At 68.5% G+C, this 223,979-nt stretch carries 215 protein-coding genes, 1 tRNA gene, 2 other RNA genes, 16 pseudogenes and 1 riboswitch (2 of these 235 running past the window's edge); of the genes and pseudogenes, 103 read left to right on the top strand and 131 right to left on the bottom strand.

All coding sequences use genetic code 11. The features are described 5' to 3' along the window. The 5 genes from FGL25_RS03855 to FGL25_RS03840 all read left to right on the top strand — a co-directional run. On the top strand, positions 1-435 hold the 3' portion of the coding sequence (locus tag FGL25_RS03855) for a TldD/PmbA family protein (protein ID WP_138141004.1). It extends 912 nt beyond the left edge of the window; 435 of the gene's 1,347 nt are visible here — the last part of the coding sequence; the start codon falls outside the window, past its left edge; the stop codon is at positions 433-435. Continuing rightward, on the top strand, positions 432-1,226 hold the full coding sequence (locus tag FGL25_RS03850; protein WP_138141003.1) for a 3'(2'),5'-bisphosphate nucleotidase CysQ: 795 nt from the start codon (positions 432-434) through the stop codon (positions 1,224-1,226). The genes FGL25_RS03855 and FGL25_RS03850 overlap by 4 nt, the downstream gene beginning before the upstream one ends. Before the next feature lie 13 nt (positions 1,227-1,239). After that, on the top strand, positions 1,240-1,491 hold the full coding sequence (locus FGL25_RS03845) for a DUF4170 domain-containing protein (RefSeq protein ID WP_003165766.1): 252 nt from the start codon (positions 1,240-1,242) through the stop codon (positions 1,489-1,491). A 97-nt stretch (positions 1,492-1,588) separates the two neighbouring features. Beyond that, a complete protein-coding gene (locus FGL25_RS16780) occupies positions 1,589-1,750 on the top strand; it encodes a hypothetical protein (RefSeq protein WP_003165767.1) in 162 nt (53 codons plus the stop codon). Continuing rightward, positions 1,747-1,938 (top strand): hypothetical protein, encoded by a 192-nt coding sequence (locus FGL25_RS03840; protein ID WP_003165768.1) that lies wholly within the window; start codon positions 1,747-1,749, stop codon positions 1,936-1,938. The genes FGL25_RS16780 and FGL25_RS03840 overlap by 4 nt, the downstream gene beginning before the upstream one ends. A 3-nt stretch (positions 1,939-1,941) precedes the next feature. On the opposite strand, the gene FGL25_RS03835 is transcribed toward FGL25_RS03840, so the two are convergent. Then, positions 1,942-2,607, bottom strand: a complete 666-nt coding sequence (locus FGL25_RS03835) for a fused DSP-PTPase phosphatase/NAD kinase-like protein (protein ID WP_088410103.1) — start codon at positions 2,605-2,607, stop codon at positions 1,942-1,944. 103 nt (positions 2,608-2,710) lie between these two features. Between FGL25_RS03835 and FGL25_RS03830 the strand changes: the two genes are divergently transcribed. The 8 genes from FGL25_RS03830 to FGL25_RS03795 all read left to right on the top strand — a co-directional run bounded on the left by FGL25_RS03830 (position 2,711) and on the right by FGL25_RS03795 (position 10,869). Continuing rightward, a complete protein-coding gene (locus FGL25_RS03830) occupies positions 2,711-4,558 on the top strand; it encodes an ABC transporter ATP-binding protein (RefSeq protein WP_138141002.1) in 1,848 nt (615 codons plus the stop codon). 21 nt (positions 4,559-4,579) lie between these two features. Further along, complete coding sequence (locus tag FGL25_RS03825) at positions 4,580-5,266, top strand: lysophospholipid acyltransferase family protein (protein ID WP_138141001.1); 687 nt, start codon at positions 4,580-4,582, stop codon at positions 5,264-5,266. Between the two features lie 2 nt (positions 5,267-5,268). Beyond that, complete coding sequence (locus FGL25_RS03820; RefSeq protein ID WP_138141000.1) at positions 5,269-6,570, top strand: 3-deoxy-D-manno-octulosonic acid transferase; 1,302 nt, start codon at positions 5,269-5,271, stop codon at positions 6,568-6,570. Then, positions 6,567-7,571, top strand: a complete 1,005-nt coding sequence (gene lpxK, locus FGL25_RS03815; protein WP_138140999.1) for a tetraacyldisaccharide 4'-kinase — start codon at positions 6,567-6,569, stop codon at positions 7,569-7,571. The genes FGL25_RS03820 and lpxK overlap by 4 nt, the downstream gene beginning before the upstream one ends. A gap of 340 nt (positions 7,572-7,911) precedes the next feature. Then, positions 7,912-9,213, top strand: a complete 1,302-nt coding sequence (gene purB, locus FGL25_RS03810) for an adenylosuccinate lyase (RefSeq protein ID WP_138140998.1) — start codon at positions 7,912-7,914, stop codon at positions 9,211-9,213. Position 9,214: 1 nt separating this feature from the next. Then, positions 9,215-9,613 carry a hypothetical protein gene (locus FGL25_RS03805; protein ID WP_138140997.1) on the top strand — a complete coding sequence of 133 codons (399 nt, stop codon included), beginning with the start codon at positions 9,215-9,217 and terminating at the stop codon, positions 9,611-9,613. Further along, on the top strand, positions 9,610-10,116 hold the full coding sequence (locus FGL25_RS03800) for a DNA-deoxyinosine glycosylase (RefSeq protein ID WP_138140996.1): 507 nt from the start codon (positions 9,610-9,612) through the stop codon (positions 10,114-10,116). Before FGL25_RS03805 ends, FGL25_RS03800 begins: the two co-directional genes overlap by 4 nt. A gap of 132 nt (positions 10,117-10,248) precedes the next feature. Then, positions 10,249-10,869: a fasciclin domain-containing protein gene (locus FGL25_RS03795; protein ID WP_088410111.1), complete on the top strand. Its 621-nt coding sequence runs from the start codon at positions 10,249-10,251 to the stop codon at positions 10,867-10,869. 150 nt (positions 10,870-11,019) lie between these two features. Here FGL25_RS03795 and FGL25_RS03790 read toward each other — a convergent pair whose 3' ends face one another. Then, on the bottom strand, positions 11,020-11,343 hold the full coding sequence (locus FGL25_RS03790) for a DUF1476 domain-containing protein (RefSeq protein ID WP_003165778.1): 324 nt from the start codon (positions 11,341-11,343) through the stop codon (positions 11,020-11,022). A 260-nt stretch (positions 11,344-11,603) separates the two neighbouring features. Here FGL25_RS03790 and purC point away from each other — a divergent pair, with 260 nt between their 5' ends. Then, positions 11,604-12,362, top strand: a complete 759-nt coding sequence (gene purC, locus FGL25_RS03785; protein WP_138140995.1) for a phosphoribosylaminoimidazolesuccinocarboxamide synthase — start codon at positions 11,604-11,606, stop codon at positions 12,360-12,362. Then, on the top strand, positions 12,362-12,601 hold the full coding sequence (gene purS / locus FGL25_RS03780) for a phosphoribosylformylglycinamidine synthase subunit PurS (RefSeq protein WP_046653243.1): 240 nt from the start codon (positions 12,362-12,364) through the stop codon (positions 12,599-12,601). Before purC ends, purS begins: the two co-directional genes overlap by 1 nt. Positions 12,602-12,665: 64 nt before the next feature. On the opposite strand, the gene FGL25_RS03775 is transcribed toward purS, so the two are convergent. Beyond that, complete coding sequence (locus FGL25_RS03775) at positions 12,666-13,835, bottom strand: SAM-dependent methyltransferase (RefSeq protein ID WP_138140994.1); 1,170 nt, start codon at positions 13,833-13,835, stop codon at positions 12,666-12,668. A 124-nt stretch (positions 13,836-13,959) separates the two neighbouring features. On the opposite strand from FGL25_RS03775, the pseudogene FGL25_RS03770 reads away from it, so the two are divergent. The 4 genes and pseudogenes from FGL25_RS03770 to purQ all read left to right on the top strand — a co-directional run bounded on the left by FGL25_RS03770 (position 13,960) and on the right by purQ (position 16,488). Further along, positions 13,960-14,441, top strand: a pseudogene (locus FGL25_RS03770) (YbhB/YbcL family Raf kinase inhibitor-like protein). A gap of 258 nt (positions 14,442-14,699) precedes the next feature. Continuing rightward, complete coding sequence (locus tag FGL25_RS17250) at positions 14,700-15,077, top strand: MFS transporter (RefSeq protein ID WP_252970007.1); 378 nt, start codon at positions 14,700-14,702, stop codon at positions 15,075-15,077. Then, positions 15,064-15,792 carry an MFS transporter gene (locus FGL25_RS17245; RefSeq protein WP_252970006.1) on the top strand — a complete coding sequence of 243 codons (729 nt, stop codon included), beginning with the start codon at positions 15,064-15,066 and terminating at the stop codon, positions 15,790-15,792. Before FGL25_RS17250 ends, FGL25_RS17245 begins: the two co-directional genes overlap by 14 nt. 33 nt (positions 15,793-15,825) lie before the next feature. Next, positions 15,826-16,488, top strand: a complete 663-nt coding sequence (gene purQ, locus FGL25_RS03760; RefSeq protein ID WP_138140993.1) for a phosphoribosylformylglycinamidine synthase subunit PurQ — start codon at positions 15,826-15,828, stop codon at positions 16,486-16,488. Here the strand turns inward: purQ and FGL25_RS03755 are convergent. Beyond that, positions 16,485-17,579 (bottom strand): aspartyl/asparaginyl beta-hydroxylase domain-containing protein, encoded by a 1,095-nt coding sequence (locus tag FGL25_RS03755; RefSeq protein WP_138140992.1) that lies wholly within the window; start codon positions 17,577-17,579, stop codon positions 16,485-16,487. The two genes, purQ and FGL25_RS03755, sit on opposite strands and share 4 nt — an antisense overlap. 39 nt (positions 17,580-17,618) lie before the next feature. After that, on the bottom strand, positions 17,619-17,873 hold the full coding sequence (locus FGL25_RS03750) for a hypothetical protein (protein ID WP_232464043.1): 255 nt from the start codon (positions 17,871-17,873) through the stop codon (positions 17,619-17,621). A 121-nt stretch (positions 17,874-17,994) separates the two neighbouring features. Here FGL25_RS03750 and FGL25_RS03745 point away from each other — a divergent pair, with 121 nt between their 5' ends. The 4 genes and pseudogenes from FGL25_RS03745 to FGL25_RS03730 all read left to right on the top strand — a co-directional run bounded on the left by FGL25_RS03745 (position 17,995) and on the right by FGL25_RS03730 (position 22,566). Continuing rightward, the gene (locus FGL25_RS03745; protein ID WP_138140991.1) at positions 17,995-18,789 is read left to right on the top strand and encodes a hypothetical protein; all 795 of its coding nucleotides are present in this window, start codon (positions 17,995-17,997) and stop codon (positions 18,787-18,789) included. Positions 18,790-18,830: 41 nt separating this feature from the next. Further along, positions 18,831-21,040, top strand: a pseudogene (gene purL / locus FGL25_RS03740) (phosphoribosylformylglycinamidine synthase subunit PurL). Next, positions 21,040-21,408, top strand: coding sequence for an indole-3-glycerol-phosphate synthase (locus tag FGL25_RS03735; RefSeq protein ID WP_138140990.1), 369 nt, complete (start codon positions 21,040-21,042; stop codon positions 21,406-21,408). Before purL ends, FGL25_RS03735 begins: the two are co-directional and overlap by 1 nt. Before the next feature lie 141 nt (positions 21,409-21,549). Then, complete coding sequence (locus FGL25_RS03730; RefSeq protein WP_138140989.1) at positions 21,550-22,566, top strand: glycosyltransferase family 4 protein; 1,017 nt, start codon at positions 21,550-21,552, stop codon at positions 22,564-22,566. A 53-nt stretch (positions 22,567-22,619) separates the two neighbouring features. On the opposite strand, the gene FGL25_RS03725 is transcribed toward FGL25_RS03730, so the two are convergent. The 6 genes from FGL25_RS03725 to FGL25_RS03700 form a co-directional block, all read right to left on the bottom strand. Beyond that, the gene (locus FGL25_RS03725; protein WP_040345911.1) at positions 22,620-23,441 is read right to left on the bottom strand and encodes a TIGR00282 family metallophosphoesterase; all 822 of its coding nucleotides are present in this window, start codon (positions 23,439-23,441) and stop codon (positions 22,620-22,622) included. Continuing rightward, the gene (locus FGL25_RS03720) at positions 23,438-23,983 is read right to left on the bottom strand and encodes a 5-formyltetrahydrofolate cyclo-ligase (protein WP_138140988.1); all 546 of its coding nucleotides are present in this window, start codon (positions 23,981-23,983) and stop codon (positions 23,438-23,440) included. Before FGL25_RS03720 ends, FGL25_RS03725 begins: the two co-directional genes overlap by 4 nt. 274 nt (positions 23,984-24,257) lie before the next feature. Continuing rightward, a non-coding RNA gene (gene ssrS, locus FGL25_RS03715) (6S RNA) lies at positions 24,258-24,418 on the bottom strand. Positions 24,419-24,607: 189 nt separating this feature from the next. Further along, positions 24,608-25,297 carry a DUF4336 domain-containing protein gene (locus tag FGL25_RS03710; RefSeq protein ID WP_046653228.1) on the bottom strand — a complete coding sequence of 230 codons (690 nt, stop codon included), beginning with the start codon at positions 25,295-25,297 and terminating at the stop codon, positions 24,608-24,610. A gap of 35 nt (positions 25,298-25,332) precedes the next feature. Continuing rightward, positions 25,333-25,674: a cell division protein ZapA gene (locus FGL25_RS03705; protein ID WP_003165793.1), complete on the bottom strand. Its 342-nt coding sequence runs from the start codon at positions 25,672-25,674 to the stop codon at positions 25,333-25,335. Continuing rightward, positions 25,674-25,964 (bottom strand): hypothetical protein, encoded by a 291-nt coding sequence (locus FGL25_RS03700; RefSeq protein WP_003165794.1) that lies wholly within the window; start codon positions 25,962-25,964, stop codon positions 25,674-25,676. Before FGL25_RS03700 ends, FGL25_RS03705 begins: the two co-directional genes overlap by 1 nt. Positions 25,965-26,108: 144 nt before the next feature. Here FGL25_RS03700 and tkt point away from each other — a divergent pair, with 144 nt between their 5' ends. The 7 genes from tkt (at position 26,109) to FGL25_RS03665 (ending at position 35,051) form a co-directional block, all read left to right on the top strand. Then, positions 26,109-28,058 carry a transketolase gene (gene tkt, locus FGL25_RS03695; protein ID WP_252970242.1) on the top strand — a complete coding sequence of 650 codons (1,950 nt, stop codon included), beginning with the start codon at positions 26,109-26,111 and terminating at the stop codon, positions 28,056-28,058. A 5-nt stretch (positions 28,059-28,063) separates the two neighbouring features. After that, positions 28,064-28,915, top strand: coding sequence for an alpha/beta hydrolase (locus tag FGL25_RS03690; RefSeq protein ID WP_003165796.1), 852 nt, complete (start codon positions 28,064-28,066; stop codon positions 28,913-28,915). Positions 28,916-28,938: 23 nt separating this feature from the next. After that, complete coding sequence (purT, locus tag FGL25_RS03685; protein ID WP_128720534.1) at positions 28,939-30,132, top strand: formate-dependent phosphoribosylglycinamide formyltransferase; 1,194 nt, start codon at positions 28,939-28,941, stop codon at positions 30,130-30,132. A gap of 125 nt (positions 30,133-30,257) precedes the next feature. Further along, on the top strand, positions 30,258-32,345 hold the full coding sequence (locus tag FGL25_RS03680) for a carbon starvation CstA family protein (RefSeq protein WP_138140986.1): 2,088 nt from the start codon (positions 30,258-30,260) through the stop codon (positions 32,343-32,345). Next, positions 32,338-32,592 carry a YbdD/YjiX family protein gene (locus tag FGL25_RS03675; protein WP_138140985.1) on the top strand — a complete coding sequence of 85 codons (255 nt, stop codon included), beginning with the start codon at positions 32,338-32,340 and terminating at the stop codon, positions 32,590-32,592. Before FGL25_RS03680 ends, FGL25_RS03675 begins: the two co-directional genes overlap by 8 nt. 141 nt (positions 32,593-32,733) lie before the next feature. Then, positions 32,734-33,741, top strand: coding sequence for a type I glyceraldehyde-3-phosphate dehydrogenase (gene gap / locus FGL25_RS03670; protein ID WP_088410127.1), 1,008 nt, complete (start codon positions 32,734-32,736; stop codon positions 33,739-33,741). 113 nt (positions 33,742-33,854) lie between these two features. Continuing rightward, positions 33,855-35,051, top strand: a complete 1,197-nt coding sequence (locus tag FGL25_RS03665; protein ID WP_138140984.1) for a phosphoglycerate kinase — start codon at positions 33,855-33,857, stop codon at positions 35,049-35,051. A 51-nt stretch (positions 35,052-35,102) separates the two neighbouring features. On the opposite strand, the gene FGL25_RS03660 is transcribed toward FGL25_RS03665, so the two are convergent. Beyond that, positions 35,103-35,504: a hypothetical protein gene (locus FGL25_RS03660; protein ID WP_046653215.1), complete on the bottom strand. Its 402-nt coding sequence runs from the start codon at positions 35,502-35,504 to the stop codon at positions 35,103-35,105. Positions 35,505-35,660: 156 nt separating this feature from the next. Between FGL25_RS03660 and fba the strand changes: the two genes are divergently transcribed. Next, a complete protein-coding gene (fba, locus tag FGL25_RS03655; RefSeq protein ID WP_003165803.1) occupies positions 35,661-36,725 on the top strand; it encodes a class II fructose-bisphosphate aldolase in 1,065 nt (354 codons plus the stop codon). A 67-nt stretch (positions 36,726-36,792) separates the two neighbouring features. Here the strand turns inward: fba and FGL25_RS03650 are convergent, their stop codons facing one another. Beyond that, positions 36,793-37,431 carry a DUF2799 domain-containing protein gene (locus FGL25_RS03650; RefSeq protein WP_197733798.1) on the bottom strand — a complete coding sequence of 213 codons (639 nt, stop codon included), beginning with the start codon at positions 37,429-37,431 and terminating at the stop codon, positions 36,793-36,795. A 76-nt stretch (positions 37,432-37,507) separates the two neighbouring features. On the opposite strand from FGL25_RS03650, the gene FGL25_RS03645 reads away from it, so the two are divergent. Continuing rightward, a complete protein-coding gene (locus FGL25_RS03645; RefSeq protein ID WP_128720770.1) occupies positions 37,508-38,533 on the top strand; it encodes an RluA family pseudouridine synthase in 1,026 nt (341 codons plus the stop codon). A 229-nt stretch (positions 38,534-38,762) separates the two neighbouring features. Continuing rightward, positions 38,763-39,647, top strand: coding sequence for an RNA polymerase sigma factor RpoH (gene rpoH / locus FGL25_RS03640; protein WP_138140982.1), 885 nt, complete (start codon positions 38,763-38,765; stop codon positions 39,645-39,647). Between the two features lie 16 nt (positions 39,648-39,663). Here the strand turns inward: rpoH and FGL25_RS03635 are convergent, their stop codons facing one another. The 8 genes from FGL25_RS03635 to FGL25_RS03600 form a co-directional block, all read right to left on the bottom strand. Beyond that, positions 39,664-40,470: a response regulator gene (locus tag FGL25_RS03635; RefSeq protein ID WP_003165808.1), complete on the bottom strand. Its 807-nt coding sequence runs from the start codon at positions 40,468-40,470 to the stop codon at positions 39,664-39,666. A gap of 77 nt (positions 40,471-40,547) precedes the next feature. Beyond that, positions 40,548-41,843 (bottom strand): adenylosuccinate synthase, encoded by a 1,296-nt coding sequence (locus FGL25_RS03630; protein WP_138140981.1) that lies wholly within the window; start codon positions 41,841-41,843, stop codon positions 40,548-40,550. Positions 41,844-41,937: 94 nt separating this feature from the next. Next, positions 41,938-43,098, bottom strand: coding sequence for a phosphoserine transaminase (locus FGL25_RS03625; protein WP_138140980.1), 1,161 nt, complete (start codon positions 43,096-43,098; stop codon positions 41,938-41,940). A gap of 53 nt (positions 43,099-43,151) precedes the next feature. Continuing rightward, the gene (locus tag FGL25_RS03620; protein WP_128115974.1) at positions 43,152-44,087 is read right to left on the bottom strand and encodes a DnaJ C-terminal domain-containing protein; all 936 of its coding nucleotides are present in this window, start codon (positions 44,085-44,087) and stop codon (positions 43,152-43,154) included. An 80-nt stretch (positions 44,088-44,167) separates the two neighbouring features. After that, a complete protein-coding gene (locus FGL25_RS03615) occupies positions 44,168-47,872 on the bottom strand; it encodes a baseplate multidomain protein megatron (RefSeq protein WP_138140979.1) in 3,705 nt (1,234 codons plus the stop codon). Positions 47,873-47,884: 12 nt separating this feature from the next. After that, a complete protein-coding gene (locus FGL25_RS03610) occupies positions 47,885-48,334 on the bottom strand; it encodes an NlpC/P60 family protein (protein WP_138140978.1) in 450 nt (149 codons plus the stop codon). Beyond that, the gene (locus FGL25_RS03605; RefSeq protein WP_138140977.1) at positions 48,331-48,984 is read right to left on the bottom strand and encodes a baseplate hub domain-containing protein; all 654 of its coding nucleotides are present in this window, start codon (positions 48,982-48,984) and stop codon (positions 48,331-48,333) included. Before FGL25_RS03605 ends, FGL25_RS03610 begins: the two co-directional genes overlap by 4 nt. A gap of 3 nt (positions 48,985-48,987) precedes the next feature. Then, on the bottom strand, positions 48,988-49,599 hold the full coding sequence (locus FGL25_RS03600; protein ID WP_138140976.1) for a DUF2460 domain-containing protein: 612 nt from the start codon (positions 49,597-49,599) through the stop codon (positions 48,988-48,990). 164 nt (positions 49,600-49,763) lie between these two features. Between FGL25_RS03600 and FGL25_RS03595 the strand changes: the two genes are divergently transcribed. Continuing rightward, positions 49,764-50,465 carry a DUF805 domain-containing protein gene (locus FGL25_RS03595; protein WP_046653408.1) on the top strand — a complete coding sequence of 234 codons (702 nt, stop codon included), beginning with the start codon at positions 49,764-49,766 and terminating at the stop codon, positions 50,463-50,465. A gap of 88 nt (positions 50,466-50,553) precedes the next feature. Here FGL25_RS03595 and FGL25_RS03590 read toward each other — a convergent pair whose 3' ends face one another. From FGL25_RS03590 to FGL25_RS03555, 8 genes are all read right to left on the bottom strand, one after another. Continuing rightward, positions 50,554-51,081 (bottom strand): phage tail tape measure protein, encoded by a 528-nt coding sequence (locus tag FGL25_RS03590; RefSeq protein WP_138140975.1) that lies wholly within the window; start codon positions 51,079-51,081, stop codon positions 50,554-50,556. Then, positions 51,074-51,259 (bottom strand): phage tail assembly chaperone, encoded by a 186-nt coding sequence (locus tag FGL25_RS03585; protein ID WP_138140974.1) that lies wholly within the window; start codon positions 51,257-51,259, stop codon positions 51,074-51,076. Before FGL25_RS03585 ends, FGL25_RS03590 begins: the two co-directional genes overlap by 8 nt. Next, the gene (locus FGL25_RS03580) at positions 51,259-51,549 is read right to left on the bottom strand and encodes a GTA-gp10 family protein (RefSeq protein WP_138140973.1); all 291 of its coding nucleotides are present in this window, start codon (positions 51,547-51,549) and stop codon (positions 51,259-51,261) included. The genes FGL25_RS03585 and FGL25_RS03580 overlap by 1 nt, the downstream gene beginning before the upstream one ends. After that, positions 51,549-51,959, bottom strand: coding sequence for a phage major tail protein, TP901-1 family (locus FGL25_RS03575; RefSeq protein ID WP_138140972.1), 411 nt, complete (start codon positions 51,957-51,959; stop codon positions 51,549-51,551). The genes FGL25_RS03580 and FGL25_RS03575 overlap by 1 nt, the downstream gene beginning before the upstream one ends. Before the next feature lies 1 nt (position 51,960). After that, positions 51,961-52,368 carry a DUF3168 domain-containing protein gene (locus tag FGL25_RS03570; protein ID WP_138140971.1) on the bottom strand — a complete coding sequence of 136 codons (408 nt, stop codon included), beginning with the start codon at positions 52,366-52,368 and terminating at the stop codon, positions 51,961-51,963. Next, a complete protein-coding gene (locus FGL25_RS17780; RefSeq protein ID WP_290125512.1) occupies positions 52,365-52,712 on the bottom strand; it encodes a phage head completion protein in 348 nt (115 codons plus the stop codon). Before FGL25_RS17780 ends, FGL25_RS03570 begins: the two co-directional genes overlap by 4 nt. Continuing rightward, complete coding sequence (locus FGL25_RS03560; protein WP_138140970.1) at positions 52,679-52,945, bottom strand: head-tail connector protein; 267 nt, start codon at positions 52,943-52,945, stop codon at positions 52,679-52,681. The genes FGL25_RS17780 and FGL25_RS03560 overlap by 34 nt, the downstream gene beginning before the upstream one ends. Before the next feature lie 133 nt (positions 52,946-53,078). Beyond that, a complete protein-coding gene (locus FGL25_RS03555; protein ID WP_138140969.1) occupies positions 53,079-54,305 on the bottom strand; it encodes a phage major capsid protein in 1,227 nt (408 codons plus the stop codon). Between the two features lie 127 nt (positions 54,306-54,432). On the opposite strand from FGL25_RS03555, the gene FGL25_RS03550 reads away from it, so the two are divergent. Both FGL25_RS03550 and FGL25_RS03545 read left to right on the top strand, forming a co-directional pair. Continuing rightward, a complete protein-coding gene (locus FGL25_RS03550; RefSeq protein WP_138140968.1) occupies positions 54,433-54,864 on the top strand; it encodes a hypothetical protein in 432 nt (143 codons plus the stop codon). A 3-nt stretch (positions 54,865-54,867) separates the two neighbouring features. Beyond that, a complete protein-coding gene (locus FGL25_RS03545; RefSeq protein WP_138140967.1) occupies positions 54,868-55,398 on the top strand; it encodes a shikimate kinase in 531 nt (176 codons plus the stop codon). Positions 55,399-55,403: 5 nt separating this feature from the next. Here the strand turns inward: FGL25_RS03545 and FGL25_RS16775 are convergent, their stop codons facing one another. From FGL25_RS16775 to FGL25_RS03500, 11 genes and pseudogenes are all read right to left on the bottom strand, one after another. After that, complete coding sequence (locus FGL25_RS16775) at positions 55,404-55,550, bottom strand: hypothetical protein (RefSeq protein ID WP_003165818.1); 147 nt, start codon at positions 55,548-55,550, stop codon at positions 55,404-55,406. A 52-nt stretch (positions 55,551-55,602) separates the two neighbouring features. Further along, positions 55,603-56,007: pseudogene (locus FGL25_RS03540) on the bottom strand (HK97 family phage prohead protease); the annotation flags it as partial. 146 nt (positions 56,008-56,153) lie between these two features. Then, the gene (locus tag FGL25_RS03535) at positions 56,154-56,369 is read right to left on the bottom strand and encodes a hypothetical protein (protein ID WP_138140966.1); all 216 of its coding nucleotides are present in this window, start codon (positions 56,367-56,369) and stop codon (positions 56,154-56,156) included. A gap of 8 nt (positions 56,370-56,377) precedes the next feature. After that, a pseudogene (locus FGL25_RS03530) lies at positions 56,378-57,557 on the bottom strand (phage portal protein). Between the two features lie 160 nt (positions 57,558-57,717). Next, the gene (locus FGL25_RS03525; RefSeq protein WP_252970004.1) at positions 57,718-58,962 is read right to left on the bottom strand and encodes a DNA-packaging protein; all 1,245 of its coding nucleotides are present in this window, start codon (positions 58,960-58,962) and stop codon (positions 57,718-57,720) included. Next, entirely contained in the window at positions 58,862-59,317 is a 456-nt protein-coding gene (locus FGL25_RS03520) for a hypothetical protein (protein WP_138140965.1), read from the bottom strand. The genes FGL25_RS03525 and FGL25_RS03520 overlap by 101 nt, the downstream gene beginning before the upstream one ends. 121 nt (positions 59,318-59,438) lie before the next feature. Continuing rightward, positions 59,439-61,850, bottom strand: a complete 2,412-nt coding sequence (locus tag FGL25_RS03515; protein ID WP_138140964.1) for a PAS domain-containing protein — start codon at positions 61,848-61,850, stop codon at positions 59,439-59,441. 30 nt (positions 61,851-61,880) lie between these two features. Then, on the bottom strand, positions 61,881-62,360 hold the full coding sequence (locus FGL25_RS03510; RefSeq protein ID WP_046653184.1) for a YcgN family cysteine cluster protein: 480 nt from the start codon (positions 62,358-62,360) through the stop codon (positions 61,881-61,883). A 40-nt stretch (positions 62,361-62,400) separates the two neighbouring features. Then, a pseudogene (locus FGL25_RS03505) lies at positions 62,401-62,741 on the bottom strand (DMT family transporter). Continuing rightward, positions 62,738-62,851, bottom strand: coding sequence for a hypothetical protein (locus FGL25_RS17235; protein WP_252970003.1), 114 nt, complete (start codon positions 62,849-62,851; stop codon positions 62,738-62,740). The pseudogene FGL25_RS03505 and the gene FGL25_RS17235 overlap by 4 nt, the downstream one beginning before the upstream one ends. Further along, positions 62,826-63,329 (bottom strand): TetR/AcrR family transcriptional regulator, encoded by a 504-nt coding sequence (locus FGL25_RS03500; RefSeq protein ID WP_252970002.1) that lies wholly within the window; start codon positions 63,327-63,329, stop codon positions 62,826-62,828. The genes FGL25_RS17235 and FGL25_RS03500 overlap by 26 nt, the downstream gene beginning before the upstream one ends. A gap of 99 nt (positions 63,330-63,428) precedes the next feature. Here FGL25_RS03500 and FGL25_RS03495 point away from each other — a divergent pair. The 5 genes and pseudogenes from FGL25_RS03495 to FGL25_RS03475 all read left to right on the top strand — a co-directional run bounded on the left by FGL25_RS03495 (position 63,429) and on the right by FGL25_RS03475 (position 71,289). Then, positions 63,429-65,253: pseudogene (locus FGL25_RS03495) on the top strand (ABC-F family ATP-binding cassette domain-containing protein). 737 nt (positions 65,254-65,990) lie between these two features. After that, positions 65,991-66,989 (top strand): S10 family peptidase, encoded by a 999-nt coding sequence (locus tag FGL25_RS17230; RefSeq protein ID WP_252970001.1) that lies wholly within the window; start codon positions 65,991-65,993, stop codon positions 66,987-66,989. 670 nt (positions 66,990-67,659) lie between these two features. Continuing rightward, positions 67,660-68,703 carry an ABC transporter substrate-binding protein gene (locus tag FGL25_RS03485; protein WP_252970000.1) on the top strand — a complete coding sequence of 348 codons (1,044 nt, stop codon included), beginning with the start codon at positions 67,660-67,662 and terminating at the stop codon, positions 68,701-68,703. Positions 68,704-68,767: 64 nt separating this feature from the next. Then, positions 68,768-70,162 (top strand): hypothetical protein, encoded by a 1,395-nt coding sequence (locus FGL25_RS03480; protein ID WP_138140963.1) that lies wholly within the window; start codon positions 68,768-68,770, stop codon positions 70,160-70,162. Continuing rightward, a complete protein-coding gene (locus FGL25_RS03475; RefSeq protein ID WP_138140962.1) occupies positions 70,159-71,289 on the top strand; it encodes a DUF2336 domain-containing protein in 1,131 nt (376 codons plus the stop codon). The genes FGL25_RS03480 and FGL25_RS03475 overlap by 4 nt, the downstream gene beginning before the upstream one ends. 1 nt (position 71,290) lies before the next feature. On the opposite strand, the gene FGL25_RS03470 is transcribed toward FGL25_RS03475, so the two are convergent. From FGL25_RS03470 to FGL25_RS03395, 16 genes are all read right to left on the bottom strand, one after another. Further along, entirely contained in the window at positions 71,291-72,421 is a 1,131-nt protein-coding gene (locus FGL25_RS03470; protein ID WP_138140961.1) for a mechanosensitive ion channel family protein, read from the bottom strand. Positions 72,422-72,678: 257 nt separating this feature from the next. Beyond that, positions 72,679-73,764 (bottom strand): undecaprenyldiphospho-muramoylpentapeptide beta-N-acetylglucosaminyltransferase, encoded by a 1,086-nt coding sequence (murG, locus tag FGL25_RS03465; protein WP_138140960.1) that lies wholly within the window; start codon positions 73,762-73,764, stop codon positions 72,679-72,681. A gap of 13 nt (positions 73,765-73,777) precedes the next feature. After that, complete coding sequence (gene ftsW / locus FGL25_RS03460; RefSeq protein WP_046653161.1) at positions 73,778-74,959, bottom strand: putative lipid II flippase FtsW; 1,182 nt, start codon at positions 74,957-74,959, stop codon at positions 73,778-73,780. Beyond that, complete coding sequence (gene murD, locus FGL25_RS03455) at positions 74,956-76,476, bottom strand: UDP-N-acetylmuramoyl-L-alanine--D-glutamate ligase (protein ID WP_138140959.1); 1,521 nt, start codon at positions 76,474-76,476, stop codon at positions 74,956-74,958. The genes ftsW and murD overlap by 4 nt, the downstream gene beginning before the upstream one ends. Before the next feature lie 4 nt (positions 76,477-76,480). Further along, a complete protein-coding gene (gene mraY, locus FGL25_RS03450; protein WP_003165834.1) occupies positions 76,481-77,590 on the bottom strand; it encodes a phospho-N-acetylmuramoyl-pentapeptide-transferase in 1,110 nt (369 codons plus the stop codon). Continuing rightward, positions 77,590-79,029: a UDP-N-acetylmuramoyl-tripeptide--D-alanyl-D-alanine ligase gene (locus FGL25_RS03445; RefSeq protein ID WP_138140958.1), complete on the bottom strand. Its 1,440-nt coding sequence runs from the start codon at positions 79,027-79,029 to the stop codon at positions 77,590-77,592. The genes mraY and FGL25_RS03445 overlap by 1 nt, the downstream gene beginning before the upstream one ends. Next, entirely contained in the window at positions 79,022-80,479 is a 1,458-nt protein-coding gene (locus FGL25_RS03440) for a UDP-N-acetylmuramoyl-L-alanyl-D-glutamate--2,6-diaminopimelate ligase (RefSeq protein ID WP_138140957.1), read from the bottom strand. Before FGL25_RS03440 ends, FGL25_RS03445 begins: the two co-directional genes overlap by 8 nt. Then, positions 80,476-82,254, bottom strand: coding sequence for a peptidoglycan D,D-transpeptidase FtsI family protein (locus FGL25_RS03435; RefSeq protein ID WP_003165839.1), 1,779 nt, complete (start codon positions 82,252-82,254; stop codon positions 80,476-80,478). The genes FGL25_RS03440 and FGL25_RS03435 overlap by 4 nt, the downstream gene beginning before the upstream one ends. After that, positions 82,251-82,649, bottom strand: a complete 399-nt coding sequence (ftsL, locus tag FGL25_RS03430; protein WP_003165840.1) for a cell division protein FtsL — start codon at positions 82,647-82,649, stop codon at positions 82,251-82,253. Before ftsL ends, FGL25_RS03435 begins: the two co-directional genes overlap by 4 nt. Continuing rightward, a complete protein-coding gene (gene rsmH / locus FGL25_RS03425) occupies positions 82,646-83,608 on the bottom strand; it encodes a 16S rRNA (cytosine(1402)-N(4))-methyltransferase RsmH (RefSeq protein ID WP_138140956.1) in 963 nt (320 codons plus the stop codon). Before rsmH ends, ftsL begins: the two co-directional genes overlap by 4 nt. Next, a complete protein-coding gene (locus tag FGL25_RS03420) occupies positions 83,605-84,081 on the bottom strand; it encodes a division/cell wall cluster transcriptional repressor MraZ (RefSeq protein ID WP_046653154.1) in 477 nt (158 codons plus the stop codon). The genes rsmH and FGL25_RS03420 overlap by 4 nt, the downstream gene beginning before the upstream one ends. A gap of 333 nt (positions 84,082-84,414) precedes the next feature. After that, positions 84,415-84,793, bottom strand: an RNA gene (gene rnpB / locus FGL25_RS03415) — RNase P RNA component class A. 79 nt (positions 84,794-84,872) lie between these two features. Further along, the gene (locus FGL25_RS03410; protein WP_003165841.1) at positions 84,873-85,634 is read right to left on the bottom strand and encodes an N-acetylmuramoyl-L-alanine amidase; all 762 of its coding nucleotides are present in this window, start codon (positions 85,632-85,634) and stop codon (positions 84,873-84,875) included. Between the two features lie 10 nt (positions 85,635-85,644). Further along, a complete protein-coding gene (locus FGL25_RS03405) occupies positions 85,645-85,968 on the bottom strand; it encodes a hypothetical protein (RefSeq protein WP_040345987.1) in 324 nt (107 codons plus the stop codon). Between the two features lie 121 nt (positions 85,969-86,089). Further along, a complete protein-coding gene (gene sppA, locus FGL25_RS03400; protein ID WP_138140955.1) occupies positions 86,090-87,889 on the bottom strand; it encodes a signal peptide peptidase SppA in 1,800 nt (599 codons plus the stop codon). A gap of 151 nt (positions 87,890-88,040) precedes the next feature. Then, the gene (locus FGL25_RS03395; protein ID WP_040345993.1) at positions 88,041-88,799 is read right to left on the bottom strand and encodes an SIMPL domain-containing protein; all 759 of its coding nucleotides are present in this window, start codon (positions 88,797-88,799) and stop codon (positions 88,041-88,043) included. A gap of 189 nt (positions 88,800-88,988) precedes the next feature. On the opposite strand from FGL25_RS03395, the gene FGL25_RS03390 reads away from it, so the two are divergent. The 9 genes and pseudogenes from FGL25_RS03390 (at position 88,989) to FGL25_RS03350 (ending at position 96,721) form a co-directional block, all read left to right on the top strand. Beyond that, positions 88,989-89,064: transfer RNA gene (locus tag FGL25_RS03390), tRNA-Ile, on the top strand. A 36-nt stretch (positions 89,065-89,100) separates the two neighbouring features. Next, positions 89,101-89,856 (top strand): hypothetical protein, encoded by a 756-nt coding sequence (locus tag FGL25_RS03385; RefSeq protein ID WP_138140954.1) that lies wholly within the window; start codon positions 89,101-89,103, stop codon positions 89,854-89,856. A gap of 20 nt (positions 89,857-89,876) precedes the next feature. After that, positions 89,877-90,371 carry a GAF domain-containing protein gene (locus FGL25_RS03380; protein ID WP_138140953.1) on the top strand — a complete coding sequence of 165 codons (495 nt, stop codon included), beginning with the start codon at positions 89,877-89,879 and terminating at the stop codon, positions 90,369-90,371. Next, positions 90,368-91,264: an ROK family protein gene (locus FGL25_RS03375; RefSeq protein WP_167493375.1), complete on the top strand. Its 897-nt coding sequence runs from the start codon at positions 90,368-90,370 to the stop codon at positions 91,262-91,264. Before FGL25_RS03380 ends, FGL25_RS03375 begins: the two co-directional genes overlap by 4 nt. Positions 91,265-91,327: 63 nt before the next feature. After that, positions 91,328-92,005, top strand: a complete 678-nt coding sequence (locus FGL25_RS03370; RefSeq protein ID WP_138140951.1) for an SDR family NAD(P)-dependent oxidoreductase — start codon at positions 91,328-91,330, stop codon at positions 92,003-92,005. Next, complete coding sequence (locus FGL25_RS03365) at positions 92,005-92,823, top strand: HpcH/HpaI aldolase/citrate lyase family protein (protein WP_138140950.1); 819 nt, start codon at positions 92,005-92,007, stop codon at positions 92,821-92,823. The genes FGL25_RS03370 and FGL25_RS03365 overlap by 1 nt, the downstream gene beginning before the upstream one ends. A gap of 172 nt (positions 92,824-92,995) precedes the next feature. Continuing rightward, complete coding sequence (locus FGL25_RS03360) at positions 92,996-95,059, top strand: capsular polysaccharide biosynthesis protein (RefSeq protein WP_252969999.1); 2,064 nt, start codon at positions 92,996-92,998, stop codon at positions 95,057-95,059. Between the two features lie 150 nt (positions 95,060-95,209). Continuing rightward, a pseudogene (locus FGL25_RS03355) lies at positions 95,210-96,356 on the top strand (beta-ketoacyl-ACP synthase III). 98 nt (positions 96,357-96,454) lie between these two features. Beyond that, complete coding sequence (locus FGL25_RS03350) at positions 96,455-96,721, top strand: hypothetical protein (RefSeq protein WP_003165854.1); 267 nt, start codon at positions 96,455-96,457, stop codon at positions 96,719-96,721. Positions 96,722-96,796: 75 nt separating this feature from the next. Here FGL25_RS03350 and FGL25_RS03345 read toward each other — a convergent pair whose 3' ends face one another. The 4 genes from FGL25_RS03345 to ctrA all read right to left on the bottom strand — a co-directional run bounded on the left by FGL25_RS03345 (position 96,797) and on the right by ctrA (position 101,913). Then, entirely contained in the window at positions 96,797-97,324 is a 528-nt protein-coding gene (locus tag FGL25_RS03345) for a porin family protein (RefSeq protein ID WP_138140949.1), read from the bottom strand. 211 nt (positions 97,325-97,535) lie between these two features. Further along, the gene (locus FGL25_RS03340) at positions 97,536-98,069 is read right to left on the bottom strand and encodes a porin family protein (protein ID WP_003165856.1); all 534 of its coding nucleotides are present in this window, start codon (positions 98,067-98,069) and stop codon (positions 97,536-97,538) included. Between the two features lie 219 nt (positions 98,070-98,288). Continuing rightward, positions 98,289-100,976 carry a pyruvate, phosphate dikinase gene (ppdK, locus tag FGL25_RS03335; protein WP_138140948.1) on the bottom strand — a complete coding sequence of 896 codons (2,688 nt, stop codon included), beginning with the start codon at positions 100,974-100,976 and terminating at the stop codon, positions 98,289-98,291. A 235-nt stretch (positions 100,977-101,211) separates the two neighbouring features. After that, a complete protein-coding gene (gene ctrA / locus FGL25_RS03330) occupies positions 101,212-101,913 on the bottom strand; it encodes a response regulator transcription factor CtrA (protein ID WP_003165857.1) in 702 nt (233 codons plus the stop codon). Between the two features lie 373 nt (positions 101,914-102,286). Between ctrA and FGL25_RS03325 the strand changes: the two genes are divergently transcribed. From FGL25_RS03325 to FGL25_RS03310, 4 genes are all read left to right on the top strand, one after another. Beyond that, the gene (locus tag FGL25_RS03325) at positions 102,287-102,658 is read left to right on the top strand and encodes a chromosomal replication initiator protein DnaA (RefSeq protein WP_046653138.1); all 372 of its coding nucleotides are present in this window, start codon (positions 102,287-102,289) and stop codon (positions 102,656-102,658) included. Next, complete coding sequence (locus FGL25_RS03320) at positions 102,655-103,371, top strand: DUF6456 domain-containing protein (RefSeq protein WP_046653136.1); 717 nt, start codon at positions 102,655-102,657, stop codon at positions 103,369-103,371. Before FGL25_RS03325 ends, FGL25_RS03320 begins: the two co-directional genes overlap by 4 nt. A 113-nt stretch (positions 103,372-103,484) precedes the next feature. Then, positions 103,485-104,276 carry a hypothetical protein gene (locus FGL25_RS03315; protein ID WP_138140947.1) on the top strand — a complete coding sequence of 264 codons (792 nt, stop codon included), beginning with the start codon at positions 103,485-103,487 and terminating at the stop codon, positions 104,274-104,276. Between the two features lie 40 nt (positions 104,277-104,316). Continuing rightward, positions 104,317-105,375: a linear amide C-N hydrolase gene (locus tag FGL25_RS03310; RefSeq protein WP_252969998.1), complete on the top strand. Its 1,059-nt coding sequence runs from the start codon at positions 104,317-104,319 to the stop codon at positions 105,373-105,375. A gap of 22 nt (positions 105,376-105,397) precedes the next feature. Here the strand turns inward: FGL25_RS03310 and FGL25_RS03305 are convergent, their stop codons facing one another. After that, complete coding sequence (locus FGL25_RS03305) at positions 105,398-105,691, bottom strand: hypothetical protein (RefSeq protein ID WP_138140946.1); 294 nt, start codon at positions 105,689-105,691, stop codon at positions 105,398-105,400. A gap of 72 nt (positions 105,692-105,763) precedes the next feature. Continuing rightward, positions 105,764-106,201, bottom strand: a complete 438-nt coding sequence (locus FGL25_RS03300) for a SufE family protein (protein ID WP_138142359.1) — start codon at positions 106,199-106,201, stop codon at positions 105,764-105,766. Positions 106,202-106,347: 146 nt separating this feature from the next. Here FGL25_RS03300 and FGL25_RS03295 point away from each other — a divergent pair, with 146 nt between their 5' ends. Beyond that, positions 106,348-107,985 carry a sensor histidine kinase gene (locus FGL25_RS03295; protein ID WP_197733797.1) on the top strand — a complete coding sequence of 546 codons (1,638 nt, stop codon included), beginning with the start codon at positions 106,348-106,350 and terminating at the stop codon, positions 107,983-107,985. Positions 107,986-107,988: 3 nt separating this feature from the next. Here the strand turns inward: FGL25_RS03295 and FGL25_RS03290 are convergent, their stop codons facing one another. Beyond that, positions 107,989-108,612 (bottom strand): LysE family translocator, encoded by a 624-nt coding sequence (locus FGL25_RS03290; RefSeq protein WP_138140944.1) that lies wholly within the window; start codon positions 108,610-108,612, stop codon positions 107,989-107,991. Positions 108,613-108,716: 104 nt separating this feature from the next. Between FGL25_RS03290 and FGL25_RS03285 the strand changes: the two genes are divergently transcribed. After that, complete coding sequence (locus FGL25_RS03285) at positions 108,717-109,157, top strand: DUF6389 family protein (RefSeq protein ID WP_138140943.1); 441 nt, start codon at positions 108,717-108,719, stop codon at positions 109,155-109,157. Here the strand turns inward: FGL25_RS03285 and FGL25_RS03280 are convergent. Then, positions 109,154-109,879, bottom strand: coding sequence for a hypothetical protein (locus FGL25_RS03280; protein WP_252969997.1), 726 nt, complete (start codon positions 109,877-109,879; stop codon positions 109,154-109,156). The two genes, FGL25_RS03285 and FGL25_RS03280, sit on opposite strands and share 4 nt — an antisense overlap. Positions 109,880-110,083: 204 nt before the next feature. On the opposite strand from FGL25_RS03280, the gene FGL25_RS03275 reads away from it, so the two are divergent. From FGL25_RS03275 to FGL25_RS03265, 3 genes are all read left to right on the top strand, one after another. Continuing rightward, on the top strand, positions 110,084-110,413 hold the full coding sequence (locus tag FGL25_RS03275; protein ID WP_138140942.1) for a DUF1491 family protein: 330 nt from the start codon (positions 110,084-110,086) through the stop codon (positions 110,411-110,413). A gap of 210 nt (positions 110,414-110,623) precedes the next feature. Then, positions 110,624-111,004, top strand: coding sequence for a hypothetical protein (locus tag FGL25_RS03270; protein WP_088410184.1), 381 nt, complete (start codon positions 110,624-110,626; stop codon positions 111,002-111,004). Between the two features lie 57 nt (positions 111,005-111,061). Beyond that, positions 111,062-112,609 (top strand): hypothetical protein, encoded by a 1,548-nt coding sequence (locus FGL25_RS03265; RefSeq protein WP_138140941.1) that lies wholly within the window; start codon positions 111,062-111,064, stop codon positions 112,607-112,609. Positions 112,610-112,623: 14 nt separating this feature from the next. Here the strand turns inward: FGL25_RS03265 and FGL25_RS16770 are convergent, their stop codons facing one another. After that, the gene (locus FGL25_RS16770) at positions 112,624-112,764 is read right to left on the bottom strand and encodes a hypothetical protein (protein ID WP_003165874.1); all 141 of its coding nucleotides are present in this window, start codon (positions 112,762-112,764) and stop codon (positions 112,624-112,626) included. Between the two features lie 158 nt (positions 112,765-112,922). Between FGL25_RS16770 and FGL25_RS03260 the strand changes: the two genes are divergently transcribed. Further along, positions 112,923-114,563 carry a peptide chain release factor 3 gene (locus FGL25_RS03260; protein WP_138140940.1) on the top strand — a complete coding sequence of 547 codons (1,641 nt, stop codon included), beginning with the start codon at positions 112,923-112,925 and terminating at the stop codon, positions 114,561-114,563. 3 nt (positions 114,564-114,566) lie between these two features. On the opposite strand, the gene FGL25_RS03255 is transcribed toward FGL25_RS03260, so the two are convergent. Both FGL25_RS03255 and yczE read right to left on the bottom strand, forming a co-directional pair. Further along, positions 114,567-115,331 carry an SDR family oxidoreductase gene (locus FGL25_RS03255; protein WP_138140939.1) on the bottom strand — a complete coding sequence of 255 codons (765 nt, stop codon included), beginning with the start codon at positions 115,329-115,331 and terminating at the stop codon, positions 114,567-114,569. 77 nt (positions 115,332-115,408) lie between these two features. Then, complete coding sequence (yczE, locus tag FGL25_RS03250) at positions 115,409-116,011, bottom strand: membrane protein YczE (RefSeq protein ID WP_223850967.1); 603 nt, start codon at positions 116,009-116,011, stop codon at positions 115,409-115,411. 221 nt (positions 116,012-116,232) lie between these two features. On the opposite strand from yczE, the gene FGL25_RS03245 reads away from it, so the two are divergent. The 4 genes from FGL25_RS03245 to FGL25_RS03230 all read left to right on the top strand — a co-directional run bounded on the left by FGL25_RS03245 (position 116,233) and on the right by FGL25_RS03230 (position 118,838). Then, positions 116,233-116,595 (top strand): hypothetical protein, encoded by a 363-nt coding sequence (locus FGL25_RS03245; protein WP_088410190.1) that lies wholly within the window; start codon positions 116,233-116,235, stop codon positions 116,593-116,595. 128 nt (positions 116,596-116,723) lie between these two features. After that, complete coding sequence (locus FGL25_RS03240; protein WP_138140938.1) at positions 116,724-117,971, top strand: hypothetical protein; 1,248 nt, start codon at positions 116,724-116,726, stop codon at positions 117,969-117,971. 85 nt (positions 117,972-118,056) lie between these two features. After that, positions 118,057-118,407 carry a Grx4 family monothiol glutaredoxin gene (gene grxD, locus FGL25_RS03235; RefSeq protein ID WP_003165880.1) on the top strand — a complete coding sequence of 117 codons (351 nt, stop codon included), beginning with the start codon at positions 118,057-118,059 and terminating at the stop codon, positions 118,405-118,407. Positions 118,408-118,412: 5 nt separating this feature from the next. Next, positions 118,413-118,838: an acyl-CoA thioesterase gene (locus tag FGL25_RS03230; protein ID WP_138140937.1), complete on the top strand. Its 426-nt coding sequence runs from the start codon at positions 118,413-118,415 to the stop codon at positions 118,836-118,838. A 154-nt stretch (positions 118,839-118,992) separates the two neighbouring features. Here the strand turns inward: FGL25_RS03230 and glyS are convergent, their stop codons facing one another. Then, positions 118,993-121,053, bottom strand: coding sequence for a glycine--tRNA ligase subunit beta (gene glyS / locus FGL25_RS03225; RefSeq protein WP_138140936.1), 2,061 nt, complete (start codon positions 121,051-121,053; stop codon positions 118,993-118,995). Further along, positions 121,053-121,952, bottom strand: coding sequence for a glycine--tRNA ligase subunit alpha (locus tag FGL25_RS03220; protein WP_003165881.1), 900 nt, complete (start codon positions 121,950-121,952; stop codon positions 121,053-121,055). Before FGL25_RS03220 ends, glyS begins: the two co-directional genes overlap by 1 nt. Positions 121,953-122,063: 111 nt before the next feature. Here FGL25_RS03220 and FGL25_RS03215 point away from each other — a divergent pair, with 111 nt between their 5' ends. Continuing rightward, on the top strand, positions 122,064-122,810 hold the full coding sequence (locus FGL25_RS03215; RefSeq protein WP_138140935.1) for a polysaccharide deacetylase family protein: 747 nt from the start codon (positions 122,064-122,066) through the stop codon (positions 122,808-122,810). Between the two features lie 100 nt (positions 122,811-122,910). On the opposite strand, the gene FGL25_RS03210 is transcribed toward FGL25_RS03215, so the two are convergent. From FGL25_RS03210 to FGL25_RS03190, 5 genes are all read right to left on the bottom strand, one after another. After that, a complete protein-coding gene (locus FGL25_RS03210) occupies positions 122,911-126,108 on the bottom strand; it encodes an autotransporter domain-containing protein (protein ID WP_138140934.1) in 3,198 nt (1,065 codons plus the stop codon). A gap of 425 nt (positions 126,109-126,533) precedes the next feature. Further along, positions 126,534-127,433, bottom strand: a complete 900-nt coding sequence (locus FGL25_RS03205; protein WP_138140933.1) for a hypothetical protein — start codon at positions 127,431-127,433, stop codon at positions 126,534-126,536. A gap of 35 nt (positions 127,434-127,468) precedes the next feature. Continuing rightward, positions 127,469-128,368, bottom strand: a complete 900-nt coding sequence (locus FGL25_RS03200) for a 4-(cytidine 5'-diphospho)-2-C-methyl-D-erythritol kinase (RefSeq protein WP_138140932.1) — start codon at positions 128,366-128,368, stop codon at positions 127,469-127,471. 7 nt (positions 128,369-128,375) lie between these two features. Further along, the gene (locus FGL25_RS03195; RefSeq protein ID WP_138140931.1) at positions 128,376-130,253 is read right to left on the bottom strand and encodes a tetratricopeptide repeat protein; all 1,878 of its coding nucleotides are present in this window, start codon (positions 130,251-130,253) and stop codon (positions 128,376-128,378) included. A 101-nt stretch (positions 130,254-130,354) separates the two neighbouring features. Next, entirely contained in the window at positions 130,355-132,010 is a 1,656-nt protein-coding gene (locus FGL25_RS03190; RefSeq protein ID WP_252970241.1) for an electron transfer flavoprotein-ubiquinone oxidoreductase, read from the bottom strand. A gap of 191 nt (positions 132,011-132,201) precedes the next feature. On the opposite strand from FGL25_RS03190, the gene FGL25_RS03185 reads away from it, so the two are divergent. Both FGL25_RS03185 and FGL25_RS03180 read left to right on the top strand, forming a co-directional pair. After that, complete coding sequence (locus tag FGL25_RS03185; RefSeq protein WP_138140929.1) at positions 132,202-133,011, top strand: uracil-DNA glycosylase; 810 nt, start codon at positions 132,202-132,204, stop codon at positions 133,009-133,011. Between the two features lie 95 nt (positions 133,012-133,106). After that, complete coding sequence (locus tag FGL25_RS03180; protein WP_138140928.1) at positions 133,107-134,822, top strand: lytic transglycosylase domain-containing protein; 1,716 nt, start codon at positions 133,107-133,109, stop codon at positions 134,820-134,822. A 196-nt stretch (positions 134,823-135,018) separates the two neighbouring features. On the opposite strand, the gene FGL25_RS03175 is transcribed toward FGL25_RS03180, so the two are convergent. The 6 genes and pseudogenes from FGL25_RS03175 to FGL25_RS17890 all read right to left on the bottom strand — a co-directional run. Further along, positions 135,019-135,675, bottom strand: coding sequence for a glutathione S-transferase (locus FGL25_RS03175; protein WP_138140927.1), 657 nt, complete (start codon positions 135,673-135,675; stop codon positions 135,019-135,021). 27 nt (positions 135,676-135,702) lie between these two features. After that, positions 135,703-136,023, bottom strand: coding sequence for a DMT family transporter (locus FGL25_RS03170; RefSeq protein WP_138140926.1), 321 nt, complete (start codon positions 136,021-136,023; stop codon positions 135,703-135,705). A 219-nt stretch (positions 136,024-136,242) separates the two neighbouring features. Continuing rightward, the gene (locus tag FGL25_RS03165; RefSeq protein WP_252970240.1) at positions 136,243-138,585 is read right to left on the bottom strand and encodes a TonB-dependent receptor; all 2,343 of its coding nucleotides are present in this window, start codon (positions 138,583-138,585) and stop codon (positions 136,243-136,245) included. 165 nt (positions 138,586-138,750) lie between these two features. Then, a complete protein-coding gene (locus FGL25_RS03160) occupies positions 138,751-138,975 on the bottom strand; it encodes a hypothetical protein (protein ID WP_223850897.1) in 225 nt (74 codons plus the stop codon). A 46-nt stretch (positions 138,976-139,021) separates the two neighbouring features. Then, a complete protein-coding gene (locus FGL25_RS03155; protein ID WP_046652069.1) occupies positions 139,022-139,498 on the bottom strand; it encodes a hypothetical protein in 477 nt (158 codons plus the stop codon). A 387-nt stretch (positions 139,499-139,885) separates the two neighbouring features. Next, positions 139,886-140,062: pseudogene (locus tag FGL25_RS17890) on the bottom strand (response regulator transcription factor); the annotation flags it as partial. Between the two features lie 178 nt (positions 140,063-140,240). On the opposite strand from FGL25_RS17890, the gene FGL25_RS03145 reads away from it, so the two are divergent. Beyond that, positions 140,241-141,032 carry a prepilin peptidase gene (locus FGL25_RS03145; protein ID WP_167493280.1) on the top strand — a complete coding sequence of 264 codons (792 nt, stop codon included), beginning with the start codon at positions 140,241-140,243 and terminating at the stop codon, positions 141,030-141,032. Here the strand turns inward: FGL25_RS03145 and FGL25_RS03140 are convergent. Next, complete coding sequence (locus FGL25_RS03140) at positions 141,029-141,886, bottom strand: hypothetical protein (RefSeq protein ID WP_252970272.1); 858 nt, start codon at positions 141,884-141,886, stop codon at positions 141,029-141,031. The two genes, FGL25_RS03145 and FGL25_RS03140, sit on opposite strands and share 4 nt — an antisense overlap. A gap of 319 nt (positions 141,887-142,205) precedes the next feature. On the opposite strand from FGL25_RS03140, the gene FGL25_RS03135 reads away from it, so the two are divergent. Beyond that, positions 142,206-142,766 carry an OmpA family protein gene (locus FGL25_RS03135; protein ID WP_081461950.1) on the top strand — a complete coding sequence of 187 codons (561 nt, stop codon included), beginning with the start codon at positions 142,206-142,208 and terminating at the stop codon, positions 142,764-142,766. Positions 142,767-142,868: 102 nt separating this feature from the next. Here the strand turns inward: FGL25_RS03135 and FGL25_RS03130 are convergent, their stop codons facing one another. The 16 genes and pseudogenes from FGL25_RS03130 to FGL25_RS03055 all read right to left on the bottom strand — a co-directional run bounded on the left by FGL25_RS03130 (position 142,869) and on the right by FGL25_RS03055 (position 157,783). Next, positions 142,869-143,354, bottom strand: coding sequence for a DUF411 domain-containing protein (locus FGL25_RS03130; RefSeq protein WP_138140923.1), 486 nt, complete (start codon positions 143,352-143,354; stop codon positions 142,869-142,871). 2 nt (positions 143,355-143,356) lie between these two features. Next, positions 143,357-143,554, bottom strand: coding sequence for a heavy-metal-associated domain-containing protein (locus FGL25_RS03125; RefSeq protein WP_138140922.1), 198 nt, complete (start codon positions 143,552-143,554; stop codon positions 143,357-143,359). A gap of 60 nt (positions 143,555-143,614) precedes the next feature. Then, on the bottom strand, positions 143,615-144,034 hold the full coding sequence (cueR, locus tag FGL25_RS03120; RefSeq protein WP_138140921.1) for a Cu(I)-responsive transcriptional regulator: 420 nt from the start codon (positions 144,032-144,034) through the stop codon (positions 143,615-143,617). Continuing rightward, positions 144,034-146,529: a heavy metal translocating P-type ATPase gene (locus tag FGL25_RS03115; protein ID WP_138140920.1), complete on the bottom strand. Its 2,496-nt coding sequence runs from the start codon at positions 146,527-146,529 to the stop codon at positions 144,034-144,036. Before FGL25_RS03115 ends, cueR begins: the two co-directional genes overlap by 1 nt. A 73-nt stretch (positions 146,530-146,602) precedes the next feature. Then, a complete protein-coding gene (locus FGL25_RS03110) occupies positions 146,603-146,980 on the bottom strand; it encodes a DUF1636 domain-containing protein (protein WP_138140919.1) in 378 nt (125 codons plus the stop codon). Further along, positions 146,980-147,597 (bottom strand): cob(I)yrinic acid a,c-diamide adenosyltransferase, encoded by a 618-nt coding sequence (gene cobO, locus FGL25_RS03105; protein WP_138140918.1) that lies wholly within the window; start codon positions 147,595-147,597, stop codon positions 146,980-146,982. The genes FGL25_RS03110 and cobO overlap by 1 nt, the downstream gene beginning before the upstream one ends. Next, complete coding sequence (locus FGL25_RS03100) at positions 147,594-148,112, bottom strand: tyrosine phosphatase family protein (RefSeq protein ID WP_138140917.1); 519 nt, start codon at positions 148,110-148,112, stop codon at positions 147,594-147,596. Before FGL25_RS03100 ends, cobO begins: the two co-directional genes overlap by 4 nt. Beyond that, the gene (gene cobS, locus FGL25_RS03095) at positions 148,109-148,876 is read right to left on the bottom strand and encodes an adenosylcobinamide-GDP ribazoletransferase (RefSeq protein WP_252970239.1); all 768 of its coding nucleotides are present in this window, start codon (positions 148,874-148,876) and stop codon (positions 148,109-148,111) included. The genes FGL25_RS03100 and cobS overlap by 4 nt, the downstream gene beginning before the upstream one ends. Continuing rightward, positions 148,873-149,583, bottom strand: a complete 711-nt coding sequence (locus FGL25_RS03090) for a nicotinate-nucleotide--dimethylbenzimidazole phosphoribosyltransferase (RefSeq protein WP_252970238.1) — start codon at positions 149,581-149,583, stop codon at positions 148,873-148,875. The genes cobS and FGL25_RS03090 overlap by 4 nt, the downstream gene beginning before the upstream one ends. Positions 149,584-149,629: 46 nt before the next feature. Then, positions 149,630-149,917 (bottom strand): annotated as a pseudogene (locus tag FGL25_RS17225) (nicotinate-nucleotide--dimethylbenzimidazole phosphoribosyltransferase); the annotation flags it as partial. Continuing rightward, positions 149,914-151,386: a cobyric acid synthase gene (locus tag FGL25_RS03085; protein ID WP_138140916.1), complete on the bottom strand. Its 1,473-nt coding sequence runs from the start codon at positions 151,384-151,386 to the stop codon at positions 149,914-149,916. The pseudogene FGL25_RS17225 and the gene FGL25_RS03085, both read right to left, overlap by 4 nt. Further along, positions 151,374-152,321: an adenosylcobinamide-phosphate synthase CbiB gene (gene cbiB / locus FGL25_RS03080; RefSeq protein ID WP_252969996.1), complete on the bottom strand. Its 948-nt coding sequence runs from the start codon at positions 152,319-152,321 to the stop codon at positions 151,374-151,376. The genes FGL25_RS03085 and cbiB overlap by 13 nt, the downstream gene beginning before the upstream one ends. After that, positions 152,311-153,087: an ABC transporter ATP-binding protein gene (locus tag FGL25_RS03075; protein ID WP_138140915.1), complete on the bottom strand. Its 777-nt coding sequence runs from the start codon at positions 153,085-153,087 to the stop codon at positions 152,311-152,313. The genes cbiB and FGL25_RS03075 overlap by 11 nt, the downstream gene beginning before the upstream one ends. Continuing rightward, positions 153,084-154,874 (bottom strand): iron chelate uptake ABC transporter family permease subunit, encoded by a 1,791-nt coding sequence (locus tag FGL25_RS17220; protein WP_252969995.1) that lies wholly within the window; start codon positions 154,872-154,874, stop codon positions 153,084-153,086. Before FGL25_RS17220 ends, FGL25_RS03075 begins: the two co-directional genes overlap by 4 nt. Before the next feature lie 37 nt (positions 154,875-154,911). Then, positions 154,912-155,922, bottom strand: coding sequence for a threonine-phosphate decarboxylase CobD (gene cobD, locus FGL25_RS03060; protein ID WP_138140914.1), 1,011 nt, complete (start codon positions 155,920-155,922; stop codon positions 154,912-154,914). A gap of 4 nt (positions 155,923-155,926) precedes the next feature. Beyond that, a complete protein-coding gene (locus tag FGL25_RS03055; RefSeq protein WP_252969994.1) occupies positions 155,927-157,783 on the bottom strand; it encodes a TonB-dependent receptor plug domain-containing protein in 1,857 nt (618 codons plus the stop codon). Positions 157,784-158,016: 233 nt separating this feature from the next. Further along, a riboswitch (cobalamin riboswitch) is annotated at positions 158,017-158,225 on the bottom strand. 39 nt (positions 158,226-158,264) lie between these two features. Here FGL25_RS03055 and cobU point away from each other — a divergent pair. The 7 genes from cobU to FGL25_RS17885 all read left to right on the top strand — a co-directional run bounded on the left by cobU (position 158,265) and on the right by FGL25_RS17885 (position 166,110). After that, complete coding sequence (gene cobU / locus FGL25_RS03050; protein WP_138140913.1) at positions 158,265-158,786, top strand: bifunctional adenosylcobinamide kinase/adenosylcobinamide-phosphate guanylyltransferase; 522 nt, start codon at positions 158,265-158,267, stop codon at positions 158,784-158,786. Between the two features lie 277 nt (positions 158,787-159,063). Continuing rightward, entirely contained in the window at positions 159,064-159,690 is a 627-nt protein-coding gene (locus tag FGL25_RS03045; RefSeq protein ID WP_252969993.1) for an RNA polymerase sigma factor, read from the top strand. After that, a complete protein-coding gene (locus tag FGL25_RS03040; protein ID WP_138140912.1) occupies positions 159,687-160,652 on the top strand; it encodes a FecR family protein in 966 nt (321 codons plus the stop codon). The genes FGL25_RS03045 and FGL25_RS03040 overlap by 4 nt, the downstream gene beginning before the upstream one ends. Before the next feature lie 368 nt (positions 160,653-161,020). Further along, the gene (locus FGL25_RS03035) at positions 161,021-162,841 is read left to right on the top strand and encodes a TonB-dependent receptor domain-containing protein (RefSeq protein ID WP_167493279.1); all 1,821 of its coding nucleotides are present in this window, start codon (positions 161,021-161,023) and stop codon (positions 162,839-162,841) included. Next, a complete protein-coding gene (locus FGL25_RS03030) occupies positions 162,798-163,805 on the top strand; it encodes a TonB-dependent receptor domain-containing protein (RefSeq protein ID WP_167493278.1) in 1,008 nt (335 codons plus the stop codon). The genes FGL25_RS03035 and FGL25_RS03030 overlap by 44 nt, the downstream gene beginning before the upstream one ends. An 85-nt stretch (positions 163,806-163,890) precedes the next feature. Beyond that, entirely contained in the window at positions 163,891-165,561 is a 1,671-nt protein-coding gene (locus FGL25_RS03025; RefSeq protein WP_252969992.1) for an alkaline phosphatase family protein, read from the top strand. Between the two features lie 321 nt (positions 165,562-165,882). Continuing rightward, complete coding sequence (locus FGL25_RS17885) at positions 165,883-166,110, top strand: hypothetical protein (protein ID WP_088410219.1); 228 nt, start codon at positions 165,883-165,885, stop codon at positions 166,108-166,110. On the opposite strand, the gene FGL25_RS03015 is transcribed toward FGL25_RS17885, so the two are convergent. The 8 genes and pseudogenes from FGL25_RS03015 to FGL25_RS02980 all read right to left on the bottom strand — a co-directional run bounded on the left by FGL25_RS03015 (position 166,107) and on the right by FGL25_RS02980 (position 177,613). Further along, positions 166,107-167,717 (bottom strand): sensor histidine kinase, encoded by a 1,611-nt coding sequence (locus tag FGL25_RS03015; protein ID WP_252969991.1) that lies wholly within the window; start codon positions 167,715-167,717, stop codon positions 166,107-166,109. The genes FGL25_RS17885 and FGL25_RS03015 overlap by 4 nt on opposite strands. After that, positions 167,714-168,424: a response regulator transcription factor gene (locus FGL25_RS03010; RefSeq protein ID WP_138140908.1), complete on the bottom strand. Its 711-nt coding sequence runs from the start codon at positions 168,422-168,424 to the stop codon at positions 167,714-167,716. The genes FGL25_RS03015 and FGL25_RS03010 overlap by 4 nt, the downstream gene beginning before the upstream one ends. A gap of 2 nt (positions 168,425-168,426) precedes the next feature. Then, positions 168,427-170,007, bottom strand: a complete 1,581-nt coding sequence (locus FGL25_RS03005) for a DUF4153 domain-containing protein (protein ID WP_138140907.1) — start codon at positions 170,005-170,007, stop codon at positions 168,427-168,429. Between the two features lie 268 nt (positions 170,008-170,275). Next, positions 170,276-171,625 (bottom strand): hypothetical protein, encoded by a 1,350-nt coding sequence (locus tag FGL25_RS03000; RefSeq protein WP_138140906.1) that lies wholly within the window; start codon positions 171,623-171,625, stop codon positions 170,276-170,278. A gap of 18 nt (positions 171,626-171,643) precedes the next feature. Beyond that, positions 171,644-172,798 carry a TonB-dependent receptor domain-containing protein gene (locus FGL25_RS02995; protein WP_252969990.1) on the bottom strand — a complete coding sequence of 385 codons (1,155 nt, stop codon included), beginning with the start codon at positions 172,796-172,798 and terminating at the stop codon, positions 171,644-171,646. Positions 172,799-172,884: 86 nt separating this feature from the next. Then, positions 172,885-174,257, bottom strand: a protein-coding gene (locus tag FGL25_RS02990) for an IS3 family transposase (protein ID WP_095046155.1) whose coding sequence is annotated in 2 segments (ribosomal slippage) — positions 172,885-173,900 and positions 173,900-174,257 — 1,374 coding nt in all. Because the reading frame shifts where the segments join, the coding sequence is not laid out codon by codon here. 41 nt (positions 174,258-174,298) lie between these two features. Then, positions 174,299-176,218 (bottom strand): TonB-dependent receptor plug domain-containing protein, encoded by a 1,920-nt coding sequence (locus FGL25_RS02985; RefSeq protein ID WP_138140904.1) that lies wholly within the window; start codon positions 176,216-176,218, stop codon positions 174,299-174,301. Between the two features lie 48 nt (positions 176,219-176,266). Further along, positions 176,267-177,613 (bottom strand): annotated as a pseudogene (locus FGL25_RS02980) (dicarboxylate/amino acid:cation symporter). A 261-nt stretch (positions 177,614-177,874) separates the two neighbouring features. On the opposite strand from FGL25_RS02980, the gene FGL25_RS02975 reads away from it, so the two are divergent. The 3 genes from FGL25_RS02975 to FGL25_RS02970 all read left to right on the top strand — a co-directional run bounded on the left by FGL25_RS02975 (position 177,875) and on the right by FGL25_RS02970 (position 181,034). Next, on the top strand, positions 177,875-179,173 hold the full coding sequence (locus FGL25_RS02975) for a sensor histidine kinase (protein WP_252969989.1): 1,299 nt from the start codon (positions 177,875-177,877) through the stop codon (positions 179,171-179,173). Between the two features lie 80 nt (positions 179,174-179,253). Next, a complete protein-coding gene (locus FGL25_RS17215) occupies positions 179,254-179,694 on the top strand; it encodes a sensor histidine kinase (RefSeq protein ID WP_252969988.1) in 441 nt (146 codons plus the stop codon). Next, positions 179,694-181,034, top strand: a complete 1,341-nt coding sequence (locus FGL25_RS02970) for a sigma-54-dependent transcriptional regulator (protein WP_138140903.1) — start codon at positions 179,694-179,696, stop codon at positions 181,032-181,034. Before FGL25_RS17215 ends, FGL25_RS02970 begins: the two co-directional genes overlap by 1 nt. Before the next feature lie 207 nt (positions 181,035-181,241). Here the strand turns inward: FGL25_RS02970 and FGL25_RS02965 are convergent. The 4 genes and pseudogenes from FGL25_RS02965 to FGL25_RS02950 all read right to left on the bottom strand — a co-directional run bounded on the left by FGL25_RS02965 (position 181,242) and on the right by FGL25_RS02950 (position 183,766). Beyond that, positions 181,242-181,815, bottom strand: a pseudogene (locus tag FGL25_RS02965) (HNH endonuclease). A gap of 153 nt (positions 181,816-181,968) precedes the next feature. Beyond that, a complete protein-coding gene (locus tag FGL25_RS02960) occupies positions 181,969-182,298 on the bottom strand; it encodes an ASCH domain-containing protein (RefSeq protein WP_252969987.1) in 330 nt (109 codons plus the stop codon). 91 nt (positions 182,299-182,389) lie between these two features. Then, positions 182,390-183,052, bottom strand: a pseudogene (locus FGL25_RS18080) (trimeric intracellular cation channel family protein). Positions 183,053-183,113: 61 nt separating this feature from the next. After that, positions 183,114-183,766: pseudogene (locus FGL25_RS02950) on the bottom strand (DNA-3-methyladenine glycosylase family protein). 137 nt (positions 183,767-183,903) lie between these two features. On the opposite strand from FGL25_RS02950, the gene FGL25_RS02945 reads away from it, so the two are divergent. The 3 genes and pseudogenes from FGL25_RS02945 (at position 183,904) to gluQRS (ending at position 185,288) form a co-directional block, all read left to right on the top strand. After that, a complete protein-coding gene (locus FGL25_RS02945) occupies positions 183,904-184,155 on the top strand; it encodes a type II toxin-antitoxin system ParD family antitoxin (RefSeq protein WP_138140902.1) in 252 nt (83 codons plus the stop codon). Beyond that, positions 184,152-184,439, top strand: a complete 288-nt coding sequence (locus FGL25_RS02940; RefSeq protein WP_003165920.1) for a type II toxin-antitoxin system RelE/ParE family toxin — start codon at positions 184,152-184,154, stop codon at positions 184,437-184,439. The genes FGL25_RS02945 and FGL25_RS02940 overlap by 4 nt, the downstream gene beginning before the upstream one ends. Beyond that, positions 184,436-185,288: pseudogene (gene gluQRS, locus FGL25_RS02935) on the top strand (tRNA glutamyl-Q(34) synthetase GluQRS). The gene FGL25_RS02940 and the pseudogene gluQRS overlap by 4 nt, the downstream one beginning before the upstream one ends. A 13-nt stretch (positions 185,289-185,301) precedes the next feature. Here gluQRS and fliE read toward each other — a convergent pair. Genes fliE through flgB form a run of 3 tightly spaced genes read right to left on the bottom strand, consistent with a single transcriptional unit; the run spans position 185,302 to position 186,491 of the window. Continuing rightward, positions 185,302-185,625 carry a flagellar hook-basal body complex protein FliE gene (fliE, locus tag FGL25_RS02930; protein WP_003165922.1) on the bottom strand — a complete coding sequence of 108 codons (324 nt, stop codon included), beginning with the start codon at positions 185,623-185,625 and terminating at the stop codon, positions 185,302-185,304. A gap of 13 nt (positions 185,626-185,638) precedes the next feature. Further along, positions 185,639-186,073 (bottom strand): flagellar basal body rod protein FlgC, encoded by a 435-nt coding sequence (gene flgC, locus FGL25_RS02925; protein ID WP_003165923.1) that lies wholly within the window; start codon positions 186,071-186,073, stop codon positions 185,639-185,641. A gap of 13 nt (positions 186,074-186,086) precedes the next feature. Then, positions 186,087-186,491: a flagellar basal body rod protein FlgB gene (gene flgB, locus FGL25_RS02920; protein WP_003165924.1), complete on the bottom strand. Its 405-nt coding sequence runs from the start codon at positions 186,489-186,491 to the stop codon at positions 186,087-186,089. Positions 186,492-186,643: 152 nt separating this feature from the next. Here flgB and FGL25_RS02915 point away from each other — a divergent pair, with 152 nt between their 5' ends. The 3 genes from FGL25_RS02915 (at position 186,644) to FGL25_RS02905 (ending at position 188,135) form a co-directional block, all read left to right on the top strand. Then, entirely contained in the window at positions 186,644-186,922 is a 279-nt protein-coding gene (locus FGL25_RS02915) for a FliO/MopB family protein (protein ID WP_046652103.1), read from the top strand. Next, positions 186,919-187,734: a flagellar type III secretion system pore protein FliP gene (gene fliP, locus FGL25_RS02910; protein ID WP_138140901.1), complete on the top strand. Its 816-nt coding sequence runs from the start codon at positions 186,919-186,921 to the stop codon at positions 187,732-187,734. The genes FGL25_RS02915 and fliP overlap by 4 nt, the downstream gene beginning before the upstream one ends. Before the next feature lie 122 nt (positions 187,735-187,856). Next, a complete protein-coding gene (locus FGL25_RS02905) occupies positions 187,857-188,135 on the top strand; it encodes an HU family DNA-binding protein (protein WP_003165927.1) in 279 nt (92 codons plus the stop codon). Between the two features lie 74 nt (positions 188,136-188,209). On the opposite strand, the gene FGL25_RS02900 is transcribed toward FGL25_RS02905, so the two are convergent. Further along, positions 188,210-191,053, bottom strand: a complete 2,844-nt coding sequence (locus FGL25_RS02900) for a tetratricopeptide repeat protein (protein WP_138140900.1) — start codon at positions 191,051-191,053, stop codon at positions 188,210-188,212. 240 nt (positions 191,054-191,293) lie between these two features. On the opposite strand from FGL25_RS02900, the gene FGL25_RS02895 reads away from it, so the two are divergent. Then, positions 191,294-191,665, top strand: coding sequence for a DUF983 domain-containing protein (locus FGL25_RS02895; RefSeq protein ID WP_003165930.1), 372 nt, complete (start codon positions 191,294-191,296; stop codon positions 191,663-191,665). A gap of 27 nt (positions 191,666-191,692) precedes the next feature. Here the strand turns inward: FGL25_RS02895 and FGL25_RS02890 are convergent, their stop codons facing one another. Then, positions 191,693-193,009 carry a metal-dependent hydrolase family protein gene (locus FGL25_RS02890; protein ID WP_003165931.1) on the bottom strand — a complete coding sequence of 439 codons (1,317 nt, stop codon included), beginning with the start codon at positions 193,007-193,009 and terminating at the stop codon, positions 191,693-191,695. A 126-nt stretch (positions 193,010-193,135) separates the two neighbouring features. Here FGL25_RS02890 and FGL25_RS02885 point away from each other — a divergent pair, with 126 nt between their 5' ends. Continuing rightward, complete coding sequence (locus FGL25_RS02885; protein ID WP_076223685.1) at positions 193,136-193,837, top strand: murein L,D-transpeptidase catalytic domain-containing protein; 702 nt, start codon at positions 193,136-193,138, stop codon at positions 193,835-193,837. Between the two features lie 16 nt (positions 193,838-193,853). Here the strand turns inward: FGL25_RS02885 and purD are convergent, their stop codons facing one another. From purD to FGL25_RS02870, 3 genes are all read right to left on the bottom strand, one after another. Beyond that, positions 193,854-195,131 carry a phosphoribosylamine--glycine ligase gene (gene purD, locus FGL25_RS02880; protein ID WP_138140899.1) on the bottom strand — a complete coding sequence of 426 codons (1,278 nt, stop codon included), beginning with the start codon at positions 195,129-195,131 and terminating at the stop codon, positions 193,854-193,856. Between the two features lie 72 nt (positions 195,132-195,203). After that, positions 195,204-195,623, bottom strand: coding sequence for a hypothetical protein (locus tag FGL25_RS02875; protein WP_052747959.1), 420 nt, complete (start codon positions 195,621-195,623; stop codon positions 195,204-195,206). Between the two features lie 15 nt (positions 195,624-195,638). After that, positions 195,639-195,911 carry a hypothetical protein gene (locus tag FGL25_RS02870; protein WP_233126782.1) on the bottom strand — a complete coding sequence of 91 codons (273 nt, stop codon included), beginning with the start codon at positions 195,909-195,911 and terminating at the stop codon, positions 195,639-195,641. Here FGL25_RS02870 and xseA point away from each other — a divergent pair. Further along, positions 195,910-197,508, top strand: coding sequence for an exodeoxyribonuclease VII large subunit (xseA, locus tag FGL25_RS02865; RefSeq protein WP_046652770.1), 1,599 nt, complete (start codon positions 195,910-195,912; stop codon positions 197,506-197,508). The genes FGL25_RS02870 and xseA overlap by 2 nt on opposite strands. Positions 197,509-197,571: 63 nt before the next feature. On the opposite strand, the gene FGL25_RS02860 is transcribed toward xseA, so the two are convergent. After that, positions 197,572-198,747, bottom strand: a complete 1,176-nt coding sequence (locus FGL25_RS02860) for a P1 family peptidase (protein ID WP_046652110.1) — start codon at positions 198,745-198,747, stop codon at positions 197,572-197,574. Positions 198,748-198,832: 85 nt separating this feature from the next. Between FGL25_RS02860 and FGL25_RS02855 the strand changes: the two genes are divergently transcribed. Both FGL25_RS02855 and FGL25_RS02850 read left to right on the top strand, forming a co-directional pair. Then, positions 198,833-199,042: a DUF2093 domain-containing protein gene (locus FGL25_RS02855; RefSeq protein ID WP_003165936.1), complete on the top strand. Its 210-nt coding sequence runs from the start codon at positions 198,833-198,835 to the stop codon at positions 199,040-199,042. Positions 199,043-199,101: 59 nt separating this feature from the next. Further along, positions 199,102-199,599 carry a response regulator gene (locus FGL25_RS02850; protein ID WP_003165937.1) on the top strand — a complete coding sequence of 166 codons (498 nt, stop codon included), beginning with the start codon at positions 199,102-199,104 and terminating at the stop codon, positions 199,597-199,599. Here the strand turns inward: FGL25_RS02850 and FGL25_RS02845 are convergent. After that, positions 199,596-200,498, bottom strand: coding sequence for a lysophospholipid acyltransferase family protein (locus tag FGL25_RS02845; protein WP_138140898.1), 903 nt, complete (start codon positions 200,496-200,498; stop codon positions 199,596-199,598). The genes FGL25_RS02850 and FGL25_RS02845 overlap by 4 nt on opposite strands. A 46-nt stretch (positions 200,499-200,544) precedes the next feature. Next, complete coding sequence (locus FGL25_RS02840; protein WP_046652114.1) at positions 200,545-201,315, bottom strand: SDR family NAD(P)-dependent oxidoreductase; 771 nt, start codon at positions 201,313-201,315, stop codon at positions 200,545-200,547. Positions 201,316-201,424: 109 nt separating this feature from the next. On the opposite strand from FGL25_RS02840, the gene tipF reads away from it, so the two are divergent. Both tipF and FGL25_RS02830 read left to right on the top strand, forming a co-directional pair. After that, positions 201,425-202,693, top strand: a complete 1,269-nt coding sequence (gene tipF / locus FGL25_RS02835; RefSeq protein WP_138140897.1) for a flagella assembly cyclic-di-GMP phosphodiesterase TipF — start codon at positions 201,425-201,427, stop codon at positions 202,691-202,693. 184 nt (positions 202,694-202,877) lie between these two features. After that, positions 202,878-203,567 carry a 2OG-Fe(II) oxygenase gene (locus tag FGL25_RS02830; RefSeq protein ID WP_138140896.1) on the top strand — a complete coding sequence of 230 codons (690 nt, stop codon included), beginning with the start codon at positions 202,878-202,880 and terminating at the stop codon, positions 203,565-203,567. Between the two features lie 214 nt (positions 203,568-203,781). On the opposite strand, the pseudogene ileS reads toward FGL25_RS02830, so the two are convergent. Beyond that, a pseudogene (gene ileS / locus FGL25_RS02825) lies at positions 203,782-206,702 on the bottom strand (isoleucine--tRNA ligase). Between the two features lie 285 nt (positions 206,703-206,987). On the opposite strand from ileS, the gene FGL25_RS02820 reads away from it, so the two are divergent. Next, complete coding sequence (locus tag FGL25_RS02820) at positions 206,988-207,554, top strand: DUF3828 domain-containing protein (protein WP_138140895.1); 567 nt, start codon at positions 206,988-206,990, stop codon at positions 207,552-207,554. Positions 207,555-207,558: 4 nt separating this feature from the next. Here the strand turns inward: FGL25_RS02820 and FGL25_RS02815 are convergent, their stop codons facing one another. After that, a complete protein-coding gene (locus tag FGL25_RS02815) occupies positions 207,559-207,828 on the bottom strand; it encodes a hypothetical protein (RefSeq protein WP_252969986.1) in 270 nt (89 codons plus the stop codon). A gap of 133 nt (positions 207,829-207,961) precedes the next feature. Between FGL25_RS02815 and FGL25_RS02810 the strand changes: the two genes are divergently transcribed. Together FGL25_RS02810 and FGL25_RS02805 are read left to right on the top strand one after the other, a co-directional pair. Continuing rightward, on the top strand, positions 207,962-208,150 hold the full coding sequence (locus FGL25_RS02810; protein ID WP_003168750.1) for a hypothetical protein: 189 nt from the start codon (positions 207,962-207,964) through the stop codon (positions 208,148-208,150). A gap of 66 nt (positions 208,151-208,216) precedes the next feature. After that, a complete protein-coding gene (locus FGL25_RS02805) occupies positions 208,217-208,414 on the top strand; it encodes a hypothetical protein (RefSeq protein WP_003168749.1) in 198 nt (65 codons plus the stop codon). Here the strand turns inward: FGL25_RS02805 and FGL25_RS17775 are convergent. From FGL25_RS17775 to FGL25_RS02790, 3 genes are all read right to left on the bottom strand, one after another. Continuing rightward, positions 208,405-208,527 carry a hypothetical protein gene (locus tag FGL25_RS17775; RefSeq protein ID WP_003168748.1) on the bottom strand — a complete coding sequence of 41 codons (123 nt, stop codon included), beginning with the start codon at positions 208,525-208,527 and terminating at the stop codon, positions 208,405-208,407. The genes FGL25_RS02805 and FGL25_RS17775 overlap by 10 nt on opposite strands. After that, positions 208,527-209,486 carry an IS481 family transposase gene (locus FGL25_RS02800; protein ID WP_003168747.1) on the bottom strand — a complete coding sequence of 320 codons (960 nt, stop codon included), beginning with the start codon at positions 209,484-209,486 and terminating at the stop codon, positions 208,527-208,529. Before FGL25_RS02800 ends, FGL25_RS17775 begins: the two co-directional genes overlap by 1 nt. A gap of 218 nt (positions 209,487-209,704) precedes the next feature. Further along, positions 209,705-210,325, bottom strand: a complete 621-nt coding sequence (locus tag FGL25_RS02790; protein WP_197733796.1) for a TetR/AcrR family transcriptional regulator — start codon at positions 210,323-210,325, stop codon at positions 209,705-209,707. An 87-nt stretch (positions 210,326-210,412) separates the two neighbouring features. Here FGL25_RS02790 and FGL25_RS02785 point away from each other — a divergent pair, with 87 nt between their 5' ends. From FGL25_RS02785 to FGL25_RS16930, 4 genes and pseudogenes are all read left to right on the top strand, one after another. After that, positions 210,413-211,828, top strand: a complete 1,416-nt coding sequence (locus FGL25_RS02785) for a TolC family protein (RefSeq protein ID WP_017505075.1) — start codon at positions 210,413-210,415, stop codon at positions 211,826-211,828. After that, on the top strand, positions 211,825-214,038 hold the full coding sequence (locus FGL25_RS16940) for an ABC transporter permease (RefSeq protein WP_197733795.1): 2,214 nt from the start codon (positions 211,825-211,827) through the stop codon (positions 214,036-214,038). Before FGL25_RS02785 ends, FGL25_RS16940 begins: the two co-directional genes overlap by 4 nt. 56 nt (positions 214,039-214,094) lie before the next feature. Continuing rightward, a pseudogene (locus FGL25_RS17870) lies at positions 214,095-214,403 on the top strand (ABC transporter permease); the annotation flags it as partial. A 118-nt stretch (positions 214,404-214,521) separates the two neighbouring features. Further along, on the top strand, positions 214,522-215,157 hold the full coding sequence (locus tag FGL25_RS16930; protein WP_197733794.1) for an ABC transporter permease: 636 nt from the start codon (positions 214,522-214,524) through the stop codon (positions 215,155-215,157). Positions 215,158-215,188: 31 nt separating this feature from the next. Here the strand turns inward: FGL25_RS16930 and FGL25_RS02765 are convergent, their stop codons facing one another. The 3 genes from FGL25_RS02765 to FGL25_RS02755 all read right to left on the bottom strand — a co-directional run bounded on the left by FGL25_RS02765 (position 215,189) and on the right by FGL25_RS02755 (position 218,875). Next, the gene (locus FGL25_RS02765) at positions 215,189-215,935 is read right to left on the bottom strand and encodes a transporter substrate-binding domain-containing protein (RefSeq protein ID WP_167493277.1); all 747 of its coding nucleotides are present in this window, start codon (positions 215,933-215,935) and stop codon (positions 215,189-215,191) included. 91 nt (positions 215,936-216,026) lie between these two features. Continuing rightward, positions 216,027-218,471, bottom strand: a complete 2,445-nt coding sequence (locus tag FGL25_RS02760) for a heavy metal translocating P-type ATPase (RefSeq protein WP_017505079.1) — start codon at positions 218,469-218,471, stop codon at positions 216,027-216,029. A 35-nt stretch (positions 218,472-218,506) separates the two neighbouring features. Further along, on the bottom strand, positions 218,507-218,875 hold the full coding sequence (locus FGL25_RS02755) for an oleate hydratase (protein WP_224762136.1): 369 nt from the start codon (positions 218,873-218,875) through the stop codon (positions 218,507-218,509). Positions 218,876-218,938: 63 nt separating this feature from the next. Between FGL25_RS02755 and FGL25_RS02750 the strand changes: the two genes are divergently transcribed. The 4 genes from FGL25_RS02750 (at position 218,939) to FGL25_RS02735 (ending at position 222,300) form a co-directional block, all read left to right on the top strand. Further along, positions 218,939-219,696 (top strand): IS5 family transposase gene (locus FGL25_RS02750; protein WP_112862666.1). Its coding sequence is split into 2 segments (ribosomal slippage): positions 218,939-219,260 and positions 219,260-219,696, totalling 759 coding nucleotides; the frame shifts between segments, so codons are not numbered across the junction. A gap of 290 nt (positions 219,697-219,986) precedes the next feature. Continuing rightward, positions 219,987-221,249 (top strand): IS1 family transposase, encoded by a 1,263-nt coding sequence (locus FGL25_RS02745; protein WP_138140892.1) that lies wholly within the window; start codon positions 219,987-219,989, stop codon positions 221,247-221,249. Continuing rightward, on the top strand, positions 221,236-221,523 hold the full coding sequence (locus tag FGL25_RS02740; RefSeq protein ID WP_138140891.1) for a hypothetical protein: 288 nt from the start codon (positions 221,236-221,238) through the stop codon (positions 221,521-221,523). The genes FGL25_RS02745 and FGL25_RS02740 overlap by 14 nt, the downstream gene beginning before the upstream one ends. Positions 221,524-221,601: 78 nt before the next feature. Beyond that, positions 221,602-222,300, top strand: a complete 699-nt coding sequence (locus FGL25_RS02735) for a hypothetical protein (RefSeq protein ID WP_003168014.1) — start codon at positions 221,602-221,604, stop codon at positions 222,298-222,300. A gap of 14 nt (positions 222,301-222,314) precedes the next feature. On the opposite strand, the gene FGL25_RS02730 is transcribed toward FGL25_RS02735, so the two are convergent. The 3 genes from FGL25_RS02730 to FGL25_RS02720 all read right to left on the bottom strand — a co-directional run. Continuing rightward, entirely contained in the window at positions 222,315-222,509 is a 195-nt protein-coding gene (locus FGL25_RS02730) for a hypothetical protein (RefSeq protein WP_252969985.1), read from the bottom strand. A 79-nt stretch (positions 222,510-222,588) separates the two neighbouring features. Next, entirely contained in the window at positions 222,589-223,518 is a 930-nt protein-coding gene (locus FGL25_RS02725) for a bifunctional riboflavin kinase/FAD synthetase (RefSeq protein WP_138140890.1), read from the bottom strand. An 11-nt stretch (positions 223,519-223,529) separates the two neighbouring features. Further along, positions 223,530-223,979: the 3' portion of a MaoC family dehydratase gene (locus FGL25_RS02720; RefSeq protein ID WP_138140889.1), read on the bottom strand. The gene runs 12 nt beyond the window's last position; the window shows 450 of its 462 coding nt (coding positions 13-462); its start codon lies off the right edge, out of view; its stop codon occupies positions 223,530-223,532.

Raw genomic sequence — 223,979 nt, 5'->3', positions numbered from 1 at the left:
CGGCGCGAAATCGTCAGGGACGGCGTCCTGACCACCTGGCTGCTGAACACGGCCTCGGCGGCGCAGCTGAGTCTTCAGACTACCGGCCACGCCTCGCGCGGGCTGGCGGGACCGTCGGGCGTCTCGCCCCACAACCTGCACCTGACGCCGGGCGAAGGCGATCTGGACGCCCTGATGGCGCAAGCCGGGACGGGCCTGCTGATCACCTCCATGTTCGGCCCCTCGCTGAACGGCAACACCGGCGACTGGTCGGCGGGCGTGTCCGGCTTCTGGTTCGAAAACGGCCAGCGCGCCTATCCGGTCAGCGAAGTCACCGTGGCGGGCAATCTGATCGAGCTCTACGCCCGCCTGCAACGCGCGGGTGATCTGGAGTTCCGGGGCTCGTTCAACAGCCCCTCCCTGCTATTCGACAAGGTGGCGATCGCGGGCAAATGAGCGATTTCAGCGCCGACCTCGCCCTGATCCGCGACGCGGCCCTGGCCGCCGGTCGGCTGGCGCTCGAACACCGCGCAGCCGGGCTGAAGGTCTGGTCCAAGGACGGCGGCTCGCCCGTCACCAGCGCCGATCTGGCGGTGGACCAGCTGCTGCGCGATGCGCTTCTGACCGCCCGCCCCGACTACGGCTGGCTGTCCGAGGAGACGGCCGACAGCACGGAGCGCCTGTCGAAGAAACGCATCTTCGTCGTCGATCCGATCGACGGCACCGTCGCCTTCATGAAGAACAAGCCGTGGTGGTGCGTGCCCATCGCCGTGGTCGAGGACGGCCGTCCCGTCGCCGCCGTCATCCACGCCCCGATGATGGACGAGATGTTCGAGGCCACGCTGGGCGGCGGCGCCCGCCTGCAGGGACGGCCCATCAGCGCCTCCGACACCGACGACCTGGAAGACGCCGAGCTTCTGGCCGACGCCCGGCTGATGGAGGCGCGCGAATGGGACGAACCCTGGCCCTCGATGCGCTTCTCCAAGCGCAACGCCCTGGCCTATCGCATGGCGCTTGTAGCGGCGGGGGCCTTCGATGCGGCCATCGCCATCAGCCCCAAATGGGACTGGGATGTCTGCGCCGGCGCCCTGATCGCCGAAGAGGCCGGGGCCAAGGTCAGCGATCATATGGGCCGTCCGTGGCGCTTTAATCGCCCCGATCCGCGTCAAACCAGCCTGATATGCGCCGCGCCGGCCCTTCACCCGTTGATCGTGAGGCGCACAGCGCCTATCCCGCTGGCCATCTGACATTCCTCCCGCAATGGACCCCCTCTCCATGGCCGACTCTCACGATCCCCAACTGCTTCACCTCGTCATCGGCGGCGAGATGCGCCACCCGGCCGAGCCCGTCTTCCGCGACCTGTCGCAGGTCGAGTTCGTCGGCGCCTTCGGCAACTACGAAGAAGCCAAGAAGGCCTGGAAGGCCCGCGCCCAGGCGACCGTCGACAACGCCCACATGCGCTACTTCATCCTGCACGCGCACAAGCTGATCGATCCACGCACCGACGCCTGATCGAGCATTCACGGCGTCATCACGCCGCTGTTCAGGAACCGCAGGGGCGGCTGATGCGCTTTCTCATCAGTCGCCTTTGTCATGAACAGGATTCGCCATGCTGCCGACCCTCATCGTCCTGCTTCTGGTGGTCGTCGCCGTGGCGGCGATCGTGTGGGTCGTGCGCAAGGGGCCGCCGCACGTCGCCCGCCCCGGCGAGGATCAGGACACCGCCTGGAACGACCCCTTCACCCCTTCGGATCGGGACCGCAGACCTTGACGCTATTCGGCCAGACGCTGGACGGCCAGCAGATCTTTGGCGTGGTCTCCCTGATCGCCGTCCTGGCGCTATGGCTGATCGTCCTAGCCCGCCAACGCGATCACGTCCGTCAGATCAAGCGCTGGAAGAAGGAACAGGCGGCGCGCAACGCCCCGCCGCCCGCCGCCGGACGCGGCCCCTGGGGCTGAGGCCTATTCGCGTTTCAACAGGCGGTCGACGACCAGCTTGCCCCACCAGCCGGCCTTGAACTCGGCGCGGATCGCCTTGGGGTCATAGGCGTCGCTTTCGACCCAGTCCTCGAAGCTGACGCCCGTGGGTTCGACCTCGGCGACGTATTTCTCCAGCGTATAGTCCAGCACGCCGGTCAGCCCCTCGCGGCTGTGCAGGGTGCGCTTGCCCAGTTCCTCCATCGCCGCCGAGATCGGTTCGCCTAGGTGGAAGTGGCGATAGAAGACCGCCATCATTCCCGCCCGGTCCGCGCCCGACTTGCAGTGGATCAGGGCCGGATACTCCATCGTCTGGAACAGGGCCTTGGCCCGGCGCACCCGGTCCTTGCCCGGCGGATCGCGCGAATCCAGCGGCGCGTCGATCAGCGTCAGGCCCAGCCGTTCGCAGGCGTCCTTCTCCAGCCAGTAATAGGCCTCGTCCCTTTGACCGCGCAGATTGACGACGGTGCGGATTCCCTGCCGCTTCCACCAGGCCAGCTGGCGCGGCGACGGCTGATTGGTCCGCACCAGATCCGGTCCCAGCCAGTGGGCGTTGGTGAACGCCGTGCGCAGGAAGGCGTGATCCTTCCAGAAATAGGACCAATGCGCCTTGAAACGGCCGAACGGCGTAGTCAGATCGTAGCGCCCCATGACGGCGAGATAGCGCCGTTTGCACCCGGCGTCACCCGTCCAAGGCCGTCTCTCTCGCGCGCGGCCGCTTGACTTGACGCCTCAGCCGTTCGACCGAAGGCCGATGACCGTTCCCGTCCCCCATGCCGACGCCCGCGAGCCGCTGCGGCCTCTGCTCGCCCGCATCTGGCGCGAGTATCTGTCGCGGCACAAGCCGGCCTTCTTCGCCTCCATGCTGCTGGCGGGCGTGTCGGGCGGGCTGACGGCCCTGCTGCTGAAGTTCCTGGAACCGGCCATCGACCTGCTGTTCGGCAAGCACGCAGGCCCCGTGACCATCTGGAACACCGTCACCATCCCGGCGGACAAGGTGCTGATCGCCATCCCCCTGTTCATCATCGCCGTGGCGGTGATCCGCTCGCTGGCTATGGCGGGTCAGGCGGCCCTGGTGAACCGGCTGGGCCACGGCATCGTCGGCGACATCCAGAAACAGCTGTTCTCGGGCATGATCCGGGCCGACCTGTCGCGCCTGCGCAGCCAGCATTCGGGGACGTTCGTCTCCTCCGTCCTGTTCGACGCCAATCTGGTGCGCGAGGCCTTCACCTCGGGCGTGGTCAACTACACCCAGAACGCCCTGATGCTGCTGGGTGTCATCGTCGCCATGGGCTTCATCGACCTGCCGCTGACGCTGATCGTCCTGCTGGGCGTGCCGCTGGTCAGCTGGATCATCGGCCGCTTCGGCAAGAAGTCGAGGAAGGCCGCCCACGGCGCCATGGTCGAGACCGAGGCCCTGTCCAGCGCCCTGATGGAGAACCTGGACGGCGTTCGCGTCATCAAGATCGAAAACCGCGAGGCGGCAGAAGAAACCCGCGTCTCCACCGTCATCGACCGCCGCCAGCGCCACGTCATCAAGGGCGCCGACAGCCGCGCCTTCGCGGGTTCGGCCAGCGACATCGTCGCCTACGGCGTCGTCGCCGCCGTCATGGCCTATGCCGGATGGAGCGCCAGCCGGGGTCATATGACGGTGGGCGCCTTCGCCTCCTTCATCGGCATGCTGCTGTTGGCCGGTCAGGCCCTGCGTCAGGTGACGAACCTGACGACCGTGCTGAGCGAAGGCTTCACCGCCGCCCGCCGCCTGTTCGCCGCCCTGGACATCGAGCCCGAGATCCGCGAGGCCAGCGACGCCGCCCAGGTCGCGCCCGGTCCCGTCACCGTCGCCCTGGAGCAGGTCTCCTTCGCCTATCGCGCCGACGAGGACGGGTCCGCCCCGACCCTGTCGGACGTCAGCCTGCACGTCGCGCCGGGCGAGACTATCGCCCTAGTCGGCCCTTCCGGCGGCGGCAAATCGACCATCCTCAGCCTGCTGCCGCGCTTCTATGACGTGACGGCGGGGCGGGTGACGCTGAACGGCCGCGACATCCGCGAGCTGAGCCTGTCGTCCCTGCGCGACCACATCGCCCTGGTGACGCAGGAGCCCTTCCTGTTCGACGACACCATCGCCGCCAACATCGCCTATGGCCGCCTTGGCGCCACGGCCGAAGACATCGTGACCGCCGCCCGCGCCGCCGCCGCCCACGACTTCATCGCCGCCCTGCCCGACGGTTACGCCACCCGCGTGGGCGAGGCCGGCGCCCGCCTGTCCGGCGGCCAGCGCCAGCGCATCGCCATCGCCCGCGCCTTCCTGAAGGATGCGCCCATCCTGCTGCTGGACGAAGCCACCAGCGCCCTCGACACCGCGAGCGAGGCCCTGGTTCAGGCCGCGCTGGAGCGGCTGATGGACGGCCGCGCCACCCTGATGATCGCCCACCGCCTGTCGACGGTGAAGAACGCCGACCGCATCTACGTCATCGAGGGCGGCCGCGTGGTCGAGGAAGGAACCCACGACGCCCTGGTCGCGCGCGGCGGCCTCTACGCCCGTCTAGCCCGGCAGCAGTCGCTGGACAGCGATCCGATCGCCTTGCCCCCCGCTGGCTGAACTGCCCGACGAGACCGGCGCATGAGGCCGCTTCGCAATCCGATCATCCAGAACGCCGCCGCCTGGCTTTTGTCCGAGTGGATGCGCTTTTGCTACGCCACCATCCGCTGGACGCACGAGAACGAACAGGTCGCCGAAGAGGTCTGGGCCGACGGCGGCGGCGTGCTGTGCGCCTTCTGGCACTCGCGCCTCGCCCTGGGCCCCGCCTCCTGGCCCATGAAGCGGGCGCAGCCGGTCAAGGGCCTGGTCTCCCTCAGCCCTGACGGCGAGTTCTTCACCAAGGCCGTGGGCCGCCTGGGCATTCCCGCCGTGCGCGGCTCTTCCTCCAACAAGGACAAGGCCAAACAGTCCAAGGGCGGCGCCCAGGCCCTGCGCGACGGGCTGAAACAGTTGAAGGTCGGCGGTCTGGCCATCACGCCGGACGGTCCGCGCGGCCCGGCCCGCCAGATGGCCGAGGGCCTGCCGCTGATGGCGAAGATGTCCGGCGCGCCGGTTCTGTTCATCGGCCTGTCGTGCAGGCCGGCGATCCGATTGAACAGCTGGGACAGAGCGATCCTGCCCCTGCCGTTCGGCAAGGGCGCCGTCGTCTGGGACAAGGCCTGGTATCCTGCAGGCGCCGACCTGGCCGAGGTCACAGCCGACTGGACCGCCCGCCTGACCGCCGTCGAGGCCCGCGCCGACGCCATCACCGGGCTGGAGCGCGTCTGAGCGTGTCCTTCAGCCCCGCCCTGATCGCCTATCAGCTGTTGACCCGCCTGCTGGAGCCGCTGGCCCCGCGCCTGCTGGACGCCCGCGTCAAGAAAGGCAAGGAAGACCCCGCCCGCGTCGACGAACGTCTGGGCCTGCCCGGCATGGCGCGGCCCGACGGACCTCTGGTCTGGATCCACGGCGTCAGCGTCGGCGAGGCCCTGTCCATCCTTCCGCTGGCCGAGCGCATCCGCAAGGACCGCCCCGACGTGACGGTTCTTGTCACCACCGGCACCCTGACCTCGGCCCAGGTGCTGGCGACGCGCCTGCCGCGCGGCGTCATCCATCAGTTCGCCCCGGTGGACGCCCCCTCGTCCGTCGCGGCCTTCCTCGACCACTGGCGGCCCAATGTCGGCGTCTTCGTCGAGAGCGAGCTGTGGCCCAACCTTCTGACCACCGCCCGCAAACGCGGCGTGCCTCTCGCCTTGGTCAGCGCCCGCATCACCGACAAGACGGCGCAGGGGTGGAAAAAAGCCCCCGGCATGGCCCGCGCCCTGATGAACGGGTTCCAGCACGTCTGGCCTCAGGATCAGGACAGCGCCGACCGGCTGAGCGCGCTGGGCGCCCGCGTCGACGGTCAGGTGAACCTGAAGCTGTCCGGCGAGCCCCTGCCCTATGACAAGGGCGAGTTCGCCCGCCTGTCGGCTCTGATCGACGACCGCCCCGTCGTCGTCGCCGCCAGCACCCATGAGCATGAGGAAATGGCCATCGTCGGCGCGCTGGATCACCTGGCCGACCGCCTGTTCCTGATCGTCGTGCCGCGCCACCCCGAACGCGGCGACGCCATCGCCGAGGCCTTGGCCCACGACGGCTACGGCTTCGCGCGCCGCAGCCAAGGCCAGCCGATCTGCGACCAGACCGACATCTACCTGGCCGACACCCTGGGCGAACTGGGCCTGTTCCTGCGGCTGGCCGATGTGGTGGTCATGGGCGGCTCCTTCGCCCCGGCGCTGGGCGGCGGTTCGGTCGGCGGCCACAACCCGCTGGAGCCCGCGCGGCTCGCCAAGCCCATCGTCACCGGCCCGGACGCCAGCAACTGGCAGGCCGTGACCCGGATGTTGAAACAGGCAGGCGGCCTCGTCTCCGTCCTGTCGCCCGCCGAACTGCCCTCGGTCGTCGGCCCGATGCTGGCCGATCCCGAGGCCGCCCGCGACATGGGCGAGCGCGCCCGTCGCTCTGCAGAAGCAGCGGCCGCCGGACTGGACCGCCTGTGGCTGGCGCTTCAGACCCACCTGCCCGCCGCCCCCTCGCGGAGACGCCCGTGAAGCTGAACACCCCCCGCTGGTGGTACAGCCGCGATCGCCGCCACGCCCCGGTGACGCGGATGCTGCTCAAGCCCGCCTCATGGCTGTGGGCGGGCGTCACGGCGCGCAAAATCGCCCGCGCCACGCCGGTCGATCCCGGCGCAGCCGTCATCTCCATCGGCAATCTGACGGTCGGCGGATCGGGCAAAACACCCGTCGCACGCGAGACATTGCGCCTGCTGCGCGCTCAAGGGATTAAGGCCGCCGCCCTGTCGCGCGGCTATGGCGGCAGGCTGGAAGGCGCTGTTCGCGTCGACCTGACCCAACACTCAGCCGAAGACGTCGGCGACGAACCCCTGATGCTGGCGCAAGACGCCCCCGCCTGGATCGCGCGGGACCGCGTTGCGGGCGCCCGCGCCGCCGCGGCTGACGGCGCCTCCGCCCTCGTTCTGGACGACGGCCATCAGAACCCGGCGCTGAAGAAGACCCTCAGCCTGATCGTGGTCGACGGCGAGACGCGCGGCGACGAATGGCCCTTCGGCGACGGCTCGGTCTTCCCCTCCGGCCCGATGCGCGAGCCTCTGAAGGCCGGCCTGGCCCGCGCCGACGGCGTGATCGTCATGCTGCCGACCGACATGGACGCCGCCAATCCCGAACTGCTGGAGGTCTTCGGCGACCTGCCCGTCTTCATCGCCCGGTTGCAGCCCGCCGCCCCGCCGCCGCCCGGCCCGCAGGTCGGCTTCGCCGGTATCGCCAAGCCATGGAAGGTCGAGCGGTCGCTGATCGCCGCCGGCTGCGACCTGAAGGATTTCGTCCCCTTCCCCGACCACGCCGCCCTGTCCGACCACGACTTCGCCTTCCTGAACGACCGCGCCGCCGTCTATGACGCGGGCCTCGTCACCACCGAAAAGGACTGGGTGCGCCTGACGCCCGACCAGCGCGCCGCCGTCACCGCCTGGCCCGTCGCCGCCCGGTTCGAGGACGAGGCGGGCTTCACCGCCTTCCTGATGCGCGCCCTCTGAATTTTTCCGACAATCGGCCAGCCTCCCCCTGCGCCTGTGCCAGACTGCCCTGTCAGCCCCAGGGGATTTCAGACGATTCAGACGAATTGGACTCTCTTTTTTCCTTCTCCCCTTGAGGGAGAAGGTGGCAGGCGGAGCCTGACGGATGAGGGGTGTTTGCGTCACAGCTGAAATTTTCAGCCCCCTCAGCCCGCGCCTCTTTTTCGCAACGCCGCGTCGACACCCCTCATCCGAGCGCCTCCGGCGCCCACCTTCTCCCACAAGGGGAGAAGGGCTTTAACACCGACATCGCCGCCCGCCGTCTTGACTCCCCGCCCCTCTAGACCGACACGACCCAACCATGATCACGCGCTATTCCCGCCCCGACGCCGTCGCCATCTGGTCGCAAGAGACCAAGTACAAGATCTGGTTCGAGATCGAGGCCCACGCCGCCACGAAAATGGCCGAGCTGGGCGTGATCCCGAAGGAATCGGCCGAAGCCATCTGGGCCAACGGCAAGGACGCGACCTTCGACGCCGACCGCATCGACGAGATCGAGCGCACCACCAAGCACGACGTCATCGCCTTCCTGACCCACGTCGCCGAAATCGTCGGCGAGGAAGCCCGCTTCCTGCACCAGGGCATGACCTCTTCGGACGTGCTGGACACCTGTTTCGCGGTGCAGCTGGCGCGCTCGACCGACCTGCTGCTGGGCGGCGTCGACCGGGTTCTGGCCGCGCTGGAGACCCGCGCCAAGGAGCATAAATACACCCCGACCGTCGGCCGCTCGCACGGCATCCACGCCGAGCCGGTGACCTTCGGCCTCAAGCTGGCCGGTTATCACGCCGAGTTCCAGCGCGCCAAACGCCGCCTGATCACAGCCCGTGAAGAGATCGCCACCTGCGCCATCTCGGGCGCCGTCGGCACCTTCGCCAACGTCGATCCGGCCGTCGAGCAATACGTCGCCGACCAGATGGGTCTGGCCGTCGAGCCGGTCTCGACCCAGGTCATCCCGCGCGACCGTCACGCCGCCTATTTCGCCGCCCTCGGCGTCGTCGCCTCCTCGGTCGAGCGTCTGGCCGTCGAGATCCGCCACCTGCAGCGCACCGAAGTCCTCGAAGCCGAGGAGTTCTTCGACAAGGGCCAGAAGGGCTCGTCGGCCATGCCGCACAAGCGCAACCCGATCCTGACCGAGAACCTGACGGGCCTCGCCCGTCTGGTCCGCTCGGCCGTGACCCCGGCGATGGAGAACGTCGCCCTGTGGCACGAGCGCGACATCAGCCATTCCTCGGTCGAGCGCGGCATCGGCCCGGACGCCACCATCCACCTGGACTTCGCCCTGCACCGTCTGGCGGGCGTGATCGAGCGCCTGAACGTCTACCCTGAGAACATGCAGAAGAACCTCGACCGTCTGGGCGGCCTGGTCTTCTCGCAACGGGTCATGCTGGCCCTGACCCAGGCGGGCGTGTCGCGCGAGGACGCCTATGCGGCGGTTCAGGAGAACGCCATGAAGGTCTGGCGCGGCGAAGGCGCCTTCATCGACTTCCTGAAGGCCGACGCCCGCGTCACCCTGCCCCACGACGAGCTGGAGGCCCTGTTCGACCTCGGCTACCACACCAAGAACTTGGACGTGATCTTCGAGCGGGTGTTCGGGAAAAACTGAGATGCCTTCGCTGGTCAGCCTCGCCCTGTTCTGGATGATCAACGGCTATTCGGCCCAGGAAGCTGAAGAGCAGCCTCTTGAGATCGTGCAGACGGTCGATCACGACGGCATGGAACGGTGCCTGCAAGGCATCGCGGGCTTCAGCCTGACCATGCAGTGTCGCGTAGACGCCGAAGGACGCGCCCAAGGCTGCGAAGTTCAAAATCCCACGGCCGCCTCACGTCGCAACGACCGCACCTTCCAGTGCATGGCCTCCAAGATGCGCTTCCACTACACCGACGGCACGCCAGCCGAGGGTGAGTGGGTGGAGTTTCGTCTCGGCGGTCAGACCGTTCTGGGTGAAGGCGAATACGCTCGGCATCGCAATGAGCGCCGGAAGAGAGAACGTGAGGCGCATTGAGCACGCCCCCGGCGCGTAGCGTCGGCTTCGCCCCCGTCGTCGACGCACGCACTCGCGTCCTGATCCTCGGCAGCCTGCCGGGCGACGCCTCGCTGAAGGCGGCGCAGTATTACGCCCATCCGCAGAACGGCTTCTGGCGGCTGATCGGGGCCGTGATCGCCCAACCGGACCTGGCCGCCCAGCCCTATGAGGCGAGGCTGGAGCGCGTGCGGGCGGCGCGGATCGGGCTGTGGGACGTGATCGCCTCGGCTGAGCGACAGGGCAGCCTGGACGCCGCCATCCGCAACCCGGAAGGCGCCGACCTGACCGCCCTGATGACGCGCCTGCCCGATCTGCGCGCGGTGGCCTTCAACGGCGGGACGGCGGCGCGGCTGGGTCGACGCGCCCTGGCGGAAGCGTCCGGCGTCGCGCTCATTGACCTGCCCTCATCCAGCGCAGCCTACGCCCGGCCGTTCGCCGAGAAGCTGTCGCGCTGGACCGCCCTTGGGCCCTATCTGGGCTGAGCCGAGCTTGGCCGCACATCACGCGCCGCGCCCGAAAAATTGATCGCGAACGCATCCTTTTGCGCGGGCAGCCGTATTCCTTCCCGACGCGGCCTCCCCCCGTTTGCAAGCCGGCGTCGATGGAGGACTCTCATGACATTCACCCGCATCACTGCCCTCGCCGTATCGTCCGCCGCCCTGCTGGCCGTGGCAGCCTGCGGCCAGAACGAGACGAAGAAGGAGCCGGCGCCGGTCGAGACCGCCCCGCCCGCCATGGCCCCCGCCACCACCGAGCCCATGGTCGGCGGCGTAGCGATGAACCCGTCCGACAATCTGGTCGCCAACGCCTCCAAGGCCCCGAACCTGACCACCCTGGTCAGCGCGCTGCAGACCGCCGGCCTGACGGAACGACTGCAGGGCGCCGGCCCCTTCACCGTCTTCGCGCCCGACAATGCGGCCTTCGACAAGATCCCCGCCGCCACGCGCGAGGGCTGGATGCAGCCGGCCCAGAAGGCGGCGCTGACCAAGCTGCTGACCTATCACGTCGTTCCCGGCCGTCTGACCGCCGCCGACATCGCCGCCCAGGCCCAAGCCAACGGCGGAACCGCCACCCTGACCACGGTTCAGGGCGAGAAGCTGACGGTCAAGGACGCCGGCGGCGGCAAGTGGCAGATCACCGACGCCAAGGGCGGAACCTCGACCATCACCCAGGCCGACGTGGCCCAGTCGAACGGCGTGGTTCACGTCGTCGACACGGTGTTGATGCCGAAATAGGCGTCGGATCGAACCGACCGGCCGCGGGCGCGTTGATCCGATGCGCCCCGGCGCCTCCGGTCGCTCCCGTTTCCCCGGCGGGAGGCAGATCGAAGAAGGGCCGCAACCGGCGACGGTTGCGGCCCTTCTGGGATCAGTTTGCGACGCGGATCACTCGCCGGCGCGGATCTGTTCGCGGGCGATCGAAGCCAGTTCGTCCATCTTGGAGCGCAGCTCGCCCTCAGACACCGTCATGCCCGACGCCTTGAAGTCGCCGGCCACCTTGCGGAAGACGTCTTCCTCGCCCGGCTGTTCGAAGTCGGCGCGGACCACGGCGGCGGCGTATTGCTCGGCGCTCTCGGTCGACAGGCCCATCTTCTCGGCAGCCCACAGGCCCAGCATCTTGTTGCGACGCGCGATGGCCTTGAATTCCTGTTCCTGATCGAGGGCGTATTTGGCCTCATAGGCCTGTTCCCGATCGTCGAAGGTCGTCATGCGCGTCGTAACTCCAGTCACGGACCAGTCTCGTCCGCAAACGGCTCTATGGCCCCCGGCGCGACCGAACGCAACCAGACTTCGGTCGCGTATGCTGACGCAGGGTCGCTTCAGGATATTTGTGTCACAGACGCCCTTCGGCTAAAGGGCGCGTGGTTCTATATAGCCGCCGTCGATTCAAGGACCGCGCCGCCCCGACCTTCGGGCCGCGCGTTTTTCGTTTTGAGGCCGTCCGTTTCCTTCCCGTCCGGGACCCGAAGATGAACACCAAGCGCAAGAAGCTCTACGAGGGCAAGGCCAAGATCCTGTACGAGGGGCCTGAGCCGGGCACGCTGATCCAGTATTTCAAGGACGACGCGACCGCCTTCAACGCGCAGAAGAAGGCGACCCTGGAAGGCAAGGGCGTCATCAACAACCGCATCAGCGAATTCATCATGTCGCGCCTGAACTCGATCGGCGTGACCAATCACTTCATCAAGCGCCTGAACCTGCGCGAGCAGTTGATCCGCGAAGTCGAGATCATTCCGCTGGAAGTCGTCTGCCGCAACGTCGTCGCCGGCTCGCTGGCCACGCGCCTGGGCCAGGAAGAGGGCACGCCCCTGCCCCGTTCGATCATCGAATTCTACTACAAGAAGGATGAGCTGAACGACCCGATGGTGACGGAAGAGCACATCACGGCGTTCAACTGGGCCACGACCCAGGAGCTGGACGACATCCTGGCCATGACGGTCCGCGTCAACGACTACCTGTGCGGCATGTTCGGCGCCGTCGGCATCACCCTGGTGGACTTCAAGATCGAGTTCGGCCGCGTGTGGGAGAACGACTTCGCCCGCGTCATCCTGGCCGACGAAATCAGCCCCGACTCGTGCCGCCTGTGGGATTCGACCACGGGCGAGAAGCTGGACAAGGACCGCTTCCGCCGCGACATGGGCGACGTCATCGAAAGCTACACCGAGGTGGCCCGCCGCCTCGGCATCATGAAGGACATGCCGACCGTGATTCAGGGAGGGCTGCATTAATGGCCAAGGTTAAAGTTCACGTCTTCCTCAAGCCCGGCGTTCTGGACGTCCAGGGCAAGGCCGTCGAAGGCGCCCTGCAGGGTCTGGGCTGGAACGGTGTCGCGAACGCCCGCGTCGGCAAGCTGATCGAGTTCGACCTCGACGACGCTGTCGCCGACAAGGAGACCGAGGTGAAGCGCATGTGCGAGACCCTGCTGGCCAACACGGTCATCGAAAGCTACCGGATCGAAATCGCCTGATGGCGATGACGGATCAGACGATCAGGGCCGCTCGAAAGAGCGGCCTTTTTCTATGCCCTCCGGCCTAGCCGCACAGGTAATCTCGGCTCAGCGGCGCGGCCGTCTGCTTCTTCGTCAGCTGCAGCTGGAACACCATGTGGCCCAGCTCGCGGAAAGCGACCTCGCTGGCGACGAGATAGAACTCCCACATCCGGCAGAAGCGCTCATCATACATGGCCAGCGCCTCCCCGCGCCTCGCCAGAAACCGCTCGCGCCAATGCCGCAGCGTCTCGGCGTAGTGCAGGCGCAGCACCTCCATGTCCGTGACCCACAGGCCCGCGCGTTCGATGGCGGGCAGCACCTCGGACAGAGCCGGGATATAGCCGCCGGGGAAGATGTATTTGCGCACCCACGGCTGGGTGCGGTTGGGCGGCGAGTTGCGCCCGATGGAATGGATCACGGCCACGCCGTCCTCATCCAGCAGGCGAGCGACGGTGTCGAAATACTCCTGATAGTTCGGCACGCCGACGTGCTCGAACATTCCCACCGAGATGATGCGGTCGAAGGTCTGGTTCAGGTCGCGATAGTCCTGAAGCCGGAAGTCGGCCCGGTCCGCGACGCCCAGCGCCGTCGCCCGCTCATTGGCCGTGCGGTGCTGTTCCGTCGACAGGGTGACGCCGGTCACACGCGCCCCGCGCTCGACCATCGACAGGCCCAGCCCGCCCCAACCCGCGCCGATGTCCAGGGCGCTGTGACCCGGCTCCAGCAGAAGCTTGTCGATCAGGCGGCGCTTCTTGGCGACCTGGGCCTCTTCCAGGCTGGCGTCCGACGTCTCGAAGAAGGCGCAGGAGTATTGCAGGTCGTCGTCCAGGAACAGGCGGTAGAAGTCGACCGTCAGATCGTAATGGTGATGGACGTTGCTGCGCGCATGAAGCCGGTCGTTGGCCTGCTCGGCGCCGCGCCTGATCCGCTGCATCCAGGTCAGCTTGGGCGAGCGCGGCCGAAGCGCCAGCTGCGAAGTCGTCAGTTGCAGGAAGTCATAGATGCTTCCGCCCTCGATCCGGAACGTCCCGTCCATGAAGGCTTCGCCCAGGGCCAGATCAGGATTGGCGGCGATGGCGACGGCGGTCTTCATGTCCGACAGCACAGCCGTCAGTTCCGGTTCGCCCGGCCCCGCCGTCAGTTCTCGACCGTCCGGAAGCCGCACCCGGATCGACCGCGTCTGAAAGGTTCGGTCCAACAGGGCTTGCAGCATCCCGTTCCTCCGCTCATCAAGACAGCTTGACCTTAGCTAGGGACAGAATGTCGCGACGCAACGCCCGTGGCGAGTCTTCCGTTAGTTTGAGCATCCGAATCCGCCATCCAAGGAAGAGCGCGCCATGAGCTTCACCGTCACCTCGACCGACTTTTCCGACGGAGGCGTCCTGCCCGACGCCCAGGTCAAGGCGCTGGGAGACGCCTCGCCGCAACTGTCCTGGTCGGGCGCGCCCGAAGGAACCAAGAGCTTCGCCGTCACCTGCTATGATCCCGACGCTCCGACCGGCTCGGGTTTCTGGCACTGGACGGTCGCGAACATCCCGGCGGACGTGAACGCCCTGGCCGCCGGCGCGGGCGCCGTAGGCGGGGCGAACCTGCCCAAGGGCGCCGTCCAGGGACGCACCGACTATGGCGAGGCCGGTTTCGGCGGCGCCGCCCGCCGCCCGGCCACGGCCCGCACCGCTACATCTTCACCGTCTTCGCCGTGGACGTGGATCGACTGGATGTGACGGAAGACAACTCGGGCGCGATCTTCGGCTTCAATCTGCACTTCCACACCCTGGCCAAGGCGTCGATCACGGCGACCTACGAGAACCGGGGCTGACCAGCCGACACAAAGCGTGATGACCGCTTCGACGCCGCCCCGGTTGATGCCGTGTGCGGCGTCCTTATTTTGCAGCGCAACCTCCCCTTGCTGCATCGCGACAATCCATGGCCCCTGCCGACGCTCCCTGCCTCGACGATCCGCGCTGCGCCGCGTCCAGCAGCGACGAGCGCGTGGCCGAACCGGGCAAGGCGGCGCTGGTGCTGCTGGCGCTGGCCATGGGCGGTTTCGCCATCGGCGTGGACCGAGTTCGCCGCCATGAGCGTCCTGCCCGACTTCGCGGCGGGCCTGGGCGTCAGCGAACCCAAGGCCGGTCATGTCATCAGCGCCTATGCCGCAGGCGTGGTCGTCGGGGCGCCGATCCTGGCCGTGCTGGGCGCGCGCCTGCCGCGCTGGCTGCTGCTGATCGGCTTCATGGCCCTGTTCGCCGTCGGCAATGCGCTGAGCGCCATCGCCCCCACCTATGAGTGGATGCTGGTCTTCCGCTTCCTCAGCGGCGTGCCGCACGGCGCCTATTTCGGCGTGGCGGCCCTGGTGGCGGCGTCGCTGGTGCCGCTCAGGCTCCGAACCCGCGCGGTCTCGACTATCCTGCTGGGCCTGACCGTCGCAACGGTGATCGGGGGTGCCGGTCGCTAATGCCGTCAGCCACTCCTTCGGCTGGCGCTGGACCTTCGCCATCGTCAGCGTACTGGCGGTGCTGACCATGGCGCTGGTCGCCGTCTTCGCGCCGCGTGATCCCGCCCATCCAGACGCCAGTCCCTGGCGCGAACTGGGCGCCCTGAAGCGCGGCCAGGTGTGGCTGACGCTGGGCGTCGGCGCGATCGGCTTCGGCGGGATGTTCGCCGTCTACGCCTATCTGGCCTCGACGCTGAAGGCGGTGACGGGCGTGGGGCCGGAAGTCCTGCCCTGGGTCTTCGCCCTGTTCGGCTTAGGGATGGTGGCGGGCAATCTGCTGGGCGCATGGGCCGCCGACCGCTTCGGCATGATCGCGGCGGGCGGCCTGTTGCTGTGGAGCGCGGCGGCCCTGGCCCTCTACCCCTTCGCCGCGCCGCATCTGTGGGCGGTGATGGTCGTGGTGGTGCTGATCGGCGGCGGCGGCGGGCTGGGCTCGGTGCTGCAGACCCGGCTGATGGACGTGGCCGGCGACGCGCAGACCCTGGCGGCGGCCCTCAATCACTCGGCCTTCAACACGGCCAACGCCATAGGCCCCCTGCTGGCGGGCATGGCCGTGGCGGCGGGCTGGGGCTGGACCTCGACCGGCTGGGTCGGCGTCGCCCTGTCGCTGGGCGGTTTCGCGATCTGGGTCGTCGCCTGGGCGACGGGGCGCAAGGCGCAGCAAAGCGACGCCTGACATTCGTCCCGAAGGGTGCTAGGAGGCCCGGCCATGAGCGCAGCTGTCATTGTATTCCCCGGTTCCAACTGCGATCGCGACTGCAAGGTCGCCGTCGAACGTTCCACTGGCGAGCAGGTCCAGATGGTCTGGCACGCCGAGACCGAACTGCCCAAGGGCCTCGACCTGATCGTGCTGCCGGGCGGTTTCTCCTACGGCGACTATCTGCGCTGCGGCGCGATGGCGGCGCAGGCCCCGATCATGCAGGCGGTCAAGAAGGCCGCTGACGACGGCGTCACCGTGGTCGGCATCTGCAACGGCTTCCAGGTGCTGTGCGAAGCCGGAATGCTGCCGGGCGCCCTGATGCGCAACAGCAGCCTGAAATACATCTGCAAGCCGATCAGCATCACCGTCGCCAACGGCCAGACGCGCTTCACCTCGGGCTATCAGGGCCAGCGCGAGATCATCATGACCCAGGGCAACGCCGACGGGAACTACTTCGCCGACGAAGAGACCCTGAAGCGCATCGAGGGCGAGGGCCAGGTGGTCTTCCGCTACGTCGACAACCCCAACGGCTCGGTCGGCGACATCGCCGGCCTGCAAAATAAGCGCGGCAACGTCCTGGGCATGATGCCCCACCCGGATCGCGCGTTCGAAGCCGAACTGGGCAGCGCCGACGGCGCGATCCTGTTCCAGAGCATCTACGCGGCCGCCTAAACGCCCAGCTTGGGCGCAGCCGCGCCGCTGGCGTCGATCGTTGCGAACAAGGCGCGGATCAACGCCTGCTCCTCAGCGGTGATCTCAGGCTTCCAGACATCGAAGATCAGGATGGTGCGATCCTGATCGCTGTCGTTCGCGGCCTCGTGCTCGATCGTGTCGTCGAAGGCCCAGGCCTCGCCCGCCTTCCACTGACGCTCTTCGCCGCCGACGCGGAACCAGCAGTCCGGCGGCACGACCAACGGCAGGTGGCAGATCAGGCGCGTATTGATCAGCCCGTGGTGCGGCGGAATCTTCGCCCCCGCCTGAAGCCTGGAGAACAGAATCGAAGGCGAGCGGCCGGGGATGCGGCACAGGGGCGCCGCCGCCAGCGCCTGCATCGTCTGCGGACAGCGTTCAGCGATTTCGGGAACCTCGGCCCCGTCCTTCCACAGGAAGACCGCGCTCCAGGCGTCATTGCCCAGCAGCCCCGCCTGATCGTGCCGGGGGCGATTGGCCCGATCCTCGATATAGGGCGCGAACAGGGCCGGTTCGGCCAGGATGGCGTCCAGTTCGGCGCGGATGGCGGGCGCCGCCGCCTCGACCTCCGCCAGCCAGGCGACGGTCTCGCGCGGCTGAAACTCGATCTGCGGCAGGCCCGGAAACATGTAGAATTTCGGCTGCTGATAGTAGAGCCGCCGACGCCCCGTCATCAGGTCCAGAGAAGCCGCGAAGCGGGCGCTGGACGTCGCGGGGTCAAAGCCGCGTTGGCTCAGGCCCTCGCGCAGCCCCTGCTCGAAACGGCGCGCGCCCTCGGCCTGAGCCGCGGCGGCGTGCTGAAGCTCGGCGCGCAGGTCGGACGGCGGCGTGGCGATCGCCCGCCCCTGAGCCAGGGCGGCGCCGTAGAAGCTCATGGCCGAACGATGATCCCCCTGGGCGCTGAGGGCGTCGCCCTTGAACACCAGGGCGCGCGGCTCGCGCGGGTTGATCGCCAACAGGGCCTCGGCCGCCGCCGTCAGCGCTGCTGCATCCGACCGTTCGCGCGCCTGTCGAGCCTGACGGATGAGCGCGTCGGCCTGAAGCTGCGGATCCGTAGAGCGGACATCGGTCATGACCAGATGGAACCGCTCCCTGCGGTGACGGTCAAGCGTTCAGCTGTCCTTGCGATCCAGAACGCTGGCGCTGCGGCCGGAATCGCCGAGCTCGACGTCCTCCTCGACCGGCTCGCCGTCCTCATCCGTCGCGCGCTCCAGGGTGCCTTCGGCGCCGGATTCGTGGATGGCGGCCAGTTCGCGAGCGCCGACGCCCAGGCCCTGCTCCAGGGCGCGATTGGTCTCGACCTCCTCCTCGAACGTCTGTTCGATGGGGTCCGGTTTGCCTGTGTCCGGTTTGTTCGGGTCGGTCATGACGGCCTCCTTCTCAATGGCCTGAAAGCAAGGCTGGAAGCCCGGTCGCGGTTCCATGCGCCGTCGATGAACCTTCTTCGACCCAGCGCGTAGATACGGCGAAGCTGAGCCGGAGAGACGCATGACCGCCATCGAACGCCCCACCCCCGCCCAGCAGACGCGCCGTCTGGCCGTTCTGGCTGCGGCCGTCTTCGCCGTCGTCGTTCCCATCGTGCAGGCCTTGGGCGGCTTCGGCCTGAGCCAGGCGGAGTTCGCCGCCGACGGGAACCAGACGCTGCGGGTGGCGGGATACGCCTTTTCGATCTGGAGCCTGCTGTATCTGGGCATACTGATCTATGCCGGGCGCCAGGCCCTTCCTCAGACGGGCGAAAGCGTCCTGATCAACCGCATGGGCTGGCCGTCGGTCGTCGCCTTCTTCGGCATCGGCTTCTGGATCGTCATGGCGGCGCTGAACCTGAAGGCGGCCAGCGTCGTCGTCATCTTCGCTTCGCTCCTGGCCCTGCTTCTGCCGATGCTGGCCAGTGCGCGCACCATCCGCGCCACAGGGACGATGGAGCGCGACCGCTGGTTCCTGATCTGGCCGCTGGCGGCGCTGGCCGGGTGGCTGACCGTGGCGGCGCCGCTGAACCTGATCACCGTGGCGACGGCGTTCGAGGCCCTGCCCGCCGCCCTGTCGCCGACCGGCTGGGCCGTGCTGGCCGTGGTCGCGACCACCCTGGTCGGGATCAGCGTGACCTGGGCCGTGCGGACCCTGGCCTATCCCCTGCCCATCGCCTGGGGTCTGGTGGGGGCCTTCGTGGCCGAGCAGGAGGTCAAGCCGGTGCTGGCCTTCACGGCTCTGGCGGCGGCCTTTGCGCTGGTGGTGGCGGGGGTCATCATCGTCTTCGGTTTGAGACGCGGCGTCGAACGCCGGTGACGGGCTGACAGACGCCCCAGAGACGGCTAGAAGGCCCGCCCATGAGCGCGCCCCAAAAGACCATCGCCCAGCTGGCCGAAGAGTACGGCCTCGCCCCCAATGAATATCAGGTCCTGCTGGACCGGCTGGGCCGCGAGCCCAACCAGGTCGAGCTGGGCGTGTTCTCGGTCATGTGGTCCGAGCACTGCTCCTACAAGTCGTCCAAGAAGCAGCTGATGAAGTTCCCGGTCACGGGCGAGCGCGTCATCTGCGGCCCCGGCGAGAACGCGGGCGTGATCGACATCGACGACGGCGACGCCTGCATCTTCAAGATGGAGAGCCACAACCACCCCTCCTACATCGAGCCCTATCAGGGCGCGGCGACGGGCGTGGGCGGCATCATGCGCGACGTCTTCACCATGGGCGCGCGCCCGGTGGCCCTGCTGAACGCCCTGCGTTTCGGCGACCCGTCGCACGAGAAGTCCAAGCGTCTGGTCAAGGGCGTGGTCAGCGGCATCGGCGGCTACGGCAACTGCGTCGGCGTGCCGACAGTCTCGGGCGAGACGAACTTCCACAAGGGCTACAACGGCAACATCCTGGTCAACGCCATGTGCGTCGGCCTGGCCCGCGCCGATGAGATCTATTATTCGGCCGCGCCGGAAGCGGGCCACGACGTGGTCTATTTCGGCTCCAAGACCGGCCGCGACGGCATCCACGGCGCCACCATGTCCTCGGCCGAGTTCGACGACGAGTCGGACGCCAAGCGCCCCACGGTGCAGGTCGGCGACCCCTTCGCCGAGAAGCTGCTGATCGAAGCCACGCTGGAGCTGATGGCCTCGGGCGCCGTGGCCGCCATTCAGGACATGGGCGCGGCGGGTCTGACGTCCTCCTCGGTCGAAATGGCCGGCAAGGGCGGCGTCGGCGTCGAGCTGGATCTGGACAAGGTGCCCCAGCGCGAAACCGGCATGACCGCCTATGAAATGATGCTGTCGGAAAGCCAGGAGCGGATGCTGGCCGTGCTGAAGCCCGGCTTTGAGGACGTCGGCTATCGCATCTTCCAGAAGTGGGGGCTGGACTTCGCCATCATCGGCAAGACCACCAACACCGGCCATCTGGTGCTGAAGCATCACGGCGATGTCGTCTGCGACGTGCCGCTGGCCCCGCTGTTTGACGATGCGCCGCTGTATGACCGCCCGTGGGTCCAGCCCGAGCTTCAGCCGCGCCTCGACCCGGCCGAAGTCCCGCGCCCGAAAGCTGGAACGACGCCGTGCTGAAGGTCGTCGCCTGCCCCGACATGGCGTCCAAGCGCTGGATCTGGGAACAGTACGACCGCCACGTCATGGCCGACACGCTGCAGGATTCCTCCACCGGCGCCGATGCGGGCGTGATCCGTGTCCACGGCACGGAAAAGGGTCTGGCCGTCACCTCGGACTGCACCCCGCGCTATGTCCAGGCCGACCCCTATGAAGGCGGCAAGCAGGCCGTGGCCGAGGCTTGGCGCAACCTGACCGCCGTCGGTTCGCGTCCCATCGCCATCACCGACAACCTGAACTTCGGCAACCCGCAGCGGCCCGAGATCATGGGCCAGATCGTGCGCGCCACCGACGGCATGGCCGAGGCCTGCCGCGAACTGGACTTCCCGGTCGTGAGCGGCAACGTCAGCCTGTATAACGAGACCAACGGCGTCGCCATTCCGCCGACGCCGACCGTCGGCGCCGTGGGCCTGCTGACCAACTACGACGTGACCACCGGATTCGGCGGCGCGGCCGAGGGCGACCAGCTGGTGCTGATCGGCCAGACGCACGGCGAACTGGGCGCTTCCATCTATCTGCGCGAGGTGCTGGGCCGCGAGGACGGCGCCCCGCCGCCGGTCGACCTGAAGCTGGAACGCAAGACCGGCGACTTCGTGCGCGGCCTGATCGAGGCGGGCGAACTGACCCTGGTCCACGACCTGTCGGACGGCGGTCTGGTCGGGGCGGCGGCGGACATCGCCCTGGCCTCGGACGTCGGGATCGAACTGAACGCCTCCAGCGCCGCCCACGCCCACGCCTTCCTGTTCGGCGAGGACCAGGCCCGTTATCTGGTCGCCGTGTCGGACGCCGACGCCCTGATCGCCAAGGCCAAGGACGCGGGGCTGCACGCCTCGGTCGTGGGTCTGGTCAAGGGGACGGATTTCGCCTCCTCGGGTCCGAAGGGCGAGCTGTTCCGCATCCCCGTCGCCCATGTGCGCGAATTCCACGAAGGCTGGATGCCGAACTGGATCGAAGGCTGATGCGAGCCGCCGCCCTCATCCTCGTCGTCGCGGGCGCCGCCCTGCTGTCGGCCTGCGAGTTCGAGGGCGGCGATCCCGTCCAGCACGCCCTGCGCGACGCGGCCGCCGCCCGACAGGCCGCCGCGCTGAAGACCACCGAGGAAGAAGAGGCGCAGGCGATCCGTCGTCCAACCGCCTCCGGCCCGGCCCTGCATGAGCCGGACGAACTGTCGCGACTGATCGCCGCCCGTCGTCAGGCGGTGGAGGAAACGCGCGCGCTGCTGGCCGCCACGACAGATCCGGCGCTGAAAGGGCAGCTGACCGGCGACTTGAAGGCCGAGGAAGGCCGTCTGCGCGCGCTGGAGGCCCGCGCCGCCGCGAGACCATGAAAAAAATGTCAGCCTAGGTTCATATTCGTGGTGTAGGAGGCCGAGCAGTGGCCTTGATACATCCTATACGGGAGCCGTCCGCTGAAAGTCGCTGTCGTCCTGCCTTTAGGTTGCTGCTTCTCCCTATCCCAACCCAACTCGATGGAGACCGTCGTCCGCACTCTGGCTCATGGCGACCAGAATGCGGAATTGCGCATCTTCTGCTGTGAAGGCGCCGAGGATCACGGAAATCTTCCGGCCTATCGCCTGCCCAGAAATAAGAAGCGGCTTTCGGCGCTTGAGAAGGCCCTGGACGACTTCGATCCGGACGTCATTGAATTCCACCAACAGCTGCGTCAGGCGCTTCAAATCTCCCGGCGCTTTCCTCGCGCCACGCGCGTGCTCTATCGGCACAATGCGCTGAAGTCGCCGCGAGGCCTGTTTGACCGTTGGCGCTATGAACGACGGTTCCGCCAGATCGACGGCCTGATCTTCGTCAGCGACGCGGGACGTCGAGAATTCCTTCAGGATTATCCAAGGCAGGAGCCGAAGGCTTTCGCCGTTCCCAACCCCATCAACGTCGATCTGTGGCGCGCGCCGATCGACGGTCGCGAACCGCTGATCACCTTCGCCGGCCGCGCCATGCAGGAAAAAGGCGTGGACCTGATCTGCGCCGCCCTGCCCGCCGTGCTGGAGCGTCATCCCGACTGGCGCGCCGTGCTGATGCTGAACGACTGGGACAAGCACGCCGCCTGGGCCGAACCTCATGTCGCCCCTCTGGAACGGTTCGGCGACCGGGTGACGGTGTTGAAGTCGGCGCCGCTGAGCGAGGTTCGCGCGGTCATGCAGCGTGCGGCCATCGCCCTGACTCCTTCGGTCTGGGCAGAACCCTTAGGCCTGACCGCGCTGGAGGCCCATGCGGCGGGCGCGGCCCTGATCTCGTCCGGGCGCGGCGGCCTGCGCGAAGCCAGCGGCCCGCACGCCGTCTATGTCGATGATCTGACCGCCGATGGACTGGGCGCCGCGATGGACGACCTGATCCGCGACCCCGCGCGACGCCTGGAGTTGGCCCGTGCGGCTCAGGCCTATGTGGCGCACACGCACACCCCAGGGCACCGCGCGGCGCAGTTGCACGATCTACGCGAACGTCTGGTCCACGCCAAAAGTCTTGGACGATAACGCGGCGGCTGAGCCCGTTGCGGCCTCGGATCGCCGAGAGCGGCAGGCCGGCGTCAGATCTGCGGGACCGCCTGGCTGAGACGGCCGCCGACGCGGATCGGCTCGACGCGCTTGGCCAGGCCCGTGCGGTCGTCGGTCTCGACGAAGACGCCGCAAATGGTCGCCGGGCCGCTGGCGGGGACATAGCGTCCGCCCGACAGACGGGTGGTGAAACGGCGCAGCGGCTCTTCCTTGTCGTTACCGATGACGGAGTCGTAATCGCAGCAGCCGCCCGCATCGGTCTGATAGGCCGTACCGTGGGGCAGGATCTGCGCGTCGGCGGTCGGGACGTGGGTGTGGGTGCCGACCACCAGACTGGCGCGGCCGTCGCAGAAGTGGCCCATGCCCATCTTCTCGCTGGTGGCCTCGGCGTGCATGTCGACAATGACGGCGTCCGCGACGACGCCCAGAGGCGCGGCCTCCAACTCGCGCTCCACGGCGCTGAAGGGGTCATCCATCGGGTCCATGTGGACGCGGCCCAGCACATTGATGACCAGCACCCGGCGGCCGTCCGACGTGACGAAGACGTCGGCGCCGCGCCCCGGCGCATCCATCAGGCGCGGATAGTTGGCCGGACGGATCAGGCGCGGCTCGCGCACGATATAGGTCAGGGCCTCGCGCTGATCCCAGCTGTGGTTGCCCAGCGTCAGGACGTCGGCCCCAGCGTTGAAGATGTCGTTGGCGGTGTTCTCGGTGATGCCGAAACCGCCCGCCGCGTTCTCGGCGTTGACCACCACGAAATCGAGCCTGAGGTCGCGCCTCAGCCCCGGAAGATGGTCCGAAAGTCCATCGCGCCCGGACTTGCCGACCACGTCACCGAAAAACGCCAATCTCATGGGAAGGCTCTATAGCCGGTCTCGGTCAAAACGCCATGCAGGCGGATGTCGTGCGGCTCCAGATCGAGACGATCGACCGCCTGCCCGGCATAGGCGAAGCCGACCCGGCGCGCATCGGGCAGCATCGCGAAGGTCCGGTCGTAATAGCCGCCCCCCTGGCCCAGCCGTCCGCCGTGGGCATCGAAGGCCAACAGGGGCGTCACGATCAGGTCCGGCCGCACCACCTCGCTCAGCGGCAGAGGCGCGGGACATCCGGCGGCGTCCAGCTCCAACGGCTCGCCCGGCGCCCAGGCGCGGAAGATCATGGCCGCGTCGCGCTCCAGCACCACCGGCAGGCACAGGCGACGGCCCGCCTGGTGCAGGGTGTTGGCCAGGGCGTCGGTGTCCAGCTCCGACCCCATGGCGCGATAGAGGGCGACGATTTCAGAAGACGGCAAGGCGTCGGCATGGCTCGCGGCGCGCTCGGCGACTTCGGGATCGGCCTCGCCCAAGCGCTTGCGAAGCGCGCGCATGGCGGCCCGGAGTTCGTGCTTGGGGGTCATCGCCGCTCGGCCCTTCGCCAAATTCCACCGTCATCCTCGGGCTTGACCCGAGGATCCAGCCTAACGGCGCACTGAACGCCGACAGGCCGAGCGCGTCGCCCAACTCGATCCTCGGGTCAAGCCCGAGGATGACGGCGGGAGAAAGAACGATTGGAGAAATGCTCGCCAACTGCGCAAGGGGCCAGCGACCGCGTCTCCAGCGTAGCGCACCAAAACGCGCTCAAGCAGCAAGCGACCGCGTCGCGAGCGATAGCGCACTAAATAAAGATGGGTTGGCGGCGCCGCGTGAGCCGTGAAGAACGTTTAAATCCTCTCGACCTGGGTAGCCAGGTGGGCTCCGTATGCCCAGGCCCTCAAGCCCGGACAGGGACAGATCCCTATGAGTGAATTAAGGTCAGAAGGATATGTTGTCTTCGACGTGAGCCGCAGCATGACCCGCCGTCGCGCAAGATAGGCGTTCGGACAGGTTTCAACAATGGCGAAGCGCGCGTTTCTCCCTCCTCATAGAAGGGAGGGGTGACAGAGCCCGTCAAGACGAAGTCGGATGGAGACGACGCGACGCCAGCTCATTCCCACGAAAGCGCGAACTCCTGTTTTACTAACGCTGCTCCGTATCGAACCCGCCTAACGGGTCAGCCAGGAAAAAGCCCGTCGCAGATGCTGACGCGCATCCGTCAGGATGGGTCGGCCATGCGCCATCAGGATACGTTCGGTTGGCCATTCGAGCACTTTCGCAAGGCTCGCACGCGCCGCGGTGCGGTCCCTTGTGGCCAGTCGGAATTTGCGCGGAACTTCCGCAACCGGCCCCGTCATCAGGTCGAGGCGAGCCACCAGCGCCCGCCAGCCATGATACCAGTCCTCCGGCAGGTTCTGCAGTAGATCGGTGAAAATGGCCGTGCCGCTCGGGCGATGAAACAGTACGGCCTCGCTGGCGATGGCGTTCTCGAAGATGATCAGGTCGATCTGCCCCTCCCAGCTGCTCGGCGCTGTCGCCGCTAACGCCCCATCGAACCTCAGATCGGCACGCTTTTCCGCCAATGTAGGCGGCGCCAGAGTTTTGGCGTGCGGATAGGCCTCCTGCCATTCCCCGACAAAGCTGTGATGGAGGGCGTTGGGCGGAACGATGAATCCGACCGGTCCAAGTCGGCCGACCGCCTGACGCATTTCCAGGCTAAGCGACACTGGCGACCAAACGACCAGCTCCCCATCCGCAAGCCGCATCACCGCCATCCGGGTCGGGTAGCGAAATCCCCCGCCGCCGACCACCACCGGGCCATCGGCAATCCATATGTCCGTTCCGAAGTCTTGGAGCATGTCGGTGTCCGAATGCGGTTTATAGAGGCGACGCCCTACATCGTCTGAACGATCTTCTCGATGCGGGCGGCCACGGCGTTCAGGGCCTCGGCCACGCCGTCGCTGGCCGGGGCGGGCGTCGCGACGGCCGCCGTCGCCGCCTTGGCGCGACCCGAGTTCTGGACCGCCGCCTGGCGTTTCGCTTCTCCAAGCTCGTCAGCCAGCATCAGGGCGGCCATCAGGAACAGCCGCACGTCGCCGACCTGGCCGACCTGATCGGCCACGCCCTGCACCCGTTCGTTGAATTGGGCCGCCAGGTCGCGCACCCGCGCCTCCTGACCGTCAGCGCAGCCCACTGCATAGGGGCGGCCGTGAACCTCTACCGTCACCGTCGCCATCAGTTCGCCTCCTCTTGCCCAGCGGCTTGCTGTGAAGCCGCCTGCTGCTGCGCCAGCACCTCGCGCACGGCGTCGGCCGCGCGGGCCAGCGCCTGGGCGGTTTCCTGACCGGCCGTCTCCAGCTCGGCGATGCGCGCCAGGTCGGCCGCGTTCGAGGCGCGCGGCGCGAACAGGTCGTCGTCCGCGATGGGCGGCGCCGAGGCGGGCCGGGCTTTCAGCTCAAGCACCTTGCGCTCCAGATCAGCCAACGCTCGATCAATCCGCGCCTTTGCAGCCGTAACGGCGTCCATGATGGTCCTTTCTTCCAGATTCCGTGTAGAACCTGCCGGCGCGCCGGGGTAAAGCGGCGCCGCCCCCGCTTTATCCTGTTCCTGAGGAAAGGTCTCGCCGTGACCGACGCCCAAGCTGCATTCGCCAAGCCTTCGCCCAAGCAGATGGCCGACGCCATCCGGGTGCTGTCCATGGATGCGGTGGAAAAGGCCAAGAGCGGCCACCCCGGCATGCCGATGGGCATGGCCGACGTCGCCACCGTCCTTTATTCGAAATTCCTGAAGTTCGACGCCAGCCGTCCCGACTGGGCCGACCGCGACCGCTTCATCCTGTCGGCCGGTCACGGCTCGATGCTGATTTACAGCCTGCTGCACCTGACGGGCTATAAGGACGCGACGCGGGAGCAGCTGGAAAACTTCCGCCAGTGGGGCTTCAAGACCGCCGGCCACCCCGAATACGGCCACATGGCCGGGATCGAGACGACCACCGGCCCGCTGGGTCAGGGCCTTGCCACCTCGGTCGGCTTCGCCCTGGCGGAGCGCCATCTGGCCGCGCGCTTCGGCAAGGATCTGGTCGACCACCGCACCTGGGTCGTCGCCGGCGACGGCTGCCTGATGGAAGGCGTGTCGCAGGAAGCCATCGCCCTGGCCGGCCGCCTGAAGCTGAACAAGCTGTGCGTCCTGTGGGACGACAACGAAATCACCATCGACGGTAAGGTGTCGCTGTCGGACGCCACGGACCAACTGACGCGCTTCAAGGCCTCGGGCTGGGCGGTCAAGGCCATCGACGGTCACGACTATAGGCAGATCCAGAAGGCCCTGGCCTGGGCGACCAAGCAGGACAAGCCGACGCTGATCGCCTGCAAGACCAAGATCGGCAAGGGCGCCGCCACCATGGAAGGCAGCCACAAGACCCATGGCGCGGCCCTAGGCGCCACCGAGATCGCGGCGACCCGTCAGGCGCTGAACTGGCCCTTCGCGCCGTTCGAACTGCCCGAAGGCGTGCAGAAGGCCTGGGCCAAGGTCGGCAAGCAGGGCGGCAAGGCCCGCAAGGCCTGGGAAGGCCGTCTGCTGAACCACGCCCAGCGCGACGACTTCACCCGCGCCATGGCCGGCGACCTGCCCACCGGCGCCTTCGAGGCGCTGGACGCCAAGCTGAAGCAACTGGTCGTTGACAAGCCCGCCCTGGCCACGCGCCAGTCGTCGGGCGAGGCGCTGGAGACGGTGTTCAACGCCATCCCCGAAATGGTCGGCGGCTCGGCCGACCTGACGGGCTCGAACAACACCTTCGTCAAGAACACCCAGATCATGGACGCGCCGGATTACGCCGGCCGTTACCTGAACTACGGCATCCGCGAGTTCGGCATGGCCGCGGCGATGAACGGTCTGGCGCTGCACGGCGGGGTCATCCCCTACGGCGGCACCTTCATGGCGTTTGCGGACTACAGCCGTCCGGCGATCCGTCTGGGCGCCCTGATGGGCGTACGCGCGATCCACGTCCTGACGCACGACAGCATCGGCCTGGGCGAAGACGGCCCGACGCACCAGCCGGTCGAGCATCTGGCGGCCCTGCGCGCCATCCCCAACCTGCTGACCATGCGCCCGGCGGACACGGTCGAGGCGCTGGAGTGCTGGCAGGTCGCCCTGCAGCACAAGACCACGCCGACCGCCATGTGCCTGTCGCGTCAGAAAACCCCGGCCGTGCGCGTGACCGACGCGGGCGAGAACCTGTCGCGCAAGGGCGCCTATGAGCTGAAGGCCGCCAACGGCGAGGCGAAGGTCACCCTGTTCGGCACCGGCACCGAGGTCGCCCTGGCCCTGAAGGCCGCCGAGACGCTGGAGGCCGAAGGCGTGCCCACCCGCGTGGTGTCGGTCCCCTGCTTCGCCCTGTTCGAGCAGCAGCCCAAGGCCTATCAGGACGCCGTCATCGGCCGCGGCACGGTGCGCGTCGCCGTCGAGGCCGCCATCAAGCAGGGCTGGGAACGCTTCATCGGCGAAGACGGAGGCTTCGTCGGCATGGCCGGCTTCGGCGCCTCGGCCCCGGCCGAAGTCCTCTACCGCGAGTTCGGCATCACCGCCGAAGCCGTGGTCGAAGCCGCCAAGGCCCGGCTGTAAGCTCCATGCGCCGCCTCGCCCTCGTCCTGAGCTTCGGCTTATCGATGGCGGGCGGCGCGCCTGCCTTCGCCGAGACAACCGCCCCCATGGCGGTCGAGACGCCCGTTGTCATCGGCCAGTCCTACGCCCTGCCCTCCGCCGTCATGAACCAGACGCGCGAGATCAACGTCTGGCTGCCGCCCGGCTATGCCAAGGGCAGCCAGACCTATCCCGTCCTCTACGTCCTCGACGGCGGACAGGATCAGGACTTTCACCACATCTCGGGCATCGCCCAGTTGGGGACCATCGTCGGCACGACGCGCGACGTCATCGTCGTGGGCGTCGCCTCGATGGACCGCCGCAACGAGCTTGCCCTGCCGACCGACGACGCCGAACTGATCTCCCGCTATCCGACGCAAGGGCAATCCGACCGCTTCCGCCGTTTCGTCGGCGAAGAGGTCATGCCCTTCATCGAAGTCCGCTATCGCACCAGCGGCGAGACGGCCCTGATGGGCGAGTCCCTGGCGGGCCTATTCGTGGTCGAGACCTTCCTGAAAGAGCCGCAGATGTTCGACGCCTATGTCGCCGTCAGCCCCAGCCTGTGGTGGGACGGCGGCCAGCTGGCGCGGCAGTCAGGAGCGCATCTGCGCGACCACTCCAACGATCCGCGCACCCTGATCCTGACGCTGGGCGACGAGGGCGAGATGATGCAGGCGCCGATGGACGTGCTGACCGCCAACCTGCGCGATCACGCCCTGCCCGGCGTCACCTGGGACTTCACCCCGCGCCCGAACGAGAGCCACGCCACCATCTATCACGGCGCCGCGCTGGACGCCTTCCGCCGCCTCTATGCGGTTCCGGCCGAGCCGGGAACCTGAACGACTTTTCGGAGCCTGACGCCATGAAGATCGGCACGCCGCTTACTGACCACGCCACGCGCGTCATGCTGCTGGGCTCGGGCGAGCTGGGCAAGGAGGTGGCCATCGAGCTGCAACGCCTCGGCGCCGAGGTGATCGCGGTCGACCGCTACGCCAACGCCCCCGCCATGCAGGTGGCGCACCGCAGCCACGTCATCCCCATGACCGATCCCCAGGTGCTGAACGGGATCATCATGGCCGAGGCCCCGCACATCATCGTGCCGGAAATCGAGGCCATCGCCACCGACGCCCTGGCGGCTATCGAGGCGGCGGGGCTGGCCCGCGTCATCCCCACCGCCCGCGCCACCCAGCTGACCATGAACCGCGAAGGCATCCGCCGTCTGGCCGCCGAAGAGCTGAGCCTGCCGACCAGTCCCTACGCCTTCGCCGCCTCGGCCGAGGAACTGGCGGCGGGGGCGCAGGCGGTGGGCTTCCCCTGCTTCGTCAAGCCGGTCATGTCGTCCTCGGGCAAGGGCCAGTCCTATGTCGAGGGGCCTGAGGGCGTGGCCGAGGCCTGGGCCTATGCCGAAGCGTCGGGGCGGGTCGCGGGCGGCGTCGTCATCGTCGAGGGGCGCATCGACTTCGACTATGAGATCACCCTGCTGACGGTGCGGTCGTTGCGCGACGGCGCCGTCCGCACGGACTTCTGCGCCCCCATCGGTCATCGCCAGCAGAAGGGCGACTATGTCGAAAGCTGGCAGCCGCAGATCATGAGCCCCGCCGCCCTGAAGACGGCGCAGGCCATTGCGGCCAAGGTGACGGAGGCGCTGGGCGGTCTCGGCGTGTTCGGCGTCGAACTGTTCGTGAAGGGCGACGAGGTCTGGTTCTCGGAGGTGTCGCCGCGTCCGCATGACACCGGGCTGGTGACGCTGGCGACGCAGGTCATGAGCGAGTTCGCCCTGCACGCCCGCGCCATTCTGGGCTTGCCCGTGGACGTGACCTTGCGCGAACCCGGCGCCAGCGCCGTCATCTACGGCGGCATGGAGGCCGAGGGCGTGGTGTTCGAAGGCGTGGTCGAGGCCCTGTCGGTCCCGACCGCCGACCTGCGCCTGTTCGGCAAGCCCGAGGCGTTTGAGCGCCGCCGCATGGGCGTGGCCCTGGCGCGCGGCGCCGACACGGACGAAGCGCGTGCGCGCGCGGCCGAGGCGGCGGGCAAGGTGCGGGTAGTCGCTCCGTAGTCCTTCTCCCACAACGGGAGAAGGACCGGCCAAGCTTCTTCGACTTTTGTCGATTGGCGCCGGACGCGATTAGGGTCCAAAAAAGACGAAAGGTCGCACCCAGTCGACCCGGAGGACCGTTCGTCATGGGCAAGCTCAAGACGGCGCTGATATTCGGCGCCATCGCTATCCTGGGGGCTGTGTCCCTCGCCGTCATCGCCCTGCACCAGGGCGAGAGCATCAGCGCCGTCTGGATCGTGGTCGCGGCGCTGTGCGTCTACGCCATCGCCTACCGCTTCTACGCCCGCTATCTGGCCGGGAAGGTGCTGGGGCTGAACGCAAGGCGGCCCACACCGGCCGTCCGGCACAATGACGGGTTGGATTACGTTCCGACGCCACGCAACGTCCTGTTCGGCCACCATTTCGCGGCCATCGCGGGCGCAGGGCCGCTGGTCGGGCCGGTGCTGGCGGCGCAGATGGGCTATCTGCCCGGCGTGCTGTGGATTCTGGTCGGCGCCGTGCTGGCGGGGGCGGTGCAGGACATGATCGTCCTGTTCATGTCGACCCGCCGCGACGGCCGGTCGCTGGGCGACATGGTCCGCACCGAGATGGGCCCCATCCCCGGCGTCATCGCCCAGGTCGGGGTGCTGATGATCATGGTCATCATCCTGGCCGTGCTGGCCCTGGTGGTGGTCAAGGCGCTGGCCGAGAGCCCCTGGGGCACCTTCACCGTCGCCGCCACCATTCCCATCGCCGTCTTCATGGGGCTGTACACTCGCTTTCTGCGCCCCGGCCGCGTGGGCGAGGTGTCTGTGATCGGCGTGGTGCTGCTGGTTCTGGCCATCATCGGCGGCGGCCATATTGCGGCTGATCCCTTCTGGGGTCCGGCCTTCACCCTGTCGGGCACGACGCTGGCCATCGCCATGATGGCCTATGGCTTCATCGCCTCGGTCATTCCAGTGTGGCTGCTGCTGGCCCCGCGCGACTACCTGTCCACCTTCCTGAAGATCGGCGCCATCGTCGCCCTGGCCGTCGGCATATTGATCGTGCGGCCGCATGTGCAGATGCCCGCCATCACCCCCTTCATCGACGGGACCGGGCCGGTCTTCTCGGGCGCCCTGTTCCCCTTCCTGTTCATCACCATCGCCTGCGGGGCCGTGTCCGGTTTCCACGCCCTGATCTCGTCCGGCACCACGCCCAAGCTGCTGGAGAACGAGAACCAGATTCCGCTGATCGGCTACGGCGCCATGCTGTGCGAAAGCTTCGTGGCGATCATGGCCCTGATCGCCGCCACCGTGCTGGACCCGGCCGTCTATTTCGCCATGAACAGCCCGGTCGCCGTCATCGGCGACAACGCCGCCTCGGCCGCCGCCGCCGTGGCCCAGTGGGGCTTCCACATCACTCCGGCCGAGCTGGAGCAACTGGCCAAGGACGTGGGCGAACACTCCATCCTGTCGCGTGCAGGCGGCGCCCCGACCCTAGCGGTCGGCATGGCGCACATCCTGTCGGGCGTCATCGGCGGCAAGGCCATGATGGCCTTCTGGTACCACTTCGCCATCCTGTTCGAGGCCCTGTTCATCCTGACCACGGTCGATGCGGGCACCCGCGTCTGCCGCTTCATGATCCAGGATCTGCTGGGCATGGCCGTGCCCAAGATGCGTCAGACCCAGTCCTGGACCGGCAACGTCGTGGCCACGGCCCTGACGGTCGGGCTGTGGGGCTATTTCCTCTATACCGGCGTGGTCGATCCGCTGGGCGGGATCAACAGCCTGTGGCCCCTGTTCGGCATCGCCAACCAGATGCTGGCGGCGGTCGCCCTGATCCTGGGCACGGTCGTCCTGTTCAAGATGAAGCGGCACAGGTTCGCCTGGGCCACGGCGGTCCCGGCGGTGTGGCTGCTGATCTGCACGGTCACGGCAGGGCTGCAGAAGCTGTTCCACCCCGACGTGAAGATCGGCTTCCTGGCCCACGCCCGGAAGTATCAGGACGCCATGGCCGCCGGCGACATCCTGGCCCCGGCCAAGACCATCGGCGACATGCACCGGGTCATCGTCAACGACTACGTCAACTCGGCGCTGACGGCGGGCTTCCTGTTCGTGGTGCTGACGGTCGTGGTCTATGGCGTCGGGGCCTGCCTCAAGGCGCTGAAGTCCGACCGGCCGACCGTGGTCGAGACGCCCGCCGAGCATGAGCTGAACCTGAGCGACGAAGCGATGGACATCGCCCGTGCTTAAGTCCTCTTCATCCTCGACGACGACCGGCGGCGCGGACCTGCTCTGCGCCTGCCGGGACACGTTGGTGCGGTGGGGCAAGGACGCCCGCCGCACCGCCGGGCTGATGATCGGCCAGCCGGATTATGACGCCTATGTCGCCCATGCCGCCGTCACCCACCCGGATCAGGCGCCGCTGGACCGCACCGCCTTCTTCCGCCTGCATGAAGCGCGGCGGTTCGGCGAAGGCGGCGGCTTCCGCTGCTGCTGAGGCGGCTTGACCGCACCCGGACGGTTACAGGCGATCATATCTTGTTACGGGCCTTGTTACGGCGACGGGGTTGCAACCGCGCGCGCTCCGTCCCACTAAGGCGCCAATCATAACCGCCCCCTGTTCAGGAGACTGCTCCCCATGACCGTTCGCGTCGCCATCAACGGCTTCGGCCGCATCGGCCGCCTCGTCCTTCGCTCGATCGTCGAGCACGGCCGCAAGGACATCGAGGTCGTGGCGATCAACGACCTGGGCCCGGTCGAGACCAACGCCCACCTGTTCCGCTATGACTCGGTGCACGGCCGCTTCCCCGGCACGGTCACGACGGGCGAGGACTGGATCGACGTCGGCACCGGCAAGATCAAGGTCACGGCCGAGCGCGACCCGGCCAACCTGCCGCACGCCGAGCTGAAGGTGGACATCGCCCTGGAATGCACGGGCATCTTCACCTCCAAGGACAAGGCCTCGGCTCACCTGAAGGCGGGCGCCAAGCGCGTGCTGGTCTCCGCCCCGGCCGACGGCGCCGACAAGACCATCGTCTTCAAGGTCAACCATGAGACCCTGACGGCCGACGACATCGTCGTCTCCAACGGCTCGTGCACGACCAACGCCCTGGCCCCGGTGGCCAAGGTGCTGCACGACCTGTTCGGCATCGAGCGCGGCTATATGACCACCATCCACGCCTACACCGGCGACCAGCCGACGCTGGATACGATGCACAAGGATCTGTACCGCGGCCGCGCCGCCGCCCTGTCGATGATCCCGACCTCGACCGGCGCCGCCAAGGCCCTGGGCCTGGTCCTGCCGGAACTGAAGGGCAAGCTGGACGGCTCGTCGATCCGCGTCCCGACCCCGAACGTCTCGGTCGTCGACCTGAAGGTCGTCGCCGGTCGCGAAGTCACCGTCGAGGAAATCAACGCCGCCCTGCTGGCCGCCGCAAACGGCCCGATGAACGGCGTCCTGGCCACGACCACCGACCCGCTGGTCTCGGTCGACCTGAACCACGTGGCCGCCTCTTCGACCGCCGCCCTGCCCCAGACGCAGGTCGTCGACGGCAAGCTGGCCCGCGTCCTGACCTGGTACGACAACGAGTGGGGCTTCGCGACCCGCATGGCCGACACCGCCCTGGTGATGGCGAAGTTCCTCTGATCCGGCCTCGCGCCTGACAGACTGCTGACCTATGAGGGGCTCTCGCCGAACGGCTGAGAGCCCCTTGTTTCAAGACGACGGGCCCGCCGCCCAGATCAAAAGACGGACCACCGATGACCTTCCGCACCCTCGACGACGTTTCCGACCTTTCGGGCAAGGCCGCCCTGGTCCGCGTGGATTTCAACGTGCCGATGGAGGACGGGAACGTCACCGACGACACCCGTCTGAAGGCCGCCCTGCCGACCATCCACCGCCTGCGCGAAGCGGGCGCCAAGGTGGTGCTGCTGGCCCACTTCGATCGTCCCAAGGGCGAGCGCGTGCCGTCGATGAGCCTGAAGCCCGTCGTCCAGCCGCTGGAGCTGCTGCTGCACGGCCCCGTGCGCTTCGCCGACGACTGCGTGGGCGATGAGGCCAAGGCCGCCGTGGCAGATCTGGACGCCGGCGGCGTGCTGCTGCTGGAGAACGTCCGCTTCCACAAGGGCGAGGAAAAGAACGATCCGGCCTTCGCCCGGCAGCTGGCGGAACTGGGCGACCTCTACGTCAACGACGCCTTCTCGGCCGCGCACCGCGCCCATGCCTCGACCGAGGGGCTGGCCCGGCTGCTGCCCGCCTATGCCGGTTGCGCCATGGCGCGCGAGCTTGAGGCGCTGGACGCGGCGCTCGGCAAGCCGCAGAAGCCGGTCATCGGCATCGTCGGCGGCGCCAAGGTCTCGACCAAGCTGGACCTGCTGAAGAACCTGGTCGCCAAGCTGGACTACCTGGCCATCGGCGGCGGCATGGCCAACACCTTCCTGTTCGCCCAGGGCGTCGATGTCGGCGGTTCGCTGTGCGAGAAGGATCTGGCCGACACCGCCCGCGAGATCATCGAGGAAGCCCGCCGTCAGGGCTGTGAACTGCTGCTGCCGGTCGACGTCGTGGTGGCCAAGGGCGTCAAGCCGGGCATCGAATCGGGCGTCCGCGCTCTGGACCGCATCGCCGCCGACGACCTGATCCTGGACGCTGGGCCTGAGACGGTCGCCCGCCTGAACCGCGCCATGGACCTGTCGAAGACGCTGATCTGGAACGGCCCGCTAGGCGTGTTCGAGGTTCCGCCCTTCGACAAGGCCACGGTCGAGGCCGCCAAGCACGCCGCCGAACTGGCCAAGGCCGGCAAGCTGGTCGCCGTGGCCGGCGGCGGCGACACGGTCGCGGCCCTGAACCACGCGGGCACGGCCGACGACATGACCTTCGTCTCCACCGCGGGCGGCGCCTTCCTGGAATGGATGGAGGGCAAGGTTCTGCCGGGCGTCGAGGCGCTGCGCGCCGCCTAAAAACGTCAAGGCGAGGGCTGTTCGCGGCCCTCGCCCCTGATGTCTGAAGCTTTAGTCTTCGCCGTCCATGTCGACGGCGCGCGCGACCAGATCGCGCCACGTCGGATCGGTGTCGTCCACCAGATCGACGTCATCCAGCAGGGCCACCGCCCCGCCGCCGTCGGGCAGGATCAGACCCAGCACCTCCATCAGATCGCCGTCGGGCCCGACATGGGCCTCGGCCTGAACGATCACCGCCGCCTGTTCGCCGTCGTCTTCCCACCAGATGACCGGCTGAGGCAGCTCCATGTCGATGACGCGCGCCTCTTCGGTGTCGCCCAGAGCGAACACGGCCTTGCCCGCCTGAACATCGTCCAGCGTCGCCACGGCCCCGTTGAAGGGCGTCAGCCGCGCCCAGTCGTCGACGTCGAAACCGCCGCCGTCCTCATCCAGCGCATCATCGTTCTGGCTCATCGCCGCTCCTTGGTCAGATACGCCGAGGCGTCGCGTCCACTTAGAGGCTGCGCGCCCAAAGTCCACCCGGCTTGCGCCCTGTCACATCGGCGTGACTTCCCCCGCCCGACCGGCTAAGACCTCGGGCAAAATCATATCTGGTTCAGGAGACTATCCATGGCGCGCATCACGCTGCGACAACTGCTCGACCACGCGGCGGAGCACGACTACGGCCTGCCCGCCTACAACATCAACAACATGGAGCAGGGCCTGGCCATCATGGAGGCCGCCGACGCCGTCAATGCGCCGGTCATCATCCAGGCCTCGCGCGGCGCCCGCTCCTACGCCAACGACGTCGTCCTGGCCAAACTGATCGACGCCCTGGCTGAACTGTATCCGCACATCCCGGTCTGCATGCACCAGGACCACGGCAACGGCCCGGCCACCTGCGCCACCGCCATCCAGTACGGCTTCACCTCGGTGATGATGGACGGCTCGCTGGAAGAAGACGCCAAGACCCCCGCCTCCTACGAATACAACGTCGACGTGACGCGCCGCGTCACCGAGATGGCCCACAGCTGCGGCGTCTCGGTCGAGGGCGAACTGGGCGTTCTGGGCTCGCTGGAGACTGGCATGGGCGAGGCCGAGGACGGCCACGGCTTCGAAGGCAAGCTGGACCACTCGGCCCTGCTGACCGACCCGGATCAGGCGGTCGACTTCGTCAAGGCCACCAAGGTCGACGCCCTGGCCATCGCCATGGGCACCTCGCACGGCGCCTATAAGTTCACGCGCCAGCCGGACGGCGAAGTCCTGGCCATGAACGTGATCGAGGAAATCCACCGTCGCCTGCCCAACACCCACCTGGTGATGCACGGATCAAGCTCGGTGCCGCAGGATCTGCAGGACATCATCAACGCCTATGGCGGCCAGATGCCCCAGACCTGGGGCGTGCCGGTCGAAGAGATCCAGCGCGGCATCAAGAACGGCGTGCGCAAGGTGAACATCGACACCGACAACCGCATGGCCATGACCGGCGCCATCCGCAAGCTGCTGGCCGAGAAGCCGGGCGAGTTCGACCCGCGCGCCTATCTGAAGCCCGCCAAGGAAGCCATGCGCAAGCTGTGCCAGGAGCGCTATCTGCAGTTCGGCTGCGAAGGCATGGCCTCCAAGATCAAGCCCCTGTCCACCGCCCAGATGGCAAAGCGCTACGCTTCGGGCGAACTGGACCCGCGCATCGGCTGATCGCCGGTCGCGTCCTGATCAGACTGAAACGCCCGCCTTCGTCGACCGGAGGCGGGCGTTTTCATGTTCACCAGACGCCGTAGCGGCCGCCGATCGCCCCGCGCACCGCCCGCGCCTCGATCTCTGCGTAGTGAAGCGCCTCTTCGGCCTGGCGCGCATCGCGACGGGCGTCGCGAATTTCATCACGCACTTCACGGATACGGTCGCGGATGCGGCGGCGCTCCTCGTCGGTCAGGCCGTCCTGGCGCAGTTCGCGCTGCTTGGCCTCCAGCTTGTCCTCGCGATTGTCGATGCGGCTGATCGCCGAGTTCAACGCGCTCTCGGCAGAGGCCACCGCCTGCTCGACCGCATGGATGCGCCGCCCGTCCTCATAGGCAGGCAGGAAGTCTCGCTCCTCGGCCGGGGCGCAGACCCCGCCATAGCTGTTCCCTTCGCGCCCCTGCCGGAAGCCGTTCTCCCAGGTGCAATAGGTCCGCAGCCCGTCTTCACGCGAGGCGAGATAGGCGCTCATGTTCGGCGCCACCCCGTATTTGGCGCAGGCCTTGGCGTGCTCGTCCAGGCGGCTGACCTGGCGTCCGGCCGCGCCGTCGCGCCAGCCCTGACCGCCCCAGTCGCCGACCAGGCACTGATCCTCGTTCATGGTGGCGCAGCCCGACAACAGCGTCAGGCCCGAAACAGCGACAACGGCGGCGATCAGCGACTTCATCTTCGGCCTCTCCAGGGGCGTTTTCGCGTTTGAGGTCTGATGACGCCTCTGCACGCAAGCCATGCTATTTCGCCTTATGGCCGATGAACCTTTGCTGACGGAAGACGACGAAACGCTCGAGGATGCGCCGCGCGCCGCAGAACGACTTCAGGCGCGCATCGACGCGCCGGGCGTGCGTCTGGACAAGGCTCTGGCCGAGGCCTTCCCGACCCTGTCCCGCGCCCGGCTCCAGGCCCTGCTGGCCGACGGCGCCGTCACCCGCGACGGCCAGACGGTCTCCAACGGTTCGGCCAAGGCCCAACCCGGTCTCTATGTGGTCGCCCTGCCGCCCGTCGCCCCGGCGACGCCCCAGCCGGAAGCCATCCCCCTGACGGTGCTGTTCGAGGACGCCGACCTGATCGTCATAGACAAGGCGCCCGGCATGGCCGCCCACCCGGCGCCGGGCTGCGAGACCGGCACCCTGGTCAACGCCCTTCTGGCCCACTGCGGCGACAGTCTCTCCGGCATCGGCGGCGTCGCCCGCCCCGGCATCGTCCACCGTCTGGACAAGGACACCTCGGGCGTCATGGTCGCCGCCAAGTCCGACCGCGCCCACGCAGGACTGTCCGCCCTGTTCGCCGCCCACGACATCGAGCGCACCTATGTGGCCCTGACGCGCGGCGCGCCCTCGCCCGAGAAAGGCCGCATCCAGACCCAGATCGGTCGCTCCAGCGGCGACCGCAAGAAGATGGCCGTGCTGCGCTCCGGCGGACGCGAGGCGATCACCGACTATGTGGTCCAGCAAACCTTCGGCCGCCCGGCCAAGGCGTCGAACGCCCCGCTGGCGGCTCGCGTCGCCTGCACCCTGCACACCGGCCGCACCCACCAGATCCGCGTCCACATGGCGTCCAAGGGCGCACCCCTGCTCGGCGATCCCGTCTACGGCTCGGGCAGCCCCGCCGCCCCCGTCCGCGCCGCCGTCGAGGCGTCCGGCTTGAAACGCCAGGCCCTGCACGCCGCCGTCCTCGGCTTCATCCACCCTGTCACCGGCGAAGCCCTCCGCTTCGAAACCGCCCCGCCGGACGACATGCAACGCCTCGAAGCCCTGCTGTCCGAACTCTGACGCTCCGGACCGGCGTCCGACTGCGCCAAACTGCCCGCTTTATTAGCAACAACATCTGTGCTAGATAATGACGACGACGGCGAAGGACTGAGCATCGCCGCCGAATTGGGACAATCCGCCCCTTTCGCTTCGGGCAACGGATTCCCATCTTGTCAGTTGAGGGGCGAGGTGATGACGCACGTCATGTGGTCGGAGCCGCAACGCCAGCTCATGTAGCCGGAGGGACCATATGGCCAACAATACGCTGACGGTGATGTCGCCTGAACAGGGACTGTCCCGTTATCTTACGGAAATCCGTAAGTTTCCCATGCTGACCAAGGATGAGGAGTTCATGCTCGCCAAGCGGTGGAGCGAACACCAGGATCCTGAGGCCGCCCACCGTCTCGTGACCTCTCACCTGCGCCTCGTGGCCAAGATCGCCATGGGTTATCGCGGCTACGGCCTGCCGATCGGCGAGGTGATCTCCGAGGGCAACGTCGGCCTGATGCAGGCCGTCAAGAAATTCGATCCCGACAAGGGCTTCCGCCTGGCGACCTACGCCATGTGGTGGATTCGCGCCTCGATCCAGGAATACATCCTGCGCTCCTGGTCCCTGGTGAAGATGGGCACCACCGCGGCGCAGAAGAAGCTCTTCTTCAACCTGCGCAAGGCCAAGAGCCAGATCTCGGCTTTCGAGGAAGGCGACCTGCACCCTGAACATCTGAAGGCCATCGCCACCAAGCTGGGCGTGTCGGAAGAAGAAGTCACCAACATGAACCGCCGCCTCGGCGGCGACGCCTCGCTGAACGCTCCGCTGCGCGCGGACGGCGAAAGCGAGTGGCAGGACTGGCTGGCCGACGACGACGCCGTCAGCCAGGAGACCCAACTCGCCGAAAACGAGGAAAAGTCGATCCGCATGAGCCTGCTGCAAGAGGCCATGGAGGAACTGACCGACCGCGAGAAGCACATCCTGACCGAACGTCGCCTCAAGGACGACCCGGTCACGCTGGAAGAACTCGCCGGCCAATACGGCGTCAGCCGCGAGCGCGTGCGTCAGATCGAGGTGCGCGCCTTCGAAAAGCTGCAAAAGGCCATGCGCGCTGCGGCCGAGGAACGGAACCTGGTCGACGCCTGACGTCGACCAGGGCTCACTACCCCGCCCGCGCCAGCGTCTCGGGCGGCGCCAGCTTCAGCACCGCCTGAACCGGCGCCGTCAGCGCGGCCTTCGTCGGCGCCCCGGCAGCCAGCACCGTATCCAGACCCGCTGCGGCGATCGCCAACGGCGCGTCGCCGGTCTTGATGGCCAGCGCCTTCAACGTCTCGGCTTGCTGCTTGATGGCCCGCACGGCCTGCATCGGATCGCTGTCGAACTGCGTCAGGGCGGAGAACAGAATCCGCATCGCCTGATCCTTGACCGCCACCGCGGCCTCGGCGCCGGAACGCGGCTTGTCCGCCTTGCGCTTCTGCGGTCCGGCGTAGTCGTCCGAGTTGAAGCGCCGCCGATCCGGGCCGACATAGCCCACCGCCTCGACCCAGTCGCGCGGCTTGGTCGCCAGGTTCTCGATCCGACGTTGCAGATCGCCGCTGGTGAAGGGTTTTCTCAGGAACTCGTGCACGCCGGAATCCCGTGCGCCCTTGATGGCGCTGGCGGTCGCCTCGGCCGTCACCATGATGATCGGCGCGCGTCGGCACGACAGGCTGGAGCGACGGATACGCCGCACGAGAGCCTCGCCGTCCAGCTTCGGCCCTGCCCGCTCGGTGCAGATCAGGCCCGGCTCCATCTCGCGCGCCAGGTCCAGCACGCGCGCCTCGTCGCCCTCGACCACGATCTCGCGCGATCCGAACCCCTTCAGCAGGTCCATCAACAGGCGCGCAGCGGCGGGATTGGGGTCGACGATCAGCACACGCCGAACCACCGGCGCGATCCTCTGCATCGTCTTGGCGTCTAGGGCGAACACGGGGCGAGCTCCATTCCAGAGCCCGACCCTATGCCCCACGGGTTAAGGCGATGTTGCCTCAGCCCAAAAACGTAAACTCAACCTTGGAAAGGATCGCGCATCAGAATGGTGTCGTCCCGCTCGGGGCTGGTCGACAGCAGGGCCACCGGCGCGCCGATCAGTTCCTCGATCCGCCGCACATACTTCAGCGCGTGGGCGTTCAGATCCTTGAAGCTGCAGACGCCAGCCGTGCTCTCGTTCCAGCCTTCCAGCTCCTCGAACACCGGCTCAGCCGAGGCCTGATCCTTCAGGCTGGACGGCAGATAATCCAGCACCTCGCCGTTGATGCGATAGCCGACGCAAATCTTCAGCGTCTTCAACCCGTCCAGCACGTCCAGCTTGGTCAGGGCGATGCCGTCGATGCCGTTGATCGCCACCGACTGGCGCACCAGCACCGCGTCGAACCAGCCGCAGCGACGCGCCCGGCCGGTGTTCACGCCGACCTCGCGACCGACCACGGCCAGATGTTCGCCGACCTCATCGTTCAGTTCGCAGGCGAAGGGGCCTTCGCCGACGCGGGTCGTATAGGCCTTCACGATGCCCAGCACATAGCCGACGCCGCGCGGACCGACGCCCGACCCCGCCGCCGCCTGACCGGCGATGGTGTTCGAACTGGTCACATAGGGATAGGTGCCGTGATCCACGTCCAGGAAGGCGCCCTGGGCCCCTTCGAACAGCACGCGCTTGCCCGCCTTCTGCGCGGCGTCCAGCACCCGCCACGCCGGCTTGACGTAGGGCAGGATCTTCGGCGCGATCTCCAGCAGTTGCGCCAGCAGAGCCGCCGGATCGATCGGCTCCAGCCCCAGGCCCGCGCGCAGCGGATCATGGTGCGAGCGCAGGCGGTCGATCTTGATCTTCAGGTCGTCTTCATTGGCCAGGTCGCAGACGCGGATGGCCCGACGCCCCACCTTGTCCTCATAGGCCGGGCCGATGCCGCGGCCGGTCGTGCCGATCTTGGCGCCCGGCGCGCTGGCGGCGGCCTCGCGCGCCACGTCCAGGGCCGGATGGATCGGCAGGATCAGGCAGGCGTTGTCGGCGATAGTCAGAATGTCCGGCGTGATGGCCACGCCCTGAGCCTGGATCTTCTCGATCTCGCCGACCAGGTGCCACGGGTCCACGACCACGCCGTTGCCGATGATCGAGGGCTTGCCCTGAACCACGCCCGACGGCAGCAGCGCCAGCTTGTAGACCTTGCCGTCAACGACCAGCGTATGCCCGGCGTTATGGCCGCCCTGGAACCGCACGACCATGTCGGCCCGGTTCGACAGCCAGTCGACAATCTTGCCCTTGCCCTCGTCGCCCCATTGGGCGCCGACCACTGCGACGTTAGCCAAGACCGTTTTCTCCGCAATCCAGAATGCGGTGGGAGCCTATAACCCCTGAATCGTCCGGAGTCGCCCCCCAAAGGGCGTAGAATGGGCGACAGAATTATCCGGCCAGTTCGTCGACCGCCGCCTGGAACGCCCACTCCAACCACGGCGTCGCGGCCACGACGTCCGCCGTCTCGACCGTGCAGCCGCACCACAGGCGCAGACCCGGAGGCGCATAACGATGCGGCTCCATGTCATAGACCGCCCCCTCGCCTTCCAGCAGCCCCTTGAACCGCTTCACGAAGGCCTTCTGTCCCGCCTCGTCCATCGCCGCGATACGCGGATCGACGAACTTCAGACAGACCGACGTGGTCGAGCGGATTTCCGGGCGCTCCGGCAGGAAGTCGATCCAGTCGGTCCGCTCCACCCACTCGGCCAGGGCCGCATAGTTGGCGTCGGTGCGCGCGATCAACGCGGGCAGGCCGCCCGCGCCCTTCGCCCAGTCCAGCGCGTCGATCCAGTCCTCGATGGTCAGGACCGAGAAGGTGTTCATCACCACCCCGTCCGCCAGGGTCCGGTCAAAACCCTTCTTGTCGACGATCCGCAGCACCTTGGGCACGGCCCGATCGGGACGATACGTATCCAGCCTTGCCACGGCGCGCGGCGACAGCACCATCAGGCCGATGCCCGCCTCGCCGCCCAGCGCCTTCTGGAAGCTGAAGGTCGTCACATCCAGCTTGTCCCACGGCAGGTCCATCGCAAACGCCGCCGAGGTCGCGTCGCAGATGGTCAGCCCCTCGCGATCATCGGCGATCCAATCCCCGTCCGGCACGCGCACGCCCGAGGTCGTGCCGTTCCACGGAAACACCACGTCCTTCTTCGGATCGACCTTCGACAGGTCAGGCAGTTCGCCCCACGGCGCCGTCAGCACTTCCGGCTCCAACTTCAAGTGATCGCGCACGTCCGTCGCCCAGACCTGGCCGAAATTTTCATAGGCGACGACCTGCACCGGCCGCTCGCCCAGCATGCACCACAGCGCCGCCTCGACCGCGCCCGTGTCCGACCCCGGCGTATAGAGCAGCACATAGTCGTCCGGCGGACTCAGCACTTCGCGCGTCAGATTCAGCCCATGCGCAAACCGCTCGGCCACCTCCGGCGCGCGGATGCCCCGGCCCATCAGATTGGTCGGCAGCCCCGCCAGCGACCAGCCCGGACGCTTGGCCGTCGGCCCGGACGAGAACCAGGGGCGAGCGGGCTTGGCGGCGGGCTTGGGCGTCATCACGGTCTCTACAGTCTCGGGGAGGAGAAGAAGGAAGCTAAGCCCTTAGGCCATCAACGGCCGGGCTTATAGGGCCGGCGCTCACGCCATTCGGTCGCAAACCGGACCAGTTCGTCGTCCGGCGTCTCCGGCAGCGTCACCACCAGTTTCGCCAGCAGATCGCCGCGCTTGCCGTTCGCATAGGCGCCGCGCCCCTTCAGCCGCAGCACCTTGCCCGAGTTCGAGCCCTTGGGGATGGTCATCATCACCGCGCCCTCGGGCGTCGGCACCTGAATCTTCCCGCCCAGCACCGCATCGGGGACCGACACCGCCAGATCCATCGTCAGATCGGCGCCGTCGCGCTTGAACACCGGATGCGGCTGGATACGCAGTTCGATCAGGGCGTCGCCCGCCTGACCGCCCCGCCCTGGCGCGCCCTGCCCCTTCAGCCGGATCACCTGGCCTTCGGAAGCGCCCTTGGGAATGGCCACATCCAGCATCCGCCCGTCCGAGAACTGGATGCGCCGCGTCGTCCCGGCGATGGCGTCTTCAAGGCTGATGTCCAGTGTCGCCCGCACGTCCTGGCCGCGCCCGCCGCCGAACCCACGCCCAGCCCCACGCCCGCCGCCGCCGAAAGCGCCGAAAATCTCTTCCAGATCGATGTCGTCGAAGCTGGCCCGGCCGCCGGGACCGCCCTCGCCGCGCCCGCCGAAGCCGAAGCCCCCGAAACCGCCGCCGCCCGGCCGTCCGCCCTGCGCCCCCCCGCCGAAGCCGCGGAACTGCTCGCGTCCATCGGCGTCGATCTCGCCGCGATCATATTTGGCGCGTTTCTCGGCGTCGCCCAACAGGTCGAAAGCGGCGGTGATGCGTTTGAACCGTTCCTCGGCGGCCTTGTCGCCGGGATTCTTGTCGGGGTGCAGTTCCTTGGCCAGCTTGCGGAACGCCTTTTTGATCTCGTCCGCGCTCGCGCCCTTGGAAACGCCCAGTTCCTGATAGGGATCGCCAGCCAATTTTCGCTCCACTCCGGATCAATACAGACCAGAGCGTCAGTTAAGCCATGCGCCCGCCCGCCGAAAGGGGCCGACATGGTTTAGATCGGCAGGACCAGCGGAACCATCGCCTCCGCGCCCCAGCCGTACCCGTCGCCCCACTGGGCCACGGCGACCTTGGCTATGGAGCCGACGCCGCCTGGAAAGTCCGCCGCGACCTCGACCGCGCCATAGACGGCCGCCAGCCCCTCGACCTCCCAAACCCGGCGCTCGACATCCCCGTCCAGCACCCGCACTCGGAACCGTCTCGGATCGACCTCGACCGGCTCGCCCCCCCAGCCGTCGCCGCCCTGCCGCACGCGCGGCCGCCAGTTCAACCGCCATCCGCCGCCTTCTGGGCTCGCCTTCAGATGCGCCGGTCGCCACGGCGCCGCGTTCCGGTTGCTCCAGGCGAAGCTCACCTCCGTCGTCCCCGTCCCGCCCGGCGGCGAACCCACAGGCCCCGCTCGCCAGACCCGCGGCAATCCGCGCTCGACCGCATCGACCTGGGCCCGCGCCATGCCGCGCTCCAGCACGACGACCAACGCCCCCGGCTCCGCCCCGCGCGCCGCCGCCTCTTCCGTCCCCTGCTGCCCGCGCAACAGGCCGCTCAGCCGCCACACGTCGCCGCCGATCAGTTCGGCCCGGCGGAACTGCGCCAGCTCCCACCCGTCCGCACTGCGCACCGCCAGCAGATTGGCGCCCGACAGCACCGCCTCGACCGCCCGGCTCTGCGGCGCCTGCCCCTCGATCCGCACGTTCAGCACGCCCGTCTCGTCCCAACGCCCGACCACGCCCGGCCGCAGCGGCGCCGTCAGCGTTCCCACCGTCGCGGGCGTCTCCACCACCGCCCTCTGCGTCAGACTGTCGACCGAGACCCCGCCATGCAGCGCCATCGGCGTCCACGGCTCCGCCGCCGCTGCGACCACCGGCCGCCCGTCCGCCTCCTCGCCCGGCAGCGGCGGCAGGTCCAACAGCATCAGGAACGGGGCCCCAGGCGTTCCCGCGCCGCCGCCGTCTCCACGCCAATCCTCGGGCGCGTCCACAACGACCACCTCAACCATCGGGGTCAAGGTCGCGCTGGGCGTCTCGTCCCAGTCCAGCCGCTCGACGCGCCAGTCGCCCGCACGGCCCTCCACCGCCGTCACATCGCCCGGCTCCAGCCTCAGCGCCTCCAGCGGCCCCAGCTTCAGCGTCAACCGCTCGGCCGCCTCGCCCTGCAACAGCCGCTGCGCCGCCGCCGTCGCCAGCCCGGTCCCGACCACGGCGGGCAGCGCCGCGTCCACGCCGCCGCCCTCGCCGTCGCCGCGCACCGTCACCGCGCCCAGCTGATAGTCCGCCGCCTCGTCGATGAAGCGCAGCCGCGCCGCGCCCGGCCGAGGCGTCAGCCGTCGATCCGCCGCCGCGCTCCCGCCCTTGTCGGGCAGGGCCAGCGCCGCCTGATGCAGCGTCATCTCCCGCGCCGTCTCGCCCAGCACGGCCACCCGACCATCCCGCTCGGCCGTCGTCGCCCCCAGCGCCTGCACCAGCGGCGCCAGCGCATCCTTCGTCGCCATCGGCCGGTCGATGACATAGCCCGTCACCCCGCCGTCCACCGCCCCGACCGTATAGTCCGTCTCGCTCAGCCCGCCCCGCTTCAGGATCGCTTCAATCAGCCCGCGCGCATCGCCGCCCATCCGCCCGTTCAGCCAGTGCCCTGTGCGCCAGGCGCCCGCGTCAGCCCACACCTCATGCAGCGCCGGAAACGCCGGATAGGGCCGCGCGTCCCAGCACCAGACATGCGCACCCTGCAGCATCGGCCCGCCATAGACGCCCGAGACCGGGTTGTTCACCGGCTGCGCATAGTGCCCCAGCACCGCCTCGATCAGCCGCCGCTGCATCCGGTCGTCGCGGGCGCCCGTAGAGTACGGCGGCAGAGCGTTCTCGCTGCTCTTCGGATCTTGGAACAGGTTCGGCGCATTGCCCCCGCGATCCACCGCCGCACAGCCGAACTCGGTCAGCCGGATCGGCTTCATCCCCGGAACCCAGGCCGTCGGCGCCGCCTGCCTTGCGCCGCCCACGCGCTCATGATGCCGGTTCGACCACCAGCCCTTCAGATCCTTATAACGCCAGATCCAGTCTTCGCCGTGGGCGCCGTCCGTGATCGCCGTGCGCCGCTGCGCCGCCCGATCCGCCGCGCCGGCGTAGAACCAGTCATACCCCTCGCCGCCCGCGACCTGCGCCGCCAGATAGGCCGGGTCCGACGGCCCTTTGAAATCTTCGGCGTCCCGCCCGCCGTCGCCGCCGCGCCAGTCGCCCATCGGCGGATACCAATCGATGCCGACGTAATCGATATTCGGGTCCGCCCACAAAGGATCGAGGTGAAACCGAACCTCTCCGTCCCTCTGCCAGCCGAAATACTCCGACCAGTCGGCGGCGTAGCTCAGCTTGACCCGCGACCCGACCACCGCCCGGCACTCCGCCGCCAGCGCCCGAAACTGCGCCACCGCCGGAAAGCCCCCGTTCGCATCCCGCGTCCAGGTCAGCCCCCGCATCTCCGAGCCGATCAGCAGGCCGTCCGCCCCTTCATCCGCCGCCATGCGGGCATAGTGCAGCGCCAGCCGCCTCAACCCCCAGCCGCCCGCCGTCCCGAACAGGGCCGCGACCTCAGCCGTCGCCCCGGCCCCATCCGTTCCCGTGATCCGCCCTCGCCACGGATAGCCGGCGCAGTCCATGAAGACGAAGGGATACAGCGTCACCTCTAGCCCGCGCGCCTTCAGCGCCCGGATCGCCTGCCGCACGCTCTCGTCCGACGGCGTCCCGCCATAGGCCGGGCCTTCGCCGCCCTCTCCGTCGTCGACCCGGCTGATCAGATGCGCGTCCGCGCGCGTCACCCCCGCCACGCCCCAGACCAGCGGCTGGGTCGGCTTGTCCCTCCGCTCCACCCCTGGCCGGATACGGCAATGCCCCATCCGCACGTCATCGCCGAACCAGCCGAGCACCAGACTGACCCGCTTCAACCGCGGAGCCTGGGCCATCAGCTGATCCAACGAGGCCTCCAGGTCCGTCTGACCCGCCGTCAGATGCACGTTCTCCGGCGTGGACTTCGCCAGCCCCTCGCGCCGCATCACCGGCTCGGTCGCCAGGCAGAACTCTCCCGCGCCGGGGATCAGGCACACGCCCTCCAGCCGGTCTTCCAGCTGCGGCGCCGCCCCCTGCGGCCGCCGGAACACCTCGAACGCCAGCTGCGGCGGCCGGTCGCCATAGGCGTCCAGCGGCAGATCCTCGAACACCACATAGGCCGTACCGCGATAGGCGGGCGCCCGCCCCTCCACCGCCTCGATCAGCGGGTCGGGCGTCTGATCCTCCGTCCCGCGATGCAGCCGCATCGTCACGCCCGCCATATCCATCGGCTGGCCGTCGGCCCAGACCCGCCCGATCCCGTCGATCGGCCCCTCGCACAGGGCCACGGCGAAGCTCAGCGAATAGGCGTAGTCGACCGTCTTCTGACCGCCCTTGCCGCCCGACCGCTTCTCCTTCCTTTCTAGAAAGCGCGCGGCCCAGATCACCTGCCCGACCACCCGCGCCCGGCCGAAGACGCAGGCCATCGACGCCCCCTCGGCTGAGGATTGCAGCTTCAGCCCCTCCAGCCTCGGCCCGACCTGCCGCGCGGGCGACAGGCCGGCGACCAGCCAGTTATCCGCCGCCCGCCCCAGAACCCCGCCGATAAAGCCCCCGATCGGTCCGCCCAGCGCCGACCCGATCCCGCCCAGAACGACCTGCGCCATGCCTGCTCCTTCTTAGAAATTCGGCCAGCGAAACGCCGCGACCAAACGCCTGCGCCACCACGCCCCCATCCAGCTTTCGACCACTGACCGCCCCCAATAGGCGTGGATCATCCGCCGTTCCGGCCCTTCGACCGCGCTCAACACGGCGCAATGCTTAGCCGGACAGCCCGCCGCCATGCGGAACAGCAGCACATCGCCCAGCCCCGCCTGCTCCGGCGCGATCTCCACCAGCCGCCGCCGCGCCGCGGCCCACAGCGTCTCCTCGCCCCCGACCTCGGCCCAGTCGGGACGATAGGGCGGCGGCGCCTCCGGCTCCTCGCCGACTGCCTCGCGCCACACCCCGCGCACCAGCCCCAGGCAGTCCGCCCCCTCGCCCTTCACGCTGGCCTGATGTCGATAGGGCGTCCCCAGCCACCCCCGCGCCGCCGCCACGACCCGCGCGCGCCGTTCGGCATCCCTCATCGCCTGCGGCTCCGGCCGTCATTGCGTCCCGCCGCAGGTCGCGCCGTCAGGAAATCTTCGCCCGGAATGTCCGGAAAGCCCTGGAAATTGACCCCGTTCCCGAACACCCCCGTACAGGTCGCCCACCGCTTGTCGCAGTTGCGCCCCGCGACCGCCGCCGCATCCAGCCCGCACCGTCCATCGCCCAACACCGCATCGCAGCCCCGGCCATAGGTCCGCCCGACCACCCGCTCCAGCGCCGCCATCGGCCCGTCCAGATCGGCGACGAAGCGCCCGTTCTCGCGCCGTATCCGCGCCAGCCGCCCCTTCCACAGCCGCACCCTCAGGTCCGGCCGCATCCAGTCCACGCGCCACAGCTCGACCTCGGCGGCGTCATACCGCCCCGCCGCTATGTCCTCTTCGGTGATCGCCGCATCATCCAGCCCGCCGGACGCCGACAGCGCACCCGCCGCCAGCCCGACCTCGCCGTCGCCCGCCCCGCCGGTCCAGCCGCTGGCCGCCCGGCACGCTGCGCCCTCGACCTCCAGATCGCGGTCATGGTCGGTGAAGCCCATCGCCCGCCCGTCGGCCCGCCTCAGCAGCCAGACATGACACAGCGTCGCCGCCCCGCTCTCGATGCGGACGGCCAGTTCGTCCGGAACATTGCGCATGGCTCAGACCCGCACCTCGATCAGAGGCATGGCCACCATCCGCCCGGCGCCGAAACTCTCCAGCGTCACCTCCATCCGGTCCGCGTCGAACCGCACCGGCACGTCGAAGGCGAAGCCCGCCGTCACCGCCGCGCCCTGCAGCGGCGCCGTCGCCAGCGTCACCCGCCCCGTCGTTGTCTCCAGATTGAAGGCCGCCGTCTCCACGCCCGCCACGGCCACCCGCACCGATCCCTCGACCGGCTTGGCGATGAGGCGTCGATGATCCCCGTAAGCCTTGCTCAACTGAAAGACGCGCGCCTGCCCGTCCCCCGTCCCGATCGCCTGATCCAGCGGCGTCACGGCCGCCCCCGGCGCTCCGCTCCTGAAGTCCGCGAAGTCGCGAAACCGAAACCCGTGCAGTCGCCCGCGCCGCGCCTCGAAAAACGCCGTCAGCGCCGCCATGTCGTCCAGCGACCGCAGGCCCGCTCCGATCAGATAACGCCTGCGCCCGTCCGCCCACGGCGTCGAGCGCCGCTCGAACCCTGAGGCCAGCGTCGTGATCTCCGTCCTGCGCTCGACCCCGCCGGTCGAACCGAACGCCAGCCGCGCAGGCAGGCGCACCTCATGGAAAGCCATGCGTCCTCGCTTACTTTGATGTGGATTGCGTCCCGTCGCGGGACAGATTGCGAACGTTTCGCGAAAAACTTCACCTGACGGCAGTCTTCGGGTTGTCCGAACGGCCAGGCTCAGCCATGCTTTCGCCACACCACGGCGAAGCCGTTCAACAACAGGAGATCCGCGTGCGCGGCGAAATTCTCAGCTATGACGACACTTCGGGCACGGGCCTGATCAGCGGCGACGACAGCATCCGCTACGGCTTCACCCGCGCGGACGTCCAGGCTGGCGGAACCGTCGCCGTCGGCGCTCGCGTCGACTTCGTGCCGGAAGGCATGGAGGCGACCCAGATCATGATCCTGGCCTCCACCGCTCCCGCCGCCGCCTTCGGTCAGGCCGCCGCCTCTTCGACGGGCGGCGCCCCGCTCGGCGCCTATGACTTCGCCACGGCCATGCTGTCCTTCAACGGCCGCCTGCGTCGCCAGCACTTCTGGATCAGCTGGCTGATCCTGCTCGGCGCCGGCGTGGTGCTGGGCTGGATTCCGATCCTCGGCGCCCTGCTGTCCATCGCCATGATCTGGCCGAACCTGGCCATCACGGTGAAGCGTCTGCACGACATGGGCAAATCAGGCTGGTTCGCCGTCATCCCCTGGGTCGCCAACATCGTCGGCTTCATCATGATCATCGGCGCCGTCGGCACGGCCGTCATCACCAACCCGCAGGCCTTCGAGAGCGAAGATCCCTCCGTGGCCCTGTCCATGCTGGGCTCCATGATGGGCGGCCTCAGCATCATGCTGCTCGTCGGCCTGGGCTTCCTCCTCTGGATCGGCATCTCCGACAGCCAGAAGGGCGACAACAAGTTCGGCCCCAATCCCAAGGGCGAGTAATCGACCCATCGGTCTGCAAAGGGACGCCTCCGGGCGTCCCTTTTTTTGTTGGCGCTGTCGTTCACAGCCCCTCCCTGCTTAAGCGCCGCTAGCCGCGCGCGCCCAGCGCCGTCGCCCGCGCCAGCATCCGTGCGATCTGCGTCTCTGACCGCAGCAACCCCTCGGCCCCGCCGTCCACCGTGACGTTGACCGTCACTCCGGTCGCGCCGCCCAACGGCTCGATCGTCCCCGCGCCCGACGGACGGAATACCTCCGGCCCGCGCTCGCCGACCAGATAGGCGCCCCCGCCCATCACCGGCCCGCCATCCGCCCGCGCCCCGCCGAAACCGCCCAGCGCCGCCGCTATCGCCCCCGCCAGCCCGCCGCCGCCGCGCGCGCCCGCCGCCGCATTGACCGCGTTGAGCACCGCACGCGCCAGTTCGGCCAGCGTCACCTCTCCGTCCGCCGCCGCCCGCGTCAGCGACCGCGTCAGGCTGGCCCCCGCGCGCCCGAAGGCGTCCTCGATCGAGGCCGCCGCCCGCTCCGCCGGCTCTTTCAGCGCCTCCAGCGCCGCCGCGGCCTCCGCCGCCTTCACCGGCACGGCGTCGATCCCGTCCGGCCTGAAACCATCAGTCATCCGGCCATCTCTCCTGCATCCGCTCCAGTTCGCCGCGCCCCAGCGGCGCGGCCTGAGCCGGCCCCGCCGTCAGCATCCGCCATTCCTTCAGCGACAGCCGCCAGAAGCCCTCCGGCCCCACGCCCATCCGCGCCGACGCCTGCATCATCTCCGCCCATTGACGGTCTTGGGGCGTCATCAGGCGGCCGCCGCAAAAGCCTTCGCCACCGCCTCCGCCGCCTCGCGCGGATCGACCGGCGCCGTCGCCAGCCCGTCCGCCAACACCGCCTCGCCCCCGCCGCGCAGCAAGGCCGCCAGCACCACCATCAGATCGCGCGCCGACAGCGCCTTCATCCGCTCGACCAGCGCCGCCATCCCGGCGACGCCCAGCCCCGTCTCGATCTCGGCCAGCGCCCCCAGCGTCAGACACAGCTTCCGCTCCGCCCCCGCCAGCCTCGCCACGACCTCGCCCCGCACGCCGTTCACCATCACAGCGCCGAGAACGTCACTTCGCCTGCGCTGGCCAGGCTCAGCGCAAAACTCGCCTCGCCCTCATGCTCCCCGGCGTATTCCAGCGCCGCCACCAGGAACGGCCCCTCCAGCACGCCGAAGTCCGGCACGATCAGACGCCACGTCTTCGCCGCCTGCTCGAAGAAGGCCTCGCGGATCAGAGCGTCCGACGCCGCGTCGCGAAAAATCCCCTGCCCCGACACCGCCGCCGACTTCACGCCCGCCCCCGCCAGCAGTTCGCGCCACCGCCCGGCGCTGTCGCTGTCGGTCGCGTCCACCGTCTTGGCGTTCAGCGAGATCGTCCTCGCCCTCAGCCCCGCCACCGTGGTGAAGACGCCGCCCACGCCCTCGATCTTCAGCAGGATGTCCTTGCCTCGTTGTGCGCTCATCTCAGATTTCCTCCGTCACGGCTCTCAACCGCATCACCGCCCACGCCCGCTTCAGATCCGCGCTGCGGAACAAGTCCGTAAACGTCACCGCCACGCTGACCGCCCTCACTCCGTCCGCCTCCAGCGGCGCATCGGCGAGCCGCGCCCGCACCGCCGCCGCGACGGCCCGCGCCTCCTCCAGCCCCCTGAACCGACTGGCGCAGGTCAGGGTCAGCCGCTGCTCCACCCCGCCGCCGTCAGCGTTCAGCGGCCGGCTCTCGCACCGCCCGAGCACCAGATGCGGAAACCCCACCCCGGACGGCGCTTCGTCCCACACCCGCACCGGATCGCCCAGCAGCGCCTTCAGCGCCCCATCACCGCCCAGATGCGCGATCAGCGCCTTCACCAGCGCCCCTTCATGATCCTTCATCGCATCCGCTCCAGGTTCAGCCGCACCCGGCCCGCCGCCTTCGGATCGGCCTCGATCCCGACCACGCCCCAGTCCGCCCCGCCGAAGCGCACGACCAGCCCTTCCTCCAGCCTCGGATCGGCCCGCACCGTGGCGCTCAGCGTCTCCACGCCGCGCGTCACGCCCGCTTCCGTTCGCTCGCGCCGCCTGCGCGTTCCCAGCGCCAGCCACAACGACCCGACCGGCTCATAGCTGACCACCTGCCCGCCATAGGGCGTCTGCGCCGCCACCGGCCGCACCAGCGACGCCACCACCTTCATCGCCCCCGCGCTCACAGCCGCACCACGCGATAGGGCGCGATCCATCCCTCGACCGGCGCCGCGCTCATCTCGCCGTCGCCGCGCTCATAGGCGCGCATCACCAGCATCATCACCGCCAGCCTCAGCGGCGCCGGCGAGGTCGAGGTCAGGCTCAAACCCACCTCCCCCTCCACCCGCGTCCTGGCTGCGTCGATCAGGGTCTGGATCAGCCCATCCTCCGCCTCATGCTCGACGCGCAGGAACAGCTTCGCCTCCGTGAGGCTCACGGGTGCGCTCATTCAAATCTCCTATGTTCCTTTTCCTTCTCCCCTTGTGGGAGAAGGTGGCCGCCGAAGGCGGACGGATGAGGGGTCTTGCGCCCGCGACACCCCTCACCCTCCCACAAGGGGAGAGGGCTCTCGTTCGCCGCCCTTACGAAGCCGCGAACTTCATCAGCTTGATCGCGTCGAAGTTCTGCACCCCGCCGCCGACACGCTTGGTCGTGTAGAACAGCACATAGGGCTTGGCCGAATAGGGATCGCGCAGCACCCGCACCCCCGCGCGATCCACGATCAGATAGCCGCGCGCAAAGTCCCCGAACGCGATCGACAGACTGTTCGCCGCCACATCCGGCATCGTCTCGATCTCGGTGACCGGATAGCCCAGCAGACTGGCCGTCTCGCCCGGCCGCGTCGCCGGCGACCAGACATAGTTCCCGTCCGCGTCCTTGAACTTCCTCACCGCCGAGACCGTGCGCCGGTTCATCACAAAACGCCCGTTCGGCCGATACTGGGCCTTGGGCGCATAGATCAGGTCGATCAGCTTATCGACCGGACTGGCGCTGGCGAAGGCGCCCGCCGCGCCCGACGCCACCGTGCCGATTTGGCCCCAGGTCTGCGTCCCCTCGGTCGCCGTCGCATAGGCCAGGAAGCCCTTGGGCTTGTTGACCCCGTCGCCGCTGACGAAGGCCGCCGTCTCCTGCGCCGCAAAGGCGTCCTCGACCTCGGCCGCCAGCCATTCGTCCAGGTCGATCAGGGCGTCGTCCAGCAGGCTCTGCGTCGCCGCCGGACAGGCGTAAAGATCGGCCGAAGAGAACTCCAGCAACGCCAGCGTCGCCGGGTCCGTCTCGGGCCGCGCCGCCGTCTCGGCGACCCAGCCCGCCTGTACCCCAGCCGTCGACACCGGCTTCCTGAACACGCCCGAGCCGACCGTGCGCACCGTGGCGATCTCACGCATCGGACTGCCCGCCATCAGGCGACGCTCGATGGCGCGCTCCGTCTCCGGAGGCACGACATAGCCCGCCGAGTTCGACGCCGACGACAGCCCCGCCTTCAGCTCCAGCCCATGCGAGGCGCCCGACTTCATATAGCCGTCCCACGCCGCTTTCGCCTCCGGCGCCGCGACCACGGCGGGCGGCTCGGCGCCCAACATCGGACGGCGGCTCTCGCTCAACACACGGTCCATGCGCGCCTGCGCGCTGGCCACGGCCTGATCGATGCGCGCCACCTTCTCCTCCAGCAGCGCATCGGCCGAAGCCTTCTTCTCGATCTCGTCCAGACGGGCGTCATTGGCCCCTTTGAAAGCCTCGAACGCGGCCATCATCTCATGCATGGCGGCGCGCGCCTCGGGATGGCCCGAGACGGTCTTGATCTCTTTCATGGTCTCTCCAGAAAAATGCGCGACCGTCCTGCGGCGCGCCGTCAACCGGGCCAGGCCCGGAACCCGTGCGATCCTTCGTGCATCCGGGGAACCGTGCTACGCCGTCCTCGGATCAAGGGATGGATCAATGTTCAAGATCGCCGTCGCCGCCGTGTCTGCGGCTGGGCTCATGTCATGCACGGCGCATGACGCTTCGGCTCAACGCCCCTCCGCCGCCTCGTCGTCAGAGACGCCGCGCCTCTCGCCGGGCCAGGGACGCCTTTCGGCCTACACCTCGATCAATCTGCGGATGTTCGAGACCCTGGGCGCCTGCGAGCATCTCAATCGCGACAGCGCCGGCGATCAGGCTTTCGCGGCGCACCTCCATCGCCACGTCCCGACCGCGGACCAGGCCGAACGCCGCGCCCTCCGCGAAGCCTATGACAGAGGCCGCAGCCCCGCCGTCGCCTCGCGCCAGACGCCCGAAACCTGCGCCATCGCCCTGCGCGGCTACGACCAGGAAACACCCGAACTGCACGGCCGCCGCGACGATCGCCCCCTCGCCTCGCCCAAGCTCTGAGCCATGCAGATCGTCTTCCTCTACGGCCCCGTCGGCGCGGGAAAGCTGACCGTCGGCCGCGAACTGGCGCGCCTGACCGGCCTGCCGCTGTTCCACAACCACTTCGTCGTCGACGCCGTCGGCGCCGTGTTCGACTTCGGCTCCGAGCCATTCATCCGCCTGCGCGAAGCCTTCTGGCTCCAGACCTTCGCCGAGGCGGCCCGCGCCGAGCGCTCGCTCATCTTCACCTTCGCGCCCGAGGCCACGGTGGACCCCGGCTTCCCCGTACGCGTTCAGGCGGTGATCGAACCGTTCGGCGGCGTCGTGACCTTCATCGCCCTGGCCGTCTCGCCCGAGGAACAGGAACGCCGGATCGTCCAGCCCAGCCGCGCCGCCTTCGGCAAGCTTCAGTCGGTCGATCTGCTGCGTCGTCTCCGCGCCGACTTCGACGCCAGCCTGGCCGCCATGCCGCCCGCCGACCTGACCATCGACACCGAGGCCTGCTCGCCGTCCCAGGCCGCCGAGCGCATCGCCGTCCATCTGGCCGACCGATAGGTCCGCTACGACTTCCTGCGGTTCAGCTTCACCAGGCCGAACCCCACGGCGAAGCCCAACAGCAGGCCTATGGCCATGTTGTCGATCAGCGCGCCCAGGATGATGCCTCCGCACACGCCCAGAACAAAGGTTCCGCCGCTCTTCTTGTCCATCGCCCGCTCCCGCCTTGCGAAGGCCGCATCAGCCTTCGCAGGGCGGGAGTCGTCAATCTGTTTTCGCTCTGAACCGCGCCCCCGGCAGCATCGGGAACGTCACCAGCGACACCTCCCACAACTCCGCCCGGCTCAGCACCCTCAAGCGCCCGTCGCGCCGCGCCTTCATCGCCCGAAAGCCGATCGACAGCCCGTCCAGCGCCCCAGCCCGCGCCAGGGCGGCCGCATAGCGGGCCTCGGCGGACCAGTCCTCGATCCGTCCCTCGACCCACAGGCCGCGCTCGTCCTCGACCATCCGGTCCCAGACGCCGACCACCGCGCGGCTCTCGTGCTGATGCAGCATCCGCACCCCGCCCGCGCCGGTCTTGGCCAGACTGTCCGCAAACACCCCGCGCGCCGTCACGTCGCCGTTCAGATCGGCCACGCCCCACAACGAAGCGTAGCCAGCGATGAATAGCGTCCCTCTCCCCTTGCGGGAGAGGGAGACCGCGCACGGCGGCGCAGCCGTCGTCCTCGCGCGGTCGGGTGAGGGGTCGCGCAACCCCTCATCCGGCCCTTCGGGCCACCTTCTCCCACAAGGGGAGAAGGACGAGCGCTTCCCCATCACTTCCCCTCCAGTCGCCGCTCGATGCGCTCGACAGCCGCGCGCGTGGCCTCGCCCTGCGCCTCCAGCCGCGCCAGCCGCTCGGCGACCAGCCTCTGCTCGCCTACGCGCTGTTCCAGCGTCGCGATCCGCGCCGCCGCCCCGCCCGCCCACACCAGGCCGCCCACCGTCTGCACCAGCAAGGCCGCAATCAGGGCGACGGGCATCTTCTTCATCGCCTCCATCACGCCTCCACCCCGGCCATCCGGCGCCGCTCGTCCTCGGTCAGGAAGCTCGCCGCATTCAACCGCGCCCACAGCGCGTCGCGCTCGACCTGCAGGGCCGGAACCGCATCCAGATCCGGCTCGATCCGGCAATCGACGAAGCGGCTCCCCAGCCAGCCCGTCATCGCCCCCGCCGCCTTCCTCACCAGCGGGATCACCGTCCCGCGCCAGAAGGCCGCGTTCGCTTCGCGATAGTTGGCGTAGGTCGCATCCCCCGGTATCCCCAGCAGCTGCGGCGGCACCCCGAACGCCAGGGCGATCTCCCGCGCCGCCGCGTGTTTCCCGGCGATGAAGTCCATGTCGTGCGGCGTCAGGCTCATCGGCTTCCAGTCCAGCCCGCCTTCCAGCAGCAGCGGCCGCCCGGCGTTGCGCGCCCCCGGCATGAGCCTCGCCCAGTTCCGCCTTCAGCGCCTCGAACTGATCCGCCGTCAGCCGCTCCCCGTCCTTGGCGCCATAGACCAGCGCCCCCGACGGCCGCGCCGCATTGTCCAGCAACGCCTTGTTCCAGGCCCCCGACGCATTGTGCACGTCGATGGCGAAGGCCGCCGCCTCCAGCGGCGAGAACCCGTAGTGATCATCCGTCGGATGAAACAGTTTCAGATGCATGACCGGCGACCAGCCGTCGCCATGCCGCGCGATCCGCACCGCGCGCCCGCCGACCGCATACTCATAGGCTTCCGGCCACCCCGCCCTTCCGGGGACCACCTTCACCCGGTCCGGCCTCAGCGCCCACAGCTCGTCCGGCGCCCCGTCCCCGTCAGCGTCGCCCGTCGCCTCGACATAGGCGTTGCCCGCCGTCTGGAGCGCGCCGTACAGCGCCTCCATCAACTCCCCGCCCGACTGCTCGGGATTGGGTTTGTCGATCAGCCGCGCCAGCGGATGCTCCGCGCTCCGCACGCCCCCGACCATGACCATCAACGGCGTCGAGGCCGCCGCCTCCGCGATCATCCGCACGCAGCGATAGGCCACGGCGTTCTTGCCGAACCCCTCATCGGCCAGATGGGCGTAATCGCGCGGCGTCCACCGGGGACGGCCAGCCGAAGTCAGGGCGATCAGCGGCCCCGCGCGGCTATCCTTGATCTCGGGCGCAGCCATGCGCCGCCGACCGAACGGTCGTCGCCAATCCATCGAAATCTCCATGTCTGTCTTCCTTCTCCCCTTGTGGGAGAAGGTGGCCCGTCAGGGCCGGATGAGGGGTGTCGACGCGAGGTCCGCCCGGAAGCCCCCAGCCTGCTTCCTCGCACCCCTCATCCGTCCGGCTTCGCCGTCCACCTTCTCCCACAAGGGGAGAAGGATCAGATCACAACGCCCGCAACCTCGGCTGCGTCTTCCCGGCCAGCAGCAGATGCGTCAGCGCCCAGACCAGCGCATCCGCCCGATCCGGGCTCTTGCCCCCCGGCGTCTCGCTCCCCAGCGCCATCATCTCTTCCTCCAGCGCCGGAAACGCGCCGCAGTGGACCACCCGCCCTTGCTCATACAAGGCCGCCACCGGCTCCGCCCGCGCCTTCTTGCTCCTGCTGGCGTGGACCAGCCTCACCTGCGCCGGACAGTCCGCCTGCCCCAGCAGGGTGCGCACCATCTCCCCGCCCTGATTGGCCTCCGCCAGCACCAGATCGGCCTCGAACTCCCGCGCCGTCTCGGCTGCGCGCCGCGCCCAGCCCGCAGGCGACAGCCCCCGCGCCGAGCGATCCGCCAGCACATAGCCCGTCTTATCTTTGCGCCCCGCGACCACGATCCCGCAGGCGTCGCCGTGGGCGCTGGCGGGCGGATCGACCGCCACCACCACCCGCTCGAACTTCGCCGGACGCCCGCCTCGCGCCCGCGCCAGGTCCTCGGCCCGGAACAGGGCGCCGTCGGCCTCGACCACCAGCCCCTCCATCTCCTGCGCCTCCAGCCGCGTCCCGGCGTAGAGCGCCTGCAGATGCCCCAGAAACCCCGGCGCCAGATTGTCCGCATTGTCCTTCGTCGCCAGCCGCGCCTTCACCACTCCCGGCTCGGCCAGCAACCGCCGCAACGCCGGAATCGGCCGAGGCGTCGTCGTGATCGCCAGCTTGGGATCCGCCCCCAGCCGCAGCCCGAACCTCAGGTTCGACAACGTCGTCTCGATGTTCCTCCAGGCGCAGAACTCATCCGCCCAGGCCGCGTGAAACTGCGGCCCGCGCAGGCTGTCCGGGTCTTCCGCCGAAAACGCATAGGCCGCCGCGCCCGAGGGCCAGACCAGCCGGCGCCGCCCCGCCTCCCAGCGCGGCCGGTTGTCGCCCGGCGCCTGCGCCTTCAGCCCCGACGGCCCCTCGACCATCACCTCGCGCACGTCGTGCAGCGCCGGACCCACCAGGGCGAAGGTGCGATCCTCCGTCTTGGCCAGCTCATTCATCCAGAACCCGCCCGCGAAGGTCTTGCCCGACCCGCGCCCGCCCAGCAGCACCCAGGTCCGCCAATCCGTATCAGGCGGCGGCCAGACCTGATCGTCGTTCAGCCTCGGCGTCGCCTTCAGCAGCCGCAGCAGCTCCCCGCGCGTCGCCTGATCCAGCCGCCGCTGCGCCAAACCCCTTGCGCTCTGCGACCCCGAGAAGATGATCGAGACGAGACTGCAGCTCTGCCCGCACGGTCCGTTCTTCGTCGTCGCTGATGTCACGATCGTCTTCGCTCATTCCGTCCTCTTCAGGGTCGCGAGGCTTTCGAGGGGACGAGGCCGCCAAGGCCGCCACAGCCTTGGCCGTGCGGGCCAGCACGCCGATAGCGCGCCCCCGCTTCTCGGCCTCGGCCACATCGGCCGGCGGCTCCGCGGCGGCCACCACGGCGATCGCTTCGTCGGTCAGCTGCATCAGCCGCCCCAGCGCGTCGTCCAGCCATTCGGCCACTGCCGCCGCCCGCCCCGCCTCGTCCCCTTTTCCCGCCATGACCGAACCATAGCGGACCAGCGTCCTCAGGCTGGCGAACAGCCTCCAGAACCTCGCAAAGCCGGGAATTTACAGGGATCGGCGCCCCCGGCTGCGATAGCCGGGACGAGATGGCCTTCGCCTATACCGCCATCGCAGGCGGCTGGTCGCAGGACAGCCACCGCGTCAGGGCGGCGGCCAGTTCGGCGATCTGGATCGGCTTGGCCAGGTGGCCGTCCATCCCCGCCTCCAGACAGCGCACCACCTGCTCCGACTGGACGTTGGCCGTCAGCGCCAGGATCGGCGTCCGTCGCCCGGTCCCCGCCTGCATCCGGCGGATTTCGCGCGTGGCCTGCAGCCCGTCCATGACCGGCATGTGCACATCCATCAGCACCAGGTCATAGGCGCCCGAATGCACCGCATGGACCGCTTCGGCGCCGTCGGCGACGGCCTCGACCTCCAGCCCCAGATTTCTCAGGATGGCGCTGACCAGTTCACGGTTCGCCGCCGCGTCGTCGGCCATCAGCACCCGCCCGCCGATCGCAGAGTCGGCCGCCTGTCCCTGACGCGTCTCGACCGCATCGTTCTCGGCCTCGGCCACGGCCAGCGGCGCCTCGAACCAGAAGGTCGAGCCCTGTCCCGGCGTGCTGTCCACCCCGATCTCCCCGCCCATCAGTTCGACCAGACGGCGCGAGATCGCCAGCCCCAGCCCCGTCCCGCCATAGACCCGCGTCGTCGAGGCGTCGGCCTGGGTGAAGCGATGGAACAGTTCGCTGATTTTTTCCGGCGGTATGCCGATGCCGGTGTCGCTGACCGCCGCCCGCATCCGCCACAGGCCGCTCTCGTCGAACCGTCCGTCCAGCGTCAGCGTCACCTCGCCCCGCGCCGTGAACTTCACCGCATTGGACAGGAAGTTCAGCATCACCTGGCGCAACCGCCCCTTGTCGCCGGTCAGGCGCGCAGGCGTATCGGCGGCCACCACCACCCGCAGGATCAGCCCCTTGAGCGAGCACTGGCTCTCGATGATGGCGGCAGCGCCGTCCACCAGGGCCCGCGTGTCGAACGGCTCGGGGTCCATCTCGATGGCGTCGGCTTCCAGCTTGGAATAGTCGAGGATGTCGTTGATGACGCCCAGCAGGGCCTCCGACGCCGTGGCGATGCGCTCGACATAGATGCGCTCTTCCGGCGGCAGATGCTCCGATCCCTGCAACAGGCCGGAAAAACCGATGACGCTGGTCAGCGGCGTCCGCAGTTCATGGCTCATATTGGCCAGGAACTCGCTCTTGGCCTGCACCGCCGCCTCGGCGGTCTCCTTGGCCTCCAGCACCTCGGCCTCCAGCGTCTTGCGCTGGGTCATGTCGCGGATCACCACCACCACGTCATCGACCTGGCCGTGCTCGTCCTTCAGGGCCTTGAAGGTGCATTCGACCCAGACGGTCTCGCCGTTCTTGTGCACCGCCCGGTGCTCCAGGCGGGTCGGCTCGCCGGTCTTCACCGCCTTGCCGATGGCGCCCAGCACCAGATGGCGGTCCTCGGGGTGGACATAGTCGGTCGACTGGCCGCTCATCTCCTCGTACGTCCAGCCCAGAAGCTGCTGGATCGCCGGCGAGATGTATTTGCTCGACCCGTCCATCTTGACCCGGGTGATGACGTCGCCGGTGTTCTCGGCCAGCAGGCGATAGCGCCGCTCATTGGTCTGCGCCGCCCGCAGGAGCCGCTCGCGCTCGGTCACGTCCTGCAGCACGCCGAACAGGGCGATCACCCGGCCGGTAGTGTCCTTCTCGGTCGCCCCCTCGGCCGCCACGACGCGCTCGACGCCGTCGGCCCCGACCAGCCTCAACTTGAAGGTATAGCCCTCGCCCGTCTTCAGCGCCCGCTCGACCAGGCGCTGAATCTCCGCGCGGTCGTCTTCGTGATAGTGGCTGAACACGTCCTCCAGCTTGGGCGAGAAGGCGCCCGGCGCGATCGCATGGATGCGATAGATCTCGTCCGACCAGGTCACGGCCCCCGTCGTGATCTCATAGCGCCAGCGCCCGACCCCGACCATGTCCTCAGCCAGCCGCAGCGTCTCCAGACGCGCCGCCTCCTGGCGCATGGCCTCGGCGTGCTCCATCAGTTCGCCCGCCAGGCCGGCCAGTTCGCGGATCAGCCGCAGCTCCGTCTCCGTCGGCGCAGGACGCGGGTTGACGTCCATCACGCCGATGGCGCCCGCCGGGCGGCCGTCGCCCGCGCACACCATGGCCCCCAGGAAGAAGCGCACCCGCGGTTCGCCCGTCACCATCGGATGATCGCGATAGACCGGATGCTCCAGCGCGTCCTCGACCGCCACCACCGCTTCGGGCCCCAGGCTCGCCAGGGCGTGGCTGACGCTGCTCATGCGCGGAATGCTGATCTCATCCAGCCCCACGCCGGACAGAAAGACGGCGCGGTCCTCGTCCAGCACGGTGATCATGGCGTGAGGCGCGCGGAACGCCGCGCAGGCGATCGCCGTCAGCCGGTCAAACGCATCCCGCGCGCCGGTCTTCGCCCTCTTTTGTGCTGCGACAAAGCCCATCTGCCCCCATCCTACCCCCCTGCGGACGAATTATTCGTTAGCAGAGCCGCGTTCGCCCATCCACTCCGGAGCCTCGAACTCCAGCGCGTCCTCCGGCTCCTTCAACGCCAGCTCCGAAACCGTCTGGCGCCGCACCGAGACCCCGGCCGCGTGCACCGTCTCCGGGTCGCCGGACACCAGCGGGTGCCACCAGGCCAGCGTCCGCCCTTCATGCAGCCGACGATAGGCGCACGACAGAGGCATCCACTTCAGCCGCTCGATGTTGTCCGGCGTCAGCTGCACGCAGTCCGGCACCTCGGCCTGGCGCTGGGCGTAGTCGGTGCAGGTGCAACGGTCCGGGTCGAACAGCTTGCAGTGCACCCGTGTCGGGATGATCTGCCCCGTATCCTCGTCCTCGAAACGGATGACGCAGCACAGGCCGCAGCCGTCGCACAGGCTCTCCCACTCGGACGGAGACATCTCCGCCAGGGTCTTGGTTTCCCAGAAAGGCTTGGGCGAGGTGGAATTCATGGGCGCGGCTATACGCCCCAAATCCCCATCTGTCGCGGTTTCAGTGACTGACGCTCTTGGAGAAGAGGTTGATCACCACCACCCCGCCGATGATCAGCGCCAGGCCGATGATCGCCGGAAGGTCCAGCTTCTGCTTGAACAGGAACAGGCCGATCACCGAAATCCAGCACCACCCCCAGCCCGCTCCAGATCGCATAGGCCAGCCCCACCGGCATCTGCTTCAGCGCCAGGGTCAGCAGGTAGAAGGCGATGCCGTAACAGACCGCCAGCCCCGCCGTCGGCCAGGGTTTGGTGAACTGCTGGCGACTGCTGCAGCAGGGTCGTCCCCATCACTTCGAAACCGATCGCCCCCAGCAGGGCCAGCCAGGTCGTCGGGCTCATTCAGCGCCCTCGCCATAGGCGTCCGTCAGCAGACTGCCCGGCGTCAGCAGCGACAGCAGGGCCTTTCTCTGCTCCGGCGACACCTCATGCGTTCCGAACAGGTCGCTCATCCACAGACCGTCGGCGATCAGACGCCAGCATCAGGGCGTCGTCCTTGCCGGCAAGGTCTTCGGGGTCGTCCGCCGCCAGCGTCCGCATCGCCGCCCGCCAGCGCGGGATCAGGAGCGGCTCGATGGCGCAGGCGGCCAGGGCGGCGCGGCCGATGCTGAAGTCGCGCTCCGTCGCGGGTTCGCTGACGATCGTCCGCAGATAGGCCCGGGCGTTGCGGCCATAGGGGTTGGGATCGCGCGCCGCCTCGGCCAGCACCGCCGCCGTCATTTCGGACGCCAGATGGTCGATCACCCCCTCCAGCAGGGCCAGCTTGTTGGGGAAGTGATGCAGCAAGGCCCCCTTGCTGAACGGTAGGCGCGCCACCACCGCATCCAGCGTCACCCCCATGGCCCCCTGGTCTGCGGCGATCTCGATGGCCATGTCGATGATCTGGCGGCGGGTGTCTTCAGGCTTGCGGCGGGTCGATTGAGCGTCCATGCAAAGCGGCATACCGTCTGGACGGTTTCATGTAAATCCTGAAACATTGGCCCTTGCCCCCCGGTCCGCGCTATAGGCGTCGCCTCCCTTTTCGGACTGGTGTTCATGGCCGCTCGCCCCCCTCTCGTCGCCCTCAAGGACGTCCGCCTTCAGGACGGCCCCCGCCCGCTGTTCGACGGCGTCGACATGGCGATGGAGCCGCGCAGCCGCGCCGCCCTGGTCGGCCGCAACGGGGCGGGCAAGTCCACCCTGATGAAGGTGGTCATGGGCCTGATCGAGCCGGACTCGGGGCGACCGCTCGGTCCAGGCCGGCACCCGCTTCGCCTATGTCCCGCAGGAGCCGGTCATCACCGGCGAGACCCTGGCCGACTACGCCGCCTCGGGCGAGGCCGAACGCTGGACCGCCGAAAGCTGGCTGGAGACCTTCGGCCTCAACCCAACCAAGTCGACGCAAGGCCTGTCCGGCGGCGAGATCCGCCGCGCCGCCCTCGCCAAGGCCTTCGCCGAAGAGCCCGACCTGCTGCTGCTGGACGAGCCGACCAACCACCTCGACATCCTGGCCATCGAACTGCTGGAGAACGAGCTGATCCAGGCCCGTTTCGCCCTGCTGGTCGTCAGCCACGACCGCGCCTTCCTGAACCGCGTCACCGACACCGTCCACTGGCTGGAAGGCCGAAGGGTGCGCACCCTCAACAAGGGCTTCGTCGAGTTCGACGACTGGGCCGCCAAGGTCATGGAGGAAGAGGCCGAGTCCCTGCGCCGCCTGACCAAGCGCATCGAGGCCGAGACCTACACCTTCTACCGCTCCATCACCGCCCAGCGCACTCGCAACGAGGGCCGCGCCCGCGCCCTGCAGCAGATGCGTCTGGACCGGGCCGAACGGGTCAAGGATCTGCCGCGCGAACTGAACCTCGGCGTCGATTCCGGCGCCGTCTCGGGCAAGCTGGTCGCCGACATCAAGGGCGTCAGCAAGGCGTTCGGCGACCGGACCATCTTCAAGAACCTGACGACCCGCATCATCCGCGGCGACCGGCTGGCCATCGTCGGCCCCAACGGCGCGGGCAAGACCACCCTGGTCAAGGTGCTGCTGGGCGAACTGGCCCCGGACGAGGGCGCCGTCCGCATGGGCGCCAACCTCGAACCCCTCTACCTCGATCAGTCGCGCGAGGGGCTGAAGTCGGACATGACCCTGTGGGACGCCCTGACGCCGGGCGGCGGCGACAGCATTCTGGTGCGCGGCCGCTCCATGCACGTCGCCGCCTACGCCAAGGACTTCCTGTTCCAGGAGGCCCAGCTGAAGCAGCCCATCTCCACCCTCTCGGGCGGCGAGCGCAACCGGCTGCTGCTGGCGCGCGCCCTGGCCCAACCCGCCAACCTGCTGATCCTCGACGAGCCGACCAACGATCTCGACATGGACACGCTGGAGAAGCTGGAGGAGCTGCTCGAATCTTACGACGGCACCCTGATCCTGGTGTCGCACGACCGCGATTTCGTCGACCGTCTGGCCACCTCGACCATCGCCCTGAACGGCCGCGGCGACGTGGTCGAGACTCCCGGCGGCTGGCAGGACTTCCTGCGCCAGAACCCCGGCTTCCTCGCCCCGCCCCCGACCCACGCCGAGGCCGCCCCCTCCGGGACGCGTCGGATCGAGAAGGCGGAGCCTTCTGACCGCGCCCCGAAGAAACAGGCCAAGCTCTCCTACAAGGACGCCCGCCGTCTGGAAGAGGTCGAAAAGCTGATGGAGACCCTGCCGGTCGAGATCGCCCGACAGGACGCCGTCCTGGCCGACCCCGACCTCTATGCGCGCGACCCGGCCGCCTTCGACCGCGCCATGAAGGCCGCCGAAAAGGCCCGCGCTGAGCTGGAGGCCGCCGAACTGGACTGGCTGGAGCTGGAAGAGAAGAAGGCCGATCTGGCGGGCTGAGAAACACGCTGCGACACGCCGCACATTCTTCGCCAAATCCCTCCGTATCCAGCCAACCCTTCCGCGATAAGGGCGGAACCCACGGTTTACATTCGCCCCCGCTTGCCGCCTCATTCCAAGCTGGGCGGCGTCGTTCGCGCGCCCGGCTCTCGAGGGGGAGCCGCGTAGACAAACTGGGGGTTTATCCATGAAGAGACTGCTTGTCGTCGCCGCCTCGGCGCTGGCCCTGGCCGGGCCGGCCATGGCGCAAAGCGGGGGCCAGAGCGGGCCTCAAGGCGCGCCGCGCGTCGATGTCGCCGCCGCCGCGAACCGCACCGAAGCCGCCATCCCGCCGCCCGTCATGTCCGAGACCCGCCACACCGGCGTCTTCGGCGGCCAGCGCATCGCCTACCGCGCCATCGCCGGCGAGACCTATCTGAAGGACAAGGAAGGCAAGCCGCTCGCGGCCATGGTCTCCTACAGCTACATCAAGGAAGGCCCGACGGACCCGAACCGTCCCGTGACCTTCCTGTGGAACGGCGGCCCCGGCTCGGGCTCCCTGTGGCTGCACATGGGCGCCTTCGGGCCCAAGCGCGTGGTCGTGCCGTCGGACGCCCGTGACGACGGCGCTGCGCCCTTCCCCATCATCGACAACGTCGACTCCCTGCTGGACGTCACCGACATCGTCTTCATCGACCCGATCGGCACCGGCTTCAGCCGCGCCCTGGGCAAGACCGACCCGGCCGACTACTGGGGGCGTGACCAAGGACGCCAAGTCGATCGCCGAGTTCATCCGCCTGTGGCTGAACGAGCATGGCCGCTGGAACGCGCCGAAATTCATCGGCGGCGAGAGCTACGGCACCACCCGTTCGGCGGCGGTGATCAACGAGCTGGAAGGCAGTTACACCGACGTATCGATCAACGGCATCCTGCTGATCTCGTCGATCCTCGACTTCAGCCTGGCCGCCGACGCCCAGGGCAATGAGCTGGGCTTCGTCACCACCCTGCCCTCGATGGCGGCCGCCGCCTGGTACCACGACAAGGTGCCGAACAAGCCCGCCACGGTCGAGGAATTCGTCGCCGAGGCCCGCGCCTGGGCCATCGGCCCCTACGCCTCAGCCCTGCTGAAGGGCAACGCCCTGCCGGCCGACGAACGGGCGACGATCCTGCAGCAGCTGTCGCGCTACACCGGCATCTCGCAGACCTATCTGAGCAACGCCAACCTGCGCCTGTCGCCCGGCCGCTTCTACAAGGAGCTGCTGCGGGATCGCGGCCTGACCATCGGCCGTCTGGACGCCCGCTACACCGGCGTCGACTACGACAACGCCAGCGACCGCCCGGACAACGACCCCAGCTTCTACGGCATCGACGGCGCCTATACCGCCGCCATGAACGCCTGGGCGCGCGAAGGCCTGAAGTATTCGCCCGACGTGGTCTATTCCTCGATCGGCGGCACCCGGAACTGGGACTGGAACCTGCCGACCGCCGGGCGCGGCGGCGCGGAATATCTGAACGTGGCCCCCTACATCGGCCGCGCCCTGCGTGAGAACAGCGGCCTGCGCGTCTGGGTGGGCCAGGGCTACTACGACTTCGCCACGCCCTTCTTCGGCGCCGAATACTCGCTGAACCGTCCGGGCTTCCCGACCGACGGCCGCATCGAGTGGCACTACTACCACTCGGGCCACATGATGTACGTCCGCGACGACGACCTGAAGAAGCTGTCGAACGACATCCGCACCTTCATCCGCGCACGCTGATGATCCGCCGCCATCCGCTCCTGCGAGCGGGTGGCGGTCGCTTTCCTGTGGACAACGCAAGACGCTGATCCGCTTCCGCGAATTTCGTCCGTCCACAGATATCCACAGACTTGCCCACCGGGTCCGGGAGAATTCCGCACAGACGGTCCAATTTGGGCGCTTGCCCAATAACGGATTTCGCGGGAACGTCAACAGGCCGAGGGGACACGGCGGCGCGGAAATCCGGGGAGACCCGGAGATCAAGCGGACCGGTCCGGCTCTCTGACCCAGGGTTCCAAGCCTCTTCGGAGGACGCGGAAACACCGAAGCAGGGCCCAGGCTCCCGATCCTCTAGCGCTTCGGCGCCGGGATCACGGAGAACCAGGCCGGGATCGACGGACGGCGCGAGGTTCGCCTTGCGGAACGCCGAAGACCAGGGGCCGATGGAATGACAGTCGAACGACGCCGGGTCCGCCCGCCGACGCTAAAGACCGACTTCCGACCCGATAGCGGCCAAGTCCAACCCGGACTTGGCGAGGGGACGCGATCCGCGATCCGACCGGCGACGGTCTGGCTCAAAGGGTTACGTCCCCTCGCTCAATTCCGGCGCATGATTTCCGGGCTGAAATCCCGCCCGGCGACGCCCCGCCGCCTTTCCAAGCGCGGCCCGTCCCCCTACACCCTAGACGTGATGACTCGCGCCCGCCTGCACCGACGCGGCCTGATGGCCGGCGCCCTCGGCTTGACCGCCCTGGGCGTCCTGTCCGCGTGCGGCCGACGCCCGGCCCAGACCGACGAATCCGGCCGGGTGCGCCTGCGGGTCGCGGCGGGCGGCCCAGCCGGCGCCCTGCACGGCGGCTTCTACCAGGCCGTCGCGACCGGGGCCTATGAACGGCGCGGCCTCAACGTCGAGATTCTGGCCGGGCCGTCAGGCGCCGACATCCCCGCCCTGCTGGCCGCCAGCGCGGTCGAACTGGCCGTCGGCCGCGACAGCTTCCTGCCCCTGCGGCTGATCGCCGACCGGGCGCCGGTCAAGGCCGTGGCCGCCTTCCTGCAGAAAGACCCCGTCGTCCTGCTGGCCCATCCCGGCCAGGAGCTGGAGGATCTGACCGTCCTGCGCGGCCGCCGCATCCTGATGGAGCCGGGCGACCAGACCGGCTTCTGGACCTGGCTGCGCGCCCGCTTCGACCTGACGCCCGACCAGGCGCAGACCGGCGCCCCCGAGGACAATCTGAAGGCCTTCCGCGAGGATCGCCAAAGCGTGCTGATCGCCCGCCTGACCGACGGCGCGCCCAGCCTGATCGCGCGCGAGGTCGGCTTCCAGCCCCTGGTCCTGACCCCGGCCGAGGACGGCTACCCCTCCTATTCCGGCCTGGTGCTGGCGCCCAACGCCTTCGCCCGCGACAACGCCCAGGCCCTGCGCGACTTCATCGCCGCCTCGGTCGAGGGCTGGCGCGACTATGTCCACGGCGACGGCGCCAAGGGCGACGCCCTGATCCGCCGCGCCCATCCTGACCTGCCCCAGCGCGTGCTGGACGCCGCCCGCGCCTCGCTGCGCGCCCAGGCCATGGTCGACGGCGGCGACGCGGCCCTCTACGGCCTTGGGGCCATGACCCCGAACGCTGGCAGGCCTTCGCCGAACAGACCCAGGACGCCTATCCCGCCGCCCCCGACTGGCGCGAGGCCTTCACCAGCCAGTATCTGCCCTCGCGCGGCTAAGCCTGTCCGGCGTTAGGCGCGGATTAAGCCGCACCGCCTAGGCTGTCTGGCTGAACGTCTTCACCTTGCACGAGGCGCCGGTGCCGCGCATCCTCACCATTGCCGTCCTTCTGCCCGCGCTCGGCGCCTCGACGGCCGCCCTGGCGCAGGCCGCGCCGTGGGCGCCGCCCCAGGCTCAGACGCCCTACCCGCCCGCCGCCTATGATCGCCAGCTGTCCTGGCCGGGCCGCGCCCAGGCCCATCCGTCCAGCCAGACGGCCCCCGCCTATCCGGCCGCGCCCGCCGACGGTTTCGCCCCGCCGCAGGAAGCTGCCTACTTCGCGCCGCCCGCGGCTCAGACCATCGCCCGTCCGGCCGTCATCCCGCACGGCGGCTATCCGTGGCGCGCCGGCGCGCCGGGCTACAACCGTCAGCTGACGCCCGCCCAGGCCTGGGGCGCGCCGTCGCCGATCCCGGCTCCGCCGTCGTCGGCCAACGCCCTGACGCCTGCGCCCGACTTCCGGCCCGTGACCAGCCATCCCGACGCGACCTGGGGCCCCTACGTCTCGCCCCCGGCCCAGCAGCCCGCGCCGGCCTACACGCCCCCGGCGCCGTATCAGCCGACCTATCAGCCGGCGCCCTGGACGCGTCAGCCTCTCTCGGTCCCGCCCCAGCCCGTCGCGCCGCCGCCTTCGGGCGAGGCCCCCGCGCCCTACGTCCCCGAGGCCCAGCCTCAGCCTCAGCCTCAGCCTCAGCCTCAGCCTCAGCCGATAGAGCGCGCTCCGGCGCCTGGCCACGTTCCCTGGACGCACGCCCAGCCCCAGATGCAACCCGCGCCCCCGCCGCCCGTCCAGCGCACGCCGCTGCCCGAACCGGCGCCGATGCCTATGCCCGAGCCTGTGCGGCCGACGCCGCCCGCGCCAGCCCAGCCCATCCCGGTCCAGCCCGCCCCGCGCGCCGTCGCGCCCCAACCGGCCCAGCAACCCGCTCCTGAGCCCGTCCGGCAGCCCGCGCCTGTTCCCGAACGCATTCCTGAGCGCGTCCCCGCGCCGCCCGTCCAGCCTGCGCCCGCCCCGACACCGACTCCGGCTCCCGTTCCGGCCGACCCGGCCTTCGATCCGATGGCCCCCCGCCGCGACGCGCCGATCTTCCAGTTGCAGCGGAACACGCCCCAGCCGCCCGCTGCGACGCCCGCCCCCGCTCCGGCTCAGGGTCAGGCGCCCGCAACGCCCGCAGCCCCGACGCCTCCGCCCGGGTCCAATGACGCCCCGTCCCAGGGCAGCGCCCGCTACTATTCCGTCCACCGCCAGGCGGGCCGCCAGCCCGACGCCACGCCCCTGCCTGCGCCCAACTATCTGGACGCCATGCCGGTCGAGCTGAACGAGACGCCGTCCTCCGACGACCTGGCCCAGCCGCCCGAGCCGCCCGCCGTGATGCGCGACGCCCAGGGCCGCCTGCGCGCCGCCCCGCTGGCCGACGACCCGATGCTGCCATGAGCGACGGCGCCGCCCCCTCCCCCTCCGTCGCTTGCCCGGCCGAGACCGGCTCGCGCCTGCCTGACCTGATCGCCCTGGCGCAGGAGGAGTCCAGCCCCAAGCGCCGCGCCCTGCTGCGTGAGCTGACCGACTGCTTCTTCGGCGCCGCCGAGCGTACGGAGACCGAGACCGCCCTCTACGGCGCCGTCCTGTCCGACCTGACCGACGCCATGGAGACGGCCGTGCGCGCCGAACTGGCCGAACGGTTCGCCCAGTCGCCGGACGCCCCGCATCAGCTGATCCGCCGCCTGGCCAATGACGAGACCGAGACCGTCGCCGCCCCCGTCCTCAGCACCTCGCCGGTGCTGACCGAGGCCGATCTGATCGGCGTGGTGCGCTCGCGCGGTCAGGGCCATATGCGCGCCGTCAGCCGCCGCGCCGCCGTGTCCGAAGCCGTGTCCGACGCCATCGTCGAGCGCGGCGACGACGAGACCCTGGGCGTGCTTCTGGGCAACGAAGGCGCCGCCCTGTCGCGCGCCGCGACCGAAACCGCCGTCGAGCGCGCCCGCGCCAACCCGGCCCTGCACGCCGTCACGGTCGAGCGCGCCAGCCTGCCGCCCGACCTGCTGAACGACCTCTATTTCGACGTCGAGGCCCGGCTGCGTCAGCGCATCCTGGAGCAGAACGCCCGCATGGACCCGGCCCTGCTGGAAAGCGCCCTGGCCGCGGGCCGCACGCGCGTCGCCGCCGAGGACGGCGCCCTGCCCGCCGACTACGCCGAGAGCCTGGCCTATGTCGAGGAACTGCGCGCCGCCAACCAGCTGACGCCCCAGGTGCTGGCCCGCTTCCTGCGTTCGGGCGGCCAGACCGCCTTCCTGATCGCCCTGTCGCAACTGGCCGACGTCGACTTCCACACCGCCCGCCAGATCATCGAGCGCCGCGAGCTGGACGCCCTGGCCGTCATCTGCAAGGCGGCGGACCTGGATCGCGCCCTGTTCCTGACCTACGCCGTGGTGCTGCTGAACACCGACGACAACGCCATGGGCAAGGCCCGCGCCTATGCCGGGATGTACAACGAGCTGACGCGCGAGGCGGCCCTGCGGACCCTGCGCTTCTGGCGCGCCCGCAAGGCCATGCAGGCGGCCTAGCCTATTCTTCGTAGCCGGTCGGGCGCGGCGCCGGGCGACGGCGCTCGCGGTCGAAATCCATCCGGTCGCGCGGCAGGGCCTCGGGGCATTCGTCGCGCATGAAGGCCAGCATCTTCTCGCGCACCTCGGCCCTCAGGTCGAAGGCGACCGAGGCGTTGCGCGCGCTGGTCAGGCAGCGCACCTGGGCCGTCCGCTCGGTGACGTCCGTGACCTGCAGGGCCACCACGTCGCCGTCCCAGTGCGGCGAGGCGTGAGCGATCTGCTCCAGCTTGATCCGCAGCCGATCGATGGGCGCCTCGTAATCCACATAGAGGAAGGACACGCCGATCAGGCGCGAATCCTCGCGCGTCCAGTTCTGAAACGGCTTCTGGATGAAGTAGGTCAGCGGCAGCACCATGCGTCGCCAGTCCCACAGCTTGACCACTACATAGGTCGAGGTGATCTCCTCCACCCGGCCCCACTCGCCCTCGACGATGACGGCGTCGTCCAGGCGGATCGGCTGGGCGGTGGCGATCTGGATGCCCGCGATCAGATTGGTCAGGAAGGGCTGCAGCGCCAGACCGGCGACGATGCCGACCACCCCGGCCGAGGCCAGCAGCGACAGGCCCCACTGCTTGACGCCGGGAATGGTCAGCAGCGCCAGCCCCAGGGTGATCAGGCCGATCAGGATGGCCGCGACCCGTTGCAGGATGCGCGTCTGGGTGACGTGCTTACGGGCGTAGAGGTTGTCCTCCGCCTCCATGTTGAACTTCTTCAGGTGGACGATGGCGCCCATGTCCACCGCGCCCGCCAGCATCCAGCCGCACACCAGGATGAAGCCGAACAACAGGCTGCGCCGGATGAACAGCGACGGTTCGGGGTCCAGCGGCGACACGGTGACGGCCAGGGCCAGGGCGATGATCATCACCGCGATCCGCACCTTCAGCCGGGCGCGCTTCAGCATCCCCTTCCAGAACTCGTCGCGGTTGCGCACCGCCAGCTTCAGCAGGGCGAAGACCACCTGATTGGCCGCCCAGCCGATGAAGACGAAGACCACGGTGATGATTGAGATCACCGCCCATTCCGGCAGCCAGTGAAACTGACGCCAGAGCGCGAAGATGGTGTTGGTCAGATTGGTGACGAACTGAGGCATGGGGGGAGGTTAGACGGCCCAAACAGCCACGTCATCCCGCATCCCTCTCCCGATGGGAGAGGGCTTGAGCGCACGAGAGCGTTAGCGATCGTTTTTGCGCGAAAGGGTGAGGGTTCGCGGGTGAAGTCGGCCGAAGGCCGCAACTGGCCGGTCAAGCGACGGCTTACGCCGACTGACAGGACAAGCCCCTCACCCTTTCGCTTGGCGGATCGCCTTCGGCTCTCCGAAGCTCAAGCCCTCTCCCGCCGGGAGAGGGTTCAGGACGCCGCCGCCTCCACCAGATCCGCCAGCCGCTGCGCCGCATCCGGGATCGCCACGGATCGCGCCGCCGCCGACATGGCCGCCAACCCCGCCGGATCGGACAGAATGGCGGTCAGCGCCGCCGTCAGGCTCTCGACCGTCAGGTCGTCCTCGGCGATCACCGTCGCCGCGCCCGCCTCGGACAGGGCCCGCGCGTTCAGGGTCTGATGGTCGTCCATGGCGATCTTCAGCGGGATCAGCACCGAAGGCAGGGCCGCCACCGCCAGCTCAGAACAGGTCGTGGCCCCGGCCCGCCCGATCACCAGATGCGCCTTCGACAGCCGATCCGCCATGTCGCGGAAGAAGGGGGCGACCTCGGCCTCGATCCCGGCGTCGAGGTAGATCTGGCGCGCGGTCTCCAGCGTCTCAGGCCGCGACTGCTGCTGCACCTTCAGCCGATTGCGGATAGCTTCCGGCAGGGCCGCCAGCGCGCGCGGCGTCGTCTCGGACAGGATGCGGGCGCCCTGGCTGCCGCCCGTCACCAGCACATGGATCGGCCCGCCGTCCGTCGGCGCGGCATAGGCCCGGTCGAACAGGGCGCGGATGTCCGGCCGCACCGGATTGCCGACCAGCTGGACGCGATCCCTCACCTTGTTCGGCGCCCGGCCCAGCGTCGGGAAGGCCGCCGCGATCACGCCCACGCTGGGCGCCAGATAGCGGTTGGTGCGGCCCAGCACGGCGTTCTGTTCATGGATCACGGTCGGACGGCGCGTCGTCACCGCCGCCAGCAGGGCCGGCGCCGACGGATAGCCGCCGAAGCCCACCACCACGTCCGCGCCCGTGCGCTGGAACGCCGCCTTGGCCTGCCCCACGCCCTTCAGGATCGCCAGCCCGGCCTTCATCAGGCCGATGGGACCGCGCCCGGTCGCCGCATCCAGCGCCAGCCGCTCTTCGGCGGGGAAGGCGTGGGCGTACTGCTCGCCGCGCCTGTCGGTGGCCAGCACCACGCGCCAGCCGCGCGCCGCCATCTCGCGGGCCAGCGCCTCGGCGGGGAACATATGGCCGCCGGTGCCCCCGGCGGCGACGACGCAGACCTTGGTCATAGATAGTGCTCTCTTACGGCAGCAGGCGGCGACGCGGGTTGACGTTCGACCCCAGTTCATAGGCGCCCGGACGGCGCCGGGTCAGGGCAAGGGCGAACCCCATCGTCAGCCCCATGGCCATCATGGACGACCCGCCATAGCTGATGAAGGGCAGGGTCATCCCCTTGGTCGGGATCAGGTTCAGGTTCACCGCGATGTTGATGCAGGCCTGCAGCCCGATCAGCATGAACAGCCCCGCCGCCGCCGTCTGTTCGAAGGAGTCGTTCAGCTTCATCGCCTTCCTCATCCCGCGAATGACGATGAAGGCGTAAAGCCCGATCATGATCAGCGACAGCACCAGGCCGAACTCCTCGGCCCCGACGGAATAGATGAAGTCGGTGTGCAGGTCGGGGACGTGGCGCTTCATCACCCCCTCGCCGATGCCGCGCCCGACCAGGCCCCCGGCGCGGATCGCCTCGGACGCGCGGTCGATCTGGTGGGTGTCGGTCGTCTCGGGCGACAGGAAGCGGCTCAGACGGTCGCGCATGTGGCTGAACATGAAATACAGCGACACCACCCCGCCCGCGCCGACCGCCGCCAGCGCCGCCACCCACTTCAGCGGCACCCCGGCCATGAAGAAGACGGCCATGAAGGTGGTGGTGATCAGCAAGGTCTGGCCGATATCCGGCTGGATCAGCAACAGGCCGACCGTCAGCGCCCACAGGCCAAACGCGATGCTGACGCCGGGCACGCCCTCGCCCTTCTGGGCCTCGGCGAACATCCAGGCGGCGAAGACGATCAGGCCCGGCTTGGCGAACTCGGACGGCTGCAGGCTGAACGGCCCCAGATTGATCCAGCGCGCCGCCCCCTTCACCGTATCGCCGATAAAGGGCAGGGCCGCCATGACCACGATGGCGCAGAACAGCGCCAGCACCGCGATCCGCCGCACCCCGCGCGGCGACAGCAGCGAGGCGCTCAGCATGGCGATCAGCCCCATGGTCGAGAAGACCATCATCCGCCACGAATAGTGGAAGGGATCGCTGATCGATTCATCAGCCAGGATCGCCGCCGGGCTGGAGGCGAAGCTCAGCGCCACGCCCAGCCCCACCAGCGTCAGCGCCGCGCCCAGCAGGCCGCGATCCACCGTCCAGAACCAGCGCGCGATCAGGCTCTGGTCGTTGCGCGAAAAGGGATGGCTGTAGCTGTTGTGGGTCATGCGGCGGGCTCCGGCCGTGCGCCCAGGCTCAGGACGGCGGCGCGGAACGCCTCGCCCCGGACCTCGAAATCGGGGAACTGATCGAAGCTGGCGCAGGCGGGCGACAGCAGCACCACCTGCTCGCCCCCGGCTGCGGCCGCGTCGGCGGCGGCCAGTTCGACGGCCCGCTCCATCGTGTGCGCCACGACGTGCGGCGTGTCGGCCAGAGTGACGGCGAAGGCGTCCGCCGCCTCTCCGATCAGATAGGCCTTGGTCACGCGCGGGAAGAGGTCGTGCAAGCTGTCGATGCCGCCGTCCTTGGCCCTGCCCCCCGCGATCCAGAAGACGGCAGGGTAGGACGCCAGCGCCTGCCGCGCCGCATCGGCGTTGGTGGCCTTGGAGTCATTGATGAAGCGGACAGAACCAAGCCGCCCTACAGCCTCCATCCGGTGCGACAGGCCGGGGAAGGTCAGCAGGCCCTCCACCGCCGCCTCATGCGACACGCCCAGCGCCCGCGCGGTCGCATAGGCGAAGGCTGCGTTCTGGGCGTTGTGCCGACCGGGCAAGGACCGCGCGGCGGTCAGATCGGCCAGCACGTCGCCGCCCGCCGTCAACACGCCCGCCGCCGCCCCATACCCTTCTCCCCTTGCGGGAGAAGGTGGGCCCGAAGGGCTCGGATGAGGGGTTTCGCCGACAGAGGAAACAGCAGCGCCGTCGGACACGGAGAGCAACCCCTCATCCGTCTCGCTGCGCGAGCCACCTTCTCCCACAAGGGGAGAAGGAAGACTGGCGACCGTCTCCACTCGCCGCCCCTGCGCGCGCAGGTCCGCGGCAGCCTTCCGGCCCCATTCTTCATCCACCCCGATCAACCCCAGCGCCTCACCATCCTGCGCCTGAAAAATCCGGCGCTTGGCGGCGACATAGCCCTCCATCCCGCCGTGGCGGTCCAGATGGTCCGGCGACACATTGGTCAGGATGGCCACATCCGGCGCGAAGCCCGTCGTCAGATCCAGCTGATAGGACGACACCTCGATCACATAGACCGCATCCGCCGTCGGCTCCGGCAGGGCCAGCACCCCGATGCCGATATTGCCGCCGATGTGGACGCTGAGGCCCGCCTGCTTCAGCACCCAACCGATCAGGGCCGTGGTCGTCGACTTGCCGTTGGTGCCGGTGATGGCGACCACGCGCGGCCGCTCACCTTGCGGCAAGGCGGCCAGCGCCCGCGCGAACAGCTCCACATCGCCGATGACCGGCACGCCCGCCTCATGAGCGCGCTCGACGCTCCAGTGCGGCTTGGGATGGGTCAGCGGCGCGCCCGGCGACAGCACCAGGGCGGCGAACCCGGACCAGTCGGCCCGCGTCAGATCCTCGACCAGGAAGCCTTCCGCCTCGGCCTGCATCCGACCCGAGACGCCGTCGTCCCACAGCACGGGGATGGCCCCGCCCGCCTGCAGCGCGCGCGCCGCCGTGATCCCCGACCGCCCCAGGCCGAAGACCGCAACGCGACGCCCCTCGAAGCCGGGAACGGGGATCATCGGCTCAACGCAGCTTCAGCGTGGCCAGACCGAGCAGCGCCAGCATGGCGGCGACGATCCAGAAACGGATGACGACGGTCGATTCCGGCCAGCCCATCTTCTCAAAATGGTGGTGGATCGGCGCCATCAGGAAGATGCGCTTGCCCGTCAGCTTGAAGTAGCCGACCTGGATCATCACCGAGGCCGCCTCGACCACGAACAGGCCGCCGACGATGCCCAGCACCAGCTCGTGCTTGGTCGCCACGGCCATCGAGCCCAGGGCGCCGCCCAGAGCCAGCGAACCGGTGTCGCCCATGAAGATCTTGGCCGGCGGGGCGTTATACCACAGGAAGCCCATGCCCCCGCCGATGATGGCGGCGCAGAAGATGGCCAGCTCGCCCGCGCCGGGCACGTGGTGGACCTGCAGATAGTCCGCGAACAGGAAGTTGCCGACCAGATAGCTGATGATGCCGAAGGCGCCCGCCGCCATCATCACCGGCACGATGGCCAGGCCGTCCAGCCCGTCCGTCAGGTTCACCGCGTTCGAGAAACCGATGATGGTGAAGGCCGCAAAGGCCACATAGAACCAGCCGATGTTCAGCAGCACCGCCTTCAGGAAGGGGAAGGCGATCGAGGTCTCAAGCCCCGGCGAGGTCGGGGAATGGGTCATCCACAGCACGGTCAGGACGCCGGCGATCACGGCCACGACCGTCTGGGCCAACAACTTCTGCTTGGACGTCAGCCCGGCCGAGGTCTGCTTCGTCACCTTGGCGTAGTCGTCGATGAAGCCCAGCACGCCGAAGGCCGCCGTCACGCCCGAGACGATCCAGATATAGGGGTTGGTCAGGTCGCCCCACAGCAGCACGGCCACGCCGATGCCCGCCAGGATCATCAGCCCGCCCATGGTGGGGGTGCCGACCTTGGATAGGTGCGAGACCGGGCCGTCGTCGCGGATCGGCTGGCCCCGGCCCTGCTTGGCGCGGATCCAGTTGATGAAGCGGCTGCCCATGGCGACCGCCACGATCATGGCCGTGGCCATGGCCAGGGCCACGCGCACCGTCTGATACTGGATCAGGTGCAGCAGCGGATATTCCTGGGCGATGTCCGCGTAGTAGAGATAGAGCAGATAGAACATCAGGCGGACTTCCCTTGGGCCTCGGCGGCGACGCGCGCCTCTTGTTCGGCCACGCCGAGATTTGCAAGCGCGGCCGCGACCAGCGAGGCCTTCGACCCGTTCGAGCCCTTGACCATGACCACATCGCCCGGCTGCACCAGCAGGGCGGCCTCGGCGGCCAGTTCGGCGGCGGTCGCGCGCCACTCGCCGCGCAGCGACGGCGGCAGGGCGTCATGCAGCAGGCGCATCTGCGGCCCGGCCGTATGCACCACGTCCAACCCGGCGGCGACGATGGCGGGGGCCAGCCCTTCGTGCAGGGCGCGGCTGTGTTCGCCCAGCTCCAGCATGTCGCTCAGGACGACGACGCGGCGGCCGCCCGGCCCCACCGGCTTGGCGCCCAGGCTGACGAAGCCCGCCTTCATCGACAGCGGATTGGCGTTGTAGCTCTCGTCGATCAGGGTGAAGGCGCCGCCGGGGACGGCCACCGTCCGCTCCTGCCCGCGCCCGGCCAGCGGCTGGAACCCGGCCAGCGCCTGCAACGCCGTATCCAGCGACACGTCCAGCGCCTGCAGCATCAGAATGACGCACAGGCTGTTCAGCCCCCAGTGCACGCCCGATTGAGCCAGCCGATATTCGATGCGCTGTCCGTCCAGCTCGGCCGTGACGGTCGCGCCCTCGCTATCGGCGACGAAGTCCAGCAGGCGCGCGTCGCAGCCCGCATCATGGCCGAAGGTCCGCACCACGGCCCCGGCCTTTTCCGCGCCCTGACGCACGATGTCGGCATGGGCGTCAGCGGCGTTGACCACGGCGATCCCGCCCGGCGCCAGCCCCTCGAAGATGGCGGCCTTTTCGCGCGCCACGCCCGCCTCGCCGTCGGCGAAGGCCTCGATGTGCACCGGCCCGACCGTGGTGACGCAGGCTGCGTGCGGGCGCACGAAGGCCGACAGCGGCCCGATCTCGCCCGGATGGTTCATGCCGATCTCGAACACGGCGCGGTCCGTGCCCTGCGGCATCCGCGCCAGCGTCAACGGCACGCCGATATGGTTGTTGTAGCTCTTGATCGAGGCGTGGCTTGATCCCGCCAGATCGAGGCCCGCCTTGATCGCCTGGGTCACGCTGGTCTTGCCGACGCTGCCGGTGACGGCGCCGCGCAGACGGGCGCGATCGCGCGCGGCGACGCCCAGCGCCTCCAGCCCCTTCAGGGTGTCGGGCACCAGCACATAAGGCCCGCCCTCGACCGGCCGGTCGACCAGCGCAACCGCCGCGCCCGCAGCGAAGGCGGCCTCGGCGAACTCATGCCCGTCGCGCGCGCCGTGCAGGGCCAGGAACAGGTCGCCCGGCGCGATCTCGCGGCTGTTGTAGGTCAGGCCCGAGACTGATGCGTCGGGTCCATGAAGCCGACCTCCGGTCGCCGAGGCGATGGCTTCGGCGGTCCAGAGCGGCGTGTGAGCGTCAGGCATGGTCTTTCAGGGCTTCGGTCGCTTCGGCGGCGTCGTCGAAGGGATGCACGACCCCGCCGACGATCTGTCCCTGTTCATGCCCTTTTCCGGCGATCACGACCACATCTCCTTCGCGCATCAGGGATACGGCGTGGCGGATGGCCTCGCGGCGGTCGCCGATCTCCAGCGCGTCGGGGCAGCCTGCGCGGACCTGGGCGCGGATGGCGGCGGGGTCTTCGGAACGCGGATTATCGTCGGTGACGATGGCCGTATCGGCCAGACGCCCGGCGATCTCGCCCATCAGGGGACGCTTGGCCCGGTCGCGGTCGCCGCCCGCGCCGAAGACGACGATCAGACGGCCGGTCGCGTGGGGACGCAGGGCGTTCAGCACCGTCTCCAGCCCGTCGGGGGTGTGGGCGTAGTCGACATAGACCTCGCCACCGCGCGCGCCGCCGGGAATGCGTTGCAGGCGGCCCTGCGCGCCCTGGATCAGCTCCAGCGCCGGGATCACGCGGTCGGGGTCTTCGCCGCCGGCGATGCACAGGCCCGCCGCCACCAGGGCGTTCGACGCCTGAAACGCCCCCGCCAGCGGCAGCAGGACGTCATGCACCCGGCCGCGCACATCGAGGGTCAGGCGCTGGCCTTCCGGCGTCGCCCGGCGCGCCAGCAGGGTCAGGTCGCGCCCGCGCTCGCCCACGCCCATCACGCCCAGCCCGGCCATGATCGATGCCGAGGCGAAGGCCGAATAGACGTCGGAATCCGCGTTCAGCACCGCCGTGCGCCCGCGCGGCAGCAAGGCCTCGAACAGACGCATCTTGGCGGCGCGGTAGCCCTCCATCGTGCCGTGATAGTCGAGGTGGTCCTGCGTCAGATTGGTGAAGCCCGCCGCCTTGATCGCCACCCCGTCCAGACGCCGCTGGTCGATGCCGTGGGACGAAGCCTCGAGCGCCAGGTGCGTCACCTCCTTGCGGGCCAGTTCGGCCAGCAGGCGCGCGGCCTCGGCGGCGTCGGGGCTGGTCAGGCCGGGGCCGGTCAGGGCGTAGGTCTTGTCGCCCTTCTGGCCGACGACGCCCAGGGTGCCCATGCTGGCCGACTTCAGGCCGAGCCCTGCCCAGATCTGGCGGCAGAAGTTGGCGACCGAGGTCTTGCCGTTGGTGCCGGTGATCGCGACGCAAGTGCGCGGCTGGGCGCCGTAGAAGGCTCGCGCGGCGATGGCGTAGGCCCGGTGCACGTCGCCCGATCCGACCAGAACCGGCGCCGCGCCCGCGGGCGTGTCCGACGGCGCCAGCACGGCGGCGGCCCCTTTCGCCAGGGCCTGCGGAATGAAGGCGCGGCCGTCGGCCTGCGTCCCCGGCAGGGCGACGAACAGGGCGCCGGGCACGACCTGGCGGCTGTCGGCGGTGACGGCGGTGATCTCCGGGTCCGAGGCCACGTCGCGGCGCAGCAGTTCGGAAAGGCGCAGCTGGCTCATCGGCCGTCGCCCTCCACGTCCTGGAACTCGGGGATCTTTTCGCCCAGGGCGGTGGACCAGCGGTCGGCCTTACGCTCGACGCCCAGGAAGCCCGCGATGCGGTCGGCGATGCGGCCCACGGCGGGCGCGGCGACATAGCCGCCGGTGCGCGGATAGACGCCCGGCTCGTCCATCAGAACGAAGACGGTGTAGCGCTTGGCGTCCACCGGCCCGTCGGCGGGGAAGACCCCGGCGAAGGAGCCGACGGCCACCGCCGGATTATAGCGGCCGTTGACCAGCTTGTTGGCCGAACCCGTCTTGCCGCCCATGCGCAGACCCGGCGCGTCGGCGAACCGGCCCGAGCCGCGCGTGACGTTGCGGCGCATCAGGTCCAGCATGACGGCAGACGTCTCGGGCGAGACGACCTGATGCGTCTGGGCGTTCGGACGCCCGCCCTTGCGCAGGGTCGGCGGCACATAGCGCCCGCCGTTCACCAGCGCGCCATAGGCCGACACATACTGGATCGGCGTGACCATGATGCCGTAGCCGAACGACAGCGATGCCAGGGTGCTGTCGTCCCACTTCCTGACCTTGGGCGGGGCGGCCGATTCCTTCAGCTCGATCGGGGCGGCGTCCAGCAGGCCCAGACGGCGGAAATAGTCGCGCATCACATCGCCGCCCATCTCGACCGCCAGTCGCGAGGTGCCGATGTTGGACGAATGCAGATAGACCTCCTCCAGCGTCAGCACCTTGTTGGTGGCGTGGAAGTCGGTGATGCGTCGCTTGCCGATCTGCAGCGCCTGGGAGGCGTCGAACAGGGTGTTCATGTCGGCCCGGCCGGTGTCGATGCCGGCGGCGACGGTGAAGCTCTTGAACACCGAGCCCATCTCATAGTGGGCCGAGACGACGCGGTTCAGCGTGGCCTCTTCCGGCGCGGCGTTGCGGCGGTTGGCGTCATAGGTCGGCCACGAGGCCATGGCCAGGATCTCGCCCGTCTGCACGTCGGCGACCACGGCAACGGCGCCCTTGGCCTTGTGCTCCTCGGCTGCGATGGCCAGCTCGTTCTCGACCACGCCCTGAACCCGCAGGTCGATGGACAGGGGGAAGTCCTCGCTGGCGGCGCCCGCCGCGCGAATCTCCTGGTCGAAGGCCAACTCGGCGCCCGCGACGCCCTGGCCGCCCGTGTCCGAACGACCGATCAGGTGCACGGCCGAGCTTCCCAGCGGATAGACGCGACGGTCTTCCGGCTCGAACGTCACTCCGCCCAGGGCCAGGGCGTGGACCGCCCGACGCTCGGACGGCGTCAGGCCGTTCAGGGCGATCAGACGGCGCTCGCCGCTCATCACCCGGTCCAGACGCGCAGCCGAAATGCGCGGCAGGGCGCGGCGCAGCTGGGCCTTGGCCGCCGGAATGTCCCAGACCTCGCGCGGGTCGATGTAGAGGCCGTAGTGGGTGATGTTGGTCGCCAGCAGCTGACCGTTGCGATCCACCAGATCGGCGCGCGTCAGGGCGCCGGGATGGAAGCCCGCCCCCGCCCCGCGCGCAGGCGCCAGCAGGGCCGCGTGCGCCGCGCCCAGGGCCAGGCAGGCGAAGACGGCGCAGAAGGCCGCCATGATCAGGAAGATGCGGACGCGGGTGTCTTCTTCCGGGCGGGCGTCGGCGCGGGCGCGCTCGAACGAATGCTCCAGATTCCAGACGATCGAGGCGACCCAGCGCCCCCAGGCCGAAACGGCGCCGCCGAAGGTCGCCTGCGGGCGGCCGCGATAGCCCATGCCGTGATGGTCATGCACGCTCATTGCACGGCCCCCGCAGCAGACGCCGCAGATGCAGCGACGGGCGCGGCGGCGAGCTTTTCAGCCGGCGGGGGCGCGATCGCGGGCAGGGCCGCCTCGCCCGCCTGCTTCTTCACATCGACCGGACCCAGGCCGATCTCGCGCGACAGGGCCTCCAGCCGCGCGGGCTGCTCCAGGCGCGTGACCTCGGCGCGCAGCAGACGCACCCGCTCGCGGTTCTCGCGAATGTCGCGCTCCAGGCTGCTGATCTCGGCGCTTTCACGGGCGGCGGCCGCCTTGGCGATATAGACCGAGAAGACCAGCGCCAGGACGCAGGCCACGCCGATGATCTCGACGCAGCGCACGCCGCGCACCTTCCACTCGAACAGGCGCTTGATGGGGGCGGGCATGGCGATCATGCGGCCCTCCCCTTCATCGCGCCCCAGGCCGGGGCGTCCGTCCGCACGGCCGCGCGGATCTTGGCCGAGCGGGCGCGAGGGTTGGAGGCCAGTTCGGGCTCGCCCGCTTCGCGCGCGCCCTTGAACAACAGGTCGAAGCTGGGCTTGCGCGTCTCGACCGCGACCGGCGCATGGCGCGATCCGCCCGGCGCATTGCCCGTGCGCTCGGTCAGGAAGGCTTTGACCATGCGATCTTCCAGCGAATGGAAGGTGACGACCACCAGCCGTCCGCCCGGCGCCAGCGTCGCCTCGGCCGCCTCCAGCCCGCGCTCCAGCTCGCCCAACTCGTCGTTAACGGCGATGCGCAGGGCCTGAAACACCCGTGTGGCCGGATGGATGGCGGCGCCGCGGCGCCCGCCCAGGGCCTTCTCCACCACCTCGGCCAGATCGAGGGTGCGGGTGAAGGGCTGCTCGACCCGGCGACGCAGGATGGCGGTGGCGACCCGGCCCGACTGGCGCTCGTCGCCGTACAGCTTGAAGATATGGGCCAGCGGCCCGTGGTCCCAGGTGTTGACGATATCGGCGGCGGTCGCGCCCTCATCGCTCATCCGCATGTCCAGCGGCCCGTCGCGCATGAAGGAAAAGCCGCGCTCAGCCTGATCCAGCTGCATGGACGAAACGCCGATGTCGAAGACGGCGCCGTCCAGCTTGGCCTTGCCGCTCTCCTCAAACGCCTCGGCCAGCCCCGAGAAGGGCGTGCGGATCAGCTGGAACTGCCCGGGAAAATCGCGCGCCACGGCGTCCGCGAACGGCTGCACCGTCGGGTCGCGGTCCAGCGCCACCACCTCGGCCCCACGCTCCAGAATGGCGCGCGTATAGCCGCCCGCGCCGAAGGTGGCGTCGATGATCACATCGCCCGCCTTGGGCGCCAGCGCCTCGATCACCTCGGCCAGCAGGACGGGGGCGTGCGGAGAGGTCATGCCGCCCCTCCGGTCTTCGCCGCCATCGCCTGACGCCGCATCTCGCCGAACTGCTTCAAGCCCTCGCGCGCCATGCGGCGCTGCTCGGCGCGGTGCGCGGCCCACTTGTCCTTGTTCCAGATCTGGAAGCGCTCGCCGACGCCGTAGATGACGACCGTGTCCGACAGGTCGACCTCGGCGCACAGATGTTCCGGCAGGGTGATGCGCCCGCCCGAGTCATAGGCCAGCGGTTTCTGCTCGCCGAAGATCGAGGCTTCCAGCGCCGAGCGGTACGGATCGCCGAAGGGCAGGCTTTCGATCACCGCGCGATATTCGGCGAACAGCTTGTCGCCGCCCGCTTCCAGGCAATCGGCTTCGATGGAGGGAAAGCAGAAGACGCCGTGCTCAGCGCCGTTCTCGGCCGTGCGGAATTCCTGAGGGATCAGGAGACGGCGTTTGCCGTCCAGCTGCTTCTCGTAGGTCGAGAGAAACACGCCCTGCCCTATCGAACCCTGCGGCCCGTCCCTGAAATCCGTTGAAGAAAGCCCACGCGTCGGGCTTTCAGCCCCTACTCATGAGCCATTGGGATAGCATGGGACTGAATGGGCCTCAATGGGATTAGTTGACGCCCTTTAACCTAATTTGCGGTTTGATCAGTGTCGCCGGGACTGTAAAATCAGAACATACACAGAACAAAATGAGTATTCACAGCCTGTGGACGGGTTCTAACGCCTTGATTTCAACGGAATGGTTAATGAGCCCCCTCTCCCGCCGGGAGAGGGATACCCGCGCCCTCACGGAGCGCGAATGGGCGTTAGAGCGAATATAGAGCCAGACGGCCTGTAAGCCGGGTTCTGTTCCGCCCGAAAGCGGCGACGATCATTCCTCTGGGCCGCCCATTGCTGGACGGCTCTCGCGACCTACCCGGACGCCTGGGGCGGTGAGCCCTGCGGAGCGAGCCCCGCGCGACGTCCCTATTTGGTCTTGCTCCAGGCGGGGCTTGCCGTGCCGTCGACGTTGCCGCCGACGCGGTGGGCTCTTACCCCACCCTTTCACCCTTCCCTGAGCCGAAGCCCAGGCGGTTTGCTTTCTGTGGCGCTATCCCTCGGGTCACCCCGGGCGGGCGTTACCCGCCGCCTTTTCACCGTGGAGCCCGGACTTTCCTCGACAGGAGCAAGCCCCCGCCGCGACCGCCCGGCCGTCTGGCGAGCGCTAGATGCGCGCGAATGGGCGGAAGGTCAATGCGGATGAACAGCCCCTCTCTCGATGGGAGAGGGTCATGTTTTTAATCCAGCACGCCGGTGACGCTCTCGACCGAAGCCAGCTGGAGCAATCCCACCAGCCGCGCTCGCGTCTCGCCGTCGGCGATCCCATCGACGCGATCGGGCCGCCAGTGGCGCTGGAAGGCCTCGACCGTCAGGCGGGTTTCCTCGTCATAGGCCCCGCCCGGCTGCACCCCATAGCCCAGCCGGTGCAGGCCAGAGCGCAGGACGATGACGCCCAGCCCTTCGTCGCCGGGCGACAGGGGCGCGCCCAGGGCGCCGATGCGTTCGGGCGCCGGGTCGAACCACAGGCCGTGCCCCGCCTCGGCCAGACGCTTCCACGGGAACAGCTCGCCGGGATCCTGCTTGCGCTCGGGCGCCAGGTCGGAGTGGGCGATGATGCGGGCGTCAGGGATGGACCAGCGGGTGCGGATGTCGCCGACCAGGGCGATCACCGCCTCGATCTGCGGCTCGGGGAAGGGGCGATAGCCGAACTCATGGCCCGGATTGACGATCTCGATGCCGATGGAGGCGGCGTTGACGTCGGTCTCGCCCTGCCAGGCGCCGCGCCCGGCGTGCCAGGCCCGGCGCTCTTCCGGCACCAGACGCAGGATGGAGCCGTCCTCGTCGACGACATAGTGGGCCGAGACCTTGGCCTCTGAGTCGCGCAGGCGGGCGATCGCCTCCTCGGCGGTCTCCATGCCGGTGTAGTGCAGCACCAGAATGTCCGGCGGGCCGCGCCGGGCGTCGAAGTTCGGGGACGGCGCGTCGGTGAAGGCGATCATGAGGGGCCGATCAGCGCCCTTCCTTTTCCCAGCCGTAGGCCACCCAGGTGTCGCCGACCTTCTTGGCGTCGATGACGCCGTCGTCGCGACGACGGCGGGCGCTCATGGTGCGGCGGGCGCGCAGGGCGAAACCGGCGAAGAAAACCAGCACCCCGCCGACGACGGCGATCATGGCCACGGCGGCGGCGGTGAAGACGGCCAGCAGGGCGCCGACCGTCACGGCTAGGGCGGTGGCGATCAGGCCCGCGACCCAGACGAAGGGCGCCAGCAGGCCGGAACCGGGCCGACGGCGCGCGTTGAAACCCAGCTGGCCCATCGGGTCGGAGTTGATCATGAACTCAAAGCCTCTCTCAGCGTCCTGATGAACGCCTGAAGCGCAATGTCGGTCCATCGACCTGAACGGTCAATGCACTGCGACATCACGCGCCAGTCACATTTGTTGTCCCGGCCAAGCCTCAGAAGGCCGGCTGGTCCGCCAGGACCACCGCGCCGCGGCTGCGCATGCGATCGGCCTCGACGCGGGTCAGCACGGCCTGGGCGGCGGGATCGCCCATCACCTGACCGACCTTGACCATGGCCTCGGCGGCCTGACCCGAGGCGCCGAAGGCGGTCGCCAGGGCCTCCCACGGCGTCTGCGGCTGCGGGAAGCGCTTGAAGCGGACCGTCTCGGACGACGGGATCTTGGCCAGCTGGCGCGCCTTGGCGACAGCCTCTTCCAGACCGCCCAGCTGGTCGACCAGACCCAGGCCGTGCGCCTGAGCGCCGGTCCAGACACGGCCCTTGGCGATCTCACGCACGCGCTCGACCGGCATCCTGCGGCCCTTGGCCACACGGGCCACGAACTCTTCGTAGATGCGGTCCATCGAGGCGGCGAAGGCGGCGCGCTGCCCCTGATCGAAGCTCTGCGTCGTGGAGAAGGCGTCGGCGTAGTCGCCGCCGACCGACAGGCCGCGCATGTCGACGCCGAAGCGGCCCAGGGCGTCGGCCAGGACGAACTTGCCGCCGAAGACGCCGATCGAACCGGTCAGGGTCGAGGGTTGGGCCACGATCCAGTCGGCTTCCGAGCTGATCCAGTAACCGCCGGACGCGGCGTAGGCGCCCATCGACACCACCACCGGCTTGCCCGCCGCCTTGGCCGCGCGCACGGCGGCCAGCACCTGTTCAGACGCTTCCGGAGAACCGCCCGGCGAGGAGACGCGGAAGACGATGGCCTTCACGTCCTTGTCCTCGATGGCCTCATAGATGGCCTTGGCCGTGTCGTCCGAGCGGATGCTGGTCCCGCCGCCGAAGGGCGAGTCGTTGTCGCCGCGGCCGGTCATGATGGCGCCCTCGCCGCCCACGATGGCGATGGCCGACTTGGCCGAGCCGGAGCCTGAGGTGCTACGCGTTCCCTTCAGCGAGGCGTATTCGCCGAATTTGACGATCTTGGCGTTCTTGCCCGCCTTGGTCTTGGCGGCGGCCTCGGCTTCTTCGACCTGGCCGATCTTGTCGACCAGCTTCAGCGACAGGGCCTGTTCCGCCGGATAGGGGCCGGCCTCGATCACGGCCTTCAGGGCCTCGGGCGTGGTCTTGCGGTCGCGGGCGATATTGGCGATGGCGCTGTCGTAGATGGAGCCCATCCAGGCGACCATGGCCTCGCGGTGCGGAGCGGTGAAGTCGCTCTGCGTGAATTCGTTGACGGCGTTCTTGTACTCATACCGCTGCTCGAAGTCGGCCTTAACGCCGTACTTCTGGAAGGCGCGGCCCAGGAAGACGCTGTCGACAGCCAGACCCGTCGCCTGGAAGTTCGCCGTGTTCTGCAGCCACAGCTGATCCGCGCTGGCGGCGACCATATAGCTGGACGTCACGGCGCCGATCGGCGCAAAGCCCTGGCTGTGTGCGATCACCGTCTTGCCCGAGGCGCGGAAGCGGGCGATCGCCTGGCGCACTTCGTCGGCCGAGGCGGGCGTCATCCCGACTTCCGGCGCGCGCACCAACAACACCTTGACGTTGTCGTCGGCCGCCGCCTGAGCCAGCACGTCCACGACCTGAACCACCGACAGGCTGGAGCCGCCGAAGGACGCAAAGGGATTGACCGGCGTCTGATCCGTCAGGCCGCTGCGCAGATCCAGCTCCAGCACCGTATGGGCGGGCGTGGTCGGCTTGGAGGCCCCGGCCGCCATGGCGAAGAAGATCAGCGCCACCACGGGCAGAACGACGAAGAAGGCCACAAGCCCGGCGAAGACGCCCAGCATGGTGAGGAAGAACTGCTTCATGGAAAGGCGGACGTCCAGGATCGCGGCCAGAGGCGGCCAAGCGTGAGGATAGAGGCCGAGCCCGGCGCGTCAAATGAACGGACGGTAATAAACTCATGAAAAAGGGGCCCGCCGTCGCCGGCGAGCCCCCTCCTTCATCGCAAGGTCGCGATCAGCGGCCGATGTCGTAGGTTCCGCTGATGTCGATGCGAACCGTCAGCTCGCCTGCTGAAACCGGGGTCGAGGCGCCGCCCGCGTCCATGGCGACGCGGGCGTACATGACCTCAGGACGCGGCTGCGGCGCATAGCCCCCGCCCTCGGTCAGGGAGCGCACCGGCCCCAGGTCGACGCCCAGGGCCTGGGCGTACAGACGCGCCTTGTCCTGCAGGGCGCGCACGGCCAGGACGCGGGCCTGGTCCTCGGCCGCCTTCGGATCCTTCAGGCCGAAGCTGATGCCGTCGATCTGATTGACGCCTGCCGTGACCACGGCGTCAGCGGTCGTCCCGACCTTGCTCAGGTCGTTGATCGTCACCGTGACGCGGTTCGCGGCCTGATAGCCGCGCAAGCGGGGCGGTTCGTTCTGCTGATAGTCGTATTGGGCCGACAGGTTCAGGCCCGAGGTCTGAATGTCGCGCTCGGCGATCCCGGCGCGGCGCAGGGCGGCGACGACGCGGGTCATCTGCTGGGCGTTCTGGGCCATGGCCTCCTGAGCCGTCGGGGCCTCGGTCACCACGCCGAAGTTGATCGTGGCCTGATCCGGCGCGACCTTGACCTCGCCATAGGCCGACAGGTTCAGGGCGGGTTGTTGAGCCATGGCGTGCACCTGCATGGGGGAAGAGCCGCCGGGCTGGGATTGAGCAGACGCGACGGCCGGCGCCGCCAAGGTCATCAGGGCCGTGCCCAGCATCAGGGCGCGTGCGGTGCGGGTCATTACGAGGTCTCCGTCGAATTCATTTGGGCGGGCGTGTTCGCCAGCCACGGCCTAACTTGACCGTTTCAAGCTGAACGAACGCAAAAGACCCCTGTGCAGGTTCCGTTCATCGGCGTGAAAAGCGTGACAGGTCCAAGGCGGCTTTGCAGCCGACGCCCCGCCTGCTAGGCACCCCTTGCTGTGCTTCGGGGGCCCGTAGCTCAATGGTTAGAGCCGACCGCTCATAACGGTCTGGTTGGGGGTTCGAGTCCCTCCGGGCCTACCAAATCCGAACGCCTTCATCTCCATTCAAGGACGCGTCATGACCGCCCTTCTCCTCGCCGCCCTTCTGGCCTCCGTTTCCCCGGAGTCCGCCTTCGAGGCTCTGGAGCCGATTCCGGCCGCCGCTCAGGGCGAGGCCATCCCCGCCTGCACCGTCGATCGCCGCTGGTGCGCCCTGATCGAGACGGACGAGACCCAGGAGCGTCAGGTGCTGCGCCTCTATGACGGCCCGCCCAGCGGCCGGACGCCCGTGGCGTCCCACAGCATTGAAAGCGAACTCTCCGAAGGCTTCTGGAAGCCCGGCGCCATCCTGCGCCGCGCCGGAAACGACGAGATCATCCTCGGCGCCGACATGGAGTTGCAGGCCATGTATTCGGGCGGCGGAGGCATGTCCTCCTATCGGACCTTGATCCGCTTCATTCCCGGCGAGACGCCGCAGGAGATTCTGACCGTTCCCATGTCCGGGTCGCTGATGATCCGCGCCTGCTTCGGCGAAGAGGACATGAAGCAACGCGCCGGCGCCTGCCACGACGAATATGAGTTCGCCGCCGAGCTGAAGGCCGAGGGCGACGCCTTTCCGCCGCGTCTGACCTACGCCTCCACCGCAACCACCTTCCCCGGCCCGGTGTCGCGCAACGAGGACTCCCTCGCTAAGCCGCCGCTGAAGCCGAAGGATCTGGTCAAGGCCGTCGACGCCAAATGCTCCGTGCGCCGCGTCTTCACTTTCGATCCGGCAGCGAACGCCTATGTTCCCGACGCGCCCCTGCCTGACTGCGGCGACTATACCGTTCCCTAGACTGCGTTGAGCCCCACCTGATGTCCTACGTCGCCCGTGACGACCGCCCCGCCGACAAGGCTGAACGCTACGCCGAGGTCGAGGCCGAGATCCTGGCCGTTCTGGACGGCGAACCGAACCTGACGGCGCGCATGGCGACGGTGGCGTCGATGCTGGCGGACGCCTTCCCCGTCTTCTTCTGGACCGGCTTCTACGTCGTGGACGCGGCCAAGGGCGATGAACTGGTCGTCGGCCCCTATCAGGGCACTCTGGGCTGCCTGCGCATTCCGTTCGGGCGCGGCGTCTGCGGCGCGGCGGCCAGGACGCGCGAAACCCAGGTGGTCGAAGACGTCCACGCCTTCCCCGGCCACATCGCCTGCGACAGCCGCTCGGCCAGCGAGATCGTGGTTCCGGTGCTGGACGCGGCGGGCGACCTGATCGCCGTGCTGGACGTGGACGCGACCGAGACGGCCGCCTTCGACGCCGTGGATGCGGCGGCGCTGGAACGGCTGATGGCCAAGGTGTTCGGCGCCTGATGCGGATCGGCGTCGACTTCGGCGGCACCAAGATCGAGGCGGCGGCGCTGGATGCGTCCGGGGCCTTCGCCGCGCGAATCCGCGAGCCGAATCCCGGAACCTATGACGCCGCCCTCAACCTCGTCGCCGACCTGATCGCGCGGGTCGAGGCCGAGGCCGGTCCGGCGCGATCGGTCGGCCTGGCCATTCCCGGCTCGCCCTCGCCGCGCACGGGGCTGATCCGCAACGCCAACTCCACCTATCTGAACGGTCGTCGCTTCGGCGACGATCTGGAGGCCGCTCTGGGCCGCCCGGTGCGGCTCGCGAACGACGCCAACTGCCTGGCCTTGTCCGAGGCGGCCGACGGCGCAGGCGCAGGCGCCGCCAGCCTGTTCGGCGTCATCCTGGGCACCGGCTGCGGCGGCGGGCTGGTCATCGACGGCAAGCTAGTCGAGGGGGCGCATGGCGTCGCCGCCGAGGTCGGCCACATCTCCCTGCCGTGGCCCTCGGCGGAGGAGGCGCCCGGCCCCGCCTGCTGGTGCGGCCTGAGCGGCTGTCTCGAGACCTGGATTTCCGGCACGGGCTTCCAGCGCGATCATGAAGCCGCGGCCGGGCGGGCATGGACGGCGCAGGCGATCGTGGACGCGGCGCGTGCAGGCGACGCCCAGGCCGCTGCGGCGCTGGACCGCTACATCGACCGGCTGGGACGAGGCCTGGCCATGATCGTCAACCTGGCCGACCCGGAGGTCTTCGTGCTGGGCGGCGGGATGTCGAACGTGGCCGAGCTTTACGACCGCCTGCCCGACATCGTGGCGCGCTACGTCTTCTCCGACAGCTGGGAGGGGCGGATCGTTCCGGCCAGATGGGGCGATTCCTCGGGCGTGCGCGGCGCCGCGCGGCTGTGGGACGCCTGATCGCCGATTGATCCCGCGACGCGCGCCGCTATGGTCCGCGCCGAACCATTCAGGAGCGAGACGATGGGCGAACGGATTGCAGCAATCACCGGCGGGCACGGCGCCCTGGGGCGGGCCGTGGTCGAGGCCGCGTTGGCCGCCGGCTGGACCGTCGCCGTCATCGATCACGCCAGCGGCCACGTCGTCCCTGACGGCGTGCTGGAGGTCGGCGGCGTCGACCTGACCGACCCTGCTCAGGCCAAGGCGGCGATCGAAGCCGTCGTCGCCCGCCTCGGCCGTCTGGACGCCCTGCTGAACATCGCCGGCGGCTTCGTCTGGAGCCCGGTCGAGGGCGCCGGCGAGGAGTGGGACCGGATGCACGCCCTCAACGTCAAGACGACGCTGAACGCCAGCCGCGCCGCCCTGCCCCATCTGAAGGCCTCAAGCGAAGGCCGCATCGTCAACGTCGGCGCCAACGGCGCGATCAAGGCCGGGCACGGCATGGGCGCCTACGCCGCCTCCAAGGCCGGGGTCCACCGCCTGACCGAGGCGCTGGCCGAAGAGCTGAAGTCGACCTCGGTGACGGTCAACGCCGTCCTGCCCTCCATCATCGACACCGCGGCCAACCGCGCCGACATGCCCGACGCCGATCCGGCCAAATGGGTCGCGCCCGCCGATCTGGCCGCCGTCATCCTGTTCCTGGCCTCGCCCGAGGCGCGGGCCGTGACGGGCGCCCTGATCCCCGTCACGGGCAAGGTCTGATGCGCGCGCGCAGCGTCCTATACCTGCCCGCCTCGAATGCGAGAGCGGTCGAGAAGGCCCGCGCCCTGCCGTGCGACGTGGCGGTGTTGGATCTGGAGGACGCGGTCGCGCCCGAGATGAAGCTTGAGGCCCGCGCGGCGGCCGTCGCGGCGGCGCATGAAGGCGGCTTCGGCCCGCGCCTGGGCGTGCGCATCAACGGTCTGGACACGCCGTGGGGCGCCGACGACCTGAAGGCCCTGCAGGGCGCGCCGGTCGACCTGATCGTCGCGCCCAAGGTCGACAGCGCGGCCATGGTCCACGCCCTGTCGGCGGCGCTGCGTCCCGGCGTAGACCTGTGGGCCATGATCGAGACGCCGCGCGCGTTGGTGGAGTTGCGCGACATCGCCGAAGCGGACGGGGCCTTGAGCGGCCTGATGCTGGGCGTCAACGATCTGGCCAAGGATCTGAAGACCGGCCCTGCGCCGGATCGGGAGCCGCTGAAACCGTGGCTGGCGGCGATCGTGGCCCACGCCCGCGCCAACGGCCTGAGCGTCATCGACGGCGTGTTCAACCGCATCAAGGACGAGACGGGCTTCGCGGCGGAGTGTGTGCAAGGCAGGCTGTATGGTTTCGACGGCAAGAGCCTGATCCATCCGTCGCAAATTGAGGGGGCGAACGCGGCGTTCGGCCCGTCGCCCGATGAAATCGAGTGGGCGCGCAAGGTCGTCGCCGCCTTCACCGCGCCCGAAGCCGCCGGGTTGGGCGTCATCCGCGTCGAAGGCGAGATGGTGGAGCGGCTGCATCTACAACAGGCGCAGGCGCTGCTGGCGGCGCTGTAATCCCTTCTCCCCTTGTGGGAGAAGGTGGCGGCCGAAGGCCGACGGATGAGGGGTTTCACCGTCGGTTGAGAGACCCCTCATCCGACCTCGCTCCGCTCGCCCACCTTCTCCCACAAGGGGAGAAGGAAGCATGGGGTGGCGCCCTGACTCTACAAACCGTAGACACCATCCCATGACCGCACCGCTTCCGCCCCCGTCGAAAACCCGCGCCTGGGTCTGTGCGCCGGGGGTGTTGAAGGTGCCGTTCCTATCCGCCCTCCTGCCCGATTACGACCTGTCCGCCCTGCCGGGTTCGTCGATCGAGGCCGTGCTCGGCTGGGGCATGAAGCCGACAGCGGAGGCGGGCCGACGCTGGGCGGCGAAGCACGGCAAACCCTACATCGCGCTGGAGGACGGCTTCCTGCGCTCGGTCGGCATCGGCGAGAGCGGGGCGACCAGCCTGAGCCTGATCGTCGATGATCTGGGCGTCTATTACGACGCCACCCGGCCCAGTCGGCTGGAGCATCTGATCCAGACCGCGCCCGACTGGTGCGACGCCGCCATGAAGACCCGCGCGCGGGGCCTGATCGACCGCATCGTCGCCTCCGGCGTGTCCAAGACCAATATGGGCGGGCCGCTGGACCCTGGCCTGCTGAAACCCGGCCGCCGGGTGCTGATCGTGGATCAGACGTTCGGCGACGCCTCCATCGGCTATGGGCTGGCGACCGAGGCCAGCTTCTCCGACATGCTGGCGACCGCCCGGCGCGACGAGCCGGACGCCCAGTTGATCGTCAAGCGCCATCCGGCGGTGGCGGCGGGGCGCAAGTCGGGCTGCATCCCGGCGGATCAGCTTCAGGGCGTCACCCTGATCGACACCGATGTGCGGCCCGCCGATCTGCTGGCGGCGGTGGATGCGGTCTATGTCGTGACCTCGGCGCTGGGGTTCGAGGCCCTGTTGCGCAGTCTGCCGGTGCGCTGCTTCGGCGCGCCCTTCTATTCAGGCTGGGGGCTGACGACCGATGCGGTGCAGACCGGACGGCGCGGCGCCCCGCGCGATCTGGAGCAGATCGCGGCGGCGGCCCTGATCGCCTACACCCGCTATGTCGATCCCGTCACCGGCCAGCGGTGCGAGGCCGAACAGGCGCTGGAGCGGCTGATCGCCCTGCGCGACCGGGCCGATCGGCTGGCGGGGGACTGGGCCGCCGTCGGCTTCGCCCCGGCCAAGCGGCCGCCGGTGCGGCGCCTGCTGAACTCGCCCAAGGGCCGCGTCCGCTATTTCTGGCGCTCCTCCGCCGCCGTCGCCCATGCGCGGGCGACGGGCGGCAGGCTGATCTGGTGGGCCGGCAAGGAGACGCCGCAGATCCGCGCCGCCGCCGACGCCTTCGAGGGGCCGGTCGTGCGGATGGAGGACGGCTTCATCCGCTCGCGCGGGCTGGGGTCCGACTTCTTCGGCGCCCTGTCGGTCGCCCTGGACGATCAGGGCGTCTATTACGACCCGACCCGGCCCAGCCGTCTGGAAAGCCTGATCGAGGCGGGCGAACCCTCGCCGGATCAGGCCGCGCGCGCCGAGGCGCTTCGTGTTCGGGTGGTCGAGGCGGGCCTGTCGAAATACAATCTAAAGGGCGCGGGCGTCCCGGCCCACTGGCCGAAAGACAGGCCGATCCTGCTGGTCGTGGGACAGGTCGAGAACGACCGCTCGATCATGATGGGCTGCGGGCCGGACCTGCGCACCAACTCCGGCCTGGTGAAGGCGGCGCGGGCGGATCATCCGGACGCCTTCCTGATCTATCGCAACCACCCGGACGTGACGGCGGGCAACCGGCCGGGCCTGCTGGACCATGCGGCGATGGAGGAGGTCGACGCCTCGGCCGACGATCTGGACATCGTGGACTGCCTGAACGCCTGCAACCGGCTGGCGACCCTAACCTCCCTGACCGGGTTCGAGGCCCTGATGCGGGGCAAGCCGGTCAGCGTCTACGGCCGCCCCTTCTATGCCGGATGGGGTCTGACCGACGACCGGCTGGCGTTTGAGCGCCGCACGCGCCGCGCCAGCCTGCAAAGCCTCATCCACGCCGCCCTGATCGGCTATCCGGTCTACGTCACGCCGGAGGGCTGGCCATGCGAGGCCGAGGATCTGGTCGAGGCCCTGATCGCCGCCCGCGACCATCCCCTGCCCGCCCCGCCGCGCGGCCGCATCAATCGCTGGTGGCGCGGCATAAAGGCCAGTCTCGACCGCAGCCCTCCCCCGGCCTATTGAGGACGTTCGTCATCGCAACGGACTGAGTCCGGCCCGCGAGGCGCCCGAACTTCGCCGCGAGGCGCCGACATAAGGCTTGTCGAGCGCCGGGGGACTCCATGTTCCCTCATGCAGCGAGGCGCCGCGCGCCGAGCGTCAGGGAACTACACAGTGCAAAAAGCCGTCATCTCCGCCACCGGCCTGTTCACCCCGGAACAGTCGATCTCGAACGAGGAACTGGTCGGCGCCTACAACGCCTGGGCCGAAGGCTGGAACGCCGCCAACGCCGAGGCCATCGCCGCCGGAGAGATCGAGGCCAAGACGCCTTCGTCCGAAGCCTTCATCGAGAAGGCCTCGGGCATCAAGGCGCGCTATGTCATGGACAAGTCGGGCGTCCTCGACCCCGAGCGGATGCTGCCCAGCCTGCCCGCGCGCGGCGACGACGAATTGTCCATCCTGGCCGAAATGGCGGTGAAGGCCGCTGAGGACGCCATCAAGGCCTGGGGCAAGCCGGTCAGCGAGATCGGCGCCGTCATCTGCGCCGCGTCGAACATGCAGCGCCCCTACCCCGCCATGGCCATCGAGGTGCAGCAGGCTCTGGGGATCGAGGGCTTCGCCTTCGACATGAACGTGGCGTGCAGTTCCGCCACCTTCGGCATCAAGACGGCGGCGGACTCCGTGGCCTCCGGCTCGGTCAAGGCCGTGCTGATGGTGAACCCGGAAATCTGCTCGGCGCACCTGAACTTCAAGGGATCGCGACAGCCACTTCATCTTCGGCGACGTCGCCACCGCCGTCATCATCGAGGCCGAGGATCAGGCCGGACCGGGCGGCTGGGACATTCTGGGCACCAAGCTGCAGACCAGCTTCTCGAACAACATCCGCAACAACTTCGGCTTCCTGAACCGCGCCGCCCTGCCGACCGACGGGCATGAGCCGGTCTCGTCCGACGGCCTGACCGACAAGATGTTCGTCCAGCAGGGCCGCAAAGTCTTCAAGGAGGTGGTGCCGATGGTCTCGGAGATGATCCTGGACCACGCCGCCGAGCTGGACCTGGACACGCACGGGCTGAAGCGCCTTTGGCTGCACCAGGCCAACATCAACATGAACACCCTGATCGGCAAGAAGGTGCTGGGTCGCGAGCCCGAGCCGAGCGAGAACGTCATCATCCTGGACGACTACGCCAACACCTCTTCGGCCGGGTCGATCATCGCCTTCCACCTGCACAACGACGGCTTCGCGCCGGGCGAGACGGGCCTGATCTGCAGCTTCGGCGCAGGCTATTCTGCGGGCACGGTTTTTGTGCAAAAGCGCCCCTGATCGCCCCGATCAGGAATCAATATTTCCGGCGCCGCTTGCACTGTTCGGAAATTTTTGCAAACCGTAACGCGTCGAGAAGCAGGGGGGACGGCGCCCGAATGACTCAGACAGCTTCGCCTTGGGCTGAAAAACTCAGTGATCCGCTGGCGCACGATGTGGCCACGGTGTTGCAACGCATGGGCGGTTCGGCCCATCAGGATATGGTGATCAACTGCGTCGCGGCGCTGAAACGCCAACGCGGCGAGTCGGTGACTCAAGACCTCAAGATGAAGATCATCGAGGTGTTCGAACGCTATCGCGACTTCTTCATCCGCCCCTTCGGCGAGGGGTCGCTGCGCTGGGCCCTGGCGCCGGGCGTCGCCTGACCGCCTGAAAAATCGACCAACGAAAAAGGCCCGCTCCGATTGGAGCGGGCCTTCGTCGTTTCAGACCATCCGCGCTTAGAAGCGTCGGATGTAGCTGACCGAATAGGCGTCAGCCTCGCCGCGATCGTCGCGGAAGTCGCGGCGGGTCCAGTCGGCGCGGACGCCGTTGACGCCGTCCAGGTAGTAGTTGGCGCCGACGCCGTAGTTCCAGCTGTCGCCGCCGACCTTGCTCTCAGAGCCGGCCAGCTCCTGCTTCAGCTCCGTGTGGCCGTAGCCGCCGCGGGCGAACAGCTCCAGCTTGTCGCCGACGGGATACTTGCCCACGACATAGCCGGCCGCGTCCCACTCGTGCTTGATCTGACCGTCGACGCCGGCGACCGTGATGTCCTTGTCCTTGACCCCTACGCCGACCTCGGTCTCCACGGCCAGGTAGCGGTTCAGGTTGACGCCCAGGCGGCCGGACACGGCGCCGGTCTGGGCCGCATCGCCTTCCATGTGCGTGTAACCCAGCGAACCATAGCCACGCGGCTCAGGGTTCGATTGAGCAAACGCCGGAGCGGCGAGAACAGACACAGCAGCGGCAACGAGAAGAACGTTACGCATTATTTCATACTCCTTAGATGATGTGACTTCTGTGATCACATGCCCCATCCAACGAAGCTTAAATGGTTGCGTCGCCACACTCGTTCCATAGGTTAATCGACCAAACACGACACGAGTTGCGCAAAAAACACACACATCGTTACCCAAATAACGCAAAAGAAAGGGCGCGCTCCGCCGGGGAGCGCGCCCACCCGATCCGCCGGGAATCGGATCAGAAACGACGGACGTAGTTGACCGAGTAGACGTCCACTTCGCCGCCGTCGTCGGTGAAGTCGCGACGGGTCCAGTCGCCGCGCAGGCCGTTCTGGCCGTCGAAGTAGTAGTTGGCGCCGACGCCGTAGTTCCAGCTTTCGCCGTCGGCCTTGCGCTCGACGCCGGCCAGTTCGGCCTTCATCTGCGTGGTGCCGTAGCCGCCGCGCGCGAACAGTTCGAAGTTCGGCGTGACCGGCAGGGTGCCGACCGCATAGGCGGCCAGATCATAGTCGTGCTCGATCTTGCCCTTGGCGCCGGCGATGGTGAAGTCGTCGTCCTTCACCCCGATCGAGCCTTCGCCCTCGACGCCGAAATAGGGGTTGAACTTGGCGCCCAGACGGCCGGTGACGGCGCCCAGGTTCCCATCCGAATGGTCCAGCTGCGAATAGCCGAGCGTGCCATAGTAGGTGGGGCCGCCCGGCTGCACGACCTGGGCCGCGGCCGGCAGGGCGAATACAGAAAGGGCGGCGGCGGCGAGAATAACGTTACGCATGAGCTTCAATCACTCCTTATTGTGATGAACAGGCCGGGCCTGACCATCTTGCGGAGAAACAAAGCTCAAGCGCACAGCGCCGTTCCCTGTGCTTGAAACAGCAGTCTATGACTGTGCGAACAGAAGCACATACCGCGTTCCGCCAAGGATGACTATTTTACGACATGAAAAAGGCGACCCTTTCGGATCGCCCTTCTCTTGTCGTCGATTGAAAGGGCCTCAGCGGTCCTTTTCACGCTCCTCGCCCGAGCGTGCGCTCAGCGCGGCCTGCGCCGCCGCCAGGCGGGCGATCGGCACCCGGTAGGGCGAGCAGGAAACGTAGTCGAGGCCGACCGTCTCGCAGAAGGCGATCGACGACGGGTCGCCGCCGTGTTCGCCGCAGATGCCCATCTTCATGCCGGGCTTGACCGAACGGCCCCGCTCCTCGGCGATGCGGATCAGGTCGCCCACGCCGTTCTGGTCCAGACGGACGAAGGGATCGGTTTCGAAGATGCCCTTGTCCAGATAGGCCTGCAGGAAGTGGCCGGAATCGTCGCGACTGATGCCGAAGGTCGTCTGCGTCAGGTCGTTGGTGCCGAAGCTGAAGAACTCGGCGTGCTCGGCCAGATCGGCGGCGCGCAGGGCCGCGCGGGGCAGCTCGACCATGGTGCCGACCAGGTAGTCCACACTGTCGCCGGCGTCCGCGAAGACGGCCTTGGCCGTGCGGTCGGTCAGTTCGCGCAGATACTTCATCTCCAGACCCAGGGCGACCAGCGGGTGCATGATCTCCGGGATGGGGGCGACGCCCGACGCCTTCACCTGCAGCGCCGCCTCCAGGATGGCGCGGACCTGCATCTCGTAGATTTCCGGATAGGCCACGCCCAGACGGCAGCCGCGGTGGCCCAGCATGGGGTTGGTCTCATGCAGTTCGCGGGCGCGGCGCTTCAGCTTGGCCGCGTCCAGGCCTTGCGTCGCCGCCAGGGCGTCGATGTCGGCGTCGGTGTGCGGGATAAACTCGTGCAGCGGCGGGTCCAGCAGACGCACCGTCACCGGCAGGCCGCTCATGATGGTGAACAGCTCGACGAAATCGGCCTTCTGGAACGGGGCGATCTTGGCCAGGGCCACGCGGCGGCCCGCCTCGTCGTCGGCCAGGATCATCTCGCGGACGGCGGCGATGCGGGCCTCGTCGAAGAACATGTGCTCGGTGCGCGACAGGCCGATGCCCTCGGCCCCGAAGCCGCGCGCCGTCTTGGCGTCCAGCGGCGTCTCGGCGTTGGCGCGGACCTTCAGGCGGCGGATGCCGTCGGCCCAGCCCATCAGGGTCTGGAAGTCGCCCGTCAGCTCCGGCTCGATCATGGGCACGGCGCCGTCCAGCACCTCGCCCTTGCCGCCGTCGATGGTGATGACCTCGCCCGCCTTGAAGGTGCGGCCGCGCGCGGTGAAGGTTCCGGCCTTCTCATTGATCGAGATCTCGCCCGCGCCCGAGACACAGGGGCGCCCCATGCCCCGCGCCACGACCGCCGCGTGGCTGGTCATGCCGCCGCGCGCCGTGACGATGCCGCGCGCCGCGTGCATGCCGTGAATGTCTTCCGGCGAGGTCTCGTCGCGGACCAGGATGACGGCGTCGCCGTTCTGGCCCAGACGCTCGGCTTCGTCGGCGTCAAAGACGATCTTGCCGGTCGCCGCGCCCGGCGAGGCGGGCAGGCCCGCCGCGACGACAGTACGCGCCGCCTTGGGGTCCAGCGTCGGGTGCAGCAGCTGGTCCAGCGCCGCCGGTTCGACGCGGCTGACGGCCTCGTCCTGAGAGATGACGCCTTCGGAGGCCAGGTCCACGGCGATCTTCAGCGCCGACTTGGCCGTACGCTTGCCGTTGCGGGTCTGCAGCATCCACAGGCGGCCCTGCTCGACCGTGAACTCGATGTCCTGCATGTCGCGGTAATGGCTTTCCAGCCGCCCCACCACGTCGACGAACTGGGCGAAGACCTGCGGCATCGCCTCTTCCATCGACAGCGCCGTCTCGCCCATCTCCTCGCGGCCCGCCTTGGTCAGGGACTGCGGCGTGCGGATGCCCGCCACCACGTCCTCGCCCTGGGCGTTGATCAGGAACTCGCCGTACAGCTTGTTCTCGCCGGTCGAGGGATTGCGGGTGAAGGCGACGCCCGTGGCGCTCGTCTCGCCCATGTTGCCGAACACCATCGACTGGACGTTGACGGCCGTGCCCCAGCTTTCGGGGATGTCGTGCATGCGGCGATAGAATTTCGCCCGGTCGTTCATCCAACTTTCGAAAACGGCGCCGACGGCGCCCCACAGCTGGGCCTGCGGATCCTGCGGGAAGGGCTTGCCCAGTTCCCGCTCGACCAGGGCCTTGTAGTCCCCGACCACCTTCTCCCAGTTCTCGGCGGTCAGTTCGGTGTCGACCGAGACGCCCAGACGATCCTTGTGGTCGTCCAGCACCTCTTCGAAATAGTCGTGACCCAGACCCAGCACCACGTTGGAGTACATGGTGATGAAGCGGCGATAGGAATCGAAGGCGAAGCGACGGTCGCCCGACAGCTTGGCCAGGCCCTCGACCGTCTCATCGTTCAGGCCCAGGTTCAGGACGGTGTCCATCATGCCCGGCATGGAGGCGCGGGCGCCCGAGCGCACCGACACCAGCAGGGGGTTGGCGGCGTCGCCGAAGGTCTTGCCCACCACGCCCTCGACGTGGGCCAGGGCGGCCTTGACCTGATCGGTCAGGTCGGACGGATAGGTTTCCTGATTGGCGTAATACCAGGTGCAGACCTCGGTGGTGATGGTGAAGCCGGGCGGCACCGGCAGGCCGAGGGACGACATCTCGGCCAGGTTCGCGCCCTTGCCGCCGAGAAGGTTCTTCATCGACGCGTCGCCATCGGCGGAGCCGCCGCCGAAGCCATACACCCACTTGGTCATTTCGTAGTTCCTGAACCGTGGTCTCGCGAGACTGAGTCCCGCCTTATGCGGGGTTTCACTAGCGCGCTGCACCTGCGAAGGCGAGGCCGTAGGCGTAACAATCCGTGAGAGGATGTATCCGCTCGCCATCGTCTTCAGCCCCAAACTATGGAGCGGACAAAGGAAAACGCCCGCCGGTTTCCCGACGGGCGTTTGCATTCGTTCAATCCTGAGTGGAGGCTCAGGCCGGATCCGTTCAGGCGGCGACGGTGATCGCGCCTTCGGCCGGGTCGCGCAGGACATAGCCGCGGCCCCAGACGGTCTCGATGTAGTGCTTGCCGCCGGCGGCCGTCGCCAGCTTCTTGCGCAGCTTGCAGATGAAGACGTCGATGATCTTCAGTTCCGGCTCGTCCATGCCGCCGTACAGGTGGTTCAGGAACATTTCCTTGGTCAGGGTCGTGCCCTTGCGCAGGGAGAGCAGCTCCAGCATCTGATATTCCTTGCCGGTCAGATGCACGCGGTGGCCGTTCACCTCGACGGTCTTGGCGTCCAGGTTCACCGCGATCTCGCCGGTGTGGATGATGGCCTGGGCGTGGCCCTTGGAGCGGCGGACCACGGCGTGGGTGCGCGCGATCAGCTCGTCCTTGTGGAAGGGCTTGGTCAGATAGTCGTCGGCGCCGCCGCCGAAGGTCTTGACCTTGGTGTCGATCTCATGGCTGCCCGAGAGGATCATCACCGGCGTATTGATCTTGCCGTTGCGCAGCTGGCGCAGAACCTCAAGCCCGCTCATGTCCGGCAGGTTCAGGTCCAGCAGAATGAGGTCGTAGTCATAGATCTTGCCCAGATCGATGCCTTCCTCACCCAGGTCGGTCGTATAGACGTTAAAGCCTTCCGACTTGAGCATCAGCTCAATGCTTTGGGCTGTCGCGTGGTCGTCTTCGATCAGCAGGACGCGCATTCTTGCCCCTCCAGGCAAAGCTTGGGATAGCCGCGCGGGAGCGGCGGCCAGGTAACCTTGTTCCAACGTTAACGGGCCAAAACCTTAAGAAGGGTTAACGCATCCCGATATGAAACGCCTAAGGTGATTTGCGAATCGCCGTCCAGAGTCCTGAGTCAAGGATTCGTTAATTTATTTGGCGCCGCCCCCTCATTCCCCTGTTGACGTCTGGCGCGTCTTCCACAGGGGACGTGCACAACCGCCCCCGCCGATGCCGGACCCCGCCTGGGGAAGCGACCGTTTCTGACGCTTGATAGGACAACATTCCTATCTCGGTCGCCGAACGCACTCATAATGGCGACATCCACAGGAATGGCGGGAGGAAGCGCAGATCATGGAACCCTATCGCGTGCCGGTGACGGAGGGCGACCGCATCCGGGCGGACGCGGCCCTGTCGCTGGCGGCCCTGGCGCTGGGCGTGCCTGTCGCCGAAATGACCCGGCGCGAGCGGGTGCGGCCGCGGGCCTGTCGGGCGCGCTGGTCGGCCATGTATGTGGCGCACGTCTCCTATGGCTGGCCGCTGGAACGGGTGGCCCACGCCTTCGGCCTGAACCGGGCGACAGCCGGCGCCGCCTGCCGCTGGGCCGAGGATGAGCGCGACCGGCCCGACTACGACGTCCTGATGGACGGGCTGGAGGGGGCGCTGCGGGCCGTGATGGAGCTGCCGCTGGTCGATCTGGCGCCCGAGATCGGAGGCCGTCGATGAACCGTCAACTGGAACGCGCCCGCAGCCTGCTGCAACGCCCCGGCGCCTGGCTGGATCAGGCGAACGGCGCCTATCCCCTGCGCCTCGGCGGCGACCGGCGCAGCCGGGTGGTGCTGACCCTGGACGAGGCCGTCTTCCGCGCCGTGATCGAGCAGCCGGGCCTGCGCCTGCGCGAAGGCGGCGGCTGGCTGCCCCGCGCGGCCAACGACCACGCTCCCGCCTCGGCCCCGCCCGGCCGTCCCGGCGTCATCGAGGGCGAGCGCGCGGTGATGGAGGGCGACGGCCGCCTGACGATGCGCCGCGCCAATCTGGGCGAGAGCCCGATCCTGTGGCTGGCCCGGCGCAAGGATCAGTCGGGCCGTCCGTGGCTGACGCCGGCCGAGGTGGCGGCGGGCGAGCGCCTGCGCGCCGAGGCCGAGATCGCGGCGGCCGGTCCGTCCCTGACCATGCGCTGGGACGCCTTGCCGACCTCGCGTTCGGGCGGCGGGGGCGTGCGGATCGAGCCGGGCGACCGCGCCCTGTCGGCCTCGGCGCGGGTGCAGGCGGCGTTGGACGCCTGCGGCCCGCGCCTGCGCGCCATGGTCGAACAGGTCTGCATCCACGGCACGTCGCTGCAACTGGCGGAGCAAGCCCTGTCCCTGCGCCGCCGACAGGGCAAGACCCTGCTGAAACAGGGTTTGCAGGCTCTGGCCGAGCACTACGGCCTCGCATGACGGCGCGCCGCCGTCATGCGGGACGCACAATCAAAGATTGCTGATCTACGATTACTTAAGCATGGCCGTTCTACCCAAGGGCGATCCTCTCGGTCGCAGTGAGTAGACTCCCCATGACGTTCCTCCGCCCCGCCTCGCTCTTTCTCGGACTGGCGGGCCTCGCCGTCGCCGGGTCCGCCAGCGCCCAGGCCGGCGCCGACGACCAGTGGCGCGTCACCGTCAGCCCCTATGTCTGGGCGACTTCGCTGGACGGCAACGTCACCCTGGCCGGGCACAAGGCGCCGGTGGACGTGTCCGCCTCGGACGCCTTCGACCAGTTGGAGAGCGTCGTCATGGGCGACGTCGAGGTGCGCAAGGGCCGCTGGGGCGCCTTCGTCGACTATCAGTACGCCAAGACCCATGAGGGCGTGTCCCTGATGGGCGTTCCGGCCGAGTTGGGCACCCGCTCGACCACCGTCTCGGGCGGGGTGCTGTTCCGCCTGATCGACGATCCCGTGGGCGGCCGCACCGCCTTCGGCGACGCGCGCAGCTTCCGCGTCGAGCCGCTGATCGGCGCTCGCTGGAGCAAGCTCCGGGCGGAGCTGAACACGCCGCTGGGCGCCACGCAGAAGGGCGCCGAGTGGACCGACCTGCTGCTGGGCCTGCGGGTCGAGAGCGACGTGTCCGAACGCTGGACCCTGCGCACCCAGGTCGACGCCGGCGGCCTGGGCGACGACGACCGTCACAGCCTGGCCTGGCAGGCCCTGGCCTCCTACCGCACGCCGCTGGCGGGCGGCGCCGTCTCGGTCAACGCCGGCTATCGGATGCTGCACCAGAACTATGAGCAGGACGATTTCACCGGCCAGCGCTTCGACTGGAAGGTGACCCGCCACGGCCCGGTGCTGGGCCTGTCTCTGACCTACTGATCCTCCCTACCCCGATGATCCTCTCACCTCAGGAGACGACATGCGTAATGGAATGAAGAAGGGCGTCGCCGCCCTGGCCGCCGCCTTCATGCTGGCCGTTCCGGCGGCCGAGGCCTGCACCCGCCTTGTCTACCATGGTCACGACGGCGCGGTGATCACCGCCCGGTCGATGGACTGGAAGGACGAGATCATGACCAACCTCTGGATCTTCCCGCGCGGCATGGCGCGGGACGGGTCCGGCGGCCCCAACTCCCTGACCTGGACGTCCAAATACGGCAGCGTCATCGCCAGCGGCTATGACATCTCGACCGTCGACGGCGTGAACGAAATGGGTCTGGTCGCCAACGTCCTGTGGCTGGTCGAGTCGCAATACCCGGCCCACGATCCGAACAAGCCCGCCCTCAGCATCGCCGCCTGGGCGCAATACGCCCTCGACAACTACGCCACCGTGGCCGAGGCCGTCGAAGGCCTGCGCGACGAGCCCTTCGTTCTGGTCAGCGACAATGTGCCGGGGCAGGAACGCCTGACCACCCTGCACCTGTCCCTGTCGGACTCGACCGGCGACAGCGCCATCTTCGAATACATCGCCGGCAAGCTGGTGATCCACCACAGCCGCGACTACCAGGTGATGACCAACTCGCCGACCTTCGACCAGCAGCTGGCGCTGAACACCTATTGGGAAGGCATCGGCGGCACGGTCATGCTGCCGGGCACCAACCGAGCGGCCGACCGTTATGCGCGCGCCTCCTTCTACGCCAACGCCATTCCCAAGTTCGAAGACCAGAACATGGCCGTGGCCAGCGTGTTCAGCGTGATCCGCAACGTCTCGGTGCCGTTCGGCATTTCGACGCCGGACCAGCCGAACATCTCCTCGACGCGCTGGCGCACGGTCGTGGATCACAAGCGTCAGCTCTACTTCTTCGAGTCGGCCCTGACGCCGAACACCTTCTGGGTGGACCTGAAGAAGATCGACTTCTCTGCGCGCGCCCCGGTCAAGCGGCTGGAGCTGGGCGAGAACCAGATCAACACACACGCGGGCGACGCCACCGCCAAGTTCAGCAACGCGCGGGCCTTTCCCTTCCTGGGCCCGCAACAGTAGGCCGCGACAAGGCGGTCGGGGCTCAGAAAATCCCGACCGCCGCCTCGGCCCAGATCACCAGCACGGCCAGGACCACCGCCCCGGCCAGCGCCAGCCGTACCAACGGCGTCCGCGCCTTCCACAACAGCAGCTCCAGCAGCAGCCCCGCGCCGATCAGCAGCACGGCGGCGAACAGGAAATCCTGCGCGTCCCAGGCGACCTCGGAGGTGAACTGCATGGCCGCCAGCGGCGTCAGCAGGATCAGCCCGACCGCGCTCCAGCCGGCCGTTCGGATCGGATTGAAGAAGGAAGGCGCGCGTTTCGTCAGGACCGACATCGGACCGCTCCGCACAGAATAGAACGCCCCATCATGCGCCCGATCGCGTTCGACCGGAAGCGAGAAGCGCGGTCAGCCCGCCGCCAGCGCCGCTTCGCGGATGCGGCCGACCATGCTGTTCAGGCCGTTGGCGCGTTGCCGCGTCAGGGCCGAAGGCAGGCCCAGACGGTCCAGCGCCGCCCTGGCGTCAAAATCCAGAATCTCGGCCGGGAGCCGTCCCGAATAGAGCCGCAGCAGCAGGGCGATGTTGCCCTTCGACAGGGCGCTGTCGCTGTCGGCGTCGAAGAACAGGCGATCGCCCTCGGCCCGCGTCGACAGCCAGACCTGGGCGGCGCAGCCCGGCACCTTGTTCGCCTCGATCCGCGCCTCTTCGGGCAGGGGCGGCAAGTCCTTGCCCAGATCGATGACGTATTCGATGCGTCCCTCCCAATCGCCCAGCAGGTCGAACTCCTCGACCAGTTCGGCCAGGGTCTCGTCGATGGAGCGGGCGGGAGCAGCGGTGGAGGTCATGGGCGCGACATAGGCCGCGCGCGCCCTCGCCACAACCGCCCCTCTCACACCCGGCTCTTCGCTCCCCCGACAGGCGAGCGCGCTAGGGGGCGCTTGGGGCGCAGTCTAATCTATAAGGCTGATTCAATCCCTGCGCCCGGATGGCCGTGACGTCTAGGACCGCCCTTCTCGATCCCATCCGCCGCCCCGAAGCCGCCGAGGCCGGGGACGGCGCCGCCGTGGCCGCCTGGCACGCCGGGTGGACGGCGGTGGTCGGGCTGAGCGCGCTGGGCGCCGCCTGGCTGGGGCGCCCCCTGGCCGCGCCCGAGGCGCTGGCTCTGGCCGTCATGGCTGCGCCGGGCGTGGCGGGCCTGGCCCTGCTGGCGCGCGACACGACGGCGTTGAGAACCGCCCTGACGACGCTGTGGGCCCTGGCGGCCCTGACGGCGGCGGCCCTGGCGGGCGGCGCGGCCGGACCGCTGGCCGGCTTCGTCTTCGCCCCCCTGGCGGCGGGGCTGGCGCTGGGCGGGCGTCGCCGGGCGGGCCTCGGCGCCCTGGCCTCGGTCGGCGCGGCCCTGGTCGGCGTCATCTCCACCGCTGTCGTCGGACCGGCGACGCCGGGCGGCGGCCTGGCCGGCGCCTCGGCCCTGATCACGACGAGCGCCGCCCTGCTGGGTCTGGCCCTGGGCCTGCGTCGCCAGTCGCGCCGCCTGACCGCCGCTGAAGACGCCGTGGCGCGAGTCGAGGCCGTCCTGTCGGGCCAGCCGGGCCTGACCCTGACGCTGGACGCCGACGGCCGCTATCGCGCCCTGTCCGCCTATGGCGCGGCGCCCGCCGCCCTGCCCGTCGATCTGCTGTTCGAGGACGGGCTGCTGGCCGCCGTGGACGAGGCCGACCGCGCCGCCGTCCTGACCGCCCTGGCCCGCGCGCGTAACGGGGCCGAGGCGCAGGTCCGCTTCACCCCGCGCCTGGCGCTGGACCGCCGCATCCTGCTGGTCGCGCGACGGCTCGATAAGGGGCCGCGTCTGATCGTCCAGGCGCTGGACGCCACCTTGCAGCACGCGCGCGAGGCCGAACTGGACGCCGCCCGCGCCGAGGCTGAGGCGCAGAATCTCGGCAAGACCCGTTTCCTGGCTCACATGAGCCACGAACTGCGCACGCCGCTGAACGCCGTGGTCGGCTTCTCCGACGCCATGCGGCAGGAGCTGTTCGGCCCCGTCCCGCCGCGCTACGCGGACTACGCCGCCTCGATCCATGAGGCGGGCGGCCACCTGCTGGACCTGATCAACGACGTGCTGGACGTCAGCCGCATCGAGGCCGACCGCTATCAACTGTCGCTGGAGCGTTTCGACGCGCGCGAGCCGGTGCTGGCGGCGCTGGCCCTGGTCCGCATTCAGGCCGACGACAAGGGCGTCGAACTGGCCGCCGTCCTGCCGCCCGAGGCGCTGAGCGTCCGCGCCGACCGCCGCGCGCTGAAGCAGATGGCGCTGAACCTGCTGGCCAATGCGGTGAAGTTCACGCCGCCCGGCGGAACCGTCACCGTGTCGGTGCAGGCGGCCGACGACGCGCTGGAGGTGACGGTGGCCGATACCGGCGTCGGCATTTCGGCTGAAGATCTGGCGCGTCTGGGCCGCCCCTATGAACAGGCGGGCGACGCCGAACAGCGCGCGCAGGGTTCCGGCCTGGGGCTGGCGCTGGTGCGCGCCCTGGCCGGGCTGCACGGCGGGACGCTGGCGCTGGACAGCGCGCTCGGCGTCGGCACGGCGGCGACGGTGCGCCTGCCGCTTGAGACGCCGGACGCCTGAGCCTCAGACCTTCGAGGCGGCCAGCTTCAACCCGAAGCCGATGAAGACCACGCCGACCACCCGGTCCATCGTCCGCACCACGGCCGGACGGCGCAGGAACCGGCCCAGCGGCGCCGTCGCCAAAATCAGCCCGGCGAACCAGACGATGGTCAGCGCCACATGCACCCCGACCAGAAAGAAGGTGAAGGCCGCCACATTGGCCCCCTGCGGCACAAACTGGGGCAGGAAGGTCACGTAGAAGACGCCCACCTTGGGGTTCAGCAGATTGGTCAGCAGGCCGCGCCGAAAGGCGACCGGACCGCTGGGCGGCAGGGCGGCGCCCGGCTCGCCCAGGCTCCTGCGCGGCTTGAACAGCATCTGCGCGCCTAGCCAGACCAGATAGGCCGCGCCCGCCCACTTCACCACCGTATAGGCCAGCTCCGACACCCGCAGCAGCGCCCCGAACCCCAGCGACACCGCCGCGCCCCAGATCAGACAGCCCAGCAGGATGCCCGCCCCGGCGAAGACGGCCGAACGCCCGCCCTCGGCCGCCGCCGAGCGCAGCACCATCGCCGTGTCCACCCCCGGCGTGATCGTCAGAATGGTGATGGCGACCAGGAAGGCGGCGAACAGGGCGGGATCGAACATGACGCGTACTGGAACACGCCGTATCGCCCCGCCGCAACCGCCAAACTGGACGGCGCCGCCGCGCCCGGCATAGGAAAGACGCCTCCGGCCCAACGAGGACGCCCATGGACGAAACCGCCTATCGCGCCGCCCTGCGCGCCACCCTCGACGCCCACGACGGTCCGGCGCTGGAGCGCATCCGCGCCCTGCTGGCCGCCCTGCCCGAGGCGGCGCGCGAGATCCACGTCGTCGTCTTTCCCGATCAGGACGGCGAAGGCGCCTTCAGCGTCCACGTCAGTCTGGACGGCCCCGACCTCTATGTCCTGAACCGGGCGATCGAGCCGCACCGCACCCTGTTCGAGGTCATCCACGGCGAGGAAGGCTTCGAGCCCGACCTGCCGATGTTCGGACGCAATCCGGGCTTCAGCGTTCAGGACGCCATCGTCGATACGGCCGCCGACTGGATCGAGGCCCTGTGGCCCCGCGCCGGGCGGGCGCCCGTGCCCGTCATGATCTATGGCGACGAGGATTACGGCTCCGCCGCCCCGCGTCGGGTGGAGCCCTAGACCGGCCCCATGGCCAGGAAGGCGCGGGCGGCGGCGAAGTCGCCCGCCTCGAACCGGGCCGTCGCCACGCTGTCGTCGCGGAACAGGAACTCGATCAGAAAGGGCTCACGCGGGTCCAGCGCCGCCAGAGCCTCGGCCGCGCTGTCGGGAAAGCGCCAGACCTCGCCCGCCCGCGCCCCGGACGCCAGCAGGTCGCGCGGCGCCAGATCGGACCCGGCGGCGAAGACAGCGCGGCGCGCAGCCTCGGGCGGCAGGCCGTCCCCCGCCAGCCACGGCCGGGGCGAGCGCGCTGCGTCGCGCATGACGATGCGCGCGGCATAGGGCCGGGGCTTGCCGACGAAGGAGACGACCGCCGCCGGGCGCGCGTCCTGCGGCGCCTTGCCGGTCAGGCCGAACCGCACGGGCGAGGCGCCGGTCGCCCCGTCCTGAAACAGGCGCCAGCCGTCGCGGCTGCTCTCGAAACGGTCGGCGCTCCACACGGCCTTGTCGCCGGGGAAGTTGATCCGCGCCGCGCGCGACCATCCGGCGAAGGCGTGGCGCACCCGCGTCTTGACCCGGCCCAGCTCGGCGTCGTTGCAGGGGTGGCCTCGGCCCGCGCCGTGGCCCGCGCGGCTGTGGCGGCCAGTTCGGTCGCGGGGCGCCCCGCGCGCAGGGCCGCCCCGCGCGCCTGCAGGGTCGCCGCCTCCAGCGCCTGGGTCAGGCGCGGCTCGAACAGGCGGCACTTGTCCTGCGCCGCCCGCACGAAGGCCCGCTCATAATAGACGTCGCCCCCAAGGTTCTGGCCAGCAGTCGCCGTCCCGGCCGCGAGGGTCAGGGCGACGATCGCGGCCAGCGTTCTGCTGACTATGCGGGGCGACAGCGCTATCTTCATGCCGCCACCCTAGCCGCCGCCGGTTCCGGGTCCGTGTCCAAACAGGGTGAACCAATTGCTTCTTTCCACTGACGTCTGGGTCGGCGCCCTGATCCGCCGCGCCGAGCTGGAGGGCGCCAACGCCGTGGTGGTGAAGAAGGGCGACGCCCGCGCCGGAGCCGTCATCGTCAAGGCCTATGACACCGCCGCCCGCACCGCCCGCCTGTGGACCGAGGCGACCGGCCAAGACGGCGAACCCCTGTGGATCCAGCCCGTCGCCAGCGAGTTCGAAAGCGAACTAGACGCCTATCTGGACCGCCAGCGCCGCTATGACCCCGACCTCTGGATCATCGAGATCGAGGACCGGCAGGGACGACACTTCCTGACCGAAAAGACGCAGGCCTGACCCTCACCCGATGGGAGAGGGTTCATCGGCCTTCAAGCAGGCTGACGGCAGACAGGGCTGCTCAAACCGCCCTCAAGCAGCGCAAAGCGCGTTAGGGCCACCCAAAATGGTAACCGGCCCATTCACCGCGTTCGTGAACCGGACCGCAAGCGCAGGCGCCCTACAACCCGTCGCATGGGGCCAGAACGGTCCTGCGAGCGGGCGCGGTCCATGCTGTTTCTCTTGAACGATGTCGTCTTTGATCTGGACGAGGCCTGCCCGGCCCCGAGCCATGACGTGCGCCGCTTCGAGACCTTGTCCTGCGACTATGTGTTGGAGATGGGTTGCGAGCTGTTCGCCGAAGACCCGCTGCTGCACCGCACGGACCCGGCCCGCGCGCGCCGCCTAGCCTGGCTGATCGCGCACAAGGCGCAGGGCGTCAACGCCGCCCTGTTCGCCGCGCCCGAAGCCGGTTGCGCGCCCGAGCTGGTCGAGCCGCGCTTCTGCGCCCTGCCGGAAGTCGTCCTGCGCCATCTGCAACAACGCGCCCGTCGCGGCGCCCTGAACGCCGCCACGGCGGACAAGGCGGTCTGGGGCCGACTGGCGGCCTGATCCCTTCCAAAAGCGAACGTCGTTCGGTATTCCTTACCGCTTCAGGGGAGGAGATCGATGTTGCAGGCATTCAGACAACGGCTGGCGCAAGGCGCTCTCGGCTTCGGCGCGCTTGTGTTTGCGACCCTGGCCGCAGCAAACCCCGCCCAGGCCGGGTGGCTGAAGGCCGAGAGCGAACGCTTCATCGTCTACAGCGACGGCAATGCGAACCAGTTGCGTCGCTTCACCCAGGAATTGGAGTCCTTCGACCGGCTGTTGCGGATACGCTTGGGCGTCAATCTCGATCAGCCGACTTATCGCAAACTGCCCGTCTACCTATTGGGCTCGCGATCGGCGATGCTGCAGATCAAACCGGACGCGCCCGAAGAACTCGCGGGATTCTACATGGCGACGGATGAAGACATCTTCGGCGTCGCTCGCCGCGACGAGGAGATGCACACCCTCAAGCATGAATACGCGCATCACTTCATGATGCAGAATTTCTCCCACGCCTATCCATCGTGGTTCATCGAGGGGTTCGCCGAATACTTCGCCACAGCCGACTTCAAACGCGACGAGATTCACGTCGGACGTTACAACCAGAACCAGGCCTATTGGCTGATCAACGGAACCTGGGTCTCGATGGAGCAGCTTCTGGCCGAACGGCCCGGCGCCTCGCTGCGCCATCGCGAGACCTATTATCCGCTGGCCTGGCTGCTGACCCACTGGTTCATGAGCGACACCGAAAGACGCAAGACCCTGGGCGTCTATCTGGCGGCGGTAGGCGACGGCGCGGATCCGGTCCAGGCCATGCAGGACGCCACGGGGATGACGACGACGGAGTTGCAACGCACTCTCCGCCGCTACATGCGTGATCGCATGACCTATGTGGTGATGAAGACCTCCTTCGATCAGGTCGAGATCGCCGTCACCCCAATGCCCAAATCCGCCGACGACATCTTGCTGCTGAACCAGAGACTGAAGGTCGGCGTGCCAGAGGAGCGACGCGCGGCCACCGCCGAAGACGTGCGCCGCGTCGCCGCCCGTCACCCGGACGATCCGCTGGCCTTGCTGGCGCTGGGCCACGCCGAGTTGCATTTCGGCGACGCCGCCGCCGCAGAGGCGCCGCTACAAAGGCTGCTCACGATCCAGCCGGACCACGTTGAAGGCCTGCAATACCTCGCACGCGCTAGAATGGACGCCGCCGCCGAGGAAGACGACGCGGAAGCCGCCCTGAAGCTTAAAATCGAAGCGCAACACTATCTGTCACGCGCCTACGCTGCAGACGACGCCAACTTCGCCAGCCTGCTCCTGATCGCCGAGAACCGCGCCGACGCCCACAGCTACCCAAATGACAACGACGTGGCCGTGCTGGAGCAGGCCTTTGTCCTGGCGCCGCAGTTGGGCACGGTTCGCTTCAATCTGGCTCAGGCTCTGTTGGAGCATGACCGCAAGGCCGAGGCGGCGACCTTGCTGCAACCGCTGGTGAACAATCCCCACGCGCCCAATGCCTCAGCGCGCGCCCTGCTACGAGAGATCGAAGGTCGCGCCGAAGCCGACGAGGACGAAGAAACGTTCATTGACGATGGCGATCAGGCGCAGTCGGAGCCCGCAGGCGACGATTAAAGACTTCGGCGCGTTTAGAGCAGGATGCCGAACACCGTGTGCACCAACGCCGCCGCCAGGACGATCAGGGCGAACCCGGCCAGAAAGCAGACCAGCGGATGAATCTTGCGCTCGTTCTGTACGGGCGCGACCTTGCCTGGATGGGCCAGAGCCATGACGTTTCCCTTCCCTCGTGCAGCGGACTCATGGCCCGCCGTCTCCCGAAAACGAGCATGCCTCGAATAACCCTTATACGCGAAGGGTCTCTCACGGCATCGTGAACGTCGACAATTGAGCCCCGGCGCGGTAGGTCGCGCGTCCTAAAGGAAGCTCCATGTCCAAACTGACCCTCGCCCAGGAGGCCGACCGCCGTCGGACCTTCGCCATCATCGCCCACCCGGACGCCGGTAAGACGACCCTGACCGAGCACATCCTGCTGGCGGGCGGCGCCGTGCGCGCGGCCGGGGCGGTCAAGGCGCGCGGCGAGAACCGCCGGGCGCGCTCGGACTGGATGAAGATCGAGAAGGAGCGGGGCATTTCGGTCACCGCCTCGGTCATGACGTTCGAGCACGACGGCAAGATGTTCAACCTGCTGGACACGCCGGGCCACGAAGACTTCTCGGAAGACACCTATCGCACCCTGACCGCCGCCGACTGCGCCATCATGGTGCTGGACGCCGCCAAGGGCATCGAGCCGCAGACGCTGAAGCTGTTCGAGGTCTGTCGCCTGCGCGACATTCCGATCATCACCTTCATCAACAAGCTGGACCGCGAAGCCCAGGATCCGATGGCCCTGCTGGACGAGATCGCGTCCCGCCTGCAGTTGGACCCCGCCCCCATCTGGTGGCCGGCCGAGAGCGGCAACCGCCTGCGCGGCCTGGCCGAGGTCGGCGGCCAGGGCCGGTTCCAGCCCTACACCCGCAAGACCTCCGACAACGACGGCGAACACCCCGCGCCCCTGCCCTTCGCAGACGCCGCCGCCTTCTTCGAAGGCACGGAGCAGGCTGACATGGTCGATGCACTGGAGCTGGTCGAGGCGGGCTATAAGCCGTTCGACCGTCAGGCGTTTCTGGAAGGCCATATGACGCCCGTGCTGTGGGGCTCGGCCCTGCGCCACTTCGGCATCGAGGAACTGCTGAAGGCCATCGGCGAATGGGCCCCGTCGCCCAAGACCATGACCGCCCGCAAGGAGGCGCCGCCCGAAACCCGCAACGCCCCCGCGCCCGAAGACATCACCGTCGAGCCGAGCACCGACGAAGTCACCGGCTTCGTCTTCAAGGTTCAGGCCAATATGGACCCCAACCACCGCGACCGCATCGCCATGTTCCGCATGGCCTCGGGCAGCTTCAAGCGCGGCATGAAGCTGAAGGTCCAGAACACCGGCAAGCAGTTGTCGGTGAACGCCCCCATCATGTTCTTCGCCTCGGACCGCGAACTGGCCGAAGAGGCCTATGCGGGCGACGTCATCGGCATTCCAAACCATGGCGTGCTGCGCGTCGGCGACAGCCTGTCGGAGAGCGGCCTGGTGCGCTTTGCGGGCCTGCCCAACTTCGCGCCGGAAATCCTGCAGCGCGTCCGCGTCAAGGATCCGCTGAAGGCCAAGCACCTGCAGAAGGCGCTGGTCGGTCTGGCCGAGGAAGGCGTGACCCAGCTGTTCCGCCCGGAACTGGGCGCGGACTTCATCGTCGGCGCCGTAGGCCAGCTGCAGTTCGAGGTCATGGCCGACCGCCTGGGCGAGGAATACGGCCTGGACGTCGTCTTCGAGCCGTCGCCTTACGCCGAGGCCCGCTGGGTCACTCCAGCGTCGGGGGGCGCCAAGGCCGACCTTGAGGACTTCGCCGGAAAATACCGGCCCCAGATGGCCGCCGACATCGACCAAAACCCGGTCTTCCTGGCCAAGTCGGCGTGGGAGACAGGCTATGTCTCCGAACGCTTCCCCAAGGTGACCTTCACCAAGACCAAGGAACGGGGCTGATCCTCAGGTCTTGGTGATCGACACCCCGCCGTCGACCAACATGGCCGTCCCGGTCATGAAACTGGAAGCATCGGATGCCAGGAACAGGGCGGCGCGGGCGATCTCGTCCGGGCTCGCCATCCGCTTCAGGGCGTGCATCCCCTCGACGAAGGCGATGATCTCGGGCGTGTGGGCGAACTCGCGACCGGCTTCGGTGTCCGTGCCGCCGGGCAGCAGGCAGTTGCTGCGGACGCCTTTCGCTCCGTATTCGGCGGCGATGACCCGCGTCAGGCCGACCAGCCCCGCCTTGGCCGCCGCATAGGCCGCCATGCCCGGCATGCCGATGGCGTGGCCGACAAAGGTCGAGGTGAAGATCAGCGAGCCGCCGCCGCGCGCCAACAGGGCCGGAATCTGATGCTTGGCGCCCAGGAAGGCGGCCGTCAGGTTCAGGTCCAGCGTGTCCCGCCAGCGCTCTGGCGCGATCTCATGCGTCGGCTCATTGGCGCCGATGGCCCCGGCGTTGTTCAGGGCGATATCCAGCCCGCCGAACCGCTCGACCGCCGTGCTCACCAGCCGCTCGGCCAGGGCCTCGTCGCGGACGTCGCCCGGCACGGCGACGGCGCGCCCGCCCTCGGCCTCGATGGCGGCGACCAGGGCCAGAAGCTCGGCCTCGCGGCGGGCGGTGACGACCACCGCCGCGCCTTCGCGCGCGAACAGGCGGGCGGCGGCGGCGCCGATGCCGGAGCTGGCTCCGGTGATGACGGCGACCTTGTCGATGAGTGCAGGCATGACGACCTCGTGCGTGAAAGAGGCCGCCTTCCTTTCACGCCCTCAGGCCGCGGTCTGGCGAGGTTCGGACTCGGCGTTCAGGTCGAGGGCGCCGCCCGCCGCTCGCCGCGCCCCAACGCCTGGAACCACGGCAGGAAGACCTGGATCAACGGACCGATGCCCACGGCGAAGACCACCGTGCCCAGGCCGACCGAACCGCCCAGCAGCCAGCCTCCGACAAGGACGCTGACTTCGATCAGCATCCGCGACACGCGGATCGACCAGCCCAGGCGTTGATTGAGGCCGATCATCAGGCCGTCGCGCGGCCCCGTGCCCATGCCCGCGCCGATATAGGCCGCCCCGCCCATGGCGGTCAGCGTCACCCCCGCCGTCATGAAGGCCAGCCGCAGCGGCAGGCCCGTGATCTCGGGCAGGACGGCCAGGGCCGCGTCCATCGACAGGCCGATGACGAAGATGTTGAACAGCGTGCCCAGCCCCGGCTTCTGACGCAGCGGAATCCAGGCCAGCATCACCAGAACGCCCATGATGATCGAGGCGGTCCCCAGGCTCATGCCCGTCTTCAGCGACAGGCCCTGGTGAAAGACGTTCCACGGGTCCAGCCCGAGGTTGGAGCGCACCATCATGGCGGCGGCCACGCCATACAGGCACAGGCCCAACTGAAGCTGGATGAAACGACGCATGAACATAGACCCCTTCTGCCCGATCGGCGGGGGATTTAAAGGCCCGGCCTTTGTCTGAGGTCAGGGCCGCGCCATGCCCGCGGCGCCGGATGCAACCTGAAGCTTTGCTGAACACGGCTTTCATCCGCCGCGGGGACGTGGTTCTCTAAGAGGACGCAAATCGGCCGCGCCGCGCCGTCATGATCCGGGCCGTCGCCGTTCGCGGCCCCTGTGGAGTTCAGATGCTGCTCGTCGCCTTCACCGCCGTTCTGGCGCTGGTTCAAGGTCAGGCTCAGGCCCAACCCCCTGCTCCGGCCCCTCGGCTCGTCTCCTATGACGAGGCGGTGCGGTGCGCTGGACTGACCCAGGCCGCGTCCGAGCTGGAAGGCGGCGAAAGCCGTTACGGCCGCGAGCTTTACGACGCCGCCCTCTATTGGTCGCTGGCGGCCATGCAGGCGGCGACGACCGCCGGGCGTAACCCTACGGCGGCCGAGAACGACCAGACCCGCGCCCGACTTCAGTCCGTGCGCCGCCTGTCGGCAGGCGACGCCGAGGCGCGCTCCGCCCTGCAACGCTGCCGCAAGGCCGCGCCTCGCCTGGGCTAGAGACGAAAAACCGGCCGCCCCCCGTTTTTCTCATCATATGGTTAAGCCGAACCCTTCGAACGGCGCTGCGTTTGCTTGGACGACCCCCGGATCACCTTCGTGATCCCGAAGCGGGACGACGGAGCGCCATGTTCGAATTCGGCAGAGATCTGAGACGGCTGTTCGAGAAGGCGCGCGACAGCGACGATCTCGGCTGGCTGGAGCTGATCGGCGCAGGGCTTGTGGAGGTCGAGGCCCGTCAGCAGGCCACGGATGCAGGCCGCGTCTCCTGCGCCCGCCCCTTCGAAGCCGCCCTGCGCGCCGCCGCCCTGTGGCGCGAGCACGCCCGCCGCTGCGGCGCCGCCGCCAGCATCGACCGCGCCGAGGCCGCCGGACGCGACGCCGCCAAGATCGCCGCCAACGACGATCAGGCCGTGCGCGCCGCCCTGGACCTGGCTCAAACCGGGATGCTGGCGTTCGATCTGCGCGGCGGCCCTGAACGCCTGACGGCGGCGCTGGGCCTGCTGGGCGACCTGCCCGCCGCGCGGCGCGCCGACACCGCCGCCGCCATGGCCGCCTTGCACGCCCGCCTGCGCGCGCGCCAGGCCCTTCTGTCCGGCCGCCTGCCTGAACTGACCGAGGCGACGGCCCTGCTGGACGCCGCCCTGGCGCGAATGAAGACCGGGCGCGCGGCCGAGGACGAGCTGCGCATGGATCGCGCCGTCGTGACGCTGGAAGCCGGGCTGATCGCGCGCGACCCGCGCCTGATGGACCAGGCGGGCCGTGACCTGCGCGCCCTGGTCGAGGCCGCCTCGCCGGAGCAGCGCCCGCTGAGCCGCGCCCGCGCCCTGGCCCTGTGCGGCGCGGGCATGGCCGCCCTGGCCGCCGTGGCCGAGGACGCCGCCGCCCGCGACCAGGCCCAGGCCCTGTTCGACGCCGCCGCCCAGCTGTTCACCCCCGACCACAGCCCGCTGGACTGGGCCGCCATTCAGGTGATGCGCGCCGAGCGCGAGACCCTGCCGCCGCTGGTGCTGGTCCAGGCCGAGGCCCTGACCGAGGGCGGCGGCCTGATCCTGGGCGCCCTGGCCCACGAACAGCGGGTGGCCCAGGAGGCTGCGCGCGCGGGCGCTGCAGGCGACCTGACCGCCCTGCTGGAGATCGAGGGCGCCCTGCGGCGTCGCCTGGTGCGGCCTTCGGTCTCGGCCACGCCGCTGGACTGGGCGGCCGAGCAGATCGGCCTGGCGCGCATCGCCCTGGCCCGCGCCCGCTGGACCGGCGAAACGCCCCGCGCCGTCGGCCTGATGCTGGCCGAGGCGGCCCAGACCGCGCGCGAGCACGGCGCCGCCGGCCTGGCCGAACGCGCCGAACGCCTGACGCCGCGCCCGCAAACCGTCTGATCGAACGCGGCCGAGACGCCGACCGGCCTTGACCCGGCCCCATTGGGCGCCTAGCTCACGGGCTTCGCAGAAGGGTTCCGACACAGTGACCGAACAAACCGCCGCCGATCCCGTCCACGCCTTCATCGCCCAGACGGTGGCCGAGCATGACGTGGTGCTCTTCATGAAGGGCACGCCGGATTCGCCGCGCTGCGGCTTCTCCTCGGTCACGGTCCAGATCCTGGACCACGTGGGCGCCCCCTTCGTCGGCGTCGACGTGCTGCAGGACGAAGCCCTGCGCGAAGGCATCAAGGCCTTCACCGACTGGCCGACCATCCCCCAGCTTTATGTGAAGGGCGAATTCGTCGGCGGCTCGGACATCGTGCGCGAGATGTTCCAGTCCGGCGAACTGGCCGCCCTGATGTCTGAAAAGGGCGTCGCCCTCGGCGAAGCCTAAGCTCGATGGCCCGGCCGCAGCTGCAACAGCGTGAGGACCGCGAGGTCTTCGTCGTCCCGCTGGACGTGCGGCCGGAACACATCGACGAGAACAATCACGTCAACAACGTCGTCTATGTCGGCTGGCTGCAGGACGTGGGCACGGCCCACTGGAACGCGCGCTTCGACGACGAGACGCGCGCCCGCTGGTCGTGGATCGCCCTGAGACACGAGATCGACTATCTGCGCGCCATCGCGCCCGACGCGACCGGCGTCGTCGCCCGCACCTGGGTCGGCGATCCGCAAGGCCCACGCTTCAACCGCTATGTCCGCATCGAGGACGCCGAGGGCCGCCTGTGCGCGCAAGGCCTGTCCGAATGGTGCCTGGTCGACGCCCAGACCCTGCGCCCCGCCCGCATTCCCGCCGAGATGCTGGGACCGTTCACGGCCTAAACCTCCCTTCTCCCCTTGTGGGAGAAGGTGGCCCGTCAGGGCCGGATGAGGGGTCTTGCGACGGTGAATCAGGGGGCGAGGCGAATGTCCCGCAACCCCTCATCCGTCTCGCTTCGCGAGCCACCTTCTCCCGCAAGGGGAGAAGGACGATGGATCAGCCCGCGATCTGGCCGAAATCGGCGACGCGGTTCATGACGCCGCGCACCTGGACCAGCAGCTTCAGACGGTTTTCGCGCTCTTCGGCCACGTCGGAATTGACCATGACGGCGGTGAAGAAGGCGTCCACCGGACCGCGCAGGGCGGCCAGGGCAGTCATGGCGGCGGCGAAGTCCTCGGCCTCCAGCGCCGCGTCCACGGCCGAGGCGGCGGCGGCGGCGGCGAAGGCCAGGGCGGTCTCTTCCGCCGGCTGGTTCGGCAGGCCGGTAGCGACGGCGCCCTCCGGCAGCGGCCCCTTCTTCTCCTCGGCCTTGAGCAGTTGGGCGGCGCGCTTGTAGCCCGCCAGCAGGTTCGCCCCGTCGTCCGTCGCCAGGAAGGCGGCTAGCGCCTCCACCCGACGCACGATCCGCACCAGATCGTCGTCGCCCAGCGCAAAGACGGCGGCCACGAGATCGTGACGCTGGCCCTTGTCGCGTAGCAGGACGGTCAGGCGGTCGGCGAAGAAGGCGAGAAGGCTGGTCGAATTCGCCTTATCCATGCTCAGGTTACGGCCACTGACGATCATCACGACAGCAGGGTGAGTGAGTTTGGTCAGCGATGCTCTCACCCCATTCTCCAGCACCAGCCGGATCACGCCCAGCGCTGCACGGCGCAGCGCATAGGGATCCTTCGACCCCGTGGGCTTTTCGTCGATGGCGAAGAAGCCGACCAGGGTGTCCAGCTTTTCGGCCATGGCGACGGCGACCGTGACCGGGGCGGTCGGGACGGTGTCGCCCGGTCCCTGCGGCTTGTAGTGGTCGCGGATGGCGTCGGCCACGGCGTCGGGCTGACCGGCCAGACGGGCGTAGTAGCCGCCCATGATTCCCTGCAGTTCCGGGAACTCGCCCACCATGCCCGAGGCCAGGTCGGCCTTGGACAGGCGCGCGGCCTGTTCCGCCTGAGCCGGATCGGCGCCGACCAGCGGGGCGATCTCGCGCGCCAAGGCGGCGATGCGGTCCACCCGCTCGGCCAGCGTGCCCAGCTTGGCGTGGAAGGTGACGTCCTTCAGCTTGGCGTTCCAGGCGTCGAAGCCGACCTTCTGATCCTCGGTCCAGAAGAACTCGGCGTCGCTCAGACGCGCCGACAGCACCTTGGCGTTGCCCGCCGCCAGAGCCTGACCGCCGTCTGTCGCCTCGACGTTGGCCACGACGACGAAGTGGGGGGCCAGGCCTTCCTTGCCCGGTTCGCGCACGGCGAAATACTTCTGGTGCACCTTCATCGACAGCTGGACCACTTCCGGCGGCAGGGCCAGGAACTGCGGGTCCATGTCGCCCAGGATCGGCGTCGGCCATTCGGCCAGGCCCGACACCTCGTCCAGCAGGCCGTCGTCATCGACCAGGGCCAGCCCCTTGGTCGCGCAGACGGCCTTGGCGCCCTCGAGGATGCGCAGCTTGCGGTCGGCGGCGTCCAGCAGGACGAAGTTGCGCTCCAGCTTCTGGCGATAGTCGGCGAAGTCCTTGACCGCGAACGGCTGGCCCGCGCCCATGAAGCGGTGGCCCTCGGTCACGTCGCCCGATTGGATGCCGTCGACTTCAAACGGGATCACCGCCCCGTCGTACAGGGCCAGAATGCGCTTGATCGGCCGCACCCAGCGCAGGGTTCCCGCGCCCCAGCGCATCGACTTGGGCCAGGGGAAGTGGCGGATGATGTCGTCGACGCTCTCGGCCACGACCTCGGTGGTCGCGCGGCCCTTGCTGCTGATTTCGGCGAACCAGACGCCGTCGCGCTCGACCAACTGATCTTGCGTCAGGCCGGTCTTGCGCAGGAAGCCTTCCAGCGCCTGAGCGGGAGCCGAGGTCTTCGGGCCCTTCAGCTCTTCATTGCGGTCGGGCGTGGCGGCGGGCAGGCCGTCGATCACCAGCGTCAGACGGCGCGGCCCGGCGTAGGTCGTCAGCGCGTCCCAGGTCAGGCCCGCAGCCTTCAGGCGGTCCGACGCCATGCGCTCCAGATCGCGCGCGGCGCCGGGCTGCATGCGGGCGGGGATTTCTTCGGAGAAGATTTCGAGGAGAAGCTGGGACATCAGGCGGTCGCCCGTTCGTGTTCGACTTGAGCGAGGGCGCAGGCTTTGCACAGGTCGCGGATGCGGCCGATGTAGCTCTGGCGTTCGGCGACGGCGATGGCGCCGCGGGCGTCCATCAGGTTGAACAGGTGCGAGGCCTTCAGCACCTGGTCATAGGCGGCCAGCACCAGCGGCTGGCCTTGCGGCCCCTTCATGGTCAGGAAGTGGGCGGCCTCGCGCTCCATGTCCTCGAAGCGGCGTTTCAGCGCGGCGACGTCATAGCCGTGGAAGTTGGCTTCCGACTGCTGGCGCTCGTTCTCGAGGAAGACTTCGCCGTAGGTCAGGCCCTCCTTGTTGAACTTCAGGTCATAGACGTTGTCGACGCCCTGAACATACATGGCCAGGCGCTCCAGCCCGTAGGTCAGCTCGCCCGAGACGACGTCGACCTCGATGCCGCCGACGCCCTGGAAATAGGTGAACTGCGTCACCTCCATGCCGTCGCACCAGACCTCCCAGCCCAGCCCCCAGGCGCCGACGGTCGGGTTTTCCCAGTCGTCCTCGACGAAGCGGATGTCGTGCAGGCTGGGGTCGATGCCGATGGCGCGCAGGCTGTTGAGATACAGCTCCTGCAGGTTGTCGGGGTTCGGCTTCAGGATGACCTGATACTGGTAATAGTGCTGCAGCCGGTTGGGGTTCTCGCCATAGCGGCCGTCGCCCGGGCGGCGCGACGGCTGGACATAGGCGGCCTTCCACGGCTTCTTGCCCAGCGCCCGCAGCACGGTGGCGGGGTGCAGGGTGCCGGCGCCGACCTCGATGTCATAGGGCTGCAAAATGGCGCAGCCCTGCTCGCTCCAATAGTGGTGCAGGGTCAGGATCAAGTCCTGAAACGAGAGAGGTTCAGCAGCGGCCACGGTCGACATTTCGGTCCGATTTCGGGAGGCGCGGACCATAGGGCCGCCACGCTTCGCCAGCAAGGCGAGCGGACCGAAACCTTCATCCTTCTGCAAGCGCCGTTGCGCTAGAAGGCGCCCATGATGCAGCAACGGATCGATCAGATGCGCCGCCGGGCGGCGCGCTACCTTGGCGTCAGGCCAACGACAGTCGCGCCTGCGCGCGGGATTCTCAGCCTCAGCTTCGACGACTTCCCGGCCAGCGCCTGGACCGAAGCGGGGCCGATCCTGGCCGAGCACGGGATCAGGGCGACCTATTACGTCGCGGGCGGCCTGTGCGGCGGCGAGAACATCGGCAAGGCCCAGTTCGAGGTCGAACACCTTCAGGCCGCCCATGAGGCCGGGCATGAAGTCGGCTGTCACACCTTCGACCATGTCAGCGCCCTGCGCCTGAGCCCCGCCCAGCTGACGGACCAGTTGGCGAGGAACGCCGAGTGGGTCGCCGAGCGGCTGGACGGCCACGTCATGACCACCTTCGCCTGGCCCTTCGGCGACGTAGCCCTGGGCGCCAAGACGGTGATCGACGAGCGGTTCCTGCTGGGACGCGGGGTGCGCGACGGGGTCAACGCCGGGCGCGCCGACCGGGCCAACCTTCAGGCCATCGGCCTGGAGTCCCGCCGCCTGCCCCACTACGATCTGGAGGCCCTAATCGCCCGCGCGGCCGAGGCGCCCGGCTGGCTGATCGCCTATGGCCATGATGTCGAGAGCGACCCCACCCCCTACGGCTGTACGCCCGAAGACCTGGACCGCCTGATCCGCCTGGCCAAGGCGGCGGGGCTGGAGATCCTGCCGGTCGGCGAGGCGTGGGAGCGATTGGGCGGCGCCTAGTTCCCGCTCATCCCGCCCAAAGAAAAACGCCGCCGCCCGCTGAGGGCGACGGCGTCTGTCCGTCAGGATCGCCGGGTCCGAAGCCCCAGCGCCCGCCTTATCAGAACCGGAAGCTGACGCGGCCGGTCAGGCGGTGGTCCTTGTAGTCGCCGTTGAAGACGCCCGAGTAGCCGACCTCGATGTTGGTCGACTTGGACGCCTCGATGTTGAAGCCCAGGCCCGCCTGCAGCGCGCCCGAGTTCAGGTCGGCGCCCTCGACGCGGAACACCGGACCGTCCGAGAAGGCCGCGTTGAACACGGGGCCGTCGCCGCTCAGGTCTTCGGTCCAGGCCAGGTGTCCGATCGCCGACAGCGCCGGACGGCCGTTGCCGCCCGCCAGATGCGTCTCGGAGCGCAGACCCGCCGTCAGCAGGTCCGAGGTCTGGGAGACGTCGCCCGACAGGGCCGCGTCGCCGCCGCGCTCGACCACGTCCGCATCATATTCGACGCGGGTGTAGTTCAGGTACGGCTCCAGCACGGTCGAGGCCATGACCGGCTTGCGCCACGACACTTCGCCGTAGGCCTGCCAGGCTTCGCCGTCGTAGCGGCCGGTCAGCTGCTCGTTGAAGCGATTCAGCGAGGCCGAACGATCGGTGCGGGTGCGCGAGTCCATCCAGGCGCCGCCCAGACGGAAGTCGAAGCCGCCCAGCGTCGCGGCGCCGTAGACGCCGATGTGCTGGGTCTTGACCTCGCCCGTCGACAGCAGACGGCTGGCGCGGATTTCCGACTGGCTCTCACCGACGGCGACGCCGATGTGGGCGCGGCCGTTCAGCGTCTTCTCGACGCCGGCCAGATAGCCGGTGGCCTCGCTGCGGAAGCCGGCCAGTTCGCCGTTGTCCTGACGCCCGCTGCCGAAGACGCCCGAGGCCCAGACGGCGACGCCGCGGCCGTCGGTCGCTTCCGTCGCGCCATTACGGCCGCGTGTCAGCATGGCGTCGCGGATGAAGCGCGAATCGCCCGTGGCGACGCCCGCCAGGGTGGCGTGAACCTCGCCCGTCAGGCTGTTCAGAGCGCCGCGGACGTTGGCGACGCTGCCGTCCAGAATGGCGTCTTCCAGCGCTGTGTTACGGCCCGCTGACGGCGTCATGGCCGAAGCGGTCATGACGTCGAGCGCCGCGCCGACCGACTTCTGGTTCGGCGTCACGCCGACCGAGGCGATGGTCACGTCATTGCGCGCCAGCGTCAGCTGCACGGCCTTGGCGCTGTAGGTCAGGATCGGCTTCAGGAAGGCCAGGTCGCTTTCGGCCCCCGCAAAGACGCCGGTGACGCCGCCCTCGGACTGCAGGATGTTCATCCGCGTGCGCAGGTTCCACTCGCCCTGGTCGGCCTTCAGGATGACCTTGCCGCCTTCCAGCGTCGTCGCGCCTTCCACGGCGACGCGCGAGTGCTGGGCGCCGTTCACGCTGGAGCGGATCCACAGATAGGAGCCTTCCTTGAACACCAGATTGTCGGCGATGGTCAGCGTGCCGAACGGATTGGCCTTGTCGCCCGGCGCCAGGACGCCGCCCTTGTCGACGGTCACGTCGGCCAGACGGCCCACCCCGCCCAGCATGCCCAGATCGGCCACGGTCGAGGTCGAGTTGATCAGGCTGCCGTTGACGGTCAGCAGGCCGCCCTCGACGCGGGTCGCGCCGGTGTAGTCGTTAGCGCCCGTCAGGATCAGCTCGCCGCCGCCCTTCTTGACGATGCCGCCGATGTCGTCCTGGTATTCGGCCAGAACCTCGGCCGAATAGCGGTCGCGCGCATCGCCGATATCGTTGCTCCACACATCGACCGTGCCGACGCGGACATTGACGTCGCGCACGTCGCGCAGGGCCGTCGGGCCCTTCAGCGCGACCTCCATCTGCGGCGCGCCCCAGCCGGACTTCAGATCCACGCCCGGCGTGTCCAGATCCAGCGAGCTGGACACCAGGATGTCGCCGATCAGGGCCGTGTCGTACTCGGCGAAATGCTCCATCAACAAAGCGGCGAAGCCCGCGACGTTGGGCCCGGCCATCGACGTGCCCGTATAGGCGGCGTAGTCCGGCCCCGTGTAGGCGACCAGCGTCTTCAGACGCTCCACCAGCAGAGCATTGGCCTGGGTCAGCACGTCAGACGAGAACTCCGGCGTCAGGATCGCCATATTACCGGGCGACACCAGCAGACTCGCCAGTTGCGAGGTGAAGCCGTCCGGGTCGCCGAGACGCCCGCCCGAGATCAGGGTGATGGCCACGGCCTCCTCGGCCACGCGGCGGCGTGCGGCGGCCTCGTCGAACGGAAGACCGGCGTCCTCGGCGGCGTATTTGGCGTCCAGATAGGCGTTCAGCGCGCCCAGGAAGCGGTTCACCGAAGCGCTCTGCAGCGCCGCGACGGTCGTCGCCGCATAGAGCGGGCGGTAGTCCGCCGGACGGTACTGGGCCACGATGGCGTTGAAATCGAATTCGAAGCCGGGCACGGCCGACACGATCTGATGGCCCGGACCCGCGACGCACCAGGTCGCGGTCTGACCGCAGAAGCTGGTCGAGGCGCTGGGCGTCAGATCGGCCTTGTAGTTGGCGACCGACAGCCAGTTGTCGCGCAGGCGCGGATCGAACATCGGCGCAGCGGCGTCAATGCCCGCGTGAGCGCCGTAGCCGTTGCCCGCCGAAAAGACGACCAGAACGTCATTGTCGAGCACCGGCTTGTAGAAGTCGCCGTAGTTGCTGCGCGGGCCGAAGGTCTGACGCACCAGCGCTGCGGACGCATTATAGGCCAGGCTGTTGCTTGAACCCCAGCTGTTGTTGATGATCCGCACCTCGCCCGTCGCGGCCAGGTCGACGATGTTGGTCTGGGCCGTGCTGACGATGTCGCCGTTGATGTAGACGTCGCGGAACCACAGGAAGTCGCCGGCGGCGAAGTTGGTCGTGGCCGAATAGATGTTGGCGCCGAAGGCGTTGCCGAACATGGCCTCGCCCTCGATGCGGGCGCCGCCGATGGTGCCGGCGACGTGGGTGCCGTGGCCTTCCCAGCCGCGACGGGGGTTGATGCGGCCGTCGTTGCCGTAGTCGCTCGAAACGACCGTGTTCAGACCCTTGATCTTGCCTTCCCCGCCGAACAGCGGGTGATCCATGTAGACGCCTGCGTCATTGACGCCGATCGTCAGCCCCTTGCCCGTCAGGCCCAAGGCGTAGGCGTGCTCCAGCCCCAGATAGGCCTTGGAGTAGTCGACCGAGAATTGAGCGTCTTCGCGCCAGGACGTCAGCGCCGCGTCGTAATCCGCAGTGCGCGACCCGTCCGCCATGTAGAACCCGCCCGGCGGCGGCGTAACACTCGTCTGAGCGGAAACATCACTCGCCCAAACCAGGGCGGAACCAGCGGCTGCAACCAAGAGGCCAGCCTTGAACGCGTTAATCATAGATCCCCACAAGAGCGACAATGGCTATTCGAAGAGAGGCCGCCTCCGTCTCGACAGCCCCTTGACCGCCGCTCCACGCGCCCCTCTCCGCACCATTTGAGACGGAAACCTCCGCCTACTGTCAATCATGGAACGAAGATCATTCACCAAAACGCCCATCCGCCAAAATGGTCACGCTTGAGTGTCTCGAAATTAGAATTTCCCTCCAACCCCCGCCCTTCATGACTCCCAGGGGTTTGGGCGCCGCCTCAATCGGGCCTTTCTTCGCCCAAATTGAGCCACAGCCGCGTCACTCCGCCGCACTTCTCGCCTTAGGGTTGAAGCAGCCCTCTCGCCTCGGCCCAGCGAATCAGCGGTTTGCGAGGCCAGCACAGCAGCCAGGAGCAGGCGCTGTATTCGCCCGCCTCAATCATGGCGCGGCGGGTGGGCGATGAGGCGGAGGCGCGCTCGTCGTGGATCTCGCCGCCGCCCTGATGGATCATGAAGGCGCCGTTGTTCACGGGCGTGGTGCGCAGATAGGTCAGGCGCGGGCTGATGGTCTCCAGCGGCGGATCGAAGAACCAGCTGGAGCCGATGACGCCCGCCAGTTCCGGCCGCGTTTTCAACAGGGCGGCGGCGGCGACCCAGTTCCGCTCCCAGCCCGCTTCGTTGAAGTCCGACAGGTCGCGCGCCTCGGTGTGCGTCTCCAGCCACGGACGCCAGCCGCCCGCCTGGACCCAGGCGATCAGCGGACCGGGACCGCGCCCGCCCAGCATGTGCCGCACCACCAGCCCCGGCCCGACGGGCGAGGACAGGTCCAGCATCTGGGTGTTGCTTCCCGGCACGCTGAGCGCCAGGGACACCCGCACGTCCTTGGCCCAGAAGTCAGGATCATACGGATCCGCCCCGCTGTCCAGATAGGCGGCGAGCCGGTCGATATAGGTCGGATAGCCCGCCAGCACGGCCTGCGGCAGGCGCTCGGCGGCGATGCGGCCGGGCAACTCCAGCGCCCAGGCGGCGATCAGGCCGCGCCTCTGGTCGTCGTTCGCGCCCTCGCCCAGCAGGCCGTCCACGGTGCGGGCGGCCAGTTCGAAGTCCCAGTGCGGGGCGACCTCGGCGGCGGCGCGGGCGGCGGCGTCCTTGAGCTCGTTCACGCGGGCGCGGTCGGCGGACGACAGGCGCGACAGGGCGCGTTCAAAGGCGGCGGCCTGTTCGGGCGTCAGTTGGGTCATGACCGCCAGCTTGACCGCAGGGGCTGTAAATCCGGTTAAATAACCGCACGCGGTTCGATGTCCGGCGCGCCCAGCACCACCGGCCGCGCCCACCAGCCCGGCCGATCCAGGGCGAAGGCCGCCTCGATCGCCGCCGCGCGGTCGTCGAACAGGCCGAAGACCGTCGCGCCCGATCCCGACATCCGCGTCAGGCGACAGCCCGGCGCGGCGCGCATGGCGGCCAGCGCCTCTTCAATGCCCGGCGTGACGGCCAGGGCGGGCGCCTCCAGATCATTCCGCTGTGCCGCCAACCAGTCGATGACGGAGGCGACATTCCAGTCAGCCGGCGATTGCGGCCGATCCGCGTCCCCGGCGGGCGCGGCGTCATAGGCGCGATAGACCGCGCCCGTCGGCGACGGAAGGCCGGGGTTCAACAGCACGCCGTGCAGCGTGGGCAGGCGCGGCTCGTCTTCCAGCGCCTCGCCGATCCCCGAAGCCCAGGCCGGGCGGGCGCGCAGACACATGGGGCCGTCCGCTCCGGCGGCCAGGGCGAGTCGCTCCAGTTCCGCCTCAGCCATGTCGAGGTCCAGCAGGCGCGTCGTCAGCCGCAGCGCCGCGCCTGCGTCAGCCGAGCCGCCGCCCAGCCCGGCGGCGATCGGCAGGCTCTTGTCCAGGGTCACGGCCACGGGCGGTTCGCCGATCCCGACCGCCGCGCCCAGGGCGCGCAGGGCCTTGAGGATCAGGTTGTCGCCCTGCCCGTCCAGACCCGCCGCGAACGGCCCCTCGACCGTCAGCGACAGCGCCTCGGCGCGGCGCACCGTCACCCGGTCGCCGACATCAGCGAAGGCGGCCAGGCTGACCAGGAGATGATAACCGTCGCCCTGCACCGGCCCGACGTGCAGCAGCAGGTTGATCTTGGCCGGCGCCAGGCCGCGCAGAGCGTCGGAAACGGACATGGCGGCGTCAGTCGGCCGCGCCGCCCGCAGACCCCAGCCCCTTGTCCCCGGTCGGATCCTGGCCCAGGCGGTCGCGCAGCTTGGCCTCGACCTCGCCGCGGCGCTTGTCGTCGACCTCCAGCGTCAGGACGCGGTTCCACTGGAAGCCCGCCTCGCGCTGACGGCCCACGGCCCAGTAGGCGTCGCCCAGGTGGTCGTTGATCTCGGCGTTGGCGGGCTCCTTGTCGACGGCGCCCTCCAGATTGACCACCGCCGCCTCATACTGCCCTTGGCGGTACTGGGCCCAGCCGAGGGAGTCCTGAATGTTGCCGTCCTTGGGCTCGGCGGCGTGGGCGCGGGCGATCATGGCGGCGCCCTCCTGCACCCGCGTCCCGGTGTCTACCCACAGATAGCCGAGATAGTTCAGCAAGGTCGGATTGTCGGGCTGCATCTGGAGGGCGGCCCACAGCTCGGCCTCGGCCTCGGTGTCCCGGTCGAGGGATTCATAGGCCGCGCCGCGCAGGAAATGGACCTCGAAACCCTGATCCGCCGTATTCAGCAGCGGGCCGTTCAGCAGCTCCAGCGCCGCTTCGTGTCGTTCCATCTGCATCAACTGGCCGGCCAGCATATAGGCCACGCCCGCCTCGTCGGGGCGGGCGGCGGCGGCGCGGCGCAGTTCGACCAGGGCCTCTTCATCCCGCCCCGCCTTGCCCAGGCTGATGGCCGTCTGGATGCGAGCGGCGGCGTAGAGGGCGGGCGAGGCCTCGCTGACCTCGGCCAGGGCCGCCCGGCCCGCCGGTTCGATCCCGCCCTGGATCAGGGTCTGGCCGATCAGAAGCTGGGTGTTGTCGTTGGGGTCCAGATTCTGGGCCAGGCGCAGATAGACGACGCCGAACTCATGGGCGCGCTGGGCGATCATCTGGTCCGCAGCGGTGCGCAGCGCCTGGGCGGCGCCCTGGCGGAAGCTGGGCAAGGCGGGCGGGCGGCCCTTGGCCAGCACCCGCTCGCGCCCCTGGATCACGCGCCGGTCGGCCGTTCCGGCGGTGATGGCGGCGTCATACTGGACCAGGGCGTCGTCGCGCCGACCGCGCCGCTCCAGGAACTCGCCGTACGGTTGGCGGAACAAGGCGCCGGTGATGGCGTGGCTGGTCAGGTCGCGCCATTCGGCGTCGGCCTCGTCATAGCGGCGGCGCTGCTCCAGCAGGCGGGCGCGGTTGGCCCGGGCCACCATGGCGCTGACCGGATCGAAATCGGCGGGCGGCAGGGCCAGGGCGCGATCCCAGTCCTTGGCGGCGGCGGCGATCCAGCCCTGGACGTAGAAGCCCGCCCGGTCATGCGGCTCGCCGACCGGGGCGTCCATCAGCAGGGCGTCGGCGCGCCGGGCGTCGCCGCCGGCATAGGCCTGCACCGCCTGAACCAGGCGCCCGGCCTGGACGATGACCGGCGACACCTCGGGATCAGTCGGGGCGATGCGCCCCGCCTCGTCCAGATCACCGGCCAGAAGGGCGGCGGTGAAGGCCTGTTCGCGCACGCGCGGCTGTTCCGGCGTCAAGGCGTAGACGCGGCTGAGATAATCGGCCCCGACCGCGCTCTCGCCGCTGGTCAGGGCGTTGCGGCCCGCCAGGTAGAGGCCGAAGGCGCTGTTCCTATGGGCGTCGAGCGGGATCGGCGCCCAGACGGCGGGAATGGGCGCGACCTCGGGTTCTTCGGGCGTTTCCGGCTCATCCGCGATGATGATGTGCGGGACGGGATCGCCGTTCGGCTCGGCGTCCTGCCCCGCCGGAGCTTCGGCCGGCGTTTCCGGCGCAGGCTCGGGCGCCTGCTGCGCCAGGGACGGCGCGGCCAGCGACAGCGCAAGGGCGGAAGCCGCCAGGAACAGGACAGGACGAGAAGAGACGAAACGCATGGCCGGACCCTTCACGCTTTCCCTTTCGCCCGCAAGATCATGTGCGGGAAAAGCCGCACAACACTTCTGCCTCCCCATGAAGGGGAGGGAGAATCTCTGGCTTACATGTTCGGATAGTTCGGGCCGCCGCCGCCTTCGGGCGTCGTCCAGACGATGTTCTGCGACGGATCCTTGATGTCGCAGGTTTTGCAGTGGACGCAGTTCTGGGCGTTGATGACGAAGCGCGGATCGGCGCGGTTCGCCTCGTCCGCATAGACGACTTCGTACACCCCGGCCGGGCAATACAGCCGCGCCGGCTCGCCGTATTTCGGCAGGTTGACGTTGATCGGCACGGACGGGTCCAGCAGCTTCAGGTGCGCAGGCTGGTCCTCGGCGTGGTTGGTGTTGGAGATGAAGACGCTCGACAGCTTGTCGAACGACAGCTTCCCGTCCGGCTTGGGATAGACGATCGGCTTGTGCTGCGAGGCGGGCTCGGTCGAGGCTGCGTCGGTCTTGCCGTGGCGCATGGTGCCGAAGAAGGAGAAGCCGCCCGTCAGGTGGTTGACCCACAGGTCGAACATGCCGACCGCCCCGCCCATCATCGTGCCCAGCTTGGACAGCAGGGGCTTGGCGTTGCGGACGACCTTCAGCTCCTTATAGACCCACGAGCGCAGGTATGCCGCCTGATAGGCGCTCAGCACGTCGCCCTCGCGGCCCTCCATGACGGCGTCATAGGCGGCGTCGGCGGCCAGCATGCCGGTCTTCATGGCGTTGTGGCTGCCCTTGATGCGCGGCACGTTCACGAAGCCCGCCGAACAGCCGATCAGGGCGCCGCCGGGGAAGGCCAGCTTGGGCACCGACTGGAAGCCGCCCTCGGTGATGGCGCGGGCGCCGTAGGAGACGCGCGTGCCGCCCTCCAGATGCTCGGCGATGGCCGGGTGGTGCTTGAACTGCTGGAACTCGTCGAACGGCGACAGGAAGGGGTTCTTGTAGTTCAGGTGGACGACGAAGCCGACGGACACATAGCGATCGCCGAAGTGGTACAGGAACGAGCCGCCGCCCGTCTTGTCGTCCAGCGGCCAGCCTGTGGTGTGCTGGACCAGGCCGGGCTGGTGCTTCTCGGCCGGGATCTGCCACAGCTCCTTCAGGCCGATGCCGAACTTCTGCGGATCGGCGGCGTCACACAGGTTGTGGCGGGCCATGATGGTCTTGGCCAGCGAGCCGCGCACGCCCTCGGCGATGAAGACGTATTTGCCGTGCAGTTCGAGGCCCGGCTGGAACTCGCCGGTCGGCTTGCCCTCGCGGTCGATGCCGAAGACGCCGGCGACGACGCCCTTCACCCGGCCGGTTTCTTCTTCCCAGACCACATGGCTGGCGGCCATGCCGGGATAGACCTCGACGCCCAAGGCTTCCGCCTGTTCGGCCAGCCAGCGCGCGACATTGCCCAGCGAGGCGATGTAGCAGCCGTCATTGTGCATGAAGGGCGGCATGGCGAACATCGGCAGGGAGGCCTGCCCCTGCGGGCCCAGCACCAGGAACTTGTCCTTGGTCACCGGCGTCTCCAGCGGCGCGCCGCGTTCCTTCCAGTCGGGGAAGAGCTCGTTCAGCGCCTTCGGGTCGATCACGGCGCCCGACAGGACGTGGCCGCCGATCTCGGCCGACTTCTCCAGCACGGCGACGGAAATCTCCTTGCCGTCCTTCTCGGCCCGCTGCTTCAGGCGGATGGCGGCGGACAGGCCGGCGGGGCCGCCGCCGACGATGACGACGTCATATTCCATGACCTCGCGCTCGACGCCCGCCAGGGCCTCCAGCGGCGGCAGGTTGTCGATGACGGCTTCCTGCCATGCGTTCTTGGCGCCGCCTTCGATCATTTCCTCGGCCATGTCCCCTGAATCCTCGTTGTCGTCGTGGTTATCCGCCTTATCGGGAGGTGACGCGGGGGCGGTCAAGGCCTATTGCCTATAGTCAGATGAACGCCCCTTCCCTCGACATGGCTGCCGCAGAGGCCCTGTTCGCCTTCTGGCGCGACGCAGGCGTGGACGCCTGTTTCGAGGCGGAACCGGTCGACCGCACCGTCTTCGTCGCCCCCGTCGCGGCCAAGGGTCCGGCCACGATCACCCCCTTGCGCGCCCCTGGCGCCCCGCCGTCTGTCGATGAGGCGGCCGTCGAGGCGCGTCGCCTGGCCGCCGGCGCGACCACCCTGGACGAACTGGCCGAGGCCGTCGCCGCCTTCGAGGGCTGCCCCCTGCGCGCCATGGGCGCCCGGCAATCCGTCTTCGCGCGCGGCAATCCGCAAGGTTCGCTGATGATCGTCGGCGAAGGCCCCGGCGCCGAGGAAGACGTGCGCGGCCAGCCCTTCGTCGGCCAGGCGGGTCAGCTGCTGGACCGCATCCTGACGGCGGCGGGCCTGCTGGACGAGGCCTTCATCACCAACACCGTCTTTTGGAAGACGCCCGGCAACCGCACCCCGACGCCGCAGGAACAGGCGGTCTGCGCCCCCTTCCTTGAGCGCGCCCTGGCCCTGCTGAAGCCCAAAGCTGTGCTGCTGGTCGGCGCGGCGGCGGCCAAGGCCGTGCTGAAGACCGACGACGGCATCATGCGGACGCGCGGCCAGTGGCGCGAATGGCGATTGTCCGAAGACGGAATCGCCGCCCCCGTCATGGCCACCCTTCACCCCGCCTTCCTGCTGCGACAGCCGCAGGCCAAGGGTTTGGTTTGGAAAGACATTCTAGATTTGTCCGCTCGCCTGCGCGGCGAAGTGGTTGAGCCGGGCGCCTGATTCAGGCATCCTGAACTCTTGGAGACCAGTCCGCAGAGCGTCGTAGAATCCCGAATCGAGACGGGACCGACGCCGACGAAGGGGGCCGCCGCGTCATGTATTCTTTCCGCCGGACGCGTCGTGCGTCTCTGTTCGCCTTCGCGCTTTGCGCCCTTGCTGCGACCGCAGCCCAGGCTGAAGATGTCGATACCTCCCGCCCCTATGCCGCCGCTGGCGCAGATTCCGGCGCAGATTCTGGCGCAGACGCCTCGCCGTCGCCCACGGCGCTGAGCAGCGAGGACCGGCTCAGCTACACCACCGCCTTCGACGCCCTGCGGCGCGGCGACCTGGAGCTGGCCCGCAACTCGGCGCGTCAGGCCAAGGACCGCGTCCTGCTGGGTCAGGTCGAGTTCGAGCGCCTGTTCCACCCCAGCCACGTCGCCACCTATGACGAACTCGCGGCCTGGCTCGAGACCTATTCCGACCTGCCGATGGCCGAGCGGGTCTATACCCTGGCGATGCGACGCCTGCCCGACGGCGCGGCCGAGCCCAAGCGCCCCGGCGGCCTGCTGACCCGCACCTGGGCCAGCCTGACCAATCCCGGCGACGGCGGCGTCAACGATCCAGCCAAGGCCGCGCGCGTGGCCCTGAACAACGACGACCTGTCCGGCGCCTACACGATGGGCCAGCAGATCGGCGACTGGTGGACGGCGGGTCTGGCCGCGTGGCGCATGGAGCAGCACGCCGACGCCTTCCAGGCCTTTGAGCACGTCGCCCAGGATCCGACCGAGGATCCGTGGGTGCGCTCGGGCGGCGCCTTCTGGGCGGCGCGGGCGGCGGGCCAGTCGGGCCGACAGGACCGCGTGAACGAATACCTGCGTCAGGCCGCGCGCTGGCCGGCCACCTTCTACGGCCAGATCGCCCTGCGTCAGCTGGGCGAGGAGCCGGTGATCGAGAACCAGGGGCCCCGCCCCTATGAGGCGACGCTGCAACGCGCCTCATTCACGCCCGAGCCGATCGGCGTGGATGCGCGCGCGCTCAACGCCTTCATCCGCTCGGACGAGGACGCCCGCCGCACCGTCGCCCTGTACGAGGTCGGCCGCCGCAACGACGCCGAACTGGCCGCCCGCAACGGCCTGCGCGCCGCCAGCGGCGACAGCGCCGCGCGCCAGATGTGGGTCGGCCTGTATCGCCTGGTCGCGCCCGGCCGCGCCGCCCAGTCCGAGGCCAGCCGCATCGACGCCGTCCGCTATCCGATGCCGGACCTGCAGCCCATGGGCGGCTTCACCATCGAGAAGGCCCTCGTCTACGCCATCGCGCGCAAGGAGACGGACTTCAACGCCAACGCCCGTTCCGGCGCCGGCGCCTATGGACTGATGCAGGTCATGCCGACCACGGCCGCGCACATGACCGGCGACCAGGGCTATGTCCGCACGCCCCAGCGCCTGCTGGACCCGGCGGTGAACATGAAGCTGGGCCAGGACTATGTGAACCGCCTGTTCCAGATCGAGTCCTTCCAGGGCGACCTACTGAAGGCGGTGGCCTCCTACAACGCCGGGCCGGGGCCGATGCTGGCGGCGATCCGCAAGCTGGGCGCCGACGCCGATCCCCTGCTGCTCATCGAGACCATCGACGTGCCTCAGGCGCGCGAATACGTCGAGAAGGTCGTCGCCGCCTACTGGATCTATCAGCGCATGATGGGCGGGCCGGTGAAGACGCTGGACGCCGTGGCATCGGGCGCGCGCGCCGTGCCGATCCGCCTGGATTACGTCGCGCCGCCCCCCGCCCCCTTGCAGGTGGCAGAGGCCGTGCTGGGCGGCGGCTCGCGCTGAAGCGCGATTAAGACGCCTCAGACCATCAAGGTCAGAAGCGACGTCCACACCAGGGCCATGACCACCGCCGCCAGGGCGTAGGCTCTGGCCGTGCGGCCCCAGTCGGTGTTCCTGCTGATCGTACGCATGGCTCCGCCCCTCCGAGAACAAGCTGGACTATAGGGACGCTCTCTTAAACCCGCGTTCTCAGGATCGGTTAATCAACGTTAGATGACAGCGCCGCCGCCTCCCACTCGCGGAAGTGCGGCTGGGCCAGAAGCGCGGCGACATAGGCGGCGGCCGTCCCGTCGTCGCCGTGGGCCGACAGGTCGATCTGATAGTGGCGCACCCGCGCCGCCACGGGGGTGAAGAAGGCGTCGGCGATCGACCAGTCGCCGAACAGCCACGGCCCGCCTGCGCCGAAGCGGCCGCGCATCTGCGTCCACAGTTCGGCCAGCCGCGCCAGCTCTCGGTCCAGCCCCGGATCGGACGGCGCCGGGCTGCGCGCCTCGCCCGCGATCGGATGATCCGGCCCCATGCCGCACAGGTCGCGCAGGGCGTGGAAGCCGGAGTGCATCTCGGCCGTCGCCGAACGGGCCAGGGCGCGCGCGATCGGATCGACCGGCCATAGATGCGCCTCGGGATAGCGTTCGGCCGCCCATTCGCTGATGGACAGGGTGTCCCAGATCGTCTCGCCCTCGACCTTCAGCAGCGGCACGAAGCCCGAGGGCGACAGGCGCCGCAGTTCAGCCTTTTCAGCCTCGGAGCGATACCAGACCTCGCGCGTGTCGAAGACGGCGCCCGCGCGCCTCAACACCAGCCACGGCCGCAAGGACCAGGTGGAGAAGAGGCGCGGTCCGACGATCAATTCCATGGCGAAGCTCCGAGGCTGTCACCGTGATTAATGGCTGGAGGCGAGCTTCAGCACAACCAGGCCGCTGACGATCAGGACGGCGCCGATGACGCGCATCGGCGTGACCGGCTCGCCCAGCACGGCGATGCCGACCACGAAGGCCCCGACGGCGCCGACGCCGGTCCAGATCACATAGGCGGTGCCCAGCGGCAGGGTCTTCATCGAGATCGACAACAGGCCGAAGCTGACGATCATGAAGCCGATGGTGCCGATCGTCGGCCAGGGCTTGGTGAAGCCCTCGGAGGCCTTCATCAGGAAGGCCCAGACGATCTCGAACAGGCCGGCGAGAAGAAGGAAGATCCAGGCCATGACTTGCTCCCTTGCATGGCGTGCCGGGTCGTCCCAGCGTCATGCCCAAGATGGGAGAGGTCGTCCTCTGATCCCGCCTATCTGGGACACGCGGGTCTCAAGTCAAGGCTTGCCGCCCTCGGGGGCTTTCGCAGACGCAATATGCCGTCAGGTGGAGGCCATTTTGCATCAGTGGGAGGGGGGAGCGGGCGGTCTCCCGCCTGCTCCCCTCGCCCATCATCAGTGCATGATCCGCAGGGTCACGCCCACCGTGCGCGGCGCCCCCAGGAAGGCGCCCAGCGTCCCCGTCTGGAACGGCGCGCCGAAGGCCACCTGGCGATAGTCCTGATCGAACAGGTTGCGGCCCCACAACTCCACGCTCCAGGCGTCATCGCGGGCTAGCGCGACGCGGCCGTCGACCAGCCAGAAGCCCGGCTGGCTCTTGGCCGGGTCCAGGTCCGAGCCGGTGTTGTATTCCGACGAATATTTGGCCGCCAGCGTCACCCGCCCGGTCAGCCCCGCCGCCACCGGCCGCTCATAGGTTCCAGCCAGAGACCCGCTCCACAACGGCGCGAAATTCATCCGCCTGCCCGCCAGCAGCGGCAGGCCCGGCACGGCGTCGTCGCCGTATTCCGTCTGGGCGTAGGTCAGGCCGCCCTGTAGCGACAGACCCTCGAACGGCAGGAACATGAAGTCCGCCTCGACGCCCTTGGCCCGCACCTCGGGGATGGAGCGGACCAGGAAGGTCGTGCCCAGGAAGGTGTTCAGCTGGAAGTTGTCATAGGTCTGGCGGAAGGCGGCGGCCGAGACCAGCAGGCGCCGGTCCAGCATCACGCTCTTGATCCCCGCCTCGAAGGCGTCGGCGCTCTCGGCCGGGAAGGCGCGCGAGGCGTCGGGGACCAGATTGGTCTGCCCGCGGTCCAGGTTGAAGCCGCCGTTCTTACGCCCTCGCGACCAGGAGGCGTAGAGACGCGTTCCTTCGGTCGCCTTGAACTCGGCGCGGGCCATGCCGGTCCAGGCCTCGTCCTTGACCGTCTCGGACTGGCTCAGGCCGTTGAAGGCCGGGTTCGACCACGGCAGGCACAGGATGGCGTTGCTGACGCCGTTGGCCAGCGCCGCCGCGCAGGCCCGGCCGCCGTCGGTGTTGTGATAGGCGGCCGTCATCTCCTTCTTCTCATGGGTGCGGCGCAGGCCCCCGGTCAGGGTCAGGCGGTCGGTCACGGCGTAAGACACCTGACCGAACAGGGCGGCGCTGCGAGCGGTCTGCCAGTAGCGATCCAACTGGCCCTCGCCCTCGACGAAGCTCTGGCCGACGGGAAGCCCCGTGATGCTCGACACGAAGGCCGGATCGCCCAGCGGGTTCGACGCCGAACGCGACAGCAGGCGGCTGACATAGCCTTCGTAATCGGCGCCGTAGAACAGACTGTCGCGACGGGTCAGCTTCTCATCGGCGAAGAAGGCGCCCGCCGACCAGTCCAGCTTTCCGCGCTGGCCCGACAGGCGGAACTCCTGCGTCAGGGTGCGGAAGCGGTTCGACCAGCTGCCGTCGTCCGGGCGATAGGCCAGGTCGGCCGAGGTGAAGTCCCAGTCCTGGCTGATGACGCCGCGCCAGTCGCGCACCGCCGAGGTGCTGTCCAGCCTCGCCCAGCCCAGATCGGCGCTCAGATGCAGGGCCAGGCCCTTGTCGCGGATGCGGGTGTTGGTGTCGCGGTTGGAATAGGCTGTGCGATCCCACGGCTTCGGCGTCGCCGCCACGCCGCCGTCGGGCGCAAAGGTCGCCAGCAGGGGCGCCGTGGCGCCCGTGACCAGTTGCACGCCGACGCAGCAGCGTTCGTCCCGCTCGGTCCAGTCGGCGGTCAGGCGGGCGGTCAGGTTCGGCGTGGCGCGCCACAGCAGCTGGCCGCGCACGGTGTCATAGTGTTCGGTCTGATCGTCGGTCGAGGTGCGCGGGCCCTCCCCCGTTTTCTTGGCGCCCGTCTTCACGTCATAGAGGCCGTCGCGGCGACGCGCGGCGACATACAGCCGCCCGGCCAGAACCTCGTCCACGATCGGGCCGGTCAGGGAGACCGAGCCGCCGTGCGTTCCATAGTCGCCGAAGGTCGCCTCGCCCGCCATGCGCGCGTCGAACGACGGCGCGGCGGTGACGACGTTGATGACGCCCGCCGAGGTGTTCTTGCCGAACAGGGTCGCCTGCGGGCCCTTCAGCACCTCGACGCGCTCGACCTCGCCCAGATCGCCCAGGGCGGCGCCGTTGCGGGGGCGATAGACGCCGTCGATCATGACGCCGACCGAGCTTTCGACGCCCGGATTGTCGCCCACCGTGCCGACGCCGCGGATGCGGGCGGTGGTGAAGGTCTGGTTCGAGGTCGAGGCCACGATCAGGCCCGGCGCCAGGATCTGCAGATCCTTGATGTCGCGCACGCCGACGCCGTCCAGCAGGGGCTGGCTCGCCACCGTCAGCGACAGCGGCGTCGCCGCCAGAGGCGCCTCGCGCCGCTCGGCCGTCACCACGATCTCGGACACCTGGGTCGGTCCTTCGTCAATGGCCGCCTCGGCCATGACGGGCGCGGCGAAAGCGAGCACGGACAAGGAGGCGGACGCGAGAGACGCGGCGCGAACAGCAGAAATCATGGGAGGAAAAACCGCTTTGCGGAGCGACGGCGCAAGGCTTCGTCGCGGACTGCCAGCGGATGTAACAGCCCCGTCGGCGGGGCGGAACCCCGGCCGACGATCATCAAACGATGACTTTCAGGCCCGCCCGGCCAGCGGTCCCGAAGCGCGCGGAGCGAAGCTGTGCTCCACCCGGCTGCGGTGGAAATCGACGTCGTTGCGGACCGCGCCGCCGACCCGGCAGAGCTGCTCCAGGCCCCGGCCGCCGCCGCTCTGATGCGACGTGATCAGATCCAGAAGACGCTCGGCTTCGGCCAAGGTCTCCGGCCGCTGCTCCAGAAGCCAGACCTCAAGCGCGCCCAATTCAACCGTCAGCCCTCCTTCACGAACGGAGGCCTCCAGCCGATTGTCATTCCATTGACGGAGCAGCGCGCGCGCGGCCTCCATCGTCCAGTGTCGAGCCATCTCGCCCCCCCAGGGCGTAGCGCCGGTCGGCCTCGACCTCCCAGACGCCAAAAAATAATGTGAGCACGATCAGGAACCACAGCCCCCAGATCAGCGTGAACAGCGCCCATGCCAGAGGCTCCGACGACAGGAGCGGGGCGCAGTAGGCCAGAACACCCACAAGCTGAAACGCAGACGCCAGAACGATCCACCAGCGACCCGCACGCTCTGCGATCAGCCACAGCGCCACGAAGGCCAGGCTGTCGACGAGCATCAGACCGAAGTAGAGCCCGTTCCATGTCAGATCCTCGACGGCATAGGAGGCGGCTACGGTCATCAGCATGACGGCGGCGGCCGCACGGTCGCCAGGACCGCCTCGCCACAACAGCAGGCCCAGCCCCGCGAAACCGAGGAACAGCAAAGCCAACTGAACCAAGTCCATCAACGCCTCCCGCAGGCCGGCCTATCCAGGCCGCCTAGCCGCTATTTCCCATCATTCACGCGCTCCTTCGCCTTATTTGAAGCGTCAGCGCAGGCTGTGGATCATCTCCAGGACGGGAAGCACCAAAGAGGCGGCGACCACAGCGATCAGGATCCAGGCGAAAGCCCACCCCAAGATCAGCCACAAGACCGAGCCTCCGATCTTTCGGGGCCGTCGCCAAGCTCTGAGACTCGCATATGACCGAAAGAAGGGTGTCGGCCACGGCGTTTTCCCGTCCCCGACATGTTCCGCGGAACCTGCAAGGACGCCCCTTTCTGCCGATGAGACGGGGGGCGGCGACAGTGGGATTGATCCCCCTGAGTAATGATCACTCAGGAGCCGCGCAGCCTGAATCCGGTTGGAGACGCCCAGCTTTTCATAGGCTCGGTGCAGGTGGTTCTGAACCGTCCGGGGCGAGAGGTTCAGCTGCTGCGCGATCTCCTTGTCGCCCAGACGGCTGGCGGCGAGGCGCAGGATTTCAAGCTCGCGCGGCGTCAGGCTGTCGATGGGCGAAGGGCTTTTCACAACAGTCGACTATCTACGACACGCGCCTGGCGTCCAGTCCCCCGTCCCCGGCGCGCGCCGATCGGGCCCGGGTGTCACCGCGACGCGACACAACTGGCGCGCGAGTCGGCATTTTGATTGCGTCCCTTCGGTCCGGCGTCGCATTAGGAGGATCATTCAAATGGGGGAACCGACTTCTATGTTGCTGGCGCTTCTGATGGGCGGGCTGGGGTTGATCGTCGGCAGCTTCCTGGGTCTGGTCAGCCTGCGCCTGCCGCGCGGCGAGGATATCGTGGTTAGCCGCTCGCGGTGCGACGGCTGCGGGCGCCCGCTCAAGCCTTGGCGGATGATCCCGGTGGTCAGTTGGGCGTTGTCGCGCGGCAAGTGCAGCGACTGCGGCGCCGTCATTCCCCTGCGCTATCCCCTGATCGAGTTGGCCTCCGGCGCCGTCGGCGTCTGGGCGGCTCTGTGCTTTCCCGATCCGGCCTGGGCCCTGGCTGGGGCCGTTCTGGGTTGGCAGCTTCTGCTGATCGCCGTGATAGACGCTGAGCATTTCTGGCTGCCTGACGCCCTGACCCTGCCCCTGTTTCTCAGCGGCCTGTTCGCCGCCGTGGCCCTGGATCCGGCGAACATCCAGAGCGGACTGAAGTGGTCGCTGATCGGGCCGCTGAAGACGCCCCTGATCGGGGCGGCCGCCGGTTTCGGCGGACTGTGGCTGCTGGCCTTCCTCTACAAGCGACTGCGCGGACGTGACGGTCTGGGCGGGGGCGACCCCTTCCTTCTGGGCGCGATCGGCGCCTGGGTCGGGTGGATGGGCCTGCCCAGCGTGCTGCTGTGGGCGTCGCTGACCGGCCTCAGCCTTGTGGCGGCCAAGCTCGTGCTGCGTCGCCCCGTCGCCTCCACCGACCGCCTGCCGTTCGGCGTCTTCCTGGCCGTCGGAGCCTGGCTGACCTGGCTCTACGGTCCCTTGGGCCTGGGCTTCGGCGCCTAGAGCGACAGCAGGTCCGACCAGCGCCAGCGCCCGCCGCCCAGCGCCACGCGCGGCGCGCCCGGCTGGTCGCTGAGCGTCAGCAGCACATAGCCGTTGACCGTCTCGGCCTTGCAGGCGCGCGACGAGAAACCGACCGTCACGGCGATGGCCTGACGCACCCCGGCCAGACCCTTGCCCTCTTCGCCGGGGCTTTGCAGCCAGTCGCCGTTCCACATCAGGATGGCGCGGCCCGAGGCGCCGGAGGTGCGATAGGCCTGGCCGATGGCGGCGTTGATCCGCGCGTCGTTGCGCAGGGCGTCCTGGATGCGCTTGACCATATCGCATCCCTGACCCGAGCCGCCGCCCACGCCCGAACCGGACCCGCCGCCGCTGCCGCCGCCGACGCCCCCGCCTGAGCCTTGTCCTGCGGTCAGGGCGCCGCTCAGAGCCCCCTCGCCCAGCAGGACGAAGGAGACGCTGGGCGCGGGCGCCGAGATGGGCAGAGGCTCGATCGGCGCCGGGCGCGGCGTCGGACGGCTGGGCCGCGGGGTCGGCGGCGTCGGCGCGGTGCGCCGCGCCTTCTCGGGCGTCTGGGCGGGAACGGGCGCGGGCGCGGCGGGCGCCGGTTCCGGCTTGGGCGCGGGCGCAGGCTCCGAGCCGCCCGCAGGCGCGTCCCCCGGCGCAGGTTCTGAAGGCGGCGGCGGCGGAGGAGCAGGCGGCTCGACCAGCATCACCTCGACCACCGGCGGAACCGGAGCCAGCGGCGGCCGTTCAACCGGCGCAGCAATGATCAGCGCCAGGATCAAACCGTGCGCGATCAGGCTGCCCAGGATCGGGCCGACCTTGTTCCGACGGCGACGAGGCCCCGCTTTCACCTAAAGGCTCCCCAAGCCTTGCCGTCATGGGCCTTATAGTTCTCAGCGGCCGCAAACACCAAAGCTTTCAATAGATTCTCCTCGCCCTTTGATATTCGACAATGACCATCCCAGCACGTCAGGAAAATGGCGCCAACAAGCCAGACCATAAATCGGTGCAGAACAGCAAAACGCCGATTGTTGAAATTTTTTTACAGTCAAGCTGAACCTTTTCACTTCTTCGCGCGTCTTTGCTCCGCCGTTTTGCAACCGACACCGGTGCGGCGCGTAACATCCCCCGGAGTTGGGCCGGGCACGAAGGAGACTGAATTTGATCAAATTGGCATCTAGGACCGCTGTCATCGGCGCCGTCGCCGTTCTCGGCATCGCCGTCAGCGGCTGCGCCAGCCACCGGTTCGTCCGCGACAACGTTCAAGTCGTGAATGAGCGTGTCGACGGCGTCGACGCTCACGTCACCCGGGTTGAAGGCACGGCGGGCGAAGCCCTGGCCCGCGCCAACGCCGCGCACAAACTGGCCCAAGGCAAGTTCCTGTACGAGGTCGTGCTGTCGGACGACTCGGTGAAGTTCCCGGTCAACCACACCGAGCTGTCGCCGGAAGCCGAGCAGCGTCTGGCCGAACTGGTCCAGCGCCTGCGCGCCGAGAACGCCAACGTCTATCTGGAAATCCAGGGCCACACCGACTCGACCGGCAACGACCAGATCAACGAGCGTCTGGGCCAGGAGCGCGCTGAAGCTGTGCGTCGTTTCCTGAGCGATCAGGGCATCGCCTTGAACCGCATGGCGACCATCTCCTACGGCGCCTCTAAGCCGGTGGCTCCCAACAACACCCGTGAAGGCCGCGCCCAGAACCGCCGCGTCGCCATCATGGTGCTGGCCTAACGGCCGAAGGCTTTCGTTCCGGCCTCATGCCCCGGCCGGAACGAAAAACGGCGGCGCCCCGCAGGGGGCGCCGCCGTCGTCGTCTTCAGCTCAGAACCGACGTCAGGCCGGATCAGCGCCCACGAAAGTCATGAAGCGCGCCGGCGCGCCCTCGCCGAAGGTCATGACGTCATAACGGTCCGGCGCATAGCCGGGCGCCTCCATGCCGGGCGAGCCGGTCGGCATGCCGCCCACGCCGATGCCGCGCGCCTGGCCGGGCTTTTTCAGGAAAGCCTTCACGCCCGCCGCCGGGACGTGGCCCTCGATCACCTTGCCGTCGATCACGGCCGTATGGCAGCTCCACAGCGACTGCGGGACGCCCAGCCGCTGCTTGACCGGCGCCAGGTCGTCGGTCGCGACCACATTCACCTCTATGCCCGAGCGCCGGATGTGATCGACCCAGCCGCCGCAGCAGCCGCAGGAATCGCTCTTGTAGACGGTCATCTCGGCCGCCTCGGCGGGCCGGGCGAAGCCCTCGGCCAGGACCACGCCGCCGCCGACGACCAGCGCCCCGACAGCGATCGCCGCCAGCTTAACAGGCATCTTCATCTTCAGTTCTCCTGAACGGGATAGCCGGCCGCCGCCAGGGCGTCGGCCAGGGATTGCGAGGACGCCGTCGTCTCGACCTCGACCCGGCGCGCCGGAATATCGGCCGTGATCTTGGCCGCCGGATCGACGGACAGGACGGCCTTCTCGACCGAGGCGACGCAACCGCCGCAGCGGATTTTCGGGATGTTGAGCGAGATCATGACGATGCTCCTTTTCTGGATACGCGACGGTTCATTGGACCCCTTGCCGTCATAGGAAGGTCAAGCAGTCGCACCAGCCGCGTCCTGCGACGTATCGCCCGCCAGGTCGGACAGGATCGGGCAGTCCGGCCGTTCGTCCCCGGCGCAGCAATTAGCCAGATGACGCAGGGTGTCGGCCATCTCGCGCATATCGAGGATGCGCGCGTCCAGATCGACCAGGTGTTTCTGCGCCATCGCCTTGACCTCGCGGCTGGGCCGCGAGTTATCGCGCCATAGCGACAGCAGGCGGCTGATCTCCTCGATCGAGAAGCCCAGCCCACGCGCCCGTCGGATGAAGCGCAGGTCGTTCAGGTCGCGCTCGCTGAAATCACGATAGTTGCCGTCGGTCCGATCCGCCGGGCGGATCAGCCCTTGCGCCTCATAGTAGCGGATCATCTTGGCCGTGACCCCGGTCGCCTGTGCAGCCTTGCCGATGTTCATCACGCGGCTCCCTTCACGCTGTTCGAACCGATATGGGGCTTGAAGGCTCGCAGGCGCAAAGCGTTCAGGACCACGCTGACGCTGGACAGGGCCATGGCCCCCGCCGCCAGCATGGGCGACAGCATCAGGCCGAAGACCGGATAGAGCACCCCCGCCGCCACTGGGATCAGCAGCACGTTGTAGCCGAAGGCCCAGGCCAGGTTCTGGCGGATGTTGTTCATCGTCGCCCGCGACAGGCCGATGGCGCTGACCGCGCCGCGCAGGTCGCCGCCGGTCAGGACCACGTCCGCGCTCTCGATCGCCACGTCCGAACCGCCGCCGACCGCCAGACCCACGTCCGCCGCCGCCAGAGCCGGGGCGTCGTTCACCCCGTCGCCGACGAAGGCGACCTTGCGCCCGCCCGCCTTCAGCGCCTCGATCACCGCCACCTTGCCGTCCGGCATGACCTCGGCGTGGACTTCGTCGATGCCCAGACGACGCGCCACGGCGGCGGCGGTGCGGCGGTTGTCGCCGCTGATGACCGCCACCTTCAGCCCCAGCTCGTGCAGGGCGGCGATGGCCTCGGCCGTCGTCGCCTTGACCGGGTCGGCCACGGCGATGATGGCGGCCAGTCGACCGTCCACGGCGGCGTAGAGCGGCGTCTTGCCCTCATCGCCCAGACGGGCCGCCGCCTCGGCGAACACGGCCACGTCGCAGCCCAGCTCGGCCATGTAACGGTCGGCGCCGACGGCGACGCGCGCGCCCTCGACCAGACCCGTCACCCCCTTGCCGGGGATAGAGGCGAAGTCCTCCGGCTCGACCACCGTCACGCCGCGCGCCTCGGCGGCGGCGACCAGGGCGCGGGCCACCGGATGCTCGGAGCGGATCTCCAGCGCCGCCACCTGGGCCAGCACCGTCGTCTCGTCAAAGCCCTCGGCCGTGACCAGATCGGTCAGCGTCGGCTTGCCTTCGGTCAGGGTGCCGGTCTTGTCGAAGGCGACGACGTCCACGCCCTGCAGAGCCTGAAGCGCCTCGCCCTTGCGGAACAGCACGCCCAGCTCGGCCGCACGCCCCACGCCCACCATGATGGAGGTCGGCGTCGCCAGACCCATGGCGCACGGGCAGGCGATGATCAGCACGGCCACGGTCGCGACCAGGGCCATGCCCAGCGCCGGGTCCGGCCCGAACAGGAACCACACGGCGAAGGTCAGGGCCGCGATGCCCATGACCGCGGGCACGAACCAGCCCGTCACCTTGTCCACCAGCGCCTGGATCGGCAGCTTGGCCCCTTGAGCGGCCTCGACCATCTTGACGATCTGGGCCAGCACGGTCTGCGAGCCGACCTGACGCGCCTCGAAGCGGAAGGCGCCCGTGGTGTTCAGCGTGCCGCCCGTGACGTCGGCGCCGGCGGTCTTCTCGACCGGGATCGGCTCGCCCGTCAGCATGGATTCATCGACGAAGGAGGCGCCGTCCGTGACCACGCCGTCGACGGGCACCCGCTCGCCAGGGCGCACCACGACCACGTCGCCGACCTTGACCGCATCGACGGCCACGTCCTGCTCGACGCCGTCGCGCACCACGCGCGCGGTCTTGGCTTGCAGCGACATCAGGCGACGGATCGCCTGACCGGTTCGGCCTTTGGCCCGCGCCTCGATCCAGCGCCCGACCAGGATCAGGGTGACGATCACCGCCGCCGCCTCGAAATAGATGTTGGCCGTGCCTTCAGGCAGCCACTGCGGCGCGAAGGTCGCCACGGTCGAGAAGGCCCAGGCCGCCGTCGCGCCCAGCACCACGAGGGAGTTCATGTCCGGCGCCCAGCGCAGCAGGGCGGGCACGCCCTTGCGATAGAAGATGATCCCCGGCACGAACAGCACGAAGGTCGCCAGCACGAAGCTGATCACCTTCCAGTTGAAGGCGCCGATCGTCTCGTTGACCCAGTGATGCATCCCCGGCACGAAGTGCGAGCCCATCTCCAGCACGAACAGCGGCAGGGTCGCCGCGCCCGCGATCAGCACCGCGCGGCCCAGCTTCTTGATCTCGGCGTCGCGGGCGGCCTGTTCGCGATCGCCGGCGTCCGGCCCGGCGTCCTCGGGCGCCTCCAGCACATAGCCGGCCTGTTCGACGGCGGCGGCCAGATCCTGGAACGTCGTCGCTCCCGACAGGAAGCGCACCGTCGCTCGCTCGGTCGCCAGATTGACGCTGGCCGACAGCACGCCCGGCACGGCGGCAAGCGCCTTTTCGACGCGGCCCACGCAGGAGGCGCAGGTCATCTCCCGCACGGGATAGACGACCTCTTCCTCCATCGGCTCATAGCCGGCGCTCTTGATGGCGGCGGCGACGGCGGCGGCGGAACCCTCGCTCGACAAAGCGACGTGAGCGCGCTCGGCGGCCAGATTGACCTGGGCCTCCGTCACGCCCGGCACGGCGCGGATGGCCTTTTCGACGCGCCCCACGCAGCTGGCGCAGGTCATGCCCAGCACGGGCAGATCCAGTGTTCTCAAGCCTTCGGCGGCCATGACGTCGTCCTCGCAGATCCTTGACGACGACACCTGTAAACCTTCCCATCAAGGGAAGGTCAAGCGCGCTAAATCAGGCGTCCTGAGGCAGGCGAGCGATGAAGCGGCCCTTCATCCCCTCGGGCCAGTCGCGATAGGGCACGGCGCCGTCCGGGCTGGCGGCGTAGCGGCGTGCGAAGTCGACGATGGCCTCGGCGGCCTCGGCGGTCGGGGCGAAGGTTCCGGCCAGGTAGCCGGGCTTGCCGCCCTGGGCCAGGTAGACGGTGCAATGGCTGCGGCAGGCCCACAGGCAGGCCTGCTCCTCGACACGCAGCTCGGGCGCGCGTTCAGCCGCCGCCGCCACGGCCTGAAGCAGCAGCCGCCCGCCCGAGACGCCGTCCGCATCCACGGGCTCGTCCGTCGACAGACGGCAGGTGGTGCAGACGACCAGTCGCGCCGTCGCCTCTGTCATCAGAACTCCACCCCGGCCTGGGCCTTCACCCCGCTGCGAAACGGGTGCTTGACCATCTGCATGTCGGTGACGAGATCCGCCGCCTCGATCAGGGCGTCCGGGGCGTTGCGGCCGGTGATGACGACGTGGGTGTCGGCCGGGCGGGCGGCCAGAACCTCCAGCACCTCCTCGACCGGCAGGTAGTCGTAGCGCAGGGCGATGTTCAGCTCGTCGCAGACGACCATCTTCCATTCCGGGTCCATGATGCGCGCCTTGGCGGCCTCCCAGGCGCGGCGGACGTTGGCGATGTCGGCGGCGCGGTCCTGGGTGTCCCAGGTGAAGCCCTCGCCCATCGGCCGCATCTCGACCAGCTCGGGAAAGCTGTCGAACAGGGTCTGCTCGCCCGTCTCCATCGCCCCCTTGATGAACTGGATGATGGAGGTCTTCATCCCGTGGCCGATCATGCGGCAGACCATGCCCATGGCCGCCGTCGACTTGCCCTTGCCCGTCCCGGTGTGGACGATGACCAGGCCGCGCTCGACCGTCTTGGACTGCATCATCCGGGCGCGGGCGGCTTGGATGCGCTTCATCTTCTCGGCGTGGCGGGCGTTCAGTTCGACGTCGTGCGGGTCGTTCATCGGCGGCCGTCTCCTTCGGCGGTGAGATCCAGTTCAAAGGGCTCGCCCCAGTCGGTCTCAGCGCCCCGGCCGATGGCTTCGACGGCGCGGACCATGGCGCCGCCGCGGTCCAGCAGGCGGTCGGCCAGGGCGACGATCAGGGGGTTGGGCGTGGCGGTCGGCGCGGCGTCTCGCAGACGCGCGGCCCACTCATCCTCGCGTCCCGGCGCCGTGCGAGCGCAGGCGATGACATAGGCCGCCGCCGTCGAGCGGCTGACCCCTGCCCAGCAATGGATCAGCAGAGGCCGCGCGCCCCTCCACCCCTGCGCGAACGCCAAAAGGGCCTCGACGTGTTCGAGCGACGGCGCGACCAGCCCCTCGCGCGGGGCGGCGATGTCGTTGAAGCGCAGGTCCAGCCGATGCTCGGCGTCAAAGGCCGCTTCCGCTCCCGGCGAGGCCAGCGTCACCAGATGCGACGGCTGATGCTCGACCAGCAGCCGCTCGACCTGCGGCAGGGGCGAGACGATCAGCCTCATGCCGCCAGCAGCCCGGCGACGGCCAGCAGGAAGCCGACCTCGAACATCTGCTCGACTGCGCCCAGCACGTCGCCGGTGCGCCCGCCGATCAGCCGCTGCGCCTGCCAGGCCGGAACCGCGCCGACGACCAGGCCCGCCGCCACGCCGACCACGCCCGCCGCGACCGGCAGCAGGGCCAGCGGCCACAGGGCGACCAGAACGGCGACGGCCAGCCCCGCGATCGAGGCCCGGTCCGGCCTGCCCTCCTTGGCCATGCCGGGGTCGCCGCCATAGGGCATCAGCGCCATCGCCGCGACCGCCGCCGCCCGGCCCAGGCCATGCGAGGCCACCAGCGCCGCCGCCGCCATCCACGGCGAGACGGCGACCAACATCGCCAGCGCCGCAACCCGCAGCGCCAGCGTCAGCCCCAGCGTCAGCGCGCCGTATGAGCCGAGGCGGCTGTCCTTCATGATCTCCAACCGCCGCGCCCGCGTCTGGCCGCCGCCCAGACCGTCGGCGGTGTCGGCCAGCCCGTCCTCGTGGAAGCCGCCGGTCATCGCCACGCCCGCCGCCACGGCCAGCAGGGCCGCGATCCATGGGCTCCACACCTGGGCCGCGCCATACAGGATCGCCGCCGCGATCAGGCCCACCACCTGCCCCACCAGCGGGAACCAGCGCGCGCTCTGCTGGATCCACTCCGGCTGGAAATCGCGCAGCGGCGGCGTCGGCAGGCGCGTCAGGAACTGCAGGGCGCAGACGAACAGCCGCGCCTCACGCCCGATCATCGCGCGGCCTCCAATATGTCCTTCAGCTCGGCCACGTCGGACAGCAGGGCGCAGGCCGCCTTCAATAGCGGCACGGCCAGCAGCGCGCCCGTCCCCTCGCCCAGACGCATGTCGAGGCCCAGCAGGGGTTGCGCCTCCACCGCCTCCAGCATCCGACGATGCCCCGCCTCGGCCGAAGCGTGGGCGAAGATGCAGTAGTCGCGCGCCTCCGGCGCCAGCCGGATCGCCAGCAGCGCCGCCGCCGAACCGATAAAGCCGTCGACGATGACCGGCGCGCCCGCCTTGGCCGCGCCGAGCAGGGCCCCGGCCATCATGGCGATCTCGAAGCCGCCGAACTGGGTCAACACCTCCAGCGGCGCGGTCGCGCCCGACCGGGCGGCGGCCCTGGCCAGCACGGCCTGCTTGCGCGCCATGCCCTCGGGCGAATGTCCCGCCCCCTGCCCCACGCAGTCGGCCAGAGGCGCGGGCGCCAGCCGGTGCATCAGCAGGGCGGCCGAAGCGCTGTTGCCGATGCCCATTTCGCCCAGGGCGATCACATCGGCGCCCTCGTCGATGGCGGCCCGCGCCATGGCGGCGCCTTCCAGCAGGGCGGCCTCGGCCTGATCGCGTGTCATGGCGGGCTCGACCGAGGCGTCCTTCGTGCCCGACGCGACCTTGGCGTGGATCAGGCCCGCACGGTCCGACAGGTCGGCGGCGACGCCCCGCATCGATCACCTGCACCTCGGCCCCGACGACCCCGGCGAAGGCGTTGGCGCTGGCCCGCCCCGTCAGCAGGGTGTCGACCATGGCCACGGTCACGCCCGACGGATAGGCCGCCACGCCCGAGCGCGTCAGCCCGTGATCCCCGGCGAAGACCAGCAGCACCGGCTGGGTCACGGTCGGACGCAGAGTCTGCTGGATCAGACCCAGCGTCAGGGCCAGATCCTCGATCCGGCCCAGTGCGCCGACCGGCTTGGCCTTGCCGTCCAGCGCCTGCCGCAGCGGCTCGCGTAACCCCTGATCCAGCGGCGGAACGGAGAAAAGCTCGGTCAGTTCGGTCATGTCAGTCCTGCGATCCGGGCCAGCGCCGGAATGTCGAAATGGGTTTCCAGAACGGCGGCGATGCGGTCCAGCGCCTGATCCACCCGCGCGCCCTGATCCACGCCGTCAGATGGGGCCCCGACCTCCGCCAACAGGGCCGCCCGCGCATCGGTCCGGTCGAACAGGCCGTGGACATAGAGGCCCGCGATCCGCCCGTCGCATGAGCGCGCGCCGTGCGCCGTTCCGTCGATCACGGCGACCGGCCGCGCCGTGTCGGGCCCGTCGGTGCGGCCGATGTGAATCTCATAGCCCTGAACCGCCGCCCCCGAGGGCGTCAGCTGTCCTTCGACCCGGCGCAGCGTCTTGGCCCCCGCCAGCACCGTCTTGACGTCCAGCAGGCCCAGCCCCGGCGCCGAACCCGCCACGCCCTCGACGCCGTCCGGGTCGCTGATCGTGCGGCCCAACATCTGATAGCCGCCGCACACGCCCAGCACCCGCCCGCCGCGCCGCACATGGGCGGCGATGTCCACGTCCCAGCCCTGGGCCCGCAGAAAGGCCAGATCGGCCAGCGTCGCCTTGGTTCCCGGCAGGATGATGAGGTCCGCATCGCCCGGCAGGGCCTGCCCCGGCGGCACGAAGCCGAAGTCCACGCCCGGTTCATGCCGCAACGGATCGAAGTCGTCGAAATTGGCGATGCGCGATAGCATGGGCACGGCGATCCGCACCTTTCCGCCACGCTGCCCTCCCGACCGCTCCAGCACCACGGCGTCCTCGGCCGGAAGCGATCGTGCGTCCGCCAGCCAAGGCGCCATGCCCAGATCCGCCCAGCCTGTGCGCCGCGAGATCTCGGCCCGGCCCTGATCAAACAGGGCCGGGTCGCCGCGAAACTTGTTGATGATGAAGCCCCGGATCATGGCCCGGTCCTCGTCGTCCAGCACGGCATGGGCGCCGACCAGAGAGGCGATCACATGGCCCCGGTCGATGTCGCCGACCAGCACCACCGGCACGTCCGCCGCGCGGGCGAAGCCCATGTTGGCGATGTCTCCGGCGCGCAGGTTCGTCTCGGCCGGACTGCCCGCGCCCTCGACGATCACCAGATCCGCCTCGGCCTGAAGACGGCGGAAACTGTCCAGCACCACGTCCAGCAGGGCGGCCTTGCGGTCCTGATAGCCCGCCGCCTGCCACACGCCTTCGACCTGACCCCGCACGACCAGCTGGGCGCCCGTGTCGCTCTGCGGCTTCAGCAGGACGGGGTTCATGTCGACGGTCGCGGGCGTGCGGCAGGCCAGAGCCTGAAGCGCCTGGGCGCGGCCGATCTCGCCGGTGCGGCCCTCATCGTCAGGCGCGGTGACGGCGGCGTTGTTGGACATGTTCTGCGGTTTGAACGGCCGCACTGTCAGGCCGCGATTGGCGAAGACGCGGCACAGACCGGCGACCAGCACCGACTTGCCCACGTCCGAGCCGCAGCCCTGGATCATCAGCGCGGCCATGCGAAGCCCCCGCCGATCAGCAGCATCAGCAACAGGGCGCAGGCGACGCCGTAAACCTTCAGCCCGCGTTTCAGATCATGGGCGGACGGCGGCGCCCAGTCGCCGAAGACAGGTCGGTCGGTCATGACGCCGTCATAGCGGACCGGCCCGCCCAGTCGAACCCGCAGCGCGCCCGCCATCGCCGCCTCGGGCCACCCGGCGTTGGGCGAGGCGTGCGCGCCCGCATCGCGCCACATGATGCGCCAGCCGCCCGCGCCGCCTAGAGCGATCAAGGCGCCCGCGATGCGCGCCGGGATCCAGTTCATCACATCGTCGGTCCGCGCCGCCGCCCAGCCGAAGGCGCGCCAGCGCAGCTCCATATGGCCGATCATGCTGTCGGCGGTGTTGACCGCCTTATAGATGAACAGCCCCGGCAGGCCGCCGATCACGAACCAGAAGACCGGCGCGACCACGCCGTCGCAGAAGCTCTCGGCCAGGCTTTCCAGGGCGGCGGTTGCGATCTCGTTCTCGTCCATCGCCTCGACGTCGCGACCGACGATCATGCCGACCGCCAGACGCGCGGCGGGCAGATCGCCCGCCTTCAGCGGTCGAGCCACCGCGCGGACGTGGTCGAACAGGCTGCGCGCCGCCAGCCCCGTCGCGCCGCAGGCCAGCAGCAGCGCCACCCCCGGCCAGAAGGACGAGGCGGCGGCCAGCGCCTGCACGCCCCACCCCGCGCCGCCTGCGACGGCGATCAGGGTCAGGACCGTGACGACGCCCAGGATGCGGCGCGCCCGCTCCGGCCGTTCCGCCCTGTTCCAGCGCCGCTCCAGCAGGGCGATCAGGGCGCCGATCCACGCCACCGGATGGCTCAAACGACGCGGCCAGCCGACGACGCCCTCGACCAGCAGGGCGCCCGCGACGATCCAGGGCGTGGGCAGGCTGCTAACGGGCACGGCCGACCATCTCCAGCACCGGGCCGCGCGCGCCGTCCAGGGTGTGCGCCTCGACGCCGTACGCCGCCTTGAGCACCTCGGGCGACAGGGCCTCGGCCGGGGCGCCGTCGGCGATCACCCGCCCTTCAGCCAGGACGATCACCCGATCCGCCACGCGCAGGGCGGCGTCCAGATCATGCAGGATCAGGACGACGCCCCGCCCCTCTTCATCCGCCAGCCGCCGGAACAGGTCGCAGGCGTCCAGCACATGGCCGGGGTCGAGGCCCGCCAGCGGCTCGTCCGCCAGCAGCCATTGCGGCTCTCCGGCCAGGGCGCGGGCGATCAGGACACGCGCCCGCTCGCCGCCCGACAGGGTCGAGACGACGCGGTCGGCGAAGGCCTCCACCCCCGCCAGGGCCATGGCGCGGGCCACGGCGGCGCGGTCGTCCGCCCTCAAGCCCCAGGCGCCGACGTAGGGCGTGCGGCCCAGGCCGACGAAGGTGCGCCCCTCGACCGCCCAGGCGATCTCGGCGTTCTGGGGCAGGTAGGCGATGCGCCGTGATCGCGCGCGCGCGGGCAGGTCGCGCAATGCTCGGCCGTCCAGCGTCACGCGGCCCGCGTCAGGCGTCCGCAGGGCCGCCAGACAGTCCAGCAGCGTCGACTTGCCCGCCCCGTTCGGTCCGACGATCGCCGTCACCAGCCCCGGCGCGAAGGCCGCGTCGACGCCGTTCAGCACCGCCTTGTCGCCCAGGCGGACAGACAGGTTTTCCGCGCTCAGGATGCTCATGCCAGCTTCCTTCTCATGCTGATAAGCAGGGCCAGGAAGAAGGGGCCGCCCAGGGCCGCCATGGCCACGCCCAGCTTGATCTCGGTCGAGGCGGGCGTCAGCCGCACCAGGATGTCCGCCGCCAGCGTCAACGCCGCGCCGCCCAGGGCCGAGGGCAGCAGCAGGCCGCTGGGCCGTGCGCCGATCAGCGGCCGCAACAGATGCGGCACGATCAGGCCGACGAAGCCGATCGATCCCGTCACCGCCACCGCCGAGCCGACCGCCAGGGCCGCGCCCAGCGCCAGCATCATGCGCCCGACATCCAGCCGCACGCCCAGCGACCGCGCCCCCGCCTCGCCCAGGGTCAGGGCGTCCAGCGTCCGGCCTTGGGTCAACAGCAGCAGGCACCCCAGGATCATGCCCGGCGCCGCCAACCTCAGTTCGACCACGCTGCGGTCAGCCAGCGACCCCATCAGCCAGTTGACGATCTCGTTCACCGCCCAGGGATTGGGCGCCAGGTTCAGCGCCAGGGCGACCCCCGCCCCCGCCATGGTCTGGATCACCACCCCGGCCAGGATGAAGGTGACGACGCTGCTGGTCGCCCCCGCCAGGGCCAGCAGCAGCAACACGCCGACCCCCGCCCCGATCATGGCCGCGACCGGCAGCACCCACGGCGCGCTGGCCGCCGCGCCCAGATAGAAGGTCAGCACCGCCCCCAGCGCCGCCATGGTCGACACGCCCAGGATCGCCGGATCGGCCAAGGGGTTGCGGGTGTAGCCCTGCAGCGCCGCCCCGGTCAGGCCCAGCACCGCCCCGACCATCAGGGCCAGCACCGTGCGCGGCAGGCGCAGCTCGAACAGGATGGCCCAGGCGGGATCGCCGCGCTGGCTCGCCCAATCGCTCCAGGGGATCCAGACGCGGCCGGCGCTCATGCTGGCGACGGACAGGGCGACGATCAGGAGCAGAAGCCCGATCATCACCAGAGGACGCGGCAGGGTCATGTCAGAGCCTCCAGCGCCGTACGGCGCGCGCGCGCCAGGGCGGCGGCGGTCTGGATCAGCACCGGCCCGCCGCAATAGAGCAGCTTCTCTTCCAGTTGCGCCTGCACCATCCGACCGGACAGGGACTTCAGCGCCGGGATGTCGCATGACCCGGTCGGCCCATGTGCGCGAGCCGCGCACCGGCACGCCGCTGAGCAGCACCTGCGGCGGGTCGGCCAGCAGGCGCTCGACCGGCACATTGCCCCATTTGCCCAGGCCATAACGGGCGGCGACGTTCTGAAACCCAGCGCGGGTCATCATCTCGTCCATCAAGGTGCCGCGCCCGGCGGCGAAACCGTTGGGCTGGTAGATCAGGGCCGTCAGCGGCGACGATCCGGGCGGCGGGGCGGCGGCGGCGATGGCCGCCTCGATGCGGGCGATCAGGGCCTGGCCCCGCGCCGGACGGCCGACCAGACGGGCGACCTCGCGCACCTGGACCAGGCTGGCGGCCACGCTGTCGGGCACCGAGAACAGCTCGGTCTGAATGTTCAGGCGGCCCAGGGCATTGCGGGTGGCCAGGGCGCTGTGGCGGCTGGTCAGCACCAGATCGGGGCGCAGGGCGATGACCTCCTCCGCCGTCTCCCAGGTGAAGGGCAGGGTCTTGGCCACCTCGGAAATGGTCGAGCCGACCGGCTCGCGCGCATAGTGGCTGAGGGCGACGATCTGCCCCCGGTCGGCGACGTGGACCAGAACGGCGTCGAGGCAGGCGTTCAGCGACACCACGCGACGCGGCGCAGTGTTGGCCGCAGCCGGTCCGGCGACCAGCATGGCCCCGCGCCCGCCAACGCCTGTCGCCGGGTCGCCCTCATCCGAAGGTCTCCAGCGCGCGTCGCAGTCGAGGGAAGTCGCGCTCGGCCGGAACGCCGAAGCGAAGGGCGTCGGGCGTATGGTCGAACGGCCGGGTCAGGATTCCCGCGCGGCACAGGTGCTGGAACCAGCGCGCGGCGTGGGGCGTGCGCGTCATGCGGAACAGACTGGTCCCGCCGATGATCTGGAACCCCGCCCGCGCCAGCAGATCGTCCAACCGATCGGCCCGCTCGGCCAGGGCCGCCTCGGTCCGGCGCCGCCAGGCCTCGTCGGCGTAGGCGCCCAGCCCCAGCGTCAGGGCGTCGGCGCCGACCGGCCAGTCGCCCTGAAGCGCGCGCAATCGCCGGATCAGCTCGGGCGCCGCCAGCATGAAGCCCAGCCGCACCCCGGCCAGACCGTAGAACTTGCCGAAGGAGCGCAGGACGATCAGCCCCGGCTCGGCCAGATCCGACACGCTGTCGCCGGGCGCGCATTCAATGAAGGACTCGTCCGCCACCAGCCAGCGCCCCGCCTTGGACCGCGCCCGCGCCATGGCGATCAGATCGGCCCGGCGGGTCAGGCGGCCGTCGGGATTGTTCGGATTGACGACGACCAGCACGCCCGCCTGCGAGGCCGCCGCCTGATCCGGCGCGATCAGGCGCGTCGCCACGCCCGCCGCCCGCCAGGCCTCGGCATGGGCGCCGTAGGTCGGGCCGACGACCTCGACCGCCCGCACGCCCAGCAGCAGGGGCAGAAGACGGATCGCCGCCTCGGCTCCCGCGACCGCCGCCGTCCGCTCAGGCGAAGCGCCGAAGGCGGCAGCAGCGACCGCCTCCAACGCCGCCAGGGCGGCGGGATCGGGCAGGCGGTTCAGCGCCTCCTCCGACGCGCGCGGTCCCCGCCACGGCTCGGGATTGATCCCCGTGGACAGGTCCAGCCAGGGCTTCGGCGCGTCGGGGTAGGCGGCGGCGGCCGTCATCAGGCCGCCGCCGTGCCGGGTCGCCGTCGTCAGGAACGCGGCGTCCTTCATCGCATCAGAACCGGACGCGAACGCCGCCGAACACGCCGCGTCCCGGCGCGCCGTAGTTCAGGACCGTCTGATAGTCCTCGTCGAAGGCGTTCTCGATCCGGCCATAGACTTCGAGGGTGTCGTTGATCGGATAGGAGGCGCGCAGATCGACCAGGGTGTAGGCGTCGACCTTCACCGTGTTCGTGTCGTTGTTGAACGTCTCGCCGACGTAACGCACGGCCACGCCCGTCTTCAGACCGAAGGCGAAGGCGTAGTCGGCGGCGAAGTTCGCCATATGCTCGGGGCGGCGCGTCAGGCGCTTGCCGTCCGTGGCGCCCGAGGCGCTCTTGGCGTCGGTCCAGGTGTAGTTGGCGCTGACGTTCAGACGCTCCGTCACATCCACGCGGCCGACCAGTTCGACGCCTTGCGCCTCGGTCTTCTGGACGTTGCGATAATAGCCCCAGCGGCCGGCGCCGTTGACGGTGCACAGCGGGTCCGTCGAGGGCGTCGAGCAGCCGTTGTAACGGATCTCATTGTCCGCCTGGCGGTTGAAGTAGGTCGCCGAGACGACGGCGCGGTCGAACAGACGCTGCTCGACGCCGATCTCCCAGCTGTCGAACTCTTCCGGTTGCAGGTTCAGATTGCCGTACTCGCTGTACAGCTCATACAGGCCCGGCGCGCGGAAGCCCTGGCCCCAGCTGGCGCGCACCACCGTATCGCCCTCGTTCAGGGCCCAGGCCGCCGCGACCTGGCCCAGCAGGTTGTCGCCATATTGCGCGTGGTCGTCATAGCGCAGGCCGCCGGTCAGGGTCAGGCCGTCCAGCACCGTCCACTGCACCTGGCCATAGGCGCTGTTCAGCTCGGCTTCGCCGCGACCGAAGGCCGGGTTCGGGTTCCAGTCGCCGGGCGAGCGGGTCTTCATCTCCGACTTCTCATGCTCCAGGCCGAAGGTCGCGTTCAGCGCCTCGGTGAAGGCGAAGGCGCCCTGGTATTCCCAGCGGCGGTTCTGGCCCTCGGCGTCGAAGGTCAGGGTCTGGACCTTGTTGTCCGGGTTGAAGTTGCGACGGTCCGTGTCGGTGTGGGCGTAGCCGATGCGGTTGCGGAACCGGCCGTCCAGCAGGTCGAAGTTCAGACCGGCGTAGGCGACCAGCTCCTGGGTCTTGCCGTATTCGCGGCTGTCGCCGTTGAAGGCGTCGAAATCGTTGCGACCGCTGGACCAGACCGAGCGCAAGTCCAGGGACACCGCGTCCGTCACCTTGACGTTCAGGCGGCCGGACAGGCCGGTGTTGGTGTAGCCGTCGTCCTCGGTCCCCTTGGCGAAGGCCGAGAAGCCGTCGGTGTCATAGCGGCTGGCGGCCAGGCGCCAGCTCAGGCGCTCGTTGGCGCCGCCGACGCCGCCCCGGAAATAGGTCGTGCCGCGCGCGCCGACCTCGGCGTCGAGACTGCCTTGCAGGGCTTCGGTCGGTTCGGCGGTGACGATGTTGACCACGCCGCCGATGGCCTGGCTGCCCCACAGGGTCGACTGGGCGCCGCGCAGCACCTCGATGCGCGCGGTGTCGCCGACCAGCAGATTGCCGAAGTTGAAGCCGCCCTGGGTCGATGACGGGTCGTTCAGCTTGACCCCGTCGATCAGGACGACGGTGTGCTGGCTCTCGGCGCCGCGGATGTTGACGCCCGTCGAGGTGCCCGGCCCGCCGTTGCGGGTGAAGCTGACGCCCGGCGTCTGGGCCAGAAGTTCGGCCACGACCGGAGTCTGGCGCGCCTCGAGGGCGGCCTGGGTCAGGACGGTGACCGAAGCCCCGACGCGCTCGATCGGCTGGGCCGAGCGGTTGGCGGTGACGACCACGTCCTCGACGGCGGTGGCGCCGGCGCGGCCCGCCACGTCGGGGCGGCGGCCTGTTGATCGACGGTTTCAACGGCGAAGGCGGGCGCGGCGGCCAGAAGGCTGGCGGCGGCCAGGGTAGCGAATGCGGTCCGGTTCATTCCGGTTCTCCATATGACGACGCCGCGCCAGACCGCCCGTCGCCCGGATGAGCGAAAGCGGCCGCTGACGCGGCTGGATTACGACTGTCGTCACGCGAGTTGCCTCGACCGCCCGGCACATCCCGACCGCGCGGAGAACGACGGCGACAGGCAGGTCTCCTGGCTCGCGGATCAAGGCCGGTGCGCGTCGCCTTCCCAAAAGTCGTTCAGGCCGTGGCCTTCCGGACCGCCAGTGGCGTATGACGCGCGGGCTAGCCGCTTACAGTTGCGGGAACAGCCGGAGTTTCGCACTCCGTTCCCTTTCAATCCCCTTTCGGGGAACCTGACGCGACCGTGGCAGTAGGACCGCGCGCGGTTCAGGTCAACCGGAGAGACGACGCATGACCCTGACGCTGGTTCTCGGCGGCGCCCGCTCCGGCAAGAGCGGCTACGCACAGCGGCAGGCGGAACAGGCGGCCGAGGCGGCGGGCCGCCCGCCCGTCTTCATCGCCACCGCCGAGGCCTTCGACGACGAGATGCGCGACCGAATCGCCCGCCATCAGGCCGAGCGCGGCCAGGGCTGGCGCCAGGTCGAGGCGCCGCTGGATCTGGCCGAAGCCGTGCGCGCCCTGTCGGCCGAGGACGTGGCGGTGGTCGACTGCCTGACGCTGTGGCTCAGCAATCAGATGCTGGCCGAGCGCGACCTGGCCGCCGCCGTCGACGACCTGGCCCAGGCCCTGGCCGCCTGCCCCGCTGCGCTGTGGGCGGTCAGCAACGAAGTCGGCTGGTCGCTGGTGCCCGACAATCCGCTGGGCCGCCGCTTCCGCGACGAGGCCGGCCGTCTGAACCAGCGCATCGCCGCCGTCGCCGACGCGGCCTGCCTGATCGTCGCGGGCATGCGCCTGCCGCTAGAGCGGATCTGACCGCAACCGCCTCACTCGTGCAGATAAAATTCTGAAATCATTGATTAAAATTGACACCTGCCAATCCGATTGATGCCCACACTCACCATGCGGTCGCCATGGCGACGAAAATCGCAGTGATTTCCGGCACGGGATTGGCTCGGGCGCGCAAAGCGAACTTCTAGCCAGCCAACGGGTGCTGCTACGCGCTGAAGCCATGGGCACGACGAAATCCTCAACCATCTCGGATTTCTTCTCGTTTTCGGGGTTGGTCTTGTAGGGGGATTATCGAACTGAAGTGTCTGATGAATCGCCCTGGGCGCGGCCCAGCGCGGCGGAATGGAACGTGATGGTCGAAGATGAAGAGTTGAGGGCCTGGTTCTTTCGAGAGGTGTTTCCTCTCGAAGCCGCCCTGACTCGATTCATCCGTCGCAACTGGCGCAACGAAAGCGACGTGGCCGACTTGAGGCAGGACATCTACACCAAGGTCTACACGGCGGCCCAACGACAACTCCCGATTCAAGCTCGCGCCTTTCTGTTCACCACGGCTCGGAACCATCTCATCAACACCGCCAAACGCGCCAAGATCGTGTCCTTTGATCTAGTGGCCGATCTTGAAGCCTCCTTTCCAGAGGCGATGTCGGCCGATCTAGACAGACAGTTGACGGCGAGAGACGAACTGAGGCGCGTTCAGGCGGGCCTGGAACGGCTCCCGGCGCGTTGCCGACAGGTGATGACGCTGCGTCGCGTCGAAGGCCTATCGACCAAGGAGGTGGCGGCTCATCTGAACATCAGCGTCAGCACTGTTGAACAGCAGATGGTTCACGGTCTTCGAGCCCTCACCGACTACATGATGGGCGGTCAAGGACGAATACGACGATCTCCGCCCAAGACGTCCGCCTCCAAAAGCGAGTCTCAACCATGAGCGCCCGCAATGAAATTGAAGATACCGCAGCCTACTGGCTGGTGCGCCAGGCGGATGGGCTCTCAAGCGAGGAGCAAGCCCGCCTCGACGCGTGGCTGAACGCCGCCGCCGAACACAAAACCGTCTTCTGGCGCCTCGAGTATATTTGGGAAAAGACTGGGCGCCTGGTCGCCCTTCGCGGTCCCGACACACTGGCTGAAGCCGTCACGGAAACACCGCCTCCCGCCATGCCCCGCCGAGTCCGGCCTCGCTGGGTCGCAGGCCTGGCGGCCGCCCTGGCGGTGATTGTGCTGTCGTCGGCCGCCATGCTCTGGCCCCGACCGGCTCACTATGCGACCGACACCGGAGAGCGCCGCCTCGTGGCCCTGTCCGATGGGTCGCGCGTCGAGCTGAACACAGAAACCCGCCTGCGAACCACCATGTCGCCCGACAGCCGCGAAGCCTGGCTGGACAAGGGCGAGGCCTATTTCGAAGTCGTCCACGACGCATCGCGCCCCTTCACCGTTCACATGGGCGCCCGGACCGTGCATGTCCTGGGCACACGCTTCAGCGTTCGACGCGACGGCGACAAGGTGCAGGTTCTCGTCGCTGAGGGACGCGTCCGCCTCAGCGGCTCGAAGGCAGACCCCGTTTCCAGGCCCGTCGTACTGGATCGCGGCGACGTCGCGACGGGCATGGGCGCCTCTGTCCTGCAAAGCCGGACGTCGGACCAGCACGTGGACGACCAACTCGCTTGGCGTCGCGGCCTTCTGGTGTTCGATCAGATCACCCTGGCGGACGCTGCCGTCGAGTTTAATCGCTACAACCAGACCCAGTTGAAAGTGCTCGACTCTCAGACCGCCGCCATTCGCATCGGCGGGAGTTTTGAGGCCACCAACGTCGAAGCTTTCGTGCGGCTGCTGCAAAGCGCCTATGGACTGAAGATCGACCGCGACGACGAAACGGTGAAAATATCAGAATAGCTGTAGAGGGTTTCCGCCTTCGTCTTGTCACAATCCCATAGCCGTCCAATCCGGACGACAAGGGGGGTTTATGACCAAGATCTCGTTCTTGCGGCACATGCTGACAGGCAGTGCTTGCGCGTTGATACTGGCGGGGGCGGCAGCGGCTCAGACGCGAAACTTCGATGTTCCGTCGGGCGACCTGCAAGGCGCGTTAGACGCCTATGCGCGCCAGGCCAGCGTGCAACTGGTCTACAGGACCGAGGACGTACGAGGCGTTCGGACGCGCGGGCGTTCGAGAGGCTGTTGATGCTGAAACCGCGCTTCGTCGCCTGCTGGAGGGCACCGGCCTGACGGTTCAACGCGACAGCTCCGGCGCCCTAGCCATCGTGCGCCAGCCTGTTCAGAAGACAACGGCGAACGACGACCACGCCTCGACGGTCGATGAAGTGGTCGTCACCGGTTCGCGCCTGAAGAACGTCTTCGACGCCGCCACACCCGTCGTCAGCATGGAACGCGAAGCCCTGCTCGAGGGCGGCTACATGGATCTGGCCGAGGCGCTGACGGACATTCCTGGGGTTGAGGAAGGCAGTTCTCTCGCCAACAACCAGAGCGCGACCCAGGCCAACGGCCTTTCGACCATCAGTCTGCGGAACCTGGGAGAGAACCGCACCCTGACCCTGATCGACGGCCACCGTACGGTCTCCAACGCCGGCAACCGCAACGCCGTCAGCCTCAGCTCCATCCCCGAGTTTTTCGTCGACCGCGTCGAAGTGACGACCGGCGGCGGCTCGGCCGTCTATGGCTCCGACGCCATCGCCGGGGTGGTCAACATCATCACCGAGCGCAATCTGAACGGCGTGCGCGCTCGCATCGTCGGCGGAACGACCCACGACGGCGGCGGCGACTCGATCGAGTACTCGGTCGGCGCCGGCGGTCGGTTTCTGGATGACCGCCTCTATGTGATGGCCGGTGCGACCTATGATCGTCAGTTCAAGCTGAAGGCGACCGATCGGCAACGCGCCCTGCAGTCCATTCTGTACATGCCCGCCAGCAATACGGTCGTCACGCCGGATCGCTCGACCTCCATCGCTGGCGGACGCTTCGTCAGCGGACGCTGGTTCTACGATGACAGCGGCCTGCGCCCCAACATGGTCACCGCCGTCGACGGTTATGAAGACCGTCCCGAGGGCACGCTGATCACCCCGCGCGACAATCTGAACGGCGCCGTCAAGTTCGACTACGCCGTAACCGACGGCATCAAGCTCTGGGGGCAGTTGCTCTATTCGAACGTCGTGACGGATTCGACGCGCGCCCCAACGACCTTCAGCAACACGACCTCGTTCGGCGTCAACGACGAGTTCACGCTCGGACGCATGTCGCGCACACTGAACCCCTTCGCCCCCGCCGAAATCAAGGCTGCGGCCTCCAGCTCCGGCATCGACTTCCGCCGCCGCGTGGTCGAGGTCGGTCCCAACCTGATCCACAATGAGCGCGAGACCATCCGCAGCTGGGTCGGCATCGAAGGCAGCCTGCCCAATGACTGGGACTGGAAGCTGACCTACGGCTACGGCAAGTTCTCGGGCGAGCAGATCCGCGGCAACACCTTGAATCTGCAACGCGTTCAGTGGGCTCTGGATTCCGAACGCGTCAACGGCGTCGTTCAGTGTCGCAGCGCCGCGGCACGCGCCGACGGCTGCGTGCCGCTGAACATCTTCGGGGTCGGTTCGATCACGCCTGAGATGGCGAACTACATCCGCGCCAACACCTTCTATCGCCCGACCAATCGTCAGGACACGATCGAAGGCTACGTCTCGGGCGCCCTGTTCGAACTTCCTGCCGGCCCCGTCGAAACCGCCTTCGGTTTCGAAAGCCGCCGCGACCACACCCAGACGCGCACCGACCCGCTGATCCAGAGCGGCGTGGCCAGTTCGTCCTTCCTCCCGGAATACGAGGGGACCATCAAGGCGAACGAAGTCTTCGCCGAAGCCTCGGTTCCGCTGCTGGCTGACCTGCCGTTCGCGCATCGCCTGGTGCTCAACGGGGCCGTCCGCGTCGCCGACTACAACCTGGAGGCCGTCGGCACGACCGTCAGCTATCGCGCCGGCCTGCAATGGTCGCCGATCTCCGACCTACGCCTCCGCACGGAGTACGCCCGCGCCCAACGTGCGCCTGACACCAGCGAACTCTTCTCGCCGCCGCGCCGATGACGCCGACACCGTCGCCGACATCTGCAGCGGGGTGACGGCCGGCACAGCCGGCGTCGTCGCCCAGAACTGCCGCGCCGACAGCCGCATCGCCGCCGCCATCGCCGCAGCGCCCGACGGGACGTTCCGCCAGCTGAACACGCAGATCAAGGCGCCGAACGCCGGCAATCCGAACCTGTTCGAGGAAACCGCAGACACCCTGACGGTCGGCTTGGTCTATCGTCCCAGCTATCTGCCGGGCTTCGAAGCCAGCGTCGACTATTATGACATCAAGATTAGCGACGTGATCGCGTCGCTGAGCAACTCGGCCCTGTTGCTGGGCTGCTATTCCGATGCGTCCGGCGCCGACAACGTCTTCTGCGACACCATCACCCGTGACGAAGACGGGCAGCTGGCGCGCATCCTCAACCAGGAGCAAAATCTCAACGAAACCCGCGCCCGTGGCGTGGACGTAGCCGCTTCCTATCGCTTCGATCTGGAGCAGTGGAAGGTGCCCGGCACATTCCGCGCCAGCGTCAACTACAGCCGCCGCCTTGAATTGAGCACCGAATACGACAGCATCGACAAGGTCGAGCTGGTGGAAACGGTCGGCGAGGTCGGCACAGCCAAGAACGAGGCCCGCTTCGGCCTGTCCTGGTACGATGACGCCTGGAGCGTGCGCTGGTCCTCACGTTTCATCGGCGAGGTGGTCGACAGCCTGGAACGCCAGCAGCAAGCTGTCGCCGCCGGCTGGGCGGACCCGCTCTATCTCTACCTCGATGAGTACTGGCGCCACGACCTGAGCGTCAGCTTCAAGCCGAACATCAACAATTCGAACCTGAAGATTTTCGGCACCGTGAAGAACATCTTCAACGACTACGGCCCCTTCCTGCCGGACGGCACCGAAAGCGGAAACGCCTACAACTACAGCTCAGCCTATGGCGTCATCGGCCGCGCCTTCACCCTGGGCGTCCAGGTCGAGTTCTAAAGCGACGACGGGTCCGGCGACGCTCGCGCGAGCGTCGCCGATCTCCGCCGCGTTCAACGCGCCCAACTCTCCTTCAGGATCAGTCATGTCCAAACGCTTCGCAATCGCGCTGACCGCGCTGCTCTGCGCTTCGTCGACCCTCGTCCATGCTCAGGACACGGCTGCGTCCTCATCCCCTCCTCCGAAACTGGTCGTCGTTGTCGTTGTCGATCAGTTCAGCGCCAACCTGTTCAACCAGTATCGCAGCCGCTGGACCAGCGGCCTGCGACGCTTGTCGGACGAGAGCCTGGTGTCGACCAACGGCTATCAGACCCATGGCCTGACCGAGACCTGCCCCGGACACGCGACGGTCCTGACCGGCATGCACCCTGCCCAGACCGGCATCCCCTCGAATGACTGGATCGATCCGACGACGGGCAAGGAAGTCTATTGCCTGTCCGCCCCGCGCAACACGCTGGCGCATGGCCGCAACAGCGATAACGGCCCCGTCGGCCCCGACAATATCCGCGCCTCCAGCCTGGGTGACTGGCTCAAGGACCAACGCCCCGCCTCGCGCGTCTTCGCCGTATCGGGCAAGGACCGGGGGGCGATCAATCTGGCCGGCCACCATCCCGACGGCGCCTATTGGTTCACCGACGACTATGGCCTGACGACCTATGTCGAGCCGGACCAGAGCGCCCCGGCGCGCCTGGCCGTCGTCGACGCCTTCAACGTCGAGTTCCGCCGCCGCCAGGCCGCGACGCCCCACGCCTGGACCTACAGCCAGCCCCAGTGCCGCGCGTTGGAATCCGACTGGGAAATCGGCGGGCGAACGTTTCATTCCAAAGTCCCGCCAGCCCAGGACGACTTCGATTCCTCTCCCGCCCTGGACGAAGAAACGCTGAAGGCCGCCGCCTACCTTATCGACAGCCAGCGCTTGGGCCAGAGCGAGACGACGGACCTTCTCGGCGTCAGTCTCTCGGCGACGGATCGCATCGGCCACGCCTACGGCACTCAGGGGCCGGAAATGTGCGAGCAGATGCACCGCCTTGATCAGGCCTTGGGCCAGTTCCTGACCCGATTGGAGACCATCCCCGGCGGCGTTGTCTTGGCCCTGACGGCGGACCATGGCGGCTCTGACTTTGTCGAGCGGCTGGCGCAGCGCGGCTATCCCCATGCCCATCGGATCGATTCCGCCCCGCTCGCGGCCGTCAACGCCGCCTTGCGTCAGCGCTTCAACCTAGACGCCTCTCCGCTTCAGTCCGGTCGCAGCGGCCTGATCGTGGCGGACCGGGCCCGCATGAGCTTGCCCGAACCGCTACGGAGCCAGATCATCGAGGCCGCCTTGCCCTTGCTTCGAGACTTGCCCGACATCGTCTTCGTTGAAGCGCGCGACCGCCTTCTGACCGATCCCTTGCCCGTCAGCGAGCAGCCTGAAATTCTTTCCCTTCGCGAACGCATGCGCCTGTCGACGGTAGCTGCGCGGTCACCTGATATCATCATGGTGCGCGCCCCCGAACGTGACCGGCGGCGGACGGGTGGGCGGCAATATCGCGGGCCATGGCACGCCCTGGGACTACGACCGACGCGTGCCCATTCTCTTCTGGACGCCAAGCGCGCCGGCTCAGGAGCGCTTCCTCCCCATCCGAACCATCGACATCGCCCCGACGCTGGCGACTGTCATCGGCATCCAAACCCCGCCGGTCTCGGGACGCGCCTTGCCGCTCTGGGACTGACGGGCGCGTTGAGGCCATCGACATGGACCTGCGCCCTCTGACTTGCCGAACATGGTCCGGCGCCTGAAGGAGGTCGGCGAGCCGATCCGCCAGGTCGGCCTAAAGACGCAAGGCGCCCACGGCGCCGAGGAAGGCTCGTCTTTTCATGGTGGAGAACCGCTTTTCGAGAATGCCCCGACACAGGTTCGACGGAACGGGCGCTGGGGCGGGTCGCCCGTTCCGTCCGCGCCGAGAAGGTGTAGGAGGCGCTGACGAACAGGCTGCGGCCCGACGTCGTCGGGCTGTAAAAACGGTCAGCCGAGTCCGAGTATTGCTCGATGGCCTGGTCGGTCAGGTTGTAGAAGGCCGAGGACGCCTCGGCCCTGATCGATTCAGGAACCAGCTCCTACTACGCCGCCCGCCATCTCGACCGACACAGCCGCCTCTCGATCATCACCAACTCCCTTGAGGTCGCGCGTGAGACGGCGCGTTCAGGCCGGAACAGGGTCTATTCCATCGGCGGCGAAGTGAACAATGAGTACCTCTCGACCTTCGGCGTCGACACCATGGCTCAGGTCGCGCGCTACGCTCCGACCTACGCCCCTCCCTAGGGTGAAGCTTGTACACTCGACACACGCGGCAATGCGATCTCGAACATCGCTCCCGTCCTCGATCCAGCCAGCCCAAGATCCGCATGATTTGCCCGCAGCAAAGAACGCGCGATCGACAAGCCCAGACCAGCGCCGCCCTCATTGCGACGCGTTGTGAAGAACGGCTCGAAGATCCGCTCGACGTCGCCTTCGGCCACGCCTGGCCCGTCGTCCGCCACGAACATGCGGATCTGGTCTGTCTCAACCTGAGCGGTGATCAAGACCTCGCCCGCGCCCACCTGGCGGCTGTTCTCCAGTAGGATGGAAAGAGCCATCTCGAGACTGGCTTCAGGCACGGCGACCTTGGGCAGTCCGGCAGGCAGATCGACCGTGATCGTCAGGCCGCCTTTCAGGGCGTCGGCGATGCGCGCCGCCACGGACCGAAGGTCTACCGCGGCTCCGGCCTCGGGCCGCGCCATGTCGGCTCGCGCCAGGTCCAGCAACCGCGTCACCAGATCGGACAGCCGGCGTGCGTCGGAATCGATGTTGCCGAGGAAGCGACGGCGCTGATCCGGCTCCATGTCGTCGCCGTGATCCTGAAGGAGCTCGACGGCTCCCTGGATGCCGGCGAGCGGCGTCTTGAACTCATGACTGACGGCGGCGGCGAAATCGCGCAGGTAGCGAGAGCGACGGTCCACAGCTTCGGCCATCCGGCCGAAATCCTCATACAGATCGCGAATCTCGATCGCCGCCGTCGCGGGCGGCGGCGGCACTGAACCGCCGCCGTGAGTGACGTCGCGGGCGACGCGGCGCAGAGCCTCAATCGGGCGGGCGATCCCCCGCGAAACCACGACCGCCAAGACGCTTAGCAGACCGAAGACGACGATGACCCCGAACAGGATCTTGCCTCGGTCCTGATAGACGCCCTTGAACAGGGCGCGCGGCGAGCGCGACGTCAGAATGACGCCCTCGACCCGACCGTTCACCACCACGGGCCGTGCGTGATGGATGCGCAGTCCCGAGGCGCGGCTGAGCCACTCCATCTGATATCGGGGCTCGTAGGCTGCGTTACGACGCAGAACAGTCGCGGGCGCGCCGGACAGAGCTGTCTTGACCTCGGGCAGATCACGCCAGGTTCCGCCTCGATCCAAACCCCGCACCACAACCCCGTTGCGGTCCATCAGGACGATGGAGGCGAGAGTGATGCGGCTGGTCTCCTCCATGATCGGCGCCAGGCGAGCAGCAGCATCCAGAGCCATGGGCTCTGGCGGCGCCGGCGCCGCTTGTGCGACTGGGCGCGGCGGCAAGACGGGATCAGAACGCAGATCAATGCTTGCCGGCTCTGGACGAAAATATCCGGGTGTCGCCCGCTGGGCCTCGGTTGGGACGACGACGCGCGCGCCGGGCCATAAGGTTTCAGCCGCCGCCGACAGGGCGACCGTCTGGGCGATCAGCTCCGCCTCGGTCTGGCGGACCAGGGTGTTCTCATAGACCCGCAAAAAGACGGCCCCTGCGCCAGGCAGGACAGCCGCGAACAACAGCACCGACAGAAGAATGGTGCGCAGGCGCAGGGCCGGCCAATGCGCCCGCACAAAAGCCCGCGCTTTCTGGACAACAAGGTTGATCACGCCGCCTGGCCGCGACAGGGGCCCATCTGATAGCCGACGCCCGCACGGGTCTCGATCACATCAGCGGCGCCGAACGCCGCGAACTTGGCTCGCAGGTTGCGCACGTGACTGTCGATGGTCCGATCGGTCAGGGCGAAGCCCGGTCCGTGGATGCGGTCGATGATGGCGTCGCGCGTGAAGACCATCTGCGGGGTCGCCGCCAGAGCCTTGAGGATTCCGAACTCGGTGATAGTCAGCGTCACTTCCTGATCGTCCCACCGCGAGCGCCAACCCTCCGTGTCCAGTGAAAGCCGTCCGATGCGCACGGCGCCCTGCGGCGGCGGCGGAGGCGACAAATTCACACGACGCAGGATAGCCGCGACGCGGGCCACCACCTCACGCGGACTGAACGGTTTGACCACATAGTCGTCAGCGCCCAGTTCGATGCCCAGAATCCGGTCAATCTCGTCGTCGCGCGACGACAGGAAGAGAACCGGAAGTTGCCCCTGCGCGCGAATACGACGGCATACCTCGATCCCGTCCATGCGCGGCATGTTGATGTCAAGGATCACCAGGTCCGGCGCCCGCTCGGCGATGGCCGCCAGCGCCGCCTCCCCGTCCCCGGCCTCGCGCGTCGCCAGCCCGGCCTTGCCGAGGGCGAAGGTCAGAAGGTCGCGGATATGCGGGTCATCGTCGACGACCAGGACTGTACGCTGCATGACGGCCATGATCAGGCTCCGGCTTCAGAGGTCAACTGGGAAGCGATAGGCGCCGAGGACGGCGCCATCGTGGGGACAGCTACAGCCGCCGGAACGATCCAGCCGTCGCAGTCACGCTGTCCCGGGATCGGCGTCGTCAGGGGCTGATCTGCGGCCAGACGCGCCACACGCTCCAGCCGCCGCGCATCCCGCCAGCGCCAGCTCCGCCACTCGGCCTGATGGGCTTGCATCGTCGCCATCTGACGGGCGCGGACAGCGGCGACGCGATCCCGAAACACGGGGTCTGAAGCACGCTGTTCCAGCTCGAACAGAGAAGCCAGAGCCGCGCCGTTCAAGCTGTCCAGATAGCAGAGGTCGAGTTGCGCCCCTTGGCCGTCGATCTCACGGGCATGACGGACGTTCCAGTATGCAGCCACCGCCCCCAGATCGACGGCGCTGACGATCCCCAACACCACCAAGGCGACGCCGGCGTTGGCGTTGATCAGCCAGTTGGCGCTCTTGTTCGCCAGCAGACGCCAGCAGATCAGGCCTAAGCCGACGCCGACCAGCACCATCCAAATCATGGCCGCGAGGCGGAACCGGGTCAGGGAATAGACCTCGATATAGTCCGCCGTTCGCAACAGGCTGGAGGCCACCAGAAGCAGGTTCTGCCCGACCCAGAGCATGACCAGTCTGCGAACCAACGGCCGCGTGGCCGTCTCCGACCCCGGTCGCAGGAAAACCAGGACGAACATCCCCGCCAGCAGGGCTGTAACGATCAGCGGATAGGCGCCGCGATGAGCGTACTCGGCCAGGCTCACGCCCTCGGGCAGGGTCGCGCCGCTCCACAGAAAGGCCAAGTCCAAACCGTTCTGCACCGCGAACAGCAGGTTGAACACCACCAATGACAGAGTGATCGAAGCCGCTGCGCCGCCAGGAACGGCGCGTCCCTGCAGCGACGGCAGGGCCATCAGTCGACGGCGCCAGCGCGGACGAAGGATACCTCCGATGGCGATGGACGCCCCCAGCCAGAAGATGACCCTGCTTGCAGTCTCATCCGCCAGCGTCGGCAACCGCAGCCGCGCCAGCAGTTCGCCGATCAGGGGGTTGGCGCTGGCGAACAGGCCCAGGAAGATCGTTCCGCCCAGAACCGGCAACAACAGAAGACGCATCGCCCCCGGCAGGTTGGGCCCACGTCCGCGCCTCCGGTTGCCCCGGCTCAGGCGAGAAAAATCAATCCACGGCCCGGCAAGCGCCACCGCAGCATGAACGACCAGCCTCTGGCACCAGCGCCAGGTCTCCTCGCCGCGACGAACCCGCGCCGACTGCATCGCGACCATCAGGGCCAGACCGAACAGCACCCAGGTCAGAAAGCCCGGCCGATCGATCATCACCAGGGCCAGAGCCGTCGCGGCCCCCGCCGCCGCCAGCCCCCGCCGATCCCTGATCCAGCCCTTGCGAAAGAGAGCGGCAGCGCCCAGCCACGAAAGAGCGAAGAAACCTAGGGTCGCGCCGGGCCGATGCACGAAGAACAGGGCGTCAGCCGCGGCAATGAGCAGCCCCCCTAAGGCGACCTTCATCCAGAAGGAGGATCGAAGAGATGAGATGGACACAAACGGACAGCGCCTCCTTTTCAGAGACGTCCTTGTGGCCACGCAGCATCAAGCCGCGATGATTGAACAGTCCAGCTTCATGGCAGAAGCCGTGCAGAACCGGTGCAGACAGACATCAGCTCACCACCCGAAAGTAGAGGTTCGGCGGGGTGACCGCGTGATGCCGGCTTCCTAACCCGTCATGGGTTCTTGGCGCAGCTTTACACCACCAAGAGGAACCTTGCCGAAGCTTAACTTTGGAGACGAGGGCCGCACCTCTACAGGTTGCTCACCTCAGCCGGAAGCCGCCCTTCAAACGGCCAGCAACCGGCCGATACTGTTCATCGAACAGGCACGCCCCCGCATGCCGAAAACGAGCGGCATCACAGAACGCAGCCACAGACGCCGCGTCGGGTGTGGCGCCTTGGTCGATCCAGGCCATCAAGGCGTCAAAGACTGCGACATACTCCGGCGGACTGAGCGCGCTGTGCTCGGCCTCATTGGTAAAGGTCTGGACGAGAAGCTCCGAACGTCCCGCCGAGGCCACCCGATCACGGTAGGCGGCCTGATGCCAGACGAAAGCCGTCGGGTCGTCCTTGCCGTGAATGGTGATCGTCGGGGCCACGATCAGTCCCGACAGGTCGGCGTCGTAGGCCAGGCGCGCAACCGCCATCGGGTCCGCCGCGAACCGTTCGACCCCCGCGTTCAGCGCCGCATCATCGTGCGAGCCCTGATAGACGGTCCGGCTGTTGTCGAACGGATTGAGGCCGTCCAGGCGCTTCTGCACTAGGTCCTGAAACAGGAAGGTTCCCCAGGCCAGGTGAGAGACAAGCTGGCCCTCGCCTATGCCCACGACGTTGAGGATGTCGGCCAGGCGCTGCGTCTGCTCCGGCGAGCGTTCGGTCTCAGCCAGGCCGACGCCCGTGCAGGCCTTCACCCGCTCGGCCAACTGGGCGCGGGTCAGGCGGACGCCTTCGGGCAGACCCTGCCAGACCGGATACTGCGCCTCGTCGGGCGCGGGATGGTTCTGGCAATAGTACTGATAGACCGCACGCAGATCGGCGCGGAACCTGTAGGCCTCGGTCCCGCCCGCCAGGACGCCGCTGGTCAGGACCACGCCGTCCCACACCACCTGCCCCTCGGCGTCGCGCGCATAGAGCTCTGCCGCCTTGGCCGCGACATTGCCGCCCCAGGACTGGCCATGAAGAATGGTGCGACGCGGTCGTCCGAAGGCGTCCCAGAATATCTGGCGCAGATCGTCGGTGTCCTCGGCCGCCATGCGTACGCCATAGCCGCCTCGGCGATAGGTCGACCCCGCCCAGGCGAAGCCCTCCTTCACCGTCATGGAGAAGCGCTCCAAGTCCTCCAACGGATCGTCAGCCCTGGGAGCGCCCGTGCGCGGCCCGCCATGAGCGTGGACGATCAGCGAGCCGTTCCAATTCTCGGGCACGGCGATCCAGTAATAGCCGCCCTTGGCCGCCCGCCCCGACCAGCAGCGCGCCTGCTGAGGAAGGAAATCGGGACAGACGGCCAGGGCAGGCGCCGGCGACGAGGCCGCAGGCGCATCCTGGGCGGCGGCGAAGGGCGCGCCGGTCAGCGTGACGGCGGCGGCCGCCGCCAGCATCGAAAACAGACGCATCCCTATCGCCTCCTCAGATCAGAACGACTTGGTGGCCGTAACGTACCAATAGCGGCCCCACGGGCTGTGCACCGAGCCGCGATAGCCGTTGTCAGCCAGCGGCGGCCCCTGATCCGTCAGGTCGCGGACGCCCAGACGCAGGCGCGTCTCGGCCGGGAATTCATAGTCGACATAGGCGTTGACGGTCTGGCGGGCGTCGACGACCCACGGCTCGCCCGCGGCGCCCAGCAGGCCGGGCTGCTGAAAGTCGCTGATGTACTGGGTCGTCATCCCTGCGCGCCAGGGGCCCTTGCGCCAGGTCAGGCTGGCGTTGAGGCGCCATTCTGGACGCCCGTTCTGCCCCACCAGTTGCGAGGAGTCCGGCAGGGTCGTGCCGACATTGATCGTTCCGGCCTCGCGGGCGGCGTACAGCTCATTGACGATGTCGCCCGGATCGCGCGTGAATTCGTCCAGCTTGCTGGCGTTTACATTGACGATGAAGGTGCCGTACTTCGTGCGACGCAGCGACCAGTTCACGGCCAGGTCCAGCCCGCTGACGGTCTGGGGCTGCAGGTTGATGAAGCGGTCGTTGATCGAGACCACCTCGCCCACCGGCGTCAGGCCCGTGCCCTGGAACAGCAGGATGTCCTCGGGCGTCGGCGCGCGACGGTTGACGAGCGGATTGGAGCCGCCCTCGACGCGGTTCAGATAGTCCAGCGCCAGGGCCGTCTGGGCGCCCAGCAGGCCCACGATCTTCTCCTGCTCGATCCGCCACTTGTCGACAGTGAAGGTGAAGGCGCCGAAACGCTCGGGGATGAAGGAGGGCTGAAGCACCAGGCCGTAGGAGGTGTTGGTGCTCTCTTCCGGCTCCAGGTCCGGGTTGCCCGCGACCAGCAGGGAGGCGCCCGAGGTGTTCTGCGCGCACTGCGAGAAGTTGCTGATGCGGCCGGCGCGCAGATCGGCCTCGCAGCGGACATAGTCCGTGCCGCTGGCCAGACGGGCGTATTCCGTGGCGTGGGTCTGCTCCAGGTTCGGCGCGCGGAAGCCCTGAGAATAGGAGCCGCGGACCCGCACGCCGGGCACGACGTCCCAGGCCGCGGCGATCTTCGGCTTGGCCACCGAGCCGAAATCGGAATAGTGCTCATATCGGCCCGCCAACTGCACATCCAGCTGATGAACCAGAGGAATGTTCATCTCGGGCGAGACTGTCCGTCGTCGAAACATTTGGCGCAGGTTTGGCGTGGCGTTAACGGAGAGCGGGCCTCGTCAGGGGTTGGCTTTTAGGCGGCGAGCTTGCGGTGCTGCAAGCGGCGATGTTCGATGGTCTGTTTCTTGATGGCGGCGCGCTGGGCGTGGATCTGCCGATCGCGGCCAAAGTAGGCATCTGCGGGCGTCACATTGCCCAGGCTTTCGTGATAGCGCTGGTGGTTGTAGTGCTCGATGAAGGCTTCGATCTGGGCTTCGAGATCGCCGGGCAGGTAATAATTCTCCAGTAGGATGCGGTTTTTCAAGGTCTGGTGCCAGCGCTCGATCTTGCCCTGTGTCTGGGGGTGAAAGGGGGCGCCGCGCACGTGGCTCATGGACTGGGCCTCGATATAGGCGGCCAGTTCGCCCGCGACATAGCTCGGGCCATTGTCCGAGAGCAGGCGCGGCATGTGCAGCACGGTGGCGCTGTCACAACCTGATGCGGCCAGCGCCAAGTCCAGCGTGTCGGTGACATCGCCCGCCGTCATGGTGGTGCACAGCTTCCACGAGATGATGTAGCGGGAATAGTCGTCGAGCACGGTTGAGAGGTAAACCCAGCCCCAACCGATCAGCTTGAAATAGGTGAAGTCGGTCTGCCACATCTCGTTTGGTCGCATCGTCTTGGTGTGGAACTCGTCGCGGGCCTTGATGACGATATAGGCTGGGCTGGCGATCAGATCCTGTGCCTTGAGCAGGCGATAAACCGTGGCCTCGCAGACAAAGTACTGCTTCTCATCGGTAAATTTGGTGGCCAACTCGCGGGGCGAGAGTTCGCTTTCCTCCAGCGCCATGTCGATGATCTGTTTGCGCACATTCTCGGGCAGCCGGTTCCATACCCGGCTTGGCGCCGAGGGGCGGTCTTCCAGCGCCTCAGGCCCACCATCAAGGTAGCGGGCATACCAGCGGGCAAAGGTGCGGCGTGGGATGCCCAGTTTCTCCAGCGTCTGTCGGGTGGGCAGATGGGATTGCTCGACGAGGCGGATGATCTCGAGCTTTTCTGCGGCGGGATACCTCATTCTTGGTCGCCCCCATCCGCGATCATGCTTTTTTTAAGCAGGCGGTTCTCGAGCGTCAGGTCGGCCACGCATTCCTTGAGAGCCAGTGCTTCACGGCGCAGATCCTTGACCTCGTCACTGGTGGCGGCACGGGCCGTGTCCCCGGCCAGACGGCGTTTGCCAGCCTCAAGGAATTCTTTTGACCAGGAATAATACACGCTCTGGGCGATGCCTTCGCGGCGGCACAGTTCAGCGATGCTCTCCTCGCCGCGCAGGCCTTCGAGCACGATGCGGATTTTATCCTCGGCCGAGAAATGCCGGCGTGTGGCACGGCGAATATCTTTCACCACCACCTCGGCGGGCTTCTTGGTGGGCTTGGCAGCCAATTTTGGGCTGGAGGGATTGGGTCTCATCTGCGTTCCTTACGTCACTGCGACGAGACCCAATCCCTCCATTATCCGCAACCCCAGATCTGTGCCAAAGGCGCTGACGCCGAACAGGGCGAGACCACCGGCACGGCGAACTCGACATAGGTCGAGAAGACCTCGCGGCTGCCCGAGGTGTCGGGGTTGGGGCTAACGGCCGAGACGTTGGACAGGCTGGTCTCGCCGCTGACCATGTCGGTGAAGGTGTAGGTGCCGTCCAGATTGGCGTCGCGATCGTCCTTCTGGGTCTCGCGGCGCGCCTCGACGCCGAAGGCCATGCCGACCGGCCCGCCCGGCAATTGGAACAGATCGCCGCGCGACAGCTTGAAGTCCGCCATGGTCAGGGTCGTGCGCGACACCCGGCGCAGGTCGAAGACGATGGCGTCGATCGCCGCCTGCGAACTGGGCGAGCAGTCGCCATAGCTGGTGGTCGCCACACAACCGCCGCTGAAGGGGTTGTAGGCGTCGGGCGTCGACAGGGCCAACTGCTTCTGCAGGGCCGTCATATTGACGTTGGGCGAGACGTCCTCGGCCTCGGCCTCGGAATAGACGACTGCGGTCTCCCAGTTGAAGCCCCGCCACTCGCCTCGCAGGCCGCCCAGCAGACGCGCCTGGTAGTTGTCGACCTTCACCACCTGGAAGCCGGTGTCGACGAAGCGATAGTTGGTCATCAGCACCGGCAGCCCACCCGCCGGCACGCCGGTCAGACCGGGCAGGCGGTTCGGGTTAGCGGTCCCGTCGGCGAAGGTCAGCGGACCGAACGGATTGTAATAGTTGGCGGCCGGGATCCAGATCTTGTTCAGATTGACCACCGGCGGCTGAACGGCGCGGCTGTGGGCGCTGTAGTAGCCGATCTCGCCGAAAGCCTCGACGCTGTCGGTCAGGTCGTAGCGCCCCGTCAGGAACAGATTCATCCGCTCGACTGACGGGCGAACCGTCGTCTCATGCCGAGTGTCGTAGCGCATGTCGCGGTTGGTGGTGTTGAAGTTGTGGTTGCCGCTGGACAGGCAGATGTCGCCGCCCGTGTCGATCCCGCAGCCGAAGCTGGACGGCTGGAAGCGGAAGGCCCCGGCGGAGTTAGTCACCGCCACGCCGTTCGAGCGGATCACCGGGCGCGAGCCGACCGACAGGCGCGCCCACGGCGTATGCGAGGAGCGGCCGTCCAGCGACTGGACGTCGGCGAAGTCGGGATGGTCGGCGAACAGCGGACGCAGGTCGTCCGACCGTGTGAAGTCCTGATCCGAGGCCCACAGGGCGGTGCGCTGGGCGTAGTTGGCGAACAGGGAGACGTTGCCGCGATCGAAATTCTTGCCCGTGAACAGATTGAACTCGGTGTCGCGCATCTGCGTGCCCTCGGCGCCGCCGTAGCGGGCGCTGACCGTCAGGCCGTCGATGTTGTCGCGCAGGACGGTGTTGACCACGCCCGCCACCGCATCCGCGCCATAGATGGCGGCGGCGCCGTCCAGCAGGACCTCCAGCCGCTCAAGCCCCGACACGGGGATGGCGTTGGAGTTGTAGCTCAGCACCGGCACCGTGCCGGTGTCCGACGTGCCCTGGCTGGTCGGGTGCTGGACCAGACGACGACCGTTCAGCAGCACCAGGGTGTTGCCCACGCCCAGAGAGCGCAGGTTGACCGAGTTCACATCGCCGCGCGCCGAGTTCGAAGTCTGGGGATTGTTGGCGGAATCGAACAGGACGTCGCCCATCTGGGGGATGGTCCGCATCAGCTCGTCGCCGGTCGTGGCGCCGGTGGCCTCGATCTGTTCGCGATCGGCCACCACCACCGGCAGGGCCGCCGTGGTGCGCGCACCGCGAATGTTGGTGCCGACGACGACGATGTCATCGACTTGGGTCGCTTCCACAGGCGTTTCCTGGGCCGTAGCCGCGCCGGCGAACAGCACCGCCGTGGCGGTCGTCGCCATCAAGGCGATCTTGGTTTGCTTCCTCATGGGTTTCCCTCCCTTGCGCCGCCTGTTCCGGCGGTCGTGTCGTTGAAATCAGTCGTCGGCGAGGACCAGATCGTCTCCTGGTCCGGCAGCGGGGTTCGGGGGCGCGGCCAGCGGCTGCGGTCCGCCGTCCAGCGCGGCCTTCAGCGCATCACGGTCCAGCTCGCCTTCCCACCGGGCGACCACGATGGTGGCCACGGCGTTGCCGATGAAGTTGGTCAGGGCGCGGCACTCGCTCATGAAGCGGTCGATGCCCAGGATCAGGGCCATGCCCGCCACGGGCACCGAAGGCACCACCGACAGGGTGGCCGCCAGGGTGATGAAACCCGCGCCGGTGATCCCCGCCGCCCCTTGGACGACAGCATGGCCACCAGCAGCAGCAGCACCTGATCCTGAAGGCTCAGGTCGATGTTCAGCGCCTGGGCGATGAACAGGGCCGCCATCGTCATATAGATGTTGGTGCCGTCCAGATTGAAGGAGTAGCCGGTCGGCACGACCAGGCCGACCACGGACTTGGCGGCGCCCGCCCGCTCCATCTTGGAGATCAGGCTAGGCAGGGCGGCCTCGGAGCTGGAGGTGCCCAGCACAAGCAGCAGCTCCTCCTTCAGATAGCGGATCAACTTCAGGATGTTGAAGCCGTTGGCGATGGCGACCAGGCCCAGCACGCCGACGACGAAGATCGCGGACGTCAGGTAGAAGGTGGCGATCAGGGCGAACAGGTTAGCGACCGAGGCGATGCCATAGGCGCCGATGGTGAAGGCGAAGGCCCCGAATGCGCCGATCGGCGCGGCCTTCATCAGGATGGCGACCAGCTTGAAGAAGGCCGCGCTGACCGACTCCAGAAAGGTCATCACCGGCTTGCCCCAGATCGCCGATCATGGCCAGGGCGATGCCGAACAGGATGGAGACGAACAGGACCTGCAGGATGTTGCCCGTCGAGAAGGCGCTGACGACGGTGTCGGGGATGATGCCGGTCAGGAAGCCGACGATAGTGCTCTCATGGGCGGCCTGGGCGTACTGGGCCACAGCGCCGTCATCCAGAGTGGATGGATCAATGTTCAATCCGTGGCCCGGACGCACGACATTGGCGACGATCAGGCCCACGATCAGAGCCAGGGTCGAAAACACGAGGAAGTAGCCGAACGCCTTGGCCGCCACCCGGCCGACACGGCCGATGTCGCGCATCCCTGCGATGCCCGTGACGATGGTCAGGAAGATCACCGGAGCGATGACCATCTTCACCAGCTTGATGAAGGCGTCGCCCAGCGGCTTCAGGCTCTCGCCGAAGGTCGGCCAGAAGTGGCCGATGGTCCCGCCCAGCACGATGGCGACCAGCACCTGGAAATAGAGATGCCGATAGAAGGGGCGGCGCGCAACGGCCGCCGTCTCTGACGCGATAGGGATCACGAAGGTCGCTCCTGACAGCGAGCCAAGACGCTCGCGGATTTCCTCGGCGTGCTCTTCGTCACGCTTGCGCCTTAGTCTGCGCCAGGGGTCGCGGGCGACCAACAAGCTGACAAACAGCCGTCAGCACATTGATATATTTATATTTTTTATGATCTTGAGATTATTTTCAGGACTGACTGTGCGAAAACCCACTCCTAAATATGTCTTGTTTGTGCGAAATATCGCACAAGTCTCATGCCCCGCTCGCCCCCTATGCGCACGACGAATCCTCTCCATCTAAGAAACCGCCTGGCCCTGGCGCTGCTGACGTTGGCCTGGCTGATGGCCGGCCTTGCTGGAGCTTACGCAGCCGGCGAGACGGCGCGCCGGAGCGCCGAAGCCGCACTGGCCCGCCAGGCGGAGAACGCCGCCGCGCTGCATGCAGCGGTTCTACGCAGCGAGCTTGAGAAATATCGATCTCTTCCCCTCGCCCTGGCCACGGACCCGGACGTGGCTCGTCTGCTGAACGCGCCTGACGACGTCGATACGACGATGCTGAACCAGCGGCTCGAAACGCTGGCGGATCAGACGCGCGCCTCGGCCATCTACGTCATCGCCGCCGACGGCGTGACCCGCGCGGCCAGCAACTGGCGTCAGCCGATCAGCTTCGTCGGAGCCGACTACAGCTTCCGCCCCTACTTCATCAAAGCCATGCGCGAAGGTTCGGCCGAGTTCTTCGCACTGGGCACCGTCAGCCGGACGCCTGGCCTCTTTCTGGCCCGACGCGTTTCGAATCCGAGCGGACGCGCCTTGGGCGTGGTCGTGGTCAAGGTCGAGTTCGACGCCCTCGAGGCCGAATGGCGCGCCTCAGGCGAACCCGCCTATGTGGCCGACCCCGGCGGCGTGATCCTGATCACCAGCGTCCCGGCCTGGCGCTTTCGCACCCTGCGCCCGATGGACGCCGCCAGCCGCCGGCTGACCCTAGCCGATCAGACCCTGGGGCACGGCGCCTTGACGCCCCTGAACTTCCAGACGCCGGCGGACGGACGCTCCCGATTGGTCGACGCTCCCATCGACGGCGTCGTTCGCCACTGGATGCACGCCTCGTCCCAGACCGCAACCGCAGGCTGGACCCTGCATCTGCTGGCGCCGACGCGCGGCGCGATCGAGACGGCCGTCGCCAACGCCCGCGCCATTGCGGCCCTGATCATCACCCTCGTCTTCGGCGTGCTGGCCGTCCTGTTGCGCCGCCGCCAGCAAGCCGCCGCGCGCCATCGCGCGGCCGAAGCCGCTCGTCAGGATCTGGAGCACCGCATCGCCGAGCGCACCCGCGATCTCAGTGAGGCCAACGAAGCGCTGAATCGTCAAATCGAGGAAAGAATGCGCGCCGAGGCCAGCCGCGAGGCTCTACGCGACGAATTGGTTCAGGCCGCCAAGCTGGCCGCGCTGGGCCAGATCGCCGCCGGCGTGGCCCATGAGATCAACCAACCCGTCGCCGCCATCCTCACTCAGGCCGAAACCGCGGCCGCCTGGCTGGAGCGTGATCAGGCCCCCAAGGCGGCCGCGCACTAAGCCGCATCGGCGATCTGACGACCCGCATCGGCGCCATCACCCAGGAACTGCGCGCCTTCTCCCGCAAAAGCCAGCCCAGGGTGTCGTCAGTCTCGGTCAACGAAGCCGTCGACGGCGCCCTGTTGCTGCTCGGCGGCCGCTTGCGCCAGGGCGGGGTCCGCCTGATCCGGCACAAGGCCCCGGACGCCGTCGTCATGGCGGACCGCTTCCGACTGGAACAGGTCATCGTCAACCTGATCCAGAATGCGCTGGAGGCGTTGGAGGACATTCCCAACCCCGCCGTCACCCTGTCCGTCAAACAAATAGGAAGCCAGGTGGAATTGATCGTGGCCGACAACGGCCCCGGTCTGTCCGAAGCGATCCGTGACCAGCTCTTCACCCCCTTCGTCACCAGCAAGGCCAATGGACTCGGTCTCGGACTGGTCATCAGCCGCGACATCATCGCCGCCTTCAAAGGCGAGTTGAATCTGCGCCCCAGCGACGTCGGCGCCGTCTTCGTCATCACCTTGAGGAGCGTGTGATGAACTTTCCGCGTCTCGACGCCGTCGCCTTGATCGAGGACGACGACGACTTTCGCGCCGCCTTGGTCGAGCGACTGGAACTCGCGGAGCTGACGGTTAGCGCCTTCCGCTCCGCAGAAGCGGCCCTGGCCGAGATCGACGCCGATTTCGCCGGCGCGGTCGTCACCGATCTGCGCATGCCCGGCATGGACGGCCGCCAGGTGCTGAGTCGGCTGCAAGCGCTGGATTCCACCCTCCCCGTCATCCTGATCACCGGCCACGGCGATATCGCCGAGGCGGTCGCCGCCATGAGCGCCGGCGCCTACGACTTTGTGGCCAAACCCTTCGCCTTTGAACGCCTGCACGAAAGTCTGAAACGGGCGCTGGAAAAGCGCGCGCTCGTGCTCGACAACCGCCGCCTGACCGCCTTGTCGTCCGAGGCGGGTCTGGAATTGCCGCTGCTGGGCGAAAGCCGCGCGATCCGCGCCTTGCGCGCCACCATCGCCCAGATCGCCGACGCGCGACTGGACGTCCTAATCGAGGGCGAGACGGGCTCAGGCAAGGAAGCCGTCGCCCGCGCCCTTCATTATAAGGGTCGCCGCCGTCCCCAGCCCTTCGTGGCGGTGAACTGCGGCGCCCTGCCCGAAGGCCTGATCGAGAGCGAACTGTTCGGCCATGAGCTCGGCGCCTTCGCTGGGGCTATGCGTCGCCGCGTCGGACACGTCGAACGCGCGCACAACGGCACGCTCTTCCTAGACGCTGTCGACACCATGCCCTTGTCCGTTCAGGTCAAGCTGCTGCGCGTACTTGAGGAGCGCGAAATCCACCCTGTCGGCGCCGCCGCCCCCCGGGTCGTCGACCTTCGCGTTCTCGCGTCTTCCTCCGGCGATTTGAGCGAGGCGGTCGCCCAAGGACGAGTGCGTGAAGACCTCTATTACCGCCTCAACGCCGTGCGCCTGCGCATGCCGCCGTTAAGGGAGCGCCGGGAAGACATTCCACTGCTCTTCGCCAGCTTGCTGGCGCGCGCCCAGGTCGGCCCTGACGGCGTCCCCCCCGTCATCACGGACCAGATTCGCTCAAGGCTTCTGGAAGCCCCCTGGCCCGGCAATATTCGCGAACTATCCCACTTTGCGCAGCGCTTCGCCCTAGGCCTGGAACACCATGCCCAGAGAGACGACGAACCAGAGAACGGACTTGCCGAGCGCCTCGCCCGCTTCGAACGCCGCATTCTTCAGGACACTCTGGAAACCTTCGGCGGGGACATCGCCGAAGCCCTCCTGCACCTAAAAATTCCGCGCAAGACTCTCTATGACAAGCTCAAACGGCACGGCCTGAAACCAGCGACGTTCCGTCGCCGCTAGCGCTTCTTTCCAGAGACGAGGCGTAGCTTCTTAAAACACCGTGCCCCCTATGATGGAAGACTTCGAGGCGTCAGCAGCGGACATTGGCGCGACGACGAGAACCGGACCTTCCGAGGAGCGCCGGGCGCTCACCTCAAGCAATCACTTCCTGCATCTTTGCGCTACAAAAACAGTTACTTAGGCACCCAACGGAAAGACCGATAAACCCTAAGGCTCCAGCTCGATGTCCCAGTAGAGGTAGTCGAGCCAGCTCTGGTGCAGGAAGTGGGGCGGGAAACGCCGCCCCGCCTGCTGAAGCTGCCAGGCGCTGGGCTGGTGGGCGGTGCGGCGCAGAGGCATCTGGGCCTGACCGGGCGTGCGGCCGCCCTTGCGCAGGTTGCAGGGACCGCAGGCGGCGACGATGTTCTGCCACGTCGTGCGCCCCGCCGCGCGAGCGGGGGATGACATGATCGAAGGTCAGATCCTGGGACGTGCCCGGCTCGCCGCAATACTGGCAGGCGAAACCGTCGCGCAGGAAGACGTTGAAGCGGGTGAAGGCCGGCTTGCGTCCTGATCCACATAGGACTTCAGGCAGACCACGCTGGGCAGCTGGCATCTCCAGCGAAGGACTGCGCACGACCTTGTCATAGGTGGCGACCACGTCGACGCGATCCTGCCACACGGCCTTGACCACCTCTTCCCACGGCCACAGCGACAAGGGGAAATAGGACAAGGGCCTGAAATCGGCGTTCAGCACCAGGGCTGGAAAGCCGGACGGCGGGCGGGACAGGACCTGCATCAGGCCCTCCCGCTCATACGGGGGGTTATCGACGCGACAGGACTGAAGACACGTCTCCTTCCTTGGTCTGATGCGAAAACCCTACGCCTGATTCCCCCCGCATCGCCATGACGGATACGACGCGTTTTCGTGACGCCGTCGTTCTTGACGCCTCCGTCAGAAGACCTCGACCAGCTCGAAGCGTTCGCAGACCACCTTCATGCCCGGCGCCCAGGTGCCTTCGCGACGGTAATAGGCCTCATGCGCGTCGCGCCACCATTCGTAGGTCAGGTCGCCCTCTCCCTCGGCGCGGGCGAAGTCCTCGCTGACCTGCTCGAAAGGCATGATCTCGACCTCGGTCGTGCGGATCGCACAGCGAGGAGCGCCGGCGCCGTCCAGAATGACGCTGATCTCTCCCACGGTCGGCATGATGTCGGCCTCGCATGACGCCAGCGACGAACAGGTCGCGCGCTTGCCGCCCGCCAGCACCAGGGCCAGCAATTCCATCGGCCAGTTCGGGGCTGTCGCCAAAGGGCCAACGGGGCGCGGCCGCATAGGCGGGGGGAATATCGTTCATCTGCGTTCTCGTCGGTTGATTTCAATATCGCGAAGCGGCGGTCGGGAAGGCGGGCAGGCTCCAGCCCCACTTCAGGGCGCCGGCGCGCACGCCGAACCCGGCCACGACGGCCACCGCCACGGCGGGCCATGTGGGCAGGCTCACGGCCTTCAGCCCGACGAACAGGGCCGCCGACACCAGGGCGGCGGTGATGTTCAGTTCGCGCCGCAGCAGGATGGAGGGCTGGTGCGCCAGCACGTCGCGCACGATGCCGCCGAAGCAGGCCGTCAGCACGCCCATGACGATGCAGATCAGCGGGCGTCACGCCATAGGAGGCCGCCTTGGCCGCCCCCATGACGCCATAGGCCGCAGCCCGACCGCATCCAGCCACAGCAGGGCGCGGAAACGCCACGACCGCGCGCCCAGCATCCAGAAGCCGACGGCCGCCACCATGCAGACGGCGACATAGCGCCAATCCTGCACCCAGAAGACCGGCGCTCCGATCAGCAGGTCGCGCAGGGTGCCGCCGCCCATGCCTGTGACGGCGGCGAAGAAGGCGAAGGTCAGGACGTCATGCTTCTCGCGCGCGGCGGCCAGGGCGCCGGTGGCGGCGAACACGGCCACGCCCGCGAAATCCAGCAACGGCAGAACCGCAGCCGGACGAACCAGGTCTGCGCCCGCGATCGGCTCCAACATCGTCATCATCCCCAGGGCGCCGCGCGGCGCCGTCTTCGGGGTCGCCCCCAACCTTCATCAATGCCGAAGGCTAGAGGCCTTCGTCCAGCGTGATCTCGCCGCGCCGAACGCCACCATACCACCCCCAGAGCAAATGCGCCGCCACCGCGCGATGCGGGCGCCAGATCTCGGCGCGGGCATAGGCCTGTTTCTCGTTCGGACGGGCCTCGGCGCGGTCGGCCCAACGCATGGCTTCCTGAAGCGCCACGTCGCCGCCGGGAAAAACGTCCCCTCGCCCCTCGCAGAACATCAGGAAGGTCTCGGCCGTCCACTTGCCCACCCCTTGATGGCGACCAGGGCGGCGATAGCCTCGGCGTCGTCCAGCCGCTCCAGATGATCGAAGTCGATGTGACCCTCCGCATGGGCGCGGGCGATCTCATGGCCGTATTTCGCCTTCTGCCCCGACAAGCCGAAGGTGCGCAGCGTCTCCACATCGCGCGCCAGCACGGCCTCGGGCGTCACCTGCCCGTCCAGCCCCTCGACCACCCGCTTCCAGATCGAGGCCGCGGCCGCCACCGACACCTGCTGCTCGACGATCATGCGGAACAGGCCCTCATAGCCGCCGGTCCGCAGCCGCCATTCGAACACGGGCGTCGAGGCGTGCGCGCGCGCCAGCGCCGGATCGGCGGCGGCCAGGGCCTCACGGGCGGCGGCGACGGAAGCGGGAGACGGAGCAAGGGCCATGAGGCCATGCTAGCCTTCCGCCTCATCCCTCGAAAAGAGACGTTCGCCGCCCGGTTCTGACCACGGCCGGAAACCGCCACTCATGGAGCTCTGGCGCACCGGCCCTCTAACATCTATTATTAGAGCAGGAGATCGCCATGACCATGACCGTCGAACTCGGCGCCCTGGAGCAGGTCGTCGACAATCTGGTGAAGCAGGGGCGCTACGGCTCCAAGAGCGAGGTGCTGCGCACGGGCGTCCGCCTGGTTCAGGAACATGAAGCGCGCCTGGCCGAACTGCTCGGCAAGCTTGAAGCGGGCGTGACCGAAGCAGAGCGCGGCGACGTCGTCTCGCTGAACACGGCGGCCGAGAGGCTGCGTCAACGCTTCGAGCCTTCCGCCCCGGAATGAAGGTCGTTCTGACCCGCCTGGCCGAGTCGGATCTGGCTCAGAGCGGCGACTGGATCGCGCGCGACAATCCGCGCGCCGCAGGCCGCTGGATCGAGAGCGCGCTGACGGAATGTGAAAGCCTGTCCGCCAACGCCGAGCGCTATCCGCGCATCGGTTTCGCCGATCTGCGCAAACGCCCCTTCGGCGACTATGTGATTTTCTATCGCGTGACGGATCGGGTCGAGATCATCCGCGTGCTGCACGCCGCCCGCGACTGGGCGTCGCTGCTAGGCGACGCGCAATGACGTTCGTCACCCGCTTCGCCCCTTCCCCCACCGGCCGCCTGCATAAGGGGCACGCCTTTTCGGCCCTGACGGCGTGGCGGGCCGGCGAAGGAGGCGGGCGGGCGCTTCGTGCTGCGGATCGAGGATATCGACCCAACGCGGTGCCGACCGGAATTCGAGGCAGGCATCTATGAAGACCTGGCCTGGTTGGTGCTGGACTGGGAGACGCCGGTGCGGCGCCAGTCCGATCACCTGGCCGACTACGCCGCCGTGGTCGAGGCGCTGGACCGGCGCGGCCTGCTCTATCGCTGCTTCCGCACCCGCAAGGAGATATTGGACGCCATCGGCGACGCCCCCCACGGCCCCGCCGAGGCGGCGCGCCCCGGTCCGCATCCGGCCGAGGAAGAAGCCCGCCTGCTGGCCGAGGGACGCCCTTTCGCCTGGCGACTGTCGCTGGAGCGGGCGAAGGAGGCGCTGGGCGGCGCGGTCTGGACGCACTCAGCTTCATCGAGGAAGGCTCAGGCCCCGATGGCGAGACCGGCCGGGTCAAGGCGCGGCCCGAAACGGCGGGCGACGTGGTGCTGGCGCGCAAGGACGCCGGGACCGCCTACCATCTGGCCGTGACGCACCGACGACGCCCTGCAGGGGATCAGCCACGTCATCCGGGGGCAGGATCTGTTCGAGGCGACGCATATCCAGCGGCTGATCCAGGCGCTGATGGACTGGCCTGCGCCCGTCTATCGCCACCACCGCCTGCTGGCCGGGCCCGACGGCCGCCGCTACGCCAAGCGCGACCGCTCGGTCACGCTGGCGGAACTGAGGGAGGGCGGCCTGACGCCCGAGGCGCTGAGGGCGGAACTGGGGTTCTGACCGCAAAGCGCCGTCAGATCGGCATCCGCATGATTTCCTGATAGGCGGAGATCACCTGATCGCGCACCGCCATGACCGTCTCCAGCGAGGCCTCGGCCGAGGAAATGGCCGTGACGACGTCGATCAGATTGCCCTGCCCCTGGACCGACTGAGCCATCTGCGTCTCGGCGGCGCGGGTCTGCTGCGTCGTCTGGGTCATGACGTTCTGCAGCAGGTCGGCGAAGCCTCCGGCCGCGTTCGGGCCGGTGCTTGCAGCCGCATTGGCCGAGGTGGCGACATTGACGCCGCCCCCGCCCTGAACGGCGGCGTAGGCGCGGGCGGCCATGATGGGGTTCATGCCCTAGACCCTCTTACTTCTTGATGATGTCGAGAGTGCGGGAGTCCATGTTCCGCGCCGTCTCGATGACGTTCAGGTTGGCCTCATAGGCGCGCTGCGCCTCGCGCATGTCCATGGCCTCGACCAGAGTGTCGACGTTGGGCCGCTGGACATAGCCCTCGGCGTTCGCCGCCGGGTGCGAGGGGTCGTAGTCCATACGGAAGTCGCTCTGGTCCGGCCGCACCTCGGCGAGGACCACGCCGGTCGCACCGTCGACGTTGCGGGCCTGAAACACCGGGGTCTGGCGGCGATAGGGCTGGCCGCCCGCGACGTTGGCCGTGGATTCCGCGTTGGCGATGTTTTCGGCGATGATGCGCATCCGCGACTGCTGCGCCTTCAGCGCGCTGGAGGCGACGGCCATGGCGGTGTTGCGCGGGGTGACGGGACGGCCGTTGATCGGATCAGGCATGGCTCACTCTCCCTCAGGCCGCGGGCTTCTTGGCCGCCAAGCGGATCATCTGCATCGACTTCTGGTAGAAGCCGATGGCGGCGTCATAGGCCATGCGGCTCTCGGCCATCTTGAGCATCTGCTCCTCGACCACGACCGAGTTGCCGTCCAGCGTGGTCTCGGAATCCGGGGCGCGGGTCGCCTCGAACCGCGCCGCCTGGCCGGGCGGCGAGATGTGCCGGGCGTTGGTCGTCGTCATGCGCAGGCCGCCGCCCGTCCGCATCGCCTCGGCGAAGTCGGTCGGCGTCTTCAGGTCGCGGGCGACATAGCCGGGAGTGTCGGAGTTGGCGACGTTCTGGGCGATCACCCGCTGGCGGTCGTCCAGCCAGCCCAGGCGGCCCTTGATCTGATTCAGCAGCGGCAGGTCGGTGACGGACACGCGAATCCCTCGGACGGTGATCGGCAGAATTTGCCGCCTGCATGGTTAATATCTCGTATCCCTAAACGCGCCGTTAACCACGTCCGTTGAAACATGCCCCCGAAGCGCCGCGTCCGCGCGCCGCCGCCGTATGCGTCTGGGGCTGCATCCGCATGAACTTCCTCGATCTGTTCCGGGCGATCTTCGGCCTGGCCATCACCCTGGGCATCATCGGCCTGGCCGCCTGGGCGGCGCGGCGCTATGCGCCCGAGATCCTGGCCCGTTTCCAGGGGCCGCAGGGCCAGGTGCGGCGCATGAAGGTGGTCGAGACCCTGGTGCTGGACCCGTCGCGCCGCCTGGTGCTGATCCGCGTCGATGACGAAGAACGCCTGATCCTGCTGGGCGAAGGCCGCGAACTGATCGAGCCCCGCCAGCCGGGAGGCGTGAAATGAAACGCCCCGCCCTGTTCGGCATGCCGACCCGCGACGAGCTGAAGCGCGCGGCCCTGCTGTCCCTGATCACCACCGCCCTGTGCCTGATCTGGCCGCTCGGCGCCCTGGCGCAGGAGGCGGCGCAGGGCGGATCGGCCATCAACATCGACCTGGGCAGCGGCGCCGGCCTGACGCAGCGCGTGGTGCAGCTGGTCGGGCTGATGACGGTGCTGTCGCTGGCGCCGTCCATCGTCATCATGACCACCAGCTTCGTGCGAATCGTCGTGGTGCTGTCCCTGCTGCGCACCGCGCTGGGGATTCAGCAGTCGCCGCCGAACGCCGTCCTGGTGTCCCTGGCCCTGTTTCTGAGCGCCATCGTCATGGGTCCGACGTGGCAGGACGCCTATGATTCGGGCATCCGCCCCCTCATGGATCAGCAGATGGAGCTGCCTCAGGCCTTCGATGCGGCGTCCGAACCGGTAAAAACCTTCATGCTGGCCCAGGTGAAGCCGGACGACCTGGCGTTGTTCACTCGCCTGTCGCGTGTGGAGGCCCCGGCCGACGTGCAGGATCTGCCCCTGCGCGTGGTCACTCCGGCCTTCATGATCAGTGAGTTGAAGACCGCCTTCACGATCGGATTTCTTCTTTTTGTTCCGTTCCTTGTGATCGATCTGGTGGTCGCCAGCGTGCTCATGTCCATGGGTATGATGATGCTGCCGCCGGTGGTGGTCAGCCTGCCCTTCAAGCTGATCTTCTTCGTGCTGGTGGACGGGTGGCGACTGGTCGCCGGAAGCCTGGTCGAGAGCTTCCAGAGAGCCTCCGGAACCGGATAAATCCCCAGCCTGCAAGGCCTGCGCGCCGATGCGCACTTGCCAAGCTCCCCAAAACCGTCGTTGATCCCCCGGTCCTCGTCCGGCGCTTCTTTCCGGGCGACCACCATTGGGAAAATACCCTCATGACCACTCAAGCTGAACTGATCGCCGCCGTCGCCAAGGACGCGGGCGTTTCGCAAGCTGACGCCGGCAAGGTGCTGACCGCCATTGTCGAAAACATCCACAAGTCGCTGAAGTCGGGCGGCGACGTCCGCATCTCGAACCTGGGCGTGTTCGACACCGCCGAGCGCGCCGAGCGCGAAGGCCGCAACCCGGCCACCGGCGCCACGATCAAGATCCCGGCCTCGAAGGCCGTGCGCTTCCGCGTGTCGAAGCCGCTGAAGGACGCCGTCAACGGCTAAGCCTTTAAGGCGCGTTCGATCCTCCTTGCGGGGATAGACGCAAAAGACCCCTCTCCCGTCGGGAGGGGGGTTTTTTATTGGGCGGCGCCGCTCTTAGCCCGGAACTCGGCCTTGGTCTGAGCGATCCAGCCGGCGTAGGCGTCGGCCCCGGCGCTGAGGGCGGCGAAGTCCTGCGGGCGGCCCGAGCCGTCGGCGCCGTCCAGCCCCGCCAAAGCCACCCGAATCGCGCCGGGCGAGCGCGCGCCCTCGGCGAAGCGGGCGTAGTTCTTCGACAGTCGGTTCAGCGCGGCCGCGTCGCGCGCCAGGGAATAGCCCGCGCCTGCACGGATCAGGCGCGTCTCCTCGACCTCGCTGAGCGGCACGGCCGTCTCCTTCCAGCGATCGCCGAGGCGCTGTTCATAGAGGGTGGCGGCCGCCCCCCACTGTTGCTGCTTCCACAGGATGTCGGCGCGCACGTCCCGCGCGGCGGGCGAGGCGTCCTTGCCCAGCACCTCCAGCGCGTGATCGTAGCGACCCAGCTCCATCAGGGCGCGAGCCTCCAGCGCGCGGCGCTCCAGGTTCATCGCCGTCGGCAGCAGGGTCGTGCGCGACGACCACAGGGCCTTCAGCGCCTCTTCCGGTTGGCGGTTCATCAGATAGACGGCGGCCAGATTGGTCGAGACCTGGGCCTTGGCCACCCCGTCCAGTCGGTTCTCGGCCTGATACTTCAGCAGCTCAGCCGCCTGATCCAGCAGGTCGACGTCGATCAGGCGTCGGGCCAGGCGCCGCACCATCTCGTCGCCGTCGGCGCCCACAGGCGTCAGTTCGCGGAAGTCGAAGAACAGGGCCAGGGCCTGCACCGGCTGCAGGCCGTCGGCCGCGCCTTCGAGGAACAGGGCGCGGAAGGCGTTGTCGAGATCGGCCTGAAGCCGGTCGCCGCCCGGCAGAGTGACGATCTTCGACCCGGCCGTCTTCAGCGTGGTCAGCGCCTCGCGATAGCGGCCCTGCGACAGATACAGTTCGCCCAGGGTGCGGATCACGGCCAGCTCGGTCGCATCCCCGCGCCAGCGCCATTTCAGCGCCTCCAGCTGGGCGGCGGCGGCGTCGGCCTTCAGCGTCCCCTTGGCCATCTCCAGCTTGATGACGCCCAGACGCGCGGGCGTGGCGATGCCGTCCAGCGGGGCGCGCGCCACCGCCTTGTAGATCGCCAGGGCGCGGTCGGGGTTCTGATCCAGTTCGAACAGCCGGGCCTGCACCAGGCGGGCGGTCAACTGGTCGGGGGCCGAGACGTTCGGTTGGCTGAAGACATAGGCCAGCAATTCGCGTGCGGCGTCAGCGTCGCCGGTCTCTACCGCCGCCATGGCGTGAGCGGCGCCGAAGCGGGCGCGCCATTCGGGGGCGAAGCCGTCGACCACGCCCGCCCCGGCCGCAAACAGCCGCCGGGCGTTGGCCCAGTCGCCCTGCTGGGCGGCGATATAGCCCTGCCACACCTTGGTCGAGGGATCGCCCGCCAGGGCGCCGGACGAGAAGTCGGCCTCGGCCTCGGCGAAGCGGCCGATGGAGGCGCGGGCGGCGCCGCGCAGGCCGCGCACCTCGGCCACGCCCTGCATGGCGGGGGTCTGCTTGATCAGGGCGTTTAGCACCCCGACCGCCTCGAACCCCAGACCGTGCCCGACCAGGAAACGGGCGTAAGCCAGCCGCGCCTCAATGGGCGCGCGCGGATCGTCGACGGCGCGGCCGCTCTCGCGCTCGGCGGCGTCCTGAAGGGCGCGGTGGCGGGCGGTGAAGCCGCCCTCGCCCGCATCGGCGGACCAGTCGGCCAGGATCAGGGCCGGGCGCGACGCGGCGCGCGGCGCGTCGCCGCCTTCGGTCGCCGCCTCCAACCCGGCCGTGGGCGAAGACAGGGTCAGGCCGCGCGGCCGCGTCACCGTGACCAGGTCGCCGTCGGCGGTGACGCTCAGATCGTCGGTCGGCGTCTCGATCGCCAGGCCGTGGGCGGTGGGCAGGAAGCCCGCATCCACCGTGCGGCGTGCGGTCTTCAACCCCTTGCCGGGGGCCAGGGCGGTGACGGCGGCGAAGCGGTCGCCGATCATCGGGTCGGTCAGCCAGACGGTGCGGGTCGCCCCGGCCATGCGCGCGGTCAACGACGCCTTGACCGCGTCGTCGCGCTCGATGTCCACCCCGCTGGGCGAAGGCGCGGTTCCGCCGATGGTCACGACCCAAGTCGAGCCTTCGGCGCGGGCGGCCACGGCCTGGCCCGGCTCGACCGGAATGCGTACGGCGGTGAAATCGGGTCCGGCGGCCCAGCGGGCGCCGTTCAGCCCTTCACCCTTCATCTCCATGCGGGCGGCGTGGTCGAAGACGGCCCAGACCGCCTCGCCGCGCCGGAAGACGGCGGCGCCGACCGGCCCGTTCCAGGCGAAACGCATCACCGTCTGCTGGCCCTTGACCTCGGCCGCCACCGGCACCGCCCCGCCGATCGGCACGGGCGAGGGGCGCGAGCCGTCCGCCCGCGCGCCCGGCGCATAGAGGTTCAACCAGACGGCGCCGTCGGCGATCCCGCTGGTCGCGCCCGCCCCCTCGGCCAGGGTCAAGACCAGTTCGGTCGCCCCCTGGGCGGCGCGGGTCTCGATCTTCTCCAGCCCCTTGGGCGGATCGACGCGCAGGCGGCTGACGTCGGGGGCGGCGGTCGTGCCGATGCGGACCACGACGGTGCGGCCGTCCTGGCGCACCCGCGCGCGCGATCCCACGACCCCGGCGAACTCGATCTTGGTGAAGCCTGCGTTGGCGCCGATCCGGATCTCGACCGGCGCGCCCGCCTGACGCTGTCCTTGGGCCAGCGACGGCGCCGGAGCCAGGGGCGCGAAGACGACGACGCCCGCCGCGGCGGCCGCCACGGTCGTCTGCAGAACGCGCTTCTTGGCGGGGGCCCCGGACATATCGCGCGCATGCTCGCGCGAAGGGCTTTAATCGCGGTTAACGGGGCTTGAATCGCAGAAAAACACAACCTTCCCACGCGGATAGGACAAAACACCCGCTTGCGTCGGGGCGCCCGAAGGCCGAAACCGTCAGCCATCGTTCTTTTCAGGAACAGTCCCGTGTCCGACCCTGTCTATCCTCCGCTGAGCCCGCTCAAGACCGGCCTGCGGGGCCGCTGCCCGCGGTGCGGCGAAGGCCCCGTGTTCAAGGGCTATCTGCAGTTGCGCGAGTCCTGCCCGGAGTGCGGTCTGGACTACAGCTTCGCCGATCCGGCGGACGGCCCGGCCTTCTTCGTCATGTGCGCGGTCGGCGTCGTCGGCATGGTCGCCTTCATGATCTTCGAGTTCACCGTGCACCCGCCGATCTGGGTCCACTTCGTCGTGACCTTCCCGATCCTGGCCGCCATGTGCCTGTCGGTGTTGCGCCCCTTCAAGGGCTGGATGGTGTCCGAGCAGTATTTCCACAAGGCGGAAGAAGCCACCTTCGTCAGCGTCGGCAAGCATGGCGACGGCTACGGCTGGCGCGGCCAGGCCGAGCGCGCCGCCAAGGCCGCCGCCCGCGACAAGGGCTGAGCGGCGGCCTCTTCCTAGGCGATCGGATCAGTCGGCCCGGAAGACCTGGCCGCCCTTCATCACGAAGCGCACGCGCTCCAGTTCGGTGACGTCCGTCAGCGGGTCGCCGCCCACGGCGATCAGATCGGCGGGCATGCCCGGCGCCAGACGACCGGCTTCGTTGGAGATGCGCAGGTGTTCGGCGGCGCCGACCGTGGCGGACTGGATCGCCTGAAGCGGCGTCAGACCGGCGCGGACCAGCAGGGCGAACTCCTGGGCGTTGTCGCCGTGGGCCGAGACGCCCGAGTCGGTGCCGAAGGCGATCTTGACCCCGCCGCGATGGGCGCGCGCGGCCATGTCCAGCATCTTGGGTCCGGCTTCCAGCGCCTTGGCCGTCTGGGCCGGGGTGAAGAAGTTGTCCGGGCTGGAGGCGACGCGGGCCACGAAGTCGCCCGCCATCAGGGTCGGCACCAGCCAGGCGCCGTTCGCCTTGAACTGGCGCATGGATTCATCATCCAGATAGGTGCCGTGCTCGATGGAGTCGCCGCCCGCCTTCAGGAAGGCGTTGATGCCGTCGCCGCCGTGGGCGTGGGCGGTGACCTGACGGCCCATGCGGTGGGCGACCTCGACGATGGAGGCCAGTTCGTCCTCGGTGAACTGTTGCGCCAGGCCCGCCGCCGTATTGGACAGCACGCCGCCCGTAGCCGTGATCTTGATGATGTCGGCGCCCGCGCGCACCTGCATACGGACAGCGCGACGGCAGTCTTCCGGCCCCGAACAGATGCTCTCGGGCGACATCAGGTGCAGGATGTCGTCGCGGTAGCCGTTGACGTCGCCGTGGCCCCCGTGGACCGAAACGGCCGAGCCGGCGGCGATGATGCGCGGTCCGGGCACGTCGCCGCTGCGGATGGCGTCGCGCAGGGCGAAGATGGATTCGTTCGTCGCGCCTAGGTCCGCCACCGTGGTGAAGCCCGCATTGAGCGTGCGCCGCGCATACCGCGCGCCGACCATCGCCTGGGCCGCGTTGGATTGCGTCAGTCCGTCGAGGCGCGAATTCGGGTTCGATTCAAAGGTCAGGTGGACATGGCTGTCGATCAGTCCCGGCAGGACGAAGGCCGAGCGCAGGTCGACCACGTCACCCTCGCCGACGAAGCCGTCGCGGATCTCGACGATTTGGTTCCCTCTGATCACGAGAGTTTTATCGCGCAGCACCCGGCCGCTGGCCGGATCGGCCAAAAGCCGCCCCACTTGAACGAACTTCGTCGGCTGTTCGGCCGAAACCGACGCCGGCGTCGGGGTTTGGCGCGCTTCGGCGCCGGTCGCGGCCAGAACGGCCGCGGTCACAATCAGGGCAAGCTTTTTCATTCATCCCTCCCGTTACTGAGGCGCGCAACATAACCGTTCCAATCTTTGCGCCAAGGCCAAGGTTGCCTTGCACGGATGGTTCATGAAACAAGCCGATACAGTTGTTTAACGTGCGAGGGGCGTCGCATGCGGCTTTCCAGACGTGGCTTGATCCTGGGCGGTTCGGCCCTGTTGGCGGGGTGTTCCTCCGCCGCCTCCACCACCACCAGCCTTCAGCTCGCCGGAGCCGTAGCGCCTACGCTTCCGACCCTGCCTGAGCGGGCGGCGGCGGCTCATGTCCAGGTCGCGGAGGCTGGAACGACGATCGATCCCCACGGCGTCGTCCGCAAGGATCTGCTCGAACGCGCCCGCGCCGCCATGGACGTGCACGGCCACAAGATCAGCCGCCGCGACCGCATGTATCTGGTCGATTTCCAGAAGTTCTCGGGCGAGGACCGCTTCTACGAGGTCGATCTGGAAGGCGGCTGGGTCACGGCCTATCGCACCAGCCACGGGCGCGGCTCGGACCCGGCGCATTCAGGCTATGCGCAGCAGTTCTCGAACCGCCCGGACAGCCATATGTCGTCCATCGGCGCCTACGCCACGGCGGGCGCCAGCTGGGGCAGCCAGCAGGGGCCGAACGTCCTGCTGGACGGGCTGGAGTATTCCAACAACCTGGCGCGCGAACGGGCCATCATCATCCACGGCGCAGACTACGCCGATCCGGCCTTCCTGGCGCGCCAGGGCAAGCTGGGCCGGTCCTACGGCTGCTTCTCGGTGTCCCACGCCGACCTGGTCCCCTTGCGCGAACGCATGGGCGAAGGGCGGCTGTTGTTCGCCATGACCTAAAGCACGGCGGAGCCGCTTAGCGCGGCTCCAGCGCCCGCCAGCCGATGTCGGTGCGGTGGAAACCGCCCGGCCAGTCGATCTTGGCGATGGCCTCATAGGCGCGCTCGCGCGCCTGGGCCACGTCGTCGCCATAGGCGCAGACGTTCAGCACCCGGCCGCCCGCCGCCGCCAGGGCGCCGTCGTCGCGCAACTTGGTCCCCGCGTGGAAGACCTGGACGTGAGGGCCGAAGTCTTGGTCCGCGCCCCGGATGACCGAGCCTTCCAGCGGGCTGTCGGGATAACCCTTGGCCGCCAGCACCACGCAGATCACCACGCCCGGCTTGAAGGCCGGCGCCGGCGCCTGGGTCAGGTCGCCGCGCGCGCAGGCCAGCAGCAGCGGCACGACATCGCCGTCGAACCGCATCATCAGCACCTGGCATTCCGGGTCGCCGAAACGGGCGTTGAACTCGACCACCTTGGGGCCTTCGGCCGTCGCCATCAGCCCGACATAGAGGACGCCGCGATAGGGGGCGCCTTCCTCGGCCATCTTCTGAATCGTCGGAACGACCACGCGGTCGTTCGCCGCCTGGGTGAAGTCAGCCGTGAAGACCGGCGCAGGCGAATAGGCGCCCATGCCGCCGGTGTTGGGGCCCAGGTCGCCGTCGAAGGCGCGCTTGTGGTCCTGAGCGCCGCCGAACAGCACGGCCCGCGTCCCGTCCGACAGGGCGAAGAGGGAGCCCTCCTCCCCGTCCATGAATTCCTCGATCACCACGCGCGACCCGGCCGAGCCGAACCGGCCGCCCAGCATCCGCTCGATCTCGGCCTCGGCGTCGGCGCGATCGGGGCTGATGGCCACGCCCTTGCCCGCCGCCAAGCCGTCGGCCTTGATGACATAGGGGGCCGAATACTGATCCAGCGCCGCCTTGGCCGAGGCGACGTCCTCATAGACGCCATAGCCCGCCGTCGGGACGCCATGTCGTTGCAGGAAGGCCTTGGAGAAGGCCTTGGACGTCTCCAGCTGCGCCGCCGCCTGCGTCGGGCCGAAGCAGGGGATGCCCGCCGCGTTCAGCCGGTCGGCCAGGCCCTCGGCCAGCGCCGATTCCGGGCCGACGACGACCAGATCCGCCTTCATCTCGCGCGCCAGGGCCGCCAGGCCTTCGGCGTCGGTCGCCTTCAGGTCAGGGCGCATCTCGCCCAGCTTGGCCATGCCCGGGTTGCCGGGCGCGACGACGAGCCGCGTCACCAGCGGCGACTGGGCGATCTTCCAGGCCAGGGCGTGTTCGCGCCCTCCCGATCCGACGAGCAGAATGTTCATGAAGGCGGAATGGCCGCACGCGCCGTCCCGGTCAAGCGCCGGAAAGGGTTAGCGGCCCCTCGCCTCCTGAAATCAAGGCATCCAGGCAGGCAAGGCCTTCAACTGCGCCAGCGTCATGGTCGACACCAGGTCGTAGGCGTCGCCCTCCTTCCGGGGCGTCAGACCGTCCAGCGGAATGCGCACCCAGTGCGGCCCGCCCTCGCCTGCCGGCTCGATGATCAGGCCGGTGACGGCGCCCGAGGCGTCCACGTCGACCCGCTGAACGTCGCCCAGATCGACGCCCGCCGGCGTGATGAGGTCGGCGTCCTCCAACTGGGCCACGGTCAGGCCCAGGGCCATGGCCCCCGCCGGGGCGGCGGGCTCGCCATGAACGGTCGGCGCCGAGGCGGCGTCGGGCGAAGCCTCGGGCGTTCTGTCCGGCTTGGCCGGCGGCTGCGAACAGGCCGCCAGCAGGGCCGCGGCCGAAGCGGCCGCGAACAAGGTCTTCATCATCGAACCCTCCTGTCTCTAGATCAGGGCCGAGACCACATAGACGCCGGCGCCGGCCAGAAGAATCAGCCCCAGCACCAGCCACGGGCTGAGCGTCGGATTATGACTGCGGCGCGCCAGTTCGCGCTCGCGCGCCTGGTCGGGCGGCAGGTCGTCGGCCGTCGGCTCTTCCGGAAACGGGTCTGAAGACTGCACCATGATCGGCGAACGCGCGCGGGGACGCGGCCGTTCCGCCACGCTTGCCCGCCATGTCTTTGCGGGCGCGGCGACGGCGGCTAGGGTGCGCGCCATGACCTCCGACGACGACTACGCCTTCGAGGGCGCGGCCCCGCAGCCCGCGCGCGACAACAATCCGCCGCTGTCGATCTCGGAGCTGAGCTTCGCCCTCAAGCGCACCCTGGAGGAACGCTTCGGCCATGTGCGGCTGCGCGGCGAGATCTCCAAGGTGAACCGCCACGCCTCGGGCCACGTCTATCTGACGCTGAAGGACGACAAATCCGCCATCGACGGCGTGATCTGGAAGGGCGTGGCGCGCGGCCTGGGCGTCCAACCCGAGACGGGGCTGGAGGTCATCGTCACCGGCAAGATCACCTCCTATCCGGCGCGGTCCTCCTATCAGATCGTGATCGAGAGCATGGAGGCGGCGGGCGCAGGCGCCCTGCTGGCCCAGCTGGAGCGGTTGAAGGTCAAGCTGCGGGACGAGGGTCTGTTCGACCTGGCGAAGAAGAAGGCCCTGCCGACCTTCCCCGCGACCATCGGCGTCATCACCAGCCCGACCGGCGCCGTCATCCGCGACATCCTGCACCGGATCGCCGAACGCTGGCCCTGCCGCGTGATCGTCTGGCCGGTGGTGGTCCAGGGCGACGCCGCCAGCGGTCAGGTCGCCAACGCCATCCGCGGCTTCGACCAGATGACGCCGGGCGGGCCGATCCCCCGCCCCGACCTGCTGATCGTCGCGCGCGGCGGCGGCTCGGTCGAGGATCTGTGGTGCTTCAACGACGAGGCTCTGGCGCGCACGGTCGCGGCCGCCCGCATCCCCATCATCTCGGCCGTCGGGCACGAGACGGACACCACCCTGATCGACTTCGTGTCGGACCGCCGGGCCCCGACCCCGACCGGGGCGGCCGAGATCGCCACGCCGGTTCTGGCCGACCTGCGCTGGGCGCTCAGCGATCTGGAGGGGCGGCTGTCGCGCGCCGGGGCGCGGATGCTGGAAGACCGCCGCACCCGCCTGCGCGCCGCCGCGCGCGGCCTGCCCGCCCGGCCCGAAGACCTGCTGGCCCTGCCGCAGCAGCGGCTGGACCACGCCGCCAGCCGTCTGGGCTCAGGGCTGCACCGCAACGTCGCCGTGCATGAGCGCCAGCTGGCGGTCGCGGCGGGTCGGCTGACGCCCGGCCTGCTGCGCGCCCGCGTCGAGCGCGGACAGGACCGCCTGCGCGGCGCCGCCGACCGTCTGGGCTCTGCGCTTCAGGCGGGCGTCGCCCGCAATGAGCGTCGCCTGCTGCAGACCGCGGGCCGCCTCAGCCCTGCGCCCCTGCACCGCCGCCTCGATCAGCGGCAGGCGCGGCTGGAGGCGCTCACCTTACGTCTGGACAGCGTCATGCCGCGTCGGCTGGAGCGCGCCGAGGACCGCCTCGCCGCCCTGTCCCGCGCCCTGACGACGCTGAACCCCAAGACGCCCAAACCCGGCTTCGCCCGCATCGAGGACGCCGAGGGCGCCATGATCGCCTCGGCCGCCGCCCTGTCGCCGGGGCAGGCGGTGCGGATCGTCTTCAACGACGGCGCCAAGGACGCGACCATCGACGGCGAGGGCGCGACGCCGCGCCCGACGCCTAAGCCTGCCCCGCGCCCCAAGGCCCCGCCCGCAGGCCAAGGCGACCTGTTCTGACCCCTGAAAATTCCGCTCATCCCGAGCGTCCGCCGGGATGAGCGGGTTTAGAGGGGCGGCGCCCTAACGGCTGGCGGTCTCGGCCAGCACCGCCTTCACCGCCTCGATGTCCAGCGCCTCGACCGTCACCGTCTTGCCGTCGATCACCGAAGTCGTCGTCTGCGCCTTCAGCAGGGAGTTGAGGATGGCCTCCTCCGTCGCCTCGGCGACCGCGACGAACAGGGGCGACATGCGGTCGTTCGGCCAGTCCGCGACCATCGCCTGCCCCGCCCGGCGCTCAGGCGTCCGCCGCACGCCCTCCGCCGTCGAAAAGGCGATCGCATAGTCCCCCGACCCGTTCGAGAACGCCGCCCCCGTCCGCGCCAGACCAGCGAAGGCGCGGTTCGCCAGCCGCTCCAGATTGCGGTCCGACAAGGGCGCGTCCGTCGCCACCACGATCATGATGGAGCCGTCGGCGCGCTCATTCTCCACCTCTTCGCGCAGGTAGTAGCGGCCCAGCCGCACCCCGACCGGCGCTCCGTCGATGCTCAACACGCCGCCATAGTTCGACTGGACCAGCACCCCGACGGTGAAGCCGCCCAGACTGTCGGGCAGTTTGCGCGAACTCGTCCCGATCCCGCCCTTGAAGCCGAAAGCGATGGTTCCTGTCCCGGCGCCGACCGCGCCCTGCTCCACCGGCCCTGGCGTCGCCGTCTCGATGGCCCGCACCACGTCGGCGGCCGTGACGACGCGCGCGCGGATGTCGTTCAGCCCGCCGTCGTTGGTCTCGCCCACCACGGCGTTGACCGAGCGGATGTCCTCATGCCCCGGCTGTTTCAGCGTCCAGTCCAGAACGCCGTCGATCCCCCGCGCCACGGACAGGGTGTTGGTCAGGACGATGGGCGTCTCGATCTCGCCCAGCTCCATGATCTGGGTCGCGCCCGCCAGCTTGCCGAAGCCGTTGGCGACCGACAGCCCGGCCGGAACCTTGTCGCGGAACAGGGAGCCGCCGTGCGGCACGATGGCGGTGACGCCGGTGCGGACGCTGTCGCCCGAGCGCAGCGTCACCTGCCCCACCTTGACCCCCGCCACGTCGGTGATGGCGTTCAGCGGCCCCGACGACAATATGCCCGGCGCCCGGTCCAGGTCGCGAATGGTCGGCCGCTCGGCCGCTCCGTCCTGAGCGTTCGCGCCAGGCGCGGCGACCAGAACGGCCGCGGAAACGGCGGCGGCCAGGATGTCGGCGGGCGATCGAGACATGGAACATCCGATTTTGTGACGTCAGACGCTCAGATGACGGCGATTCGCCTGTCGTCCCGCACAAGCTTCGCGTTATGATGACGACATGAGCACCCAGCCTCCTTCTTCCGCCCCCAGCGAAGCGGCCTGCCTGCACTACGGCGACGGCGAGTTCGCCGTCCTGTCGGCCGGCGCCTTCGTGCGGTGCGCCGTCAGCGGCGCAGCCATCCCTCTGGCCGCACTGCGCTACTGGTCGGTCGAGAAGCAGGAAGCCTACGCCGGACCGCGCGAGTATCTGACGGCCGCCGGGCGCTGAGCCCTTTTCCGATGTCATGGCCGGATCGTTTCCGGTCGCCCTGTTCTCGGTGTCCTGAGATGTCCGCCCTGAGTTCGGTCCACGTCCTGCTGGTCGACGACAATCCCAATATGCGCGCCATCGTCGCCGCCATGCTGAAATCCGTCGGCGTCGGCCGCCTGAGCGAGGCTGAGGACGGCGTCGTGGCGCTGGAGCTGTTGCGCCGCGCAGCGATCGACATCGCCATCGTCGATTTCCGCATGAAGCCGATGGACGGCGCCGCATTCACCCGCGCTGTCCGCAGTGAAGGCGACAGCGCAAACCCCTATCTGCCGGTCATCATGATGACAGGGCACTCCGAAAAGAGCCGCGTGACCGAGGCGCGCGACGCGGGCGTGACCGAGTTCGTGGCCAAGCCGGTCAAGGCCCAGACCCTGCTGACGCGGATCGAGGCAGTGATCCTGCGTCCCCGCCCCTTCGTGCGTTCGCCCAGCTATTTCGGGCCGGATCGCCGCCGCACAGGGACGAAGGACTATGCCGGTCCTTTCCGCCGCGCCGATGACGGCGTGCTGGATTAGGCGTCCGACGCCCGCAGCGCCTCATAGACCTGGGGCGGCCAGCGCTTGTGGACCCAGAACCAGTCGACCGGATGCTCGCGCACCCGATCCTCGACGAAGCGGTTGGCCGCCTGCACGCCAGCCAGGACATCAGCCGCCTTGTCGCCCGTGTCGGGCACGTCGATCGGCTCGTGCGCGGTCACGCGGAAGCGCACGCCGGGCAGGCGCACTACCGACAGCGGCTGCATCACCGTGCCGAACTTCAGCGCCATGCGCGCCGCGCCGGGCGAGGCGTTGACCGGCTGGCCGAAGAACTCGACCTCCGGCCCCTGGCTGTATTTCTGATCGACCAGCAGGGCGATGGATTCCCCGCGCTTCATCCCCGCCATCAGCTCGCGCGTGCCGTCGCCCTTGGGCGCGAACAGCTTGATGCCGTAACGCTCGCGGCTCTGGCGGATCAGGGCGTCGACATAGGGGTTGTTGGCCGCGCGATAGGTCACCTGACACGGCACCCCCGCCGCCATGATGACCGCCGCCATCACCTCGAAATTGGCCAGGTGGCCCGAGATCAGCACCACCGGCTTGCCGCTATCACGCACGGCGTGCAGCCGCTCCAGCCCGACGATGTCGATGCGCCCGCTTTCCGGCGTCAGCCTGTCCATGACGGCCAGTTCGGCGAAGGTGCGGCCCGTCTGCTCCCACTGATCCACGGCCAAACGGTCGCGTTCGGCGGCGTCCATGTCGGGAAAGGCGATGCGCAGGTTTCGCGTCACCGTCTTGTGCGTGCCGGTCAACGGCCCCAGCGTCCGCAGCAGCTTGCCGCCAAAGCCCGAGGCCCGCTCGACGCCGAGCAGACGCAGGAAGCCGAACAGCCCGCGAAACGCCGCCGCCTCCAGCCGCCAGACCAGATCCTGGCTCATTTTAGCGGCGCCGCCGCCCTTCGGGCTGCTTGAGCGCGTTTGATCTTCACCAGGCAATCGTCAGTCCGCCGTCCACCACCAGGGTCTGGCCGGTCACATAGGCCGACGCAGGGCTGCACAGATAAACCGCCGTGCCCGCGATTTCATCAGGCTGACCGATCCTTTTCAGCGGCGCGGGGTCGGTGACGGTCTTCAGCAGTTCCGGGTTCTCCCACAGGTATTTGGCGAAATCGGTCTGAACCAGGCCCGGCGCGATGCAATTCACCCGCACGTTCGACGGCCCGTATTCGACCGCCAGATTGCGCGCCAGCTGCATGTCCGCCGCCTTGGAGATGTTGTAGGCGCCGATCAGGGCGTTGCCGCGCAGGCCCCCGATGGAGGAGATCAGCAGGATCGCCCCATCCTTGCGCTCGACCATCTCCGGCGCGACCATCTGGATCAGCCAGTGGTTGGAGATGACGTTGTTCTGAAGGATCTTTTCGAACTGCTCGTCGCTGATGCCCGCCATCGGCCCGGCGTAGGGATTGGTCGCTGCATTGCACACCAGAATGTCGATCCGGCCGAAGGCGGTGCGCGTATCGTCCACCAGCCGCTGCAGGTCTTCCTTGGAGGCGATGTTGGCGGGAATGGCGATGGCGCGGCCTTCGCCGTGCTTCTCATTGATGGCGACGGCGACCTCTTCGCACGGCCCGGCCTTGCGTGAGGAGATGACGACGCGCGCGCCGTGTTCGGCCAGACGCTCGGCGATGGCCTTGCCGATGCCCTTGGAGGAGCCGGTGATGACGGCGACCTTGCCGCTCAGATCGAACAATTCCATGCGTTAACCTCCTTTTACCGCCCGTTTATCCGCGCGGACCCTAGCCGTTAGCCTTCGTTAACGTGATACTTGATCGATTCTATAGGGAAAGGCGGTTCTGACCGGCCCCATGCGAAAGATCACCGGCGGCTTCCTGTTCTTCGGCTACCTGTTCCTCGCCCTGACCATCGGGGCGGCGATCTGGCGCGCCGGTCTGGGCGGCGGCGCGGGCGCGGCCGGGGTGCTGGGCGCGCTGGGGATCATGGCCGGCCTCCACGCCCTCGTCACCGGCATGGCCGACCGTCGCGCCCTGCGTCTGGAGATCGGCAAGGTGCGCGAGGCCCACCGCCTGCTGGCCGATGCGATGGAGTCGACCCAGGGCGCCCTGACCGAACTGGCGCAGGCCATCGAGACCGGCGCCCTGTCGCGCACCGACGCCCTGACCGGCGAGGTGCGGATGCTGGAAGGCCTTGTCCAGCAGATGAGCGCCTCGATCGAGGAGCGGCTGGCCGCCTCCACCCTGACCGCCGACACCTTCGAGGGGCGCCGTCAGGTCCAGTCGAACACCCTGCTGAAGACCGTCCACGACGCCCTCAGCGAGAACCGCGTCGACCTGTATCTTCAGCCGGTCGTGACCCTGCCCCAGCGGCGGACGGTCTACTATGAGAGCTTCACCCGCCTGCGCGACCCGTCGAACCGGGTGATGATGCCCGCCGAATACCTGTCGGTGGCCGAGGGCGAGGGCCTGCTGCCCGCCATCGACAATCTGCTGCTGTTCCGCTGCGCCCAGATCGTGCGCCGTCTGGCCGGGCAGGATCGCAAGGTCGGGGTCTTCTGCAACATCTCGCTGGCGTCGCTGGGGGACGAGACCTTCTTCCCGCAGTTCCTCGACTTCCTGAGCCAGAACCGCGACCTGAAGGACGCCCTGATCTTCGAACTGGGCCAGGCGACGTTCGACGCGCGCGGCGCCATCGAGGCGCGCAACATGGCCAAGCTGGCCGACCTGGGCTTCCGCTTCTCCATCGACAAGGTGCAGACGCTGGATCTGGACTTCGCCGACCTGCAACGCTCGGACGTGCGCTTCATCAAGGTGGCGGCCGACCTGCTGATCGAACAGCTGCTCGATCTGGACGGCGCCGCCCCCCTGCCCAGCCAGCCGGACATCCGCGCCGGGGACTTCGCCCCCCTGACCCGCCGCCACGGCCTCGAACTGATCGCCGAAAAGGTCGAGAGCGAGAAACAGGTCGTCGACATCCTCGAACTGGATGTCGCCATGGGCCAGGGCCATCTGTTCGGCGAGCCGCGCGCCATCAAGGAAGCCGTCCTGGCTGAGACCGACCCGCCCGCCGACTTCGTCCGCTCGACGCTGAAATCGGCCGAGCAGAGGGTGCGGTTCTGATCCTGCTTTCCTCCCCACCTTGTGGGGAGGGGGACCGCGTAGCGGTGGAGGGGCTACGACGGCGGAACAAGCCGCCCCTCCGTCTCGTCGGCCTCGCCGCCGATCCACCTCCCCATTTCATGGGGAGGAGAGATACGACCGAAAACCGCCAGACACGACGCACGCGGCCCGCGCAAATGCGCCCATGACCGACGCCGCCCTCGACTGGCCCCGCATCGCCGCCGACCTGAACGCTCAGGGCTGGGCCATGACCGGCCCCCTGCTGACGCCCGCGACCTGTAAGGCCCTGCAAGCCCTCTATGACCAGCCCGAGCGGTTCCGCAGCCGCATCGTCATGCAGCGCCACGGCTTCGGTCAGGGCGAGTATCAGTATTTCGCCGATCCCCTGCCCGATCCACTGCCGCGACTGCGAGCTCATCTCTACGAAGGTCTGGCGCCGATCGCCGACGACTGGGCGAGGCGGATGGGACGACCGGGCTTTCCGGCGCGACTGGATGAACTGACCGCCCGCTGCCGCGCGGCGGGCCAGACGCGGCCGACCTCGCTGATGCTGCGCTACGGCCCCGGCGACTACAATCGACTGCATCAGGATCTGTACGGCGAACTGGTCTTCCCGCTACAGGCGGCCATCCTGCTGAGCGATCCGGCCGAATTCGAAGGCGGCGAGTTCGTTCTGGTCGAGCAGAAGCCCCGGTCGCAGTCACAGGCCCATGTCGCGCCGTTGAAACAGGGACAGGCGGTCATCTTCGCCGTGCGCGAACGTCCGGTCGCCGGCACGCGCGGCGACTATCGCGTCCAGATGCGCCACGGCGTCAGCACGGTGCGCGCGGGCAAGCGGATGACGCTGGGCCTGATCTTCCACGACGCCGCCTGATCCCTTCTCCCCTTGTGGGAGAAGGTGGGCGCCCAAAGCGCTCGGATGAGGGGTGTCGGCGCAGCCTTTGACGTTCTGGCGGTTCGTGCGCCGTGGCAGCCGTTCAAGCGGAGGCGCACACACCCCTCATCCGTCAGGCTCCGCCTGCCACCTTCTCCCCTTGTGGGAGAAGGAAGAAAAAGGCCCCTCCGTCGGAACGGAGGGGCCTGATCCTTTAGGCTTTCTGCGCGTCCAGCCACCGCACCGCGTCGGCGTCGCGAGCCGACAGGTCGGGATAGTCGGCGTCGGAGCCGACGTCCGGCACGCGTCGCCAGGAGCGGGCGCATTTGGGATAGTCCGCCGTCTTCACCTCGACCGTCACCGCCTCGCCGCCGGCCTTGAGCTCGGCGCCCGAGGTGCGGAACACCTCAGCGGCGTCCAGCCCTTCGAACGGCGCCAGCAGTTCGGCCGGGGCCGTCACCACCGGCCAGGCGTCCAGCGCCCCGCCGATGACCTTGTCGCGACGCGCGGCTTCCAGCGCCTCGTTGACCACTTCCAGCACCGTCTCGACATTGGTCCAGCGTTCGGCCTCGGCCGTGTTGCGCCACTGACCCGGCGTCTCGGGGATCACCCGCGCGCAGTTGGTGCCGGCTTCGGGGAAACGCGTGGTCCAGGCCTCGTCCATGGTGAAGGGGGTCAGCGGGGCCAGCCAGGCGGTCAGGCGGCTGAACACCTCGTCCATCACCGTGCGGACGGCTCGGCGCTTGATGCTGTCGGGACGGTCGCAATAGAGGCTGTCCTTGCGCACGTCGAAATACAGCGCCGACAGATCGCCCGAGCAGAACTCCAGCACCGGCCGCACCACGTCCTGAAAACGGTATTCGGCGTAGGCCTGACGCACCTGGCCATCCAGCTCCCACAGGCGGTGCAGGATGAACTTCTCCAGCGGCGGGAACTGGTCGTAGTCGGTCAGGCGCTCGGCCTCGTCGAAGCCGTTCAGCGCGCCCAGCAGATAGCGGACGGTGTTCCTCAGCTTGCGATAGGCGTCGACCGTGGTCTGCAGGATCTGCTTGCCGATGCGCTGGTCGTCCGAATAGTCGACCAGGGCCACCCACAGACGCAGGATGTCGGCGCCCGACTCCTTGATGATGGTCAGGGGGTCGGTGGTGTTGCCCCGCGACTTCGACATCTTCTCCCCGTTCTCGTCCAGGGTGAAGCCGTGGGTCAGGACGGCCTTGAACGGCGCCCGGCCGCGCGTGCCGCAGCCCTCCAGCAGCGACGACTGGAACCAGCCGCGATGTTGGTCCGAACCTTCCAGATAGAGGTCGGCAGGCCAGTGCGACGAGCGGTCGCCCGTGTAGCCGCTCTCGGCCGTGCGCGGGTCCAGCGTGAAGGCGTGGGTCGAGCCGGAGTCGAACCAGACGTCGAGGATGTCGGTGACCTTCTCGAACCGCTCCGGGTCGTGCGCGCCCAGGAAGTCGGCGTCGGGCGCCGAGAACCAGACATCGGCGCCGCCCTCGGCCACGGCCTTGACGATGCGGGCGTCGACCTCGGGGTCGTGCAGGGGCTGGCCCGTCTGCTTGTCCACGAACATGGCCAGGGGCGTGCCCCAGGCGCGCTGACGGCTGATCAGCCAGTCGGGGCGACCCTCGACCATCGAACGGATGCGGTTCTTGCCCTGCGCCGGGTGGAAGGCGGTGGCGTCGATGGCGTTCAGGGCGCGGTCGCGCAGGGTCGCGCCGTCTTCCAGCTCTTCATCCATGCGGATGAACCACTGGGGCGTGTTGCGGAAGATGATCGGCGCCTTGGAGCGCCAGCTGTGCGGATAGGAGTGCTCCATCCGGCCGCGCGCCAGCAGGTTGCCCGCCTCGATCAGCTTCTCCATCACCGCGCCGTTGGCGGGGCCGAACTTGCCGGTCTTCTTTCCCTCGGTCTCCAGCACCTTCAGGCCCGCGAACAGGGGCACGTGCTCATAATAGGCGCCGTCGGGATCGACCGTGTCCGGCACCTCGCGATGACCGTGGGCCAGCCAGACGGCGAAGTCGTCCGCGCCGTGGCCCGGCGCCGTGTGGACGAAACCCGTGCCCGCGTCGTCGGTGACGTGATCGCCCGCCAGCAGCGGGACCGAGAAGCCGTAGCCGCTGTCCAGCGCGGCCAGCGGATGGGCGCACTCCAGGCCCGACGGGTCGATGTCGTAGACGCGCGTCCAGGCGGCGATCTTCGCGGCCTTGAACACCTCTTCCGCCAGCTTGTCAGCGAGGATGAAGCGGTCGCCCGGCTTGGCCCAGGGCTCATAGTCCAGCCCTTCCTCAAGGGCCGTGACCTCATACAGGCCGTAGTTGATCTCGGGGCCGTAGCTGATCGCCCGGTTGGCCGGGATGGTCCACGGCGTGGTCGTCCAGATCACGATCGAGGGCGTCGCCGCACGGAAGGTCAGCAGGTCGTCCGGGTGGCTGTCGGTCGCGCCGACCACCGGGAACTTGACCCAGATCGTGGGCGAGACGTGGTCGTGATACTCGACCTCGGCGTCGGCCAGGGCCGTGCGCTCGACCGGCGACCACATCACCGGCTTGGAGCCGCGATACAGCTGGCCCGAATTCTTGAACTTGTGGAACTCGGCGACAATGGCCGCCTCGGACGTGAAGTCCATGGTGGCGTAGCGGTTGGCGAAGTCGCCGGTGATGCCCAGACGCAGGAACTGGTCGCGCTGCAGGTCGATGTATTTGCCGGCATATTCGCGGCAGGCGGTGCGGAACTCTTCCTTCGACACCTCGTCCTTGCGGCGGCCCTTGGCGCGGAACTGCTCCTCGATCTTCCATTCGATCGGCAGGCCGTGGCAGTCCCAGCCGGGACGTAGTCGACGTCATAGCCCAGCAGGAAGCGCGAGCGGACCACGAAGTCCTTCAGCGTCTTGTTCAGGGCGTGGCCGATGTGGATGTCGCCGTTGGCGTAGGGCGGGCCGTCGTGCAGCACATAGAGCGGCGCCTTCTGCGACTGACGCAGGGCGCGCAGGGTTCCGTACAGGTCGCCCCACTGGGCCAGGATTTCCGGCTCCTTCTTGGGCAGGCCGCCGCGCATCGGGAACGGCGTCTCGGGCAGGAAGACGGTGTCGCGATAGTCGCGGCCGGAAGGGGTCTGGGTGTCGGCGTCGGCCATGGAATGTCTTTTCGTCTTTGCGCGCGCGGCCGTTTGGAAACGGCGTCGAGCGTCAGTCTAGCGTGAAGGCGCCGGACGGCCCATGCCCTGATGTCTCAAGGCGGCGTCGTCTCGGCGAAATGTTTCGAGAAATCCCGACGTGCGCGGGGCTGTCAGCCCTGCAGCGCTACGCCGGGCGGCTAATCGAAATCGGACGGATCACGCGAACGGTCATGATGGGAAAGCTCTAGCAGACCGCACGCCCCCTGCGCCATAGTCCAGGCGAACAGACGGGAGACGGATCGGATGCGACTTCAGGCCTTGGCGACGGCGGCGGTGCTGGCCCTGACGGCGGCGGCCTGCTCGGCGGAAAAGGAGGCGCCCGCTCCGGCTGAGGCCGCCGCGTCGGCCCTGACCGGCCGCGCCGCCGTCTATGCGGCAGGCGAAAAAGACGCCGAGGCCTTCGTGCGCGCCCTCTACGCCCGCGCGGCGGAACCTCGTGATGCGCCCGACCCGGCCGAGGCGGCGATCACCCCTGGCCGCGACCCCCTCTATTCACGCACCCTGAACGCCCTGATCGGCGTCGACTTCCGCGAGGCTCAGTCCCGCGACGAAGTCCCCTATCTGAACTACGATCCCGTCTGCGCCTGCCAGGACGCCGACGGCTTCGCCCTGAAGACGGTGACGATGACGCCCGACGGCCCCCAGGCCGCGACCGCCGAGATCGTCTTCACCAACCACGGCCGCGAGCGCCGCCAGACGCTGAAGCTGGTGAAAGAAGGCCCGATGTGGCGCATCGCCGACATCATCGACGACAAGGGCAAGTCGCTGCACGACGACCTGATGGCCATCGCCGAGAAGGCGGAGAGCTAAAGCCTCAGGCGAAGGCCCAGACGCCCGCCGGTCCGTCGGCGTCGCTGGAAGACGGCGGCGTCTTCGGCCGGATACGGCGCGCCCGACTTCTGAGTTTCAAGCGACGCAACGGCTGCATGAGCGCCGTCACGCGCCGCGCCATCGCCGTCCTGACCGGCGCCAGCCGCGCCTGGGCGGTCATCAGGCTGACCGCCGTCAGAACTTCGAGATAGGCCAGCACGTCACCGGCGGCGAACAGGGCCAGTTCCAGGCCGACGGTCTGCCACAGCATCATCACGCCGATCATCACCAGAACGAGCCGCAGAGTCGAGCCGGACAAAGCCCAGGTGGTGACGTAGATGTTTTCGGGCGGTTGATAAGGCGCTGGGCGGCCTTCAGCGCTGGGGGGTGATCAACGGAGTTCGCCCATGCGCAGCCGCCCCCATTATATCCACTTCCGTCGTGGCCGTCAGCTTTTCGGCGTCCGGCGCGTGACGGCCGGAGACCGCCTCCAGTTCGTCGGTTCCCTGAACGGCATCGACTGCGGCACCTGGCCCACCAAGGAGGCCGCTGTGCAGGCGCTGCTGCGGCGCGCGGCGTCGAACGTGCCCTACTAGTCCTCTCGTGCTAAACTTGCGCCAGATGCTGTCACCAACCCGAGAACCCTCGTGAGCCGTCCTCCTTTGGACGAAGACGACGATGCGGTCGCCGCTGACGTCGCGCGTGCGATCCGCAGAATCTTGGTGGATCACGATCACCCGCTGACGCGGGATGAGGCGAAGGAACTGGAGGCTTTGAAGGCCAAGCTTCCGCGTCCGTCGCGTAAAACTATGCGCGACCTCGGTCGACGCCTGGCTATGCCCGAAGACCCTCAGGACTGACCGACTCCATCCGCGTGCTGGACCAAGGATGCGGTCGCCGGGTCATACTCATAGGCGGTGATAGTCTGGTTGGTGATCCGCTCCACCACCTCGTCGATGACGTGTAGCGGCACTAGGTGTTCAGTCCAGGCATCTGGTGGATCGGATTGACGATGAACCGGTCAGGCTCTGACGTCCAGATTCTGGCGATGTATTCGTAAGGCGTGAGACCGTTGAGGGTCTTGAGCCTTCGGGCGAAGTTGTAGGCGGCCATAAAGTCGGCGAGGTGCGTACGCAGTTCGTCGTGGCTGTCGTAGTGGAAGCGTTTGACGGTGGCGTCCTTGATGGTGCGGTTCATCCGCTCGACCTGGCCATTGGTCCACGGATGGTTCGGCTTGGTCAGCCGGTGCTCGATGTCGTTGGCTTCGCAGATCATGTCGAAGCGCATCTGTCGCGAGAAGGCGGTGTTGCGGTTGCGAGGCTGCTCGGCGAACTGGATGCCGTTGTCGGTCAGGATCGTGTGGATCTTGTACGGCACGGCCTCCAACAACTGTTCGAGGAACTCCCAGGCGGTTCGTCTGTCGGCCTTGTCGACCAGCTGGGTGACAGCGAACTTGCTGGTGCGATCAATGGCGACGAACAGATAGAGCCTGCCCTCGGCCGTCTGCAGCTCGGCGATATCAACATGAAAGAAGCCGATCGGGTAACGCTTGAAACGCTGCCGCTTCGGCTTGTCGCCTTCGACATCCGGCAGGCGTGAGATGCCGTGTCGCTGCAAGCAGCGGTGCAACGCTGAGCGCGTCAGGTGCGGGATGGACGGCTGCAGGGCGTAGAGGCAGTCGTCCAGCGGCAGCAGCGTGTGCCGCCGGAACGCGACGACCATCGCTTCCTCGGCTTCCGTCAGAACCGTCGAGCGCGGCTCCTTCGGCCCGGTCTTGCGATCCTCGACCGAGGTCCGCTTACGCCACTTCGCCACCGTCTTGGGGTTGATCCCCAACTCCCGGCTCAGCGTCGCGAGCGAAGCCTGCGATCGCTGTATTGCTGCTCGGACGGCGTGCGTGGTCGTGGCGCTCCCGTGACGAACCTGGCCCATATGGCTTCCTTCCATTCCAACGAAAGGATCACACCATCAAAGCCTGGGACCAAACACCTAGTCGGGCCGGGTGGACGCTATATCACCGGCGCCACAATCGACGTCAACGCCGGGCGCACCGCAGCGAGCGTGGTGTAGGTGAACTCTCAGGTTCTTTAGAATAGGCCGGCATTGTGCGTGATCGGCTCACGTCCCTGAGGACCGGTCGCCGGGACTGTTCATGAGTTGATCGCGGATTTCGAGAACAGAAGATCGGCGAGGAGGGTCAACAATTCGCCGTCCTTTATTGTGGACGGTTCCAGTAGGCGCTGGAACATGGCGCCTTCGTGGACCGCCAGAATGAGGCGAGCGACGCGGGAAGACGCGTGGGGGCGGCTCGGCTCGATTCCCCTCCAGACACGGCCGACAGCCTCTTCGATAACCGAGAGGATGCGATTCTGCCGCGCGGCGTAATGGCTCGCCACCGCAGGGTTTCGTAGGGCGTGCAGACCGAAATCCGCCTGCAGCAGATACCAACTGCGGTCGAAGGCGTAGTCGGCGATGAACGCCCTGACGAAGTTCTCCGCCGCGGGTCCCGGTCTGGACAGGGCCGACGCAATCGAGATCTCGAGATGCCGTTCCAGCCGTTCGATCGTCCGATCGTAGATGGCGAAAAACAGCTCCTCCTGGGACCGGAAATTGGAGTTGTACGCGCCCCGGCTCAATCCGACCCGATCGCAAATGTCCTCCTGTGTCGCCCCCTGGAAACCGCGTTCGGCGAAGGCTTCCAGGGCGCCGTTGAGGATACGCTCGCGCGTCTGGGCACGCGTGGGACGGCTCCGGACAGGCCTTGGGCTCAAGAGAGCAGTCTTCTGAATCATTCGATACAGGTATGTATTGAGGTGGATCGATGTCAACGCTACGGTCGGCCAAGGAGAACCTCGCTCATGACCTTGCGACCTTCCATCCTGCTGGTCCTGCTGATCTCGTCGACCTGTGCGGCCGCCTACGCTCCCGCATCCAAGGCCCAGATCTCTGACGCCAAAACCTCCGGCCTCCAGACCGTTGGTCCTTTGCCCCTGACCTATCGCGACGCGCAGGCCAGGCTCCTGCAACGCTCGGACGCCATCGAGGCGTCGGACGCCGATGTCCGCAGCCGGGAAGCCCAGGAAAACGCCGTAAGGACGCTGCGGCTGCCCACGGTGGAGTTCGAGGGCCAGATGATGCGGTATCAAAAGACCCTCTATCTGCCGCTGGGGCCCTTGGCGGATGTCGCTCAGGACTACGCCATCAGCGATCCGTTGCAGTTCCAGATGGAACGCGACAGCACGCGGCCGATCGTCACCGCCACCGTCCCGCTTTATTCCGGCGGCCGGATTCCGGCCGCCCAAGCGGCCGCTGAGGCTCAACTCGGCCAGTCCCGGGCTGAGCGCCAGATCGTCGTCGATAACGCCCTGTTGCAGATGACCGAACTCTATTTCGGGCAACAGTTGCTCACCCGGGTTCGGGACGTCCGCCGCGACGTCCTGGCGGGCCTCGAACGCCACCTGGCCGATGCGACGATTCTGGAGCGCGGAGGGTTCATCAGTCGCGCCCAGCGCCTGCAGGTGGAGGTGGCGCGTGACGACGCGGCGCGCGAACTGGAGACGGCCGAAGCCAATCTGGCCAGCGCGGACACGGCGCTCTCTGGGACCTTGAGGGCGCCGTCGGGGATCGATCCGGCTACGTCTCTCTTCGTGCTTCTCCGGCCGCTCGAGCCGCTGGAAACCTATCTGCAAGCCGCCTATCGCGCCCACCCGCAGCTGGAGCGGCTCCAGGCCCTGGAAGACCAGGCGGAAGCCGGTGTTACCGCCCAGCGCGCCGAGCTTCTGCCGACGGTCTATGGCTTCGCCCAGTACAACTTTGATCGTCGGGACACCTTGTTGACCGATCCGGACTGGTCCGTGGGGGTCGGTCTCCGTTACACCCTCTTCTCCGGCGTCGATCGCTCGCAGAACGTCCGCGCCGCGCGCGAGAAGGTCGCTCAGGCCCAGGCGGGGCTGCGCGAGGCGCAAAGCCAGATCGAGATCGGCGTGACCCGATCCTGGAACGACGCGGAAGCGGCCCGGCGGCGGTTCCAGAGAACCGACAGCGCCATCGTCGCCGCCGAGGAGAACCTGCGCGTCCAGATGGTCGGCTACCAGGTGCAGCAAACCACCTCGCTCGACGTCATCGACGCCCAACTCGGCGTCGGACGCGCGCGGATCCAGCGCGCCCAGGCCGCCCATGACTTCGTGGTCGCGCTCGCCCGCCTTCTTCATGTCAGCGGCCGGATCGAGGACATGCCCGACTATATCGACCAGGGCGAAAGGATCGCGCCATGACCGACACCCAGGACACGCCGACGCCGAACACGGAGCCGGGCGGGGAACGGGGCGACGCCGGACCGTCTCGACGGCGCCGAAAACTGCTGCCCCTCGGCATCGGGGCGCTGATCGTGGCGGGGCTCGGCGTCGGCCTCTGGCTCAGCTATCGGCCCGTTCCCGATCAGCTTCAGGGGATGGTGGATGCGCGGGAGCTTCGGATCACCAGCAAGGTGACGGGCCGGATCGCCGACTTCCATGTGGAGGAGGGGCAGCCGGTCCGGGCCGGCCAACTGCTCTACACCCTCGACAGTCCCGAGGTCGCGGCCCGCTCGGAACAGGCGGGCGGCGCCCTCGTCGCCGCCGAGGCCACGGCCGACAAGGCCGACGAAGGCGCGCGTCCGGAGGATATCCGGGCCGCGGAAGCGCAATGGCGGCGCGCGCAGGCGGCGGCGGATCTGGCCCAGACGACCTATGCCCGCACCCAGGAGATGTACGACCAGGGCGTGATCGCGGGGCAGAAGCGCGACGAGAGCCGGGCCAATGCGGTGGCCTCGACGGAGGCCGCCCGCGCCGCTCGCGCCCAGTATGACCTGGCGCTGGCCGGGGCGCGCCGACAGGATCGCCAGGCGGCCGGGGGACAGGTGCGGCAGGCGCGCGGCGCCGTGGCTGAGGTCGAGGCGGCGGAGCGCGAAACCCGGGTGCTGGCGCCGTCGTCCGGCGAGGTCGGCCGGCGGCTCGCCCAGCCCGGCGAACTGGTCCCGCAGGGGTTCCCGGTCTTCATGCTCACGGACATAGAGCATCCCTGGGTGACGCTCACCCTGCGCGAGGATCAGTTCAGCGGGATTCGACGCGGACAGACTCTGACGGGTCGTATTCCCCGCTCTGGAGAACCGCACGGCCCGGTTCCGGGTGACCTTCATCGCTCCCGCCGGAGATTTCGCGACCTGGCGTGCGACCCGGCAGTCGAGCGGCTTCGACGTCAAGAGTTTCGAGGTGCGCGTCGCACCGGTCTCGCGCGTCGACGGGCTGCGGCCGGGCATGACCGTCCTGTTCGACTGGCCGCAATGATCGCGGCGTTTCTCGCCGGCGCCCGACGCGAGATCGCCTTTCTGCGCGGGAGCTTCTGGGATCTGTTCCTCGTCGTCTGGCTACCGCTGGCGCTTCTCGCCCTCGTCGCCGTGCAGATGTCGGCGGGGGTTATGCGCGATCTGCCGGTCGCCGTCGTCGACGCCGACGGCGGAAGCGTCGCTCGCGATCTGGTTCGTCGTCTGGACGCCTCGCCCGGCCTGCACGTGGCGGCCCGCCCCAAGGATATGGCCGAGGCCGAGAGCGTGGTGCGGTCCAACCGCGCCTATGCGATCGTCATGCTGCCGCAAGGGCTCGAACGCGCGGTGCTGCGCGGCGAGGCGGGCAGGGTGCTGGTCTTCTACAACGCCAGCTACTCCACGCCCTCGGGGTCAGTGCTGCGCGAGGTCGGCGCCGTGATCCAGAGCCAGGCCCGGACCCTGGCCGCGCAACAGAGCGCGGCGATCCTCGGCCCGGGCCGGGTGCGGCCGGCGCCGATCCAGGTCCAGAGCCGCATCCTCTACAATCCCCAGGCCAGCTACGAGCTGCAACTGGTCGCCCTGATCCACCCGGCCTTGCTGCATCTGCTGTTCATGGTGGCGGTCGTCAGCGCCCTGGGACGCGAACTGCGAGACGGGACGATCGGCGGCTGGCTGGCCGGGCCGCCGCGCGAGGCCGCTGCGGCGGTCGTGGGCAAGATCGCGCCCTATGTGGCGATCTTTCTCGTCTGGGGCGCCCTGGCGACCATCTATCTCGCGGCGTTTCGCGGCTGGCCGGTTGAAGGCAGCGTCGGCCTGCTCCTGGCGGGCTATGTCGGCCTCTATCTCGCTTATGCGGGTATGGCCACGCTGATCGTCGGCCTGACGCTGTCCATGGGGCAGGCGCTGTCCATGACCGCCCTCTATGCGGGCGCCTCCTTCGCCTTCGCCGGGGCCGTCTTTCCAATCGAATCCGCTTCGGCCTTCGCGCGCGTCTGGAGCGCGCTTCTGCCCTACACCACCTTCGCCCGTCTCGTCGCCGAACAATGGATGATGGGCGCGCCCGCGGCGATGTCGGTCAACCTGCTGCTGATCCTGATGACCTTCGCGGTCGTGGGGTTCGGGCTGGGCCTGCCGCAATATCTGGCCGCCTCCCGCAAACCCGATGTCTGGGGGCGACGTTGATCGGCCGGGCCTTCATCGCGACGTTTCGCGCGGTCCTCGCCGACCGGTCGGCCTTCATGCTGATCGTGGTGTCGACGATCCTCTATTCCTTCTTCTACCCTTCCGCCTATTCCGGCGAGGTCGCCGTCCGGATCCCGGTCGCCGTGGTGGATCTGGACAACACCGGGGCCAGCCGTTCGCTGGTGCACAAGCTCTCGGGTCTGCAGCAGGCGGATCTCGTCGCCCGCCTGCCGTCGCCCGAGGCGGCGGACGACTGGTTGCGGACGAGAGGGGCGGGGGCGATCGTCGTCGTGCCTGCGGGGTTCGAACGTCGCATCCTGACCGGCGGGCAAGGGACGGTGGCCCTCTATGGCAACGGCGCCTATCTGCTGCGCAGCAGCACGGCGCTGGCCGGCATAGGCGCGGCGATCACGGCCGAGGCGGGCGAGGCCGCCGTCGATCAGGCGATGGGCGCAGGGCGCGCCGGCGCCGCCGGCCCTGTCGGTGATCGCGCGCCCGCTGTTCAACACCCGCGAAGGATACGGCAGCACCGTCTTTCCGGGCGTCGGCTTCCTCATCATTCATCAGACGCTGCTGATGGGACTGGCGATGCTGGCGGCCACCCTGCGTGGCGAGGGGGGCCGGCTTCGGTTTGCGTCCCGTCGTCTCCTCGGCGTCGCGCTCGCCTTCTTCGTCATCGGCTGGATCGACGTCGCCTACTACGCCGGCTTCGTCTTCTGGTTCCAAGACTATCCACGGGCCGCCGCCGCGCCCGGAACGCTGATCGTGGCCGGCAGCCTCTTCGTGGCGGCGACGGTTGCAGCGGCGCTCGCCCTTGCGAGCGTCTTCCGCACCCGCGAGCGGCCCCTGCAACTGCTCATGGGCACCTCCCTGGTCATCTTCTTTCTCGCTGGACTGTCCTGGCCCGCGGAGGCGACGCCGACCTGGCTCGCCTTCCTCGCCCGACTGCTGCCCACGACGCCCGGAATCCATCTCATGGTCGGGGTGAACCAGATGGGGGCCGGCCTCGTCGAACAGGGGCGGGAGGTTCTCAACCTCCTGGGCCTCATCCTCCTTTACGGCGGCGTGGCGTGGTGGCGCTTCACCCGGCCGTCCGGAGCGCCCTCGACCGGAGCGTGAGCCACGGCGGGGAATGATCGCCCGCCGCCGCCTAGACCGGCGCCGGGCGTCCCGGACCGATCGCGAGGGCGGCGTCCTGTCCGCTGGCGACCAGCCTTCGGGCGACGAAGCCGGAGGCGACCAGATCTTTGAGAAGCGCCTCCAGGAAACCGCGCCCGTGAGGCCGCTCGCGGGGGAGGGCGACGGCCTGCTCGATGGCCTGGAAACTGTCCGGGAGCAGGCGGACGCCGGCCCGGTCGTGCGCCGCCGCCTCGAGCGTCTGGCGCACACCGGCGCAGACGTCTGCGCCGCCCTCCAGGAAGAGGGCGACGGCCGCCTGGGAGGAGGGCGTATGAATCCGTCGGGCCTGTTTCAGCGAGCGGTTGAGAAAGAGATCGTAGGCGGTGTTCAGGCCCGACGCGATCGTCACATCCGCGACGTCCACGTCGCGGACGGAGCGGAAGCGGGACTCGGAGGGAACCAGATAGGAGGCTTCGATCCGGACGTAGGGCGCGGTATAGTCCAGGACGGCGCGACGATCCGGATCGATTGCGAGGAAGGCGAGATCGCAGGCCTGATCCTGAAGCGCCGCCACCGCCGCCCCCGCCGTGGCGAAGTTCGACAGCTCCATCTCCACGCCGAGGCGCACAGCGATCTCCCAGGCGAGATCGACAGACACGCCGGCGAGAGCCCCGTCCGCCGCCCTCTGCGCCAAGACTGGATTGCCGAGATTGATCGCCACGCGCAACCGTCCCAGGGGCGCCAGTTCGGACCGGATGATCTGCATCGACACGTCCATTGCCATCCTCAAGCGCCGCACCGTTTCGACCGGTCTGGCTGACGATAGGTGTTTGGTCCTCGCCGTTCCACTCCGGCGAGAGCCGCGTCCGTCATATCCTCGTGGTCCGCAGCCGAAGCGCATTGCCGATCACGCTGACCGACGAGAGAGCCATGGCCGCGGCGGCGATGACCGGCGACAGCAGCAGGCCGAACACCGGATAGAGCGCCCCCGCCGCGATCGGCACGCCGGCGGCGTTGTAGAGGAAGGCGAAAGCCAGGTTCTGCCGGATGTTGGCCATGGTCGCCCGCGACAGGCGCCGCGCCCGGACGATGCCGGTCAGATCGCCCCTCAACAGTGTCACGCCGGCGCTTTCGATCGCCACGTCCGTGCCCGAGCCCATGGCGATTCCGACATCGGCGGCGGCGAGCGCGGGCGCGTCGTTGACGCCGTCGCCCGCCATGGCGACCACCCTGCCTTGAGCCCTCAACCGTGCGACGACCGCCGCCTTCTGGTCGGGCAGCACATCGGCCTCGACGTCGTCGATGCCGAGCTCGCGGGCGACCGCCTCGGCGGTCGTGCGATTGTCGCCGGTCAGCATGACGATGCGGATGCCCTCGCCGTGCAAGGCCTTCAGCGCCGCCGGCGTCGTGGCCTTGATCGGATCGGCGATGGCGAAGACCCCGCCGAGCGCGCGGTCGATGGCGATGTAGATGGCGCTGGCGCCGTCGCGTCTCAGAGCGTCCGCCTCCCGCGCGAGCGCGGCCGTATCGACGCCGTGTTCCGCAAGGAAGGCCGCGCCGCCGAGAAGGACGAACTGCCCGTCCACAAGACCGGTCGCCCCCTGGCCGATCGGCGAATCGAAGTCGGACACCTCGGGTATCGGAATGCGGCGTTGTTCGGCCGCGGCGACGATCGCCCGGGCGAGCGGGTGCTCCGACGCCTTTTCCACCCCGGCGGCGAAGCGCAGGAGGGGCTCCTCGCCGAAGCCGGGCGCGGCGACGATCCGGACCACTGACGGCCGGCCTTCGGTCAGGGTGCCGGTCTTGTCCACCACCAGGGTGTCGACCGTCTCCATCCGTTCGAGCGCCTCGGCGTTTCGGATCAGAACGCCGCTGGCCGCGCCCTTGCCGACGCCGACCATGATCGACATCGGCGTCGCGAGCCCGAGGGCGCATGGACAGGCGATGATCAGGACGGAGACGGCGGCGATCAGACCATGGGCGAGGCGAGGTTCCGGCCCCCAGATCGCCCATGCCGTGAACGCCGACAGGGCGATGGCGATGACGATCGGGACGAACCATCCCGAAACCCTGTCCGCCATGCGCTGGATCGGCGCACGCGACCGCTGCGCATCGGCCACCATCTGGACGATCCGGGCCAGCATGGTGTCGCGCCCGACCTTTTCCGCGCGGATGATGAGCGCTCCCGTCTGGTTCAACGTGCCTCCGGTCACGGCCTGGCCGGCCGTGCGGGTGACCGGCATGGATTCTCCGGTCACCATGGATTCGTCGATCGACGAGCGCCCCTCCTCGACCACCCCGTCGACCGGCACGGTTTCGCCGGGCCGGATCCTGAGCCTGTCGCCGATGGCGACGGCGTCGATCGGCACATCCTCCTCCCGACCGTCCCGTCCGATCCTCCGCGCGGTCTTCGGTGCGAGGTCGAGCAAAGCGCGGATCGCGCCGGAGGTCTGTTCGCGGGCGCGCAACTCCAACACCTGGCCGAGCAGCACCAGAACCGTGATGACGGCGGCCGCCTCGAAATAGACCGGGACCGCGCCGTCGGCGGTGCGGAAGGCCCGGGGGAAGAGGTGCGGCGCCAGGGTCGCGACGACGCTGTAAACCCAGGCGACGCCTGTTCCCATGGCGATCAGGGTGAACATGTTGAGATTGCGGTTCGCCAGCGAGGCCCAGCCGCGTTCGAAGAACGGCCATCCCGCCCAGAGGACCACCGGCGTCGCCAGGACGAACTGAATCCAGACAGAGACGCGCATCGGCACGAGATGGTGCAGCGCCGGGACCAGGTGAGCGCCCATTTCCAGCAGAAAGACCGGAAGAGCCAGCGCCAGACCGATCCAGAACCGCCGCGTCATGTCGGCCAGCTCGGGACTTAGGCCGAGGTCCGCCGTCGCGACCAGAGGCTCCAGCGCCATGCCGCAGATCGGGCAGCTTCCCGGCGCGTCGCGGCGAATTTCCGGATGCATCGGACAGGTCCAGATCACGTCCATGGATGCCGACGCCGTGTTTCGGCTTGCAGGTTTTCCGTGCGGATGGGGGCGGGCATGCGGACGGTCATCGGCGCTCAAGGCGTTGTTCTGGCCGGCCGATGACGCATAGCGGTGCGGATCGGCAACGAACTTCGCCTTGCAGCCTGACGAGCAGAAGAAGAAGCGCCGACCCTCGTGCTCCGTATGAACGGCGGTCGCGGGATCGACCGCCATGCCGCAGACCGGATCGCGCAGGGGCGGGCCGGCCGGCGTCGCGCCGTCCGACCCCTTAGGATGGTGATGTCGCCGGCCTGCGGCGGGGCCGCTGCGGCGATCGTCGTTGGTCATTCTTCACCTTCTTTCGCGACGACGTCGCGCTTCGCTCACTCCGATATCAGGTGAAACTCCTCGATCAGTTTCGCAATCTCGGTGCCTTCAAGCTTCTTCATCAGCAGTTTGCGCAGGAAGGCGGGGCCGGGAACTTCTATGCCTTCGCCATCCCGAAGAGGCGTGATGGCGGCGAGCAGGGTCCGAATGTCATAGGTGGAGTTGAACACTTCCGGCACGCCGCGTTCGACATTCATCAACGTATAAACGGCCTCCATCGGCGTACGCACCGAATATTCGGTGGTGAAGATGCAGTCGCGTTGTCTGGATTCCGCGAACTGGCCAATGAAGGCGAAGTTGACCGCTCCCTCCGGCACCACGTCGGGCCGATCGCCGACCTGGCGCGGCATGAAGAAGGCGGTGATGTAGGCTCAGGACCCATTGAAGTGAGGCGTGCGATCTGATTCAGGCTCCTGAGGAGTCTGGATATGAGCGACCTGTATTGGCTGACGGACGAGCAGATGGCTCGGCTGGAGCCCTTCTTCCCCAAGAGCCACGGCAAGCCGCGCGTTGACGACCGCCGGGTATTGAGCGGGATCATCTTCGTCAACCGCAACGGCCTGCGCTGGCGGGATGCGCCGTCGGCCTATGGGCCGCACAAGACGCTCTACAATCGCTGGAAGCGGTGGAGCGAGGCGGGCGTCTTCGTCCGGATGATGGAGGGCCTGTCCGGCGCCCAGACCGAACGTCGGACTGTCATGATCGACGCGACCTATCTGAAGGCGCACCGCACGGCTTCGAGCCTCGCGGTAAAAAAGGGGGCCTCGGGCGGCTGATCGGACGCACGAAAGGCGGCATGAACACCAAGCTTCACGCCGTGACAGACGTCAACGGAAGGCCCATCAGCCTCTTCATGACAGCGGGTCAGGTCAGCGACTACATCGGCGCTGCCGCTCTCGTGGACAGTCTGCCCCGCGCCCAGTGGCTGCTGGGGGACCGGGGCTACGACGCCGACTGGTTCCGGGACGCCTTGCAGGCCAGGGGGATCACGCCGTGCATCCCTGGCCGCAAATCCCGGACCGAACCCATCCGCTACGACAAGCGACGCTACAAGCGGCGAAACCGGATCGAAATCATGTTTGGCCGCCTGAAAGACTGGCGACGGGTCGCCACTCGCTACGATCGCTGCCCGACCGTCTTCCTGTCCGCCATAGCCCTCGCCGCCACAGTGCTGTTCTGGCTATGAGTCCTGAGCCTAAGGGGAGGTCGAGCAGGTAGTGCAAGGCCATGCTAGATATTCTTTTGGACGGCGAAATATTACTATTGTAATAACCCAATGTTAACCTAACTGGGTTGATACCAGTAAGGTTAACGTAGTATAGTGTCGACACTAGTGCAGTTTATACTTGACTTGAAGCCGAGATTTTGCTAGTGCCCCAGGTGTCGGAGCTACCCGACAGTGAAATCTGGAGCCTGCCATGATGAACCAAGACACTCAGAGGACTGCCGGCCCTGCCCCGTCAGCTACGGGGCTGGATGGCTAAACTCGATCGGCGCACGCGCCGCCAAATCCTTGCGAGCCTCTGCGAAGGGGTCTCCATCCGCTCGTGCGAGCGCATTTTCGACGTCGAGCAGAACTCTGTCGCCAAGTTGCTTGCTGACGCGGGCGATATGGCCATCACTCTGATGAAGCGCACCAAGGGCCTGATGGTCGAGACGATCCAGGCGGACGAACTCTATTCGTTCGTGGGCGCCAAGCAGGTGAACGTCGACAGGATGACCGTCCCCGTCGAGGGCGCCGGAACGGTCTGGGGCTATCTGGCCGTTTGCGCCAAGTCGAAATTGATCTTCAACTACCACCTCGGCGACCGCAGCTACCCTCATGCGAGGGCATTCATGCAATCGACGGCCGACAAGCTTCTGCGCGAGAACGCGGGCGGGCCCTTCGTCGTGCGGCCGAAGATCATTACGGACGGCCTGACGTCCTATGTCGACGCCGTGGGCGACGTGTTCGGGTCGTATGCCGATCACGGCGTCTACAAGAAGCGCTACCAGACCAAGGGTAAGGACGGCCAAACACTCCAGCGCAAGCGGTGCGTCGGCGCTGACCGGATCGTGCAGTCGGGCGAGATCGACGAGACTGACATCCACACCGCCTTCGTCGAACGTCAGAACCTGAACGTGCGGATGAAGAACCGTCGGTTCGGACGGCGCACTAACGCCTTCTCGAAGTCGGCAGAGCACCACGAGAGGCAACTCGCGCTCACGCTCGTCTATCAGAACTACTGCGTCGTGCCGGCTCCGAAGCGCCAGACCGACAAGAAGGGCAAGCCTCTCAAAGACGCGGAGGGCAACCCTTTGCCGTGGATCAAGCGCCTGACCCCGGCCATGGAAGCCGGCATCGCCGACGGCGTGTGGGAGGTCGACCATCTGCTCGACCTGACCGACAGCTTCACCGCAGAGCGGCGGCGTCAGGAGCGGCAGGCGAAGAAGGAAGCGGCCGAGCGCCTCAAGGCTCTCTTCTCGAAGCCGAAGGCTGACCAGCCCGTGCGCGCGCCCTTCTGGGTCTACGAGAGCAAGGTGCACCATCAGACGAAGGTGCACTCCCACGCGTGCAAGAACTGCAACGACGGTCGGGGCAAGGGAGGCAAGGGCGACACCAAGTCCGGTCGCTGGCTGGCCTGTGAAGACCTCGATGGCGCGAAGGCGTTGGCCGAAGCCCTCCAGCCCGACCGCAGCACGATCTGCAACATGTGTCTCGGCAGCTATCACACGCGCGGCTATCGTGATCCTCGCTGACCCTGGTGTGATCTGCGCGCCGGCTGCTACGCTTCGGGCTCAACAGATGACGGGGGTGGTGATGACGGTTCCGCAGAAGATCAACGACTACATCACCTCACTGCGGCCGCAGGCCGTCTGCAACAAGTGCGTCGCGCGCGGCACCGGGCTTTCGAATGACGGCGCGCATCCGGCGCAGGTCACGGGCGCGCTCGCAACGACCTCCGACTTTCGGCAGGAGATGGGGACCTGTTCGGTCTGCAAGCAAGCCAAAAAGGTCATCCGCGCGCTCTAGCTGGCTTGGCGCTTCGGCCGGTCGCCCCGCTACGCCGCACAGCCTTGCCCCGTGGGCGAACGCGGGTAGCTTGCGCTCATGGACGAATACACCGGCTTGGCGAAATGGGGACTACTGTGGGTCTTGGCCGGAGCGGTGCTCAGGGGGCTTCTCAAAGCGTCTGCCCGAACGTCGAGCGCACCGAGCCCGGTCCGGGAAGAGCGCGAGGCCGAGCATGAGCAAGGCACGCCCGGCTTGTTTGAGGGCCTCATATTCCCCGGCCAGCCGATCATCGCGCATGCGATCGAGACACTGAAGACGACCTTCGAGGCGGTTGGACCGAGGCGCCCCACTGGCGAGCAGCCCGCGTTCTATATCTACCTGACCGCCTTGGTTGAGGAGGCCTACAGGCAGACCTTCCGCGATGATCTTGGACTCGACTCAGGCAACCACGAGGCTTTCACCAATTCTCTCTTCGGCGCAGCGGACCAGGACTATGCGCGACGGTTCGGCCCTTGGCAGCCTGAAGAGGAGGACGACTTGAGTGAGGACTTCTTCGACGCCGTGGCCAGCGCCAGCCTCGATGTCGACGGGATGTGGTTCGACTATGCGGAAGAGCGAGATCGGGGAGGCGCTGATGGTGCGTGGACCCGGATGCTCCGTCGCCAGCACATGTCCGAATATGCGGACGAACTGGACGAGGAAGCGGCAGGCTTAGTAGCCAGCCGCATCGTCACGCTTCGCCAGCAGGACGAGCCCCTGGAGCAAGGCGTCAGCCCATCCGACGGCGCTTACTAACAATTGCCCGTTTGCTAAGTCACCACCAAAGCCCACGACAGCTTGCCCTCAACCCAGCGCCGGGCCTCGCCGTTGACGCCGAAAATCAGGGCCAAAGCGCCGATCAACAGCGGCGCCGACACGCCTGTCCCAGCAAGCGCCGCCGCCACGGTCCACAGGGCGCAAACACCCGCCACGGCGAACCACAGGTTTGAATTTCGGTCTGTCACGGCCCCTCCCGCCAACATTGTTCCGTAGAGCTGGGGGCTGCTTGGTCCGCCTGCAATAGCGCAGACCGTGCGAACGGCCTCAGCCCAGAAGCGCGCGGGCGGCGGCCGCATCCGCGTCGATCTGGACCTTCAGCGCGTCCAGGCCGTCGAACTTCATCTCACCGCGCAGGAAGGCGGCCAACTCGGTCTCCAGCACCTGGCCGTAGAGGCTTTCGTCAAAGTCCAGCAGCCAGACTTCCAGCAGGGGCTCTTCGACCTCGAACATCGGACGGACGCCCAGATTGGCGACGCCCTTGACCACCCGCCCGTCGGGCAGGCGGGTGCGGGTCGCATAGACCCCATAGGCCGGGCGCATATAGTCGCCCATGGCGATGTTGGCGGTCGGCACGCCGATGGTGCGGCCGCGCTTGTCGCCGTGAATCACCTCGCCCTGGATGGCGAAGGGGCGGCCCAAGATGGCGGCGGCGCGGTCCATGTCGCCCGCCTTCAACGCCTCGCGCACGGCGCTGGACGACAGCTTCAGGCCCGAGGCGTCGTCGATGCGGTCGGTGACGGAGACCGTAAAGCCCAGCGTCTCGCCATAGGCTTGCAGCAGAGCCGGCGAGCCGGAGCGGCCCTTGCCGAAGGTGAAGTCGAAGCCGACGGCGGCGTGTCTGATCCCCAGGCCTTCGGACAGGACGCGGCGGGCGAATTCCTCGTCCGACATGCCCGCCATCTCGCGGTCGAACGGCAACAGATATAGGCGGTCGACGCCCAGCGGCGTCAGGGCGCGCGCCATCTGGTCCGGCGTCATCAGGCGAAAGGGCGCGGCCTCGGGCTGGAACAGGCGGCGCGGATGGGGGTCGAAGCTGACCACGGCCAGGGGGACGCCCAGGCGATCCGCCGCCTCACGCGCCGAGGCGATGACCGCCTGATGGCCGCGATGCACGCCGTCAAAGGCGCCGACGGCGACGGCCGCCCCCTTCTGCGCGTCCGTCAGGCCGCGCCAGTCGCGAATGACCTCGACCACCTCGCCAGCCTTCAGCGGGCCGAGGGCTTGCGACGACGCGGCACGCGCACAACGGCCACGCCGTCCATGATCAGCTTGTCCTCGACGAAGCCCTCGCACTTCAACTGGGCGCGGGCGCCTTCCTGGTCCAGTTCGATGACGGTGATGATGATCCGCACCGTATCGCCGATCCGCACCGGGAAATGGAAGGCCAGCGTCTGCGAGATGTAGATCGAGCCCGCGCCCGGCAGGATGGTCCCCACCACCGCCGAGCCGAAAGCCGCCGACAGCAGGCCGTGGGCGATACGTCCGCGATAGGCCGTCTTGGCGGCGAAGGCCTCATCCAGGTGCACCGGATTGAAGTCGTCGGACGCCTCGGCGAACAGACGAATCCGCTCCTCCGTGACATGAACCGTCTTCTCGGCGGCCATGCCGACGTGGAGTTCGTCGAGGATATAACCGCCCGACGGGTGCGCTTGGAC

The organism is Brevundimonas vancanneytii (assembly GCF_901421975.1).
In the GTDB taxonomy this organism is placed as follows: domain Bacteria; phylum Pseudomonadota; class Alphaproteobacteria; order Caulobacterales; family Caulobacteraceae; genus Brevundimonas; species Brevundimonas diminuta.
The sequence above is the reverse complement of the archived record's forward strand: the minus strand, read 5'-3'. Positions and strand labels throughout refer to the sequence as shown.

Bases quoted from the DNA above. Each gene is read 5' to 3' on its own strand.
- FGL25_RS03850 (WP_138141003.1), top strand. From the start codon at position 432: ATGAGCGATTTCAGCGCCGACCTCGCCCTGATCCGCGACGCGGCCCTG.
- FGL25_RS03845 (WP_003165766.1), top strand. From the start codon at position 1,240: ATGGACCCCCTCTCCATGGCCGACTCTCACGATCCCCAACTGCTTCAC.
- FGL25_RS16780 (WP_003165767.1), top strand. From the start codon at position 1,589: ATGCTGCCGACCCTCATCGTCCTGCTTCTGGTGGTCGTCGCCGTGGCG.
- FGL25_RS03835 (WP_088410103.1), bottom strand. From the start codon at position 2,607: ATGGGGCGCTACGATCTGACTACGCCGTTCGGCCGTTTCAAGGCGCAT.
- FGL25_RS03830 (WP_138141002.1), top strand. From the start codon at position 2,711: ATGACCGTTCCCGTCCCCCATGCCGACGCCCGCGAGCCGCTGCGGCCT.
- FGL25_RS03825 (WP_138141001.1), top strand. From the start codon at position 4,580: ATGAGGCCGCTTCGCAATCCGATCATCCAGAACGCCGCCGCCTGGCTT.
- purB (WP_138140998.1), top strand. From the start codon at position 7,912: ATGATCACGCGCTATTCCCGCCCCGACGCCGTCGCCATCTGGTCGCAA.
- FGL25_RS03805 (WP_138140997.1), top strand. From the start codon at position 9,215: ATGCCTTCGCTGGTCAGCCTCGCCCTGTTCTGGATGATCAACGGCTAT.
- FGL25_RS03795 (WP_088410111.1), top strand. From the start codon at position 10,249: ATGACATTCACCCGCATCACTGCCCTCGCCGTATCGTCCGCCGCCCTG.
- FGL25_RS03790 (WP_003165778.1), bottom strand. From the start codon at position 11,343: ATGACGACCTTCGACGATCGGGAACAGGCCTATGAGGCCAAATACGCC.
- purC (WP_138140995.1), top strand. From the start codon at position 11,604: ATGAACACCAAGCGCAAGAAGCTCTACGAGGGCAAGGCCAAGATCCTG.
- purS (WP_046653243.1), top strand. From the start codon at position 12,362: ATGGCCAAGGTTAAAGTTCACGTCTTCCTCAAGCCCGGCGTTCTGGAC.
- FGL25_RS03775 (WP_138140994.1), bottom strand. From the start codon at position 13,835: ATGCTGCAAGCCCTGTTGGACCGAACCTTTCAGACGCGGTCGATCCGG.
- FGL25_RS17250 (WP_252970007.1), top strand. From the start codon at position 14,700: ATGAGCGTCCTGCCCGACTTCGCGGCGGGCCTGGGCGTCAGCGAACCC.
- purQ (WP_138140993.1), top strand. From the start codon at position 15,826: ATGAGCGCAGCTGTCATTGTATTCCCCGGTTCCAACTGCGATCGCGAC.
- FGL25_RS03755 (WP_138140992.1), bottom strand. From the start codon at position 17,579: ATGACCGATGTCCGCTCTACGGATCCGCAGCTTCAGGCCGACGCGCTC.
- FGL25_RS03750 (WP_232464043.1), bottom strand. From the start codon at position 17,873: ATGACCGACCCGAACAAACCGGACACAGGCAAACCGGACCCCATCGAA.
- FGL25_RS03745 (WP_138140991.1), top strand. From the start codon at position 17,995: ATGACCGCCATCGAACGCCCCACCCCCGCCCAGCAGACGCGCCGTCTG.
- FGL25_RS03735 (WP_138140990.1), top strand. From the start codon at position 21,040: ATGCGAGCCGCCGCCCTCATCCTCGTCGTCGCGGGCGCCGCCCTGCTG.
- FGL25_RS03730 (WP_138140989.1), top strand. From the start codon at position 21,550: ATGGAGACCGTCGTCCGCACTCTGGCTCATGGCGACCAGAATGCGGAA.
- FGL25_RS03725 (WP_040345911.1), bottom strand. From the start codon at position 23,441: ATGAGATTGGCGTTTTTCGGTGACGTGGTCGGCAAGTCCGGGCGCGAT.
- FGL25_RS03720 (WP_138140988.1), bottom strand. From the start codon at position 23,983: ATGACCCCCAAGCACGAACTCCGGGCCGCCATGCGCGCGCTTCGCAAG.
- FGL25_RS03710 (WP_046653228.1), bottom strand. From the start codon at position 25,297: ATGCTCCAAGACTTCGGAACGGACATATGGATTGCCGATGGCCCGGTG.
- FGL25_RS03705 (WP_003165793.1), bottom strand. From the start codon at position 25,674: ATGGCGACGGTGACGGTAGAGGTTCACGGCCGCCCCTATGCAGTGGGC.
- FGL25_RS03700 (WP_003165794.1), bottom strand. From the start codon at position 25,964: ATGGACGCCGTTACGGCTGCAAAGGCGCGGATTGATCGAGCGTTGGCT.
- tkt (WP_252970242.1), top strand. From the start codon at position 26,109: ATGGCCGACGCCATCCGGGTGCTGTCCATGGATGCGGTGGAAAAGGCC.
- FGL25_RS03690 (WP_003165796.1), top strand. From the start codon at position 28,064: ATGCGCCGCCTCGCCCTCGTCCTGAGCTTCGGCTTATCGATGGCGGGC.
- purT (WP_128720534.1), top strand. From the start codon at position 28,939: ATGAAGATCGGCACGCCGCTTACTGACCACGCCACGCGCGTCATGCTG.
- FGL25_RS03680 (WP_138140986.1), top strand. From the start codon at position 30,258: ATGGGCAAGCTCAAGACGGCGCTGATATTCGGCGCCATCGCTATCCTG.
- gap (WP_088410127.1), top strand. From the start codon at position 32,734: ATGACCGTTCGCGTCGCCATCAACGGCTTCGGCCGCATCGGCCGCCTC.
- FGL25_RS03665 (WP_138140984.1), top strand. From the start codon at position 33,855: ATGACCTTCCGCACCCTCGACGACGTTTCCGACCTTTCGGGCAAGGCC.
- FGL25_RS03660 (WP_046653215.1), bottom strand. From the start codon at position 35,504: ATGAGCCAGAACGATGATGCGCTGGATGAGGACGGCGGCGGTTTCGAC.
- fba (WP_003165803.1), top strand. From the start codon at position 35,661: ATGGCGCGCATCACGCTGCGACAACTGCTCGACCACGCGGCGGAGCAC.
- FGL25_RS03650 (WP_197733798.1), bottom strand. From the start codon at position 37,431: ATGAAGTCGCTGATCGCCGCCGTTGTCGCTGTTTCGGGCCTGACGCTG.
- FGL25_RS03645 (WP_128720770.1), top strand. From the start codon at position 37,508: ATGGCCGATGAACCTTTGCTGACGGAAGACGACGAAACGCTCGAGGAT.
- rpoH (WP_138140982.1), top strand. From the start codon at position 38,763: ATGGCCAACAATACGCTGACGGTGATGTCGCCTGAACAGGGACTGTCC.
- FGL25_RS03625 (WP_138140980.1), bottom strand. From the start codon at position 43,098: ATGACGCCCAAGCCCGCCGCCAAGCCCGCTCGCCCCTGGTTCTCGTCC.
- FGL25_RS03615 (WP_138140979.1), bottom strand. From the start codon at position 47,872: ATGGCGCAGGTCGTTCTGGGCGGGATCGGGTCGGCGCTGGGCGGACCG.
- FGL25_RS03610 (WP_138140978.1), bottom strand. From the start codon at position 48,334: ATGAGGGATGCCGAACGGCGCGCGCGGGTCGTGGCGGCGGCGCGGGGG.
- FGL25_RS03605 (WP_138140977.1), bottom strand. From the start codon at position 48,984: ATGCGCAATGTTCCGGACGAACTGGCCGTCCGCATCGAGAGCGGGGCG.
- FGL25_RS03600 (WP_138140976.1), bottom strand. From the start codon at position 49,599: ATGGCTTTCCATGAGGTGCGCCTGCCTGCGCGGCTGGCGTTCGGTTCG.
- FGL25_RS03590 (WP_138140975.1), bottom strand. From the start codon at position 51,081: ATGACTGATGGTTTCAGGCCGGACGGGATCGACGCCGTGCCGGTGAAG.
- FGL25_RS03585 (WP_138140974.1), bottom strand. From the start codon at position 51,259: ATGACGCCCCAAGACCGTCAATGGGCGGAGATGATGCAGGCGTCGGCG.
- FGL25_RS03580 (WP_138140973.1), bottom strand. From the start codon at position 51,549: ATGGTGAACGGCGTGCGGGGCGAGGTCGTGGCGAGGCTGGCGGGGGCG.
- FGL25_RS03575 (WP_138140972.1), bottom strand. From the start codon at position 51,959: ATGAGCGCACAACGAGGCAAGGACATCCTGCTGAAGATCGAGGGCGTG.
- FGL25_RS03570 (WP_138140971.1), bottom strand. From the start codon at position 52,368: ATGAAGGATCATGAAGGGGCGCTGGTGAAGGCGCTGATCGCGCATCTG.
- FGL25_RS17780 (WP_290125512.1), bottom strand. From the start codon at position 52,712: ATGGATCGCGCCCTATCGCGTGGTGCGGCTGTGAGCGCGGGGGCGATG.
- FGL25_RS03560 (WP_138140970.1), bottom strand. From the start codon at position 52,945: ATGAGCGCACCCGTGAGCCTCACGGAGGCGAAGCTGTTCCTGCGCGTC.
- FGL25_RS03555 (WP_138140969.1), bottom strand. From the start codon at position 54,305: ATGAAAGAGATCAAGACCGTCTCGGGCCATCCCGAGGCGCGCGCCGCC.
- FGL25_RS03550 (WP_138140968.1), top strand. From the start codon at position 54,433: ATGTTCAAGATCGCCGTCGCCGCCGTGTCTGCGGCTGGGCTCATGTCA.
- FGL25_RS03545 (WP_138140967.1), top strand. From the start codon at position 54,868: ATGCAGATCGTCTTCCTCTACGGCCCCGTCGGCGCGGGAAAGCTGACC.
- FGL25_RS16775 (WP_003165818.1), bottom strand. From the start codon at position 55,550: ATGGACAAGAAGAGCGGCGGAACCTTTGTTCTGGGCGTGTGCGGAGGC.
- FGL25_RS03535 (WP_138140966.1), bottom strand. From the start codon at position 56,369: ATGAAGAAGATGCCCGTCGCCCTGATTGCGGCCTTGCTGGTGCAGACG.
- FGL25_RS03520 (WP_138140965.1), bottom strand. From the start codon at position 59,317: ATGGCGGGAAAAGGGGACGAGGCGGGGCGGGCGGCGGCAGTGGCCGAA.
- FGL25_RS03515 (WP_138140964.1), bottom strand. From the start codon at position 61,850: ATGGGCTTTGTCGCAGCACAAAAGAGGGCGAAGACCGGCGCGCGGGAT.
- FGL25_RS03510 (WP_046653184.1), bottom strand. From the start codon at position 62,360: ATGAATTCCACCTCGCCCAAGCCTTTCTGGGAAACCAAGACCCTGGCG.
- FGL25_RS17235 (WP_252970003.1), bottom strand. From the start codon at position 62,851: ATGAGCGACCTGTTCGGAACGCATGAGGTGTCGCCGGAGCAGAGAAAG.
- FGL25_RS03500 (WP_252970002.1), bottom strand. From the start codon at position 63,329: ATGGACGCTCAATCGACCCGCCGCAAGCCTGAAGACACCCGCCGCCAG.
- FGL25_RS03485 (WP_252970000.1), top strand. From the start codon at position 67,660: ATGACTCGCGCCCGCCTGCACCGACGCGGCCTGATGGCCGGCGCCCTC.
- FGL25_RS03475 (WP_138140962.1), top strand. From the start codon at position 70,159: ATGAGCGACGGCGCCGCCCCCTCCCCCTCCGTCGCTTGCCCGGCCGAG.
- FGL25_RS03470 (WP_138140961.1), bottom strand. From the start codon at position 72,421: ATGCCTCAGTTCGTCACCAATCTGACCAACACCATCTTCGCGCTCTGG.
- murG (WP_138140960.1), bottom strand. From the start codon at position 73,764: ATGACCAAGGTCTGCGTCGTCGCCGCCGGGGGCACCGGCGGCCATATG.
- ftsW (WP_046653161.1), bottom strand. From the start codon at position 74,959: ATGACCCACAACAGCTACAGCCATCCCTTTTCGCGCAACGACCAGAGC.
- murD (WP_138140959.1), bottom strand. From the start codon at position 76,476: ATGATCCCCGTTCCCGGCTTCGAGGGGCGTCGCGTTGCGGTCTTCGGC.
- mraY (WP_003165834.1), bottom strand. From the start codon at position 77,590: ATGTTCTATCTGCTCTATCTCTACTACGCGGACATCGCCCAGGAATAT.
- FGL25_RS03445 (WP_138140958.1), bottom strand. From the start codon at position 79,029: ATGCCTGACGCTCACACGCCGCTCTGGACCGCCGAAGCCATCGCCTCG.
- FGL25_RS03440 (WP_138140957.1), bottom strand. From the start codon at position 80,479: ATGAGCCAGCTGCGCCTTTCCGAACTGCTGCGCCGCGACGTGGCCTCG.
- FGL25_RS03435 (WP_003165839.1), bottom strand. From the start codon at position 82,254: ATGAGCGTGCATGACCATCACGGCATGGGCTATCGCGGCCGCCCGCAG.
- ftsL (WP_003165840.1), bottom strand. From the start codon at position 82,649: ATGATCGCCATGCCCGCCCCCATCAAGCGCCTGTTCGAGTGGAAGGTG.
- rsmH (WP_138140956.1), bottom strand. From the start codon at position 83,608: ATGACCTCTCCGCACGCCCCCGTCCTGCTGGCCGAGGTGATCGAGGCG.
- FGL25_RS03410 (WP_003165841.1), bottom strand. From the start codon at position 85,634: ATGATCGCCTTCACCGACGCGCCGTCCCCGAACTTCGACGCCCGGCGC.
- FGL25_RS03405 (WP_040345987.1), bottom strand. From the start codon at position 85,968: ATGATCAACTCCGACCCGATGGGCCAGCTGGGTTTCAACGCGCGCCGT.
- sppA (WP_138140955.1), bottom strand. From the start codon at position 87,889: ATGAAGCAGTTCTTCCTCACCATGCTGGGCGTCTTCGCCGGGCTTGTG.
- FGL25_RS03395 (WP_040345993.1), bottom strand. From the start codon at position 88,799: ATGACCCGCACCGCACGCGCCCTGATGCTGGGCACGGCCCTGATGACC.
- FGL25_RS03385 (WP_138140954.1), top strand. From the start codon at position 89,101: ATGACCGCCCTTCTCCTCGCCGCCCTTCTGGCCTCCGTTTCCCCGGAG.
- FGL25_RS03380 (WP_138140953.1), top strand. From the start codon at position 89,877: ATGTCCTACGTCGCCCGTGACGACCGCCCCGCCGACAAGGCTGAACGC.
- FGL25_RS03370 (WP_138140951.1), top strand. From the start codon at position 91,328: ATGGGCGAACGGATTGCAGCAATCACCGGCGGGCACGGCGCCCTGGGG.
- FGL25_RS03365 (WP_138140950.1), top strand. From the start codon at position 92,005: ATGCGCGCGCGCAGCGTCCTATACCTGCCCGCCTCGAATGCGAGAGCG.
- FGL25_RS03360 (WP_252969999.1), top strand. From the start codon at position 92,996: ATGACCGCACCGCTTCCGCCCCCGTCGAAAACCCGCGCCTGGGTCTGT.
- FGL25_RS03350 (WP_003165854.1), top strand. From the start codon at position 96,455: ATGACTCAGACAGCTTCGCCTTGGGCTGAAAAACTCAGTGATCCGCTG.
- FGL25_RS03345 (WP_138140949.1), bottom strand. From the start codon at position 97,324: ATGCGTAACGTTCTTCTCGTTGCCGCTGCTGTGTCTGTTCTCGCCGCT.
- FGL25_RS03340 (WP_003165856.1), bottom strand. From the start codon at position 98,069: ATGCGTAACGTTATTCTCGCCGCCGCCGCCCTTTCTGTATTCGCCCTG.
- ppdK (WP_138140948.1), bottom strand. From the start codon at position 100,976: ATGACCAAGTGGGTGTATGGCTTCGGCGGCGGCTCCGCCGATGGCGAC.
- ctrA (WP_003165857.1), bottom strand. From the start codon at position 101,913: ATGCGCGTCCTGCTGATCGAAGACGACCACGCGACAGCCCAAAGCATT.
- FGL25_RS03325 (WP_046653138.1), top strand. From the start codon at position 102,287: ATGGAACCCTATCGCGTGCCGGTGACGGAGGGCGACCGCATCCGGGCG.
- FGL25_RS03320 (WP_046653136.1), top strand. From the start codon at position 102,655: ATGAACCGTCAACTGGAACGCGCCCGCAGCCTGCTGCAACGCCCCGGC.
- FGL25_RS03315 (WP_138140947.1), top strand. From the start codon at position 103,485: ATGACGTTCCTCCGCCCCGCCTCGCTCTTTCTCGGACTGGCGGGCCTC.
- FGL25_RS03310 (WP_252969998.1), top strand. From the start codon at position 104,317: ATGCGTAATGGAATGAAGAAGGGCGTCGCCGCCCTGGCCGCCGCCTTC.
- FGL25_RS03305 (WP_138140946.1), bottom strand. From the start codon at position 105,691: ATGTCGGTCCTGACGAAACGCGCGCCTTCCTTCTTCAATCCGATCCGA.
- FGL25_RS03300 (WP_138142359.1), bottom strand. From the start codon at position 106,201: ATGACCTCCACCGCTGCTCCCGCCCGCTCCATCGACGAGACCCTGGCC.
- FGL25_RS03290 (WP_138140944.1), bottom strand. From the start codon at position 108,612: ATGTTCGATCCCGCCCTGTTCGCCGCCTTCCTGGTCGCCATCACCATT.
- FGL25_RS03285 (WP_138140943.1), top strand. From the start codon at position 108,717: ATGGACGAAACCGCCTATCGCGCCGCCCTGCGCGCCACCCTCGACGCC.
- FGL25_RS03270 (WP_088410184.1), top strand. From the start codon at position 110,624: ATGCTGTTTCTCTTGAACGATGTCGTCTTTGATCTGGACGAGGCCTGC.
- FGL25_RS03265 (WP_138140941.1), top strand. From the start codon at position 111,062: ATGTTGCAGGCATTCAGACAACGGCTGGCGCAAGGCGCTCTCGGCTTC.
- FGL25_RS16770 (WP_003165874.1), bottom strand. From the start codon at position 112,764: ATGGCTCTGGCCCATCCAGGCAAGGTCGCGCCCGTACAGAACGAGCGC.
- FGL25_RS03260 (WP_138140940.1), top strand. From the start codon at position 112,923: ATGTCCAAACTGACCCTCGCCCAGGAGGCCGACCGCCGTCGGACCTTC.
- FGL25_RS03255 (WP_138140939.1), bottom strand. From the start codon at position 115,331: ATGCCTGCACTCATCGACAAGGTCGCCGTCATCACCGGAGCCAGCTCC.
- yczE (WP_223850967.1), bottom strand. From the start codon at position 116,011: ATGCGTCGTTTCATCCAGCTTCAGTTGGGCCTGTGCCTGTATGGCGTG.
- FGL25_RS03245 (WP_088410190.1), top strand. From the start codon at position 116,233: ATGCTGCTCGTCGCCTTCACCGCCGTTCTGGCGCTGGTTCAAGGTCAG.
- FGL25_RS03240 (WP_138140938.1), top strand. From the start codon at position 116,724: ATGTTCGAATTCGGCAGAGATCTGAGACGGCTGTTCGAGAAGGCGCGC.
- FGL25_RS03230 (WP_138140937.1), top strand. From the start codon at position 118,413: ATGGCCCGGCCGCAGCTGCAACAGCGTGAGGACCGCGAGGTCTTCGTC.
- glyS (WP_138140936.1), bottom strand. From the start codon at position 121,053: ATGTCCCAGCTTCTCCTCGAAATCTTCTCCGAAGAAATCCCCGCCCGC.
- FGL25_RS03220 (WP_003165881.1), bottom strand. From the start codon at position 121,952: ATGTCGACCGTGGCCGCTGCTGAACCTCTCTCGTTTCAGGACTTGATC.
- FGL25_RS03215 (WP_138140935.1), top strand. From the start codon at position 122,064: ATGATGCAGCAACGGATCGATCAGATGCGCCGCCGGGCGGCGCGCTAC.
- FGL25_RS03210 (WP_138140934.1), bottom strand. From the start codon at position 126,108: ATGGCGGACGGGTCGCGCACTGCGGATTACGACGCGGCGCTGACGTCC.
- FGL25_RS03205 (WP_138140933.1), bottom strand. From the start codon at position 127,433: ATGACCCAACTGACGCCCGAACAGGCCGCCGCCTTTGAACGCGCCCTG.
- FGL25_RS03200 (WP_138140932.1), bottom strand. From the start codon at position 128,368: ATGTCCGTTTCCGACGCTCTGCGCGGCCTGGCGCCGGCCAAGATCAAC.
- FGL25_RS03195 (WP_138140931.1), bottom strand. From the start codon at position 130,253: ATGCGTTTCGTCTCTTCTCGTCCTGTCCTGTTCCTGGCGGCTTCCGCC.
- FGL25_RS03190 (WP_252970241.1), bottom strand. From the start codon at position 132,010: ATGGAATATGACGTCGTCATCGTCGGCGGCGGCCCCGCCGGCCTGTCC.
- FGL25_RS03185 (WP_138140929.1), top strand. From the start codon at position 132,202: ATGAACGCCCCTTCCCTCGACATGGCTGCCGCAGAGGCCCTGTTCGCC.
- FGL25_RS03180 (WP_138140928.1), top strand. From the start codon at position 133,107: ATGTATTCTTTCCGCCGGACGCGTCGTGCGTCTCTGTTCGCCTTCGCG.
- FGL25_RS03175 (WP_138140927.1), bottom strand. From the start codon at position 135,675: ATGGAATTGATCGTCGGACCGCGCCTCTTCTCCACCTGGTCCTTGCGG.
- FGL25_RS03170 (WP_138140926.1), bottom strand. From the start codon at position 136,023: ATGGCCTGGATCTTCCTTCTTCTCGCCGGCCTGTTCGAGATCGTCTGG.
- FGL25_RS03155 (WP_046652069.1), bottom strand. From the start codon at position 139,498: ATGGACTTGGTTCAGTTGGCTTTGCTGTTCCTCGGTTTCGCGGGGCTG.
- FGL25_RS03145 (WP_167493280.1), top strand. From the start codon at position 140,241: ATGTTGCTGGCGCTTCTGATGGGCGGGCTGGGGTTGATCGTCGGCAGC.
- FGL25_RS03130 (WP_138140923.1), bottom strand. From the start codon at position 143,354: ATGAAGATGCCTGTTAAGCTGGCGGCGATCGCTGTCGGGGCGCTGGTC.
- FGL25_RS03125 (WP_138140922.1), bottom strand. From the start codon at position 143,554: ATGATCTCGCTCAACATCCCGAAAATCCGCTGCGGCGGTTGCGTCGCC.
- cueR (WP_138140921.1), bottom strand. From the start codon at position 144,034: ATGAACATCGGCAAGGCTGCACAGGCGACCGGGGTCACGGCCAAGATG.
- FGL25_RS03115 (WP_138140920.1), bottom strand. From the start codon at position 146,529: ATGGCCGCCGAAGGCTTGAGAACACTGGATCTGCCCGTGCTGGGCATG.
- FGL25_RS03110 (WP_138140919.1), bottom strand. From the start codon at position 146,980: ATGACAGAGGCGACGGCGCGACTGGTCGTCTGCACCACCTGCCGTCTG.
- cobO (WP_138140918.1), bottom strand. From the start codon at position 147,597: ATGAACGACCCGCACGACGTCGAACTGAACGCCCGCCACGCCGAGAAG.
- FGL25_RS03100 (WP_138140917.1), bottom strand. From the start codon at position 148,112: ATGAGGCTGATCGTCTCGCCCCTGCCGCAGGTCGAGCGGCTGCTGGTC.
- cobS (WP_252970239.1), bottom strand. From the start codon at position 148,876: ATGATCGGGCGTGAGGCGCGGCTGTTCGTCTGCGCCCTGCAGTTCCTG.
- FGL25_RS03090 (WP_252970238.1), bottom strand. From the start codon at position 149,583: ATGCGGGGCGTCGCCGCCGACCTGTCGGACCGTGCGGGCCTGATCCAC.
- FGL25_RS03085 (WP_138140916.1), bottom strand. From the start codon at position 151,386: ATGGCCGCGCTGATGATCCAGGGCTGCGGCTCGGACGTGGGCAAGTCG.
- FGL25_RS03075 (WP_138140915.1), bottom strand. From the start codon at position 153,087: ATGAGCATCCTGAGCGCGGAAAACCTGTCTGTCCGCCTGGGCGACAAG.
- FGL25_RS17220 (WP_252969995.1), bottom strand. From the start codon at position 154,874: ATGCTGGTCGCCGGACCGGCTGCGGCCAACACTGCGCCGCGTCGCGTG.
- cobD (WP_138140914.1), bottom strand. From the start codon at position 155,922: ATGAAGGACGCCGCGTTCCTGACGACGGCGACCCGGCACGGCGGCGGC.
- cobU (WP_138140913.1), top strand. From the start codon at position 158,265: ATGACCCTGACGCTGGTTCTCGGCGGCGCCCGCTCCGGCAAGAGCGGC.
- FGL25_RS03040 (WP_138140912.1), top strand. From the start codon at position 159,687: ATGAGCGCCCGCAATGAAATTGAAGATACCGCAGCCTACTGGCTGGTG.
- FGL25_RS03025 (WP_252969992.1), top strand. From the start codon at position 163,891: ATGTCCAAACGCTTCGCAATCGCGCTGACCGCGCTGCTCTGCGCTTCG.
- FGL25_RS03010 (WP_138140908.1), bottom strand. From the start codon at position 168,424: ATGGCCGTCATGCAGCGTACAGTCCTGGTCGTCGACGATGACCCGCAT.
- FGL25_RS03000 (WP_138140906.1), bottom strand. From the start codon at position 171,625: ATGCGTCTGTTTTCGATGCTGGCGGCGGCCGCCGCCGTCACGCTGACC.
- FGL25_RS02995 (WP_252969990.1), bottom strand. From the start codon at position 172,798: ATGAACATTCCTCTGGTTCATCAGCTGGATGTGCAGTTGGCGGGCCGA.
- FGL25_RS02985 (WP_138140904.1), bottom strand. From the start codon at position 176,218: ATGAGGAAGCAAACCAAGATCGCCTTGATGGCGACGACCGCCACGGCG.
- FGL25_RS02975 (WP_252969989.1), top strand. From the start codon at position 177,875: ATGCGCACGACGAATCCTCTCCATCTAAGAAACCGCCTGGCCCTGGCG.
- FGL25_RS02970 (WP_138140903.1), top strand. From the start codon at position 179,694: ATGAACTTTCCGCGTCTCGACGCCGTCGCCTTGATCGAGGACGACGAC.
- FGL25_RS02960 (WP_252969987.1), bottom strand. From the start codon at position 182,298: ATGGAATTGCTGGCCCTGGTGCTGGCGGGCGGCAAGCGCGCGACCTGT.
- FGL25_RS02945 (WP_138140902.1), top strand. From the start codon at position 183,904: ATGACCATGACCGTCGAACTCGGCGCCCTGGAGCAGGTCGTCGACAAT.
- FGL25_RS02940 (WP_003165920.1), top strand. From the start codon at position 184,152: ATGAAGGTCGTTCTGACCCGCCTGGCCGAGTCGGATCTGGCTCAGAGC.
- fliE (WP_003165922.1), bottom strand. From the start codon at position 185,625: ATGAACCCCATCATGGCCGCCCGCGCCTACGCCGCCGTTCAGGGCGGG.
- flgC (WP_003165923.1), bottom strand. From the start codon at position 186,073: ATGCCTGATCCGATCAACGGCCGTCCCGTCACCCCGCGCAACACCGCC.
- FGL25_RS02915 (WP_046652103.1), top strand. From the start codon at position 186,644: ATGAACTTCCTCGATCTGTTCCGGGCGATCTTCGGCCTGGCCATCACC.
- fliP (WP_138140901.1), top strand. From the start codon at position 186,919: ATGAAACGCCCCGCCCTGTTCGGCATGCCGACCCGCGACGAGCTGAAG.
- FGL25_RS02905 (WP_003165927.1), top strand. From the start codon at position 187,857: ATGACCACTCAAGCTGAACTGATCGCCGCCGTCGCCAAGGACGCGGGC.
- FGL25_RS02900 (WP_138140900.1), bottom strand. From the start codon at position 191,053: ATGTCCGGGGCCCCCGCCAAGAAGCGCGTTCTGCAGACGACCGTGGCG.
- FGL25_RS02890 (WP_003165931.1), bottom strand. From the start codon at position 193,009: ATGAAAAAGCTTGCCCTGATTGTGACCGCGGCCGTTCTGGCCGCGACC.
- FGL25_RS02885 (WP_076223685.1), top strand. From the start codon at position 193,136: ATGCGGCTTTCCAGACGTGGCTTGATCCTGGGCGGTTCGGCCCTGTTG.
- purD (WP_138140899.1), bottom strand. From the start codon at position 195,131: ATGAACATTCTGCTCGTCGGATCGGGAGGGCGCGAACACGCCCTGGCC.
- FGL25_RS02875 (WP_052747959.1), bottom strand. From the start codon at position 195,623: ATGATGAAGACCTTGTTCGCGGCCGCTTCGGCCGCGGCCCTGCTGGCG.
- xseA (WP_046652770.1), top strand. From the start codon at position 195,910: ATGACCTCCGACGACGACTACGCCTTCGAGGGCGCGGCCCCGCAGCCC.
- FGL25_RS02870 (WP_233126782.1), bottom strand. From the start codon at position 195,911: ATGGCGCGCACCCTAGCCGCCGTCGCCGCGCCCGCAAAGACATGGCGG.
- FGL25_RS02860 (WP_046652110.1), bottom strand. From the start codon at position 198,747: ATGTCTCGATCGCCCGCCGACATCCTGGCCGCCGCCGTTTCCGCGGCC.
- FGL25_RS02855 (WP_003165936.1), top strand. From the start codon at position 198,833: ATGAGCACCCAGCCTCCTTCTTCCGCCCCCAGCGAAGCGGCCTGCCTG.
- FGL25_RS02850 (WP_003165937.1), top strand. From the start codon at position 199,102: ATGTCCGCCCTGAGTTCGGTCCACGTCCTGCTGGTCGACGACAATCCC.
- FGL25_RS02845 (WP_138140898.1), bottom strand. From the start codon at position 200,498: ATGAGCCAGGATCTGGTCTGGCGGCTGGAGGCGGCGGCGTTTCGCGGG.
- FGL25_RS02840 (WP_046652114.1), bottom strand. From the start codon at position 201,315: ATGGAATTGTTCGATCTGAGCGGCAAGGTCGCCGTCATCACCGGCTCC.
- tipF (WP_138140897.1), top strand. From the start codon at position 201,425: ATGCGAAAGATCACCGGCGGCTTCCTGTTCTTCGGCTACCTGTTCCTC.
- FGL25_RS02830 (WP_138140896.1), top strand. From the start codon at position 202,878: ATGACCGACGCCGCCCTCGACTGGCCCCGCATCGCCGCCGACCTGAAC.
- FGL25_RS02820 (WP_138140895.1), top strand. From the start codon at position 206,988: ATGCGACTTCAGGCCTTGGCGACGGCGGCGGTGCTGGCCCTGACGGCG.
- FGL25_RS02815 (WP_252969986.1), bottom strand. From the start codon at position 207,828: ATGATGCTGTGGCAGACCGTCGGCCTGGAACTGGCCCTGTTCGCCGCC.
- FGL25_RS02810 (WP_003168750.1), top strand. From the start codon at position 207,962: ATGCGCAGCCGCCCCCATTATATCCACTTCCGTCGTGGCCGTCAGCTT.
- FGL25_RS02800 (WP_003168747.1), bottom strand. From the start codon at position 209,486: ATGGGCCAGGTTCGTCACGGGAGCGCCACGACCACGCACGCCGTCCGA.
- FGL25_RS02785 (WP_017505075.1), top strand. From the start codon at position 210,413: ATGACCTTGCGACCTTCCATCCTGCTGGTCCTGCTGATCTCGTCGACC.
- FGL25_RS16940 (WP_197733795.1), top strand. From the start codon at position 211,825: ATGACCGACACCCAGGACACGCCGACGCCGAACACGGAGCCGGGCGGG.
- FGL25_RS02765 (WP_167493277.1), bottom strand. From the start codon at position 215,935: ATGGACGTGTCGATGCAGATCATCCGGTCCGAACTGGCGCCCCTGGGA.
- FGL25_RS02760 (WP_017505079.1), bottom strand. From the start codon at position 218,471: ATGACCAACGACGATCGCCGCAGCGGCCCCGCCGCAGGCCGGCGACAT.
- FGL25_RS02745 (WP_138140892.1), top strand. From the start codon at position 219,987: ATGGCTAAACTCGATCGGCGCACGCGCCGCCAAATCCTTGCGAGCCTC.
- FGL25_RS02735 (WP_003168014.1), top strand. From the start codon at position 221,602: ATGGACGAATACACCGGCTTGGCGAAATGGGGACTACTGTGGGTCTTG.